Source organism: Bacillus sp. JH7, assembly GCF_001563515.1.
Classification (GTDB): Bacteria; Bacillota; Bacilli; order Bacillales; family Bacillaceae_G; genus Bacillus_A; species Bacillus_A cereus.
This window is the reverse complement of the sequence record NZ_LPUS01000001.1, coordinates 2,189,637-2,420,322: the sequence shown is the minus strand read 5'-3', so window position 1 is coordinate 2,420,322 and position 230,686 is coordinate 2,189,637. Positions and strand designations below refer to the sequence as shown.

The following is a 230,686-nucleotide window of genomic DNA, read 5'->3' as shown; positions in this document are numbered from 1 at the left end:
ATAGAATAAAGAGGGAATGCGCCATTAGAAATGTTTGACTTATGGAACAATAAGGACTTTACTAATTATACATATTTTTTCTGATATAATGAATGAGTAGAGAGAAAGGAGTGATCCTATGGCATTTCCTATATTAGAAACAGAACGCTTACGTTTAGTTGAAATAGAACAATCTTATTGTCAAAAAATATATGAAATCTTTTCATTGGATGAAGTGACGTGTTATTACGGTATGAATTCTTTTACGGAGTTTGGACAAGCTTCACGTATGATCGAATCTTTTTCAAAAAATTACTTTGAGAAAAAGGCAATACGATGGGGAATTGTGTTAAAAGAAACGAACGTTTTAATAGGAACAATTGGACTAAACAATTTACAATTATGGAGTAAACGATCTGAGATTGGATATGATCTGCATCCTCGCTATTGGGGAAATGGTTATGCTTCAGAAGCAGCTGGAGAAATTATTAATTATGGATTTAAAGATTTAGGTTTGTTTAGAATTGGAGCTATTACATATCCTGAAAATGTTACTTCTTGTAGAATGTTATCTAAAATTGGCTTCCAAAAGGAAGGGCTATTGCGCGGATATATTCATCAAGGAAATAAGCAACACGATGCATTATTGTATTCTATAGTGCGAACTGATGTTGAGGACATAAATTTATAATAAAAAAAACCTCTTAATTAAAAGAGGTTTTTTTTATTATAAATTAACCTAATTTAGGTAATAAACGTTCTCCGCTTTTCATGCTACTTTTACATAAAGGGCATTTAGGCTCTTCTTCAAATGAAAAGTTCTTTCTCATCCATCCTAAACAATCCTCTGATTCACATTCCCAAACAGGGGTTTGTTCTGGTGGTACTTCTGCTACATCGTTCTTTCGATTGCGATACATGTAACCACTCCTTTTATGTAAAAAATTTTAGTTATATATTAAAAAGGTTGTTAACCTTGCTGGTAACAACCTTTTTATTGTTTGAATTATAGCTTTACAACGTTTTTAGCTTGAGGTCCGCGGTTACCTTCTTCAACTTCAAAGCTAACTTCTTGACCTTCGTCAAGAGACTTGAAGCCGTCGCCAGTGATAGCTGAGAAGTGAACGAATACATCGTTACCGTCTGCAACTTCGATGAAACCGAAACCTTTTTCGCTGTTAAACCATTTTACTTTACCTGTTAATGTCATGGTAATGCCTCCTAAAAGTAGAAAAATTACAATATGATCGGCCTTATTTGAATGAAAATAAAATTTCACATATTATCAAAAACCCATAAGGAGTACAAACTGTCCCTGATTGATACTTGATAATATGCAAAGAAAATATAGTGTTAAATTGACCTTAATTACTATCTTACAACAAATGGTGGGAAATAGCAAGTGCTGGTAATACCACTGAGTAATCTGGGTGATAATAGTAAAGGCACAAAGGAACCTCTTTTATTTATATATTATTCCTAATTGGGATTTATGCAAAATCATGTAAGAAAAACTTAGAGTAAATATTAATAATATATTTTTCGTGGTAAAATATGGTTGGTTACTGTTGGTAGTTAAATATTATAAAAGGAGAAAAGAAAGTGAAAAATAATTCATTTATAATAATTGAAGCAGCAAAAGCAGGGAGAAAAAAGGTCCATCCAGTCTTTGCTGTAATATTAGCCATTATATTTTTGACTTTAGGCGAACTTTTTATGTTATTTATGTTATTTTTACCGAAAGCTGAAACGATATTCATGAAAGGTATTTATGACAATGTTAGAATGGTGTTAACGTTTGGCGGAGCTATATTTATTTTATTTATATGGGTTCGTTTTGTAGAAAAAAGACCTTTTTCATCCATTGGCTTTTGGAAAGAGAAATGGATGAGAAAGTATTTAAAAGGTGCGTTAATAGGGTTTTTATTTATTTCAACGCCAGTTATTCTACTATTATTAATGGGGAGTGTGAAATTGCAAGTACAACATATTACCTCAACAGTGATAGTAGGAATAGTAGGATCTCTAGTTGCATTTTTAATACAAGGGGCAACGGAAGAAATTATTGTACGAGGTTGGTTATTCCCGGTTCTTTCTGTTAGAAGTCGTATATGGGTTGGAATAATTGTAACTTCATTTTTATTTGGATTTCTTCATCTACTTAATCCAGGAATTACAATATTATCTATATCGAATATAATATTAGTGGGTGTTTTCGCAGCTTTATATGTATTGAAAGAAGACGGTCTGTGGGGAATATGTGCATGGCACTCAATTTGGAACTGGGCTCAATATAATGTATATGGTTTTGCAGTTAGTGGCACAACTGTATATTCTACTCCAATTTTTAAGTCTATAACAAATGGACCAGAAACATTGCATGGAGGCACGTTCGGAATTGAAGGTAGTATCATTACAACAATCATGCTCACTGTCGCTTCAATTGTTTTATGGAGAAAGTTATGGGGAAGAAAAGCGAAACAACGAAATTTTAGTTAATGAAAGAGGGAGAAACTATGGGGATAATAGCATTTGAGGGAGCAAGCGCTGTTGGTAAAAGTACCACGTGCCGTGAATTAGAAAAGAATTATGGTGCTTATATAATACCTGAAGTGAATTCTTTATTTGAAAGACAAAAAAATGAACATAGAACATGGTATTTTGAAAAACAAGTTGAGCGCTGGAATATAGCTGTTCAGAAGTCAAAGCAATATGAATTAGTAATACTCGATGGCGATATATATCAGCCACTTAGTTATAATTGGTGTTTTCATTTTGATATATTTAATCAGCCATTATCTTTAATAGAAAATTTTTATAAAGAAAAGATGATAAATAGGGAAATTGGTTTTCCAGATCAATATTTTTATTTATATACGAACGATGAAGAACTTAGAAAACGGAAAGTATCTGATGAAACGAAAAGAAGGAGAAACTTTGAAAAACATTTACATATATCAAAATCGTTTCAGCGTTATTATGAAAATTTAAATACTGTTACAGATGGGTATTGTAAATTAATTGAGGCAAAAAGTGTAAGAAATAATGAATTAGAAATAGTGAGAAACTCACAAAATTTGAACGTGTGTGAAGAAAGACGTTTTGATGTTTCGAAGTTAGATGCTATTACGAAGTGGTTAAAAGAAAATCGTGCATAAAGTAAAAACAACGAGTGTTGTAGAACGCGCTCGTTGTTTTTTTGTTTCTTTATAAATATAAAGGAAAAATTTGTAGAATATTTTCATTATTTAACAGAATAATCTTTCAATTTTAAAGAAAAAGAAATACAATATGAGGAAGTATATATAAATAATATGATAGGGGATGGGATGCGATATTTTGAATGAAGTAACAGTTTTTATATAAGAAATAATTAGGTAGTCAGAACGGAGATATTTGGGAGGAAACAAGCGAGATGAAAACATTTTTGAAAATAATAGGTGTTATAGCTGGTATGGCGGTAATTGGAGTAGGTTTAACATATGGTATGCTGCATTATTTAAATAATAGTAAACCAGCTGCGAAAAAGGCATCACCAGCTGCTCCAGCAGTAGAAGTATTAGCTGATAGTAACGTAAAAGCAGAAGATGCAAAGCTTTTAGAAAATGGAAATTATTCATTGCCGAATAGTGGTTTTAATAAAAATTTTAAATGGACAGATGAGAACATACAGACAGCATTACATGAAATGGCACATCAAAAAGCGAAAGCTGATCAAAAGTGGGGCTATATTTTTATTACACAAGAGCGGATTGAAAGCTTAATTGATATTGTAAAGAGTAATGATCTTGTACAGGGAAGTACATATGTAGAAATTTTAGAACGATGGAAACAAGGAAAATATGAAAAGGTTGATGGGGATCATAATAAGATTTGGAAATTACAAAGTGGGAATTTAGGAGAAGGAAAAGGAGTAATGTCGGAAGCTGAGCAAAAAGAATTAATTAATCAAGTGTTTATGAACAAAGGTACATATTCAGGTAGTAAATTAATTGCAGGTGGGGGACAGACTAATAAATAGTATACTAATTAATGAAAGAGAGTAATTGCTTATTAGGCAATTACTCTTTTTCTATGTACATCTTAATATTTTAGTCTCGTTCAAGTAAGGAAAGGAACGATTGTAATACCGGGGAAATCCATCTAGATTTATGATAGATTACATAACTTTGAATAACTGTTGGAGTTTCGATAGGTTGAAAACATAGTTGTCCTTTTTGGCAACTTTCTTGTACAACGATATAAGGAAGAATTGAAATGCCTAACTCACACATAACGGATTGTTTAATGACTTCAACATTGGAAGTTTCAAATGTTTTAGCTGGAATATTTCCACTTTGACATAAAAAACGATCTACCATTGGCCTATAGCCGCAGCTTTGTTCTGTAAAAATGAACTGGGTGTCCTGTAATAACTGGAATGGATTTGTATGCGCAGAGGAATAAGCTGGTAAAATCCATCCAAATGTTTCATTACTAAAAGTACGCGTAATAAAATCATTATGTTCTATACTTTCTCCAATTATGAAGACAACGTCTGTTTCTCCTTCACGTAATTTTTGTAATGCTTGTTCATTTGTGTTTGTTTCAAGTACGATATTTACTTTTGGATTTTTCTGTTTGTAAGTACGTAATAATTGTGGTAATCGGTATACCGCTAATGATTCATTAGATGTAATACTTAATGTACCTTCTAAATAATCTGTATTTTGGGGGATTTCTCGCGCTTTTTCATATATTGAAAGTAATTCTAATGCATAAGGATGAAATTGATGACCTGCTTTTGTAAGTAGCACTTTTTTCCCTAACCGATCGAAAAGAGGAATATGTAAATCGTTCTCTAAAGCTTTCATATGTGCTGTAACAGTAGATTGCGCATAACCTAGCGCATGCGCAGCCTTAGAAAAATTACCATACTTCACAATGGCGCAAAATGTTTTAACATGTCTCATTTCCATAAGCGATCCCTCTTTTATTATCATGATTTGTGAATGATTATATCATGTATTTTAATTTTCCAAATGATTAAATTCTGTATAAAATGAAATTGTAGAAATATTCATTCAGGTGATATTGGAGGAGAAAAGATGAAAAAAAAGGGCTATCATGTAGCTGTTGTTGGGGCTACAGGTGCGGTAGGGCAAAAAATTATTGAACTGTTAGAGAATGAAATGAAGTTTAATATAGTTGAAGTTACATTGCTTTCGTCAAAACGATCCGCTGGTAAGAAAGTAAGATTCAAAGGACGAGAGATAATTATAAAAGAGGCAAAAACAACTAGCTTTGAAGGTGTAGATATTGCCTTTTTTAGCGCTGGGGGAGAAGTATCTAGACAATTTGTAACTCATGCAGTTTCTAGTGGTGCGATTGTAATTGATAACACAAGTGAGTACCGAATGGCACAAGGTGTACCGCTCGTTGTTCCGGAAGTGAATGCGCATACTTTAAAGCAGCATAAAGGTATCATTGCAGTTCCAAATTGTTCAGCATTACAGATGGTAACAGCACTTCAGCCGATTCGAAAATCATTCGGTTTAGAAAGAATTATCGTTTCAACATATCAAGCTGTATCGGGTTCTGGCATTCATGCGATTCATGAATTACAAGAGCAGGCTAAGTCTATGCTTGCTGGTGAAGAAGTGAAAAGTAATATATTACCGGAGAAAAAAGATAAAAAACATTACCCAATAGCGTTTAATGTACTGCCTCAAGTAGATATATTTACAGACAATGATTTTACTTTTGAAGAAGTAAAAATGATTCAAGAAACGAAGAAAATATTAGAAGATGAAAACCTGAAAATGGCAGCTACTTGTGTACGTGTTCCAGTTGTATCAGGGCATTCAGAATCGGTTTATATAGAACTGGAAAAAGAAGCAACCGTTGCGGAAATTAAGGAAGTATTAATGGATGCACCAGGTGTTATTTTGCAGGATAACCCTAGTAAACAGCTGTATCCAATGCCATTATATGCAGAAGGGAAAATAGATACATTTGTCGGAAGAATACGTAAAGATCCTGATATGCCAAACGGATTCCACCTCTGGATTGTTTCCGATAACCTATTAAAAGGTGCGGCTTGGAATTCAGTTCAAATCGCAGAGACTTTAGTAGAAAAGGGAATACTTTAATCTAGTTTGAAAAACCGGGGAATCGATAATGATTTTCCGGTTTTTATCCCGCTATTTGCTGGGCAGTAAGACCCCCACTGATTAAAGCTTCACTTTATTTAATAATTGTTTTCTTTATTTCGTCCAACTTTAATTTAAATTAGTCGTTATTGAATTTTTATAAATATCTACTTTATGTGCAGTGAAGCGTAAGGTTTTGGATTCTGCATGAATTGTTAGGTTAATAATAATCGATAACGGCATTTCGACCGTTTTCACAATATCTTCTATAGCAATATACTCATTTTCTGCTTCGTTATAATAAACAACAGAACGAATTACTGCCTCGTTATTTTCAATGTCAATTTCACACATCATAGGGAATTTTTCACCATTATGTAAGAATAGTTCGCCTAGTACGATTGAACCGTTTAACTCCTCTGTAAAATTAGTAGTTGCTGCTGGTTTTACCCATGTTTCGTCATGTTCTTCGTTTTCCTCTTCATCTATTGCCCATTCCCAAATGGGGTTTTGTTTTAGGTCTTCAATAGTTAATTCATCAATTGGTTTGCAATTGCTCATACATAAATTCTCCTTTTGCTTTGATAAATAAGTTTCTTAGTTTCATGAATTAGATGATTGCTTATAAGTGGGGACAATGTATTGTTTTTGTTTATCGGATGTCAAATCACTTTATTTTGGAACTCTATTATTACCATAATCTTAACAAGGCAATTATCAGTTAGCAAATAATCATTAGTTGAGAGTTTTGATGAGGTCTGATGTGAAGGAAAGATAGTGAAAAACAACAGGAATGAATAAAAGTTCTTTAGTATTATGTGGTATAATATGGTAGTGTAAAGAGTGCATTTACACAGGAGGGATTACCAATGCTAAAAGTTATGTTACCATTTATTCTTATCTTTTTTCTTGTTATTGCGATGTATATTGCTTATCAAAAGAGAAAAAAATCTGGGATAAAAGGATTGAAAAGTGCGTTAACTTCTATTTGCTTCTTTTTACTCGCAATCTTAAATATGTTTGCATATTGGTTTCATTTTGGCGGTGCTTTTACTTGGTTATTTTCAATTGTATTATTGCTAGTTGGTGCATATTTTACAAAATATATTCCAATATCTAAAAAGGTACATTAAAATTTATAAGAGTTTAATATAATGTTTACTTTGTTTTGAAAAGAGATTATTCTACTAGATCGTTGTGAAACGGTTTCATAGGATAATCTCTTTTGTTTAGTTTTGGAAAGAACGTACTGTACTTTTTAGTTGCTCAATAAATTCTCGAGTTGCAGCACACATATATTTATCTTTTCTATAAATTAGCCCTATTTCAATTGTTGGAGTAGGGTTTTCTATTTTAATAGCTTGAATGTTTTTATTTTGTAAAAAGTCTATATATGGTTTGGGTAACACTGTAATTCCCATTCCTTTGGAAACCATTTGGATTAAAGATTCCATCGTGCTAATTTCTAAAATTGGTCTTGGTTTAAAGTTGAATTTTTGACAATGAGATGTAATTAGTTCGGTTAAAAAGAAATTTTTAGGTAAAAGAATTAAAGGGTAGTTCTGTAATTCAGCAATAGATACATGATTACGTTCAGCTAATCGATGACCAGTTGGCACGACTAATGTAAGATCGCTTTTGTATAGAGGGATAGAGATAATCTCTTTATCTTGCACCGGCAGAAATGTAATTCCAATATCTAGTTCGTTTCGTAATAATTTTTCACGAATATCTCCTGTGCGAAGCCCTAATACAGAAAGCTCTATATTGGGATATAAATTATTGAAATTTAAAATAGCTGGTGGTAGTAAATAATTTACGACGGTTAACAAAGCCCCTATTGTTAAGGAACCTTGCTGTAATCCGTTTAGATCTTGAATAGCTGAACGAGCTTGTTCGACTTCATGAAAAATGGTTTTACTATGTGATAATAAAATCTTCCCTGCTTCAGTTAAAGATATTTTTTTACCAATTCGATCGAAAAGTGGCATTCCTACTTCATGCTCTAATGCACGTATTTGTTGACTTAGTGAAGGCTGTGAAATATTTAATTTCTCAGCTGCTTTTGTGAAATGTAATTCTTTTGAAACAGCTAAAAAGTATTCAAGTTGTCGTAATTCGATTGGAATCACCTCAAGTATAATAATAGGTTATACCTATCATTATTATATAAATAATTGAATTGAACAATGATTTTAAAGGTTTTATAATCATCTTTATATAGCAGAGAGGGTTGTAAAAATTAATTGAGAGAAAATACATGTAACACCTTTAAAGGAGGAAATAGAATGGCTAATGAATATCAATTATTATCTTTAAATATAGGATTACCAAAAGAGGTTACATACGGTGGAAAGGTAATTCATACAGGCATAAATAAGAAACAAGTAAAGGAACCGGTATATTTATCCTTTGTAAAATTTAATGGGGATGGACAAGCTGACTTAGTTCATCATGGAGGAGTAGATAAAGCAGTTTGTGTTTATACTGGTGATCACTATCCATACTGGGAAAAAGAATTGAATCAAGATCTTGTATATGGGGCTTTCGGAGAAAATATAACAGTTAGTGGTATGAGCGAAGAGGATGTTTGTATTGGTGATACGTTTGAGCTAGGACAGGCAATCGTACAGGTAACACAGCCAAGGCAACCTTGTTTTAAATTAGCAAAAAAATATAATATTCCAAAGTTACCACTATATTTTCAAGAAACAGGATATACAGGATTTTATTTTCGTGTATTAAAAGAAGGATGGGTATCATCAGTCGACACCTTAAAAAGACTACAGTCTGATCCAAAAGGTGTTTCAGTAGCATTCGCTAACCGTATTATGCATAAGGAAAAACAAAATATTGAAGGGGTAAAAAGGATATTAGAAGTAAATGCACTTTCAAATAGTTGGAGAAAGTCTTTTGAAAAGCGTATAAGTGGAGAAGAAATTAATACGAAGGAAAGACTTGAAGGGATAAAAGAATAAAAATATTGTATTATAAATAGTGTATTTCTATTAGTAAAAGCTAATTAGAAAGCGCTATTTTTATAAAATAAACTAATTAATATCCGAAAATCTTAATATTTTTTTATTCGACTTATTTTCAAATAGTCGAAACATAAAATTAATTAGACTTTTTTTTTATGTTTTATGATAGTATATTGATTGGTAAGACCTCTATTTTTAAGAGTAGGTCATATAAGTATATCTAATTTAATGGAATTTAACATTTGGAGGTACAACATGGGGAATGTTGAAAAATTGGCAAGTCTTCTAATAGAAGAACCGAAAAGAGAGCAGTTATTTCCTTTATTTGAAGAAGTGTTTGGAATTACAACTCAAACATTGAATGATTTTTCGGATAAAGGATATTGGGATGATACATATAAAGCTTTATCATTTTTACAAGAAGATAAAGTGATTGCAAATGTTGCGGCATTTTCACTCCCATTATTAATTAATGGTGAAAAAATAAATGCGGCGGGTATTCAATCAGTAATGACACACCCTAATTTCCGTAGACAAGGGCTAATGACACAATTAATGAGTAAAATGATAGAAGAAATTGATAAGAAATGTGAATGTGCATTATTGTTTACGGAAAAACCTGAACTATATACAGCATTTGGATTTAAAGTTGTGCAGGAATATTTGATGACTATACCATATGATAAAAATATTAATAATAACCATTCACTACTTAAAAAGTTAGATTTCTATAATATAGAGAATAGACAGTTAATACATGAAACGATTGATAGTAGCCAAAGACTTTCAAATAGTTTTTCAACTTTAAACTTCCATCCTTCATTTTATTTGAATATGTATGATTCGGAATGGAATGAGAAATTGTATTATTCAGAGAAACTAGATGCTTTAATCGTTTATGAAGTAGACAATGAAAAGTTGAAATTATTTGGAGTATTTGCGCCAGTACTTCCGGTTTTAGATGAATTATGTGGAGAAATCAATGAAAGGTTTACGGAAATCGAATTTTATTTTTCACCGGATCAATTAGGGGTTGAGGATGTACAGTTTAAAGAATTACAGTCTAGCAAGTATTTAATGGTTCGAAGTGATAAAGAGTTAGATTTTAAAGGTTATAAATTCCCAGTATTAGCGGAGTTTTAAATGTCTATATAAATGCTTTATTATGGAGGAGCTATGAATATATCGTATATACCAGAACGTATTGAGCAACTCACTATAATGAATGTACCTGAATACTATAAAATTAATGATAATCATGCGTTTATTGTCCGTTCGAAAGCAGAAACCGATTTTTGGCTTAAAACACATTATGGTTTTGAAGTAATGAATGGTCATGTATTTTATAATGAGATGATGACAGACTTTCAAGCTGAAGTTCAGTTACGTATGAATCCAAATTCAAAATTCGATCAAGCAGGTCTTTTTGTTATGATTTCGGAGAACTGTTGGCTAAAAACATCTTTAGAATATATCCCTGAAGGGCCATCTCACTTAGGTGCTGTCGTAACGAATAATGGATATTCTGATTGGTCAACGCAAGATTATCCAACAGAAGCAGCTAAGCAACAACTTCGTTTTCGAATTATTCGAAAACGCGGTGATTATACAATATATGTGAAAAAGAGCCATCAATGGGAACAAATAAGAATCGCTCATTTAATGGAGGATATAGGGAGTGAGCCTATTAAAATAGGTTTTTACACGTGTAGTCCTTCTAAAAATAATGGATTTGAGACTGAGTTTTTAAATTTTACAATTGAAGAATTATAGATGAAAAACCGTATTCTTTTCATTAAGAATGCGGTTTTTGTATTTACATAATATAAAGCATATGTATTGACCAGAAAGTCATTAATACTTATCATTTAATAATGTTAAATATTAATTTGCATAATATAATAAAAGTAATGAAGAAATTACAAAAAATATCGCTTAAATAAGGAGGGATATGAATTATTCAGTGGTAATTTCATGGGAAAAGGAGATTATGTATGAAATCATTTCGTAAGTTATTACAGTATTTAAAACCATACATGTTCTTCGCTATTATTGGACCGCTATTTATGGTACTTGAGGTTGCGATGGACTTAATTCAACCGACTATTATGCAACATATCATTGATGTTGGGATTGCAAATCGGGATTTAAATTATGTAATAAAAATGGGGCTTCTTATGATAGGAGCAGCAGCACTCGGTTTAGTTGGAGGGCTTGGGTGTATGATGTATTCTACAAAAGCAGCTGTTAATTTCGCTACTGACATACGAAAAGATGTGTTTGCGAAAATAGAAACATTTTCTAGTAATAATCGTGATTCATTTGGAACAGGTAAATTATTAACGATCGTGACGAATGATATCACTTCCATTCAATCAGCAATGACAATGACATTACGTGTTCTCGTTCGTGGTCCACTGTTATTTATGGGAAGTATAATTATTGTTTTTGTAACAGCAAGAGAGTTATTTCCAATATTACTTGTAGTTGTTCCGATTTTATTACTTGCGATTATTTTAATTGCAAGTAAAGCAAGTGGTACATTTAAAAAGGTGCAAGAGGCATTGGACAAAGTGAATACAAAGTTACAAGAAAATTTATCTGGTGTACGTGTTATAAAAGCGTATGTAAGACAAAAATACGAAATCGCCCAATTTGGAAATGTAAATACAAATTTAACGAAGATAAATATTCGAGCTGTGCAACTTATTTCTTTAATGATGCCAATCATTATGCTAGTTGTAAGTGGCGGGATTGTCGCAACATTATGGATTGGTGGAGAAAAAGTATTCAATGGAACGCTTCAAGTAGGAGCGATTTTGGCATTTATTAATTACTTGAATATCATTTTAATGTCACTTATGTCGATTAGCATGGTATTTATTCAAATTGCGCGAGCTTTTCCATCTGCGGATCGTGTACAGCAAGTGTTAAATACCGAGGTTGATATTATAAGCGCAGCTAATGCAATCGAACCTGAGAAAATCGAGGGGAATATCGAATTTAAAAATGTTAGTTATAGCTATACGAAAAATAATGAATACGTTTTAAAGGATATTTCGTTTAGCATACAAAAAGGTGAAAAAGTAGGGATTATTGGATCAACTGGAAGTGGTAAATCTACCTTAGCGAAACTGTTACCACGTCTATATGATGTGGATCAAGGTGAAATATGTATAGATGGAATAGATGTTAAAACATATGATTTGCAAAAACTCCGTGCTTCAATAGGGTTTGTACCTCAGAAGGCTTTGTTGTTCTCAGGTAGTATAGAAGAGAATTTACGTTATGGTAAAGAAAATGCAACACATGATGAGCTGGAAGTAGCAGCTGCATCAGCTTGTGCGACTGAGTTTATCAATAAGCTGGAAGAATCTTATCGATATAATTTAACACAAGGTGCGACAAATCTATCAGGTGGACAAAAACAACGTGTATCAATTGCAAGGGCACTTGTGAGAAAACCACCGATTCTCATATTAGATGATTCTACATCAGCAGTTGATGCAAAATCAGAGGCTACTATTCAAACAGCTTTAAAAACAAAATATAAAGGCACAACGACATTATTAATCGCGTCCAAAATTTCTTCCATAATGGATGCGGATAAAATACTTGTATTAGATAATGGTGAATTAGTTGGCAATGGTACACATGAACAATTGTTAGAACGAAGTGAGGTTTATCAGGAAATTTATCTTTCCCAAGGTGGTAATTTGCATAAAGAAGGTGGGGAAGAACATGCGTAATTTTCAAGGGCAATTTGCTAATAAAGGTGGACGAAACACACCGAAGATGGGAAAAGCTAAAAATGCCCAAGGAACTGTAATGCGGATATGGAACTATATGGGCTATCAAAAAGCTGCTCTAATGTTTGTTATATTTCTAGTCGTTGTTACTACTTTACTTGGATTATTAGGTCCCTATTTTATGGGAGTCATTATAGATCAATATATTGTACCGAAAGATTTAAGTGGTACAGCAAGAATGTGTATGTTACTTATCGCGATTTACGGTGTAACTGTACTTTTAACATGGTTACAAACATTTGTCATGATTAACGTTGCATTAAAAACAATTCAAAAAATACGACAAGATATTTTTGAGAAAATCCAAACGCTTTCTTTACGGTTCTTTGATGTGCGTTCTCAAGGTGATTTAATGAGCCGTGTGACAAATGATATAGATAATTTGAACCAAGCTTTGACACAAAGTGTTGTACAAATTATTTCATCAGCGCTAACTTTTATAGGTGTAACGATTGCGATGTTCGCCTTAAATTGGATTTTAGCAATTGTAACTTTAATTACAGTACCTATTATGTTTTACGTTACAAAAAAACTAGTTGCATATAGTGGTAAAAACTTTGCGAAGCGTCAAAAAGATTTAGGTGAATTAAATGGATTTATTGAGGAAGCAATTACAGGTGCGGATGTTACGACGTTGTATGGAAAAGAAAAAGAAACTGTACAAAATTTCAATAAAATTAATGAACAGCTAAGAGTTTCAGCTACGAAGGCTGATACATTTTCAGCTTTTATTTTTCCAAGTATGAACTTTATTAATAACTTAGGTATGGGGCTTGTCATTGGGACTGGATCAGTTATGGTCTTAAACGGAATGACAACAGTAGGTGTTATTGCGGCTTTTATTAATTATTCTCGTCAATTCTCAAGACCGTTAAGTCAATTTGCGACTTTAATGAATACAATTCAAGCGGCAGTTGCTGGTGGAGAACGTGTTTTTGAGATTATGGATGAGGTACCAGAAATTCAAAATAAAAAAGACGCATTTGTTGTACAAAATTTACAAGGGCATGTTGCACTTGAGAATGTTTCATTTGGCTATGCAGAGAATAAAACGATTTTAAAAGAAGTGAGTCTTAAAGCGCAGCCAGGAGAGACAATTGCTTTAGTTGGTCCGACTGGATCAGGGAAAACAACAATCATTAATTTGTTAACTCGCTTTTACGATATACAGCAAGGACAAATTCATATTGATGGAAAAGATATAAAAGATTATGATATTAATTCTTTACGAAGTAAAATAGGAGTAGTTTTACAGGATACGTATTTATTTGCGGGTTCGATTATGGATAATATCCGTTATGGACGCTTAGATGCTACTGATGAAGAAGTCATCACTGCAGCCAAGGCAGCATCTGCACATTCTTTTATTAAGCATTTGCCAAATCAATATGAAACAGAAATTGCTTCAGAAGGATCGAATTTAAGTCAAGGACAAAAACAACTTCTTGCGATTGCACGAGCAATTTTAGCAGATGCAGATATATTAATCCTCGATGAAGCGACATCTAATATTGACACAAGAACAGAATTACAAATACAAGCAGGGCTAAATAATTTAATGAGAGGTCGCACAAGTTTTGTGATCGCTCACCGACTTAAAACAATTGAAAAAGCAGATCAAATCCTTGTTATAAAGGATGGAAGAATTTTAGAAAGAGGGGATCATGAGTCTCTCATGGAAGATAAAGGGTTTTATTTTGATCTGTATACGAGTCAGTTTAAAATATAGTAAAAACATTGATATGTTGCGGTTTCTCTTGAGAGGAGAAACCGCATTTTTTATATTTGTAAATATTACTATTCAAATGGTTTTTCACTACATATTTTAACAGCATCCTCCTGCATTCCAGGCAAAACATGTGAATAGCGATTTAATGTTATGAACATATCTTTATAACTGAATTGTTCACTTACAGTCTTTAGATGTGTACCTTGTTTCAAAAGTAGCGTAGCATGTGTATAACGTAAATCATAAAATCGAACCTTAAAAATCGGAATTTAAATAAAAAGAGCGCTGTTAAAAGCGCTCTGAGACAAACTATATATTTAGAGAGGAATCAAGATAATATATGGATATTGTTTGAGAATGTTGTAGGTTTTAATTAAAAATAAAGCACACATATAAGTGTGCTTTTATGAACGCTTTAGATTTGTATGACTATATAGTCAACATACAATAAAATATGCTTGTTTGATATAAATGTGTGTCAAATCTATAAAAATATATTTTAGTGTGTATAAGGAACATTAAATGTTAGTTAGCCAAGTCTTTTGTTTTTATCCCGCATTAACGGGCAACCCAATTGGTGAGGGCTAATAATCATGGGGGGATGAACTAAACCCCAATGATTAAAGTTTCACCTTATTAACGAATTTGTGCAACTGTTAACGCTGCAGAACGAATATCTACTGTACCTATTACTTCAACGGGGACAATTTGAATTAAATCACCTGGGTTTAAGTTAATTAGAATGACGCCACTTGATACATCGACTTCACCAGTTCCAATAATATTAGAACGGACTGCGGTTCCGGATCCTGCAATAACATTAGTCGATGAATTTAATGTCAAGAAAAAGCGTGCTGCTTCTGGGGCTACTGGAACGTTATCAAGACTAATCGTTAATGTATAGCTAATTTGATAAATACCAGCTACTTGAATTTTAATACCAGTTCCAGTACTAATTGTATCATTGATTACAGGGACAGTAATGTTAGGATTTGGGCCTGTACTAGGTAATAGTAGTGGTGTAAATAATGTTGCAAATTGAGGTGAAGTAGCATTGAAGGCAAAACCTAGGGCAGGTAGTGTACTAGGTGCTTGTGCTTCACAATTAAAATTAGCGAATTTACGAATGGATGAGCGCATATTTTCACTCCTTTCTTGTATTTAGATTTCGTGAGTATTAACTTCACATTTTGGACAAGCATAATACAATATATGAAAATTTATAGTAGATAGTGCACAAGCGTTACTATTACGGATAAAGCTATGAATAATAATAAATACAATATGGAAAAAGCAGTTAGCTAATTTAGCTAACTGCTTAGTCGATTCTCCAAGAGCAAATAGACGAAAAATTATTGCGCTATATAAAAGATCACTATAGATAAGTGCTCTTTTTGAGAGTGAGTATAAATTTCTATCATTCTATCTAGTATTTGCACTGTATTATGTAGTTGCTACTAAAATTGATGTGAATTTTTAAAATTAGAGGTTTCTTTTAATGAAACCTCTAAAAAGACAACTAAAGTTACGTTATAGTAAATTCAATTGCGATAGGAGTGCCTCCATCTAGGACTGCTCCTCCTACAATAGTAGCAGCTGTAGTAGTCACACCAGTAATAGTATCACCTGTTTGAATAACACCATTAATATAAAGTGTTAAAAAGGCATAAGAAGCAGGGAATGTTGTTACAGCACCAGTGTCATCAGTGAAGTCTGTGTTAGCAAAAGTTAAATCTGCTCCAGCAGCAGTTCCTGTTGCTGCTGTACTTACAAATCGTCTTCCAGCTATAAAAGGTTTAACGATAGGCATTTATGTTCACCCCTTTTTGAAAATTAACTCGGACAAGTGTTTTGAAAGTTTTGTCCTGTATCGTATAATATGCTGTGCTTCTACTAAGAGATACGGCTTGTATACTAGTAAATAAGTATAATTATTATGCGTTTTATAAGTTAGGTTCTTATAAGTAATTAGTAATTAAGTGGTTAAGGTTGGATTTTGTATATGGTATGTTTATGTAAAAAAAAGAGAGCTCTTTTAGAAAGAGCTCTTAATCAAATTATTATCTTAGTGTTGGAGGGAGACTGGCGGCCTCAGTGACAGATGGTAAAAATAATTTCCGTGGTATTGTAATAAATTCAAGCGCAATTTGCTTTGGATAAAAAAGTATTTGAGTTAAATCTAGAGCATGTATTAATAGTATCATGAAGCTTGTAAGAATGATAAAACTACCCCAAAAGAAACTTTTTGAAGTGTTGCGAAAATCTTTTATTAAAGAAAAGAATGAAAAAAATGTGGTAACAATGAGAATGAAAAATTTATACTTATCAGCCATTGTAATCCTCCTAAAGAACAGTAATTTATATTATACCGTATTTTTCAATATTATTATAAAAAGATTTTAAAGTGAATAATAAAAAAAAATAAAGCCATAACTTAAAACATTAGTTTAGGTTCTATTGTTTGAATTCTTTGTTTTAGAAGGTATATAATCTGAATTTGAAAATTTTCCAAATGAATTACCATTTTTTATTTCTGATCCAACATCAAGTGCTTAATGAAATGGTATGAAAGATTATAGGCTAGTGATACGAGATTAAATAAGAGGAATTTGCGTACAGCAAGAGTTCTAGCTCAGATTTCTACTAGAGAAAAGTATTTAGTTGGAGTTGGTATGTTAATAAAAAACGGATAGATGTCGAAACTAAATATTCATGACATTAAGGACAAAGATCAGGAAATATAATTTGGTATTCTGGGAATAACCGGAGATCCGTAGTTAAGGTTGCATAGTATTTGTATTTTTTTTCTAATTTTTCAATTGTTGTTAAGTGATGAGAACCTAATCCACGTCGTACACTATGTTGAGAAAGAGTCGGCCCAATTTGTAATTTTCGTTTTTTCATTGGATCGTTCCATGGACTGTAAAAAAATTTAAAAATAAAAGCAGGTTCCATGTAAATGCTATAAGGATAATGCGAGCCATGTCTCCCGACTCTATAGTTGCCGTGCGAATTATTGTGAATTAATCTACCGTTAAGATATAGTTGATTTGGATTAGGTTGAATTATTATGCCGTGATAACGTTGTTTAACAAGCGGAGAGCTATATCTTGGATTAGTGTAGCCATAAGTCGGTTCATCAATCATCATAATCATTCTTATTGAAAACATATTGCCGCCCATAGTGCTAAGTGATTTAAAAAATTGTTCTTTATTATAACAGCACAGGAATTCTGTCGTATTCAATACCATTTTCCATCCTGTAATTTCTCTTTCAATTTCCATAACTTCTTGATCAACTAAATAAGCATCAAATTCGAGTGATTTTGAGTTTCGTATTTCCCAATTAGGAGCGAATGTTTTACAGATTTCAACTGAACGATCAGTGGATCCACGATTAATAAGAATGCCATGATCAAATAGCTTTGTATGGTGCATTAACCACCATGGAAGTAAATATTCTTCATTGTAAAAATGAGAAATTAAAGTAGTCTTAATCAAAATCACCTCCGTATTTAACCTGCTTCTTATTTAATATGATATGGAAGGAAACCTATTGTTAGAAGGTTTCCTCTTAAAAGTTTTAAACCACATAGGGTATGTGGATGGATTAGTATATAAAGTAGTCTGATTTTTATTTTTTGAATATAAAAAAAAGACACTCAATTGAGTGTCAATATAGTATTGCTCTCGCGTATAGGATTGGAGATGTTCCTCAAATACATATTGAGATGGTCTGTAAAGAAGAAACAATCTTCATCTTTAATGTAACATCGACATGGGTGAAGTGTAAATTGATAATATATATACGGAAAATTTAGTATAGATGTTTTCTACTATGGATATAGTAAAATTTATTTTTATTACTTAATCACTATCGTAATATTTATCAATTGAGTATTTAGATTGTTTATTATAAAAAGAATGAATCATTTTTTAATCAATTCGTATAATTGTAAGAGAGGCACCTGTTGATCCGCCTCCAACTAAATTCACGACGGATAATATACCAAATAATTGTAGTGAGATTGTATTACCAGCATTTAAATCAGTAATTAAGTTATTACTATAATTTGAAGTAGATAAAGTGGGAGAAAAAATAGAGCCAGGAATTGGCGTAGAAGCGTTTAATAGTAGTCTAGTTCCAGCAAGTAGAGCGGTTGTTGTATTAACTTGATAGGTTAAATGATATCTTCCAGTTACAGGAATTGTAAATACGTCATTTGAAGCGTTAACTGTAAAATTACCGAGACTTTGGTTATTTGCAAGTGGAATGTTTGTTCCTCCTAATACGACTGAAACAGAACCACCTGATGTATTATTAGCGAACATAGAGTTTGTTGTAACGATTGAACCAGTACTCCCGGTAGGTCCAGTACTTCCGGTAGGTCCAGTACTTCCGGTAGGCCCAGTACTTCCGGTAGGCCCAGTACTCCCGGTAGGTCCAGTACTTCCGGTAGGCCCAGTACTTCCGGTAGGCCCAGTACTCCCGGTAGATCCAGTACTTCCGGTAGGCCCCGTAAGCCTGTAAGGGAAAATAATGTCAAGAGCCATTGACATTAGTTCCTTTTTTCTAATTTCATTATTATCTTGAATATAAATCACCTCATCTTTTTAAATAAGAATGTTATAGATTTACTACTTTTTAAATAGAATGATCAATTTATTATATTAATAATAGTGGCTATAGCAACGGTAAAATGTTTAATACATGTAATAATTATTATGAGAAGAAAAGAGAATAGTTATAAAGTTATTCTTTAATGATAAGGTCTAAATGATATGTATGAGTTAAAAAACATGTGGAATGAGGTATTAACTTGAAACGCAATGACAAATTATCATTGAATAAGGGGATGATAGGACCAGAAAATATTGGACCTACATTTCCGATTCTTCCACCAATTTATATTCCAACCGGAGCAACAGGACCAACTGGAATAACGGGACCGACCGGAGCGACAGGGATAACAGGAGCAACCGGAATAACGGGACCGCCCGGAATAACGGGAGCAACCGGAGTAACCGGGCTAACCGGAATAACGGGAGCAACCGGAGAAACAGGACCGACTGGAATAACAGGCCCGACTGGAATAACGGGGCCGACCGGAATAACAGGCCCAACCGGAGCAACAGGCCCGACTGGAATAACGGGGCCGACTGGAATAACAGGCCCAACCGGAGAAACAGGCCCGACCGGAGAAACAGGCCCGACTGGAATAACGGGGCCGACCGGAATAACAGGCCCAACCGGAGAAACAGGCCCGACCGGAGCAACAGGCCCAACCGGAATAACAGGCCCAACCGGAGAAACGGGACCGACCGGAGCAACAGGCCCGACTGGAATAACGGGGCCGACCGGAGAAACGGGGCCGACCGGAATAACAGGCCCAACCGGAGAAACAGGCCCGACCGGAGCAACAGGCCCAACCGGAATAACAGGCCCAACCGGAGAAACGGGGCCGACCGGAGAAACAGGCCCGACTGGAATAACGGGGCCGACCGGAGAAACGGGGCCGACCGGAATAACAGGCCCAACCGGAGCAACAGGCCCGACCGGAGCAACAGGCCCTACTGGGGGTATTGGTCCTATCACAACAACCAATTTGTTATATTATACTTTTGCAGATGGAGAGAAACTTATATATACAGATGCCGATGGGATACCTCAATATGGTACAACGAATATATTATCGCCTAGTGAAGTTTCATATATTAATTTATTTATTAATGGAATAATGCAACCACAGCCATTATATGAGGTGAGTACTGGTAAATTAACTTTATTGGATACTCAACCTCCATCGCAAGGATCTTCAATTATATTACAATTTATCATTATTAATTAAAAGGACAGATCCTTAATGAAAAGGAATCTGTCTTTTTTTGTTTTATATTTAAATAGTTAAAATTAAGTGAAGGTACATTCAATTTCTAGCTGTCATAAATGGTTGAATGATAGGAATTTTAACTTCAATCCTTTTCACAGTGTAATGGAATAAAATATAAAATGAATTTTTCAATATATTATATGAGAGTTCTCTATAATATAAACGGCTTCATGTTTAAAAAGAGAACACAATCTTAGTAAAGAAATAATGTATATTTATATAAAAAAATAGCACTGTTAATTGTTGAGTATATTCAAATTAATATGTGTATTTAAACCTAAGAGATAAACGTGGAAAAATAAAATAAACCCGTAAGTTTAGGTATTTAATCTAAGCAGTCAATTATTAAAAACATATAATTAATATGTGAGTCATGAACATAATTAAATAGCGTTTGTAAGTTTAATTATATTTCATGTTTCCTATTTTAAGTCAATATATAACATATTTTTTTACAACTTTATGATCCTTATAATAGGAAAAACTCAAATATAAAACAAGTAAGGAGGACATAAATGACAAACAATAATTGTTTTGGTCATAACCACTGCAATAATCCGATTGTTTTCACTCCAGATTGCTGTAACAATCCACAAACAGTTCCGATTACTAGTGAGCAATTAGGTAGATTAATTACTTTACTAAACTCTTTAATAGCGGCTATTGCAGCGTTTTTTGCAAATCCAAGTGATGCAAACAGATTAGCTTTACTCAATTTGTTTACTCAACTATTGAACTTACTAAATGAATTAGCACCTTCCCCAGAAGGGAATTTCTTAAAACAATTAATTCAAAGTATTATTAATTTACTACAATCTCCTAACCCAAATCTAAGTCAATTACTTTCTTTATTACAACAATTCTACAGTGCTCTTGCACCATTCTTCTTCTCTTTAATTATTGACCCTGCAAGTTTACAACTTTTATTAAACTTATTAACTCAATTAATTGGTGCTACTCCAGGAGGCGGAGCAACAGGTCCAACAGGTCCAACAGGTCCAGGAGGCGGAGCAACAGGTCCAACAGGTCCAACAGGTCCAGGAGGCGGAGCGACAGGTCCAACAGGCCCAACAGGAGCGACAGGTCCAGCAGGTACTGGTGGAGCAACAGGTTTAACAGGAGCAACAGGTTTAACAGGAGCAACAGGTTTAACAGGAGCAACAGGCTTAACAGGAGCGACAGGCCCAACGGGAGCAACAGGTTTAACAGGAGCAACAGGTTTAACAGGAGCAACAGGCTTAACAGGAGCGACAGGTCCAACAGGAGCAACAGGTCCAACAGGAGCAACAGGTTTAACAGGAGCAACAGGCTTAACAGGAGCAACTGGTGCAGCTGGTGGCGGAGCTATTATTCCATTTGCTTCAGGTACAACACCATCTGCGTTAGTTAACGCGTTAGTAGCTAATACAGGAACTCTTCTTGGATTTGGATTTAGTCAGCCTGGTGTAGCATTAACAGGTGGAACTAGTATCACATTAGCATTAGGTGTAGGTGATTATGCATTTGTAGCACCACGTGCAGGAACTATCACGTCATTAGCAGGTTTCTTTAGTGCAACAGCTGCATTAGCTCCAATATCACCTGTTCAAGTGCAAATACAAATATTAACTGCACCTGCAGCAAGCAATACGTTTACAGTACAAGGCGCACCTCTTTTATTAACACCAGCATTTGCCGCAATAGCGATTGGTTCTACAGCATCAGGTATCATAGCTGAAGCTATTCCAGTAGCTGCTGGAGATAAAATACTACTGTATGTTTCATTAACAGCAGCAAGTCCAATAGCTGCAGTTGCTGGATTTGTAAGTGCAGGTATTAATATCGTTTAATTTGTTACAATGTTTAGTAGGAAATTAAACAGGGGTTTGTATATAGTCCTTCCTAATAAATTTAGGAAGGACTATATTTTTTGGGGAAATAAGTAATAAATCAATTGAACAATTACTCTTTGTTAAGTTCGTATAAAAAAGTATAATTTACCCTTTCTCATTTTAGTAATAAGTTATGTAACTTTAAAAATTTCCGGTCAGTAAAAAAAGATGAATTCTTTTAAAAAAGAATTCATCCATAAAATAAACTATTTATTTTTATTACAGTTACATCCTTTTTTCTTTACATAGCCTTGCTCGGCTAATTCTCTTTGCGATTGGGAATTGGAAGATTGGGAATTGGAAGATTGAGAGGATGCTGAAGAGCTACTATTTTTATTATAAGAGTAGTTTTTTCGATAGTTATAATTACTCATAGTACTATCACCTCCAATTTAATATATAAATATTATATGTATGTACACTATCAATTGTTACTATTTTTAATAGGAAGAGAAGATACAATAAAAAAATCTCCTCGGTATTTTCCTAGGAGATAAATGATGATTCTTTTGAAAATTTACAAATTAATAGCCCCAGTAAAGAGGAAAGTAATAAGAATCTTGGTGATACAGATTATGTTGTTGAGCGAGGGGCTGGGTTGGATAATTTTTCATTTCACGGTTTTGATTGCAGTTTGCCGGAGGACCAATTACAGTAGTTGATTGAATAGGGGAAACCGCTTGTTTCCATTGTTGTTCATTGAGGCAGTAAGTATGGGCCATCATATGAGCTGGAGTTAACCTTAAAATGTCAGAACCGAAAATAACTTCTGGAGTTGGAGCATTGAAAATAGCTAATAAATGAGTATTATCTGCTGTAGCAATTTCGTAATGCCACCACGCTTGTGGAATGTTGGCAACTTGCCCGGGTTTTATCGGTAAGTTTAATATTTGATTCGTAAATGGATTAAGTAAAGAAACAACAGCAGACCCTGAAATACAATAAACAAGTTCAGCTGCATTTTGATGAATATGTGGTTCTACAACATTTCCTGTACTTAAATAAATATCTAATAAAGAAGTATTTTCTAAAGTATTTAATTGTTTAATACCAAGTACATTTATATAATTTTGGGCATCTTTCCGAAAAAAATTACTTTTATTTACATCATAAGTAAAATTGGTTGTGGGGGAGGTATAGTCGATGTTGGCAGTCAATTGTATTATCCGCCTTTCTATAGGTAAGTTAGGTTACAAAATTAGGATATGTGTCTAGTCTTTGTTTTGTGCTGTTGTTGGTAGCTTAATAAATTCACTTATTCCATAAAGAATAAGGTGTTAAGACCAAACTATATTCGTATTCCCATTCATACTTTGGATTGATGGAAAAAAGTAATGAAAATGTTAATTTAAAATTACATCAATTATTTATAAGGAGTGAATGTTCATGTCATTTAGTGAAATGATTAGAAATGAAGTACTCAGCTGGGCAGGTGTTTCTGAAAAACCGCATCGATTTGGTGGTATTGAAATAAATTATGGCAAGAAAGAACTTGGCCATCTTCATGGTGATAAATTAGCTGATTTACCATTTCCGAAGTTAAAGCGAGATGAATTAGTGAAGCAAGGCTTGGTAAAACCACATCACGTATTACCTGAATCAGGATGGATCAGTTATTATTTAAAGAGTGAAGAGGATATTCCATTTGCAATTGAGTTATTTCGTATGCAATATGACCGAATTAAAAAGTAATGAAATAAAGTAGGATAATAAAAATTTATTTTTATGTCACATCCCTCCTTATCGTTCGTCTTGTATGTAGAACGATAAGGAGGGATTTTATTATGAATACATTTGATATAGCAATTGTTGGCGGTGGGCTTGCTGGATTAACAGCATCTATATATTTAGCGAAAGCTGGAAGGAAAGTGATTGTATTAGAAAAGTCCAGTCAATTCGGTGGCCGAGGGATGACTATAAATAAAAATGGAATCTGCATGAATCTTGGTGCACATGCTTTATATAGAGGTGGGGCAGCGTTTATAACTTTTAATGAGCTCGGTATGAATCTTCCAGGTGGAATACCATCTACAAAAGCACATGGAATATGGAAAGGGGATATATTCACCATCCCAACAGATTTTCGCTCAATTTTATCAACACCACTACTTTCTTGGTCTGCAAAAGTACAATTCTCACGTCTTATGATTCGTTTAGGAAATTTAGATGTAGGAGAAGTTCCGAAAATGAGTCTAACTACATGGGTAGAAAATGAAATAAAAGATCCAATGGTTCGCAATATATTTTATGCGCTATGCCGGACAACAACATATACGTTTGCTCCTACAATACAATTAGCATCATCTGTACTAAAACAAATACAGCTTTCTATAAAAGAGGGAGTGCTTTATGTAGATGGTGGTTGGGAGACGATAATAACAAAATTAAGAGCTATAGCGAATGATATCGGGGTACAGTTTTTGGCTAAAAAGCATGTTGTGGAAATTGAGCATTCCGAAGGTAAACAAAGAATACATTGTGTTGATGATGAGGTTTTTGAAGTAGGCGCAGTCATCGTGACGACTCCGCCGAAAGAAGCTTGTAAAATAATAAAAGGTGCAGAAGGAACAAGTTTGCATAGATGGAGTGAACAATCGGTATCGGTTACTGTTGCTGCATTAGATATTGGCTTGAGACAATTACCCAATCCTACACATCAATTTGTATTAGGATTAGATCAACCTATATTTTTCACAAATCAATCGAGAGCAGCTAAATTAAGTGAAGATGGATCAATTGTAGTGAGTCTAATTAAGTACTATAATCCTGTACTTGAGATGAATCATATTCGTGATGATAAAGAACAGTTGGAAAGTACGATGGAGTTGTTACATCCAAATTGGAAAAGAGAAGTTGTTGCACAGCAATATTTACCGAAAATAATAGTAGTACATGATTTTCCTCATATTGACCGTGTTGAAAAACCGGGCCCTAATATACCTGAAATGCCAGGTGTTTATGTTGCAGGAGATTGGGCAGGGCATGATGAAATATTAGCTGATGCTGCGGTAGCAAGCGGGAAACGTGCAGCGTTACACATTTTAAAGCAATATGAAAGTGAGGCAGTTCATCATGGAAACGGAGCAGTTATATGAAGCGTATCAACCATTATTATTTTCGTTAGCATACAGAATCCTTGGGAGTGTTATGGATGCTGAGGATATCGTTCAGGATGTATTTATCTCGCTAAATAATATAGAAAATCCTCAATCTATAGAAAATATGAAAGCATATTTATGTAAGATGGCGACAAATCGTTCAATTGATAAATTACGATCGGCAGCGCATAAACGTAACGTGTATGTAGGGATGTGGTTGCCAGATCCAATTGTAGAAGAGAGTGATGAGCCATCAAAGTCATTTATAATGAAAGAATCCCTTTCCACCGCATATTTATTACTTTTACAACAATTATCTGAGGTAGAAAGGATTGTTTTCATATTAAGAGAAGTTTTCAGTTATGAATACGAAGAAATAGCTTCAATTGTTGATAAGAGTAGTGTAAACTGCAGGAAGATCTTTCAACGTGCTCGAAAAAGCATGTTGGAGAAACCGAAGCAATCAAAATTAAGCACGGAGAAAATGGCTTCTTATGTTGAAAAGTTTGTATCATCATTACAGTGTGGGGATGCGGAAGGTATGTTAGAAGTATTAAAAACAGATGCTATACTCAAAGCTGATGGTGGTGGTAAAGTTACGACTGCGATTAACCCGATTTATTCTGCGGATCGAATTATACGTTTGTTCTTTGGGATTGCACAACGATTGACAGAAGCGTACACTGTTGATTTCAAAATGGTCAATGGTATACCAGGAGTTATAGTTACAATAAATAATAAAGTAACTTATGTTCTTTCGTTTGTATTTGAGGATGAGAAAATTTCAAATATTTATATGATGGTTAACCCTGAAAAACTTATGCATTTAAATGTAAAAATATAAAAAAGCGCATTTCTTCAGAAATGCGTTTTTTATTATTTTTCTAACATTTCAAGAGGTACATCTTTTTCGCCAGCTACCTCAAATTTAATTTCCCCGTCTTCTTCATAAATACGTGTAATAATCGGTATAGTAATCATTAATTTTTTATGCTGCTTTCGTTTTCTAGCAGCATCTAAGCTAATCACGTTCATTTGTAAGCATCCTTTCTTCTGGAAATATATAGACAAAGAAAATGCGTCCGAAAAGGGCGCTTAATTGAATTTGAAATACCGATTCATTTAAATGGGGTTTATATAATTTAATAACTGCAATTTTAATATGAAATAATATAAATGGAATAATTGCACGTAGAAATTAACTTTACCAAAAAACGAAACAATATGCTATAAAAAAATTCAAATCTTTGTCATATAACAGGAAAAAGGTTTTTGTTTCGCATATAATGAAAGTAGACGGGCAGCAAGAGCTTTTTCATCATATTGCTTTGGAAAGGCGATGAAAAAAATGGATACGTTAGATTCATTATTATTTCAACTTGAACAATATGGAGAAGAGCATGATCGAAATAAAAAAACAAGGGAAGAAAAATTACGGAATATTACTCGTGAGATGGGGCAATTTTTATCAATTTTAGTAAAAGGGTGTAGCGCAAAAAACATTTTAGAAATGGGAACTTCTAATGGTTATTCTACATTGTGGTTAGCTAATGCGGTAGAAGAAACAAATGGAAATGTAACAACTGTAGAGCTTTCTTCAGAACGAGTTGGAGAGGCACTTGTCAATTTTGAAAAGGCAAACCTTTTACAAAGGATTGATGTTCATAATCAAGAAGCAGGGGCATTTTTAGATGCGCAATTAGATCATTCATTTGATTTTATTTTCCTAGATTCAGAGCGTACGCAATACATGTGGTGGCTTGAGCATATAAAACGCATTTTACAACCAAAGGGTTTTCTTGTTGTTGATAACGCAACCTCTCATGCAAATGAATTAGCCGAGTTTAAAAAAATGATAGAAGAAGATGAAATGTTTGAAACGGTGTTATTGGCATTTCAAAATGGAGCATTCGTAGCGCGCAAGAAGAAATAGGAGTGAGCGCAATATAATTATCACATTGAAAAAGGGTGTATGTCAAAAGATTGAGTACAGAAGGATAGAAGAACATAATTTATATACGTAACATACGAAGAATCCGCCTTCAGCATGTCGTTCTCTAGGTCTTAAGTCTGAGGAAAATTATGTTGATTACAGGTATACTTATAGTAAGAAACAGGGAATGACTGCATAAACAGGCATTTCTAAAAAAAATCGATTTCAAGCAGTCAGAATGTATATGAAATACGATATAATTGATGAAATATAGTGCATATAAATTCGCACATATAAATAAAGGAGCGATTTTGTTGACTGAACTCGAGAAAAAAGAACCTGTATCCATTGTGAAAGATAATAATGTAGAAGTAGTAGTTGATACAGTTATAAAAGATGAAGAATTAGAGGAACTAAATAAAGAAGCTGATCTTTATGTACAAAAGTTAAATAGCGAGCAAAATACAGATTTATCAAAAGTATTGTCTCAGCTAGGAGATTTAGGGGATAAAGAGCAACAGGCAGCAGGACAAACGTTATCAGCTTTAAAACGCCCTGTAACAGCGATGATGAATGGGAAAAATGAAGAAATTCCAAATACATTGTTAGAATTACGAAAAGTGGTATCAGAGCTTGATCCCAATTCACTTAAAGCAAGTGGTATGAAGAAAATAATGTTTAAAGTATTCAAGAAAAATCCACTTGAAACATACGTGCATAAATACCAATCTATAGATAAACAAATCGAGGAAATCATTAGATCCCTTCTAATTGGCCGTGATAACTTACAAGAGGATACAGTGGGTCTTGAAATGTTAAAAGAACAATCGCACGATAAAATTCATGCGCTTGATAAACAAGTATACTTAGGGAAAAAGCTTGCTGGCATGCTTGAAGCTGAGAAACAAAACCCAGAGCGTCAAAGAGATATTCCATTAATTAACGATGCGTTAGAAAAGATACTTGTACGTACACGTAATATGCAGCAAGCGAAAAGTGTATTATTACAATCTATAGCTTCTGTAGACATCATTAAGAAAAATAACGAAAAGTTAACAGAAGCAATACGTAATGCAATTACGATGACGCAAAACGTTGTAACAGTTTCAGCTGCTATTCAGCTAGCATTAACGAATCAACGGAAAACAATTGATGCTGTAAATGCGACGAATGAAGCAATTGAATCGATGGTATTAAGTAATTCTCAAGCGTTAAAACAAAATACAGAAGAAACGACGAAATTGCTTGAAAACCCTGCTATTAGCATGGATAAATTACGTGAATCATTTCAAAATGTGTTCGCTGCAATTGAAGCATCTGAAAAATCGTCAGAACGTATTATCGAGTCAAGTAAGAAGTTCGTTATTGAACTAGACACATTTAATGATGAGATGAAGCAGAAACTCATTCAGCGTCCAAGGAAATAACGGATTATTAGAGGAGGTGAACAAATGAGTTTCATTCAAACAGTACTATTACTACTCGGTACATTGCTTTTAATAGCATTTACTGTCGTTGTTTTAGTCGTATATTTCGGACGGAAGCTGTATTTTTCATGGACGAAGCCATATAAAAGAGCGCAAGATTCTTTAGATAAGTTATCAAACAAATCCATACCGTTTCTACAAGAATTTACACAACATCCACTGTTTTATCGCTGGATTCGCACTGAAGGAAAGAAAGAACAAAATACATTAAATACTCTATTTTGTGCATCAGGTCAACGTACGAGAGAACAAGTCTTCTCGATGTTACCGAAAGAAAAGCAGAAAAAAGTGCATGTAATGGCAAAAACTACGAAAAAGCTTACGAATGAAGATATTGATGTAGCTGCGATGAAAGTGAAAGATTTCTTAAGACAAGAAACACAGCAAACTGTAAAACCGACAGACTTATCATTTTACAAATTGTATTTTTATGACCGTTATCCAGACGCATTAAATACAATTCAAGCGTATAAACGCTCAATAAATCCTTCATTACAAAGAACGGTTGATGATATTACAATTTCAGTATTGAATGCACTTCCGTACTATCAAGAGCAACGCATGTTTGAACAACAACATAAACTTGAAACGTTCTTAATGAAAGATTTAACGGCCATGTTATCGTTGGTAGTACAATTACCACCTTCACAAAGACCAGAGAAGGAAGAAGAACTGAAAATCTACTTGGAAAATTTCCAAAAAGAAATGGAAGTAGTAGAGCGAGATATTCGCGACTCAATTGATCACGATTTAAATGTGAAGATGAGAGCAGCGACTGAGAAGTTTAAGAATAAATAACAAAAAGCGCCTTAAAAGCTAAGTATCACAGCTTTAGGGCGCTTTTTGTTATGAGATTTTATTTTGCACTAACGGTAGTATGACTAGAAGCCACACTTTCATTATGCAATCGATCAACTGCAGTTACGACATACGTATACGTTTCTCCAGAAATAACGGTTTTATCTACATAAATTTCTCCAAGTTTTGTTTTTCTTACAGTAGTAAGTAAATTTTTCGGATTTTGTATATCCACTTCATTTTTCCCATTCGCGCGGTAAATAGCGTAATAAGCAGAATCATTATCTCTATTGTCAATGATGCCAATTGCAATACCTTCATTTCTTGGAATGGCACCTTTTAAAGTCGGTTGTTTTGGTGGATCATGATCAATCCAAGGCATAGGCGGGATTAATGCAGGATGTTTATATATGTCTTTTGAGAGTCTATCTTTAACTCCAAGTGGATTGTTATTAATATCTTTTAAGCTAAAATGCATACTACCTTTTATTTCAGGATATAGCCGGTTTAATGCAATTTGTCTTGGATATTCTTCTGGATCAGACCAAGCAGGGACGGAGTTATTATTAATTTTATAGGCCGCTTGACCGATGTATAGGTGAATCGGTTTGTTATTTGTTTCTTTAACCCACCAATCTACTAATATGTCATATGCAGCTGGGGTGAAACCTATATTCCAATATATTTGCGGTGTAATGTAGTCAATATATCCTTTTTGTATCCACTCACGTGTGTCAGCATAAAGGTCATCATAGTTTCTTTGGCCTGCGGTTGTGTTAGAGCCAGTCGGATCGTCAGCTATATTTCTCCATACGCCGAACGGACTAATGCCAAACTTTACATATGATTTTTCTTGTTTTATAGCAGTATTTAAATCTTTTACAAGTTCATTTACATTGTTACGTCGCCAATCTTCTATATTTGTAAATCTACCGTTATTATATGTTTTGTACGTTTTCTGATCTGAAAATTCTTCACCGGCTACTTTATATGGATAAAAATAATCATCCATATGCAGCGCATCAATATCGTAATTTTGCACGATTTCTAAAGCACCTTCTGTTATAAATTTTTTCACTTCTGGAATACCGGGATTGTAATATAACTTTCCGCCATAAGGGACAACCCAATTGGGATGTTGCCTTGCAGGGTGATTATTTGATAATCGATTTATATCGGTGTGATTCATCGTTATTCGGTATGGGTTAATCCAAGCGTGGAATTCTATATTTCTTTTATGAGTTTCTTCAATCATAAATGCAAGCGGGTCATAACCAGGATCTTTTCCTTGTGTTCCTGTAATGTATTCAGACCAAGGACCGTAATTTGAAGGATAGAAAGCATCAGCGGTTGGTTTAATTTGTACAACAACTGCATTCATACCAGTGCTTTTTACATCGTCTAATAATCTTATAAATTCTTGTTTCTGTTTTTCAATGGGTAAGCCAGTTTTTGAGGGCCAATCAATATTCAGAACAGATGCAATCCATACAGCACGTAATTCATGTTTTTTGTATGCAGTATTTACTTCAGCATAAGTAGAGTGAGGGGGAATGAAAGAGAAAGGGATGAACAAGATGACGATACAACATATCATTAATAAACGTTTAACGATCATTTATACGCCTCCCTATCATATGATTATTTAAAATAATATAGGAGGCGAGGTTGACTTTGCAATAGAGAAAATTGCATATTGAAACATTAATTTAATAGGAAAAATATTTTTAATGAAATTTACTTTCATTATAACTAAATTCATTTACTACTTCATATGCTTGTTAGTAAAGTGAAACTTCCTTTCATTTGAAGGGTAATAAATTATAAGTATAGGAGGATTAATAAATGAAAGTTTTGTTCGTCTGTTCTGGAGGAATGTCCAGTGCAATTGTTGTAAACGCTTTAAAAAAAGAAGCGGAGAAAAATGGTGTGAACATGGAAGTGCATGCAATTGGAACGAATGAGGTAGAGGAAGAAGTAAAGAATGGCTGGGATGTCGTAATGGTGGCACCTCAAATAAGACACCGATTTGACTCTGTAAAAAAATTTGCAGAGGAGGAATCTATTCCGTGTGGCATCATTCCACCGCAAGCATACACGCCACTTGGAGGCCCGACTTTATTAAAAACTGTAAATGAATTAATTAGTTAGGAGGAAGCGTTATGAATAAGTTTGTCACGTTTCTTGATAAAAACTTATCTGGCCCGATGGCAAGGCTTTCTGAGCAGAGGCATCTACAAGCAATCCGTGATGGAGTTATTTCGGCGTTACCATTTATTATAGTAGGAAGCTTTTTTTTAATAGTAGCATTTCCACCACTGCCGAAAGATAGTTTCATATCGGTTTGGGCATTAAAGAATCAAACAAGTATATTGATACCATATCGTTTAACTATGTTTATTATGTCCTTATATATAGCATTTGGAATAGGATATAATTTAGCGAAAAGTTATAAATTAGATGCTTTATCAGGAGCACAGCTTGCGGTATGTTCACTACTTTTAACATTAACGCCTGAGTTAATTGATAAAAAAGGATTCATGCTTCCGATGACAAATCTTGGAGGTCATGGATTATTTGTGACGATGATCGTCTCTATTTTATCAGTTGAGATTTTAAGGTTTTGTAAGAAGAATAACGTAACGATAAAAATGCCAGAACAAGTACCACCGTCAGTATCACGTTCATTTGAAGCACTTATACCTGCAGCATTCGTTATTATTATGATGAGTCTTATTACAGTCGTTTTTAAAGTTGATTTACATTACGTTGTAGATAAACTAGCCGCACCGTTAGTAAAAGCTGGTGATAGTTACTTTGGCGTTATTATACCTGTATTTTTAATTACGTTTTTCTGGTCTTTCGGGATACACGGAGTATCAGTTGTAGGTACTGTGGCAAGGCCACTTTGGGATGTGTATTTAGGAAAGAACGGTGAAGCTGTAGCAAGTGGAGCGAGTCATTTTCCGTTTATTGCACCAGAACCGTTTTATCAATGGTTTATTTGGATTGGTGGTTCGGGTGCAACGTTAGGGCTTGTGTTAGCTATGATTATATTTGGTCGATCAAAATATTCAAAAGCATTATCGAGAACATGTATTGTCCCTGGGATTTTTAATATAAATGAACCGGTTATATTCGGTTTGCCGATTGTATTAAATCCAATTTTAATTATTCCTTTCGTCATTACCCCGTTAGTAACAGCTACTATAGCGTATGCTGCAACCGCAATGGGATTTGTAACACCAACGCATATTATGCCGCCATGGACATTACCTGCTCCAATTGGTGCATATTTAGCAACAGGTGGAGATTGGCGTGCGATTGTATTAGTTTTTATAAATATAACAATATCGTTCCTTATTTATTTACCATTCTTTAAAATGTACGACAAAAATATGCTTGAAATCGAAAAGAATGGTGACGGAGAGTCAGTTAATCCTTAATCTACATGCTGTTATTTTGAGTGATAGACTTTTTGTCTATCACTTCTTTCACATTAAAACTAGAAAGGGGGAAATAGAATGAATATAAAATTTAGTTATAAAGGTGTGTTTTTATTACTATTTGGAGTGATTTGTGCAAATTTACTTTTTGTCCCTTTATTAGGCATGCTAAATTTATCACAAATGCATAGTATTTGGCTCGTTACAAGTATTGCGGCAAGCGTTTTGCTTACGGTAGTTGTTTCTTTCATTGATGGATCGTTTGCATCGAAAGCTCAGTTGTTTTTTAGATTTATATTGTTTTCGATTGGTTGTACGTTCGTTACTTACATGCTTGTTTTTTAGTAAATAGGAGGTCATGCACGTTATGTATATTGCAGGGGTAATGTCTGGTACTTCATTAGATGGAATAGATGTAGCGCTCGTTCATATAGAAGGAAGTGGTGTAGATTCTAAAATCGAACTCATCCATTTTACTACTGTTCCATTTTGTAATGATATGAAAAATGAGATCCAACAAGCGTTATCAATTGAAACTTCGAATGTCCAACTTATATGTAGTTTAAATTTTAAACTTGGTTTATGCTTCGCCAATGCTGTAAAGGAAGTTTGTAAAGAGGCCAATTTTCCTTTGAGACAATTAGATTTAATAGGCTCTCACGGACAAACGATTTATCATCAGCCAAAGCAAGAAGGTAATATTCTTTCTTCAACTTTGCAAATTGGGGAACCAGCAGTAATAGCGTATGAAACGAATACGACAGTTATTTCTAATTTTCGAACGATGGACATGGCAGCTGGAGGACAAGGTGCACCACTTGTACCATATTCAGAGATTATTTTATATCGTCACAAAACTAAAAATAGACTACTACAAAATATCGGCGGGATTGGTAATGTGACTGTAATACCAAGTCAACTAAGTGAGAAGAGCGTTATAGCATTTGATACAGGTCCAGGTAATATGGTAATGGATGAAGTATGCCAAAGGTTATTTCAGTTGTCATATGATCAAAATGGTAAGATTGCAAAACAGGGGGTAGTTGTAGAAGAAATTTTGACATATTGTATGAACCACCCATTTTTGAAAATAAATCCACCGAAATCAACAGGTAGAGAACAGTTTGGAGAAGCGTTTGTGACTGAATTATTGAATCGATTTGAAAAGCATAGTAGAGAAAATATATTGGCAACTGTCACGATGTTTACAGCAAGTTCAATTGTTCATCATTATCAGGAATTTATTTTTCCGTATTATGAAATCGATGAAGTAATTTTAGGCGGGGGCGGAAGTTATAATCGTACACTTGTTGAAATGATACGATTTGGATTAAAGGAAGAAAAATGCAAAATATTTATTCAAGAAAATTTAGGCTATTCCTCAGCGGCGAAAGAAGCGATCGCCTTTGCGGTTTTAGCAAACGAAACGTATTATCGTAATCCGAGTAATGTGCCGAGCGCAACAGGTGCTAAGAATTCCGTGGTTTTAGGGAATGTAACATTCCCTCCAATATGTAAATGAAAATGAGGCGAACATATGAAGTATATGATCGGAGTAGATGGCGGGGGAACGAAGACAGAGGCAATTGCATTTGATCAAAATGGAAATGAAGTTGTAAGAGGTATGAGCAGATTTGGAAATGTATTAATAGATTTTGATGAGGCACTTTTGCATATTATGGAAGCAATTGATCAATGCCAGAAGAGTTTAATAAATGGGCATTGCGTTTGTGTTTGTTTAGGGTTAGCCGGCATAAGTGGCGCGAATACAAATGAATTAACATTACGTTTAAAAAAGAAATACGGAACAGAAATTGAAATTTTTAATGATGCAATGATTGCGCATGCAGCTGCTTTAAAAGGTAAGGATGGAATATTAACTATAGGTGGTACAGGGGCAATTTGTATCGGAAAGAAAGGAGAAGTGTATGAGTATAGCGGTGGATGGGGACATATTTTAGGTGATGAGGGGAGCGGATATTGGATTGCATTACAAGCTTTAAAGAAAATGGCAATTCAATTCGATCAAGGAATCAGTCTTTGTCCATTGAGTTTGAATATTCAAAGTCAGTTTCAACTGTTGACACCGTCTCATATAAAAAGCTTAGTATATACTTCTTCTAAAGATAAAATTGCAGCAATCGCGCCATTAGTTATTCAGGCAGCGAGAAATGGCAATGATTATGCGCATGAAATTATAATGCGAGCTGGAAAGGAATTAGCAAGAATTACGGTAGATGTTTATAACAAGATGCAATTTAAGCGCTCAACTCCAATTGCAGTAAGTGGCAGTATATTGCGTTTAGTTCCTGAAATATTTGCTGCATTTAAGAAATGCTGTGAAGAAAGTATTAAAGAAATTGTATTTGTATCACAAGCAGAAATGGCAGTGAAAGGAACATATTATTTAATGAGGGATATATATTTTTAAAAATAGCGTATGAGAATTTTTGTATGATTTGTAAAAATATGATGTTAAAATGTATAAAGGGATGTATGTTAAAACGTACAATATACGTAGTAATTGAATATTGTATATGTAATCCCATGTAGAAAGTGAATGATTACATGATTAATAGTATGCAGTTTTTATATTTGATGGCTTCTTATTTAATTGGAAACATCTTGACCGCTTATATAGTAACAAAATTGAGACATAACGTTGATATTAGGGGTGAAGGAAGCGGAAATCCTGGTGCAAGAAATATGGGGCGCGTATATGGAAAAGGGTATTTCATCGCTACATTTTTAGGTGATGCGATTAAAGGGGCAATCGTTGTTACTGTTGCAAAATATCTTTTTGAAGATCCTACATTCGTAATGTTAACATTATTGGCCGTTATTATTGGACATATTTACCCAGTTTTATTTAAAGGTAAGGGCGGTAAAGGTATTTCAACATTTATTGGAGGATTAATCGCATTTGATTATTTGATAGCGCTTACCCTCATAGGCATTTTTATTGTATTTTATTTAATATTTAAAGGATTTACGAAGCCAGGACTAATTACGATTGCTTGTTTACCAATTTGTATGATTTTTTATTCTTATTCTATTGTTACGGCTATTTTAAGTGGAATGATTATTGTACTTATTCTATATGTAAATCGAGAATAAAATGAATGTTTAATAAGTGGGGATAATCTCCACTTATCATTTTTTATTAAATAGATAAAGGAGATAAGGCATGGGGTTAATTTATAAAGTTGCTGATCAAGATTGGGAATTTGAAAGTATACATAAATTGAATTATAAAACTTTTGTAGAAGAGATTCCGCAACATGAAGAAACGAAAGACCGGTTTCGTATAGATCGGTTTCATGAAGAAAATACATATTTAATTTGTTTAGATGAGGATAGATTAGTAGGTATGGTCGCGGTGCGGGGAAAACGACCATTCTCGTTAGATTATAAAATTTCAAATTTAGATATTTATTTGCAAGAGCATGGAGAAAAAGTGTATGAAATTCGTTTACTTTCAGTAGAACGTGAATATAGGAATGGAAGAGCGTTATTAGGATTAATTCGTTTTCTACATCGTTATTTGCTTCTAAATGGATATGAATTGGCACTCATTTCTGCAACAACACGTGAACTAGCTTTATATGAGCAAATGGGATTCAAATCTTTCCATACGTTAGTTGGTACAGAAGAAGCAGCCTTCCAGCCAATGTATGTTACCCCTGCTATGTTTGAAGAATCGAGTGTTGGAAGTATTATGACGAAAGAATACACGTTTTTACCTGGTCCAGTAGATATTGAAGAGAATGTTCAAAAGGCATTTTCTACGCGGCCTATTTCGCATCGCTCTAAGTCATTTCAAGTGACGATGGACAATGTGAAAAAACGGTTACTTCACATGACAAAAGCAAAACATGTACAGCTTATGTTAGGAACAGGGACGTTAGCAAATGATGCAATTGCTTTGCAACTACGTTCTTTAAAAGGGAAAGGACTAGTATTAACAAATGGAGAATTTGGAAATAGATTAGTTGGGCATGTAAAACGAGCACAATTACATTTTGATACGTATAAAAAGGAAATGGGAGAGCCGTTTATTTATAACGAATTAGAAGAAATAATGACAACCGGAAATTATGAATGGCTTTGGTTTGTTCATCATGAAACATCTACTGGAATGTTAAACGATTTAAACGAGCTAAATACTCTTTGTAACGAGAATCAAATGAAACTATGTGTAGATTGCATAAGCTCAATTGGAGCAATACCAATAGACTTGAAGGATGTGTATTTTGCAAGTGGTGTTAGCGGTAAAGCGATTAAATCATATACAGGAATTTCTTTCATTTTTCATAACCACATTGTAAAAATAAACGAGGCTGTGCCGGCTTATATGGACATTGGTATGTATGAAGAAAATGAAAGCATTCCATACTCACAATCATGGAATTTAATTTATGCATTGCAAGAAGCGTTGAAGAGATTTGAAGATGAAAAGGCATTTGTAAAAATTAAAGAGACATACGATTATGTTGAAGAAGTTATTACTGATATGGGGTTAAAGCTTGTTTCACCTAAAGAACATGCCGCGAAAATTATATTTACAATTCAATTAAGCGAAGGTCAGTCTTCTAAAACGGTAGGTGATGCGTTAGCTTTACAAGGATATATTGTCCATTATGAATCAGCGTATTTACAAAAGAATAACTGGATCCAAATTGCATGCCTGAATCATTATAAAGAACGTGATATGAAGAGGATGTTAAATTGTTTGCAAATGTGTTTATTTCAGAGTGGGGTACATATATAAAGACTTTTTCTTTTCGTATAAAGGAGCTACGACTTACGAAAACTTAGGAATAGAACATTGGAAGAGGTGTAAGTATGATAACTAGAAAACTACCATTACATATAGACGATATTAAAAAAGCTCACAAGATTCTAGATAGAAATGCTCGTAAAACGCCATTAGTAAAATCTTTTTACTTGACTAGTAAAACGGGCGGAGAAATTCATTTGAAATTAGAAAATATGCAATTAACGGGTTCTTTTAAATTCCGTGGCGCATTTAATAAAATGTCGCGGCTCACGGATCAAGAAAAAGAAAAAGGTGTAATTGCATGTTCAGCAGGTAATCATGCACAAGGAGTTGCATTATCTGCTCATTTACTCGGTATTAAGAGTAAAATTGTTATGCCAATTTCTGCACCGCAGGCGAAAGTTGAAGCAACTAGAGGATATGGATCTGAAGTGATTTTACATGGTGAAACCTTTGATGATGCAAAGGCAAAATGTGAAGAAATTATAAGGGAAACAGGTGAGACATACTTACATCCATATGATGATGTAGAGGTAATGGCTGGTCAAGGTACAATTGGATTAGATATTCTTGATGATATGTGGGATGTAGATACTGTTATTGTACCAATAGGTGGAGGCGGAATTATTTCTGGTATTTCTGTAGCATTAAAATCTTTTAATCCATCGATTAATATAATTGGTGTCCAAGCAGATAATGTTCATGGAATGAAGGCATCTTACGATAAAGGAGCAATCGTAGAACATTATGAGGCACCTACTATTGCAGATGGTTGCGCAGTTAAAATACCAGGGGAATTAACATTTGAAATTGTAAAAGAATTAGTAGATGATATTGTAACTGTATCAGAAAAAGAACTGGAAGTAGCGATGAAAGATTTATTACAACGTGGGAAAGCTGTTGTAGAAGGTGCAGGTGCATTAGCAACTGCTGCACTTCTTGCAGGAACAGTTGATAGTTATATAAAAGGGAAAAAAGTAGTAGCTGTTATATCCGGTGGGAACGTGGACTTACAGCGCATATCAAGTGTATGTGAGCACTTTTTTGTCGCTAATGAAGTGAAATAGTTTTATAAAAGAAGAGCTAAGAGAAATGATCTTAGCTCTTACTTTTTGTCTACCGTTTACTGTAAGTATCAATAATTTTGCTGTTTAATGAATTGTTTTATTTAAGCGCCAATTTTTACACATATCTTGAACGTTACAATAATTATTTCAATATTGTCGAAACATAAGCAGAAATTTAATATAATAGTTTTAATGTGCTAATGAGCGGTGAGGAGGGCAGGTCATGAATAAAGAAGAACAGGTCATGAACGGTTTCAGGGAATTATATAATAAGCTGGTTTGGCTTAATAAAGATAAGATGGAAGAAGGTCTTAAAGGTTTTAAGTCTTCTGAAGTCCACTGCATTGAATATATTGAAAACAATGCAAATTCTAACGTGACGCAACTCGCAGAGGCTTTTTATGTGACTCGCGGTGCTATAAGTAGAATGACTAAGAAGCTCATACAAAAAGGCCTTGTTGAAAGCTACCAAAAGTCAGAAAATAAGAAAGAAATTTATTTTAAGCTTACCGAACAAGGGAAAGAAATTTATAAAATCCATGAAGATCTGCACAAAGAGTTTCAAGAGCGGGATAAAGCTGTATTTGAGCAAGTAACTGAAGAAGAATTCGACAGTATAATTAGCTTTGTGGAAAAGTATAGTAGACATTTGGATGCAGAAATAAAGAAACAAGGTATACATATTAAATCGTAATACATTTTAATAATAAAATGGCAGCCTTACTCTAATATGAGAATAGGCTGCTTTTTTATTATTTTATCTTTGTTGACTAATCAACAAAACAGGGTTATCATTTTGTTGACGAAGCAACAAAACGTTTTAAGGAGAGAAGTTAAATGTCTATATTTAGATCACAAAATGAAAGGGAAACTGAAAAAAGCATAGATAAACATGCGTTACTATTTGGACTTATTTCTGTATTTCTTTGTGGTATAGGTTTCAGTATCATCATGCCTGTAGTCCCATTCTTAGTACAGCCATATACAAGTAATCCGGAAGAACAAGCATTAGTTGTTACACTACTAACTTCCGTATATGCGGCCTGTGTGTTTTTAGCTGCTCCAGCACTCGGGGGTTTAAGCGATAAGTATGGCCGTCGTCCATTACTTTTAATATGCTTATTTGGTTCTGCAATTGGGTACTTAGTTTTTGGCATAGGAGGAGCTTTATGGGTATTATTTGCTGGACGGATAATAGAAGGTATAACAGGTGGGAGCATAAGTACTATCTTCGCATATTTTGCAGACATCATTCCGAAAGAGCAGAGAACGAAATACTTTGGATGGGTGAGTGCAGTTGTAGGTGCGGGAACTATTATTGGACCAACTCTTGGGGGCTTACTTGCAAAGTTTGGTCATTCTGTACCTTTATACTTTGGAGCGTTCATAACTTTATTAAATGTTTTATATGGTATGAAATACATGCCTGAGAGTCTTGACAAAAATAACAGGTTAAAAGAGATTACTTTTGTAAGGTTAAATCCTTTTGCACAGCTAGCAAATATACTTTCCATGAAAAATTTAAAATGGTTACTTATCTCAGCGTTTTTACTTTGGATACCTAACGGATCTTTACAAGCAATTTTCACGCAATTTACAATAGATACTTTCAGTTGGAAACCTGCATTAATCGGACTTATGTTTTCAATTTTGGGCTTTCAAGACATTGTTTCACAAAGTTTTATCATGCCAAAGCTTTTAATCAATCTTAGTGATAAACAAATAGCTATTCTTGGGATGGTTTCGGAGATTATAGGATACAGTTTTATTGCAGCATCAGCTGTATTTTCACTCTATCCACTACTAATCGTTGGAATGCTAATGTATGGTTTTGGGGATTCAATTTTCGGGCCTTCATTCAACGGGATGCTTTCAAAGTCTGCCAGTTCTAGTGAACAAGGAAGGATTCAAGGTGGAAGCCAATCTATTCAAGCTTTAGCAAGAATGATTGGTCCTATTCTTGGAGGACAAATCTATGTATCACTTGGTCATGCCGCACCTGCTTTTATGGGTATGATTCTTATAGTAGCGGCAATAGCAGTTTTGTATAAGGGAACGTATGAAACTGTATAACAGATAGATATAAGAACAAATAAAAGGGAGTCAGAACTTAGGAACAAGTGCTGATTCCCTATTTGTTTACGGTTTGAGAGCTAAGAGAAATGCTTTTGTTTAGGAATTTATTCTGCTATGCTCTCATGGTGAAGGGTAATATTCAGTGAGGTGGAACTATCATTAATTACAGTTAGCTTTATTTGAAAGTAAAAAGGTAGGTAAATGACTAGATAATTTCATTATGCTTGTGCTGAAGTAAATAATGACTCCATCTTTACTTTGCTCTTTTCTCGAATTTCAGCATCTGCGTGTCTCATAACGTATTTATGCGCTACAGCGATTGCTAAAACATCATCTAATAACCCAATCCCAATAATAGCAGCTATATCTGGAATGAAATCGATTGTTAATACGTAATAAGATAAAGCGGCTAATATTATGAATTTCGCCTTAGTAGGTAATTCTTTCTTTTTCATTGTGTAGAATAAAATAATACTTTCATATACGCTAGATTTACCGAGGTTTACAGAGCTTTTTTTGAACTTTTTCCAAAGTGTCTGTTTCTCCATATAAACACTCCTTTTACAAAACATAGATTTTTTAAAAGGATGGACAAAGAAGTGAGAGATTAATCAATTTTATTGTTTTTCTTAATTATATATTTCCATAAAAATAGGGGATTACCTGTTTAAAATAATATAATGTGGATTATGTAACGATTCATAGTGTTCCGTTACATAGTATATATATTGTAAAATGTATGTGGATGATTTAGTTATTATTATGCATTTTATAAGCGGTATGGGGGAAGCAAAATGAAAATAATAGAACTACCAATTGAATTCGAATTTAACGGGCAAAAACAATGTATTTATCCAAGTTTAATTATATTACATAATGAATTAACGTTAGTCGATACAGGATATCCAAGTTTTTTACCTTTAATTGAAAATGCAATATTAAAACATGGATATGAGATAAAAAACTTAAAGAATATAATTATTACTCATTATGATGATGATCATATAGGGTCTTTATACGATTTTAAATTGAAATATCCTCAAATTAATGTTATTGCTAGTGAAATTGAATCTAACTATATTAGTGGTGATATAAAATCAGAGAGGTTAGTTCAAGCTGAAGAAATGTTAGAACGTATGCCAAATGAAGAAAAAGAATTTGGTAAATGGTTTATACAACAGTTAAAAAATATAAAACATATTTCCGTCGATGAAAAAGTGCATGATGGTCAAATGATTTTGAATAATGAATGTCAAATAGTAGCGACGCCAGGACATACTTCGGGGCATATTTCATTATATTTTCCGAATTTAGATTGTGTAATTACGGGAGATGCGGCTGTTCAAGAGAATCGTGAGTTAGTAATAGCTAATCCGAATTTTTGTTTGGATATAGAAAAAGCGAAACAGTCTTTAAACAGGATTAAAAGTTTTAAAGCAGCAGAGTATTATTGCTATCATGGAGGAAAGCTTACTGTATAAATTAATGAAAACCGGTCTTTCCTAAATCGAAAAGATCGGTTTTTTAGTTCATATATTTTGCGATTTCAACCAAATCAGTAACATTATATTTCGGTAAAATTGAAATATATATGTAAAGAAGAATATATATAATTTGAGCAAGGGTATAGGGGGGAGAAGATGGGTTCGTTATTTGATGTAATAGCAAAATTAAGAAGTTCATTTTGTCTTCTACTAACATGGAAGCATTAATAAAATCTGAGAAAAAGCAAAAAGATTTTGTTCATCTAGTACAGGATGAATATAAAAAAAGAAGATAAGAATTTTTTTGTTTTTCATATTTGGCGAAACAAATGGTACAATGAAAGCTAATGTGAAAAATAAGGAAAAGAAGTGGTCTATTTGAAAAACTTTTTAGAATTAGGAATTAGTGAAACTTTTAATCATACATTACGTGAAAATGGAATTACAGAAGCAACACCAATTCAAGAGCAGGCAATTCCTGTTATTATGTCTGGTAAAGATATTATTGGGCAGGCAAAAACAGGTACGGGTAAAACGTTAGCATTCGTGTTACCGATTTTAGAAAAAATCGATCCAGAGTCTAGTGATGTTCAGGCCTTAATTGTTGCACCAACAAGGGAACTAGCTCTGCAAATTACAACTGAAATTAAAAAAATGCTTGTTCAAAGAGAAGATATTAATGTACTAGCGATTTATGGTGGGCAAGATGTAGCACAACAATTGAGAAAATTAAAAGGTAATACACATATTGTTGTTGCAACACCAGGACGATTATTAGATCATATACGACGTGAAACAATTGATTTAAGTAATCTTTCAACGATTGTACTAGATGAAGCGGATCAAATGCTTTATTTCGGTTTCTTATATGATATTGAAGATATTTTAGATGAGACACCTGATAGTAAACAAACGATGTTATTCTCAGCAACGATGCCAAAAGATATTAAAAAATTAGCGAAACGTTATATGGATGAGCCGCAAATGATTCAAGTACAAAGTGAAGAAGTAACGGTTGATACAATTGAGCAGCGTGTCATTGAGACGACAGACCGTGCAAAGCCAGATGCACTTCGTTTTATTATGGATCGTGATCAGCCATTTTTAGCTGTTATTTTCTGTCGTACAAAGGTTAGAGCAAGTAAGCTTTATGATAATTTAAAAGGATTAGGTTATAATTGTGCTGAACTTCATGGTGATATACCTCAAGCGAAACGTGAAAGAGTTATGAAGAGTTTCCGCGAAGCTAAAATTCAGTACTTAATCGCAACGGATGTAGCAGCTCGTGGACTTGATGTAGATGGTGTAACGCACGTATTTAACTATGATATCCCTGAAGATGTAGAAAGTTACATTCACCGCATTGGCCGAACAGGACGTGCAGGTGGATCAGGTCTTGCAATTACGTTCGTTGCAGCGAAAGATGAAAAACATTTAGAAGAAATTGAAAAAACGCTTGGTGCACCAATACAAAGAGAAATAATCGAACAACCGAAGATAAAACGTGTAGATGAAAATGGAAAACCGGTACCAAAGCCGGCTCCGAAGAAATCAGGTCAAAATCGTGAAAGAGATAGCCGCGAAGGTTCAAGAAGTGATTCAAGACGTGATTCCAGAAATAGCTCAAGAAGTGATTCCAGAAATAGTTCGAGAAATAGTTCGAGAAATGAAAATAACCGATCATTTAATAAGCCAAGTAATAAAAAAGGTAGTACAAAGCAAGGTCAGCAAAGACGTGGTCGTTAAATAGTTATAATTGTAAAAGAGTCGCAAAATATTGTGGCTCTTTTTTTGTTTGTATACAACAAGGATGATGGCAAGAAAAAAACAAAATTTCATTCACCGCATTTGAAATTTATAAAGGGAATTTTATAGTCCAAAACCATTAGTGCAAGGGTATTACTATCATTCAGCAGAACACTTTGGTTAAAAGAAAAGGTATTGAAGCGAGCGAGTATTTTCATTATACATTCCGCAATTATTGAAATAGAACAAGAGAAGTTTATGAAGGATTAAACTCGTATTGGTGTACGATCGTTGGAAACTGGAAAACTAATTTGTTAGTTTTGATCAATGAGGAACTCGAGAAGCACCACTGCCATCCTTATGGGGAAATTGCTTATGACGATGAAGGTAATGTAGTGATAATATGCGAAATAAGAAAAAAGGACTAGCAGTCGTACCTGCCGTCCTTTAATAGGAGAAAAAGTAATCTTGTTTAGAACTACGCATAAACAGAAAATCTGCTTGTAATTAGTTTTACCCTAAATATACGTGTCTATACAAAAAAGGGATAAGTAAAAAATACTTATCCCCGGAAGGGAAATCCCAAGTACCAAAATGGCTCGTATTGGTCTGCAGGTTCAAAAGTAGTATATGTAAAACGAAAAATCTCATACAAAAAGCAGACAACGATTTTGGTTGTCTGCCAGTGAGTTCAATGAGTTAGCTAATTGTGATAATTTGCATCCCCATTGCGAGAAGAGTGAAGCTGCTAGTTCAAACAGCTTGTTGGTATTATTTTCGATTTCTTAAAAAATATACAGAGAAAGTAGATAAGTGAAGAACCTACCTGTTTTTGCTGTAACAAAAGAAAGAGGTATTAGCCGTGGACACGGCGGCTTGAAAATAGTATGTATTTTTATTTGGAAAATATTCACGGGGTGAAGAAACGTGGAATGTTTGATAAAGGTGTTTGTGAAATTAATCAGCTAATTAGTAAAACAAAATAGTTATTTGGAAGAAAAGGAAAATGAATATGAGATGAATTGAAGCTGTTGAAGAATTACTTGAAGTGATGAAAGAATGCTTTTGGAACGGAACATCTTTAAAGGGTGAAGCTAATGATTTTAATATTGTATCTTGGCTGATTGAAGAAGCGACGCGTAAAACAAAATAAAGATTTCATTTTGTAGCAATGGAGAATAGATATGTGTACTTATTGGGGGAAAGTAGATAAAGAGTTCTTTAAGAGGCAAGAACCGGAACAAAATAAAAGAGCGGCTAGCAAAAGCTAACTGCTCAATACAAGGAGATACAGAGAAGACTACTTTAAATGAATGTTGGCATACAGCCTACATACAGTATTGACCGAATATTTATTTTAAATTCAATTTATTTAAAGTAAACATCCCAACAGATAAAATGGTTGCGCCTGCTACAGAACCTAGCCAGTTTCTCCAACCTAATGTATTTAAAGATGCATCTGTTAAATCTGTAATTAAGAAGATAGCAAATATTAATACACCAAATGTTAAGCATCCCCAAAATGTTTGCAAATATTTAATCATCTTCTTTCGGAACTTGCTCATATAAATCACCCTTATTAATAATTTATATTTTTATAAATAAATTATCGCATGTGCAAAAATTAAAAGTGCGAAATATGCAATATTACATATTGGAACTCAACAAAATACTCCATTGATAAGTACATAGATCGAACGGAGGGGAACCGTATCGTATGAATCAATTGTCATTTTTTGAAGTCATCGATGTAAAGGAGATGCGCTGACTTGTGGTGAAGGAGCTGAAAAACTACAAAGTGTTGTGCGTCTGGATAAAGAATCGAGAAAAATAGGATCAAGCGGAGGGCATCGTTCTTTTCCTAAAATGAAAGGTGACGATAAGAAACATGAGATACGTTTTAAACAAATTGAGCGGACGTTAAAAAATAAAAATTTATAAAGGAAATGGAAAGTATGGTGTTGTATATGTACGATAATAGGAAACTTTTTGCAAACTAAACATATAATTTTAATAGACCGACAGTCGGTCTGATGGGAAGGAGAACTTGAATGCGAATTGTAAAGGAGTATGAGGAGCGTAGAAAGGAAATTTTAGAAACAGCTGAGCGTTTGTTTCTTACGAAAGGTTATACGAAAACAACCGTGAATGATATTTTAAAAGAAATTGGTATAGCAAAGGGGACGTTTTATCATTATTTTAAGTCGAAGGAGGAAGTAATGGATGAAATCATTATGAGGATTATTAAAGAGGATGTCACTAAGGCGAAAAGGATTGTCTCCAATCCCGATATCCCCGTTTTAGATAAGTTATTTAAAATTTTAATGGAACAATCACCAAAATCAGGAGATGTCAAAGAAAAAATGATTGAACAATTCCATCAACCAAATAATGCAGAAATGCATCAGAAAAGTTTAGTGCAATCCATTATACATTTATCTCCTGTATTAACGGAAGTTTTAGAGCAAGGAATAGAAGAAGGCATATTTTCTACTCCATACCCACAAGAAACAATTGAATTATTACTCTCTTCAGCACAAGTCATATTTGATGATGGTTTATTCCAGTGGAGACCGGAAGAAATGATGAGAAGAGCTAAGGCTTATATTAAAATGATGGAAGTATCTGTTGGAGCGAAAGAAGGGTCCTTTGATTATATGATCGAGGTTTTAATGAAACAGAAATAGCTTTTTTCTGTTTGGGTGTTATAGACCGGCAGTCGGTCTAGACTAAATGAAGGATGTGATGAAGATGCCAGCAAGTATTCAATCTTCCTTGAAAGATTTTCACTTAATGGTAAGTGGTCAAATTATTACTATTTTAGGTTCAACACTATTACGTTTTGCACTGTCTTTATATGTGCTAGATATAACAGGACGTGCCGATATATTTGCAGGGTTATATGCCATAACGAGTATCCCGTTTTTGTTAGCTCCTCTTGGCGGAGCGATAGCAGATCGTTTCAACCGCCGTAATGTAATGGTCATTTTGGATTTTATAAACGCTGCTATTGTATTAAGTTTTATAGTTTTGTTATTAACTGAATCGGTATCTATTTTATTGATTGGAGCAATTATGTTTTTACTAGCAGTCATTAGTGCAATGTACTCACCAGTTGTTATGGCAAGTATTCCGCAATTAGTTCCAGAGAAAAAGTTAGAACAAGCAAACGGTATCATAAATGGTGTGCAAGCATTATCTAATATAGTTGCACCTGTACTAGGAGGAATATTATATGGCATAATTGGTTTGAAAATGCTCGTAATAACAAGTTGTCTTGCTTTCTTTTTATCTGCAATTTTAGAAATGTTTATTACAATACCTTTTATAAAAAGAGCGCAAGAAAGCCATATCATACCGACAATTGTAAAAGATATGAAAAAAGGTTTTCTTTATGTTTTAAAGCAACCTTTTATTTTGAAGGCTATGTTACTTGCAGCTTTACTAAACTTAATTTTGACACCGTTATTTGTTGTTGGAGGACCTATTATGTTACGAGTAACTATGCAGAGTAGCGATACGATGTATGGAATTGGAATGGGATTAATTGATTTTGCAACCATATTAGGGGCATTGTCAATCGGTTTCTTTGCTAAAAAGTTACAGATGAAAACATTATATAATTGGATACTTATCATAGCTTTATTAGTAATGCCAGTGGCACTATCAGTTACACCGTTTATTCTTAATTTAGGATACTATCCACCATTTATCCTCTTTATACTTTCTTCTCTTCTAATCGCAATGATTATGACAATTGTATCCATCTATGTGATTACTGTAGTCCAAAAGAAAACACCAAATGAAAATCTAGGAAAAGTGATGGCATTTATAACAGCGGTATCTCAATGTATGGCACCAATTGGGCAAGTCGTATATGGTTTTATGTTTGAAGGATTCAGTACGAAAATTTATTTACCTATATTTGCTATTAGTTTCATAATGATAATAATAGCGGTGGTGACGAAGAAAATATTAAGAAATGAAGGGAACTAGCTTCATATGATTAGGAGAATGTTAAAAAGAGTCAGCGGATTCGGTGAGCAAGTCGCAGTTTGGATAAACGGTAAAGTTGATCGTGTAGATGCTAAGTTTACTGAAAAGATAAAATAATCATTTTAGAAAGTGGGTTCGCTTATGAGTGTAGCAAGAAGTCATGAAGAGATGAAGGAATCACGTTTGAAAATATACATGGCTTTAGAAGAAGCTAACTTCATTTGGGATGAAAGAGATGTAATTCGTTTTCGTGAAATGTGGAATCAAGGTATGAGTTTACCAGAAATGGCGGAAGCACTAAGGAGACATCATGCTGAGGTTGCGCTCCTTGTAATAGATCAGGCTGATAAGTATTTAATTGAAAATCGTCCGATAGGATTAGGAATTTGCTAAATAGGAAGGAGAAAATAAAATGAAAGCTATGGAAAATGGTGTATATGAAACAACTAAATTAGTTAGTAAATCAAAGGGAGGAAAAGCTGCAATGAATATTAATCAAATCAGTGAATTAGATCAATATCAAGAAGCGGCATTATGCACATGGAATACAAATAATGATTTCGGTGGACATGTTTTAAATGCAGCATTAGGGCTTACGGGAGAAGCTGGCGAGATTGCTGATGTTGTAAAAAAAGCAATTTTTCATGGTCATGGATTTGATCTGGCTCATTGTCCAGGAGAAGAAGAAGGGAATACGCATAAAATCGCTTTAGAGTTAGGAGACATCTTGTACTACATTTCAATCATGTCTCACGAAATGGGGTATACCCTAGAAGATATTGCTCAAATGAATATATCTAAATTAGCAAAAAGATACCCAGGCGGATTTAGTCGAGAAGCTAGTCAAAATCGTGTAGATGTGAAGTGAAAATCGTAATAAAAAAGAGCCATGAGTGGAAAGGCTCATAGCTCTTTGTATAAGGGTAATGATTTTATAGGTAAATATTACTATAAAGTACCAAAAAATTCAATGTCAGTAAATTAATTGGTATGTGATTTAAATTTCATTAAAAAGGAGGAATAGAGGAATATGTAAAAGAATTTGGAAAATCCATAAAAAAAGAATTCAGTAAAACTCTGAATTCTTTTACACGTAATTTTATTGGTTAATCCATTTAGAAATAATAGGATAATGAAACTCTTTTTATTGTAGCACATATAAAATCCCTTTTATCGGTCCGAAAATTAACAAAAGGAACAGTATTAGATATAAAGGAGCTATGCTGGAAATAATCAAAGTATTATTTGAAGTCAAGTCTAAATTAGACAAGGATAGCATTAAGATTCTTATTATTAAAAGATTCCAAATCGCTGTAATTATCCAAATAAATAGTTGATAAAACACAGCCTCAAGGATATTTTTTCGAATGTTTTGTGATTTGTATATAAAATAAAAAATCAACGGTATATAAAAAATTGTGATGCTAAAGAAAATAAGAATAAAAAAAGATAATAAGGTAAGAAAATACATAATTAATTTTATGTTCTTTTCTTGAGTTAGGATCATTAAGGTCCTCCTATATGTATGAGATTTGTTGTATCTATTAAAAATACGCGATGTAGGTAATTATAATATGAAAATTAATTGTATTAGAATTCTGTATCAAAAAGAACACGTAATAAATTAAAAAAGAGCTTTATTTTATTATAGATAAATAGGTGACTCAGCAATTGTGCTAGCCGAGTCACCTAGTACTATCGAAACAAATAATGTTCTTTTTCTATATGTAGTTATGTGGAGTTCCTAAAGGCTAGCCTCAAAAAATAGTTAAAGAACAAAGAAAATTATTTTAGAAAGAACTAGATTTTATTATGTTAACGCTACAACAGCAAGAGTTAAGCCCAATGTATTTAATGTATTAGAATATGGTCCTACATTAACAGTAAGAGTACTTGTTATACCTGAAGGTGTAGTGAAAATAGCGGGTGCTGATACAGAAGTGAATCCTGCAGTATATCCCAGAGAAGTACCAGAGCCAATGATTGGATTATTATTAAGGTACATAGTGATACCTGCCGAATTACCTCCTGGTTGAATGATAACTTGCACTTCATAGATTGCCAAATAGGTTCTTCCACCTTCAAGTAAAACAGTTTTTGGTGGTGTGAATGAGATTGCCGTACCATTAGAATTTACCACGGTATCTAGTGGAATTGCAGAATTTACAGAAACTATTGATGGGGTAGTTTGAACAACATTTAAACTGTTAGCCGTGGGGGATGGACAAGTGCAAGGGTTGTGAAGGTTAGAGTTATTATCATTTTGGTAATTCACAAATAATCAAGCTCCTTTACGTAAGATAATTTTTTATCCTATATAAAACGTAGCTTTTTTGTATCTAAGTTATTTTTAATAAGTTTTTAAAGAGAAGTCGAATATTGGTGGTCAGTCAATTCTTAAAAATATTTGATACTCTGGGATTTCAAAGTGCATCTGATAAATATATATGAATGTTTTTTTTAGGACATTACTGTAAGTTAGGAAACATAAAAAAATAGTTATTTGAATTAAATAGAGCACCATTAGAGATTGGGGTGCTCTTAAGCCAAGACCTATAATGTGGATTACTAAAGTCTGTGTAAGTATATGAACGTTGTATATAAATAGTACAGAAAAAGAAAATTTAACAAAGGTTAACTGTATGAATCTAATGGGAATTAATTAAAGAATACTGTATGCAAAATTGATGATAATGTTATCCATCCAAATGTAATTGTAATATATTTTAAGATTTTCATTATGGTAATAATGCGCCACTAAAAAAATTACTACTGCCTACAGTTAAAGTTCCGTTTTCTGCTGCAGAAAATTGTATATCTATTGTTTGGCCAGCTAATAAATCAATAATAGTTGTAATTTCAAGTTGAGGTGTACCACCAGTAGTAATTGTTCCTGTTTGGCTAGCAACTGATACTAAATTTTTTCTTATAGTTATTCTTAGAGTAGAAGTCGTACCTAAAGTTGGATTAAATCCTATACTGGCACTGAATAAATAGATACCATTTATAGGGGCTGTAAATGTATTCGTTACTGGAGAATACCCTCCACCATTATTAAATATTATACTACCATACGATACTTGAATATCTGCAGGAGAAGTAAAAGACTGTGCAACATTTTTTTCTGCACGAAAATTAATGTTAAATGTGGGTCCGGTAGGCCCAGTGTTCCCGGTAGGCCCAGTGTTCCCAGTAGGCCCAGTGTCGCCAGTAGGCCCGGTGTTCCCAGTAGGCCCAGTGTTCCCAGTAGGCCCAGTGTCGCCAGTAGGCCCGGTGTTCCCAGTAGGTCCGGTATCGCCGGTAGGCCCGGTGTTCCCAGTAGGCCCAGTGTTCCCAGTAGGCCCAGTGTTCCCAGTAGGCCCGGTGTTCCCAGTAGGCCCGGTGTTCCCAGTAGGCCCAGTGCTGCCAGTAGGTCCGGTAATGCCAGTAGGCAGAGTAAATGATGGGATTGGTGGGAAAGTAGGCCCAACTAGGTCGGGAGAAATTGAAATTTCAGATTTTATTTTAGATGAATTGAATCTGTCTTTCCTAGACATACGTGACCGGTTAAATTTGTCTTTTCTAGACATATGTATATCATCCTTTCTTAGAATCTCAGATTATATCCAGTAGATGCATGATATGAATTGGGTGTGATTGTATTTTGAGATAATAAGAAACAAATTTATCTAATCTAACTATAAAAATCAGAACTAAACAAAAGCGTTATTTTATAGTGATGCAAAAAGAGTACATATCGAATATGTACTCTTGAAAAAAGGAAGTGTATATAAGTGATGAAACACTATACTACAACATATGCTTGTCTCATTTAAAAGTGCAAGGAATATAACAAAATAGTTATTTTGTTATATAAAAAACATGCACAAAAATTGTGCATGTATAGTAAAAGCTATGTCTTGTCTATATAAAGATATGCTTAGTTTATATAAATCGTGTGTATGTTTGAACGAAATAGTTATTTGTAATATAAAGAGCGCTTTTTAAGGCGCTCCATGAACAAAACTAATATTGAAAAAGAATACCACATGATATTTTATGTATGTTCTTAATGAATGTGCAGTTTAAGAAAATCTTTCTTTTGCACAACAAAGCAGCTAGTTAATAAAACTAACTGCTTGTTGTACAAAAGAAAATTAGGCCCTACAAGTAAATGATATGTAACTTTAAGTTACAACTATATTATAAGCAGAATTAAACATGTTATGCGGTAATAAAAATAAGCTTAATCAAACTTTCATTTTGTATTAAGTTGGAATATAAAAAGAGCACTTAGTAAAGTGCTCTCGTGACGAGTCTCATTTTATAACGACTATTTTATAAAGAAAGGAACTCAGGATATTATATGTGCGCCAGTCAATTGAGTACCTTGTACAAATAAAGAGCAGCTAGCAAAAGGTAACTGCTCATATAAGGAAATCGGAGAAAGATAACCATGTGTCTACAGTATTGACGGAATATTGGTTTTTATTCGTGAGGAACTACGATTAACTTAATGCATAGCCCATAATAAAAGTTAGTGTTAAAAACACTGATAATAACAGTGTTAGTAGAACTGTTACTATGCTTCTAAGCATTGATATCCAATTATCTATTTTAGAGAATCCTTTAATACCAGCAAAAAAAGTTCCTATTGAAAAAATGAGTACGAAAAATAAACGGCGTTTATAAAAGATGCATTTATTTCAGGTGTACATACTTCAAGATATAAAAGAAAAAAAGCAATGCAAACGAATGAAAAAATAAAGGACCATAGATTTATATTATGTTTCATAGGTTGCTCCTTTGTTATCGAAATATTTCTATTAAATTTTAATGGAAAATATAAGGAAAAGATAGTGTTTATAAATTAGAATGAATTTTTTAACAAAATAATCCTTTTAAAGTAAAACAAACAGAATATAGTCCGGCTAGAAAACTAGAGGGCACCAATTCATTAAAGCAGCAATTAAAGCTGTTTTAGGAATAGGTGTCCTTTTTATTTTGAAAAGAGGGATGGAGAAATATGAAGGCACTAAAAGAACAATTACGCGAGTGGAAAAAGCAATCCAAGCAAGGAAAGAAGAAAAATAAGAAAAAACAAAAAGAGAAATTAAGTACTCGTGAAATTGAGGATTTAATGGGGATGCATAGACCTTGTTATGAACGAAGACGCGGAGCAATAAGACAAAAGTAATTTAAAAATAAAAAGGAGTGGTCTTACATGAATAAACAATTATCTTTCTTACCAAAAATTGATAGAGTAGCAACGCAGAAAAAATTAGAAGGTGTTCTGGAAAGTGTGCGTTTGTATAGGCAGTTTGGAATGATGCGTGAAGAAATGAAAGTCACTCCTTCTTATGAAATTAGATATCACGGGCCTACAAATGATGTAGGGAAGCTACTAGAAGATATAGCGATGGCTAATATTCAACAAAGTAAAAGAGAAGAGTGGATTAAGCAAACATCATTTCGTATTGACCAGTTTCTTAGTCGTTTGGGTAATGGACGTGCAGGAAAGGATCAAAGAGACATCATCATTAAGCGTTATTTAGAAGATGAAGATGTATGTGATTATATGGTATATAACGAAATCGGCATGAGCGAGCGTACTTATCGACGTGTTAAGGCTAGAGTATTTTATAAACTTGCTTTTGCTCTTAGATTAGAAGTTTACGAGACAGAAGAAACTGGAGGTAATGAATAATGAATTTTGTTCAGCCAATACGTGATCCAGAGCAAATACAGCAGCTTAAAGAATATTTTAAAGAAAAGTGCTTACGTAATTACATTCTCTTCATTATGGGAATCAATACAGGCCTGAGAATCTCGGACATTTTGAAATTGAAGGTAGGAGATGTCAAAGGTAGTCATATATCTATGCGGGAAAAGAAAACAGGGAAACAGAAACGAATACAAATTACTGCAGCACTGAAAAGAGAACTTAAATGGTTTATTGAAGAAAGAGAAGATAATGAGTATTTATTGCAAAGCAGACAAGGTAAGAATCGTCCAATTGGTCGTAGCATGGCATATAAGATATTAAGCGGAGCAGCGGCAGAGTTTGGGTTAGATGAAATAGGGACACATACGTTGAGAAAGACATATGGGTATCATATGTATATGCAAACAAAAAACATAGCATTGCTCATGGGGATATTTAATCACTCGTCAGAGAAAGTCACGTTACGTTATATAGGTGTAAATCAAGATGCAATGGATAAGGCAATGACTAGGTTTAAAATTTAATCATTACTTTTTCTTTTAGGATAGTTTAAATTCTTAGTCTGATTGGGACGGGATCACCACAGCAAAAGATTTGCAGGTTACGTTAAGATCCATTTTAGGCAGAAAAATATTAGTTCTCTGAAGAACTATCATCATCACTCCTGTTCGATAATCTTGAGAAAATATTTATCTGAATAAAAAATTAACATTTTTTCAATTTCCTGTAATTATAATTAAAGGTATTCTGTTAGTGTTATACAAATGTATCTGTCGATCTATTCCATGTATGAATCTAGTCTGGCAATCAACAGAATATTCCACACACCAGTGAAAAAGGGGGAAAGTTTATGCAAAGAATTTTAAAATTCCTGTTCATGTCCGTTTTTTCTTTGATTTGTGTTTTGTATGTTCAAACGAATGCTTTTGCCGCACCAGCATACGAGGGAGTTGTCAAAATGAAGCAGCCTTCAGGCGAATCTTTTGAGGGCACGTTACATGGAGATGAATGGTTCCATTGGGTAAGTACAAAGGATGGCGACGTACTTTTACAAGATCAGAAGGGGTATTGGAATTACGCGGAGCTTACATCAGATGAACTGAAATCGACGGGGAAAAAATATAAAATTGATAAGAAGCCTTCAATGGCGGTAAATGAGAACAATTTGAACAAATGGATAAAGAATTACAACCCTCAAGCAAAGAAAAAACAGGAGCACATGAATAAATTACAAAAAGAATCACCAAAAAATATTGATGGAACTGTCACTCCAGTTTTAGGAAACAAAAAATTACTTGTTTTGTTAATTGGGTTTACAGATGTTGATATTGCATATAACGATAACGATTGGAGTAACAAATTCTTTTCTACAAATCAAAAGTCAGTTAAGAATTACTATAATGAAGTAAGTAACGGAAAAGTACAGATAACTCCAGCTCCTGAAACATATGGTACTCAAAATGATGGAGTGGTTAAAGTGAAATTAGATTACGCTCATCCGAGTACATCGGGAAAAAGTATGGGTACGGTTATAACAGATGCACTGGCTAAAGCTGATTCTCAAGTGAATTTTGCTAGTCTTGATACTAATAATGATCAAGTCGTTGACTCTAAAGATGGCTTCTACATTGTAAGTTTTCTTGCTGGTAATGAACAGGCTAGTGGGGGGCCACTTCCAAACATTTGGGCGCATCAGTCATATGCTCCTAATACAAATCACGATGGTGTTACAGTATCAGGCATGTATACAGCGCAGGGTGAAAAACAATATGGTCATATGGCGACAATTGGTATACCTGCTCATGAGTTAGGGCATTCTTTTGGTCTTCCAGATCTATATGGTGACAATAACCGTGTAGGTAGTCTAAGTATAATGGGGAATGGAGCTTGGAATAGTCTTCAAGGGGAAGAGTATGGAACTACCCCAGATCATATGGATGCTTGGTCAAAGGTAAAACTGGGCTTTGTAACACCAACTGTAGTAAATACCACTAATAACTTTACTCTAAATGCAATCCCAAATAACTATAATGTGTTAAAGATTCCTTTAAAGGATAATACGTATTTTTTAGTTGAAAATCGCGCAAAGGTTGGGTATGATGCGAGCTTACCAACAAATTCTGGTGGTATTGCGGTTTGGCATATTGATGAATCTATGAATAATAATTCCAGTGATCCGCATCCTTTCATTGATATAGAGCAATCAGTCAGTGAATACCAAGACCCATTCTATTACACGAATCAAAATCATGCTGCTACCTTTGGTCCAGACACTAATCCGAATAGTAATACCTACACGGGAGAAAAAACAGGAGTAACGATTACAACGACAAGTACAAGTAATTCTGCTATGAATGTAGCAGTCACAACAAAAGAAGCTAGCTTAATTCCGCAAACAAACTGGACACTAAAATATGTAGATAGCTATAATTGGTACAATTTAGGTACGTATGCCTTTGATGGAAACAAAGACACATTTTGGCATACAAACTGGAGCCCTGTAGCTCCAATGCCACACGAGATTCAAATTGATTTAGGTGCAACTTATAACCTCTCCAAATTCAGCTACTTGCCAAGGCAAGACGGCCAAATAAATGGAACGATTAAGGACTATGAGTTTTACGTCAGTAGTGATGGAGTAAACTGGGGAACAGCGGTATCCATAGGTGCTTTTGCAAACAATGCTAACTTGAAAGAGGTCAGCTTTGCAAACAAGACAGGTCGTTATATTAAACTACGTGCATTAAGCGAGGTAAACAACAATCCATGGACAAGTGCCGCTGAAATTAATGTATTTGGAGTGGTTCAATAATATATTTGTGAGGTTATCTAATTAAATCATTGATACGCTAGTCCAAAGGGTTATCATCTGCTGAGAGTTCGCTCGGCATTTGATAACCTTTTTGTTCTATACTAGCCAATATGCAAAAGAAAAAGATGGATTAATAAAATTCATATTCTTAGCTTGATAGCAATGTGGTGGTACTCCTTACAGTTACTCATAAATTTTGTACTATGTAACTCAAAAAAGAAAGTATTATAAATTCAATGATACCAAGGGATTCAGCGAAGGGGGCAGTTACACACAATATAAGATATAGGTAAGTCATAGAGAACTTGAAATGATATATTAATTACTTTGTGAAAATAGTATGGATTAAGAAGATAATGATTTCAAATCGTCAAAGTAGAGAAAAAGATACGAATGATTAAATTCAAATGTGGGTTATAAAATTATTAATATAAATATAACGATTTTAAAAATGGTCAATGACATTTTCCTCAAAAATGGAAAAGTTGATATAAAAGCACATAACCGTTTACAGCCCAATACATATAGTGTCAGTGTAGTGATAAGCAAGTACAACATGACTGCAATGAAAAATCATTTTTCTGTTAGCTTGTTTTCATTACGAGTTAAATTAATAGAACTTCTGTTAGTTATTATGAAACGCATCTTTGTTATAGGATCGGGGGGGATATCTTGGCTGCAGAAAAAGGATATAGAAGTGGTTGTGGTTATAGCGGAGGATTTGCATTACTAGTCGTATTGTTTATCTTGCTTATTATCGTTGGCGCTGCTTGTTTCTGCTAGTTTATGAACTTCTAGAGAGGAGGAGTGTATCTTGGCTGCAGAAAAAGGATATGGAAGTGGTTGTGGTTATAGCGGAGGATTTGCATTACTAATCGTATTGTTTATCTTGCTTATTATCGTTGGTGCAACTTGTTTTTGCTAGTTTATGAACTTCTAGAGAGGAGGAGTGTATCTTGGCTGCAGAAAAAGGATATGGAAGTGGTTGTGGTTATGGCGGAGGATTTGCATTACTAATCGTATTGTTTATCTTGCTTATTATCGTTGGTGCAAGCTGGTGCGGATATGGTGGTTTTTAAGTAATAACCTTCTTATATCACCAAGAATAAATAAAGGGTTGCTTCACGTAGTGTGAAGTAATCCTTCATTAATATAGTTTAATATATGTTTAGAATATATAATGTGTTCGTTATGAAAGGAGAAAAAAATGGGATCTAGCCCATATTTTAATAAAAATGTTTCGTATCAAACTTCATCTATTCCAATAACCGAAGTAACTCAGAAGAAAAGTCGAATAATAGCGGCCGAAGCTGTTACACTTCCCAAAACGAATAATGAAACAACCAATGAAGCAATCAATGGAACGACTGATGAAAAATTAAAAAAACAGAAAAATAATTCATCTGATTATTCGCCATTCCAAATTAACATTCCTTATTTTAATATAAAAATAACTTCGACAGAGATATTAGGTGTTGCTAAATCCGTATTTATGCAAGCTCTTATTCAAAAGGTTCAAGATCCGGTATTTTTAATGAATCTTTTGAATAGTGAAGGTGGAAAGAAACTACTTAATTTAGCAGGTGATTTTTTTAAAGATACTGCTACGAAATCAGAAAATGATAAAGATGAAAACTAACATCAGCCTTTATTATATACATCTCTTTGATAGCTCTAATTTCATAAATACTACAATCACAAAAGATAGGGATTAAAAATAATCCCTTCTTTTTTGAGCATAATTGTATTTTTTTATTGTAATTATATGTAAATAAGATGATGAAAAGTGACAGGGTTATGGCCGTTTTTTTGGCAGTAAATGTGCCGGTCGTTTTGGAGTTAACGTGATATATTTGTATTGTGAGAAGTGATGGAAAACACAACTCATAATATACCTTTATAATCTATAAAATCAATTAATGGATAATATGAGCCGTATGATGGCTAGTTCCGCAAGCCAATTAGGAGGATTAAAGACCGTCATGAGTGGTGTATATGGAAGTATGTCAAACAGTAGACAAGCCATGACAAATAGTGTATCAAATCAAGTCATTAATAATTCTTTCGGATCATCTGGCGGTGGAGTTATTCCAATGCTTGGTGGAGATTTAGTTATTGAAGTACCCGTAAATTTAGAAGGAAGAGACGTGGCACGCGGTACTTATCGCTATACAACCGAGTATCAAGAAAGAGAAGAAAAGAGAAACTCAGCCTTTTAGGTTTGGGTTTCTTTTATTTTATAAAGAAACGGAGTGTCAAAATGAGCTCTTTTACATTCAACAATCAACGAAAAGAATATATCCAACTAGAAAAAGGATGGAGCCCGCCAACATGGGCACCTCTAAAACGTAAATTTTTAAACACGCCTGGATATCCAGGCGCAAGATTATTAGGAACGGAAACAGATCCTCGTCGACTTTCTGTCCCTGTGGGAATTATCGTTCCAGATGGAACAGATTTAGAAACGTTAAAAGAAGAAATAGCGACATGGTTAATTACTGAACAAGCAGCCGAGCTAACTTTTGATACAAAACTAGATAGGACATATATAGCTGTTATTGATGAAGATTTTAATGTTGATAATTTTGTGAGTTTAGGAAAAGGCACCTTAAAATTCATTTGTCCAATGCCTTATAAACTAGGCCCAAGGAGAAAAATAGATTTCAAATTACAAGGAAGTAGATTAATTACAAATATATCGAATAATGGGAGTGAATATTCTGATCCTACGTTCACAGTTAAGGTAGAAAATCCCTCTACTTTTATTGATATTTCACAAAAAAAGGAAGAAGAAATTCAACATTTTCGTATGGGATACCCTGTTTCTGTGGAAGAACGAACAGTCGAGAAAGAACAGCTTGTTATGCACGATGAAATGAAAACAATGGTTGGTTGGACTCAAAATGGTCCAAACACTGACGAAGGTGAAAACACAGGAACTCTAAAGTCAGATAGTGAGCGCTTTGTTATAGATAACTTTGGGGCAGGTAGTAAATGGCATGGCGGAGTGGCTAGGAAAATGCTGAAAATTATTAAACCAACAAAAGCAAACGTTTTAGCTGTACCTTTCGGAGCAAAAAGAGCTAAAACGATTGAGATAGGTATTAAAATTAAAAAAGGGCCAGCAAAATATAGATTGAAAAATAAGAATCCAGTTAAAAACATTGAAATGAAACCAAAGTATTCTCTCATTGTGTTATCCCTTCTTAAAAAGTGAATTATGCAGATTATACCATTGCGAAAATGAATCAAAATGATTATGTAATAAAATTTTTATTTAGGGTAAATGGAATTGTTATAAATGTATTTCAGCTAGCCCAAAACATAGCCCCGATGATAGTAGCAATAATAATGGAAAAGAAGGGTTGGAAAATACTTACAAGTATAAAAGCTATAATAGCAAAATTCCTTCCTATACCTTTTGGAGCAAAAATAATTAAAACCAGTGATACAAATATTAAATAAATTAAATTACTATATATGAATAAGATTGAAGTGGAATTTTAACAAAAGCGTTATTTTATTAGAAAAGTATGATTATATGAAATATCATGCATGAAAGAAGAGGCGTTAGCAAAAATACGCCTTAACGAAATCAGCTTGATTTTTCAGTAAAGTAATCATCTTAAGTGACTCATGTTGTATAGGTAGCAGCGAAAACAGAAAGAGTTCTTTTATGGCGGACGGAGAAGTTGTTAGTGAAATACAACTAGGCAAGTTTAGGAATGATGATTTAAAAGCGCGAGAAGAGAAGTTGTTAAAATGGTTAGCTGTACTCGTATTTTAAAGACAAAAACTCCTATTGAATGTAGGAGTTTTTTCTTTGTTTGAAAGTTCAAAAAGATATATAATAATTTTCTGACTATTAATTTATGGAGGGGTGTTAATGAAAAATGAAACGTTACACACACAAGAAGACATTTTAAAAATGCTTGATTCATTATTAAGACCTGCAGAACCTTTTTGGAATGAATTTTATGAGAATAGAGAAAAGGATGTTCCATTTTTTGAAAATGTTCCAGATGAGAACCTAGTTTCGTATATACAAAAAGAGAGAGTTTCAAAAGGGAAAGTATTAGAACTTGGGTGTGGTCCAGGTAGAAATGCCATTTATTTAGCGACTCAAGGATTTGATGTAACAGCAGTGGATTTATCTGTAGAAGGCATTAATTGGGCTAAAGAAAGGGCATTGGCAAAAGAGGTAGCAATTCATTTTATTTGTGATTCAATTTTTAATTTAGAGGTTCAAAACGAATTTGATTTTGTATACGATTCGGGCTGTTTGCATCACATTCCACCGCATAGAAGAATAAATTATGTGGATTTAATTAAAAACTCATTAAAATCGGGTGGTTATTTCGGATTAACATGTTTTGCGGCAGGTGATTTAGATGAGCGAAATGGATCGGAAATAACAGATTGGGACGTATATAGAGGGTGGAGTCTACAAGGTGGTCTTGCATACTCGGAAGAAAAGTTAAGAGAGATATTTAAAGAATTTGAGGTAATTGAGATTAGAAGAATGAAACAAATGAAACAACCGAAAGAAATGTTTGGAGAATCATTTCTTTGGACAGCATTATTTAAGAAGAAATAATAAAGTAGATAATTGACAAACTCATCGTTTTTATAGACAATATATTAAAAGGAACGTACGTTTGGTTTTGTTGACGTATGTTTTACATAAATACATAACAAGGGGCTGTCTCCATATGAGTAACGCAAATCAAAAAATTACTACGTTTTTAATGTTTGAGGGCAAAGCTGAGGAAGCAATGAATTTTTATACGTCACTATTTGATCAATCAGAAATTGTAAGTATTTCTCGCTACGATGAAAATGGACCTGGTAAAGAGGGAACTGTAATTCATGCAACTTTTACGCTAAATGGCCAAGAGTTTATGTGTATTGATAGTTATGTAAATCATAATTTTACATTCACTCCAGCTATGTCTCTTTATGTAACTTGTGAGACAGAAGAAGAAATTGAAACGGTCTTTCATAAACTAGCGCAGGATGGAGCGATTCTTATGCCTTTAGGTTCTTATCCGTTTAGTAAAAAGTTTGGCTGGTTAAATGATAAGTATGGTGTATCTTGGCAGTTAACTCTTGCTGAATAAAAAAGAAAAAGCGTAGCTTATTTGTTTAATGGATTTAGTTAAAAGCTTGAAAAATGAAATAACATAAAAAAGCGTTCCAACTGTCAACAGATTTGGAATGCTATTTTTATGTGGAAGTGAGTTGTTTAAAACTTACCAATTCTACGATTATTTTAAATGAATGGAATAGATGTATAATTTTTTGTCTTTTTAGAATTTTTAGCGATTATTAGCGTTTATCTGTTAATATAAATATAGACAACTATGTATGAACTATCAGGCGGGTTAATAGAAAAAGGAAAGCATAAATAGTTAATAAGTTTACACTTAAAATGCAACTAGATTGTTAGGAGGAATAATTGTAATGGATACTACACAACAAAACAGTAATGCATGGGATAAGAAGGTGGAAGAAGGTTCTAGATACACGCAGTCTGTAAGTAGCGAGATTATTGAGAAAAGCAAATCAGGTGAATGGGAGATTACAGTCACTACGGAAAAATCAGTTCCTAGAGAATGGTTTCCAAAGTCATTAGATGGATTAAAGATACTTTGCTTAGCATCAGGTGGCGGACAACAAGCACCAGTTCTATCTGCTGCTGGAGCAGATGTAACAGTTACTGATATATCTAAGAAGCAATTGGAACAAGATGAAAAGGTAGCAAAACGGGATGGTTTAACTTTAAAAACCGTACAAGGAGATATGTCAGACCTTAGTGATTTTGAGGAAGAATATTTTGATATTGTTGTAAATCCTGTGTCTAATTTGTTTGTCAAAGATGTTCATCTTGTATGGAATGAAGTTTCTAGGGTTTTAAAGAATAAAGGTGTTCTTATTGCTGGATTTACAAATCCGTTACTATGGATTTTTGATGATAACCAAGAGCAAAAAGGTATTCTGGATGTTAAACATTCAATTCCTTCATCAACATTGGATTATTTACCAGAGGATGAAGTTCAAGATTACATCGATTCAAATCAAACAATAGAATATGCGCATACTTTAGAAGACCAAATCCAAGGCCAAATTGATGCTGGTTTTGCTATAACAGGTTTTTATGAGGATGATTTTGGTGGAACAAGGATATTGGATAAGCATATTAAAACATTTATTGCGACAAAAGCTATAAAATTAAAGATGGATTAAGAATTTTTGCTTGTCGCACGGGGCGTTAGTCGAAGAAGGCTCTTAAAATAGAAAAGGATGGTACTTTCCATCCTTTTCCTTATGTATTTTGAGTGTCGAAACTATTCTCAAAACAAGTTTTACACTACTAGTTGTATAATTAGGTTATGCTTTTATATTAAGAATTTTGCTGACCGAATCTTTTCCCGAGTTTAGCTAACAATTCAGGTTGATCGCTTTGGCTCATTATAACTTCAATAAAGATAAGTTGATTCTTATTAAAAATTATATTTGTTAAGACTTCTGCTAATTCTGCTTCATTTTCTATTTTAAATGTTAGACTTTTTTCTTCTGATCCAAATATCATTGATAGTTTATTGTAATCCCACATCTGTATGTCATTATAAGGTTGGTTTTGTCCGTGAATGGCACGTTCAACAGTGTATCCGTTGTTATTGATTAAAAATATAATCGGTTTTAAATTTTGACGTAGTATAGTTGATAACTCTTGGGCAGTTACTTGGAAAGAACCATCACCAATAATTAAAATGTTGCGCCGTGATAAATTGGCGAGCTGTGTACCAAGTAGAGCGGGCAGTGTATATCCGATAGATCCCCATAACGGTTGTCCTACATATGCAGTGTCATTAGGTAGAGGGATAGCAGCACTACCAAAGAAAGGTGTTCCTTGCTCTACAATTAAGACGTCGTTTTCTTGTAAGAAATGGTACATTTGCTGCCAAAAACGTTTTTGTGTGACCATTTGTGCTTTTGGATTGAACTCTTCAGTAAAAGGTGATGATTCTAAAATAAATGGCTTAACGTCAAGGGTATCTTTATTACGATGCTCAATTGAATCACTTAAATGTTGTAAAACATCCTGCATTACAACTGGACCGTATTTTTTATCTATAATTTTCACAGTGTAGGGATGGATTTCTATAACTTGTTCTTTTGTAAAACCTTGTGTGAAGCCGCCTGTAATAGTATCAGTTAACTTCACACCAATACTAATAATACAATCAGATTCATCAATTCTTTTTCGCAAGTACGGAGAACTTACATCACCAGTATAAACACCTATAAATTGAGGGTGTTTTTCTGGGAATATTCCTTTTCCCATACTGAACGTCGCGATGGGAAACCCAGTTTTTTCTACGAATTGATGTAAACTTTCTTTAGCATGAAATCGATCTACTTCAAAATCAGCTAAAATAACAGGTTTTTTGGCACTATTTATTTTTGAAATGGCATGTAGAAGCATTTTATTTAATGCTTCTTTATTACTTAAAATAGGTTTATTTATAATAGGTTCTGTCGGTTTATTAATTGGTTTATTATACACATCAATCGGCAAATTAATATGAACAGGGCGTTTTTCATTCCAACATGCACGTAAAACACGGTCAATTTCCTCAGCAGCATGCTCAGGTGTTACATTTGTTTGTGCTATAGTGATTTCTCGATACATATTGGAAAAGTGATCGAACTTTCCATCTCCTAACGTATGATGGACGATTGCTCCATTTTCCATTACTTTTGTTGGTGGCGTACCTGTAATTTTTATAACTGGCACGTTTTCCGCATATGAGCCAGCAATACCGTTAATAGCGCTTAATTCTCCAACACCGAAAGTAGTAATAAGAGCGGCGATTCCTTTTATGCGAGCGTACCCATCTGCTGCATATGCAGCATTTAATTCATTACAATTGCCAATCCACTTTAAATTTTCATGTGCTACTACATCATCTAAAAAGGCAAGATTATAATCACCAGGAACCCCAAATATATGTTCAATTCCTAATTCGTGTAGTCTATCCAATAAATATGTACTTACAGTATATTGTTTTTTCAAATGAATCATCTCCTAATTATGCAATGAATGTTTCAATAGACTGAACAAGTTCTAATGCGTTGATTAAAATATTCATTACTAGATTGTGGTATAATTTACATACAGGGGGAAAGTAGATGACACAACATAAAGAAGAACAGATGAATGAGGCATTAGCATTATTTTATTTTGCATATAAAACATTTACTGAAAAGCCAGATGAAATTATAAAAGAATATGGCATTCAACGAGTACATCATCGAATTTTATTTTTTATCGCACGTTTTCCAGGGATAAGTGTAAATGAGTTATTATCACTATTAGAAATAAGTAAACAAGCTCTCCACGGGCCGCTACGTCAACTTGTGGAAAAGGGCTTAATTGAGAGTAATGAAGCTATGCATGATCGACGTGTGAAACAGTTGTCTTTAACAGAAAAAGGTACAGATTTAGAGAAAAAACTGAGTGATGTACAAAGACAACAAATGGGTGCTATTTTTTCAAAATTTGGTGAATCATGTGAGGACAATTGGCACCAAGTTATGAATGAAATGGCAAATAGCCGATCAGGTTTTGATGCTTGGATATCGAAACGGGAAATACCAGTCGATCAAAAATAATGAAAAAGCTTCTGTTTTTATCGTTTGAAAAAGAACAAATTTTATCCATACATTTGGCAACTATCGATTGGTCATAGAGTGAATGGATAAAAAGATACATTACTAGATACTTTATACGTGTACGTAATGGAACAATAAAATTCACATTTCCGAAAGGGGAATTATAATGATAAAACTTGTACTTATTCGTCACGGACAAAGTTTATGGAATCTTGAAAATCGCTTTACTGGATGGACAGATGTTGATCTATCAGAGAATGGATTAAGTGAAGCGAGAGAAGCAGGAGCAATATTAAAGAAAAACGGATATACTTTTGATGTGGCTTATACATCTGTATTAAAACGCGCAATTCGGACGTTATGGATTGTACTTCATGAGATGGATCTTACTTGGGTCCCAATACATAAATCTTGGAAGCTAAATGAAAGACATTATGGTGCATTGCAAGGGCTGAATAAAGATGAAACTGCTCAAAAATATGGTGAGGAGCAAGTTCATATTTGGAGAAGAAGTGTTGATGTAAGACCACCGGCTCTTACTGAAGACGATCCTCGATATGAAGCGACCGATCCAAGATATAAAACACTCAAAAAAGGTGAATTTCCATTAACTGAATGTTTAGAGGATACGGAGAAGAGAGTACTTGCTTATTGGCATTCAGAAATTGCGCCGACATTAAAAAGTGATAATAAAGTAATTATTTCATCACACGGTAACACAATTCGCTCGCTAGTAAAATATTTAGACAACCTTTCAAGTGATGGTGTAGTTTCATTAAATATTCCAACTAGCATTCCGCTTGTTTATGAATTAGACGAAAACTTACGTCCGATTCGTCATTATTATTTAAGTATGGATGGAGAAGTACCTGAAGGGGAAATTCCGAAACATATTTCTTTTTAATACGAAAATTTGAAATGAATGCTTGTCTACATATACAATATAGACTCATGGTAAAGTGGAATTTTAATCAGTGGGGTCTTACTGCCCACAAATAGCAGGATAAAAGACGTGGTACCTTCTAATATATATGCGATGTAGCTAATTTTAGAAGCTTGTCCACGTCTTTTGTCATAAAGAGAGCAGCTTGCGCATGTAATGATATCGTGAGTAGTTTTTGAATGGAGGGTGATGTGATTAATGATCTCTAACATTCGAATTGGCTTATTTGTTTTAGCGATTGTCTTTGTAGTCCTTGTTTTCTTTTATTGGAAAAATGAAGAGTTGTACGAGGAGAAAAAGCAACGTATTAGAAAGACTTGGTATGGTTTGTTTATCATATCTGTCACCGTGTATTTCATGATAAAAGGAATCGATTTAACCCTCTGGAAAAATCTTTTAATGTTTACTGCAATGGTTATTTTTGTAGATATTGCATTCATTTTAACGCCTAATATTTCAGAAATATGGGGTGCGAAATTTAGCGATATTGGCAAGACAGTTCAATCCATAAAACGATCATTAATTGCATCTAAAGCGAGAGGAGAAATATACACGACAATTATTCAAAATGTTAATCCAGCAGTATTCGGTACGATGGAATGGCATACGGAAGAGGAATATACAAAGAGCTTAAATGCATTTTTAGATTCATACGGGGAAAAGATTGGCGCGAAAATTGTTGTTTTTGAAGCCGCGAAAGAATTAAATACAAACTTTCGTGGTATTCGCTCGCAATTTAGTATTATCGTTCCGTTAGAACATATGGAGCAATTGAATGAGCAGAAAGCGGTGCAAGTAGAAAATGTCGGGGTTATACCAGCAAAAATAGTAAGTGACGTTTTCATTGTTATTGATGGAAAGAAAAATAACCTGCAAGATCGGGATTTTGAAAATGTATATAATTTAACAATACATCATAGTTATTTTAGTAAATAAGGACAGAATCTTTTTCTGTCCTTTTCTTCTATACATAAATTAAAAACAAAATCCGACAAAGTTGAATAAAATTGGACAATCATTCCTACACTAGCATGTAGAGGTGATTGTAGTGGTAAAAGATTATGACAATGATTTTTTTAAAGAAGATAACGAAGATACAACAGATTTCTCTTTAATAAAAGGGGATACGTTGCAACAAGTAGAAGAATTAGAAGAAGAATTAAAAAGAAAATCATAAGTGTACACTCTTTTTACATTTGCTATATAATATAAATAAAAGGTTGTATCTTTTTGAAAAGGGGGAGAAGAGATGGCTGAAGTCAATGTACAAAAGTCTTCGTTTTTTAAAGAAAAAAAAGAAGAATCCAATACAGATTTCTCTCTTGTGAAAGGTGCATTAACGGAGAATATAAATCGGTTAGAGAAACTGATGAATAATAGTAGTTCAAAATATATACAGGTGAAAAAAACAAAAGAAAATGCATAGAGCATTTTCTTTTGTTTTTTTATTTAATAGTAAACTTATCTTTTACTTTTTCAGGTAAATCTGCTTTCTGAATCTCTTCATAGGACTTTACTTCAATTGATGATATTTCATTTTTGCTATTATCATCTTGATCTACATAAAGGCGTAAAAACGCGTCTTCATTTAATTTATGGTTGTTTTCTTTTTTTGTACTTCTAAATGTAATTTGTTTTTTGACACCATCTTCATCATATGCGGGCAGCGTATAGTTTCGTAAGTTTCTACCATCTACTTTTTCGATAGTTCCTTCGCCTTTTATCTGCATGTAATATACATCCTTACCAATTCTATTTAGTGACGCTCTCTCACAGCCAATAGTAAAACTAAAAAATAATAAACATAGTGTAATAATTGCTAAAAACTTTTTCATTTTCTTTATCTCCTTTAATGTGTTTCTTTAAAAAGTATACGACTATTATTAAATGAGAAAAATCGATATAGCTTACAACGCCCTTACAATATTGTAAGAGTGTTGTACATAAAATGAACAATAAAAGTTAAAAGAAAGGTAAAATAATGAATCATGGTATAATGATAAAAGACTTACATACTATTTTTTCATTTTGAGAGGAGCTTGAAAAATGTATTCTACTTTAGAACAATTAACAAAGCACCCTGTATTTTATCATTTTGCAGAAATTTCAAAGATTCCTAGAGGATCAGGTAATGAAAAGGAAATTAGTGATTATTTAGTGGGCTTTGCAAAAGAGCGTGACTTAGAAGTCATTCAAGATGAAGCATTAAATGTCATTATTAAAAAAGAAGCAACAGCTGGTTATGAAAATGTACCAGCTATTATTATTCAAGGTCATATGGATATGGTTTGCGAAAAAAATCAAGCAACAGTACATGATTTTGAAAAAGATCCAATTGAATTACGAATCATTGGGGACATGTTATATGCAAATCAAACAACTTTAGGTGCTGATAATGGTATTGCAGTTGCGTATGCATTAGCTTTATTAGATTCGAAAGAAATTCTGCATCCAGCACTTGAAGTCGTTATCACTACTGAAGAAGAAACGACAATGGGCGGGGCTTTTGCTATTGATCCAAATCATTTTGAAGGAAAGATATTTATAAATATTGATTCTGAAGAAGATCATAAATTACTTGTAAGTAGTGCAGGTGGTGCGAAAGCTGTTGAAACAATTCCCGTAATTTGGGATGAAGCGCCAGCGAATATGGATGCATACCGTCTATATGTTGGTGGTCTAAAAGGCGGACATTCTGGTATGGAGATTGATAAACAACGCGGTAATGCGAACAAAGTATTAGGACGAGTATTACGTGATTTATCAGCACGTACGGAGTTTTACATAAGTGAAGTTCACGGCGGATTAAAAACGAATGCAATTCCGCGTGAAAGTGTAGCTACAATTTTAATTCGTACAGAAGATGTAGGACAAGTAGAAGAAAAACTAGAATCATGGACACGTGTATTACAAGAAGAAATGCGTGCTGTTGATCCAGATGTTCATGTTACACTGACAAAATTGGATGAAACAGTTGAAAAAGTATTTGCTAAAGAGACACAAAAGCAGCTTATTTCATCATTATTCTTAATTCCGAATGGTATTCAAAGTATGAGCATGGATATTAAAGGTCTTGTAGAAAGCTCAACAAATTTAGGCGTTATTGAAACGTTGCAAGATGAAATTAAATTACGTAACGAAGTGCGAAGTTCTGTAAGTAGTTTAAAACAACATGTTGCAGAAGAAATCAAATATATTGCTGAATTAGTTGGTGCTACATTTGAAATAGAGTCAGAGTATCCAGAATGGCCATACAATCCAAACTCACAAATTCGTAATTTATTTGAAAAAGTACATCAAGAAAAATACAATAAAGAAATTGAAATCTTCGCTGTGCATGCGGGGATTGAGTGTAGCGCATTCGTTCAAAAGATGCCTGAATTAGATGCAATTTCATTTGGACCAGACATTTTCAACGTCCACACTCCAGATGAACATATCAGTATCTCTTCTGTAGTGAATAACTGGGGATTCTTCATTGATGTAATGAAGGGTACGAAAGAATTAGCTAAGTAATAACGACGAAATAAAAAGGAGCCTATAAAAATTTATAGGCTCCTTTTTTGTATTGGAATTTATCCCGCTATTTGCCGGGCAGCCCGATTGGTTCAACTAATAATCGTGGGGGATGAATAAAACCACTACTGATTAAAGTTTCACTTTATGAGAAGTCATTTTTCGTTAGTATGTAATATTAAGCTTGAACAATTAATAAGGATGAATTGTTGATGTTTTTTAGTACTAATGAAGGGGTGGAGAAATGAAGGAAAGAAAGCATTTTATTGTTTGTATGTTTTTATTGTTTTTCACATTTAGTTTTATTGGTGTTCAGAAAATAATAGCAGAAGAAGTTGAATTTTCAGGAACAACAGCTCCATTGAATGTAAATGTTAGAGAGGCAAAAAGTTTGAATGCAAATATTGTAGATGTGATTCCCGGAAATAAAAAAGTATCTTTTAAAGGATGGGAGTATGGTGAAGCGGTTAAAGATTACTGGACAGGAAATTTAGATAATCGTTGGTTTTATTATTTTAAAGATGGAAAAAAAGTATATGTAACGTCAGCGTATATTAATGGAAATCCCCCAAGTACACCAACAGACCGTAAATTATCTGTACCTAACATATTACAAGAAAGATCAAATTGGTGTTGGGCAGGCACTTCGGTTTCAGTTTTAAATTATTTTGGGAAAACTCCTTCACAAGATCAGTATGTTAGGTATGTTAAGGGTGGATCATATAATAATCCTGCAACTTCACGTGAAATACAATATGGATTATCGGGATATGGTGTTAGCTCAGCTATAAGTTCTGGAGCAAAATCTTATGATTGGTTCAAAAGTCAAATTAATAGTAATCAGCCGATGATTGCACTCATTATGTGGCAAAATGGAGCTAACATCGGACACTTTCTAGTACTTGATGGATTTTATAAAGGGACAAATGGAACAGATTATATAACATACATGGACCCTTGGTATGGTGATCATTATAATCATAATTTCAGTACGTTCCATAACAATAATAATTTTTGGTGGAGTGAAACTGTTTATAATATCCATGCAAACTAATAATATTAAAAGCGGGGGTTCATAAATGGGAAAACTACTTAAGCTTGTGATACTGTGCATGTGCTTAATGACCGTTATTATTTTCGCTAGTAAAATTAGTTATGCATCAAAAAATAAAAGTGAATCAGTACAATCGATCGCATTAAAAGATTATCAATATAGTAAGGGAAGTTCTTCTGAAAATTTAAGTTTTGAAAAAATAACAACATCTCCATTTTCGTTACCAATCTATGAAACAATTCCAGCACAGCAAATTTTAAATAGCTCTGAATTTAAGAATTTACTATTACCAACAAATGAAAAGCTGTGGTTTATTATGAAGGGTGAGCAGCCAGAAGGACTAATTGTTGCGAATGATACTGAACCGATTCGAACGGGCGGAGAAAATAGAAGTAAAGATTTATATGGATTATATAAAGCAATAAAAAATAATACAAATGAAACAAAAGATATTAGTTATTTCGAATTTGAAGGGCAAGGAATATTGGTAGTAAATCAAAATAATGATCAAGAAATATACCTTAGTAAAGGTGCCGCTGCCATATTAAAACTTCCTGCTGGTCAAAAAGTATTGAGCAGTGAAGTAATACAGAAAATGAAAGAGAGAATTGTAACTGGTTTTGAATAGTGGTAATATCTGATTTTTTTTGTTTATACAAGGTTGAATAGGGAACAGGATCAATGGTAGCATTAGGGCATCTTTACTGTTTGAAACCTAATAGTGTATATAAAAAGGTTAGAGAAGTTAATTCTCTAACCTTTTTATATTAATGTCTGAAATTTAAAAAGTGATGGAGTAAACCAAATAATAAAAGTTTGTCTGCTCTTCTATTTTTATTTGCAATTTAAACTCGTTATATTCCGCTATCTATTGTACAACCTTTTTACATAGCTGAATTTTTTTATTTGAAAATAAGGGTGCATCTATAAAACCATAATGATAAACTAAAATACCTAATTCCACTCTAGAATTAATATGCCATTTTTCTTTAATATGATTAATTATCGCTGAAATTCTTCGAGGGGTAACATATATTTTTTGGGAAATTTCTGCATCTGTATATCCTTTTGCTACATAAATAGCCACTTCTAACTCTCTTTCGGTCAACATTCTTTTCATAAAATACGCTCCTTCGAAATTATTTATATAAATATCAAAAGAAACTATTAAAAGAAATAAAGGTGAAAAATCATATTTATTTTAATCCGGCTATTTGCGGGTAGTAAGACTCCCACCTCAAAATCTAGATGTGGCAAAGAAGTCGGACTCCCTGTAAACGCCTGCCTGGGATGGACTAATAATCAGTGGGGGTGAATAAAACGCACATTGATTATTAGTGAACCATATTTTAATAATTTCTCGTATTGTGGTACAAGTTTGTAAAAGAAACTATAAATCCATATAATTAGTAATTTTAACTATATCAATTTTACATTACATTAAAAGTTGGAAAATATTCTTATACTCATAAAGTGTTACATTTGAGGGAGGAAAGATGGAATTCTACAATCTTGGTATTATTATTAAAGAACTTAGAAAGAAAAAAAACATGTCACAATCTGAATTATGTCATGGAATATGTTCACAAAGTCAAATTAGTAAGATAGAAAAAGGTATTATTTATCCATCTAGCATATTGTTGTATCAATTATCTGAAAGACTTGGTATTGATCCAAATTATATATTCGCACTAACCAAAAATAAAAAAATAAAATATATTGAAAATGTAAAATGTGTAATGAGAGATTGTGTAAAACAAAAACAATATAATGAGCTTTACGAAATAGTAAAAAAAGAGAAAAATGATGATAATTTCCAATCAAAAGAAGATAAACAATTTCTATTATGGCATGAAGCGATTGCTATATATTATGTAAATGGAGCAACAAGTAATGCTTTTGACATTTTAAATAGAGCACTAAAACAAACCTTAAGTAGTACTAACTTTTTATCAGAAAAAGAAATAAGCATAATGAATTCAATTGCTATAATACATGCAGAAAATGAAGAGTATGAGAAAAGTATAAATATATTAAAACAAAGTTTAATTAATTTTAATAAGATAGAATTTCCTAGAGAAAAAGAAATCAAATTAAGACTCATTCATACGTTAACAAAATGTTTACACCTTGCAAATCAATATGAAGAAGCAATAAAGTATAGTGAAATAGGCATAAAATTAGCCATAAATATGAATACTTTATACTTATTAGGTGAATTGTTTTTTGAAAAAGGTGCAATTTTATTGAAAGTTCAGCACTCTAATGAAGTTGGTTTAACAGACATAAAAAAAGCATTATTTATATTTGAACTAACTGAAAGAAAACAATATATAAAAATGATCAAGGAAAAATATATTAAAAATCAAGAATAAACAAGAAAGAATTTTAACATAAACTATTCCTAATTGTTATTTATTTCTAAAAAAAGTACTGTAATACGAACTATTCCTAATTGTTGTTTATTGCTAAAATGAATACCGTAATATTAGATAAATATAAAGGGTGGCATTTTATGAAATCAAGAGGAATTACTCGTAAAGCAGATAGTATGGGGCGTATTGTTATTCCAATGGAAATAAGACGGAGTTTAGGAATTGTAGAAAAAGATTCTCTTGAAATGTTTATAGAAGAGGATCAGATTATTTTACGAAAATATCAATCTCCAAGAGCTTGTGCACTTACAGGAGATATTTCAGACAGCAATATTTCGTTAGCGAATGGGAAGATTATTGTAAGTCCAAACGGGATGGAACTGTTAATAAAGAAGTTACAGCAATATCTTTTAAAGTAAAAGATAAGTAAGAACTTTAAAATAGAATATACTTGGAAAAAGTCCTCTATTCATTTAGGGGGCTTTTTTATTGTTATCAATAAAATTGAGAGGCCGTAGTTGGTTCAATGGAATACGGATTACCTTATAAATAGTCTGACTATTTTTTATAAAAAAACTATTTATTTACATTTTTTTGTTTCGTGTTATATTTTTAATGTTAACATAGTTGTATTGAAAATTCTGATTTTAAAATTAGGAAAACTTTAGAAAATGAAATACTCTTACTTGAATTGAAAATCATATAAACATAGTTTGAAAGTAAAGTATGAAAATGAATCAGATTTTCAAATTAAATTTGCCAAATCAATGGAGATTCGTGGGGGAAATGTAACTAAGAAGAAATCTCTTATACTCCATGTTTTTTATTTGTAAATCGGTAATTCTAATAGCTCTGACGAAAAGTAAAGGAGTAAAAAAGAAGTGGATAGTTTGTTTAATAGAAGATAGGGTGTAAAAAATAAAACAACGGAGGTTTTATAATGAATAAAGGAATACTGCAGATTACAGAAATTGAAGAAATTACTATTCCGAATCTATTGAAGGATAAAATGAAGAATCTGATAGAAAATGAATTAAAAACTCATAATCCTTATACTTGTGATCAAGAAATAGCAGCATATTTTTCAAAAGAGTGGCTTAATTGTGTGATTGACTATTCAAAGAAAACTCCGAATTCAGACATGAAAAATCTACTACATATGATAAAAATAGCGAATTGTGGTGGGAGCGTACCGCCTATCCTTATTAAAAATACTCCATGTGATCCTATAGAAACACTATTACCTGGGGAAAATCGCAGAGGTTTTAATTATGGTGAAGACGAACACGATAGAATGAAAAAATATTTTTATGCAGAATGGGTCACATGGCTTTTTGCCACACTTTTTAATTATGATGCTTTAATTCACCCATCCGAACATGCAGGGAAAAATAGATTTCATCTCATTTCACCTTTAAACAACGATGAAGTTTTGCGAAATGTCGGTGCAAGCACCGGTGGCGGGAACTTTTATCAACATAACGATGCCACAGTGTATACAGATATGAAAGACCAATCAGATATTGAAGCAAGATTGAAAACATTCAATACGAATTTAGAAATTGTATCAAATAGACTTAATAAATCCGTGGAACGAATAGTGTCTGAAATTACTTGTGGAAAATTTACTAGAGTTGATGCTCTTTTATTAAAAGGAGTGTTAAATTTAAAAACTCAAACTCATATTGGAACGCCAAAATTACTTCAAAAGCATCTTGAAGAAAATTTCTTCAGTAAAGATGACATATTGGCGATAAGTAAAATGCCTATTGCTCATATCGCAGGAATGGCTGATGGTGAAATATCGGGATTTGTAGGGGAAATAAACCAAATTATATTTTTAGATGATAATGGTGATATTATTGCAACTTGTTTAAATGGAGCAGAGAATAGATTGATTTATGTAGGAGAAAGTGAAGAAGAAAAATTGAAATTTGACATGTTTTTAGAACTCTTACGAACAACGCCTACTTATAAGGTTCCACTTACATCTGAAGATTTATTAATTATCCCAAATTCATACTATGGTAAACAAACAAATGTAACTCATGGTAGAGAAAGGTTATCTGAGGAAGAATATAAAATCCCGATTGGAAATAATAAATACGGAAGAAGAATTGTTTGCAGGCAATACGTTTCCAGCCGATTACGTGATCAGAAAGAAAGTTACTTTAAAGATTTAATTAACTAGTTTAAAGAGAGGAGGGAAGATGGGGAGGTTTGGGGTATAATAGCTCAAGCCTTCCCATATTCTTTGTATGGATTTTACTATTGAATTACTCATACTACTATTTTTAGTAGCTGTATTAGCAGGATGGATAGATACGATTGCTGGAGGCGGTGGTATGATAACTATCCCGATAATGTTATTAGTAGGTATGTCTCCTTCTGTAGCGATAGCAACTAATAAACTGCAAGGGAGTAGCGGAACTCTCATGGCAACAGTGTTTTTTATTAAGAAGAAAGAAATTAATCTTAAAGAAATGCGTTTGTCCATCTTAATGACCTTTTTTGGATCAGTTTTCGGTGGATGGCTTGTTTTACAGATACGAGCAGAATATCTAATTATGATATTACCTTTTTTACTTGTTTTTATTGGCATTTATTTTCTATTATCTCCAAATATAGCAAACGAAGATCGACCGAGAAAAATAAGTATGTTGTTGTTTGCGTTAACAGTGGCTCCGTTACTGGGATTTTATGATGGTTTCTTCGGCCCAGGAACAGGTAGTTTAATTGCTTTAGCGTTCATTCTTTTATGTGGATATAGTGCTACACGGGCGACTGCAAATGCTAAGATTTTGAACTTTACAAGTAATTTCGCTGCTTTGTTGTATTTTATTATTTTTGGCCAAATCGATTGGACAATTGGATTGATTATGATGCTTGGTCAAATAATAGGATCATATATTGGGGCGAAGATGGTGCTTACAAAAGGGACGGCATTAATACGACCAATAGTGGTTATTGTTTGCTTTGTCATGGCAATTAAGATTTTTTTACAAAATATGAACTAAATGTAATCAATATATTATTTGTATCAAAGTTAGAGTGTTTTCATGTTCCTATTGCAGTATTACGCTGTTTAAGATGTGTTCAAAATTACACAATTTGACTAGTGTAATGTATTGCGTTATGCTTTTTTATAGTATAAAAGAAAGGCTTGAAGATAATGATTCGTCGTTTGAGAAAGCTAAAAAATGTAGCAGTCGTAGTAAGCTTCTAAGTAAATAGCAATATATATAATACTTAGAAGCGAGGAATAAAGTTATGAAGCATCCATTATTTAATCATTGGTCAGAAACAAAGTATATAAAAGATATAGTAACAAATCCACTCATTGAAGTAGGAGAGTACTCCTATTATTCAGGCTATTATAGTCATCAAAATTTTGAAGATGGCTGTGTAAGGTATTTGTGGGGAGATGCTAAGTCCCAAGCACTGTTCAATCCAATTGAACAGATGGGATGGCACCTTGACAAACTCATTATTGGGAATTATGTTTGCATAGCAAGCGGGGTAGTCATTTTAATGGGTGGTAATCATAATCATCACTCAGAATGGATTACAGTATATCCATTCGCTGAGCAAATTAAACAATCATATGAACCTAAGGGAGATACAGTCATTAAAAGTGATGCTTGGATTGGAATGAATGCTATAATAATGCCTGGCGTTACTATTGGTGAAGGTGCAATTGTTGCTGCAGGATCAGTCGTAAGTAAAGATGTTCCGCCGTATACAATAGTTGGTGGAAATCCTGCTAAGGAAATAAAGAAACGATTCACTGATACAGAAATAAACATGTTAATGGAAATGCGTTGGTTTGATTGGGATAGGAAATTGATTGAGAAGGCAATTCCGCTGTTATCTAGTCCATCCATCGAACCATTATTTGCTTTTTATAAAAATGAAGTGAAAAATAAATAAATCAGTTAGAAAAACTACATCCAGTATAGGGTGTAGTTTTTTATTTTTTGTAAATGTGGAACAAATGTATTATTTAGATTGTCTATTAACTGTAATCCTAAAAAAATATGAAAGTGTGAATCATTTTGAAAAATATAAGGGGATTAAAAATAAGGATATGTGTGGGAATACAAAGTATTAGCGCACCTAAAAATGTCGGATGAGATGGTCTATATGAAAGCGATTCTAACGTTTTATATGTATATACAATTTGAGAACACTTTCTATTTTTTTGCGGGATTATGTTAGAATAACGCTTTTTTTAAGTACAAAGAAATTGGAGGTAACAGAAGTGAAAGGTATGTTTTGCAATAGAGTTATTGCAATAGTAACAGTGCTTACAATATTTTGTAGCATGGTCGTTACAATTGGAAAAGCAGCAGCGGAAACAGATCCTGCTATAGACGTTGAAGCAGGGTCAGCAATTTTAATAGAAGCAAATTCTGGAAAAATTTTATATGAAAAAAATGCAGATGAATCATTGGCAATTGCTAGTATGACAAAAATGATGAGCGAATACTTAGTTTATGAAGCGGTGGATAAAGGAAAACTTAAATGGGATCAAAAAGTTAAAATCTCTGAATATGCACATAAGATTTCGCAAGATCGTTCACTATCAAATGTTCCATTAGAAAATGGTGGCTCTTATACGGTAAAAGAGTTATATGAGGCAATGGCAATTTACTCTGCAAATGGTGCAACAATTGCTTTAGTTGAACAGATTGCTGGTAAAGAGGTCAATTTTGTAAAAATGATGAACGATAAGTCAAAAGAGTTTGGTATGAAAGATTATAAGTTTGTAAACTCTACTGGCTTAACAAATCAAGATTTAAAAGGATATCATCTAGAAGGGACAACTCTAGAAGAGAAAAATAAAATGTCTGCAAGGGATTGTGCAATTTTAGCACAACGTCTTATTCAAGATTTCCCCCAAATATTAAATACAGCAAAAATTCCTAAAAAAACATTCCAAGAGGGTGGTAAATATCCAATTGATATGGCGAACTTTAACTGGATGTTAAAAGGCTTAATTAAGCAATATGAAGGTGTAGATGGTTTGAAAACAGGAACGACTCCAGAAGCGGGAGATTGTTTCACTGGTACAGTAGAAAGAAATGGTATGCGACTAATTTCTGTAGTGATAAAAGCAAAATCTCATACGGCACGTTTTGATGAAACAAAGAAATTATACGATTATGGATTTGCGAATTTTGAAGTGAAGAATGTCTACGGAAAAGATTCAGTAATAAAAGGACATGAAACAGTTCGAGTGGCAAATGCAAAAGACAAAGATGTAGTAGTTCAAACGAAGCAAGCTGTTTCACTTCCAATGCCGAAGGGCAATAAAGACATTTATAAAAAAGAATTTAAAGTATCGAATAGGGAACAAGAAGCGCCTATTAAAAAAGGTGTAACAATTAGTAAAATGATTATCTCGTCTAAAGATAATACAGATCCTGGGTTCTTATCAGGTAATTCATTACAAATAGACCTTGTAACAAAATCTGATGTGGAACAAGCAAATTGGCTTACACGTTTTATACGTAAAACAGGATCTTTTTTTAGTGGTATGTGGGATCGTACGATTGATATAGTAAAAAGCTAATTTTATAGGATACAACTAAATATTAGTTTGAAACAAAAGGTTTCAAAGCACTATAGATTCTTATGTGGATAGCTTGGAATGTCAGGGTGTAATTTTTTCTTCTTACTTTGTGCATTGCAATGACACTACTTTTTTCTATAGTTTCGTATCATGTAATCGAAAAGAAATGTATCAACTGGGCAAAACAAATAACAACAATTTTTTTGAAAAAAAGTATAATTCCTAGGGAGATTTTATTTCTTTAGTAAATATACGAATATGACCGATTCCTTAGTATACTTGGGAATCGGTCAATTTTGGATTCTAAATGTAAATATAGTAAAGTGGAATATAATTGAAATCGAAAACCACTTAGAAATAACAATTACGGTGTGAGCTATTGTATAGTATAGATATGTTTAAAAATAAAGGGGGAATACATATGTGGAAGCGATTTGTAGCAATTGGTGATAGTTTTACAGAGGGGATAGGGGATGAAGTTGAGGGAATTGCATTAAAAAGCTGGGTAGATCATTTTGTTCAACTGTGTGAAAACGATATAGAATATGCCAATTTTGCAAAGCGTGGGTTAGTAACTGAAGAAATTCGCTTGCAGCAATTGGAAAAGGCGTTAACTTTTAATCCAGATTTGGTTAGTCTCATTGCAGGGGCAAACGATGTTTTAAAAGGACGTTGGAATCATGATGCATATAAGAACGATATGGAATTTATGATAGATACATTAAGTAAAGCAGGGGCTGATATTATTATAGCAAACCTTCCAGATTTTACAGTTAGGCTCCCTTTTGCTTCTGAAAAAAAACAAGTAATAAAAGAACAATTATTAGAGGCAAATGAAGTTATACATTCACTGAGCAGAGAGTATAAGCTTCATCATGTTGATTTTTGGAATCATCATTTAGTTAACGACAATACGCTTTGGTCTAAGGATTTAATTCATCCAAACTCAAAAGGATATGTAAAAGTTGCTGAATTAATTTTTAGTAGTTTGCCTGTACAGAAGACAAAATAATAGTTTGCAATGTAACGAATATGATATTAAGTGTATGAAGCTATGTTTTTTAGTAAATGGAAAGAACTAAACATTTAGCAAACAAAGCGTTTCTACGATATATTTCTACAGTAGTGCACAAATACAGAATCACAAAGAAAGATCACTTATGGAAATAGGTGGTCTTTAAATGTTTTTATAACTAAATTAGTATATACTGTATTACTAACAGTTTCGTACTACAAAAAAATTAAGTTCTCTTATAGAAAAACTGATATTATCTTAAAATATAATAACATGTTCAAATCATATTTTAGGTATGTATCCTAATTGTGAATGATGTGTAATTTTTTTGAAGTATAAATATCCAATAAATAAAATAGGTAGTAGGTGCAGAAGTATTAATACTATAGTATTCAATTCTTGTTATGAGTACATTAGTGATTGGTAATATTATATTTTTATTATCAACTTTAGTTATTGGAATTAATTTCCATAGAAAATATGTAGGATAAGAAAAAATAAATATACTTTATTGTATATTTATTTTTTTGTTTAGTAGGATTTATAGTCTCTATAAACTATTATGTTAATAAAATTAAAAAACTTAATTCTTGATATCCTTATGGCTAAAGCTATCTATAAAATGACAATATAACTAAATAATTGTTTGGTATGATTTGTGGATTTAGTTTTTTATCCGAATTTTCTGATTCAAATATTTCAACTTTATGAATATAGTAGGTGAAATATTTGTGTGATAGTATTTGAGATAGAAAAAAGCCAACTTTAAAAAGGATGTGAATTGAATGTGCAAACGACTGTAAAGGGTTATATTAAGGAAACGTTTAGCTGTTATTAGTGTAAGGTAAAGAAATATTTTGTAACAGTTGATATAAAAATGAAGAAATAGGTACGCTTTCGTTTGTCTGACTATTTTAAATATATGAAAAACAAGAGTGGTTTGAGTTTTGACGAAGTTAAATTCTAGGTGAGATGTCAATAATGATTAATTAAGTTTAATAAAGAGGTACCTTATACGCAAAAGCGTTTATATTAGTAACCTAAGGAGCTTGCTTTTATGAAAACTACTGATTCAAAAGGCCTATTAGGAAATAGGGTTTATTTACAAGTTTTCTCTGCCTATTCATTGCTTATGCTTGGTGTTTTTATTGATATGTTAGCGATTATGACTATAGTTGGGTTTGAATGGGAAGTAGATCCTACTATGATTGGATTGATTCCTGTTGCATATGCACTTCCTGGAATTATTTTTGGCTCATGGGCAGGTGTTATTGCAGATCGTTTTAGAAAAATTCCAATTATGATGTTCTGTAATCTAATGGTTGGTCTAATAACAATTGCTCTTTTATTTGTACAAGATATCCACTGGCTCTTAGTGGCATTAATGATTCGTTCCATTTTTATTGTTTTCTATTATCCTGCACAGCAAACACTAACAAGACAGATTGTATCCCCGGACTTGCTTACTAAAGCAGTAAGTATCAACGGAATAGTAGAGCAGGGTACAAAGATAGTAGGCCCACTTATAGGGGGCATGTTGCTGAGCTGGTTTCAACCAGAGTTCTGCCTCATTATAAGAGCTATAAGTTGTTTATTAGCTACCTTAGTTCTCATACCCACAATAAAATTTAAAGAAACTATATCGAAAGAATTTGTTGAAAAGCAAAAACAAAGTACTTGGACCGCTTGGGTACAAGGGTGGGGTTATGTGTTATCTAATCGGATAATATTATCAACCATGATTTTCGTTACAATAGCCATGGCAGTATTACAATTAGTAGACTCACAATTCCCAACTTTATTTAAGAGCTTATTCCCACATGATAAAAGTAAAATGGGATATATCATTTCTATTATTGGTCTTGGCGGAATACTTGGTGCATTACTAACTCAGAAATTAAAACAATTTCAATATGGCTGGGTAGTATGTGGAGGTATGGTTTTAATGGGAATTGGTTTTGGGGGGATTGGTTTGATAACGCCCGGTACGGTCTTCGTTTTAGCCTATTTAATTAGTTTTATCGCTGGTATCGGAAGTGGGCTGATGCTTGTATCTAATCAAGTCATATTACAAATAGAATCCGATCAAGATCAAGTAGGAAGAGTATTTGGTATTCAAAGCAGTTTAACAAATGCAGTTTTAATTATTTCTCCTGCTATGAGTGGTCCATTAGTGCATTTGTTTGGAGTAACTCAACTCTATGTTTATGGAGGGATTGGGCTTGTTATTATTGGAGTAATTGGAGTTTCACTGCAGAAATATTTATGGGCTAAACATAAACACGAACCTATAAGAGCAAATAATTTTTGAAGGGAAGATTTTTATGACCAATGAGGAATGTTATCCATTAAGCCATCCGCAGCGAAGAATATGGTATACAGAAGTTATTCATTCTGATAAAGGAATATGTAATTTAAGATTTTTATTTAAACTTCATCGAAAAATGAACTATTCAAAATTAAACCAAGTTGTGAATCGCGTTATCAGTGAAAATGACGGTCTGTGCATTAGGTTAAAAGAAAATGGGCATCAAGAACCTAAACAATATTTTATTAAACATGAAGAACAAGAATTTGAGTTTTTTGATTTCAGTAATGTGGAGAATACAAATTTGCTTGAGGAATGGATTGAGCAGAAAGCAAAAGAAACGTTTACATTATTTAATTCGAATTTATACTATTTCGCTTTAATAAAATTAAACGATAATGAATGTGCGGTCTTTGGAAATGTTCATCATATTATTATGGATGGTTTATCAATTCAAATATTTACTGAGCAGATTGCAAAATATTATTATGACATGCATAACGAGAATGAGGAAGGCGAAATTAAAAATTCATATGTTCAATTTCTGACTAATGAACAAACATACTTGAATAGTAGTCGTTTTCAAAAAGATCAAAAATTCTGGTTAGAGGAATTTAAAACACTGCCATCTGTGACCGGGTTGAAGCCTTATAATACGTACCAAGTTAGTACCAAAGCATCACGTGAGACGTTTATATTAACGGAGCATTTGAAGAGAAAGATAGAAAAATTTTCTGAAGATTACAAATTTAGTTTATACACCCTTTTTGTTGCTGCTTTCTCGTTGTCCATGTATCGGTGGACCTCATCGCTTGATATTGGTTTAGGAATGGCTTATGGCAACCGTATGACTAAAATGGAACGAAAATTGATTGGAATGATGGTGAGTACAGTTCCTTTAAGAATGGATATTGATCCAGAAGAAGAAGTACTTTCATTTATTAGTAGGGTGTCCAGAAAACAAAGTAAATCATTAAGACACCAGAAATATCCATTTGATTTGTTATTAAAGCAGATTAATAAAGAGAATAACAGTAATGTGAGACTTTTCGGAACTACGATTGATTATAGGGATCGTGATGAAAGTGGTGACTCACTATGGATTCCAAACCGTGAAGAAGTACAAGATTTTGCAGTGCATATTGAAAATCTAATTGATATAGACTCTTTACATGTACATATTGATTATCGTGAGGAGCTATTTTCTAAGGAAGAGATAGAACGATTCTTTAACGTTATGCTAGTGATACTGGAAAATATTTTTGAAAACCCAAAGCAGAAGGTGGCTGAAATAGAAATCATTTCTGAGGAGGATAAAAGAAAAAGTTTAGTTGAGTTCAACAATCCTAAACTGGATGTCCCGCCTCAAGTAACTATTCATGAAATGTTCGAACGGCAAGCGATGATTTATCCAAATGCTATTGCAGTTACGTATGAAAAAGAAAAAATTACTTATAAGGAGCTTAATGAACGTGCAAACCAGTTAGCTCATTATCTGCAGAAAAAAGGAGTAGGACCTGATACTTTAGTTGGACTGTGCGTTGAACGTTCCCACGAGATGATTGTAGGTATTTTAGGGATTTTGAAGGCTGGTGGGGCTTATGTCCCACTTGATCCAACATATCCAGAGCAACGACTTCAATATATTTTAGAAGATGCTAGCATTCAGTTATTCGTAACGCAAGAAAGTTTAAAAGAATTGAACTGGTTACCAGAAAATGTTGAGTCGATTTGCCTGGATCGTGATCAAGATGAGATTGGGAAAGAAAGTAAGACTTTTCCGGTTTCTGGTGTCGGTCCCCAAAATCTGGCATATGTAATCTATACTTCGGGATCAACGGGAAATCCAAAGGGCGTTATGATAGAGCATCACAATGTCATTCGGTTATTTAAATCGACGGATTGTTGGTATCAGTTTAATGAAAAAGATACTTGGACGCTTTTTCATTCGTATGCATTTGATTTCTCAGTATGGGAAATTTGGGGAGCATTATTATATGGTGGAAAATTAGTTGTTGTTCCGTACTGGATTAGTCGATCACCTAAGGATTTTTATCAATTATTGGTGGAGGAAGAAGTCACAGTTCTAAATCAGACACCTTCCGCATTTCGACAATTAATACAAGTGTGTGAAGAAGAAGATGAGAATAAAAATTTGCAGCTGCGTTATGTCATATTTGGCGGAGAAGCGTTAGAACCTACTAGCTTGTTACCGTGGTTTCAAAGGTATGGGGAGAAAAACCCACAGTTAATTAATATGTATGGAATTACAGAAACTACAGTTCATGTTACATATTATCCAATTACTTTAGATGATGTGCAGCAGGCTTCAAGAAGTAATATTGGAAAGCGGATTCCCGATTTAGAAGTGTATATACTAGACGCTTATCAACAACCTGTTCCTATAGGTGTTGATGGTGAACTTTATATTGGCGGAGCAGGGCTTGCACGTGGGTATTTAAATAGACCTGAATTAACAGCAGAGCGTTTTATATCTCATCCATTTAGTAGTGATCTGAAAGCAAGATTATACCGGACAGGAGACTTAGCGAGGTATTTGCCAGATGGGAATCTAGATTATCGTGGAAGAATTGATCATCAGGTTAAAATACGTGGTTTCCGAATTGAGATTGGGGAAATTGAGTCTACTTTACATACATATGCATATGTAAAAGAGGTAGTTGTAATTGTAAGAGAAGATCAGCCAGGCGATAAACGATTAGTAGCATATGTTGTAGGAGATGGAAATGTAGATGCGTGGAGAGAGTATCTTAAAGCGAAACTACCAAGTTATATGGTTCCTTCGGGATTTGTGGCGATGGAAGCTATTCCACTTACAGCTAACGGTAAAGTTGATCGTGAGGCCTTACCTATGCCGGAGGAAACGCAGATTAATAGTGAATGTGTTGGCCCTCGGAATAGTAACGAACAGATACTAACTACCATTTGGAAGAGAGTATTAGGTGTTAAAAAGGTGGGAATCTATGATAATTTCTTTGAAATTGGTGGCGACTCGATTCTCAGTATTCAAATCATATCTCAAGCAAGTCAAGTGGGGTTAAAACTTACTCCAAAGCAAATGTTTGAATGCCCAACTATCGCTGAGCTGGCACAAGTGGCTATAGAAACGCAGGGAGTACAAGCGGAGCAGGGAATTGTGATAGGTGATGTGCCTCTTACTCCAATTCAGTGCTGGTTCTTCGAGCAAGAACATCCACATACAGAGCATTGGAATCAATCAATGCTTTTAAGAGTAAAAGAAAGATTGGATGTGAAATTACTAGAGGGAGCGATATTAAATTTACTGAAACATCATGATGCTTTACGTTTCCGGTACGAACAGTTACCAAACGGAACGTGGAGGCAGAGAAATGAAGGGACTGATGAGCTGTCAGTACTCCATGTTGTAAAACGGAATCAAGTTAATGAAAAAGAGTGGAATAAAATAATACAAGAAGAGATGAATATTCATCAAGCTAGTTTCAATTTAATTACTGGTCCGTTAATGAAAGTAGTGTACTTTGAAGATAACTTGACTGAAAATGATCGAATATTCTGGGTGATACATCATTTAGTAGTAGATGGAGTGTCATGGAGGATTCTATTGGAAGATTTACAGGTGGTATATAACCAGATGAAACAAGGTCAAGAAATTCGCTTACCTGCGAAAAGTACATCTTTTAAAGAATGGTCTGAACGACTTCAGACATACAGTGATTCGGGTATTTCAAAAGAAGTAAAGGATTATTGGAATGAACAAGTAGAAAAAGAAACGATGAAAATTCCAATGGACTATCCAATACAAGAAACGACAGAAGAATCGATTGATCAAGTGACGAGGACTTTAGGAATAGAAGAAACACAAGCATTGTTTCACGAAGTTCTAGTCACTCATAAGACAAGGATTGATGAGGTACTATTAACGGCATTAGGACAAGCTATCGTCGATTGTACAAATCAGCAAACCGTTTCTATTCATCTAGAAGGACACGGGAGAGAAGAGATGATTGAAGGTATTGATTTATCAAGGACAGTGGGCTGGTTCACGAGTATTTATCCCGTTCATCTCAATTTTCAAGGAACTCAGACACCTATTGAAGGGTTAAAGGCAGTCAAAGAGCAATTGCGTCGAATCCCAAATCGCGGAGTTGACTATGGTATTTTACGTTACTTGAATAAAGGATTACTTCCGTTTTATCAGCAAAAGCCTTCAATAAGCTTTAACTATTTGGGCCAATTTGATCAGGTGTTTTCAAGGGACTCTTTGTTTATGCAAGAGACAGGATTTACATTTTTAGATCATGCTCCAGATTCCAAACCATCTCATCTAATTGATGTTATCGGAATGGTGAAAGATGAAAAGTTACATTTTATTTGGATGTATAGTAGGGAACAGTTTTCTAAATTAAAAATTCAAGTGATAGCAGATGGTATGTTGAGGCATCTTCGTCAACTTATAAATAAACCAACAACAGAGTCTGCTTTTACGGTATCAGATTTTGCTGATGCAGAGGATCTTACGGAAGAAAGCTTGAGCAAAGTATTACTTAAATTAACAAAGAAGAGGGTGTAAAAATGGGAGACGTTATTGATATATATGGTTTATCACCTTTGCAAAAAGGAATACTGTTTCATACTTTATACGATCAAGATGATGAACATTCTTTTTCCTATATTGTACAAGTAGGTTTCTTGCTCGGGGGGCAATTGGATGTTGATACTTTTGAAAAGGCTTGGGAATATGTTATTAATCGACATGAGGTTTTACGTTCAGTATTTGTATGGGAGGAAGTAGAAAAGCCACTACAAGCGGTTTACCAACGTCTTCCTTTTACTATTCATCAAGAGGATTGGAGCACCTATCCACATGAGGAAAGGGTGAAGAAATTACAACAGTTTTTGAATGTAGATCGTAGAAAAGGATTTTTATTGGATGAAGCACCATTGATGAGAGTCACTGCGATTAAAGAAGCAAAAGAGGAAACGAGAATTATTTGGACACATCATCATATTTTGCTAGATGGATGGAGTGTGTCATTGGTCTTTAGTGAAGTGATGGAAGTTTATCTCAAGATGATAAAGGGAGAATTATTGACTCTTCCTAAATCTCTTCCTTATAAAAAATATATCCAGTGGATAAATAAACAAGATCAAAGTCAAGCAGAGGAATTTTGGAAAGAAGAATTAAAAGGGTTCTATGCACCTACGCCATTAGCAATGGAAAGAAAGGATCAAGGACAAGAGAAGGGCTATGGAGAGTGTGTTTATCAAGTATCTGAGAAACTTACTGAGAAGTTACAAGAGTGGGTACGAAATAGTCGATTAACGTTGAATACGTTAGTACAAGGTGCATGGGCTTATTTGATGAGTAGGTATAGCGGTGACAGTGACGTCGTATTTGGCGTAACTAGCGCTGGACGTCCTACTGATTTAATGGGAGCAGAGAATATGGTGGGGCTATTTATTAACACATTACCTACCAGAATTCGATTAACGGATAATACATCAGTAGTAGATTGGCTTCGTAAAATACAAATGAAAGAAATGGAACGAAGACAGTATGAGTATAATTCGTTGATAGATATTCAAGGCTGGAGTGAGGTTCCGCGAAATAGCTCCTTATTCCATACCTTGTATGTGTTTGAAAATTATCCAATTCAAGGTGAGAGAAATGATGATTTAAGATTACTAGATGTTACAAGCACGGAACAAACAAATTATCCTTTAACACTCATTGTAATGCCCGGTAAGAAAATTACTTTAAAGTTGATGTATGATCGAAGCTATTTTAATGAAGAAACAATAAATCTGATTCAGAATCACTTATTGCAAATATTAATTCAGATGACGAAGAGCCTAGATTCAAAACTATTTGAAATTACTCATTTAACAGAAGAAGAACAGATACAGTTACTAGAGGAATGGAATCATACTCAATTTAATTATTCGGCTGAAGGCATGATTCATACGATGTTTGAGGAGCAAGTTAAAAAAACACCGGAAGCAATCGCGGCTAGTTACGAAAATGAACAAATTACCTATAAAGAGTTGGAGAAGCGTGCAAATCAGCTAGCTCATTATCTACAAAAGCATGGTGTAGGCCCAGAGTCTCTAGTTGGGGTATATATGGAACGTTCATTACAAATGATGATAGCGTTATTAGGTATTCTAAAATCAGGAGCAGCGTATGTTCCACTTGACCCTACTTATCCAGAGAGTCGACTTCGATATATATTAGAGGATGCTGGAATCGAAGTACTAGTGACGGAAGAGAATTCTAAAAATTTGTTTGTATCTGAAAATATAGAAACGATTTGTATGAATAAAGATTACACTGCAATTGAAAAAGAAGAATCAACCCCATGTATAAGTGGTGTAACAGGAGAAAATTTAGCGTATGTTATGTATACTTCAGGATCTACAGGGAATCCAAAGGGAGTAATGATTGAGCATCATTCAGTAATTAATTATCTAGAATGGATGCAACATAAATATCCGCTTTCTGAAAAGGATGTGGTCTTGCAGAAAACGCCATTCTCATTTGATGTCTCTGTTTGGGAATTGTTTTGGGGCATTCACGTTGGTGCAAGTGTATCTTTCCTACCTCCAGGTGGAGAAAAAGATCCTTCTATTATAGCTGAAGTGATTAAACAACATCAGGTTACTATAGTTCAATTTGTACCTTCGATGTTATCTGTTTTCTTAGACCACTTCAATCATATTGAATTGAACATGAATTGTTCGTCCGTACGCCATGTATTTTCTGGTGGAGAAGAACTAAGTTCAGGGTTGGTTAGACGATTTCAACAGAAATGGAATTATAGTGGACAAGTGAAATTAACCAACTTTTATGGGCCAACTGAAGCCACTATTTATGTGAATGCATTTGATATTCAGCCTAATCAAGAATTTGTTTCTATTGGGCAGCCAATACAGAACACGCAATTATATGTATTAGACCAAAATCAACGCTTGCAATCAATAGGAATTGAGGGTGAGTTATATATTGGTGGTGCTGGTTTAGCACGTGGATACTTAAATCGTCCGAATCTTACTGCTGAAAAATTCGTTTCGCATCCATATCGATTTGGGGAACGACTATATCGAACAGGAGATTCAGTAAGATATTTAACTGATGGAAATTTAGAATTTATAGGTAGAATGGACCACCAAGTCAAAATGCGTGGTTTTAGGATTGAATTAGGAGAAATTGAAGCGACTTTAGAAAAATGTTCGTTTATTAAAGAGGCTGTCGTATTAGTTAGAGAAGATCGTCCAGGTGATCAACGATTGGTTGCATATGTAATAAGCGATGGAAATACCGAGGAGTGGAGAGAGTATTTACAAAAACAATTACCAAATCATATGATTCCAGCGCACTTTATAGAGTTAGAACACTTCCCGCTTACTCCAAATGGGAAAATTGACCGAAAGGCCTTGCCAGCACCTGATGAGCAAGCTATTGAAGATTTAAATGTGCTACCTCGGACGCCATCGGAAGAGCTTATTGCCTCGGTTTGGAGTCAAGTGTTAGGAACAGAAAATATTGGCATTCAGGATTCCTTCTTTGAACGTGGTGGGCACTCACTACTTGCTACTCAAATTGTCTCTAGATTGCAAGAAATGTTCCAAATTAAAATTCCATTACGTGAACTTTTCAAGCACGATACAGTGGAAGCATTGGCGAAACGAGTGGATCAGTTACGAAAAGAAGATAAAAAACGAGAGGTTGCTCCTCTTGTACCTATGAAACGAGAAGAAGTTATCCCACTTTCCTATGCGCAGAAACGTCTATGGTTTATTGATCAATTAATGCCAAATAGTGCTATGTACAATATTCATGCAGCGTGTCGCTTAACAGGTAAATGGTCAATTGAAGCATTGGAGGTCGGATGGAATCAATTGTTGGAGCGTCATGAATCATTAAGGACGACAATTCTAGAACAAGAGGGTGAACCTTTTCAACAGGTTCAATCTCATGTGTTCAGGCATATTCCTCAAACGAATCTAACAGATCTTTCTTTGGAAGATAGGGAAAGAGAAATGAAACGCCTTATTCAAAACGAGGCGGAGGAACCATTTCATTTTGGACAAGGTCCTCTGATTCGAACACGAATATTGAAAGTGGACAGGGAAGAATGGGTTCTCATTTGTACGATGCATCATATTATTTCAGATGGATGGTCAATGGGAATCTTACTTGAAGAATGGATGGCTTTTTATGAAGGAGCACTAACCGGAAAAACAGTGGAATTGAAGGAGTTATCTATCCAATATGCAGATTTTGTCATGTGGCAGAAGGAATGGCAAAAAGAGGAGAGTTTGAATCAGCATCTTCAATATTGGAAGGAAGAATTATCTGGGGAACTACCGGTTTTACAATTACCGATGGATCGTCCTCGACCTGCAGTTCAAACCCATCGTGGTGCAAGTCAGTCCTTAATAGTGGCGAATTCCTTACAGGAAAAGCTCAAAGATTTAAGTTTGCAAGAAGGATGCACTTTATTTATGACATTGATGGCAGCGTATCAAAGCTTCCTTTCTCGTTATACAGGACAGGACGACATTATAGTTGGAAGCCCAATCGCTAATCGAAATGTGAAAGAGATTGAGGGATTAATAGGATTCTTTGCAAATACGTTAGTTTATCGAGCTGATTTCAGTGGAAATCCGACGTTCCAAGAACTATTGTCGCAGGTAAGAAAAAAAGCGCTAAAAGCATTCGAGTATCAGGATATCCCATTTGAGAAAGTGGTAGAATCCGTAAAACCTGAACGGAATACAAGTCATTCACCAATATTCCAAACTATGTTTACTTTACAGAATACGAAACAAGAATTTCTTCAGCTATCTGAAAGACAAATGGAACTCATGAAAAGCCATGCTTCTGTTGCCAAATTTGATTTGAGTTTATTTGCTTCTGAGACGGAAGAAGGATTATCACTAACCTTTGAATATAATACTGATTTGTTTAATGATACAACCATTGAACGTATGGCAAGTCATTTTAAACATTGGTTAAATCAAATTGTCTCTCATCCAAGATGTATACTATCAGAACTGAATATGTTATCGAAAGTAGAATATAAGCAACTACTAGAGGAATGGAATGAATCAGCCGTTATAGATATAGAAGATAGTACGATTCATACAATGTTTGAAGAACAAGTGGAAAAAACACCAGAAGCAATTGCAGTAGTGTGCGAAGATGAAGAACTAACATATCGAGAGTTGGACGAACGCTCAAATCAGTTGGCACATTATTTACAAAAAAATGGTGTAACATGCGAATCATTAGTTGGGATTTGCGTTACACGTTCATCCGAGATGATTGTCGGTCTCTTAGGAATTATGAAGGCGGGAGGAGCATATGTCCCAATTGATCCAGCGTATCCGGAAAGTCGACTGCAGTACATTTTAGAAGATGCTCAAATAAAGGTACTGGTGACACAGGAAAAGTTACAACAAAAAATGGTTATACCTACATTCGTCAACGTGATTTGTATTGATCGTAATCGAGCAGAAATAGAACAAGAAGTAACTACGGTATGTACGAGTGAAGTGACGGGCGATAACTTAGCCTATATTATCTATACTTCAGGTTCCACTGGAAAACCAAAGGGAGTAATGATTGAGCACAGGAATACAGTAACAATGATTCATTGGGCGCATCACACGTATTCTCGAAAGGAATTAGCGGGAGTGTTAGCTTCAACTTCACTATCTTTTGATTTATCCGTTTTTGAAGTATTTGTTCCCTTAACGATGGGTGGTAAGGTGATTGTCGTTGAAAATGCTCTACATCTAGACAAGTTGTCTACCAAAGGTGTGACTTTGGTTAATACTGTGCCATCGGCAGCAAAGGAACTGGTTCGAGCAAACGCAATTCCTTCTTCAGTAAAGGTAATGAATTTGGCTGGAGAACCGTTACCATATCCGCTTGTTCAAGATTTATACGAGAGAAGTACGATTGAGAAGGTGTTCAACTTATATGGACCGTCTGAAGATACTACGTATTCCACGTATATGGAATTAGAAAAGGGTGTCATGTATAGGGTACCACCAATTGGTAAACCAATCTTCAATACAGAAGTATATGTATTGAGTGCTGAACAAAAAATGGTTCCAATTGGTGTAGTTGGTGAGCTGTACATTGGTGGATCAGGGTTAGCACGTGGATATTTAAAACGCCCTGACTTAACGAAAAATCGATTTATACCGCATCCGTTTAAAGAAGACGAGCGAGTATACCGGACTGGAGATCTAGTAAGGTATTTGCCGGATGGAAATTTGGAGTATGTTGGAAGAATTGATCATCAGGTGAAAATTCGTGGGTTCCGGATTGAACTAGGAGAAATCGAGGCGGTATTACAAAAGCATACATTAGTTAACGAAGCTATTGTGATGGTGCGGGAAGATTATCCTGGCGATCCACGTTTGATTGCCTATGTTGTAGGAGACGGGGATGCTCAAAAGTGGCGTGATTATCTCAAGGACCAACTACCAAATTATATGATTCCATCCTATTTTGTTGGATTAAATGCATTTCCACTCACTCCTAATGGGAAAATTGATAGGAAGGCTTTACCAGCACCAGAGAAGCAGGAGATAGCAAGTTGTTATATTGCTCCTCGTACGTCTACGGAAAAAACAATTGTTTCGATATGGCATGAAGTTTTAGGTATGGAAAACATCGGAATTCAGGATTCGTTTTTTGAAATTGGTGGACATTCATTACTTGCTACGCAAGCTGTTTCCAATCTTAAAGAGGCTTTTGGAATCGAGATACCATTGCATGATTTATTTATATTTCATACGGTGCAGCAATTGGCAGAACAGATTGATCAATTGCTCTATAACAAAAATCAAGAAATGCAGAATGATAGTAAGGAGAATGTAAGTCTTCAAGACTATATTCAAAAAGAAGCAGAAGTGAGTAATGATGAAGAATTATTAGAACTGCTTAAGCAATTAGAAGAGCTATCAGAGGAAGAAGCACATGGGATATTCGAGAGTAATTTGATTGAGGAAGGGGTAAAAAAATGAGAAGTGATTTACTTGCAAAGCTGAGTTCACTTTCTCCTGAGAAGAGAGCATGGCTTCAGAAGCAAATGCAAAAAAAGGAGAATAAAGAAGCACTCCCGTTGTCTTATGCACAACAACGTTTGTGGTTTATGGACAGATTTAACCCAAACAGTTCTTTATATAATATTCCAACCGTATGGCATCTAAAAGGAAATTGGATACCTGAAGCATTAGAGAAGGGATTCAATCGACTCATTGAACGTCATGAATCATTACGAACTGTTTTTAAAGAAATAGGAGAACAGCCTGTGCAACAAATTGTCGAATTCCTTCCTAGAGCATTACCTTTAAGGGATTACTCTCAACTTCCTCTAGAAGTAAAAGAAAAAGAGGTAGATAGTTTAATTGCGAGAGAAGCGCAAGAACCATTTGATTTAATGAATGGTCCTTTAATTCGTAATCAGCTTGTTCAATTAGAGAAGGATGAATGGTTATTACTGTGTACGATGCATCATATTATTTCTGATGCTTGGTCCATTGGTATATTCATGAATGAATTCCTTGCTTTCTATGAAGAAGAAACGGGCGGAAATCCTGCTAAATTAAGTTCATTATCTATTCAATATGCAGACTTTGCGAAGTGGCAAAAGGAGTGGTTGCAAGGTGATGTGCTAAATCGTCAGCTTACGTATTGGCAGGAAGAATTGTCTGGTGAGCTTCCTATTTTACAACTGCCAGTGGATCGACCTCGACCGGTTAAGCAGACTTACTCTGGGGCTGCGCATCACGTGATTTTTCCTTATAAATTGCTCAGTCAATTGAAGGATATAAGTCGACAAGAAGGGTCCACTTTATTTATGACTTTAATGGCCGCATACCAGAGCTTTCTCGCTCGTTATACGGGACAAAAAGATATTCTAGTTGGTAGCCCGATTGCAAATCGGAACCATAAGGGAGTAGAAGGATTAATTGGTTTCTTTGTTAATACGTTGGTTTATCGATCAGATTTGAGTGGCACCTCTACTTTTCGGGAGATTTTGAACCAAACAAAGAAAAAGGCGTTAAAAGCTTACGAATATCAAGATATACCATTTGAAAAAGTGGTAGAAGCTGTGCAACCTGAACGAAGCATGAGTCATTCCCCTATATTTCAGACCATGTTTACGCTACAGAATATAAAACAAGAACGACTAGATTTGCCTGATAGAAGTATTGAAATGGTAGAAAGTAATATGTCTATTGCTAAATTTGATTTGAGCTTAACTGCCTATGAAGTGGAAGAAGGTCTATTCGTCTCATTTGAATACAACACGGATTTATTTGATAGTAGTACCATTGCACGTATGGCAGGACATTTTGAGAACTGGCTAAATGAAATCACGTATCATCCAGATGAATCATATACAAAGCTGTTAATGTTATCGGATACTGAGCAAAAACAACTCCTAGAAGAATGGAATGATACGGACGTAGTTTATGGTCATGATTGTATGATTCATGAGCTATTTGAGCAGCAAGTTGCACGGACACCTGACGCAGTGGCGGTAGTTTATGAGGGTGGAAAGCTAACGTATCAAGAACTAAATGAAAAATCGAATCAATTGGCACATTTTCTACAAAAACGAGGTATCGGACCTGAATCATTGGTTGGTATATGTATTGAACGTTCTCCTGATATGATTATCGGTCTCTTTGGGATTTTGAAGGCAGGTGGGGCTTATGTCCCACTGGACCCAAGTTATCCTGAAAACCGCCTGAGATATATTTTGGAGAATTCACAAATTCAAGTGCTGTTAACAAAAGAGGCACTACAGGACTGGTTACCTAAAGATATTCAAGCAATTTGTTTAGACCGGGATCAAGTGATGATTTCTAAAGAGAGTAATTTAGCTCCGGTAAGTGGAGTAACAGCAAATAACTTGGCCTATATTATATACACTTCGGGTTCGACGGGAAATCCAAAGGGGGTAATGATTGAACATCATTCCGTTATCAACCGCCTACAGTGGATGCAGAAAAAATACCCATTGTCCGAGGAGGATACAATCCTACAAAAGACACCGTTTTCATTTGATGTTTCTGTATGGGAATTATTTTGGTGGTCATTTGTAGGAGCACGTGTTTGTTTACTTCCACCAGGAGGAGAGAAAGATCCTGCGGTGATTGAGGAGTATATTGAACGATATCGCGTGTCCACCATACACTTTGTTCCGTCGATGTTATCTACTTTCTTAGATTATATGGAACTATATAATTCGAAAAGGGATGTATCGTCTTTAATTCAAGTTTTTACTAGTGGAGAAGCGTTAAACACTGAGCATGTTCGCCGGTTTAAGGGGATCTTTTACAATGTTCAGCAAACAAAGTTAATTAACTTGTATGGTCCTACTGAAGCGACTGTGGATGTGACTTATTACGATTGTGATTTAGAAAAAGAAGCAATGATTATTCCGATTGGTCGTCCAATTGATAATACAGAGTTGTATGTGTTAGATCAATATCAACAAGTGGTCCCGATTGGTGTGGCAGGGGAACTTTACCTTGGAGGAGTAGGATTGGCACGTGGCTACTTCAATCGACCGGATTTAACTACTGAACGTTTTATTCCGCATCCTTTTAAGGACGGGGAACGATTATATCGAACGGGTGACTTGGTGAGATATATGAATGATCGTAACTTAGAATATATTGGAAGAATAGATAACCAAGTTAAAATTAGAGGATTCCGAATTGAATTGGGAGAAATTGAAGCAGCTTTACATGATCACTCATCTGTAAAAGAGGCAGTCGTGTTGGTGAAGGAAGAACGACCAGGAGATAAGCAGTTAGTAGCTTATGTAGTGGGTGAAGGGGATGCTGGAGAATGGCGTGAATATCTCAAGAAGCAATTACCACATTATATGGTTCCGGCATACTTTTTCCAAATTGAAGGTATGCCACTCACTCCAAATGGTAAAGTGAATCGGAAAGCATTATTGGAATTAGAAGAACAGTTCATAAGTGAAGATATTACTTCATCACGAACACCAGTGGAGGAGCTCATCGTTTCCGTTTGGAGCCAAGTGTTAGGAATAAAAAATATTAGTGTTCAGGATTCCTTTTTTGAAATCGGTGGTCATTCACTACTAGCTACTCAAGTAGTGTCACGTTTACAGAGAATTTTTCAAATCGAATTACCAGTACGTGAACTATTTGAATATACAACGGTGGAGTCACTGGCAAAGCGATTAGAACAGTTACGTAAAGGAGATAAAAAACGAGAGATTCCGCCACTAATACCAATGAAACGAGGAGAAGCTATTCCACTATCTTATGCCCAACAACGTTTATGGTTTATTGATCAATTTACACCTAATAGTGCCCTTTACAATATGCCAATGGTATGCCGTCTTACAGGGAATTGGCTACTTGAAGCATTGGAAACGGGATGGAATCAACTAATAGAACGTCATGAATCACTGCGGACGGTCTTTCAAGAGGTGAATGGTCAACCCGTACAGCAAATTGAACCGTATGCTTTTCAATCAATTCCGAAAACGGATTTAACTATGCTTTCTTCTGAAGATCAAGAAGAAGAAGTTAAACGTTTAATTCAACAAGAAACAGAAGTACCATTTGATTTAACAGAGGGTCCATTAATCAGGACAAGTATTTTGCACGTGGGAGAGGAAGAATGGATACTCCTTTGTACTCTACATCATATCATTTCAGATGGATGGTCAATGGGAATCCTACTTGAAGAATGGATGGCATTTTATGAGAAAGCAACGGATGGAAAGGTAGCGGAACTTGAACCATTACCGGTTCAATATGCCGACTTTGCTCAGTGGCAAAAAGGATGGTTAAAGGAGGAGGTGCTTGATCAACAACTCCAATATTGGAGGGAAGAATTGTCTGGGGAGCTTCCTGTACTCCAACTTCCTGTGGATCGCCCGCGTCCCGCAATACAAACTCATCACGGGTCGACATACACTATGGTTCTGCCAAGCACGCTACATGATAAATTGAATGAACTTAGTCGAAAAGAAGGGGCTACGCTCTTCATGACGCTTTTAGCTGCATATCAAAGCTTTCTATCTCGTTATACGGGACAAGAAGATATTCTGGTCGGAAGCCCAATTGCGAATCGGAATTATAGAGAAATTGAAGGACTAATTGGTTTCTTCGTTAACACGCTGGTTTATCGAGCTAATTTGAGTGGTAGACCGACATTTCAAGATGTACTGTATCAGGTTCGTCAAAAGGCATTGAAGGCGTATGAATATCAAGATATTCCATTTGAAAAAATTGTAGAAGTTGTGCAACCGGAGCGAAGTACAAGTCATTCGCCAATTTTCCAGACTATGTTCATCTTGCAAAATATGAAACAAGAGTTACCGGTGTTATCTAGTAGAAGTATTGAAATGATAGAAAGCCATAGTCCAATTGCAAAGTTTGATTTAAGTGTAATGGCAGTTGAGACGGAAGAGGGATTACTTTTTACTTTTGAGTACAATAAGGATTTATTCAATGCTACTACTATTGAACGGATGGCAGGACACTTTGAGAAATGGCTACATGAAGTTTCTCATCGCCCACAAAATCCGTTGCATGACCTGAGCATGCTATCAGAAACCGAGCGTACTTTGTTATTAGAAACATGGAATGACACTGTAATGGAAATGTCCCATCAGGGTCTTATTTGCGACAAATTTGAGGAGCAAGTAGCAAGGCGTCCTGATGCGATTGCGATAGTTGATCAAACAAAACAGTGGACTTATGGTGAATTGGATACACAAGCAAATCAGTTGGCAAATGTTTTACAGCGAAAGGGAGTAGCCCCAGAGTCAGTGGTAGGGGTTTATCTTCCGAGATCAGCTGAGCTGATGGTAAGTTTACTAGGCATTTTAAAAGCTGGTGGAGCTTATGTCGTTTTAGATCCGTTGTATCCAAAATCAAGGTTAGAATACATGATTGAAGATGCAGGAATTCAATTTGTAGTGACGGCGGAAGGACAAGACGGACATTTCGCACACGTCGAAATGGTGAGGTTAGAAGAATTAACGGTGGAAAGCGTAATCGCACCTACACGTCAAATAAATCCAGAGAACTTAGCCTATATTGTTTATACCTCTGGTTCTACAGGAAAACCGAAGGGTGTAATGGTTGAATATCGCTCATTAATGAATATGGTTTCTTGGCATCAGGAAGTTTATCATATTTCAGCAGAGGATCGTGCGACTCAGATTGCAGGGGTTGCTTTTGATTCGGCTGTCCAGGAGATCTGGCCGTATCTAACTGCTGGCGCAGCACTCTACTTGTCAACAGAGGAACTGAGAATTAATCCAGAAGCACTAAGGGACTGGCTCATTGATTCACGAATAACAGCTAGCTTTGCACCTACGCCTATTCTGGAAAGGCTCTTGAAATTATCTTGGCCAGATAAAACGGATCTTCGTTTTATCATTACTGGTGGGGATCAATTAACGCAGTACCCATCTAACGATATTCCTTTTGCGGTAATTAATCAGTATGGTCCATCGGAAAATACCGTTGTTACCACAGATTGTTATGTACCTGTAGGAGTGACAACAGGTACGCCATCGATTGGTCGACCGATTGCAAATACAGAAGTTTATGTGTTAGATTCTCATCTTCAGCTAGTACCAATTGGCGTAATTGGAGATCTCTATATTGGAGGGAAGAGTCTTGCACGTGGATATGCTAATCGTCCGGATCTTACAAAGGAAAAATTTATTCCACATCCTTTCAAGTCAGGAGAACGTCTCTATTATACAGGAGACAAAGCAAGTTATCTTTCTGATGGTAATCTCCAGTTCCATGGACGTATAGATGACCAAGTAAAAATTCGTGGTTTCCGGATTGAATTGGGAGAAATAGAAGCTGTTTTGCAGGCACATTCTTCTGTGAAAGAAGCAGTTGTATTGGTACGAGAGGATAATCAAGGTGATAAGAGATTAGTAGCTTATGTAGTTGGTGAAGGAAGTGTCCATGAATGGCGAGAACATCTACAAACACATTTACCAAATTACATGGTTCCAACAAACTTTATTGAGATGGAATTTTTACCACTTACACCGAATGGAAAACTTGATTTGAAGGCATTGCCTATACTTAGTGAACAATCCGCTGAAAATACTGTATACCCAAGAACTCCGCTGGAAGAACTTATCGCTTCAGTGTGGAGTCAAGTGCTAGGAATAGGAGACATTGGTGTTCAGGATTCTTTCTTTGAGCTTGGTGGTCACTCTCTACTTGCTACACAAGTGGTCTCACGCTTACAGGAAGTCTTTCAAATCAAATTGCCAGTACGTGAACTGTTCGAATATTCAACGATCGAGGCATTAGCGAAACGAATGGATCAGTTACGTAAGGGGAATGAAAAACGAGAAATTCCACCATTGGTGCCGATGGAACGTGGAAATAATATTCCACTATCTTATGCCCAACAGCGCTTATGGTTTATTGATCAATTTGCACCTAATAGTGCACTTTATAATATGCCAATGGTATGCCGTCTTACAGGGAATTGGTTACCTGAGGCATTGGAGTTGGGATGGAATCAGTTGATAGAGCGTCATGAATCTTTGCGGACTGTATTTTATGAAGAGGATGGCCATCCTGTGCAGCAGATTCAACCGTACGTTTTTCGTCCGCTTCTGCAAATGGACTTAACTAAGCTTTCATTAGAGGAGCGAGAAAGAAAGTTGGAGCAATGGATTCAAACTGAAGTCGAATCTCCATTTGATTTAGAACAAGGGCCATTATTCCGTGGGAAACTCATAAGAATTTCAGAAGAAGAATGGGTTCTTCTGTGTAATATGCATCATATTATCTCGGATGGGTGGTCGATGGAAATCTTGCTTCAAGAATGGATGGCATTTTATGAGAATGCGATTGGTGAAAAACAAGCAGAGCTGCAACCACTACCAGTTCAATATGCCGATTTTGCTCAGTGGCAAAGAGACTGGTTGAAAGATGAAGTACTATATCAACAGCTTGCATATTGGAAGGAAGAATTATCTGGTGAGTTACCAGTCTTAATGTTGCCAATGGATCGTGCGCGTCCGCCAGTGCAAACCCATCATGGATTAACTCATAATGTTTTGTTGTCACGCTCATTACTGGATAAATTAAACGAACTAAGTCGTCAAGAAGGGGCCACACTTTTCATGACCTTATTGGCATCGTATCAAAGTTTCCTTGCTCGTTATACGGGACAAACGGATATTATTGTTGGTAGCCCAATTGCAAATCGAAATTATCGAGAAATTGAGGGGCTAATTGGTTTCTTTGTCAACACTTTGGTTTATCGAGCTGATTTAAGTAATGCACCGGCATTTCAAGAGTTGTTATCTCAAGTACGGATAAAAGCATTGAAGGCGTATGAGTATCAAGATGTTCCGTTTGAGAAAATTGTAGAGGTTATCCAACCTGAACGAAATACAAGCCATTCTCCGATTTTTCAAACCATGTTTACTTTGCAAAATACGGGACAGAAGCTACCAGAACTACATGGAAGAAATATAGAAGTAATGGAAAGTAATGCTCCGATCGCTAAGTTTGATTTAAGTTTAACTGCTGCAGAAGTGGAAGAGGGTTTATTACTTACTTTTGTTTATAGAACTGATTTATTTGACAGCTTAACTATTGAATCCATGGCTGAACATTTTGGGAACTGGTTGAATGTAATCGTGGAGAATCCTGATAAATCATTAGCTAAGTTGCCTATATTATCAGGATTACAGCAAAAACAGTTGGAGGAGTGGAATAATAATACTGTAGCATATCCACAGGAAAGTACGATTCATCAGCTGTTTGAAGAGCGAGTAAATCGTACACCTGATGCGGTAGCAGTGGTAGATGAAAAACAGCAGTTAACATATCGAGAGCTGAATGAAAAAGCTAATCAATTGGCCCACTATCTTCAGCAATGCGGAATTGGGACTGAATCATTAGTTGGAATTTGCTTTAAGCGTTCAGTTGAGATGATTGTTAGTATTATGGGGATCTGGAAGGCTGGAGCAGCCTATGTTCCATTGGATCCATCATATCCAGAAAGTCGCCTACGATATATTTTGGAGGACACTGGAATTCAAGTATTAGTTACGAACGAGTCATTGGAAGATTGGATACCTAAAGAAATCAAGATAGTTTGTCTAGACAGGGATCAAATAATGATTTCACAAGAAAGCATTCTTTCACCAAAATGTGAAGTAACAGGAGAAGACTTAGCGTATGTTATCTATACTTCAGGATCAACGGGGAATCCAAAGGGTGTCTCGATACAGCATCATTCTGTACTAAACTTGTCGTATGGTTTACAAAAAGAGGTTTTCGAACATGAGATACCATCTAACATGCATGTCGGTTTAAATGCGTCAATTGCCTTTGATGCATCTATCCAGCAATTACAAATGCTGCTTTATGGTTCAAGTTTGTATATTATTCCAAGCGAAGTACGAAGTGATCCGGAGCAGTTTGTAGCTTATATTAGGGAGAACAAGTTAGAAATCTTTGATATAACACCTTCATTGCTTCAATTACTTATAGATGTCGGATTGTTAGAAACGTGCGATGGCGTTCATGTTCCAAGTAAGGTACTGGTTGGTGGTGAAGCAATTATGCCGTCATTATGGGAACAGCTAGTAGAGACTGATAAAATCCAGTTTTATAATGTATATGGTCCTACAGAATGTACGGTTGATGCAACATGCTATCATATCAAGAAAGGTAGTAAGAGAGTAACAATTGGACGTCCATTGCCTAACATCCAAACTTATGTATTAGATAGAAATAGGTTGCCAGTTCCAGTTGGTGTAATGGGGGAACTTTATATCGGAGGAGCAGGTCTAGCAAGGGGGTACTTGAATCGTCCAGAGTTAACATCCGAACGATTTATTTCTCATCCATTCAAAGAAGGCGAGAGGTTATATAGAACGGGTGATCTAGTGAGATATCTTCCTGATGGTAATATAGACTACTTAGGAAGAATGGATAATCAAGTGAAGATTAGAGGATTTCGAATTGAACTTGGAGAGATTGAGTCGACTTTACAAGAGCATGACTTAGTAAAAGAGGCAGTTGTAATGGTTAGGGAAAATCAGTCGGGAGATAAGAGGCTGGTAGCTTATGTAGTGGGCGAAGGCAGTTTAGAAGAATGGCGAGAGTATCTTAAAACAAAACTGCCAATCCATATGATACCTTCCTACTTTGTCGAAATGAAAGAATTACCGCTAACCATAAATGGAAAGATTGATCGGAAATCGTTACCTATACCAGATTATCAAGGAACACAAGAAGGATACGTGGCCCCAAGAAATGAACGTGAACATAAGCTTTCTATCATTTGGGAACGTGTGCTAGGTTCAAAACGTATTGGTATGAATGATAACTTCTTTGAAATTGGTGGAGATTCAATTCTTAGCATTCAGATTGTCTCGCGCGCGAAGCAAGTTGGTTTACAATTGACACCAAAACAAATATTTGAACACCAAACAATTGCTGAGTTGGCGCAAGTAGTCAAAGAAGAACAAGGTGTACAAGCTGAACAGGGAATTATAACTGGAGAGACGATACTTACACCTATTCAGCAAAGGTTTTTTGCACAAAATCATCCTAACCCACATCATTGGAATCAATCCATGTTCTTTAGAACGAAAGAGAAATTGGACATAGGATCACTGGAAAAGGCGGCAGGTAACCTTCTACTTCATCATGATGCTCTGCGTTTAAGATATGAACGTTTACCTAATGGGGTTTGGAAACAGTGGAATGAAGGAATAGAAGAACAATTGATGCTTACTGTCATTTCATTAGACGAAGTGCCGGAAGCTGATTGGCATCAGGTTATTCAAAAAGAGATTAATATTGCACAAGAAAGTTTGAATTTACATGATGGTCCGCTAATGAGAATGGTGTATTTTGATGAAGGTGAGCACGCTGGCCGATTATTTTGGACAATTCATCATTTAGCCGTGGATGGTGTTTCTTGGCGAATTTTATTGGAAGATTTGCAAACAGCATATACGCAAGTAGTCCAAGGGCAGAAAATTCAATTACCTATGAAGAGTACATCTTTTAAAGAATGGTCGGAGAAATTACATCATTACGCTGAAACTGGCCTATCAAAAGAAGTGCTACATTACTGGGAGGAGCAGGCTGAACAAGACGTAGTTAAATTGCCGGTAGATGGTACTATAAGTAATCCAGTAAGCGCAGTAACTGAGGAAATTACTGTGGTGTTAAATGAGAATGAGACCCGTATGTTATTGCAAGAGACTTTAAGCACTCACCGTGTCCAAATCAATGAAGTATTATTAGCAGCATTAGTACAAGCTACGGCAGCATGTACGGGGCAGCCGATATTGAGCGTAGATTTAGAGGGACATGGTCGAGAAGAGATTATTGAAGATGTTGATTTATCGAGAACTGTGGGATGGTTTACAAGTATTTACCCAGTTCATTTAAATATTACTAGTGCTAATACGCCAATTGAAGCATTAAAAGCAGTTAAAGAACAAGTTCGCAAAATTCCTAATAAGGGTGTTGATTATGGGGTGTTGCGTTACATGAACGCAACAATGTGTGAGCAATTAAGCTCCCAATATACACCGTCTATTAGTTTTAACTATCTTGGACAATTTGACCAAATGTTTTCTAGCGATGCAATGTTTATTCCGGAGAACGAATTTAAGCGTTTAGATCATGCTGCCGGTTCCAAGCGATCGCATGTAATTGATGTAATTGGGGTTGTAACGGATGGAAAACTTCAGTTCACTTGGGTATACAATGTTGGACAATTTGCCAAATCAACGATTCAAAGTATTGCACAGAATATGCTATATCAACTGAGTACATTGATTCAATTTTCAGATAGAGAATCTGCACTGACCATTTCGGATTTTGCAATGGCTAATCTTAGCCAAGAAGGTTTGACAAATGTACTAAACAAAATGCATCGCGGAAAGAACAATCAGATTACTGATTTATATCCACTATCACCTTTGCAAGAAGGTATGATTTTCCACACATTGCATGACCAAGGGGATGAACATGTTGCACCGTATATAGTGCAATTGAGTTTTATGATTCGAGGAAAAATGAATATTCCTACATTTGAGCAGGCGTGGAAATCTGTAATTCAGCGGCATGAAATTTTTCGTACAGGATTTGTATGGGACGAAATTGAAGAACCTGTACAAGTGGTGTATGAAAATATCCCATTTAAAGTGAATAAAGAAGACTGGCGTACAATGACAAGTGAAGAGATAGAGGAAAAAAGAAAAGTCTTTTTGGCATTAGATCGAAAACAAGCCTTCCAATTTGATGAAGCACCATTGATGCGGGTAACAGTCATTCAAGAAGGTGAGGAAGAATATCGGATTGTTTGGACCCATCACCATATTTTACTGGATGGATGGAGTTTACCATTAGTATTTAATGAATTACTTACAGTCTATCAGAAGAGAATGAATGGAGAAGCTGTGAAGTTACCTAAGTCCTCACCATATAAGAAATATATCCAATGGTTAAGAGAGCAAGATAAGGAGCAGGCGGAACAATTCTGGAGAGAGAAGCTAAAAGGTTTTACTGCGCCAACTTTGCTGGGCTTAGAAAGTAAAGAGGAAGAAAAAGGTTACACAGAGAAGGTTACGTATTTATCAGAAGAGCAGACTCAAGCGTTACAAGGATGGGCGAAACGCAATAAACTTACTTTGAGTACAGTAATTCAAGGTGCATGGGCATATCTCATGAGCCGATATAGTGGAGAAAATGACATTGTTTTTGGTGTAACAAGCTCAGGGCGTTCTACGGAGATTATTGATGTTGAAAACATCGTAGGTCCTTTCATTACAACGTCACCGACGCGAATTCAATTGATGGATGATATAAAATTAATAGATTGGTTGCAGAAGATACAAGAGGAAGAGATAGAAAGAAGACAATATGAGTATGCTTCTTTGACAGAGATTCAGGGGTGGAGTGAAGTTCCTAGAGGAATACCGCTGTTCAATAGTTTATATGTGTTTGAAAATTATCCAGTGAAAGAGGAGTCTTTAGAAAATCTGGAAATTGGTGAATTGGAAGGGGTAGAACAAACCCACTACCCATTAGGGTTAGCTGTAGTTCCAGGAATCCAGTTATCGTTAAAGTTAATGTATGACCGTAGTAAGTTTAATAGAGTAACCATTGAACGAATGCTGGGTCATTTACACAAAGTGTTAATGCAAATGCTCAAAAACATTGATCAAAATCTATCGGAGCTAGTATATATTACGGAAGCTGAACAAAGAAAGCTATTGGAAGAATGGAATAATAATACTATATCCTATCCACGTGAGAATGCAATTCATCAACTATTCGAAGAGCAAGTAAATCGTACGCCTGACGCGTTGGCAGTGGTAGATGAAAAACAGCAACTAACATATCGAGAGCTGAATGAAAGAGCTAATCAATTAGCCCATCATTTACAGAAATGTGGAATTGGGACAGAGTCATTAGTTGGCCTCTGCTTTGAGCGTTCAGTTGAGATGGTTGTTGGTCTCATGGGAATTTGGAAGGCTGGAGCAGCCTATGTTCCATTAGATCCATCGAATCCGGAAAGCCGCCTACAATATATTTTAGAAGACACAGGAATTAAAGTGTTAGTTACAAATGAAGTATTACTAGGCTGGATTCCTAAAGACATTAAGACAGTTTGCCTAGATAGGGACCAAGCAATGCTTTCTCAAGAAAGCAAACTTTCACCAATATGTGAGGTAACAGGGGAAAACTTAGCGTATGTTATCTACACTTCTGGTTCGACAGGGAATCCAAAGGGAGCTTTAGTACAGCACCATTCTGTAATAAACCTATCATATGGTTTACAAAAAGAAGTTTTCTCACATGAGATACCTAGTAATATGCGCGTTGGTTTGAATGCATCAATTGCCTTTGATGTATCTATTCAGCAATTACAAATGCTGCTTTATGGTTCAAGTTTATATATTATTCCAAGTGAAGTTCGCACTAATCCAGAACAATTTGTGTCCTATATTAGGGAGAATAAATTGGAAATGTTTGATATGACACCTTCATTACTTCAATTACTAATAGATGGAGGATTGCTAGAAATAAGTGCTGATGTTCATGTACCAAGCAAGATATTGGTCGGTGGTGAAGCAATCATGCCGTCATTATGGGAACAGCTAGTAGAGACTGAAAAGATTGATTTTTATAACGTATACGGTCCTACAGAATGTACAGTTGATGCAACATGCTATCATATCAAAAAAGATAGTAAGAGAGTAACAATTGGACGTCCATTGCCGAACGTTCAAACTTATGTATTGGATAAAAATTTGTTACCTGTTCCAGTTGGTGTAACAGGTGAGCTATATATTGGGGGTGCAGGTATAGCGAGAGAATACTTGAATCGCCCAGAATTAACAGCAGAGCGATTCATCTGTCATCCATTTAATGAAGAAGAGCGTTTATATCGTACGGGAGATTTGGTTCGTTATTTACCTGATGGTAATTTAGATTACTTGAGAAGAATTGATAATCAAGTGAAAATTAGGGGCTTTCGTATTGAACTTGAAGAGATTGAAGCGAGTATAGAGAGGCATCCATTGGTAAAAGAAGCAGTAGTTTTGGCAACAGAGGATAAATTAGGAGAGCAGAGATTGGTTGCTTATGTAGTTGGAGATGGTAGTATGCATGAGTGGCGTGAGTATCTCAAGACACAAGTACCAAATTATATGGTTCCCGCACACTTTATTAAGGTAGACGAGATTCCTCTTACAACGAATGGCAAAGTTGATCGAAAGGCATTGAACAATTTAACTATTCATAGAGAAAATAACTTCTCTACACCAATCATTCCAAGGGATGAAATTGAATATCAGTTGATTAAAATCTGGCAGGATGTGTTACAGATAGAAGATGTCTATGTAAATGATGATTTCTTTAATAGAGGAGGACACTCTCTCCTTGTAATTAAATTAGTTTCAAAAATTAGGGAGAAGTTTGGAAAAGAGATTAAGGTGTCTACATTGATTAAGAATCCAACAGTGGAAGGAATCGCATGCCTTATTCGTGATAAGCATGATATGACGAAATCAGTAGCAGCGCTAGTTTCACTACAAGAATCAGAGAAAAGACCTTTCTTCTGCGTTCATCCGTTTATGGGGAATGTATTCTGTTACATTCAACTAGCAAGATTGCTTAAGAGCCATTGTTCATTTTATGGTTTACAGAATCCTCTTATAGAAAAGAAAGAAATTGACGAGTTAACTTTGCCGGAAGTAATTCAACTTTACATCGAAGAAATAAAACGTGTTCAGCCAGAAGGTCCATATCGTCTTGGAGGATGGTCTTTAGGCGGTGCGATTGCTTATGAAATCGCAACTGTACTAAGGAGTCAAGGTGAGGAAGTTGAGTTGTTGGTACTAATGGATACAAAAGTACCTTCAGAGCAGGATCATAAAACAAGGGAGGATATGCTCTCATATATATATGAGCATTTCATTCCTAGAGATTTTACTGAGCAGGAAGAAGGCCTCATCCATAAACAAGATATGCTTGTAGAGCGATTAATTATGGAAGGAGTACTCCCGCCTGATGCAGATCTTATCAATTTGAAGCAAGTTATCAATGCTCATAGGAAATGCCTGAATATAATGGCAGAGCATGATTTAATACCATACTCTGGAGAAGTTCTCTACTTTAGTGCTGAGGAAGGAAAAGAGTTGTTTACAGAATGGGGACCTTTATTAAAAGGTAGAGTAAATAAGTATTCAGTCCCTGGATCACATGAGGAAATAGTAGACTTCCCCGCAGTTGAAAAGATAGCTAAGTACCTATTAAATGAATTTGAAGGGATAAAAGAAACATCCCTTTCATTAACTGAAAAGTAGAGAGTGCAAAAGATGCAACGCTATGAACGAAAAGGGCAGCCCAATAACTGCAAATAAAGTGTAGGCAATAATGAATATATCAAGAGTATTACTTTTTAAGAGGATAATGTAAAAAGTAATTGGTAGAGACATAGAAATCTTTGTAATAGAAGCGAATGCCTGATGATATTACTGAGGAAAGGTGCATATTTTCATTGATATGTAAATATGCACCTTTTCTATTGTATTTGCAATTTAATAAAGTTAATTTGAATTTATGTAACGCACATATATGAAGCCATCTTTTAAAAAAGGAAGTGATTTATCATACACATTCAAGCTGTGAAAATACCAAAGAATATTGAAAGTCATTTGTTTAAGCAACTTAGTAACTTAGTTTCAAATGAGAAGAAAGAACGAATGAAGCGTTTATTAAACTCATGCGACGTTAATAGGACCCTGATAGGGGATTTACTAATCCGATCTCTAATCTGCCAAAAGTATAAAATTAATAATGAAGAAATTAGATTTAAATATAATGAGTATGGAAAACCTTTTGTTGAAAATTTTTCTGACTTTCATTTTAATCTGTCACATTCAGGAGAATGGGTGGTTTGTACTACTGCTAATTTTAATGTGGGTATTGATATAGAAAAGATTTCAGAGATAGAGGCGCTTAAATTAGCAAAAGAATTTTTTTCAGCGGATGAATTTTATGATATATCTAATATGAATTCTGATGAACAAATTAATTGTTTTTTTGATTTATGGACATTAAAAGAAAGCTATATAAAAACGATTGGAAAAGGGCTTTATACCCCATTAAATTCATTCTCTATAAAAAAAGAATCACGAACTTTAATTTCATACAAGAATATACCTAAAAACTTTTACTTTAAACAATATAACATTGATCCAAATTATAAGTTATCTGCTTGTGCAACAAGGGATGAATTTCCGCAAGAGATAATAATTAAAGACATTTATGCAATTTGCCAAAATATATACAAATTTGAAAGTAAGGAGAAAATCAATGCAGAAGACTAAACTTTTTTGCTTTCCACATGCTGGGGGATCTGCGTTTAGTTACGCAAAATGGAAAAATCACTTTAATCCATCTATTGAGGTAGTCCCGATAGAGTTAGCTGGCAGAGGATATAGAATTGAAGAAAACTTGTACCAAAGTATGGAAGAGGCAGTAAATGATGTCTACAATAAAATAGTTATGCAGATAGATGATTCGCCCTACATTCTATTCGGGCATAGCATGGGAAGTTTGATCGCCTATGAAGTAGCCAGAAAAATAAAAGATTCTAAAAACGTATCGCCTGAATTTCTTGTTTTGTCCGGTAGAAATCATCCAAATAGTAAAATAAAAAATATCCGACATAATCTTTCTAATGAGCAATTCAAAAGAGAAGTTATTGCAATGGGAGGTACACCATCTGGGGTACTGCAATCAGAAGAATTGATGGAGATTTTTCTCCCTATTCTAAGAGCAGATTTTAAAATCGTTGAGACGTATATTCATGACAAAAATACACAACCATGTGATATTGATTTTCTTATATTTAATGGGGAAAATGATGAATTTACTACATATGATCAAGTAATAAAATGGAAACGATACACAAGTAAAACGTGTACTTTTCATTCTTTTAAAGGTAATCATTTCTTTCTAAATGAAAATATTGAAGAAATAGCAAATAGTATTAAAAGAAAGTTAGATTCTAAAAGATTATCAAATAGTTTTTAGTTTTTTAAGTATACTCATAGCTAACAAAGAAAAATATGAAAGATGAAAAATACAGGCATTGCTGAAATTTTATTGAATATATGCATAGAATCCTAAACGAACTGTTTAAAGGCAGAGACTCTAAGCAAAATGTATATGAATTAACTTTAGTTTAAGTTGGCTTTACCTATAATACCATTTAGAGTCTTTATTATACTTAGTACAAAGTACATAACAGTTAGGGATGCTGTATGTAAAGCTAATGAATATGTGAAGTGAAAAGGCCGACTCTTATAATTATGAGTGGGCCTTTTGGTTTTATGGATATCAAATTAGTGAGCAACATTTCAAAGCGTATCTTGTGATATAACTAAGTAGATTTTTTTAAACAAGGGGATGATGAGATGAATAAATTGAAGGGGAAAATTGCATTAGTAACAGGGGCTAGTAGAGGGATAGGTCGAAGTATTGCCTTACATTTGGCACAGGCTGGTGCGTTAGTCGTTGTTCACTTTAGTAAAAGAAAAGAAGAAGCAGAAAGTGTAGTGGATAAAATTAAAAAAGATGGCGGTTCCGCATTTGCGATTCGTGCAGACTTAAGTACTTTTAATGGCATTAATAAATTGTATTCAATGATGGATCAATCTCTTCAAAAATATATAGGTGATACTACATTTGATATCCTTGTAAACAACGCTGGAATTGGGCAGGTGTTAACGATAGAGGAATCTACGTTTGAAATATATGTAATGTTTAGATACCTAAAGGAGTCTACGTTTTTTAGTAGGGTCTTTCTAGCTAATGATAAGGTACCAGCAAATAAACTATTTTGTCTAATTGACAAATAGAAAGTTTACATAACGTTTTTCTGGTAAATAATTATGAGTCAAATAGTGTGATCAATTAAGTTATTTAGTCCTAAATCATAAGATTTTAATACAAAATACTATAATTTGATTAATAATAGTAGTGAAAAAATATTAAATATATCTAAGTTTTAAAGCGAATATTAGAAACCGGTGTACCGCATTCTTATTTCAATAGCACATATGCAAGTATTAAAGTCCAGAACTCATCTGGTAGCGTTATGTACAATAAGGAAATTATGGGAAATAGACAACAAAATGCTGAAACGCAAACAGTACCTGTAAAAGAGGGAGATTATATAGAATTTACTCATATAGGAGGGGAAGCAGCAAAGGAAAAAACACGCGCGACTTTAACTAACCTTGAGAATGGAAAACAGGAATATATCGGAAAGAAAAGAACATATGGGGTTACATCTACAGGATTAATAAGACAATAAACGTATAAAAAAGTTGGGGAAATCCCCAACTTTTTTATACGTTTTAGTCAAGAAGATTCCTTCTTCAAGGAATGCGAAGTGAGTAGGTAGAGGTAAATTGGCTTCGAATAAGGTATGGCAGGAAGCTTTATCAATAAGTATGCAAATATTTAAAAAACTAATTTTTATACAAAAAGTGTATACTTACGACAAAAAAATTTACCTTAACCAACAATTTTGATTTTAGTAAATTTAAGGTGTGTAATTAATATACATTTTTCGAGGAAAACGCAGAATTCTGTCAAATTATCTTCATTTACATGACTGTGAACGTGGTATAAAAATGAAGCATATCCAAAATTATTAAAGGGGCTGAAAAAATGATTAAAAAACTTATTATTGGTTCTGTTGTTTTAGGAACAGCAATAGGAGTAAGTAAACCTACATTTGCTTCAACAAATTATTCTCCATCACAGTTTCAAGATAGGGGAGATGCCCAAGTTCAATCAATACCATCGCCATGGCAGTATTTAGGGCAAACCTCTAGGGAACTTCAAATTAAAACTAAGGATCCAAAAGTGCTTGCTTTTGAATTAGCAAAAGAAGCTCCATTTTACGAAGATGAATTAGTGGATGTGTGTTTTGCAATCTTAAGAGAAAATGTAGATGTAGTATATTGGACAAGTAAGGAATGGGCTAGATTTGAAGTAGGAAATTACGAGTTTAAACATGAAATGAAAATTTATAGAGATAAAGAACGTCAGCAATTAATTACTTCAATAGAATCATAAAAAAAGAAGCTATCTTTAGTAAAATATGCATCCAATAATGTAGACAGGAAAAGAGAGCACATAAAACTGTTGCGATATTGGAAAGTAAACTAAAAAAACAAGTATAATTACTTGTTTTTTTAGTTACAGTAATTATTTAGAAGGCTTAGCTTGTATATGTTCACATACATTTATTGGATAACCATAGTCCTCTCTATACTATGATTGGGATACAAAAGCTAGAAAGGTATCAATCCATTTATTCTTAAATTGAATTAACATTCCTCCGTCATGGTAGGTTTCGTTATATTTTGAAAAAACACTTCACAAACAATATGTATTACTTTATGGGAACATTATTAAATTTGAACGATATTAACAATGCTTTGTTGATAATTAGCTAAAAAAGTATTGTACGATTAAATGTATTGTGTTACATTTGTGTTACAAGGTTGTTACGAAATATTATAATTATTTCTATATCATTTCCTTTTGTTTCCTTAATGTTACGAAAGGTATAGATGTTTTATGTGTATAGGAGTGTGTGTAGTAAAGAGTCTGAGTTGAAAATAGGTGCACACTTTAAATTTCCTTTCTGTCTGAATGAAGAAGACTACCAACTAATTAAAGGGTTCAAAGTCACAACTTTAAATAAAATGTGCTTCCTTTCCCACACACAATTTAGTACATATTTAAAGTACAGCCTAGTTGCTACACAGACTCTTGTACATATAAACATTAAGGTGAAATAGAGATAAGGATTTATTACATAATAAGCATTACTTAGCTAAACGTAAAAATATTATCTGTGCATTTTTATGAAATGTTAAAATGTCTAGATGATATTTTTTGAAGATTTCTTGGATATGTTTATGAATAACAATTTCTAATACTTAATGATTCTCTACTACTGCAATATCCAATAATTTATGTAATAGGATTTATAAGGTGTATGTACATTCACTTATATAGGGAAAATGAGGTTTTTCATATGAAGTATAGTTATAAAATGTTTATATTTATTTGGACAATTATTTTATTGTTTTTTCTGCTTTATTATGGTTACAGTGAAATTTCCGAAAACGAGCAAGTGCCAGTCATAACAATCAAACAATAAAAATAAGAAATACTACAAAAGCAAAACATAATAAAAATAGATACCCGAAAATGTTTAAGAACAGGAACAATTACATGCATAAACAACCTTACGATTTCCATGCATACCCCACGTCATTTGGGCAATAGGGGAAAAGTATTATTATTTGGCGTGCGCAATCTTCCATCACTAGTAGAAACGGAAAGTTCCGTATCCCTGCTGAAGGAGGAAGATGTCTACCTGCCAGGGGGCGGATCTATTCAGCATCTAGAAATATTGGAATTAAAAGTGTAGAAAACAAATAGTGAAAAGGGAACATATCTTGTGTTTCCTTTTTTATTCTTGTAGATAAGTCTGGGGAGAAAACGGGGATTTCTGCACGTAACATAGATCTCATCGGTATACTAATTGTGTTTTACGTATAGCTGGGAGTTGGTGTGATGGTATTTGCAATGGATGTGAGATTCCGTCATTCTTTTCATGAAATTGAATCATTAGACATTCCAAATATATTGTTTCCGAGTCAGTGCAGGAAATTGTATCAAGTGATTGGAATCGGCATTCAAGAAGAATTCCGCAATCCCTATGTCATTATAAAAGAGCAACATGGTTCCGTTACATTCCGATTACCAGAAGAATTATCAACATGGGTGCAGAACAAATTATTACTTGTTAAAGGGGGCCAGTTTGTTTCCATACTGCATTTCAGTTAGCCATGCGAAGTTTTGTGCCATTTTTTGATCTCGGATATAAAAAGAATAGTCTGTCAGGTTAGGTGAGGAGATGCCACCTCTGACTTTCACATCATACGTAGGATGTGGTGTAACTTGAATCAATTCAGATTTATGATTCTGAATAAACATTCTAACCTTTTCAAACTTGCTAATTACGGGCTGTATCTCCATTTTAAACCGATCATAGGGATATGTTTTATTTTTATTGTAATACCTATCCAGTTCAATCAACTCTGACACTGCTGTATCAAATTCACTCTTTACTTCAGGATTTACTTTTTGCAACCATTCTTTTGCATAAGAGCGGAATGAAGATTTATAAAACAAATTCATATCAAAACCAGCTAATGTGAGTGGCTTTCCTTTTTCTTTTTGTTCTTTCATATAGGTAAATAATTGTTCAAGTTCCTCAGTTTTCCATACAGAGTATAAGGATTGTTTCATCGCTTCTGTAGCGGTTGAGTTATCAAAATTTTGCTGAACAGCTGCTGCTTCCCAAAGCCCTATTTCAAATGCAATCACATCATATTCAAGGTGTAACAGCTTGGGAGGAAGTGCTGGAAGACGGGATCCCTAAGAAAGCAAAAAAACTTGGTGTGAAATAATCAGTTATTTGTGATGGTGGATTCTCCTAGGTGGAGGGTTCGCCGTTTTTTATTATATGTTATGTTGTAGTTTTTATATAAAGCATATTGAAAAGATGGATTAAATCTTCTGGAATGATGTCTCCATAATTAATAACTTGTACAATAACCTTTCAATTATCACTAAATCCATTCATATCAACAAGTTGTCCCATATATCCCTTTGTAGCAATATCTTTTAAAGTACGCTAAAAAATACCCTTTATTTTATCTTTATCTTATCTTTACCTTATCTTTAAATTTTTATATTAAACTTAAAACCTTAAAGTATTGATGTTTGAGACTAAAAAGGCGGGAGATAGATGTTCATTACATAGTTTGTAAATAACCAATTACCTTTGAAAAATTAAATTTTTTATACGAGGAGGAATATATGAAGGATACAAGTAAAAAACAAATTATAAAAGTGTTCCTTATTAGTATTTTAGGCTTAGGAATAATACTTGGAATGCTATATTTTAATCATAAAACCAATATTCAAAAAAATAAAGCGCTAGCCACCGAAAAACGTGTATTGCAATATGAATCTACCTTGAAAAAAGAATTAGAAAAATATAATTTAGGAGAGAAAACAGCAGTTTTATTAGGAATTATGTACCAAGAGAGTAGAGGTGAGGGAAACGACCCTATGCAGTCATCCGAATCACTTGGATTAAAGCCAAATGAAATTCAAGAGACAAGCTTGAGCATTAAACAAGGGGTAAAGCACTTTGTTAAAATGTACAAGTATGGAACGGAAAAAGATGTTAGCATGGATACAATTATTCAAAGCTATAATATGGGGCCAGGGTATATTGATTTTATTGCTAGTCAAGAAGTTAAACAACACTCGGAGGATTCGGCCAAAAAATTTTCTAAGATGAAAGTTGATCAAAATCCAGCAATGTATACTTGTGGTGGAAATAAAAATAATTTTAGGTATCCATATTGTTATGGTGATTTCACATATGCCACAAAGGTAAATGGAAAAACAAAACTTATTGAAGAACTTCTTCGAAATGTACATAGCTCTTCTAAATAAGTTGCAGAATGAAATATAATGATACCGTCAGTCATTAACAATAATATCTAAGAAAAAACTATTTTATTTCTTAATTCACATAATTTTCAAAAATAAATTCTGTAGATGTTAATATTTGTTATATAATATATTTGTCAAAGCATTACCCTTGAAGTTTCTACGGTCAATCTGTAAGATAGTTTGTTTGGTCCTTATATTCGCCTTAAACTAAAAAGAACTTGTAGAGATTCCTACAAGTTTTTTTGTTTTAAGGGTTAAATGTGGATTTCAAATATAGTTGTAATTTTTTGAGGGGGAAAAGTAAATGTTTATAAAAACAGAAAGGTTATTAATACGGAAATTTGAGTTCAAAGATTGGCAAGCTGTTCATGAGTATACATCAGATATCAATGTTATGAAATACATACCTGAAGGGGTTTTTACTGAAGAAAATACAAGAAACTTTGTGAATGAAAACATTGGTGAAAACGCTAAGAACTTTCCTGTAGTATTAATTGATAAAGATATTCTGATTGGTCATATAGTTTTTCATAAATATTTTGGTGAGCATACATATGAGATTGGTTGGGTGTTCAATCCTAAATATTTCAATAAAGGATATGCTTCTGAAGCAGCACAAGCTACATTGGAATATGGCTTTAAGGAAATGAAATTACATAGGATTATAGCGACATGTCAACCACAAAATACCCCATCATATCGAGTAATGGAGAAGATTGGAATGAGAAGAGAAGGCTATTTCAGGAAGTGTATACCACATGGGAATGAATGGTGGGATGAATATTATTACGCTATTTTAGAAGAAGAGTAGTGTTTCAGAATGCATCATTTAAATTGACACTCTTATTCCTAAATAGGCAAGTTGACTATCTTTATTGGGGATTCTTGCTACTAAAGGCGAAGTTTATTTTCAGTATCGCTGACGTGCAAAACTTTGTATAATCTGATCTTATCTCTAAATCACAACTGTTACCCCATCACCATCAAGTTAAAGTTTCGTTTTATTTTGCTAACTTGATGGTGATGTGACGTAACCTTAATTATTTAAAAATTTTAAAAAGGCCCCTTAGTCATGTTAAAGGGACCTTGATCACGCAAATGATCTGTAAACCAATTCATTTTTGATATACAGATCATTTGTATAATAATTTTTATAAATAATTGCTAAATAGTGAATTTACATAAATGCTTTTAGTAGTTCTTGAATTAATGGGATTGCTCCACCTATAAATTTTAAAACTGCCATTGCGATTTCCATATTATTCTCTCCTCTTTTTCGTATTAAGATGTAATAAATCTTTATAACCTTATTATAGTAAGCGCTTACAATTATAACAATACATTTTCGTATGCAATATTGCATATTTATACATTAGATCTCTATTATTCATTTTTTAATGGTACTATAGCGAGGTGAGAGTCTTTAAGGGTTCTGCTTAATAGGAGGAAATATGGAAAGAGTGCAAGCGATTTACAGTAATCAAAAATTTAAGAGTTGGGTTAAACAGGTATTAGCTGTAGGAGGAGTAATAGGGTGCTGTTATTTGGTGTTATATGTTTTCTGTTTCTTAGTTATCATGTAAATAGTATACAACTAAACTAGTAGAGTCTTGCCTAGAAAGGTAAGACTCTTTTATTGTAGTACCTGGAGATGAGCAAACTACATACAATATCTCTCAGGTTTTTCAGATCACTTTGTACGGTTTCTTGTTTAGAACACTAATTCCTATCATTGAAAACAGAATTCTATGGATAAAAAATATGTTTTTACTAGATACATATTAAAAAGACAAGCATAAATTATATTAGATTTTGACAAAGTCTTTTTGATTTCGAAAAGGATTTAAATCTTACTTATAGATTTGATTCCTTTTTATATAATATAATCCTTATATTGATACGTAAATATAATACAGTAATAATGATTTAAAAGCAAGAATTTTAGTAGCGGTACATTCACACATCCATCAATTTAAGATTTTAAAGTAGCTCTTAAACAAAAAAATTCTTTTTTTAATTAATTAATAGTAAACAAGAAAGATTGGCAAATTAACAACTAAAGAGATTTATTCAGGTAAAATCTATCAAAAGGTCCTTTACAAAATTTATACATAATTTAATTACAAAATAATGTAAAAATTATGCATTTTTGTAAAAGAAATTCATTGACACTTGTGTATATAAGTAACTATACTCGTTACATCAAATTGAATGCGTGATAATCCGATTTTATTATTATTACAAACATGTAAATATTAAAATAGAAAATTTCAATTTGATAAATACAATGGTAGAGGTGTTTATTTTAATGAAGCACAAATTAATTGCAACAGGTATCCTTGCAGGAGCTATATTATCCTATTCTTCTAATATTTTAGCAGATACTCATAAATTCCCTGATGTTCCTACATGGGCTGATAAATCCGTTAATTATTTAGTTGATAAACAGGTATTAAATGGTTATCCAGATGGAACTTTTGGTTCAAATGACTCATTAGACAGAGCTTCGGCTACAAAAATTATGACAAAAGTTTTAGGTATACAAATTGATCCTAATGCAAAACCATCTTTTACAGATTCACAAAACCACTGGGCTACTCCTTATATTGCTGCTGCTGAAAAAGCTGGGATTGTTAAAGGTGAAGGTAATGGAATCTTCAATCCATCCGGAAAAGTAACTCGCGCTGCTATGGCTACGATGCTAGTAAATGCATATAAACTACAAAGCACACCAAATCATAATGATCAGGTTAGATTTGAAGATTTAAAAGGGCATTGGGGAGAAAAATATGCCAATATTTTAATAGATTTAAAAATCTCTAATGGTACCGAGAACGGTTGGCAACCAAATAGATTTATAACACGTGCTGAAGCTGCTCAACTTACTGCAAAAACAGATATGTTACAACAAAATTTAAACGATGAAAAAGAGGTTATTACTGCTACCTCATATGAAGATTTAAATTTAACAGTGGCTTCGAAAATTACAGCTCAAGAGATTGATAGTTTTATTGCGAAATATCACTCGGATAGTCCTTTAGTTGGACATGGGCAAGATTTTATCAATGCGCAAAATCAATATGGCGTGAGTGCTCATTATTTAGCAGCGCATGCGATTTTAGAATCTGGATACGGAAAATCAGAAATCGCATATCAAAAACATAATCTATTCGGTCTACGTGCATATGATGGAGATCCGTTTAAATATGCAAAATATTTACCAAGCTACGGCGATAGCATTGCTTATAACGCTAATTATGTACGAGAAAGATATTTAGAAGAAAGTGGTATGTATTATAACGGCCCAACATTAACTGGCATGAATGTGAAATATGCATCAGATAAAGGCTGGGCTAAGAAAATTGCGGGTATTATGGAACGTATTAAACCGTTTCATGTAGAAGACTATACATATGCAAAAAAATTACCAAAGAATCCTGAAACATTAGATGTCGACGCGTTATCGAATGAAATTCCATATAAAATGTATGCAGACGGTTCAAGCTCAAATGTTGTATCATCAGCTGCTTACTACCAGGTACCTTATCCATTTAATTTAAAAATTAAAAGTAGACCAGATGTAGCTGTCGAGGAGAATAAAGTTGGTACAGTAACCCCTGGAACAACCATCTTTATTTATCGTGAAGATCCAAATGGATGGGTAGAATTCTCTTTTGAAGCTAATGGAGAAAAATATTGGACATTAAAAAATAAATTAAGTATGTAATTAAAAAGATCTATTTCATTAGTTTTAATCGTTTAGATTTTAATCTCATATAATTGGGAGACAAGTTTTTTAATTTCTTAAAATAAAATTAAGTATACAAGAAAAGTTAGAGAATTATTTTCTCTAACTTTTCTTCGCTAGTATTTGAAATTAAAAAGATGGTGGAGTTACCCCAAATATAACAGTGACTTTGTTTAAAGAAGTGTTTTCCCATTTATGCTTTGTATAAGGTGGGATTTTAACACTATCACCTGTATTGAGAAGTAAAACCTCATCATTTAGATATAGTTTTACTTGTCCCTCCATAATAAATGCTATTTCTTCCCCTTTATGTGCCACAGGCTCCATAGATGAAGCAGTTTCAGGGAACAGATTCATTAAAGCCAATTCTAGTGCTCCATCTAAATTAGGAGATAATAACTCATATGAAACATTGCCGCTTTCAGGAAAAGTTATTTTTTTCCTTTGGTTAGCTCTTACAACTAATTCTTCTGTATTGGTATCCTCTAAGAAAAAGTTAAACAATGGAATATTTAGTGCTACAGAAATTAATTTTAGTGTTTGTAATGAAGGATTTGTGATTCCTTTTTCAATCTGACTTAACATGGAAGGTGTTATATCAGCTAACTCTGCTAAACGTTTACTGGTTAATCCGGCCCCTTTTCTAAATGCCCTAATTTTGTGACCAACATTAATATCGTTCATATATGTAATCCCCTTTAAATAAGTAAATAAAATTAAATTATTATTAATTTTATTTACTTATACTTAATATATTGTTAATATATACTTAATTATAATAAATTATTATTAATTTTAAAACATCATATGTACATATGGCAGCAGCTGCGAAAAAATGGGAAAAAGATTTAATTAGAAACAAAGGGGTTACTATTTTTAAATATACAGCGGGCTATAGTAAAGCAGTAGAAGAAGGAAGAATACAAGTTAATAAGAATCAAATGTGCTATTTGATTGACGATGAAAAATCAAAGCATTTATTTTAAGGTTATGCAGTAGCTGATACTCGTCTGAATAATTGATATACAAATAAAAGTTGGTGAATGGCATCCTCTATTTGTATATCTACCATGTGGAATAGGATTTGGTGGAGTTTCATTCAGTTTAAAAATTATGGTATGTGATCATGTACATGTAATTTTTGCTGGGCCTACCCATTCTCCGTATATGCTATTAGGTATGATGACCGGATTATATGATGGGATTTCCATACAAGATTTTTAATGAAAAGGAATCTAATAAGTAAAGGACAACTTAAGAGTAGACTTCAATGCTGTATTGTAAAATTTTTAAGGAAGTGAAAATAGTATGAAATCAGCTTTAAATAGTATTATGATCTCTTCGATTCTTGCAGTAGGAGGGATCATTGCGCTTTTGTTTAATTTAATGGGGGATCAAGATTGGATCTGGAATTGGGTAGGGCTATTACTGGCATATCTATCTTTGGGCATTTTAATCGGTTTATATAATAAAACTGTGGATCACAAAACATTTCCTAAAATACTAAAAAGAACTTTGTTTATTTCCTTTAATGCTACTATATTAGGGATAATAATAGGGGTAACATACCAACTATTAGGAAAGTGGAATCTTACTATAATGATGTATTATTGGTTGATAATTTTATTACTACATTTAATTACTATAATAACATTAGTCATCCTAGTATTTGAAAACCGTAATAGTAAAAATTATAGCTTACTATATAGTTTTATTATAATTTTAAACATTGTCCTTACCTTAGGACCAGTATTATTTCCAGTAGTTCTGACTATTATAGGAAATGCCATGAACGCTAGTGCAGGGCACTAATTTTCACCTATACAGATTATTATTAAGATAGAAAGAAGATTATAATATGAAAATTAAGCTTAAGAAAAAGAGAATTATAAGTGTATTGTTGGCTATTACTTTAGTAGCAATAGGGTATTACGTGTTTCAATCTATTACGAATCCTAAGCTGGTAAATGCGGAAGAGGCAAATAGTGTTCAGCAAGTGAGCAGTCTACCTAAAAATGAATTAAAAAAATTGATACCTAATCGTTTTGATGGTAAAGAAAGAAAAGTTGCATATTTAACTTTTGATGATGGACCTGGAAAATATACAGCTAATCTATTAGATGTACTAAAGAAAAATGATGTGAAAGCAACATTCTTTTTAATTGGCGATAATGTGAAAAGGTTCCCAGATTTAGTGAAACGAGAGCATGTAGAAAACAATTATGTGGGCATGCATAGTATGACACATGATTTTAAAAAGCTATACACCAATCAGGAATATGTGAAGGAAATGAAAGAAGATCAATCTTTAATTAGAAACGTTATTGGATACACACCGAAATTAACACGTCCACCATATGGATCAATGCCTGGCTTAAATGAATCACTTCGAAATGAAGTGGTAGGAAATAATTTGAAAGTATGGGATTGGACAATTGATTCTTTAGATTGGAAATACAATAAATTACCCGTTGATGTAGCAGCTGCAAAGATTGTTCAAAATGTCTTAGCAGGTGCGACGTCTTCAAAGGAAATTGTTTTAATGCACGATATTCATCCACAATCTGTCGCGGCAGTTCCAGCAATTATAAAAGGGTTAAAAGAAAAAGGGTACGAATTTGAAGCTTATGATGAGAACAATCATTTTCCAATAAACTTTTGGCATGATAATCGTATATAAAGAGATATATTAGTTAAAAGAAAATCAGAATGGAATAAGCAATTCATATAGGGTTTAAATATTTGTAAGAGCGTGTTTAGATAGATGAAAACACGCTCTTTTTACTGAACTATTTTATTGTAGATTTAAGTATAGGCTTTCTAATTTTAGAAAAATTTATATGATTTTTTCATTCATTTCTACATAAGCGTTGGATATTTCGTATGTTTGGCCAGAATGAAAAGAGTTTATTAAACCATTCATTATTCACGTTCTTCTTCATATATTTGTACCACAATTATTTTTTTGTTGTTAAAACTAGTTTTTAAGAAGCATATGTTTTAGCAACTGCAGAAATTCTGTATCACTTTTATCATTTTTTATATAATCCTGTTCGTAGTTAAAAATCATTCGTACTAACATAAAAGCTGTAAGCGGTAATGGTACCTTATGCAAAGCTCCTTGCTGATAACCTTTTTCGAGCAAATTACTTATCATGTTAATTGCTTCTTCTTCAGATTGTTTAAAACAAGTTGTAATTTCAGGTGAATGGTACTCTTTATATTCTTGAAAGAGTGTAGAAACAAACGGATCTTGATGATATTCTAGGCTGATATAATGAAGAATTTTTTGTATTCGAAGTAAAACATCTTTTTCTTCTTTATATAAATTAAATAATTGTGAGCGTTTGAGCTGAATATGACGCATATAGCAGTCACATAATATTTCAGTTTTATCTGTATAGTAATAATAAATAGTACCTTTACCAACTTTAGCTGTCTTTGCAATTTCATCAACCGTTGTGTTACGGACACCACGCGTAGAGAACAGTATTGTGGCAGATTGAATGATTTTCATTTTTTTATTTTCTTTTTCTAATTTGATCATTGTCTACACCCTATCCTTGAAATATTTAGCGAAGTTTTCTATCTTTACATTCTGTATTAGTTCATTTGTAATTTTGTAACTCCTAATAGAAAGTCCTCTATTTGCTTCTTATAGAATAACATACACCATTCTTATTTCTAGTATATAACTATAATAGAATGCAACTGTATCACTTAAGATAAAAATGAAAGTTTAAGGTAATAATTTTTTAATCGGACGATGATTTCTTTCTTGATTGAATTATTTGATTTTTTATTCAATTCATTTTATTATATAAACATGACTAAAAGATGTTTTTAGTCGGATTTTTTTACGGAAAACCGACTGATATTCAATTTTAGTCGGTTTCTATACTATTTGAGAGAAGGTAGACACTATGTGTGGAATTGTAGGGTGGATAGACTGGTCTAAAGACCTGTCTAATGAACAAGAAACGTTAAAAAAAATGACAGATGCTATCATTCACCGAGGACCTGACGCAGAGGGGCATTGGTTTTCAAAACGAGCGGCATTAGGTCATCGACGTCTCATCGTCATTGATCCTGAAGGTGGCCTTCAACCTATGCTCTATAAAGATGGAAATGATATGATTGGCCTTACGTTCAATGGAGAAATTTATAACTATCAAGAATTACGTAAAGAACTTGAGGAGAAAGGTCATAAATTTCAGACCAAGTCGGATACAGAGGTATTACTACATGCTTACTTAGAATGGCAAGAAGATTGTGTTCAACATCTAAATGGGATTTTTGCTTTTGGTATTTGGGATGAAAGATTTGGGAAATTGATGCTTGGTCGTGATCATCTAGGTGTGAAGCCTTTATTTTTTGCTCAAAGGGGAAGCGCAATTCTTTTTGGTTCAGAGTTAAAAGTTTTACTTTCGCATCCATTTGTAGATGCAGAGGTAGATAAAGAAGGACTTTCTGAAATATTCTGCCTTGGACCAACACGTACTCCTGGTCATGCTATTTTCAAGGATATACATGAAGTGCGTGCTGGCCATTATATGACGTTTACCTCTAATGGCTCGACTACGACACAGTATTGGAAACTTGAAAGTAAAAAACATGTAGATGATATTGATACAACAGTCGAGACAATCCGCTCCATTTTACAAGATACGGTTAAACGGCAGTTAATTGCTGATAAACCAGTGGTATCTATGCTTTCCGGAGGTTTAGATTCCAGTGGTTTAACAGGTTTAGCAGGAAATGAATTTGGGAATAAAGGGGAACGCCTTCATACATATTCCCTGAATTTCATCAATGATGAAAAAGACTTTGAGCAAGACTTCCTTCGTTTTGATCGTGATGAACCTTGGGTGAAACGTGTGGCTGAATATGTAGGAACAAAGCATCATTCTATAGAGTTAGGATCAGATAGTTTAATAGAGTATTTATTAACTCCAATGCGAGCGCGTGATCTACCTGGAGTTGGAGAACTGGAAACGTCTCTTTATTTGCTATTTAAGGAAATGAAAAAAGACGCAACAGTTGCACTTTCAGGCGAATCCGCAGATGAAGTATTCTCAGGATATCCATGGTTCCATCAAGAGAAGTTTCTAGATGCAGAGATATTCCCTTGGAGTGTTAATTTATGGTATAGTACAGAAATTTTATCAGAGGATTTTAAAGCGAAGATTAGCCCTGAAAAATATCAAAAACAAAAATTTGAAGATGCAGTTGCTGAGGTTCCCTTTTTAGAAGGTGAAAGTGATCTGCAAATGAAGCAACGTCAAATGTCTTACATGTTTATTACACGTTTCTTGCCATTTATGCTAGAACGAAAAGATCGCACAAGTATGATGAATGGCTTTGAAGTACGAGTTCCATTTTGCGATTACCGGCTTGTAGAATACCTATGGAATGTCCCATTCGAAATGAAAAGCATAGACAATATTGAAAAAGGTATTTTACGTAGAGCTTTTGAAAATGTACTTCCAGAGGATGTACGTTATCGCAAAAAAAGTGCATATCCAAGCACTAAGGATGCCTCTTATCTACAAGGTATTAGTGATTGGATGTTACATGTGTTGAACAATCCTGAATCACCTATTTTGCCATTAATTAATGTAGAAAGAGTTCGTGCTATTGCAGAAGGAAAAGACGAAGTAATTTCAGGTAATGATGCACGAGGTATAATAGATTATTTACTTCAAGTTAATAGTTGGCTAGAGGAATACAATATTAAATTAATATGGTAGATGTAATTTTCAAATAAAGAGAATAGCTGAAACATCAATGACCTAAGTGAACCGCACCTCCAATGTATTAGATAGTTATCTAATAATTGGAGATGTGGTTTTATTATTTTGATTTGCAATAACCCTAATCAGTTAGTTAATTAGAATCAAATAAGAAACATAGAAATAGGGGTAATAATATGAATTGGAGGTTCCTTCCTGAGAATAGGGAGTCTCTTTAATCTCGCTACCGATAATTAAATAATATGTTAATTAGATTTGATTATTGTATGCATCGCCTTTTCTTCAATAAATATTAAGTGATAAACTTCATATATAGTATATAAGGAGATTATCTCATGGGTTATTTGTAAATATTAGATGGGGAGTATTTGACACATACATAACCTAAAGATTTAGATAAAATTAATATAGATAAGTATTTACTACGATTGCCTTCCTATTTTTCTTAGAATTTTTTTAGTGAATCAAAATTTAAATTGCGTATACATCTTTTGTACTAGTAGACCTAAGTCTAAAAGTATGTACAATTACACCATTTGACTAATGGGTAAACTTCACAAACTGATATATACTAGTATTGTGTCTTGCCTTTTTAGGTGTAGTACACAGCCGGTGATTGGCTAGTGGATGTTCTTCCATTTTGCCAGTGCCGGTTTTTTGTTGGATAATAGAGAAAATGAAGTTTTTATAAGGAAAGAAGGGGTTGTTTTGAAAGATGTAAATTCTATCTTTATGAGAGAAAAGATTGCTAGTTTTTATCTTTATTTTATTTCTTTTCTTGGTTTGGTTACTATAACTATATCTTTACTTGAAATTAAAATCCCTTCTCATCTAACAATACTAATATTGTTGTTACTTTTTATGGGGATTGCAGAGTATTTTCCTGTAAGATTTTGGAGAGGAACTAGTTCGCTTACCTTTCCGATAATTTACGCTATGAGTTGGCAGTTTGGAATCCATATAACTATTGTTGCTATTGTACTTGTGACGCTAATTATTCACCTGCATCGTCGTTCACCGATACAAAGAATGTTATTTAATAGTACTCAACATGCACTTAGTTTGATCTTTGCCAAATGGTTTTCAGACAAATGTATGTCCTTAATAATTAATAAGATAGGTATGTCAGTTCTGTATGAGAATTTAATATCTTTGTTATTATTTTGCATGTTTTTTTGTTTTTTCAACAATCGCTTTTACGATTTGTTAATGATACTTCTTCCGCAGCCATATTCAATTTATCAATGGTATAAAAAAACTATTACGGTATTTCTTTGCGAAACTTTTGGTTTCTCTTATGCGGCACTGATGCATGTACTAATTAGTACATATAGTGTGGAAGTAAACGAAGTTACAGTGCTGTTTTTCTTTTTTCCACTTGTAGCAACTTCCGTTATTAGTTCTTTTTCTGTACGGATAAGGATGGAGAAAGAACGATTATATGAGTTATTTCTTATTACGACCGAAATTAGTCGAGGATTAACTGGAGGAAACTTGAAGCATATTAAACAAGCACTTAAAGGTTTTTTTGGCATACAAGCATATGTAATATGGACAAAAGATGATGGAAACTGGAATATTCTATTAAAAGATGGGAAAGTTCGCCCTGATATTTCTGATCATTTAGAAAATTACGATGCGTTTGAGGGACTTTCTAAAAATCTTGTATTTAATGATTGGAAAATTGGTACGGCTCCTGGAGATGAAATATTTGAAAGTGTCATACGCTCACTTGTATATTTTCCTCTTATTGTTAATGATGAACTAGTCGGAATGTTTGTTGCAGGGAAAAGTAGAAATGCGGGCTTCTTTCCAGAAGATGTACAGTCGTTAGCTACATTTTCTAACCAATTAGCTAACGTAGTTAAAACAAGGATATTAATTTCTGAACAGGAAAAAAGAATGATTTTAGAAGAAAGAAATAGAATTGCTCGAGAAATTCACGATGGTATTGCGCAAACATTAGCCGGGGTGATATTCCAACTAGAATCCGCGCAGAAAAAATACCGTGATAAACCAAAAGATATGCAGCAAGTAGTAGAGAAAAGCATAAAAGATTTAAGAGGAAGCCTAGGAGAAGTTCGCTATTCTATTTATGCTTTAAAACCATATCCGACACAACAATTGGGACTTAAGCAGGCGATAGCAAGTAAAATAAAATCTTTAAGACAAGAATATGAACTAGACATTACATATCATGAAAGAGGTCATGCACGTGCGCTTAGTTTTTCAAAAGAAAGAGTTATATTTGATACATTACAAGAGAGTTTGCAAAACATTGTAAAACATGCACAGGCAAAAAAGGCTGATGTTTTACTCAGCTATCAAAGTGAACACGTGCTTTTAAGGGTTAAGGATAACGGAGTTGGCTTTTCACTATTTGAGTCTATGGTTAAAACGAAGAATGAGCCACATTATGGTATATTACATATGAATGAACAAGCTGACCAATTAGGGGCTACTTTACAGATTGATAGTTCTGTAGGAAAAGGGACAGAAATTACACTGTTAATTCCAGATTCACAAACAAGGGGTGCGTAAAATGATTAAAATATTAGTAGTAGATGATCATGCTTTTTTACGGGATGCAATTCGGAGCATACTAGAGGATGAATCTGATATGAAAGTGGTTGGAGAAGCTAGCTCTGGGGATGGAGTATTGGGAAAAGTAGAAGAATGCCGACCAGATTGTATTTTGATGGATATTAATCTTCCAGAGAAAAATGGGATTGAAGCTACAGAGTTAGTGAAAAAAAAATATCCGAGTTGCCGTGTACTTGTGTTTACAATGTATGAACATGACGAGTATTTAATGGATGCACTCCAGGCCGGTGCTGATGGTTATTTATTGAAGGATTCATCATCAGATCAGGTAGTAGCAGCAATTCGAATGTTATATCGAGGCGATTCAGTCATTCATCCGCGTATGACTAAAAAATTAATTACATATCATCAGCAAAAAATGAAAGTAGAATCAAATGAAAATGAACTGACGGAACGTGAAAAGGAAATTCTCTTTGAACTAGTAAAAGGACTTAGTAATAAAGAAATTGCTGAAGTTTTATATATTAGTGATAAAACAGTTAAAATTCACATCAATAAAATTTTTAAAAAGCTAAATGTGAAAAGTCGATCGCAAGCAGTGATTTATGCAGTCCGAAATCAATTAGTTCCGCTAGATTAAATAAGAAATCTATCAAAGAACTATCGTGTCGCTTTATTCTGTATTACAAAGAATAAAGGACAAGGTAGTTCTTTTGTACTATGTAGGCATAGAATCCTTAGAGAAAAGATACTCCTTTTGTTTAATTTTCAGAATAATCAAAATGTGAAATAATAAAAATAGAATTACATTTTAATCTTGTTAATAATTCATTTTGTGAAAATCTTTTGTTGGAAATAAATGACGGAGGGCTCTTATAGAAAGAGTAAAGTGAGTGGTTAGCTATGTGAGGTATGGGGATGGTAGTAGTGTTGGAAATCTTTCATGATACAAAAGATTAAGATTAATAGAGTTTCCAATGCTACATGGGAATTTAAGAATCAATTTGTTTCAAAAAATAATATTAATAATGGGGAGATGTAATATGAAACGAGGGAAATTTGGAAAGATTCTTATTGGAACGTTAACAGTTGGAATGTTATTGTCTCAAGGAATTCCATATAACGTATTAGCGGAAGAGGTAAATACATCTACTTTAACTGGAATTGATGATGCAAATGCTATCTTAAAAGGTCTTACAAAGGAACAACGTAATGCCTTAAAAACGTTAGATACAAAACCAGGTTTTGTTATTTCGCCAGGTATCAATACAACAAGTCCTAATAATGTGAATGTGATTATAGAATTTAAGCAAGCGCCTAGCAAAATAGAGGTATTAAAACAAGCGGCTAAAGGGAAAAAATTAGCTCTTTCAAATGCGGAACAAAAGGTAGAGGCATCACATAAAGGATTTAAAGCAGAGCTTGAGCAGCTTCAAAAGAATAAAGAGAAAGGGACAAATGTAAAATCTGCAAAAATAACAAGAGAATATAAGAATGCTTTTAATGGTGTAGCGATTTCTTTACCAGCAAATATGATCGAAGACTTAGTTCGTACCGGTATCGTTAAGCGCGTATGGGAAGATCATGAGGTTAAAATTGATTTGCCAAAAGAAACAACTAAGACTGTTGTTGAACCGAAAATGGCGGATAGTGTACCGCAAATTGGTGTGGACAAGCTGCATGATGAAAAAATAACAGGGAAAGGAATTAAGGTAGGTGTACTGGACACAGGTATTGATTACAACCACCCGGATTTGAAAGATGCATATAAAGGATATCGTGCAAAACAAGGTGAAGATCCAAGTAAAATAGATCCGAACTCCATAAAAGGATGGGACTTTGTTAATAATGATGCTGATCCAATGGAGACAACGTATAAGGATTGGCAAAATTCTGGAGGATATCCAGAGATTTATGAGGGGAGTGCATATTATACATCCCATGGTACGCATGTAGCTGGGACAATTGCTGCAGACAAACAGAATAGTGTGGATTATGCAGTGAAGGGTGTTGCTCCAGATGTAGATTTATATTCATATCGCGTATTGGGCCCATATGGAAGTGGACAAACAAGCGGTATTCTTGCTGCGATTGATAAAGCAGTGAAAGACAATATGGATGTTATCAATTTATCACTAGGTGCGTCTATTAATGATCCTTTATATCCTACTTCTGTCGCAGTGAACAATGCGATGTTAGCTGGTGTTGTTACAGTTGTAGCAGCAGGTAATAGTGGTCCGGAAGAAGGTACCATTGGATCACCTAGTGCAGCGGCACTTCCGATTACAGTTGGAGCCAGTAACGCTGCAATGAAAATCCCAACGTTTTCCGTCGATGCAGGTGATTTACATGTGGATAAGATGATGCTACTTGGAAAAAGCTTTACTGATAAGATTGAAGATTTGAAAGGTCAATCCGTATCAGTTGTATATGCAGGGCTCGGGAAATCAGATGATTTTACAGGAAAAGATGTAAAAGGAAAATTAGCTCTTATCCAACGCGGTGAGATTACATTTGATGAGAAAATTAAGCATGCTAAGGAAGCAGGCGCAAAGGCGGTAATCGTATATAACAATGTAGATGGTGAAATTACAAGTTATCTTGGGGAAAGTACTGCATCTATTCCATCGTTCCGCTTAACAAAAGTAGATGGTGAGAAATTACAAGCAAAAGCTGTACAAGGAGATGTGTCGTTAGCGTTTGGGGAACTAAGTAATATAAAAACAGAGGGAGATCACTTAGCTGATTTCAGCTCCCGTGGTCCTGCAACTAAGACAGATGATATTAAGCCAGATATTGTAGCACCAGGTGTGTCTATTTTCTCAACTGTTCCTGAATATATTAATGATCCAAAAGATGGAGAAAATTATCCGATAGCGTATGGACGTATGTCAGGTACCTCTATGGCAACTCCTCATACTACAGGGGTAGCGGCACTCATTTTACAAGAACATCCAAATTATAGTCCATTTGAAGTAAAAGAAGCACTCATGAATACCGCAGTTGACTTAAAAGAAGAGCGTTCTGTATTTGAGGTGGGCTCAGGACGAATTGATGCATACCGTGCAGTTCATGCAGATACATCAATCGAGGTTGTTGATAAAACATCAAACGTTGTAGGTGATGAAGAAGTAGAAATTGAAGAAAAAACAGGTTCTATTGCATTTGGGTATAAAAATCAAATTGAAAATGGGCCTATTAAAGATAGTCGAAAAGTTTTAATTAAGAACAGCAGTAAAACAGATGGGAAAGAGTTTAAATTAGAGGTGAAATTTTCACCTACAAGTGTAGGTGTGCAAGATGCAGCGAAGAATGGTGTGAAGCTAAACGTACCAGATTCTATTAAAGTAGCTCCTGGTGCATCAGAGGAAATTAGCCCTGAAATTACCATTCCAGAAAACGCTGAATTTGGTAGATATGAGGGCTATATTCATATTTCAAATAAAAACAATGAAAAAGAAGTATATCAAGTACCATTTGCAGTTAAATTCACAGAAAAAGGGATTGCGTCTGTAGATTTACTGAGAGATGCAATGGCAACAGATGCTTCTAAATTCCATCCATTTATGGAAAGACCAAGTTCGCCGTTGACATTTAAATTAAATAGTCCTCTCGAAACCATTGATGCAATTGTAAAGGACCGAACGACAGGGAAGGCATTAGGAGTCGTTGGTACACTTAATGCAAGTAGTCTAACACCGAATGTTGAATATATGATGTTTTCTGGTATGGGAGGGTATGTACTTCCATTCACAGGAGATCCAGCTCATCCAATTGCGGATAAACCTGTTATGTTGCCTGATGGAGATTACGAATTGAACTTCGTTGGATATGATAAAGAAGGAAAATCTTATACAAAAGGCGATAGCATTATCATTGATAATGTAATACCTGAAATGAAATTTAAGGATGTACAACCTGGTATACACGAAGTCAATGATTCTATGTTTAAAGAAGAAGACGGCCAGCGTGCATTATGGGTGCATGGTAATATTTATGATTCTACAGTAGATGCATTAAAGGCAAAAGGCTTGCAATATGATCAAAAAGCGAATCAAATTGTATATTATCAAAACTCAGCCTTCCCATCAGGATGGTTGAATACAATTCAAGCAAATGGTGATTTTAAATTTGGAGTACTTCCAGAGGAAATAAATGAGCCGTTAAATTTAAAATTATTTGGATATGATCTTGCAACTGCAGGGAATATGACAACTGGATATAAAGATTACGTCTTTGTAAAAGAAGGGACAGAATACGCTGTTCCAAGTTATGACAAAGATAAAATCAAATTAGGAGAGAAAATTACATTAACTTTGAATCTTAATAATGTAAAACAGCTTATGTCAGGTACATTTGAAATTCCTTATTACAAGCAGCTATTTAAATTTACAGATGTGAAACCAAATCCAGCACTTACGGAATATGTAGAACAACATGGATTGAACCTTAAATTAGAAGATCCGAAGATAAGTGAAGCAGGAGCTTGGGAAAACAAGGTGAAAGTTGGCGCATCATTGGAGGGAAAAGAATTTAAAGGATTAGATGGAGATAAACCATTTTTAGATGTTACATTCGAGATGACGAACGATGAATACTTTAATGGTTTGACTGCATTTGGAGTAGATAAGTTCTCTTATACAAAAGTTGGTGCATCAGAAGGCATTGAGATTCCCGCGTTTAAAGATAAATCTTTTGCTATTGTTTCGAAACATTCAACGGTTACAGGATATATTGGCCCGGAAGCTTTCTTGAATGAAGAGGGGTATTTAGGTAAGAAAGACTATACAAAACTAGGAGCAAAAGTGTACGCAGTTGGCAAGGATGGAAAGAAATATACAGGAACGATTGGTGATAACGGACAATTTGAAATTCATAGTGTTCCAGTAAGCGATAAAGAATATGATATTTTCGTAGAAATGCCAGGTCATTTAAATAGTAAATTAACAACAAAAATAGGGAAAATGCAGGATGGAGAATTAGTGGGACAAAACTTTAGAGCTGACATGGATGATAACCTTGCAGGTGATGTAAACGGCGATAAAATGGTAGATATTCAAGATGCTAGAATAGCAGCTTTATCGTATGGAAAAGGAAAAGTATCTGTAAAAGATGGAGATATAAATCAAGATGGTGTTGTAGATGAAACGGATGTTCGTTTAATTGAGAAAAACTTCTTGAAAAAGGGCCCAGATGCTAAAGGAAACGAGAAACCGAAAGAAAATGTAGGGCCAGTGACGTTAGAGAAAATTTTACGCTCTATCGGTTTAGAACCAAAAAAATAAGTGGACAAACTTCTAGAGTAAATAAAGGCATCAGACAATGGATATTAAATGAAATGGATTGGTTAACAAATGACCGGTAATGATTTACGGTAACATTACCGGTCATTTTAAGAGTCATAGTCGTTTGGGTACATGAAGTAACTAGTTTAAAGTAAGTTCGCTTTCATTATGGGACAAGGAAGTTGCTTAATTATTATTGTTGTTTGTGGGATGGAAATAAGGTTTGTAGTTTAAACTTTAACAATAGGGGGACTTGTGAAATGGGTATGAAGAAAAAACTTGGTATGGGTGTTGTAACTGCAGTGCTTGGCTTATCCTTAATTGGCGGGGGAACATATGCATATTTTAGTGATAAGGAAGTATCACAAAACACGTTTGCAGCGGGTACTTTAGATTTGAGTGTGAATCCAGAAGTTGTTATTAATGTCGACAATCTGAAACCAGGTGATGAAATGGAACGTGGTTTTCAATTAGTAAACAAAGGAACCTTAGCAATAGGAGATGTGAAACTCCTGACAGATTACAGTGTAATCGATGCGAAAGGGGATAATGGAAATGCTGATTTTGGTGATCATATCCGTGTTGATTTCTTGTGGAACTTGGATAAAAATGAGGTTCCAATTTGGTCTACTACATTATCTGAATTAAAGGTAGCTACGCAAAATGGAAATATTCCTAATCTTGTAAAGAACGGTATTGTAGATCGAGAAGGAAATGGACTTGCTCCAGGTGATGATGATACATTTTATGTAATGTTTACATTCGTAGATAACGGTGAAGAACAAAATGTATTTCAAGGAGATGCGTTGAAATTAAATTGGACTTTTAACTCCATGCAAGCAAGCGGTGAAGAAAAGTAAGTGTAATAATTTGTATACTATATGTGTGAGACATATAGTATACAAATGAAGGCGTTTATCCTCAATGGTAAAACTCCTTATAAAAATATGGGTGAAAAACTTGATGATGATTTCCCTTTTAAAACACATCGTAAACATATTTTGCGATGTGTTTTGTTGTAAGTTGGAGAGTACAGAAATATTAAATGATTATCCAGCTTTTGAGATACTTTGAGGGAATTTAGCACCTTACGCTAGCTTAGCAGCTTTCCTGTCCCCTTTATCCCCAAGAAGACGTAATCCAGTTATGATGAGCATACATCCTCATACGCGAAATTGAAAGTAACAACTAGTGCATGCTCACAAAACTTTTCATCCTATGGCAGAGAAGTTCTAGAAAATCAAGAACACCCTGCAGAGAATAAGCTGAGGGACTTACTGGCTCATGTAAAAGAGAAGTATATGAAAGTGAAGGGCTAAATTTTAAAATTCTAAAAAGGGTGAATGGATGATGTTAGGGATAGGGTTGATTGTATTAAGTATTTTACTTGTCAGCATTGTATTTTTACCATGATGCTTTATTCCAAGTGAGACAGAAAACATGTAGTATTTTTATTCGTAATCATCCAAAAAAGAAAGAGGGATATTTGTTACAATCACGGCATTGTAGAAGAAATAGAATAAAAGAGGAAAATATATACTGTTACAAATTAATATTCCATGTGTTTTTTGAACATACATTACTTATCTTTAATGTATATATTGAATATATAAATATATTGTGTTATGATGTGAATTAGAAACTCGCGTGTTTCAAATACAACATTTTTATCTTTTTGATGACCTCTTATCTTTCCGTAAGAGGTCCTTTTTTTATCCCTCCGTATTGTATAGCCGCTAAAATACTATGAAAAGATACTAGAGACTACTACACTGTGATATCCTCTAGTATTTTTTCTTTATCTATATTATCTATTGTTAGGTAAACGACGAATTAGTACTTTTTGTATAATTTTCACAAAATAACTTTGAATCATTATTTATTTCAATATAAAGTAATGAAAGGACATATTTGACTATCGTCTTTAATTTTTCCGACAGCAAGCAAAGTTAGCATGTTTAATGCATAATCAGACGCCTGTAAATGAGCATTACTATTTAAATTTTTACCAGAGAGTAATTTAGTTAATTAGTAGAAAAAGGAAGGGGCCTATTTGGCTCCTTCCTTTTTCTCATACATACATAACGCTTGTTGACAACTTATGAAATAATAGCATTCATCGCTATTAAAATATAACATTAAAAGCAATTAATTAGATATGTAATTTTGCATATATTGTACTATTTCATGAATAGGAACAAAACTATTTATTCCTTTCTGTATGGAGACAAATAGATTTAGGTTTACTTAGGGTAAGAAGACCTGATCATTGATTGCTGGTTAAACCATATTTCTACGTATTTGAAACAAATTATTTCACTGAATTGTATGTTAAAGAGAGTGCGGGATTTATGAAATGTAGATTATTCCTTGATTTCTTACTCGTGATTTTACTTGGACATCGGAAAAGAAGTTACGTTATATACGATTTCAAAAGGGGATATTATTCAGTGCATCCAAAGATGCACTCCGTTTCCTGTTTCCTATCCTACTAAATTACCATTCCAAGCAAATTTCTTCTCTTTCAAACAATTCATCCATTGAATAAAGATAATTCGGCCATACGTATCGGAGGACATGAAACTTTCTTAATACCATTTGGAATATATTTCAATATACTTCCGATACTATAACAGATCGAAAATTTCTTTATTGGAGGTATATAATGGCATATCCATTTCGTAACTTAGTATTTGAAGGTGGCGGGGTAAAGGGAAGCGCTTATATAGGTGCCATCCGTGCACTAAATGAAGAAGGGATTTTACCAGAAATACAACGATTTGGAGGGACTTCAGCAGGAGCGATTACTGCATTACTTTTAGGTCTTTCCATTCCATTCGCAGATCTTGTAAAAATCCACAAAGACATGAATTTCAAAGCGTTTAAAGATGATGATTTTTCGATTGTACAAGATAACATTCGTTTGTTTTTTGATGGTTTTGGTATCTATAAAGGGGATTTCTTCACTGAGTGGGTAGGAAAGATCGTTGAAAAGTGGACAGGGAGTAAGGACACAACTTTTCAGCAGTTGTATGACAAAACAGGAAAAGACGTGTTTTTCCAAGGAACGAACGTTTCTACACACCAGCTTCGTACGTTTTCTCGCGAAACGACACCTGATGTCCCGTTAGTAGTTGCTGTGCGGATTTCGATGTCCATCCCATTCTTTTTTAAATCTGTGGAATGGGATAAAGATTATTATGTAGACGGAGGTGTACTCGATAACTACCCAATTCGTTTATTTGATCGGAAAAGTTTTGTGAATAAAGAAGAACACTTCACGACCACAGATACGATTGACGAGGTTAATAAACTGATAAGCAATATAGAGGATCATTCTACACTAAGAAGCTTACACACGAAATACAATGCATCTTTCTTTGATCCTACAGATGAAATTGTCTACAACAAAGAAACACTTGGTTTCCGTTTAGAATCTCAGGCGGAGGTTGCCATGTTAAAACATATCGCAACCTCAACAGAACATCATATTGGCCATTCTCTTATTCATTTTGCATGGAATTTGTCTCAAACCATGATCAAAGGTCATGAGAGCGGAAAAACCACCAAAGAAGATGCTGCCCGCACTGTATTTATTAATACATTCTTTACGTCGTCGTTTAATTTTGATATCACAGAAGAAGAAAAGAAAACACTCATGAATTCAGGTTATACTTCTACTAAAGACTATCTACATCAGTTTAATACGTCTGAAGTAAAATTGTTTAATCGACCATAAAGCCGAGTGCAATGCACTTGGCTTTTTTTTATCGTCCTGTAAATTCTTTTTTTAGTAGCTAATAAAAATTTAGATAGACTATGCATAGAACAAGAGAGAGGAGATAACAGAAAGTAATAAATATAAGTTTTGATGACTTCTTATTTTGTAAAACTAGGGTGTAGAAAGGGTGAAACAGGTGGAAGAAAAACGAATTATGATTTATACAATTTTTTGGCTAACACAGTACAAAAGAGAACCTTAAAACGGTGGATAGGAATGTATCAAAAAATGAATAGAGTAGCAAGGCGGATTTATTGTGGAAGTAGGGATTTTCCTTTTTCTTTCTACTGATAATAAAACGTTATGTAGACTGGGGATGTATAAGGTATTCATTGCTATTCCTTCAAAATGCTGATGTTACATCATATTAAAATAACCTCTAATTTAAGTATTGAAATTCTCTAAATCTTGATGTATTATATTCTTGTATTTTCTCACTTTGCTAAGCCTAGAAAACATCATCACTTCTGAAAGAACTCGAACTCCAGCGGGTTCTTTGAATTTACTTGAACTTATTTTTGAATCATTGTATTATATTTCCGAGTCTTACTCATATAAATCATTATCAGGAGAATCTGCAAATTTGCAGGTTCTTTTTTATTTTATTGAAAGTAAAATTTTAGCCAGTCGTTTATTTTCATATTGTTGGTTTTTATACGTGTTTGGTAAAAATCAATGAGTTGCAAAAAAATACTATGCTGAAATCTAGTTCGGTATAGCAATGTGCATATAAAAGATCCCACTTTGCTATATCCCCTAAAAAGAGTCATAAAAATCTATATTTTTTTAATTCAGTTGCATACTACAAAACTTCTTTTAAAAGAAATGTATGTACATACACATTATATTTTGTTCCATAACTCTCTAACTTTCGTTCACGATAGTCTGTTAAGTACAGGATTATTGGCGGGTGGTGCAATAGGTGCAGAAGATGTGAAAACAAATGAAAAAGTACAAGTTGCTGTTGCAGGTAAAGAGGGAAATGTAACGTATAAAGAAATTGATAAAGCAGAATCTCCATTGTTATTTGGAATGTATCCTTTATGTTAAGATCCTAATAAGAAGTTAGTTTTTTTTGATAATTAATATTTATACAAAATGTATAATTAATATACTAAAATGTTTTTAAATTTTATAATGTATTCCTTTTCATATGAATGAATTATTTATTGCAACAGGTTTCCCGTTCAAAATAAGATGTTCAAACAAAAGACAATATAAGTATCTTTATAATGATTTTTCAATATAATCAATGTGTTTATGAAAGGAACTCTGTGTTATTTTTGCTTTTTTACTAACTAATACAGCTTCAAACAAAGGACACAATTGCTACATACTAAGTGTAATTTATTACCTATTCAAAATTCTGTCTATTCAATCTTTCTAAAAATAAAAAAAGATTAAACTTATAAATATACAAGTTATAATGAGGGCGTCGAGACACAATTTATTACCTCTAGAGAAAATATCAAACCTCGTTTTGGATTAAAAATTCTAAAGAACTTGCCAGTAATTTTTTAAAATTGGACATACTGATATGATTACTATACGGAGGATAGCGGATTAGAAGGGAAGTTTATTCAACTCAATAAAGAAAGCGTTATCAAATGAAACTTGTTTTGAATCGATCATTCTAATAACTTAGATTCAACTACAGCTAAAAATAATAAATTATGGGGGTGCTTATATGAACATGAATGTAGCATCTATTAAAGAAAAAAAGATTGTTAAATACAAAAGTTGTTTTGATGTGATTGGGCCCATAATGATAGGCCCTTCAAGTTCACATACTGCAGGTGCTTTGGCTATTGGAACAGTTGCTAATAAATTATTTCAAGGTCTTCCTAAAAAAGTTGTGGTAAAGTATTATGAATCATTTGCTGAAACCCATAAAGGTCACGGAACTGATTTTGCAATTATTGCTGGTATATTAGGCTTAGCTGCTGATGACAGCAAAGTGCCAGATGCTATTAAAATAGCAGAGTCTAAGGGAATTGACATTACCTTTATTGAACAATTGGGTAATAGTCCTGCTGGTCATCCAAATACGGCAGATGTATATGCAGAGGATGAAAGTCGAAGTATTAGAGTAATGGGTATTTCGGTCGGTGGTGGGTTGATTGAAGTCAAAAATGTTGAAATTGATGGATTTAGCTTAAATCTGCAGGGGCCATTGCCAGTTGTTATTGCGATTTCAGAAAGAGCTGACTTTGAATTTGTTTTACGCAGGATCTTTAAACAATATGATGTGGAAATTAACAACTTTCATAGTTTGGAAGATAAAACAAAATATTTATATGCATTCGCTTTGGATTCGATATTGCCAGGTAATGCTCAGAAGGAATTAGGAGATTTAAGCAATATAGCTAATCTTATTATTCTTTAGTCACATTAAGGAGTGAAAAATATGTATATGGCCATAAAAGAAATTGTGGATGCAGCTAATAAAAGCCAAAAGCAAATTTATGAATTAGCAATCGAACAGGAAATCAAACAAACTAAAACTTCTTATGAAGAAGTATGGAGTAAAATGGAACGAAATTTAGCGACTATGCAACATGCAATAAATAAAAGTATCGAGGGCGACGGTGTATTTTCTCCAACAGGTTTGACCGGAGGGGATGCTGTAAAAATTAAAAACTATCGAGAAAATAGGAAAACTCTTTCTGGAGATTTGATGGTGTTAGGGATTCAAAGTGCTATCGGTGTTAATGAAGTAAATGCTGCATTAGGAGCTATTTGTGCAACTCCAACAGCAGGTGCGAGTGGGACGATTCCGGGAGTCCTATTTAGTATTAAAGATACGTTGCAGTTAAGTCATGAAGATATGATTCATTTTCTATTCACTTCAGCGTTATTTGGAACGATAGTCGCAAACAACGCTTGTATTTCAGGAGCGTATGGAGGATGTCAAGCTGAAGTAGGAAGTGCCTCAGCGATGGCGGCTGCAGCTGCGGTAGAAGCTGCGGGTGGAACGCCACAGCAATCTTCTGAAGCTTTTTCGATTGCATTACAAAATTTACTCGGTTTAGTTTGTGATCCGGTCGCTGGTTTGGTAGAAATTCCTTGTGTAAAGAGAAACGCCATTGGAACGGCAAATGCTTTAGCAGCAGCGGACATCGCATTAGCTGGCGTAAACAATCTCATCAATGCTGACGAAGTGATTGAAGCCATGTATAGAGTTGGAAGACAGATGCCTCGCGAATTAAGAGAGACAGGTTTAGGTGGTATTGCAGCTACACCTACAGGAATTTCCATTAAAAATAAAATCTTTGGGGAGAAACAATCAAATCAATAAGTTATCGAATATATTGTGAAGTTTTTAACAACCTTTACTCTATTGTTCGCCTAAGGATGTCTGTATATTGGGGGAGTTATCAATAAAATATACTACTATATAATTAAAATATTTTATAAGTGGTAACAAACCCTTCAGGTTGATGCTTCGCTAATTTTTTGATTTTTATTAACCTAGAAGGGGGATATTCGTTGTGGGGCACTATATAAGCTATTCATTTTTCAAGAACGGTCTATATTCCTATATCTTAAAAAGAGAATTAAGAATAGGACACAAGGAGGAATTATTATATGGATGGGAATACTGCAAAAAACATAGAATTTCAAGCTGATAACACTGCAGTAAAAAATGAGAAATATCTAGACCCTAAAAAGTGGCATAAACAGGATACTACCTGGGCATTGAGCCTTTTTGGAACAGCAATTGGAGCAGGAGTACTCTTTTTACCGATTAATGCAGGTTCAGGTGGTTTATTATCATTGCTGTTAATTACCATACTTGCATATCCTGTTATGTATTATTCACATAGGGCGCTTGCTAAAATGATTTACGCTTCGAACTCTGCCGATGAGGGGATTACAGGTACAATAAGAGAGTATTTTGGAAATAAGGCAAGTATCATTTTTAATCTTGTATATTTTGTCTCCATTTATACGATCGTGCTGATGTACTCGGTCGCACTTACAAATACCGCTAGTAGCTTTATCGTGCATCAATTGCACATGTCGGAGCCTCCAAGGTCCATTTTATCGCTTGTTTTAGTACTCGGTCTTATCGCTATACTAAATTTTGGTCAAGATATAACTGTAAAGATCATGAGCATGCTAGTGTATCCTTTTATAGCTTCTCTACTTTTTATCGCAATATCTTTGATTCCACAGTGGAATACGTCAATGCTTAGTTTTTCAGCTGTTTCTACTGCTTCAACAGGAACAGGATATTTAGGAACGATATGGATGATACTTCCAATCATAGTATTCTCGTTTAATCATTCGCCTATGATTTCGTCATTTGTTATGAAACAGAGAGCTACGTATGGAATAGATGCTACTGATGCTAAATGTGCTCAAATACAAAAAGTTTGTTATATTATGACATTCGTAGTTGTTATGTTCTTTGTTTGGAGCAGTACCTTAAGTTTGACTCCAAATGATCTTAAGGTGGCAAAAGAACAGAACTTGTCAATCCTATCATATCTTGCTAATGAGCTTAATTCGCCAGTAATCACTATTGCAGCTCCTATCATTGCATTTGTGGCTATTACAAAGTCTTTCCTTGGTCATTATATAGGAGCGTATGAGGTAATGCGTGACATGATTATCAAGTCCAGTAAAAAACGTGGGAAAGATATAGGAGAAAAAACAGTTAAGACAATGATTCTTACTTTTGTCGTATTAACATGCTGGTATGTTGCTTATACAAATCCAAGTATTCTTGGAATCATTGATGCCCTTAGCGGTCCGCTAGTTGCTGCTATCTTATGTATACTACCAATGTATGCAATCCATAAAGTATCAGTACTTGCTAAATACAAAGGGAAATCTAGCAATGTATTTGTCATTATTATAGGTATTCTTACTGTCCTAGCAAGTATTAAGTCATTATTCTAATCCACTATTGTTAGTATCGATGCAAAAACCGTGGGATATGGAAAAAAGAAAGATTCTTATCGGAACTGAATTCTATATTGTTAAACTAAAGAAATCATGGTTTTGGACAAACTCCTCACATTGGAGAGTTTGTCTTTTTTTATCATTTTAGCCAAGAAGACCCCTTCCTCAAGGAACGTAAAATAAGTAGGTGGGAGATGAATTGGCTAAAATGATAAACTGGTGACCCCGTATGTAGAAGTAAAAAAGGGGGAAACTATTGTATAATTATCGATAATTTAGGGGGCGCCAAATGAAGCATAATAAAGAAGTAACACTTGGGGATTACGTTCAATTTTCATATCGTAAAAATCCTAATTTGCAATTAATGGGATTTGTGGTGAATGTTTTACAAAATACAATTGTTGTAGATATTGCCGAAAGAATGGATATCCAGGTAGATGATTTTAGGCAAGTTGTAAAGCATGGTTATTATAATAAAGTGGTTCATAAGGAAATAAAGAATAGTGTTTCATAAAAAAGTGCTCCTATATAAATTTAGGAGCACTTTTTATGGAGGGAATTTCCGCAAAGATTTTTTTCTGAGGTATAAAATTTTCATATGAAAATACGTTTTGAAGATATTTTCTTATTTGTTAATTAATAATTTTTTCAATCTTTATAGCTGTTATGGATTTAAAATATTATTCATAAAGATTTCACATAATTTTATTAAAAAGAAAAATACTAATACTTGTTTTAATACTTTACTTCGAGTCATTAAAACAAATTTACTAACTACGAAACAAGGAGGCATCACTGTGGACATTCGTGAAGGATTAATTCCAACAGCTTTAGGTACAGCAGTGACAGCAGCAGGTTATGCTCTTAAACAAACTCGTGGAACTAATAAAATGATTGCAAATACAGTATTTGGTTTTGGTTTAGCACACGTCGTTTTAGGTGTAATCGATCTTGTTGAACATCGTCGTTAGAACGAAAGGCAAGCATTGATATATGCTTGCCTTTTTGGGAGTACATTTATTATTCATTTTTCAAAATATGTTTGTATGGCGTAATCATTATCAATGTAATTAAATAGTTACACTACAAGGAAATTAGAAAGTAAAACTGTGAGCATTGAATTTTATGAAATGAGATGGTGATGGAATGGAATTTTCTTCTGAAAGTAATACGTATCATGCTGGTGACATTGTCTATATTTTTTACCGAAATCCTCATACTCAAGACGTAGCTAACATACAAGCTGCAGCAGTTGTAAATAATCCTGAAAGACCTAATGAATTAGCACTATTTCTTTACGAAACGTATTATCCACTAACAAATGAGATGGCTATATATGCTACCGAAGATGAGGCAAACCAAGCTTACACTTACTATTATGGTGATATTTCAGAGGGGATGTTAGAATGAATAAGCCATTTATGCCTAAGCTCGTATATTTTGAACCTAAAGCATTAGATTATCCTTTGGGGAAAGAGCTGTTTGAGAAGTTTTCAAAGATGGATGTTGAAATTCGACATACTACTTCCCATAATCAAGTAAGAGATTTGCCAGGGGATAATGATTTTCAAAAGTATCGAGTAGCAAAATCCACGCTGGTTGTTGGTGTTAGAAAAACACTGAAATTCGATACTTCCAAGCCTTCAGCAGAGTATGCAATTCCTTTTGCAACGGGATGTATGGGACATTGTCATTATTGTTATTTACAAACAACGATGGGAAGTAAGCCTTATATACGAACGTATGTAAATGTTGAAGAAATTTTAGATGCTGCTGATAAATACATGAAAGAGCGTGCACCTGAAGTAACAAGATTTGAAGCGTCGTGTACTTCAGATATTGTAGGAATCGATTATTTAACGCATACCCTTAAACGGGCCATTGAGCATTTTGGAGAATCTGAATATGGGAAATTGAGATTTGTTACGAAATTCCACCATGTAGATCATTTACTTGATGCTAAACATAACGGAAAAACAAGATTTCGCTTTAGTGTAAACGCTGATTATGTGATTAAAAACTTTGAACCAGGAACTTCTCCCTTAGCTAAACGAATTGAGGCAGCAGGAAAAGTAGCTAGAGCTGGATATCCTCTTGGTTTCATTGTAGCTCCTATTTACCTGCATGAAGGCTGGAAGGAAGGATACTATCATATGTTTGAACGCCTAAATGCTGAATTACCTCTTGATGCACGGGATGATATTACATTTGAATTTATTCAACATCGTTTTACAAAGCCAGCTAAGAGAGTAATTGAAAAAAACTACCCGATGACAAAACTAGAATTAGATGAAGAGAAAAGAAGGTATAAATGGGGGAAATATGGAATCGGAAAATACATTTATCAAAAAGAAGAAGAAGAGGATATAAAAAACTATCTGTATTCCTATATGAAACAGTTCTTTCCTAATGCAAAACTAGAATATTTTACATAAAAGAAACGAACAAAATTCATTACATCATCAATCTAAAAAATTACTCACTCAAAAAAGTGATATTGGTCAACAATTCGCTAATAAATCATTTGAAAAATTTATATACGAAAGTCTTTTATGTAAAAATATGTTTCATTATGAACTGAATCCCAACAGTTAAACAGAAAAATACAGCGGTTGTATGAATATAAGTCCGGTATTGTACCGGGCTCATTCTTTTTAACGTTGCATCAATTCTTTTGTGAACATATTAATTTGAACATGTTTAAAAACGAACCATCTTTTGACAATGGTATTAGCGCTTTAGAAAGAACTTTCATAAAAAATGGTACTAATAATCCCTCCAAGTATTACTCCCATAGTAGAACCTAATAACAAAAATCTAATTGTTTAATTAGTAATTCTAATCTACCATTTTTTGCTGTACTATCAACTAAAGAAACAGTAAATGGTTGTTGAAACATATTAGAAAATCGAGCAATTAAAGACATAATATTATATTTAGCAAAAGCCGATGCAACTAAAGCTAATTTCGCCCCAACAAGTTGAACTCCATATCCTAAAACTTCTATAGAAGTCATAAGCATTAAAAATAAAAAGATACAAATTACTTTAAAAGTAATAAACTCCATAATCATACCCCTTAAGTTTCTATAAATACATAACTCAATAATTATATTAAAAATATTCAATATTTTCATTAAAATATAAATCAATTTCTATTTTATAATCAAAAACTATACTCCTTTATTTTGAATGATGGCATCACCTTTTATTAGAATTGTCCCTTGGTTTAGCAAATGTTTTTTTGTAAATAATATATTTGTTAAACCATTAATTAAGGGGGACTAGTATGCCGCAGGATCGAAAAGAAGAAGTGCAAAACGATACATATGAAGGAAAAGAGGTTATGCCAGATAATCCACAATATCTACCGCGTCACGTGCAAATGGAGCTGCCTCCCGAATTTTCTATAAATCCTCTTTTTGCCCGCAAAGGAGAATCAGTCGTTCCGCGCTTTCACATGCCTGATGAAGGCATGTTACCAGAAACAGCGTATCAAATCGTCCATGATGAAATGACTCTTGATGGCAATGCACGCTTGAATCTTGCAACATTCGTTAGTACATGGATGGAACCTACCGCAGAGCACTTATATGCTAAAGCATTTGATAAGAACATAATTGATAAGGACGAATATCCACAGACAGCTGAAATTGAGGAGCGGTGTGTCCGCATTTTAGCCAACCTCTGGCATTCCCCCAGCCCCCTTACAACTATGGGCGTTTCAACAACTGGATCGTCGGAAGCCTGTATGCTCGGGGGGCTTGCGTTAAAGAGACGCTGGCAAAATGCACGAAAAAGAGAGGGTAAGCCGGTGGATCGGCCTAATATTGTGTTTAGTTCTGCTGTTCAAGTCGTTTGGGAAAAATTTGCGAACTATTGGGAGGTTGAACCACGCTATGTGAAGGTTAGCCCTGAGCATCCCCGATTAGATCCTCAAGGGGTCCTTGCAGCCGTGGATGAAAATACGATTGGTGTGGTACCGATTCTCGGTGAGACTTATACCGGACTTTACGAACCGGTTGCCGCCATTGCAAAAGCGTTGGACGATTTACAGGAGAGGACGGGACTCGACATTCCTATGCATGTAGATGCGGCTTCGGGCGGATTTATAGCACCGTTTCTTCAACCAGATTTAGTCTGGGATTTTCAGTTGCCGAGGGTGAAGTCCATCAATGTATCGGGACATAAATATGGATTAGTCTATCCTGGCTTGGGTTGGATAATTTGGCGGGAAGCTGATGATCTCCCCGATGATTTAATCTTCCGCGTCTCCTATTTAGGCGGAAACATGCCGACTTTTGCCCTGAATTTTTCACGTCCTGGCGCACAAGTGCTCCTACAATATTACAATTACCTGCGTTTGGGGAAAAGTGGGTACTATGATGTCCAAAGGGCTTCTCAGAAGGTCGCTCTTTTTCTTAGCAAGGCGATTCAGGAGATGGAACCGTTCGAACTTTTGTCCGATGGTTCGGATATTCCGGTTTTCGCTTGGCAACTGAAAAAAGGTTACACATTAAACTGGAACCTTTATGATTTATCTCGACAATTGCGTGTGTTCGGCTGGCAAGTACCCGCATATCCATTGCCTCCAGATCTAGAAGCAGTGACGATTATGCGCGTTGTGGTTCGAAACGGATTTTCTATGGATCTCGCGCATTTATTTTTGAGGAACCTCAAACAGGCCGTTGCCTTTCTGGATTCCTTGGATGGACCTATGCCACATGATACGAAATGTGATAATGGGTTTCATCACTAATTAGGGAGCAGCTCTCGTCGTCGTTAAGTTGAGCTCAACACCCATAACTTTTCGAGCTATCGACTGGGAAGTGGTACAGAAAAGCTGATGGTTTCAACCAAGGGATACATGATGATAGGTGATGAACAAATTGATGCCTGAGGGCTTTACAATATCAAATCATACGCCTAGTTTTCAGAAATCTATTGGCTTTTCTTCTGGTTTCAAAAGACACAATTCAAATCTGTTGAAGAGTTAAAGAAATTTGTAGCTAGTATTTCCTTTTGGGAGGTACCATTAGCTGCTTTAGGAGTTACTCCACCATTACATTGGATTTTAGCGGATAAATGGGGTAAATCTATTGTATTAGAATCGACAAGGAGTAGTGACTAATAGTCCTGAGTTTAATTGGCATTTATAAAATTTAAGACAATATATAGGTCTTAAATCGCAGCCATGCGCGGGGGATGTACCATTAAGTGCTTTTGGACAAGGTTCAGGTTCAATGGGACTTAATGGAGATTTCACCCCACCATCAAGGTTTATACGGGCAGCGTATGGTAAACAAAATATTCAGGGTATAGATAACGAAGAAGAGGGTATATCGGTCATTTTTCTTATTTTGTAAAATTGTGAGGTTCCAAAAGGAGGAGTAATAACGGAAGAAGATACATTAGATAATACTATTTATACAAGCGCAACGTGCATGGAGTCTGGTACATATTATTACCATATCTATGATTGTAGATAAATTATTGCCCTTCGATATTAGTAACAGGATAGCTGCTTAACGATAAAAATGAATTTGCCAATTTTCTTGCAAAATGTAACGGGTGCTCTACCGATTGGATATGAATATACATAATTAAGGGATTCATGTATAACCAGTGATTATGTAAAGCACTGACAATAATTCCTTGTTGTACAATTGATTTCATAAATGCAGGGATCTCTTCTTGTAGAACCGCGATTTCTCCTAAATTTAATGCATTGCCATTTTGATCCAACGATTCAAAACTTACTCCGACGGGAACTACATAGGCACTTGGTTTTCCTTGAACCAGGACCTTAAAATTGCGGTGAAAAGACACCGAACAACCACCTTGATTTATTTTACTCTTTCCTTTAAGAATTGCAGCAAATTGATCAGAAATGAAATTTAAATTAGACATAAGTTCAATTCCTTTCTCGTGCTAAATTTATTCATTTAGAAATTTAATTTAAAAAATGTAGTTCCTTCTTTTAAAGAAAAGAACTACTTATAAACAACTTTTCTCTAAAATAAACAGGCCGATATGTGCAATTTGTACCCTGTTTATTTTAGAAGAAATATAAATGCTATTTCCCAACAAACATAACTTAATGAACCCTTTCTATATATCATTATAAAGAACTCATAAAGTAGGCAATTGTACATCTTTATTTTATGTAGGTTAGATAAATATGTGCCTTAATAAGTCTGTGCTTTCTTTATGAAATTCTTATTGGTAATTAAACAATAAATTTAATATATTTTAATGATTGTATAGGGTAAAACTTAATTTGTTTTTTCATTGAGACTATTCGTTTTTTCCATATTTCATATGGAAGTAAAGCACAAATTATTAATCCTATTGTTCCTAAAAGTAGCTTTGTTAATTGAGCATCAACAAAATGTCTCCTGTTATAACCGTAATGTTGGACAGCGACAATGGATGGAGGTTCTTCTGCTACGCTATATTTAGGAGGAAAGGTTATAAATTCACCGTCTACATTATCCCATGAAGATCGTTATTTACCGAACGCTTGGGTGGTAACAGCAAACCAAAAACAAAAAATAAAGATGACAATTGATGGGAGAAAAATAGATACCAAAACATCAGATGAATTTGATGCGAACATTTCAACGAATTTATGAATTATTAAAAATAGAACAAATACATGATTTTTATCTCGTTAGTTGGAAAATTAAAATTATTTTTTAAAATTAGAAATTATTATTTCATATTCATGATTTGCACAATATCAAACGAGAGTGATGAGGATTCCAAATTTACGGAATTCTTATCACTCTTTTTTAGTTTTTTGTAAATATGGAACAATATCCTTACTTTCACTGTCTATTAAGCGTTAAAACATTTTTTATTAAATAAATTAAGAAAGGAATCATCATTTTTAACTAAGGGAGAAGATTGAATTGAAAAAATTATGGATGCTGCTTTTCGTTTGTTTCGCGGTTATGTTGGTAGGATGTAATAAAAACGAACCGCCAAAACAAGCATTTGAAGAATATATCAATTTATGGAATGATAGAAAATTTACAAATATGTATGATCATTTATCAGATCATGCAAAAAAATCAATTTCTAAAAAAGAATTCACAGAAAAATATCAAAAAATCTATGAGGGGATTGGAGCTAAGAATTTAAAAGTTAAAATGAAAGGAGAGAATACGAAAGATAAAGAGCTTTTTCTTTTTGAAGTTAAGATGGATACCGATGTAGGATCAGTTTCATTCATCCATGAAGCAAAACTTGTGAAAGATAAAGAGTCTTGGAAAATAGATTGGACGCCAGACCTCATTTTTCCAGGAATGAAAAAAGATTACAAAGTACGTATGCAAATAGAGCAAGGAAAACGCGGAGAAATATATGATCGAAATGGAAAAGGGCTTGCAACGAATGGTAAAGCGACTGAGGTTGGAATTATTCCAGAGAAACTAGGCGAAACAGCAGCGCAAACGAAAGAAATAGTAGCACAATTACTTGATATGTCTATAGAAGAGGTCGAACAAAAGCTCACAGCAAAATGGATAAAACCAGACTCCTTTGTACCAATTGGTATTTTAAAAGAGGGAACCAGACAGAATGATTATATTGAATTAGAAGGAGTTTCATCTCACCCAGTAAATATTCGTACGTATCCATTAGGTGAAGCAGCGGCACACTTAACTGGATACATAGGAAAGGTGAATGCGGAGGAGTTAAAATCACTTCAAAAACAAGGTTATCAAGCAGATGATTTAGTAGGTAAGACCGGTTTAGAGAAAGTGTTAGAAAATAAATTGCGTGGTGAAAAGGGTGGACGCGTATTTATAGAAGATGAGAAGGGGAAAGAGATTAAAAACGTAGCAAAAAAAGAAGCAAAAGAAGGAGAAAATGTTACGTTAACAATTGATGCTGCAATTCAAGAAAAAATCTTTAATGAGATGAAAACTGAAGCAGGGTCTAGTGCAGCGGTCAATCCTAAAACAGGTGAAACAATCGCACTTGTAAGTAGCCCTGCTTATAATCCAAATATAATAGTTAGAGGAGCATCGAAAGCCCAACGAGAAGCATGGAGTAACGACTCGAAACTACCAATGACGAATCGCTTTACACAAGCATTTGTACCAGGTTCCGTATTTAAAACGATCACAGGTGCAATTGGTTTGGAAACAAACACAATAAATCCGAAGGAAGAATTTAAAATTCAAGGATTGAAGTGGACAAAAGATTCGTCTTGGGGAAATTACTATGTAACGCGTGTAAAGGATGCAAGTCCAATTGATTTTGATAAGGCAATGAAGTACTCTGATAATATTTATTTTGCTCAACAAGCTTTGAAAATGGGAAAAGATCAGTATGTAAATGAATTTAAAAAGTACGGATTTCATGAAAAATTACCAATCGAATACGAACTTCCTATTTCAATCATTGCAAAAGATGGGATAAAAAACGATATTCAACTTGCAGACACGGGCTATGGACAAGGACAAGTATTAATGACACCATTTCATTTAGCATTAACATATGCACCGATTGTAAATGAAGGGAATATTCCGTCGCCACATCTTTTAAAAGAAGCAAAAGTAGCGGGGAATTGGAAAGAAAATGTGGTTTCTAAAAAGAATCAAGAGATATTAAAGAGTGCATTAATCAAAGTCATTAATGACCCTGATGGCGCAGGGAGAATTGCACAGGTTGATGGTGTGACGCTTGCTGGTAAAACTGGTACAGCAGAACTGAAAGAGTCGAAAGAAGCAGACGGAAAAGAACTGGGATGGTTCGCAGCTTTCGATGCAAATGCGCCAGACATGATTGTTACAATGATGATTGAAGATGTAAAAGGAAGAGGAGGAAGTAACGTTCCAGGTGAAAAAATAAAACATGTATTTCAGAAATAATACTTAATTATAAGGTGAATTTTTCACTAAATTTATTACATGTTTGCTTAACTCAAAGATATAAATTGGGGGAAATATAGAACAATTAAATTTCAAAAAAGCATTCTTTCTAATCGAGAATGCTTTTTTGCTGTCATTCTAGAAAAGTTGACATTGTTAATGGTAAATAGAAGGGAATAGCAAATTGAAATGGACAAGTAGAGTGTTACGTTAAATTCAAAAAATAGATTATTGTGAGTGGATTTTTATCATTGTATGCTTTACTTGTTTTTTAGTAGTATTATTCTGCCTGAAAAAAGATAAACAATGGAACAAATGAAACTTGTATTTTGTCTATATATTGAAACCATAATAAAAAAGTGAGGGCAGTTTTATGTTTATTCAAATAAGTTTGAGGTGTGGAAATGGAACAGACGTTTATTGAAAAGTGTAATCATGATGAGCTGGACTATGTTATAAAAGACTATTGGCAAGATGTATGGAATTATTCATTTATTATTACGAAAGATCCACACTTATCAGATGATATCACGCAAGATGTATTTATAAAGGTGTTTAAAAATTGGAATTCATTTCGAAAGGAGTCATCTATTAAAACGTGGATTTTAAAAATCACAAGAAATACGGCAATAAACTATTTGAAATCCTCCTATTTTAAAAGGATATCTTTAATAGGATTTTTTAGTGACGATAAGCAATCCCTGTCAGCAGAACAAGAATTTTTTAAGCAAGAAGAAATGAATGATGTGTGGAAGGTGGTATTAGAACTACCTAAAAAGCACCGTGAAATAATTATATTGGATGCAAAATATGAATTATCTTATGAAGAAATGGCTGAAACATTAGGAGTATCCATTGGAACTGTAAAATCGAGATTAAGTAGAGCGAGAAGTAAGGTTTCAAAATTAATAGGGGAGGGTAGTAGTGATGAACAATAAACAAAATCCTGACTGGTATAGAAAAATAAAAAAAGGCCCAATGGAGAATCGTAAAGATGAAGAAGAATTTATTTCTAAAATAAAGCAGTCTATATATGAAAATAATGAAGTGGATTTTGAAAAACATAAAAGACCATTTCGTAAAAAAGCATTACCTATTGTAGTTGTTTTGGTTTGTACAATGTTATTTTTCATTGTTCAACAACCTTGGCTTGATGATAATAAATCGCCGGTACAAAGTAGTACTCAAATTAAGCCTAAAACAAAAGATGAGTCTGCTCAAGATCCATCATTAAAACAATTTATGAATGAACTATATCAAAGTACGAACTCAAAAAATGAAAATAACTTGTACAAAGCGTTAAATGATGAAGTTCTATTTAAAGGAAAGAGTTATAGGAAGGATGAATTGAAGTTTGATGAAGATATCTTTCATGAGTTGCAAGTCGCCCTTACAATGGGAGGAGAGTTTGCAAAAGATACAAAGCAAGTATATAAAGTACCAAGTGGATTGACAGAAAGTAACCAACCAAACCAAGCGCATTTTATATATGCAACTGTTACTGGAAATAAAACGAAAATTTTAGCTGAACCAAAGCGAGAATCACAAGTTTTATATGAAGTATCTAATGAAATGGTAAAAGCTTGGATTCCAGAAAAAGTACAGAATAATGGATATATAAAAATATCTACAATTAACGGTAATACTGGATATGTACAGAAAGAGTATGTTTTAACTGATATTAAATATTCATTTATGTTCGAAAAGAATAATGAAGGTATATGGAAAATAATAAATATAGATTCTATATGGTAAAAGAGGAAGGTTCATTAAAGTGAACCTTCCTCTTTATTTTTATTTTCGTTTTGAAGAGTATTCCAGTACTCTAAAATTTCTGATGTAACGAGAGCGGCAATGTTTTTTTCTGAATTACTACCAGGGATAACGACAGAAACGGCAATTTGTGGATCTTCCGTAGGAGCATACGCAATGAAAAGAGAGTGATTTATCATTCTTGCTTGCTCATTCGGAAAACCTGTAATACCTGTTTTACCTGCGACGTCAAAGGGCAACTTTTTAATTTCCTCTATATTTTGACTCATCCCACCTTGCACGACACTCCAAAAGTTCATCGGGTAACGATTTGAACTTTCTAAAATGGGTTTAAACTTTTTGGTTTCCTTACCATCTTGACCAATAATCGCACTTACGATTTGAGGCTTATATTTGTCGCCTTTACTTGCCAAAGTTGCTGCATATTGAGCGAGTTGAAGAGGAGTATGCACTTCATTTCCTCCCCAAGAGGCATTTAATAAAGCTGAAATCCCATTTTCAAATTTATTAGATGGATGGAATTCATATTGTCCGTCTTCTTCAAAGGGTAAATCAATCCCAGTTTTAGAACGTAGGCCGAATTGCATTAAATAATCTGTCCATATATGTGCCACTTTTTCTATATTTCCATTATTTTGGTTGAATAAGGGCAGAGCTACTTTTGCTGTCATAAATGTGTTAGATGAATTAATGATAGCCTGCCTCGGTGTAATCTCCCCTGTTGGTGTTCCAGGCGCATTCGTAATGTTATTTTGATTATCATACTGAAAAGTACCTTTATCTAAATAAGTATCTTCTGGTTGGAAAAGCTTTTCATTTAATCCAATTAAAATAGTGAGTGGTTTTATAGTAGAAGCCATATTTACATAAGATTCACCATACTTTAATTTTTGAATTGCTTTATTTTGCGAAAGAGATTTAATGTTTTCTTTTCTAGAAGATACATGTGTATTTAATATATTTGGATTAAAAGCTACCGAGTTGGCCATAGTTAAAATTGCGCCAGTTTTTGCATCGCTCACTATAGCATAACCAGCTTTAGCATCAGGTGTTTTCTTAATTTGAGATTTTAATGCTTCTTCTGCCTTTTGCTGCAACTCAGAGTCTAAAGCTAGCCGCACATCTTTTCCTTTTTGTACTTTTTGAATGTTCCATAAGAACTTTTTATTATTCAATTTAAAAATAAGAGTTTTGCCTGGTTTTCCTTTTAAATCATTTTCATATTGCAGCTCAATCCCGCTTTTTCCAACAGCCATATGCTTGGACTTAAGGTCATTTTCTACATACCCAATTACTTGTGAACCAATTTCGTGTTTAGGGTAATATCGAATCCATTCATCTTTAATTATTACATTATTGGGTTTGTTTTTGTTTATGAATGCAAGTTCATTCTCATTTATATCAGAGTATAACGGTATATCATTCATAGTCTTCTTTTTACAAGATTGTTGTAATTGAGATTTTATGTTCTCTGTAGAAATATCATGTTGAAACTCGCTTGAAAATTGGTTAAAAAAAGCTAATGTGTTTGATGTATCTTGTTTCGATAGCTTTTCATCATTAGAAGTGCAATATAGAGACTTAACTTTCTTATTTGTAGCTAGCATTACACCATTTTTATCAAAAATCTTTCCTCTTTCAGCTGAAGAAGTTGCGATAGTAATTGAAAAGAAGTTGATTTTTAATAAAATTAGTAAAATCAAACCTACAATAGAAAGAACCGCAAAAAATCTCCATCTTCTTGTATGTAACATATAACCCTCCCTTATGTAGCCTATTTCATCTTATATTTAATTATTTTTTTTGTAAATGTGGAACAACTTTATTGTTTAGGTTGTCTATTAAGTATTACAGCATGAAGAAAGGAATAATTAGCATGAAAATTTACTAGCAAGTTTATATGTAAGTTTAATAAGAGTTATTATACAGTTTAGCACTTCTAATGCAAGTGGCAAAAAAAATAGAGAGAAAACCAAGAAGGGAGAGTTATTAATTCCGTAGCTAAACGAAAAGGAATGGTTGCTTACAAGGATTAAGCAAAAAATTGAGGCGATATTTATAACCGATTATCGGTATCTAATATATAAGGAATGCTTTTAGTATTTGTAGCAATTCCTGAAAGGATTAAATGGAGGATTTATGAAAGGACAAAAAGGCAAGAAGCAGAAGACATATATATCTATTCGATTAAATATAATGTTCCTTTGCATATTTGTACTATTCTCAGCTATTATTATGCAGCTAGGAAAGGTACAAATCGTTGAGGGAGAGGCTTATAAGAACCAAGTGGAAAGTAGTCAAAATGCAATAACTAGTATTCCAGTTCCACGTGGACAAATTTTAGATCGAGAAGGGAAAACAGTTGTTAATAATAAATCTCTTCGCACAATTACGTATACAAGGGTGAAGGGAATTACGAGTGAAGATATTTTAAAAACAGCAAAAGACTTGGCGAAAGTACTTGAAATGCCTGAACAAGATATAAATAAATTAACAGATATCGATAAAAAAGATTTTTGGATGCAGTTGAATTTGAAACGTGCGGAGACAAAGATTACTAAGAAAGATATAGAAAAGTTTAAAGAAAAGGGTATAGAGGGAAAAGAGTTAGATAAAAAAATAGAAGACTTAAGACGAGGTCGTGTTACAGAGGTAGAATTAGCAGAATTAACAGCACAAGATTTAAAGGTGTTAGCTATTAAAAGTAAAATGAGTTCAGGTTATCAACTAACACCACAAATTATTAAAAAAGATGTAACAGATGAAGAGTATGCGCGGATAAGTGAAAACCTTGCGAATTTTCCAGGAGTAGATGCAACTGTTGATTGGGAACGTAATTATGTAAATGGTAATTTATTTCGTTCTGTATTAGGAAATATTACGAGTAGTGAAGAAGGATTACCGAAAGAAAATTTAGATTCTTATTTAGTACGTGGATATAACCGTAATGATCGTGTTGGAAAAAGTTATATTGAACAACGATATGAAGATGTATTACACGGCACAAAAGAAGAAGTGAAAAATATTACTGATAAATCAGGAAACATTGTTAGCACAGAAATAATCTCTAAAGGAAAAAGTGGTAATAGTTTAACATTAACGATTGATATGGAATTACAAAAGAAAGTGGAAGAAAGTATAGAGAAAAACTTGAGAGCTTTTAAGAGTTCAGAGCCACTGCTCGATCGAGCTTTTGTTGTCATGACGAATCCAAATAACGGACAAATTTTATCAATGGCAGGCAAAAAGATTGTAGAAAAAGAAGGAAGAATAGAGGTTGAGGATTTGGCATTAGGTAACATGACAACTTCGTATGAGCTAGGGTCAGCTGTAAAAGGTGCTACTTTATTAACTGGATATGAGACAGGGGCAATACATCCAGGAGATCAATTTTATGACGCGCCGATGAAATTTAAAGGTACACAAGCTAAGAAATCGTGGAATGTATCCGGATTTGGTAATATTAATGATTTACGGGCTTTACAAGTATCTTCGAATGTATACATGTTCCAAACAGCTTTAAAAATTGCGGGAGTCAATTACGTACCAAATGGCTCATTGGATATTAAACAAGGAGCATTTGATACGATGCGCTATTATTTCAAGCAATTTGGTTTAGGTGTCCCAACAGGTATTGATTTACCGAATGAAATAATTGGACAAACGAGAAAAGTAGATAGTCAACCTGGGTTTTTACTAGATTTTTCTATCGGTCAGTATGATACGTATACGCCGTTGCAATTAGCGCAATATATTTCAACGATTGCGAATGGTGGTTATAGAATGCAACCTCAAATTGTACAAGAAATACGAGAACAATCAATAAAAGAAGAGGTTGGCAAAGTTATACGTTCCATAGAGCCTGTCGTATTAAATCGAATTGATATGAAGAAAGAACATATTGATCGGATAAAAGAAGGGTTTAGATGGGTATTCCAAGAAGGGGATGGAACTGGCGTGAAATATTTCAAAAACGCGCCATATAAACCAGCAGGAAAGACAGGAACAGCCCAAACTGTATATGGTGGAGATGACCCGATTGGTAGAAATGCAAAAGGAGAACGTATGGAATGTTACAACTTAACGTTAGTTGGATATGCTCCATATGATAATCCAGAAGTAGCATTTTCCGTAGTAGTTCCATGGCTTCATGATGATAAAAATGGAATTAATTCTATAATTGGAAAGGAAGTATTAGATGTATACTTTGATTTGAAACAGCAACGTATACATGGTGAAGCTACTAGTACAGGTAGTTCTAAGCAAAATTAGAGTACTTTTCTCAGGGAAGAGACCCTGTTCATATAAAGCCATTTATAAGTAAAAAAATGAAATATGAAATAAGAGATAGAGGCGTCGTAGCTACTATCTCTTATTTTGTTAATAACTCTCATACTAGCTATAATTTTTTTAGTTTGTGGAACAAATTTGGTTCGGTGATTGTCTATTATGTGTACGTATAAAAAGGTGCTAAAAATTTGGAAGGAATGATGATTTTGAAAAATAAGAGGATGCTAAAAATAGGAATATGCGTTGGTATATTAGGTTTAAGTATTACAAGCCTAGAAGCTTTTACAGGAGGGGCACTGCAAGTTGAAGCGAAAGAAAAGACTGGACAAGTGAAACATAAAAATCAGGCGACGCATAAAGAGTTCTCACAACTTGAGAAAAAATTTGATGCTCGAGTAGGTGTATATGCGATTGATACTGGTACAAATCAAACAATCTCTTATCGATCTAACGAAAGATTTGCCTTCGCATCAACCTACAAGGCTTTAGCAGCAGGAGTATTACTACAGCAAAACTCAATTGATACATTAAATGAAGTAATCACATTTACGAAAGAAGACTTAGTGGATTATTCACCTGTTACAGAGAAACATGTAGATACTGGAATGAAACTAGGAGAAATTGCTGAGGCTGCTGTTCGTTCAAGCGATAATACTGCAGGGAACATTTTATTTAATAAAATAGGAGGACCGAAAGGATATGAAAAAGCGCTTAGGCATATGGGGGATCGGATTACTATGTCTGATCGCTTTGAAACAGAATTAAACGAAGCTATTCCAGGAGACATTCGTGACACTAGTACAGCGAAAGCTATTGCTACGAATCTTAAAGCTTTTACGGTCGGAAATGCACTTCCAGCTGAAAAACGTAAAATTCTTACAGAGTGGATGAAAGGAAATGCTACAGGGGACAAACTTATTCGTGCAGGCGTACCAACTGAATGGGTAGTTGGAGATAAATCAGGTGCTGGTAGTTACGGGACAAGAAATGATATTGCTATCGTTTGGCCTCCAAATAGAGCACCAATTATCATCGCAATTTTATCTAGTAAAGATGAGAAAGAGGCAACCTATGATAATCAACTCATTGCAGAGGCAACTAAAGTTATAGTTAAGGCTCTTAAATAGTATTTTAGTTTTCGCATTTTTAACATGAAAGTATTAAAAGTATAAAGTTAGAAAACGACTCTTTTCTTGTGATAAGAGTCGTTTTTGTATTCTTATTATTAAAAAGGTAAAAGTAAAAATATAACGAATATATATGACATATCTCATACGAAATTTCATGTACTGTATTATTATATTGATTTAAATAAATTTCAAGAAAGTATAATATAATTCAGTTAGCATATAGAAGTGTTTGATGAGAATGTAAAGGAGAAAATATGAAAAAGAAAATTAATAGAATTGTAATGATTATTTGTATATTAGTAGGTTTTACAATCTTTTTATATTTACAGAACAATTTAATAAGTATAACTGAGGTTAAAATAACCTCTAGTAAAATACCATCCTCTTTTAAAGGGTATAAAATTCTACAAATTTCAGACTTACACAATAAAAAATTTGGCGATAATCAAGATGTGTTAATTCAAAAAATAAAAAGTATAGACCCAGATATTATTGCGATTACGGGTGATTTAATTGACAGTAAATCATACGATGCAGAAGTGAGTATGCAATTAATACAAAAAATGGTAAATAAGTATCCTGTATATTTTGTGACAGGAAACCATGAACAATGGTCTGGAAAGTATAACAGTTTAGAAAAAGAGTTGAAGAAATATGGTGTCAATGTTTTAAGGAATGAACATGTAGGCATTCGAAAGGGTGAGCAAGAAATAAACTTGCTAGGTATTGATGATCCAGAGTTTGTTACTGGAAACCGTGATGAAGGAAATATTATAATAGATGAAATCAAAAAAGCAAAAATTGAAATGCAGCCAGATAGATATAATGTATTATTATCCCATAGGCCTGAATTTATAAAGGAATATACGAATGAGAGGTTGGATTTGGTTTTATCGGGACATGCTCATGGAGGGCAAGTTAGATTGCCATTTATCGGTGGATTAGTTGCTCCAAATCAAGGTGTTTTACCTAAATATACAGCAGGTTTATATGTAGAACAAAATACATCAATGGTAGTGAGTAGAGGATTAGGAAATAGTATCATTCCGCAAAGAATTTTGAATAGGCCAGAGATTGTAGTCGTGCAGTTAAATTAAGCTGTACGATTTTTTTATACAAAAGTGAGTAAAGAGATTTTATGTATTTTGCAGGAGTTAACATTACAATTTTGTTAAAAATTTTCTACGTTACATAAAGTAACAAAATTTGACCCTGATTGTTTGTTATAGTGTAAATAATCAAAAAACTTAAAATTTGTCGAGTGAAAATTGTGATAAGTAATTCATGTAAAAAACTTAAAGGGGTGTACACATGCATAAAGAATATGAAATTGAAGAATACACAGCGATTGAGGAACAAATACATTATTATTGTAAATGTTTATTAGTAAGTCATCCTGATCAAATAATAAAGTATTTAGAAAAAAGGTTAGAAAAATATGCAGAAACATTACAATATGCACATTTATATCCTGACACAGTTATTTTACCGTTACAGCAATTAGTTATTGAATATTCTTTAGATGTTGCTAGAATTCGGAAGTATATGAATTTAAAAACGTAAAGTGAAATTTATAGTTTAAATGAAACAGAGTCGACTTTAGGAAATGAAATTCTAATGTCGACTCTGTTTCATTGTTTAATATCGTTGATTGAACATACATACTAATCAATGAAGTTTGACATATAATTAAGCAAGGGTAAAATAAAAGTGAGTACTCACTCATTTTATTGGAAAAGGAGGATGAAACGTGCAACAACCTTCCATTATTTTACGGACTGTATCAAAAAGTTTTGGGAAAAAAGAAGTGTTACACAATCTTTCATTGCAAGTTGAAAAAGCAGAAATTTTTGGTTTTGTTGGACCTTCTGGATCGGGGAAAACAACGCTCATTAAAATGATTGCAGGTATTAATGAGGCAACGAAAGGTGAAGTGCTTGTTAATAATACTAATATGCCTAATTTAAATGAAATGAAAAGAATTGGTTATATGGCCCAGGCGGATGCATTATACGAAGAATTGTCAGCATATGAAAATGCAGATTTTATAGCAACGATGTATGGACTAAAGGGAAAACGTAAAAAGACAAGAATTGCAGAGGTTTTTGAACTTGTACAATTGTCTCAGTATATGAAAAAGCAAGTACAACAATTTTCAGGTGGAATGAAAAAACGCTTATCATTAGCAATAGCGCTCCTTCACGAACCAGAAATATTAATTTTAGATGAGCCTACAGTGGGGATAGATCCGCTTCTTAGAAAAACGATTTGGGAAAAATTTTATGATCTTAAAAAGAAAGGCACAACGATTATTGTAACGACGCACATTATGGATGAAGCTGAATTTTGTGAGCGTCTAGGGTTAATTAGAGAAGGGAAACTAGTTGCGGTTGGAACAACTGAAGAATTGAAAAAACGCGTGTCATCTGGACGGATTGAAGATGTCTTTTTGCTAGAAGAGGTGGTGCCATCATGAGAGTTACTGGTGTAATTATACGTATTATTCGTCAATTTTTTCGAGATAAGCGTTCGTTAGCAATGATGTTTGGAGCACCGATGTTATTACTTTGGCTTTTGTCACTAGTGTTTACACAGAAAGACTATATACCGCAAATTGCTGTTGTTGATATGCCCGCTCAAATAGTAAAAATGATGAAAAATCAAGAAGCGTCAATTTATGAATACAGTAAGGAAAAGGCGATTTCTGAGTTGGAAAAACAAAAAGTAGATGCAGTATTTCGTATAGAGAATGGAAAAATGAAACTTCTGTTGGAAGGTAGTGATTCGTCAAAAAATCGTGCTGTACTTCAAGTATTGCAAAAAAGCACAGAGAAGAATGATGTATCGATTATGAAACCTGAAGTAAATTATTTACATGGCTCTAAAGACTTTACGATGTTTGATGGGCTTGGTCCTGTATTAATTGGTTTCTTTACATTTTTCTTTGTATTTATATTATCAGGTGTATCTTTCGTAAGAGAACGTTTAAGTGGTACGCTAGAAAGGTTATTATCCACCCCAGTAAGAAGATGGGAAATAGTCGCAGGTTATATTATTGGTTTTGGAATCTTTGCCTTTATACAATCCATTATTATCGTAAGCTTTTCCGTTTATATTTTAGATTTATACGTAGCTGGCTCCATATGGCTAACGCTACTTATTACATGTATGCTCTCTTTAACTGCACTAACATTAGGTACGTTTTTATCGGCATACGCAAATAATGAATTTCAAATGATTCAATTTATACCGCTTGTTATTGTGCCACAAATCTTCTTTTCTGGATTGTTTCCAATGGAATCTATGAATAAGTGGCTACAAATGTTAGGGAAAGTATTTCCACTCACATACGGCGCTGACGCAATGAGACAAGTGATGATTCGGAATCAAGGGTTTACAGAGATTGCATTAGATCTTACTGTATTATTACTTTTTTCACTATTATTTGCAGTAGGAAATGTATTTGCTTTAAAGAAACATCGCAAAATATAATAATGACAAAAAGGAGCTTTATAAATGCAGAAGGATTGGCTGGAGGAATTAATAGCTGCAACTAATACGGATAAACGAAATGAACGTCAAATGCGAATATTAGAGGCGGCTGTTGATATGTTTGGAGAAAAAGGATACGCTTCAACTTCAACAAGTGAAATTGCAAAGCGTGCTGGTGTAGCGGAAGGAACCATCTTCCGCTACTATAAGACGAAAAAAGATTTATTACTAGCGGTCGTAATGCCAACTTTAACTAAGTTCGTTGCACCATTTTTCGTACAAACCTTTGCAAAAGAAATATTTAAATCAGAGTATGAATCGTATGAAGGACTTTTAAGGGTTGTAATTCATAATAGATTTAAATTTGCTCAAAAACACTTTCCTATGATAAAAATATTAATTCAAGAAGTACCATTTCAACCAGAACTAAAAAATGAAATACAGCAATTAGTAGAAACAGAACTGTTTTCACATTTCAAAAAGTTGATTGTGAAATTTCAAGAAGAAGGAGAGATTATTGAGATACCACCATCTTCCGTACTACGTCTTACTTTATCAGCTGTATTAGGTTTATTATTAACACGATTTTTATTATTACCTGAAGAAAAATGGAATGATGAAGCAGAAATTGAAAATACGATTCAATTTATATTGTATGGATTAACTCCACGAATTTAATCGTCGAAGTGTGAATTACATATATTACTTTTTAAGTAAAAATAAATCGCCTTTAAAAAGGCGATTTATTTTCGTTATATATTTTTGATAAATAAGTACTTGTTTATTAAAAACATTCTAAATCAGCGTGTTTCTTTGTCTCTTCTTCTAAGACCTAATAATCCTGCTAGTCCTAATAAACCAAGCCAAGCCCAATTATTATTTCTATCACGATTATCATTTAAATCATTTGTTGTATTTACATTTCGAGTTCTTACATCATTATTAACTCTGTCTAAATTATTGTCATTTACTCGAGTTGAAATATCAGTGTTATTCACTCTATTCATATTATTTCCATCGTATTCAGCTTGCGCAGATGTACCTAAAAACATAATAGAGAGTGCTAAAACACTTAAAATAGATGATAATTTCTTTTTCATAACAATTCCCTCCTTTCTTAATCATTAATTTCTCCGGAGCATCTGTGTATTATTCATTTCACAATATCTAAACCAGTATAATAGGGCGCACATTTATTGAAAATAGAGTTGAATGATTGTTAATATATTATTGGATATATATTTCTCATAAAAATAAATGAATCAAACTTTGCTTAAAATGTTAATCTTAGTACAATTTATAGTATACGGACTAGCACTAAGGAGGTAATGAGATGCGACAATTTGCAAAACCTACAATCGTCGTAAGTAAATGTTTAGAATTTGATGCTTGTCGATATAATGGAGAGATGATTCCAGATGTAACAATACGAAATTTGCAGCCATTTGTTACATTTATACCTGTTTGTCCAGAAGTGGAGATTGGATTGGGAACTCCTCGTGAAACGATACGAATTGTAGAAGAAAATGGTGAGAACAGACTTGTGCAACCGTCGACACGAGAAGATGTAACTGAAAAAATGGAGCAGTTTTCAAATGACTTTTTACAAACAATATCGGATGTGGATGGTTTTATTTTAAAGAATCGTTCACCAAGTTGTGGTACGCGTGATGTGAAAATTTATTCTGGTTTTGAAAAAGCGCCAGCAAAGGGAAAAGGATCGGGCTTATTTGGCGGAGCAGTAGTAAAAAAATTTTCGCATCTTCCTATTGAAGAGGAAGGCAGATTGTCGAATTTTATTATTAGAGAGCATTTCTTTACAAGACTATTTACAATCGCATATTACAAAATGATTAAACATAATAAAAATATGAAAGACCTTGTATCGTTTCAGTCGGACAATAAATATTTATTTATGGCATATAATCAAGTGAAACAAAAGGAATTAGGGCGTATAATTGCAAATCACAAAAATGAAAAGATTGAAGTTGTATTTGAAAACTATGAGAAGACTTTATATGAATTATTTATGCGCACCCCCCGCTATACATCGAATGTAAATGTATGCGAGCACATTTTTGGATACTTTAAAACAAAGCTAAAAAAACAAGAAAAAGATCATTTTATAGAACTGTTACAAAAGTATGCAGAAAAGAAAATACCACTTAGTAGTTTACTTACAATTTTAAAATCATGGGCCATTCGATTTGATGAAAAGTATTTATTAAGACAAACGTATTTCGAACCATACCCTGAAGCATTAGTAGAAATTTCTGATTCGGGAAAAGGTAGAGATTATTAAACAATAAATTACATAATTCGACACAAAATATCCTATGTTGTTGTAGAACAATGTAGGAATTTTTTTGTGCATTAGTACAGAATCTGTTTTAAAATTAAGTTATGACAGAATTATAGCAATTGTCTAACTAATATTCTTGTCTTTTAAGTTGTTATGTTTGTAGTAGAAACTCGCACGCTGTCGAAACTCAATATTCGATAAGGGGTGTGTAGCGGAATGGAATTTACTCTAACTCGCGAAAAACAAATGATTAAAGAAATGGTACGTGACTTTGCTGAAAAGGAAATCGCACCGAAAGCTGTATATTATGACAAAACTGCAGAGTTTCCATATGAAACATTTCAAAAAATGGGCGAACTAGGATTATTAGGCATCCCATTCCCAGAAGAGTATGGAGGTTCAGGTGGCGATACTGTATCGTATGCGTTAGCAGTTGAAGAAATTGGTCGCGCTTGTGGTGGCACTGGTTTAAGCTATGCTGCAACAATTTCATTAGGTGCTTCTCCAATTTATTATTTCGGTACAGAAGAACAAAAACAAAAGTATTTAGTTCCAATGGCGTCAGGTAAAACATTAGGTGCCTTCGGATTAACGGAGCCGAATGCTGGATCAGATGCAGGTGGTACCCAAACGAAAGCGGTACTAGATGGCGATGAGTATGTAATCAGTGGTGAGAAGTGTTGGATTACAAACGCAGAGTATGCAAATACCATTATTGTAACCGCTGTCAACGGTGTTGAAGAGAATGGTAGAAAACGCATTTCAGCATTTATCGTACCTACTACTAGTGAAGGATTAACGATTTCTAGTCCTTACGATAAAATGGGCGTTCGCGCTTCTAATACTTGTGAAATCGTACTTGATGGTGTTCGTGTACCGAAAGAAAATATTCTTGGTGATGTAAATAAAGGTTTTAAACAATTTTTATATACACTTGATGGAGGACGTATTTCAATCGCAGCATTGGCAGTTGGTATTGCGCAATCAGCCTTTGAACGTGCATTGCAATATGCGAAAGAACGTCAACAATTTGGAAAGTCAATCTCTAATTTCCAAGCGATTCAATTTAAATTAGCTGATATGGCGACTGAAGTAGAGCTAGCACGCAATTTAGTACATAAAGCAGCTTGGTTAAAAGATAACGATAAACCTTTCGGTAAAGAAGCGGCAATGGCAAAACTATTTGCATCGGAAGCGGCAAGCCGTATTGCGAATCAAGCAGTACAGATTCATGGTGGATATGGCTATATGCGTGAATATGAAGTTGAACGACATATTCGTGATGCGAAACTATTAGAAATTGGTGAAGGAACTTCTGAAATTCAACGTCTCGTAATTGCTAGACATTTAGGATGTAGATAAAAGGGAGGAATCACTATGTTTCAAAAAATATTAATTGCGAATCGCGGGGAAATCGCTGTTCGTATTATGAAAACTTGTCAAAAACTTGGCATTCGCACTGTTGCTATTTATTCTGAAGCAGATGAAAATGCCCTTCATGTGAAAATGGCAAATGAAGCTTACTTAGTAGGTGGACCGCGTGTCCAAGAAAGCTATTTAAACCTTGAAAAAATTATTGAAATAGCTAAGAAGACAAATGCAGAAGCAATTCATCCGGGTTATGGTTTATTATCAGAGAATCCGTCTTTTCCGGTTCGCTGCAAAGAAGAAGGAATCGTATTTATCGGTCCTTCAGAAGAAATCATTACGAAGATGGGAAGTAAAATCGAATCACGTATCGCAATGCAAGCAGCAGATGTCCCAGTAGTCCCAGGTATTACTACAAATATTGAAACTGCTGAAGAAGCAATTGAAATTGCAAAACAAATTGGTTATCCATTAATGCTTAAGGCATCCGCAGGCGGCGGAGGCATTGGTATGCAGTTGATGGAAACTGAGCAAACGCTCACCAAAGCGTTTGAAAGTAATAAAACGAGAGCGCAAAACTTCTTCGGTAACGGAGAAATGTATTTAGAGCGATATATAGCAGACGCGCATCATATTGAAATTCAGCTTTTAGCAGATACACATGGTAACACAGTGTATTTATGGGAGCGTGAATGTTCGGTACAGCGCCGAAATCAAAAAGTAATCGAAGAAGCACCTTCACCATTTTTAGATGAAGGTACACGAAAGGCGATGGGAGAAGTTGCTGTACAAGCTGCCAAAGCACTTGGTTATACAAATGCAGGTACAGTTGAGTTTCTTGTAGATGATCAGAAGAACTTCTATTTCTTAGAGATGAATACGAGATTACAAGTAGAGCATCCAGTGACAGAAGAAATTACGGGATTAGACCTTGTAGAACAACAACTTCTGATTGCAAGTGGAGAGAAACTATCATTTACTCAGGATGATGTAAAACGTAGTGGTCATGCCATTGAAGCTCGTATTTATGCAGAGGATCCGAAAACATTCTTCCCGTCACCTGGGAAAATTACAGATTTAACATTACCGTCAAATGTACGGATTGATCACTTCTTAGAAAATCATGTAACGATTACACCTTTCTATGATCCAATGATTGCGAAAGTCATTGCACATGGCGAGACTCGTGAAGAAGCAATTTCAAAATTACATGATGCTCTAGAGGAATTAAAAGTAGAAGGTATTAAAACGAACACACCAATGCTACTGCAAGTTTTGGAAGACGAAGTGTTCAAAGAGGGTATTTATACAACAGGCTTTGTAACGAAACAACTCGTTAAAAAATAAGATTTAACAATATTAAGGGGGAAAAAATGATGACGAAAGTATACGCATCGATGGCAGGAAACGTTTGGAAGATTGTTGTAGGAGTAGGAGATACAGTAGAGGAAGAGCAGGATGTCGTCATTTTGGAATCTATGAAAATGGAAATTCCAATCATTTCAGAAGAAGCTGGCACAGTTATGAAAATTAATGTGCAAGAAGGCGATTTTGTAAATGAAGGAGATGTATTATTAGAAATTGAATAGGGAGATATAGGGGGAAGCGAATTGAAACTACCTAATTTTGCTGTCATTAAAGAAGTCGGGCCACGTGATGGCTTACAAAATGAAAAAAAGATTGTTGGCACAAAAGATAAAGTAAAATGGATTCAACTACTTACAGAAGCAGGATTGTCGTATGTTGAAGTTTCCTCATTCGTTCACCCAAAATGGGTCCCTGCATTAGCGGATGCAAATGATGTATTTTCTGAGCTGAAAAGGGATCCAAATGTTACATATGCTGCGCTTGTTCCAAATCAAAATGGTTTGGAACGAGCTTTTTTGCAAAATGTAGATGAGGTGAATGTTTTTTTATCAGCAAGTGAATCTCATAATAAAAGTAATATTAATAAATCGATTAAAGAAGCATTAGTTGTAATTGAAGATATAACAAAACAGGCATTATTCGAAGGGAAAAAGGTAAGAGGCTATGTTTCTACTGTATTTGGATGTCCTTATGAAGGGGATATAAGTGTCGCAGCAGTTGACGAATTATGTAATCAACTATTTTCATACGGCATTTATGAAGTTTCTCTTGGGGATACAATCGGTGTAGCGAATCCATTACAAGTAGAACAAGTATTAGAACATCTATTAAAGAAGTATGATGCTTCGCAGTTTGCCATGCATTTTCATAATACGTATGGAATGGCTCTAGCGAATGTAGTTAAATCATTAGAATACGGTATTACAACGTTTGATAGTTCTTGTGGTGGACTCGGGGGCTGCCCTTATGCACCAGGAGCATCAGGTAATGTTGCCACTGATGACCTAGTACATATGCTCCATAAATTAGGAGTCCAAACGAATATAGACGAAGAAAAGTTATTGAGAGCTAGTCAATTTATTCAAAGTAAGTTGAATATCCAATTACTGAGTCATGTGTATAGAGCGCTTCAACATAAAACGATAAGTAGGTGAGAAGATGCTACAATTACAAAACATTTCAGTTGATTATGTAACACCTCACGTAGTAAAGATTTCGTTAAATCGTGCAAGACAAGCAAACTCATTATCTTTGGCATTATTAGATGAACTACAAACGATATTAACTCAAATAAGTGAAGATTCAAACACACGTGTAGTTATTTTGACTGGTGCTGGTGAAAAAGCATTTTGTGCTGGTGCAGATTTAAAAGAGCGTGCCGGTATGAATGAAGAACAAGTTCGCCATGCTGTTAGTATGATTCGCACTACTATGGAGATGGTTGAACAATTACCACAGCCAGTTATTGCTGCTATAAATGGAATTGCACTTGGTGGTGGTACGGAATTAAGTTTAGCTTGTGATTTTAGAATTGCTGCTGAATCTGCAAGTCTTGGTCTTACTGAAACGACACTTGCAATTATACCAGGAGCAGGTGGTACACAGCGCTTACCGAGATTAATTGGTGTTGGTAGAGCGAAAGAATTAATTTATACAGGTAGACGTATTTCAGCGCAAGAAGCAAAAGAATACGGTTTAGTAGAATTTGTTGTACCAGCTAATTTACTTGAAGAGAAAGCGATTGAAATAGCAGAGAAAATTGCTAGTAATGGACCTATTGCTGTTCGATTAGCAAAAGAGGCAATTTCAAATGGTATTCAAGTTGATTTACATACCGGATTACAAATGGAAAAACAAGCGTATGAAGGTGTAATCCATACGAAAGATCGAATAGAAGGATTACAGGCATTCAAAGAAAAACGCAAACCGATGTATAAGGGGGAGTAAATATGTTAGACCAAAAACAACAATCTAATTCATTTGAAGAACGAGTTGAAACAATTAAACAAGGCGGGGCACCGAAATATCATGAGCAAAATAAAGCAAAAGGAAAATTATTTGTTCGAGATCGTTTAGCGCTTCTATTTGATAATGGCGAATATGTAGAAGATGCATTATTTGCTAACTGTGAACAAACAGGCTTACCTGCGGATGGCGTTGTAACGGCAACGGGTAAAATACATGGTCGTACTGCGTGTGTAATGGCCAATGATTCTACTGTAAAAGCTGGATCATGGGGATCACGCACAGTTGAAAAGATTTTACGTATTCAAGAAACAGCTGAAAAACTACGTGTTCCGTTATTTTATTTAGTCGACTCTGCTGGAGCACGTATTACAGATCAAGTAGAAATGTTCCCAGGGCGCCGCGGTGCAGGAAGAATCTTCTATAATCAAGTGAAGTTATCAGGTAAAGTTCCTCAAGTATGCTTGTTATTTGGACCTTCTGCAGCTGGTGGTGCGTATATTCCAGCCTTTTGTGACGTTGTAATGATGGTAGAAGGAAATGCATCTATGTATTTAGGATCTCCTCGTATGGCTGAGATGGTTATCGGTGAGAAGGTAACTTTAGAAGAGATGGGCGGAGCTCGTATGCATTGCTCTGTATCAGGATGCGGAGATGTTTTATGTAAGACAGAAGAAGATGCGATTAAACAAGCAAGACAATACATTTCATATTTTCCAAATAACTACTTAGAAAAGACTCCATTGGTTACACCTCAAGAACCGAAACAATTCGATAAAACGTTAGAACAAATCATTCCAGAAAATCAAAATGCTCCTTTCAATATGAAAGATCTCATTAATAGAGTTATTGATGAAGGTTCATTCTATGAAGTAAAAAAATTATTTGCTCAAGAGCTAATTACAGGCTTAGCACGTATTGATGGTAAGCCAGTTGGTATTATTGCAAATCAGCCGCGTATGAAGGGCGGCGTATTATTCCATGATTCAGCTGATAAAGCTGCTAAGTTTATTAATTTATGCGACGCATATCATATTCCATTATTATTCCTTGCGGATGTACCAGGATTTATGATCGGTACAAAAGTAGAGCGTGCTGGTATTATTCGCCACGGTGCAAAAATGATTTCTGCAATGAGTGAAGCGACTGTACCGAAGATTTCTATCGTTGTTCGTAAAGCATATGGCGCTGGTTTATATGCGATGGCAGGTCCAGCATTTGAACCAGATTGCTGTCTGGCATTACCGACAGCTTCTATTGCGGTAATGGGTCCAGAAGCTGCGGTTAATGCTGTATATGCAAATAAAATTGCAGCTTTACCAGAAGAAGAGCGTGCTAGCTTCATTGCTGAAAAACGTGAAGAGTATAAGAAAGATATTGATATATACCACTTAGCATCAGAGATGGTGATTGATGGTATTGTTCATCCAAACAATTTACGTGAAGAGTTAAAAGGACGTTTCGAAATGTATATGAGCAAATATCAAGTATTCACAGATCGTAAACATCCTGTATATCCAGTTTAAAAGCCCTATTTAGGGCTTTCTTGCTCAAAAAGTTAAGGAGGGGAAAACATTGAAACAAGCAGTTTGGTTTCCAACAGAAGAGTACAAGGAAAAAACACGTTTATATGGTTGGATGAAATCATTGGGATATGAAGACTATGAAACTTTTTATAATAAATCTATTGAGGAAACAGCTTGGTTTTGGGGAGAGGCAGAAAAAGCAGTAGGCTATCAATGGATGAAACCTTATACAGAAGTGTTAGATTTAGAAAATGGTACACCGTTTGCACAGTGGTATAATGGCGGAACATGTAACGTTGTAGAATCAGCTTTATCCCGCTGGCTTGCGGATGAAGAGACGAGAATACAGCCAGCACTTCAGTACGAAGGGGAAAATGGAACTTCAAAATCATTTACATATGAAGAGCTTGATAACTGGGTAAGCCGTGTTGCCAATGGTTTGAAACACGCGGGTATTGAAAAAGGTGACCGTGTAACAATTTATATGCCGATGATTCCAGAAACAGTTGTTGCGATGCTAGCTGTAATGAAAATTGGAGCAATTATTTCACCAATATTCTCAGGCTTTGCGTCTGATGCAGTTATGACACGTGTGCAAGCGGCAGGTTCAAAAATGATTATTACCGCAGATGGATTTTCACGCCGAGGTAAAATTGTTTCTTTAAAAGATGAAGTAGATAAAGCTTGTGAACATTGCCCAACTGTTGAAAAAGTGGTAATCGTTCGTCATGCAGGAAATGATTTTACACCACATAACTATGACTTTTCGTGGAGTACGCTAGAAAAAGAAAAACCATTCATACATGCCGAAGAAATGCAAAGCGATGATCCATTAATGCTCATTTATACATCAGGAACGACTGGTAAGCCGAAAGGAACAGTACACACGCATGCAGGATTTCCTTTGAAAGCAGCCTTTGATGCAGGATTTGGAATGAATATTAAACAAGGTGATCGTGTATTATGGGTAACTGATATGGGCTGGATGATGGGGCCATTTCTATTATTCGGTTCACTCATTAATGGAGCAACGATGGTTATGTACGAAGGTGTTCCAGACTTCCCAGAAGCAGACCGGTTATGGGAGACAGTTGATAAATATGAGATTACTCATCTAGGTATTTCGCCAACGTTAATCCGAGCATTAATGGCAAAAGGTGATGAGTATGTCAATAAACATTCTTTAAAGAGTTTGGAAGTATTCGCATCAACAGGAGAACCTTGGAATCCTGATCCATGGATGTGGCTGTTTGAAACAGTTGGAAAAGGAAATGTTCCAATCTGTAACTACTCAGGTGGAACTGAAATCTCTGGTGGGATTTTCGGTAATGTTCTTATTAAGCCAATCGCACCGATTAGTTTTAACGCATCTTTACCAGGAATGGCAGCTGTCGTACTGGATGATCAAGGTAAACCAATTCGAGATGAAGTCGGAGAATTATGCTTAGAGAAACCTTGGGTAGGTATGACGAAAAGCTTCTGGGAAGATGATGAACGTTACGTGAACACATATTGGTCACGTTTTGAAAATAAATGGGTCCACGGTGACTGGGTCATTTACGATGGTGAACAATATATCATCACAGGGCGTTCAGACGATACGTTAAATATTGCAGGTAAACGTATTGGACCTGCTGAATATGAATCTATTCTTGTGAAACATAACGATGTAATTGAAGCTGCTGCAATTGGTGTACCTGACGAAGTAAAAGGTGAAGTTTGTCATTGTTTTGTAGTATTAAGAGATCATGTAACATTCACAGGAGAATTAAAGAAAGAATTAATGAGTTTAGTAAACTCTCATATTGGAAAAGCGTTGTGTCCTAAAGACATCCACGTTGTAGAAGATTTACCGAAAACACGTAACTCTAAAGTAATGCGCCGTGTTATTAAAGCAGCTTACTTAGGAAAAGAGTTAGGTGATTTATCATCGCTTGTAAATCCTGAAGTAGTTCCGTTTATTCAGGGGTTACAGTCTAGTAAATTATAAAGTTAGAAAGGATCTCTATATAAATAGAGATCCTTTTTTATGTTTATAAAAAGAAAAGAAGTGAATTTGATGAAGAAGAAAAATTCTACTATTAGTGTTAAGTATGTCTGTTTTATAGTTTTTATTAAAATACGATACTGTGGCATGTTTATTCATTGGAGTAATTAAATTTTGTTAAGGATGAAATTCAATAAAAGCGTTATTTTAATAGGCTGTTACGAAATTTAATTTGAAAGGCACATCCAAATGATAAAAAAAGAGCACTATAAAATCAGTGCTCTTTTTATTAGAAATTGCTTAGTTCTTAAAAATAAAATCATTACGGACAATTCACAATGGTAATAATGACGCTAGCCATTGTTCCAGGAGAATCAAGAAGAGAAGCAGTAACGGTTACTGTTCCAGGCCCATTAGCGGCTAGAAATACAGCGGTAAAGTTACCTGAGGCATTGGTAATGACAGCAAGAGGAACCATGAAAGCAAGAGATGGGTTACTAAACGAAAAACTGACCACTACCCCTGGAGTAGGAATACCGTTTACTAATACTTGACCCGAAAAAAATAAAGTATTATTTCCTTGAGTGGATACACATGCTGTGGTTTCGTTAGAAGTCAAGGTAATAGATGCAGGTCCAGCAGGAAGATTAAATCCAGTTGGTCCAGTTGGTCCAGTTGGTCCAGTTGATCCAGTTGGTCCAGTTGATCCAGTTGGTCCAGTTGATCCAGTTGGTCCAGTTGGTCCAGTTGGTCCAGTTGATCCAGTTGATCCAGTTGATCCGGTTGGTCCAGTTGATCCAGTTGATCCAGTTGATCCAGTTGATCCGGTTGGTCCGGTTGATCCGGTTGGCCCAGTCGGTCCAGTTGATCCGGTTAATCCAGTAGCTCCTGTAGAACCGGTGGGACCGGTAGGGAATTGAAAAGGTTGAACAGTTGGAAGTGTAGGTCCAATAGAACCGGGATTAAGTGCAGCAAAAGATAAAAACTCGTCCATTATTTATCACCTCTAAAAATCGTATTACTAATAGTAAATGTAATGATAGAGCAAAGTGAAACGGACAAGCGGTTTTATTTTAACAAATTAAACAAAGTAGTTATATGATAGAAAGAGAGATTAGTATGATTCCTTTAGAAATTAAATATAAAAAGGCGATTATCTTCAAATCGCCTTTTAGGTAATGCCGTGTAATTTTATTCAGTTATTTGAAATATAGTTTCATTCGGTTTGGAAAATCCATACAGTTTCCTTGCGAATTTTAAAATTTCTTCTTCACTACTTGTTAAAGCCTTGACATCCTTGTTAAGGGAATGACCATCCTTCTTTACAGAAGATAATTTTTGTTGTTCCGTATTAAGTGTGATTTGTTTTTCTTTAATCATTTCTTGTTGGTTATTCAGAGAATATTGAAGGACAAAAATTATAGGTAATATAAAAGCCAAAGTAGTTATAATACGGCGTCTTGTTTTTTTTATACTACCTTGTTGGGTATTAGGATTCACTTGCTGTGAGGGTATATTAGGATTTGATTGGTGTGATGATACTTTTGGGATGTTTCCCATTAAAATGCCTCCATTACTGATTGTCGAATTTAAACCGTTTAATAGTATTATAAATGTTCAATAAGGATTTTAGAAGATATTTTAATATAGGTGAGTTTTGTAAAGTTTAAACAAAATCTTTATTTAAATAAAAGAAACCCCGCTTGTCTCTGGGGTTTCTGAAGGCAATGAAAGTACTCGACTAATTAAAGATTCCATGAATTTTTTGCTGAAAATACTGGTGAATTCGTCTGAAGTAATGAGGGCATCTAAAGCTTTATACGTACGTGAAGTAATTAAAAATCGATTTATAAGAGTTAGCTTGTTTTTTCTTAATAGCCCACCTAATCAGTAAATACATATGTCTGTTGAAATCTTTACGTGTTCATTGATAAAAAGCTGATTATATTCAGTCAGCTTTTTGTATAATACATTCTAGTATTTATCGGTTCCAAAAGACATATTCTTTCCTTTAAGTTGGCATCGAAAATATTACCAATTTTTCCTTTTACAATGGCAACAAATAAAGAAACATTTACAACGACACTTATTTCGTTTAGAACTCCAATCATCATCACGATGACACTTTTCTTTAGATTTCCACCAATCATCATTACAATGTTTTTCCTGAGAACTCCAATCGTCATCACAATGACACTTTTCTTTAGATTTCCACCAATCATCATTACAATGCTTTTTCTGAGAACTCCAATTATCATCACAATGATGTTTTTCTTTAGATTTCCACCAATCATCACAACAATGCTTTTTCTGAGAACTCCAGCAATCATTTTTCCAGGACATTTATTTCTACCTCCTTTCAATAGTGTTCATATTATTCTATGTTTTAATAAAAAAATTGCTTGTTTATTAACCTACTATTTTATCTTTATATGATAGAGTGTCTTCTACTCGATATAGAATTCATACAAACTATGCTAATTTTTAAGAGAAAGTGGAGAGAACTACTACTAGTTATGGTATTTTTCAATAAACACTTGTTGAAGAAAATGTTCTGATTACAAATAATATCTTATTTTCGAGTACGCTTTTTAAATGTATATTTCACAATGAAAAATGGGAAATCCACAAATAAAGTCTATGTATATGTGAGTTAATGGGAAAATCTAGTGTGTTTTTAAGGGGCGTCTTATTTAAAAGAAAAAAGGTTTGTTTTAGAAAGTGGTGTCTAAACATTAAATGGAGTAGGACTAAATTCACGGCCGCTCATTAAAAAGCTTTTAATTAGGAGAAGTCTGTTTTTATAATGAATAATGAAAAGAAAGTTTGGTACAATTGTTTGTTTTTTTCTTTTTATGTGTTTGCCTCGTACCCTTTTAAGCTAGTGGACATACTTTACTAATAGAAAGGATTAGGGGGTGAGGTATTGGGTTCTCGATTTAATAATTGTAAAAAGAAGTGTACATGTAAACAAGATGATTGTTGGGAAGTATTCGAAGAGTGTAAAAAAGAACAGCATGAGAAATGTGATAATTCTTGTGTACAAGGAATTAGAGATGAACTTAAGAAATTAATTAATCGAACAGTTCAAATTAATACAGAGGGACGTACTTATGTAGGTACTGTTTCGTCTGTAAGTTGTGATGTAGTTAGGCTTGCGGCTATTCCTGGATCGGTTGGAGTAATTATTTCCATTTGCAAAATTGAAGCAATTTTCCCACCGGTTACAACGGTTACTGCTGACTTTGATTTTAATGGTATTGATGTAGCAAACAAAGCATAATTATGCTGCTTTTTTGTAAAGCCATTCACATGAATGGCTTTATTTTAATTTTATATAAAAGGAGAATATATTCTTTATATAGAAATAAGTTTGAGGTTATAAAGCATGATGTACGAAAGGAGCAAGGAAGTGATTAAACTAGAAAGCTTTAAGAAATCTGATTTTAAACAATTAATAAATTGGATTAATTCCGAAGAATTTCTAATACAATGGTCAGGAAATGCATTCACATTTCCTTTAGACGAACAGCAATTAGAGAAGTATATAGAAAGTGCAAATACACTCGCTTTCAAAGTAGTAGATGAAGAGACTTCAGACGTTATTGGACATATTTCGCTTGGGCAAATAGATAATATTAATAAGTCCGCTAGAATTGGAAAAGTATTAGTTGGTAATACGAAGATGAGAGGACGTTCTATAGGAAAACATATGATGAAAGCAGTACTTCATATTGCTTTTGACGAATTAAAACTACATAGAGTAACTCTTGGTGTGTATGATTTTAATACATCGGCCATTTCATGTTACGAAAAAATAGGGTTTGTAAAAGAAGGCTTATTAAGAGAGTCAAAAAGAGTAGGAGAAACGTATTGGAATTTATGGGAAATGAGTATGTTAGAATATGAATGGAAGAAGTAGCAACGATAGTAATTTATAATTATATTATGTTAACAAAGGGGTTTGGTGGGTATAGTGGATAATAAAACAAAAATAATTTCAATTGCAGCTGTTTCGGGGGGAGGTAAAACTACAATTACAGAAAGATTAAAGCATAAGTTTAAAAACTCAAAAGCTCTATATTTTGATAGTTACACATTTGATAAATCTCCTGCTGATATTTGTAAATGGATTGATGATGGGGCGAATTACGACGAGTGGGTATTAACACCATTAATTCATGATATTGAGCAACTTATACAAAATAATACCTTAGACTATATTATTGTAGATTATCCTTTTGCATACTTAAATAGTGAGATGCGAAAATTCATTGATGTAACTATATTTATTGATACGCCTTTAGATATTGCGATGGCTAGAAGGATTTTGCGAGATTTTAAGGAAGGTACAATAGATGAAATACATAATGATTTGGAACATTACATGACATATGCGAGAAAAGCTTATTTAGAGGCAATTCATACTGTTAAGCCGAATTCAGATATCATATTGGATGGTTCTTTATCTGTAAGTGAAATAATTAATCACGCTGTAGAGGAACTTGGCCGAAGAGAAGTGATTGTCAATGGTTAAATGTATAGAGGAATATATACAAGTTGCTGATTTTAAAATGTATACGAAAATATTCCAAGGAAAGAAGCAGCAGCCTGTTATTATATTGGAATCAGGCTATGGTGATTATTCGAAGGCATGGAATCAAACTGCTGAAGAACTGACGGAATATGGTACGGTACTTACATACGATCGGGCTGGATTAGGCAAAAGCGGGAAGAGTTCCAAGAAACGTATTAGTTCTGAAATGGTAAAAGATTTGAGAACATGCTTAAATCTTTTACAACTGAAGCCACCTTATATTTTTGTAGGACATTCTTTTGGTGGTATAAATGCACGTTTATTTACTGATTTTTATCCTGAAGATATGTTGGGAATAGTTTTGGTTGATTCGACACCAGAAAATTATAAAGAAGCATTTTTGCCAATCATGTCTCCAGAATTTCAAGAAGCTTACTATAAACAATTTGTACATGAAAGTTCTTATGAAGAGTTTATGTTTAGTCTGGGTGAAGCAGATAAATATTGTCAGTCGACGAGAGATATTCCACTCGTCGTGTTAGCTGCTGGTAAAAAAGCTTTTTATTCGCAAGATGCACAAATAAAATGGTTACAATTGCAAGAAGAATTATTAAAATTATCAAACAAAAATAAACTAATAATTGCAGAACAAAGTGGTCATTATATTCAAAAAGATGAGCCACATTATATAACAGATGCTGTTAGGTGGATAATTGAAGTAAGAGAGAGATAAATGTGTACACTTTATTTCAATATAATTGGCAAGTAAGAGATGATTGGTTTAAGTGGTGTGAACAACTTTCAGAGGAAGATTTACTTTGCAAACTGGTGGTATTTTAGAAACATTATTTCATATTGTAGATGTAGAGTATAGTTGGATTAGTGCTCTTCAAGGATAAGAAGATAGAGAACAGCAATTTAAAGATTATCAATCGATTCAAAAAGTGAAAGCGTTATTTAATTTATATAAACGAGAACTTGAAGTTTTTTTGCAGTCATAATTATCTAGCCTAGAATGCTAGCACACTTAAAATAAGCCGTATAAAAAGTTAATCATTGTGTGCTTTGATTATATAATGTCGGCGAAATAAATAGTGTGAAGGACAGCTATCTTAACAAGTGTTTCATGTAACGTTCATATACTTTAATTTTTTATAATTAATTAAATTTGAATTTTGTTTGTTGTTAAGAAAAGGTGAGAAGAAAATAAAAAAAGAGGGCTAATGCCCTCTTTTTCTTTTAATTTGGTAATTAATCACAGATTGGTATCCCAAGCACTCTTAGAGCTAATGCTACTTGAAGGGAAATCTCTAATCTAGCAATTTCAATACCAGCTACTGAAAGAACTAAAAAAGGTTGTCCGTTTACAAATACAACGCAACTATCCATAGTTAAACCTCCTTTCTAGTAATTTACTATAGTATATGAGTAGAACTTTAAAATGTAATAGTTCAATTGTTGGATTTAATAGAATTAATAGATTAACCCATTTAAACTAAACAAACGAACACAACGAAAGGAAACAGAGATGGATGTATGCCTCAAAAAACATAGGTTTTAAGACATGTAATGGGATATGAAATTCATCATATTGGTCAGCTGTCTGTATGGGCGAGGAAGTTAAACTTGCAACCAGTTTCAGCAAATTTGAAGAGGATGATAGAATTAAAAACCGACTTGCATCTTAAGCGCAAGTCGGTTTTATATATATAAGAAGATTTCTTAATTGAAATCCTCGGATTTTTTCTGACGTATATGTAAAAACATTAAGGTGGTAATGATTAAAAAAATCATTATAGTTTGTATAATTAAATTTTTAAACTGAAGCAATATTGTCCAAGATGTAAGGGCGTCTTTAAAAGCTTGGAGTGCAGAGTACGAGGAAGGATCAAAACCATACTGTAGCAACTTTTTTGTTTCAATAAATGAAATGTTTTCTTCATCTGCATCTAATATTACTGAAATTAGTCTAGTATCTCCAAGTTTTGCTGTACTGACAAAACTATAATTACCGTTAGTTGAAAAACTAGTTTGTAAGCCATCAACACCTTGAAGTTTAATGTTTTCATTAAGGGAATATATCATTTTATTCGTATTGAAAACCTGGGAATCTTTGAAGGTAAATTGGTAAGAGGTTAGTTTCGTAATATTCAATACATCTGGAAAATCTTTTACTAATTTTGCTGCTAGTTTAGCTGCGTCTATCGCTGTTGTAGTTGATTGTTTATCTGTATCATTATTAATTCCAGTAGAGTTTAGAAATGGAGATGGTTGTAATAACTTTAGTTCTTTTGCTTTTTTATTCATTAATACTGTAAAGTTATCTTCATTTCCAGCAATGTGTTCTGCTAGAGCGAGTGCAGAACGATTATTCCCTGCCAGTAGCAATGCATGAAGTAAATCACGAACCGTTGTTTTATCATTCGATGTTACTTGTATAGGGCTTGTTTCTACTCGGAAAACTTCGTTACTTATTTGTACTAAGTCATCTAACTGTATTTTTCTATCATTTAGTTGCTCCAATACGATATATTCTGTCATTAATTTAGATAAAGCAGCTGATTGTACCGGAGTTTCTTCATTTTTTTTATAAACAATTTCACCTGAATTAGCATTTATTAAAATAGCTGATTTAGCTTGAATAATCGGACCATTTACATAAAGATAAAAATATAAAACGATAAGTGCGGTAATAAAAAAAGATAATAATAAAATAGCGAATTTCTTTAAGAATTGCATAAGCGATCCTCCTATTATGACATCAATACTAGTATTGTAAAAAGGAATGCTTAATTAGGAAGAAAGAAAAGGTAAAGAATTTCTAAAGAATTATAAAGGATTATTAAATTTTGGGTATTAATGGAAAAAAGTTCAATTTCTTATATGATAAGAAATTGAACTTTTTATTTATAATATTAACATTTGTATGGGAGTAGTTTTACAGTGAATGTTGTTTTTTCATCATCACTATATACTTCAATTGTTCCTTTATGCAATTCGACTATACTTTTTGCAATAGCTAATCCAAGTCCAGATCCACCAGTGTTTGTAGAGCGAGATTTCTCAACGCGATAAAAACGTTCAAAAATATGAGGTAAATCCGTACTAGGAATAGGTTGTCCGTAATTTGTTATATCAATTGTAATCATATTATTGCTTTCATAAGCAGTAAGGTCAATATAGCGACCTTCGCTTCCATAAGCGATAGCGTTTATAATAAGATTTTCAAACACACGCACTAATTTTTCACCATCAGCTAATACCATGAGCTTTTGAGATGGGAAAGAAGGTCGACATTCTATATTTGCTTCTTGAAATTGTATACGGAATTGAACAGTTAATTGCCCAAGTAACTCTACTATGTCAATAGGGACAGAATACAAGCTTAACTCTTTATTTTGAACACGTGTATATTCGAACAAGTCATTCATTAATGCATTAAGACGAGTTACTTTATCGTAAATGACTTGAATATAGTATCGCAATTCTACTTCATCTCTATAATTATCATGATGGATTAAATTTACGTATCCAACTATAGAAGTAAGGGGAGTGCGTAAGTCATGTGATACATTTGTAATAAGTTCACTTTTTGCTTGTTCCGCTTGTCTTTCTTCATCAATGGAGACTTTTAATTGTTCAACAATTTCATTGACCCCGATTGCTAATTCTTCTAGATAATTATGATTTACAATAGAAACTTTATGATTGAAGTTTCCATTTGCAATATAACGAATTTCTTCTATCATTTTTTTAATACAAGTTTCATAGTAAAGTTTTTTCTCGTGACGATAAAAAATGTAAAGATAGGATGAAAAAATAGAAAATAAAAACAAATAAGATACAATCATCATCCATAACGATTCTTTAATCCCTTTATACTTTTCATAACCAAAAATTCGAATGAATTCTTTACCGAGTTCAGTTAGAGTAAGTGAACTCTCAATTACACTCGTAACGAGGCGATAAATAATTAATTCAGTAATAGGCGTGAGTGTGATAGCTAATAAGAGCCAAAAAATAAGTTTCCATTTAGGGATATCTTTTAATATATCAAATGCTTCATTTCTCAATTTTATAGCCAACTCCCCAAACAGTGTGAATAAATTTTTCTCCATTTATTACTGTTTCAAGTTTATCCCGTAAGTTGCTAATATGGACCATTACAGTCTTATTTGAACCGTAACCATCTTCATTCCAAACGCGTTCAAAAATTTCTTCTGAACTAAATACTCTTCCTGTATTACTTGCAAGCAAATATAAAATATCGAATTCAATAGAGGTTAGTTTAATATACTCTCCATTTACTTTAACAGTATGATTATGTTTGTGTATTTCAACAGAGCGAATACGAATAATACCATCTTCATTCTTTTGCGAAGTAGCGTTTTGGAAAGATGATCTTCGTAATAAAGCTTTCACTCTTGCTACTAATTCTAATGGATTGAATGGCTTGATCATATAATCATCGGCACCTGTCATAAGACCTAATATTTTATCCATATCTTCTGCTTTTGCACTAAGCATTAGAATTGGTACAGTATTATTTTCACGCACTTCCTGACAAACTTCTAAACCGTTTCGTTTTGGCATCATAATATCCAAAATCATAAGGTCAACTTCATATGTAGAAACCTTTTGCAATGCTTCATCGCCATCATAAGCTTTATAAATGTTATAGCCTTCATTTCGCAAATAAACAGCAAGTAATTCAACAATTTCTTTATCATCATCAATAATTAATATGTTTTTATTCATTGTGTAGTTCCTTTCCTTACAAATCATCAACATTACTATAATATCAAACATTTATGTACTTGTAGCGATGATTCTGTATAAAATTTCATGTAACGTATTAAAAAGGAGTAAAAAGATTAATAACGAATATAAAATAACGAGGATATTTAGATCCTACATTATAATGAAAGTTAGTTATAAGGGGGATTTTCTATGTTATGTAATGATATATATTCATTTACTCCAACTGGAAAAATAGAAAATGATATTAAAGCTTTTCTACTAAAATATAATAAAGAGTTTACATATAAACATTCAATTCGTGTGGCAAATGAGGCAAAAAAGATTGCAGAAAAGTTTCACGTAGATAAAGAAAAAGCAGCAATTGCAGGATATTTACATGATATTAGTGGCATTTTTCCGAACGAGGAGCGGATTGCAGTTGCTGAAGAATTTGGTGTAGAAATAGTGGAAGCAGAAAGAAAGTTTCCTATGATCATTCATCAAAAACTATCGAGAGTAATCGCAAAAGAAATATTTAAAGTAGAAGATGAAGAGATTTTAAATGCAATTTGTTGCCACACAACGTTGCGTAAACATGCAACGAAGATGGATTTAGTATTATTTGTTGCAGATAAAATAGAATGGGATCAAAAAGGGACACCACCATATTTAATAGAAATAAAAAAAGGATTGGAAAAATCTTTGGAAAAAGCAGCTTTTGTATATATTTCATATTTGTGGGAAAGGAAAGATACATTGAAAGTTATACATCCATGGCTAGAAGAAGCATACTGGGATTTAAAAGGAATTGTACAGTAGAAAGGACAAGGAAATGCAATTAAAAGAATATGTGAATCAAACATTTCCAGGAGTTACATTAGTACCCTACTTATATTCTTAGTGGGAAAATCATTTACATTTTGATTTTGGAAAAGATAAATATCAAATTGTAGAAGGAACCGACGATTTAAATATGGAATACTTTTCTCAACTATATACATATAATAAATTCTTATTTGAAGATATATTTTCAAAAGAAGATGTAGTGTTTGTAGTGACAAATGTTTATAGATTTAAAAAGGAAAACATAAAAACTCCACAGAAAATAAATGTATACAATAAATATATTAAGAAAAGAGATTTAAGATTTCATATAAGACAAGAAACGTTACCGTTTCTATTTGAAGATGAAGAAGCAGATTTATATTGTACATATCAATTTTCTTTAAAATGTCTTGCGGAAGGTATTAAGTATAAATTGCTTATACAAGCTGCTAATTATGAGGATTTCTCTGCTCTGTATCCTCGATTTGGACGAAAAAAAGAAATTTCTTATCCAAATGTATTTCTCATAAATGCAACGAAAGATATTATCATGTTTATGTATGATGATAGAGGAAGTGAAGTAATTGGGAAGAATAAAGAAATAATACGAGATTTATATAAGAAATATAAAGAATGGATTCTAGATTATGAATGAGAAAGTATAGATAACTCATTTAAATGACAATAGGGGAAGTGAAGCGTGTAATGAAACGTATTGCAATTGTCTCTGCATGGGAACCAGAACTGACGTATTTGCATCAACATTATCCAAGTGGACGTGTTGAAAAAAGAGCAGCTTGGGAATTTCATTTTCATACTATTAATGAGCTGGAAATTATATCAGTTGTTACTGGTGTCGGTAAAGTAAGCTGCGCTAGTTGTGTACAATTGTTAATTAGTGAGTTTCAGCCAGATGAGCTGTTTATGACAGGAATATGCGGAAGTTTATCAAACAAGGTGAAAAACGGTCATATTGTAGTCGCACTAAACGCAATACAACATGATGTTACTGCTGCTGGTTCAGGAGAAGATGTTTTTAATTTATATAACGGTAGAACAGCACCTATTGAAACAACAAAATCACTTGTAAGAAGAATAAAAAAAATACGATCGTATGATCCGATACATTTCGGTACATTTTTATCAGGAGATCAACGTATTCGTAGTTCAGAAATGAGATATTTACTCCATACCGTATATGGAGCATTGGCAGTTGATCAAGAAGTAGCAGCTTTCGCCTATGTATGCCAAATAAATAAAAAACCATTTCTCTGTTTAAAAGCTGCTTCAGATCAAGCAAATGATAAAACGAAAGAAGAACAAAAAATCTTTAAAATGCTAGCATGTGAAAGAGCATGTGAGCATTTAATTGCTTTTTTACGTGTTTATGAGGTTAATGTAGTAAATAATAGATAGTTTGTTATAAAACAAATCAATAGTGAGTTATATGTAGGGAAATGTCCGCTCATTTCAAATTAAGAGCTGAAATTTATAATAGATGGAATATATTATATGGGTACACGTTGAGTTTAATATAAGCAGTTGGAGGGCAATTTTATATGATTCAATATAAAAGGTGTAGTGAAGTAAATATTGATTTAGTATATGAAGCTTTTAAAGATGGATTTTCAGATTACATTATTAAGATGGAGGTTTCAAAAGAGGATTTTATACAACGTTTTTTGGGACCAGAAGGTAATTTGCTAGAACATTCTTTTCTTGCTTTAGAAGAAGGCAAATCTGTTGGCGTAATACTAGGTGGCATAAAGGATTATGAAAGTATAAAGACTATGCGCTGCGGAACATTAGCGGTTCATCCTAATTACCGCGGTATTGGTGTGAGTCAAAAATTATTTGAACTGCATAAAGAAGAGGCGATTCAACATGGATGTAAGCAACTTTTTCTCGAAGTCATTGTAGGAAACGACCGAGCGATTCATTTTTATAATAAGTTGGGCTATGAAAAAGTGTACGATCTTTCTTATTATAATTTAAATGATTTGACTAAAATAATGAATAAAGATTGTAAGGATATTGAAGTAAAACAATTAGAATTTCCAACTTTTAAAGATGAAATTCAGAAATGGTTAAACTTCCATATAAATTGGCAAAATGATATTGATTATATCGAACAAACAAATAATGTATTTTATGGTGCATATGTCGATAATGACTTAAAAGGCTCTCTATGTGTAAATGAACAAGGTAAAATTAGTTTTATTTTCGTAGACAAAAATTATAGAAATATTGGTGTTGGGATGAAATTATTACAAGTAGCAAGAGAAGAATTACATTTATCAAGTTTATCAATTGGGTTTCCTAACAATAATTTATTGGAGGGTTTTTTAAAGAAATGTGGATTTGAAAAGAATTCTTTAGCGCAATATGAAATGTATTTATTACTCTAAGAGCGGAAAGATTTATTCTTTTCGTTTTTTATTTTGCTGTTATGTTGGTAAATGCTCCGCAACTATAATTTATAATGAGAGGGATTTTGTTTATCCTTAAGTTATTTTTTTAATTGTCAATTTTATGCTAATAATTTTCTTTGTATAATATTCTAATTTTATGTAGAATAGATACGATGGGAGGGGATGAAATGAATAATGGATTAAAGTTTAAGATTTTTGAATTGCATTGTCTCGTTCAAAAGACTTATTCTGATATTAAAATAGCATGTGATATTGCTATTTATCAAGAAAACACTTCTAAATATTTAATTTCATTAGGATTTTTAAATAAATCATATATGACTTATATAGAAGCAAAAAGATTCTATCGCGAAAATGAAGAGCTTGTAAGTGTAGAATTTGATAATTTTTTTGATATGTATGATAAATTAGAAAATGAATTAAAACAAGTTATTTCAACTGAAGATAAAAATCCTTCATCGCTACATAACAGATTTGATCAGTTTCAGCAGAAAGTTGAAAATATAAATGACCTAATAAAAGTATTGCAAAATGCTCGTTAATGAATGCTTTTTTCTTTTTTGTATAGAAATTATGTATTAAAAACATTTTAGCGATATTATATATTGAAGAGGTGGCTTTTGTAGATTACAAAAGTCATCTTTTTATGTTAGGAATAGATTGTATACATTTTAGCAGTTTCATATAAATAATAGAAATTTATACGAGGTAAATACCATGGGAAATAAAAAAGAAATAGCTATAGTTGCATTAACAACAGGATTTGTTTTAACAAGTGTAACACCATATGGAGTAGGTCATGCAGAGGAACCTGGTCAAATGCAAGTTGAAATTCAAGAGGATTCGTTCCGTACAGGTGATCTTACACAACCATCAAAAAAGGCGCCAGAGAATGTAGTGAAAGATGCACTTAAGGAAAATACGGAGCATGCTTTGTCTCCAAAACAAGTTAGTGCAGAAACAGGAGTAGATTACAAGGTTCTTCAAAAACGTGGTTCTTATGATGGAACTACACTTGTGCGCATGCAACAAATATATGAAGGAAAAGAAGTGTATGGCCACCAGTTAACTGCTCACGTAGATAAAAAAGGTATTATTAAAAGCATTTCAGGAGCTAGCGCACAAAATTTAACACAAGAAGATTTAAAGAAACCTATTAATTTATCAAAAGAAGAAGCGAAACAATATATTTATAAAAAGTACGGAAACGACATTAAATTTATTTCTGAACCAGAAGTTAAGGCGGTTATTTTTGTTGATGGAAATCATGGGCAGGCTAGCAATGCATATCAAGTTACATTTGCTGCTACAACACCAAATTATGTATCTGGAACTTATTTAGTGAATGCTCATAATGGCGATATATTAAAAGATATGGTACAAGAATCAAGTTTGAAAATAAGTGAAGAGTATGTTGAATCCGTTAAGGAAAATAAAACTAGCAATTTCACATCATTAACTGGAACAGGAAAAGATGATTTAGGCGTAACTCGTACATTTGGTATTTCTAAACAGACCAGTGGGAATTATGCGCTTGCTGATTACACAAGAGGGCAAGGAATTGAGACATATGATGTAAATTATAGAGATATTACAAATGAAGAAAGTTATTATCCTGGCATACTAGCAACTAGCGCTTCAACAACATTTAATGATCCAAAGGCGGTAAGCGCTCATTTCTTAGCAACAAAGGTATATGATTTTTATAAAGAAAAATATAATCGTAATAGTTTTGATAATAAAGGAAAAAAAGTAGTTTCAGTTGTACATGCATGGGATTCTGGAGGAACAAATGATCCTGAAAATTGGGAGAATGCATTTAGTACTAATATTAATAACATCAGTATGCTTTTATATGGAGATCCTATGGTAAAAGCGTTCGATATAGCCGGTCATGAATTTACACACGCAGTTACATCAAGTGAATCTAACCTTGAATTCTCAGGAGAATCTGGGGCAATTAACGAGGCATTATCGGATATTATGGGAACGGCTATAGAGAAATACATAAATAATGGGGAATTTAACTGGACAATAGGAGAGCAAACTGGATCGACTTTTCGTAATATGAAAAATCCAACTGCAATTAATTTTTCAGAAGGACTACCGTATCCCGATGATTATAGTAAATATAATGATTTAAATGGAGAGGATTATGGAGGCGTTCATTTTAACTCAAGTATTATTAATAAAGTTGCGTATTTAATTGCACAAGGTGGTACTCATAACGGTGTAAATGTAAATGGTATTGGTGAAGATAAAATGTTTGATATTTTCTATTATGCAAATACTGATGAATTAAACATGACTTCTAATTTCTCTGAATTGAAATTGGCATGCCTTAAAGTGGCAACTAATAAATATGGAACGAGCTCAATTGAAGTTCAAGCAGTCCAAAATGCTTTTGATGCTGCAAAAATTACCGGAACAGTGAAAGAAAACGAAAAAACAGCAGAAAACCAAGCTCCAGAGTTAACTGTGCCGTTTACGATTACACTACGTGTAGGTGATACGTTTGATCCAATGAGAAATGTAAAAGCTGTTGATAAAGAAGATGGTGATTTAACAAATAAAGTAAAGCATAAAGGCGATGTAGATACTTCAAAACCAGGTACATACATTGTGGAATACTTGGTCGTTGATTCCCAAGGGAGAACTACAACGGCTACACAGACTGTAATTGTAGAGGGAAATGGAGAAATATTAGATTTAGAACCTAAATTAACAGTGCCTGTTGGAGCGACAATTCATGTAGGAGATTCATTTGTTCCAATGGCAGAAGTATTAGCTATCGATAAAGAAGACGGTGATCTTACTTCTAAAATCAAAGTTGATGGTGAAGTAGATACAAATAAAGCCGGTACTTACGTATTAAAATACACAGTTACAGATTCAAAAGGCCATGAAGTAACGGCGAAGCAAACTGTAACGGTCAAAGTTAGAGAAGAAGTTAAAAATGATAAACCAATACTAAAAGTACCTGCTACAACTTCAATTACTGAGGGTGATCAATTTGATCCGTTGGTAGGGGTATCAGCTACTGATAAAGAGGACGGTGACCTTACTTCTAAAATAGCGTATGAAGGAACTATAGATACAACTAAAGCTGGTACTTATGAAATAATATATAGTGTCAAAGATTCCATGGGTAATGAGGTAAATACGATACAAAAAGTATTAGTGAAAGATAAAGAAACTAGCAAAGCTAATGGCCTTGCTAATAAGGCAAATAAGAGTAATATCTCTAACAACAGTAATAGCGATAAAAAAGAATATACATATAAGGAGCTTCCAAAGACGGGTGTAAGTACAACTAACAGTGCAGCAATCGGCATATTGATGATTATTACAGGCACAGTACTCACTTTTGTTCGCAAATTTAGAAAGATACAAAAATAATAGTAGGGATCATTCGTTTGAAGAAAAGAGTTCAGTATTCAAAAGAAATAAAGTAGAAAGTAAATAAAACGAAATATGGATTTTTTACTTATTAAGATTTTAATAGTTAAGCGGTACATTTGGCTTTTATAAAAATTTGCAGTTGGATACTATTCTGTCTACAGAACTATATTACATATAAAACACGTTACTATTCTCATTAAAATAAAAGAATAGTAACGTGTTTTTTAATTTGAAAATAGTATAAATCCTATAGCTCATGAATATAGGAGTACTTCTAATTTGCCATTGATAAGTTACTGAAAACACTTTGTTTTAATGGAAGTGTCACTCTAAATGACAACATGAGATTTTCGGTATTTACCAGGTGTTTCATTGGTGAATTTTTTAAAAATTTTAGTGAAATAACTTTGATCGCTAAAATTAAGCGAAGCGCATATATCTGATAAGGGATAGGTGGTGAAAGTTAATAATTTCTTTGCTTCTTCGACTCGTTCACGTTGAATGTACTCAATTAATGAAATACCGACTTCTTTTTTAAATAATATAGATAAATAATCTGAATTCACATTTGCAAATTTAGCAAGTTGTTTAACAGATATTGGATTGTAAATATTTTTAAAAATGTAGTTTTTACAAATAGCAATAGTCTGTGAATGTTGCTGTGTTTTTTGTGCCTTTACACGGTCTGCAAAGGTACAAAAAGCATTTTTTAATAAATCCCAAACAGATTCTTTGTCTTTTAAATCTTCTGTTCTTTGAATATGTAAATCATAAATTTTGTAAGCAATCCCAGATGGAAGTCCCCCTTTTATCGCATATCTAGTAGCGAGCGTGATGGATGAAATACAAATGTTTTTATGACGTCTTAATTGATGGAATGAAGATAAAGATGAAAGAGTCTCTTGTTGGAATTCGTAATAATATTTGAGGACGGTTTCTTTATCCCCGTCTTCTATAGAACTAAGTAGTTGCTGCTCTATATATAAATTATGATAAATGGATTCGTCTTTTTGCATTGAAATATATACATCTTCGTTTAAGATGCTGCTATGACTTATATGAAGTGAGTCACTGTTATTTGAAAAGGTGCTTACATCTGAATTTTTTTTATAGAGAATGTTATAGAACAATATCGCTATATTTACAAAGAAATTTTGATCTTTGACTGACAATGAAAAATAATGGTCTCTTGTTCTTTTATAATTTGGAATAAAATTAAGGTTACTATCCGCTTTACTTGTAGAAAAATTTACATGTGCCAAGGGCCCAATAATAACAGTACCGTTCACCATATAATCGCTCTTTATGTGAATTAAAATAAAGTGCCCTAGATATTCGTGAGTTCTGAAGATGGGGGAATTATATGTATCATTTCTCTGAAAAAGCATATGTAACTGTTCTATTTTTGATGTATATAACGAATGTGAATCATTTTTGGATTTAAATTCTAAAAGAATATTTTTGTTACAATCTAAAAAACAAACTGGAATTTCGAAAGATTGAAAAAACATATTGCAAATGTACTCTATCTCAACTAGACTGAGTTTTTTAGTCATATTCTTCCTCCTTACAGTTATGCGTAATAGTTAAATAAACATATATTCCTTTTTCATAAGTAGATACGGAAAACCTTTATCAATAAAAAATATAAATAAAAGTTATAAACTTCTAAGAATAATACCATAATTTAACATGAATAGCACATATTATTTGAATATACAGGTAATAGTTTTGGACAGTAACGTAAAATATGAATCGTCACACTTATTTGTTGGTTATTACTTATATGTATTAAAAAATGATTAAGATTGGATTTTAAATAGGGATAGGAAGTGAGATATGAATAGATTGACAGTAAGTGACTAGTCGAAATTAGCAGTGAAAGCTATTATGTAACAAATGTAATGATTCTTGAAATAGGGATATACGTGTAATTTAGGGGAGAAAATTACATATATCATGTGGAGAGACAACGTAATAATAGAAGATAAGAAAAGTGAATAAGTGATTGTAAACAATGGATTGTTGGACGACTATGTTTTATGTTATTCGTTTAAATCTGATACTTGGCACACTATTGCTTTTAAGAAGGTAATAGTAATAAAGAAATTTTTAAAATGATAGAAGTAGTAAAGGGGATAAGAGAAATGAAAAAAATATTTAGTGTGCTTTTAGTGTTATTCTTAACATTTTCTACATGGTCTAGTGTATTAGTAAAGGCAGATTCACCATCTAAAGGTACTTTAACGATTCATAAGTATGAACAAGAAAAAGATGGAGCGCAGGGACTAGAAGGTGACGGTTCTGCAAATCAAGAGGTGCCAAAAGATGTGAAACCATTAAAAGGTGTAACGTTTGAAGTGAAAAGGGTTGCTTCTTTTGAAAAAATTTCAAACGATGGGAAAATCGTAAAAGAAGACGTGAAACCTGTAATGGGAGCCACTCCAAATCAAGTAGTAACAGATGATAACGGACAAGCTGTATTAAAAGATCTTCCGCTAGGACGTTATGAGGTGAAAGAAGTGGCAGGACCTCCACATGTTAATCTAAATCCCAATACGTATACAGTGGATATCCCATTAACGAATAAAGAGGGTAAGGTGCTAAACTATGATGTTCACATGTATCCCAAAAATGAGATTAAACGTGGTGCAGTGGATTTAATAAAAACTGGTGTAAATGAAAAAGCATTAGCAGGTGCAGTATTCTCTTTATTTAAAAAAGATGGTACAGAAGTGAAAAAAGAGTTAGTAACAGATGCTAATGGTCATATTCGCGTGCAAGGATTGGAGTATGGTGAATACTATTTCCAAGAAACAAAAGCTCCGAAAGGCTACGTAATAGATCCAACTAAACGTGAGTTTTTTGTTAAGAACTCCGGAACAATTAATGAAGATGGAACTATTACTTCTGGTACAGTAGTTAAAATAGAAGTGAAAAACAATGAAGAACCAACAATTGATAAAAAAATTAACGGAAAATTGGAAGCGTTACCGATAAATCCGTTAACTAATTATAATTATGATATTAAAACATTAATTCCAGAAGACATTAAGGAATACAAAAAATATGTGGTAACAGATACTTTGGATAATCGTTTAGTGATTCAAGGAAAGCCAATCGTGAAAATTGATGGAGCAGAAGTAAATGCAAACGTTGTTGAGGTAGCTATAGAAGGTCAAAAAGTAACAGCTACAGTAAAAGATTTCACAAAATTAGATGGTAAAAAAGAATTTCATTTGCAAATTAAATCCCAAGTAAAAGAAGGAGTACCATCTGGTTCGGAAATTTTAAATACAGCAAAAATACATTTTACAAATAAAAATGATGTAATTGGAGAAAAGGAATCTAAACCTGTAGTTGTTATTCCGACAACTGGAATAATTGAGTTAACAAAAATTGATAGTGCTAATAAGAATAAATTAAAAGGTGCAGAGTTTGTACTTAAAGATAATAATGGAAAAATAGTTGTCGTAGCAGGAAAAGAAGTAACAGGTGTATCAGATGAAAATGGTGTTATTAAATGGTCTAACATTCCATATGGAGACTATCAAATTTTTGAAACGAAAGCACCAACATATACAAAAGAAGATGGTACAAAAGCATCTTATCAATTATTAAAAGACCCCATTGATGTAAAGATTAGTGAAAATAATCAAACGGTTAAATTGACGATTGAAAATAATAAAAGTGGATGGATTCTTCCGGTAACGGGTGGCATAGGAACGACTCTTTTTACTGTAATAGGCCTTACGTTAATGCTTACAGCGGCATTTGTTTTCTTTAGAAAAAAGTTTGCTAGAAATTAAGATTTTAGGAACATGTAACTATGGGAAAAGGGGAGAAGCAAAATGCTTCCCTCTTTTCGATATTTAAGCATATACAGAGGTGGAAATATGAAACGAAATCTTGTTTTTGGGGGTATTTTTTTATTTGGATTAGGTATTTTTTTATATCCTACTATTAGTAATTGGTTGGCGACTCGTGCACATTATTCTGAGATTAGCTCTTACGATAAGAAGATTAAAGCATTACAAAAGAAAGAAGTCGAACGTAGGGAAAAAGAAGCAGCCGAATATAATAAACAAGTTCAAACTTCTGCGAAAACATTTACAGATCCATTTTCTGAAAAAAAAAGTAATCATCAAGCGTATGCTGATGTGTTAAATTTAGGAGATGTAATGGGGTATATTGAAATATCGAAAATTAATATAAAACTGCCAATCTATCAAGGGACCTCTGAGGAAGTATTGGGTCGCGGGATAGGTCATTTAGATTTTTCTTCGCTCCCGGTAGGTGGAGAAAGTACGCATACTATTTTAACAGGGCATCGTGGTTTACCATCAGCAAAATTATTTACAGATTTAGATAAGTTGAGCAAAGGAGATCTTTTTTATATTCATTCTTTAGACAAAGTTCTTGCTTATAAAGTAGATCAAATTAAAGTAGTGTTACCACATGAAACGGACGATCTACAAATTGTAGAAAATAAAGATTATACAACTTTAATTACGTGTACGCCTTATGGAGTAAACACCAATAGATTGCTAGTTCGAGGTGAGCGCGTGGAGTTAAACGAGAAAGAAAAACAAAAAGTGAGTACAGAGATATTTATATTTAATAAGTGGACTGTAATAGTTACAATCCTATTGTTATGTGTGCTTCTAGTCGTAATTTATAAGAAAAAGTTAACTCGATAGAATGTATTTATCCTGCATTAATGGGAAGTGGGACCGGAAATTTAAAGATAAGTAAAGACGGTATATAGGGGATGAAGTAAATCATCATTAATAAAAATTCATTTTATTCGATTATAAAAAAAATACGGTAAAGGTGGGAACAAAGGAATTGAGGCTACGATTAAAGCTGGTAAGTATTCATTTTATTGTTTTGTTAATGTTAAGTGTAAGTTTTGTCGTATATGTACCAAAAGAAGCATATGGATCCACGACTACCTTAGAAGGTCTAGGAGATATATCGCGTTATAATGCTGTTGTCTTTGGTAACCATAAAGCAATAGGTGGCGACATTGAAGGAGCAATTGCAGTTCAAGGTGATATGGATGCATCGGGGTATACGATTGTAGGTGCAGCAGCAGGAACATCTAATATAGTAGGTGAAAAATGGGTTGATGAGGGATATCCGTCCTTGTTATTGTCCGGAAAACTAAAAAAATCAAGAGAAGAATCTTTTATCATTCAAAACGGAATAGTCGTAATGACAAAAGAGAGTGATCCAGATCGCATCATACAATCTTCTTATGATCGTATCGTTTATAAAGAAAAACTAGAAATTGACGCGAAATTTAATGAATTTCGCAATATAGTGAACCAAGTTAGTAAAAATGCAGGTCAATATAAAACGAATACCCCAATTCCAAATATGAGTCATGGAATCGGAAAAGATATAAACAATCCTAATATTTATGTTTCATCAGAATTGACAGGGAAAATCAGTGTAGATATAAGAGATGTATTTTTGCCCAATGCTAAGGACAAAGATTTTATTGTAATGTATTCAGATGCAATAGAGGTTACATTTAAAAATGGGTCTATTCTATATGACACGAACAATATTGGAAAGGCTACAGATATAGTTCCTACATCACAACCATATTCGCCTAATTCCCCGTTTACTGAGCTATATGGGAAAATGATTTGGGTTTTTCCAAATGCGAAAAAAATTACAACAGAGGGATATGGTGTAGTTGGGAGTGTGTTTGCTCCCAATGCTGTATTAGAAACAAAAGGCGGTTCGATTAATGGACAAGCATTTGTTGGTGCGGTACAACAAACTGGTGGATTTGAGTTTCACAATTTCAAATTTAACTGGAAACATTGGAACAAGCCTAGTACAGGAAAAGTAAAAATAAAAAAGGTTGATAGTAATAATGATAATAAAAAATTGGTGGGAGCAAAGTTTAAAATTGAAGATTTAAATGGGAAAATAGTTGGAGAACTAGTAACAAATGAAGAAGGAGAAGCGATATCAAAAGACTTACCAATAGGAAACTATACTTTAGTGGAAAAAGAAGCACCTAAAGGTTACGAATTATCAAAAGATAAAATAGCTGTAAAAGTAGAGAAAGATGCAGAAGGAGAAATTAAAATAGGAAATAAGAAATTGCCAGATCCAATGGGAAAAATGAAGCTTGTGAAAGTAGACATAAGTGATAAAAATAAAAAGCTAGCAGGAGCAAAGTTTAAAATTGAAGATTTAAATGGGAAAATAGTTGGAGAACTAGTAACAAATGAAGAAGGAGAAGTAATATCAAAAGACTTACCAATAGGAAACTATACCTTAGTGGAAGTAGAAGCACCTAAAGGTTACGAATTATTAAAAGATAAAATAACTGTAAAAATAGAAAAAGATGCAGAAGTAGAAATTAAAATAGGAAATAAGAAATTGCCAGATCCAATGGGAAAAATGAAGCTTGTGAAAGTAGATATAAGTGATAAAAATAAAAAACTAGCAGGGGCAAAGTTTCATATAGAAGATGCAAAAGGAAAAGTAGTTGGAGAGTTAATAACAAATGAAGAAGGAGAAGTAATATCAAAAAACTTACCAATAGGAAACTATACCGTAGTGGAAATAGAGGCACCTAAAGGCTATGAATTATTAAAAGATAAAATAGCTGTAAAAATAGAAAAAGATACAGTAGTAGAAATTAAAATAGAAAATAAGAAATTGCCAGATCCGACTGGGCAATTTGAAATTGAAAAAGTTGATGATAAGGATAGTGAATTAAAGCTAAAAGGCGCTGTATTTCAAGTGTTAGATAAAGAAGGGAAAGAAGTTAGTAGATTAATAACGAATGAAAAAGGAAAGGTAATTTCCAACCAATTAGCAATTGGAAAGTATACGATTAAAGAAATAAAAGCACCGAACGGATACATGTTACTTAGAGATCCAATAGAAATAGAAATTACAGAAGCAGTAAAGACACAAAAAATAACAGTGAAAAATGCGAAGAATAATTGGGTAATTCCTAATACTGGTGGGAGCGGAACAACAATTTTTTACGTAATTGGTATTATGCTAATGTTTGGTGTGCTATATTTCTGTAAGAAAAATCGTATATTATGAACTAATTTTATAGAGTTAGACAGATTGTTGCGTTAGAGAGTTTTTAGGGCATGAGTTCGGTATTGTACTGGACTCATGTTACTACATTTGTTGAAGGAGGAAGGATAATAGTAAACATAGAATATATTAATGAATTAAAATGTTTAAGAGGTGAACATGGTGGCAATAAAACAAGACGAAATTAAAGTAGTTGTCGGAGCTGGAGTGTTTAATAATAATCCAGGCTGGATTCAAACGCAAGAAGATGAACTTAACTTACTAGATAAAGCTACGTGGGAAGAAAGATTTGAATACAACTCTATTTCAGCTATTTTAGCTGAGCATGTATGGGAACACCTTACTTTTGAAGAAGGTGTAAGAGCAGCTGAAATCTGTTATGAATTTTTAAAACCATCTGGTCATATTCGGTGCGGAGTCCCTGATGCATTCTTTCAGGATGAGGTATATCAAAATATAGTTCAAATAGGGGGACCCGGTCCGAAAGATCATCCAGCAGCAAGTCATAAAATCGTTCATAATTATAAAACATTAACGAAAATGTTTGAAACTGCTGGATTCGAGGTAGTTTTACTTGAATATTGTGATGAAAATGGTCAGTTTTATTACAACGAATGGGATGCAAACGACGGTGTTATTTTCCGTTCGAAAAGGTATGATTCTAGAAATAAAGGCGATAAACTTGGTTTTCCATCGCTAATTATCGATGCGATTAAGCGCTAATCATTTAACCAAAAAAGGAGTTAATCCCATGATTTCATAAGTCGCAAATGCGGCTTTTTTATTTGTACGTAAATCTATATTTAATTTTCAATACTATATAACTCGATTTAGAAAATATTTAAGTTTTTCTCAGCGTCATTCACTTTAAATTAACACTTCGTTGACATAAATATTTATTTTATATTTATATTCTTGTAAAATAAAATGAGAACATATATTCTATATGAGGAGGCAATCAAAATGATAGCTGAAATTGGGAAACTAACTGGTGGATATATAGTAAAATTTGAACGCGAATTTCCATATACGGTAGAGGAAGTTTGGTCTGTATTAACAGAAAACAGTAAGCTGAAAAAATGGATGTCCAATTTACAGATTGAAAGCCTTAAAACTGGTGGAATAATAAAGTTCGACATGATGGACGGTTCATTCATAAACATTGATATTTTAGAGTGTCAACTAAACTCAGTACTTGAATTTACTTGGGATAAAGACCGTGTCCGATTTGAAATACATAAAGAGGAAAATAGTACTCTTTTATTCCTTAAAGAGTACATTAATGAATTAACAGATCATACACCGAGAGATATAGCTGGTTGGCATATTTGTTTAAATCTTTTTTCTTACGTTTTAGAAGGAGAAGAGAAAGAATTTTCTAAAGATGAATGGCAACAGTGGTTTGAAATATACAAGGATAAGATTCATGAAGTGAGAGGATAATTGCATAATAGGTAATATTCATTATGTAATTATTATATTTTAAAAATGCTTTTGTGAATAAATAAGAATAGAGGTTAATATGAAAGTAAATCAATTAATTGCTAATAACATAAATAAATTAGATGCAACTATACCGTTTAATAAATCGTTTGGAATTGCTGGGTTATCTGGATCGGGTAAAACAACTTTTTGCCAAACAATTGGTGAAGAATCAAAAAAACGATTAGTTTCTTTATTACCAAAGGCTGAATATCAATATTTATTTCCTAACATTATGGAAACAAATTTTAGTGCTATTAAGATGGAAGAAATGCCATTAGTACTTTTTCTAGGAAAATCATCGATTTCGTCTAATCCGCGTTCAACGATTGGTACTCATACTGGTGTTTTTACAGAGGTTCGGGAAAAACTTGCTGAAGTATTTAATCTTTCTCCAGAGGTCTTTTCATTTAATAATCAATTAGGCTGGTGTACTGGTTGTAAAGGCCGTGGTACTACAAAAAATGTTGAGTGTAAAAAATGTAAGGGAAAACGTTATAGTGAAGAAATTGAACAATATGAAATTGATTTGTTGGAAAAGCCACATTCAATCTCAAATATTAATGATTTAAGTGTTGAATCTATTCTTTCACTAGCAAAACAATTAAATATTAGTGAGGAAAAACAGCATATACTGCAAAATATTATTAATATGAACATTGGTTATTTAACATTAAATCGAATTATGGGTACGTTGTCAGGTGGAGAGTTAACACGACTTTATTTGGCTGAATTCATGGCAGTAAGTGAAAATGCTGTAATTATTATTGATGAGATTTCAGTTGGACTTGATCATGAAACATTATTACAAATTTTAGAAGAGATTAAACGATTAGGGTGTAAAAATCAAATTTGGCTTATTGATCATTCAGATACGGTACTAGATACAACTGATGAGCAATTGTTCTTTGGACCTGGTAGCGGAAAATATGGCGGGAAAATTGTGAAAGAATCACCAAGACCAAAGTCAATACTGTGGGAGCGAAATAAAGAAATACCAACAGAATATTATACATTCTATGATTTATATTGCCGTAATATCCAAATGGCGGAGTTTCAAATTCCTAAAAACAGGCTTGTAACGGTTACAGGAGAATCGGGATGTGGGAAATCTACACTTGTCAACGAATGTCTAGCTACAGATTTTTTAAAACGATATCCAAAAGATAAATTAGTTATGGTAGGACAAGACCGAAATCAATCAATTACAAGTCGATCAACTGTAGCAACTTTCCTAGATATTAAAAAGAAACTCACAAAGTATAGTGAAGACATTGATGATATTTTTGAGCGCTCGATTGAGGATATTATTGATGAACTTCCAAATGAAGATATCGCTTATAAACGTTTGAGCTTACTAATTAAATTAGGGCTTGGCTATTTAACATTAGAGAGAAAAACACAAACATTATCGACAGGTGAGTTTCAATGTGTTCATTTAGTTTCGGAATTATTTGCAAACACTAGAAATCCACATACATTATTCATTTTTGATGAGCCTTCAAAAGGTTTATCACAAAATATTTTAAATCAATTTATCGATAGTATTAGAGGTATTCTGCAAGATGAATCAGTTTCTATCATTATGATTGAGCATAATCGTTACATGTTAGAAAGCTCTGATTATATAGTTGATTTTGGAAAAAGGCAGAATGAATCTGTAGAGCATTTGGATGTTGTTAAACATGAGGATTACTATCGTCAAAAAAGTAATGTGAATAGCACAGAGAAAATAAATATCTCTTCAATGCTTAAGCAGAAAAAAGGAGTTCACTATTTAGAAGAAAATCATATTAACTATTTTAAAAATGCCGAAAATGTTTATAAGGGCGGTATTTTAAAAAGTTTATCATCAATGGCTAGGTTAATTTATGGTGAATATGAATCTGATACAATCGCACCTGTTATTGCTATTGATCTTGAAAGACATTTATATAGTCAATATAGTTTCTTATATGAGATTGGTGGATTAATTAATCATATTGTAGCTGCTCATCCAATTAATAAAGATACGAGAAGTTTTGATTTCTATTCACAGGACAATCATTGTCCATCTTGTTCTGGACGTCTTCAAATTGAAGTTTTTGATAAAGATATTGCCATTCAAGATAAAAGTGTTCCATTTTGGGATGGGCTATTCGATCAAGAAATCATGAAGGTATTAAAATTTTATCAGCATGAAAAAATAGAATTTCTATTCGAAGAAATAAAAAATGAGCTTGGTCACGATTTGTCAAAGAGCTATAATGATATGTCAGAAGAAGAAAAGCATACGTTTTGGTACGGATATTTTGAAAAATCATTTTATGATAAAAAAGGAAAGACACGCAGAACATGGGTAGGGTTTAATACAATTATTGGTGGATATATTGTTATTTCAAAAGCACCTATTAAAGAAGAAATTAAGAGTTCAAAAAAAATGATGAAATGTCCAATTTGTGAGGGGACGGTTTTAAATCATCATAAACCACTTAAATTTGGTAACGTAGATATTCGTGAAATAATCAATCAGCCTATTAATAAAGTATTGAAAATAGTTGGTGATTTACCGGCACTTGTTAAATTGAAGTCTATTGTTGGTGGCGATATGGTATTGACGGAAGATGTTTCTTTATTGCCAAGAAAAGCACAAGTTGCATTGAAAATGTTTGAATTAGAACAAGCAAGCTTTTCAAACTATGAAATGGTGTTACAAAATGTCTTACCATTCTGGAGCGAAATAAAAGGAAATATCGAATCCATTAGTGTTAATAATCAGGTAACTGTTTGTGATTTCCCTAATGTTTATGAAACGAGAGAAACCATTATAGATAAGTATTTCACAAATGGTAAATATAAAAAACTTACGTATGTATACGAAGCGTTTGGATACAAAAAATTAGTTACCCAAATTAATAAAATTAAAAAAAGTAATCCATGTCCATTTTGTAAAGGTAAGAAAGTGATAACCGAAGATAATTTACATGATGGTGTCTTTAAACTAACAATTCCATGTGTAACTTGTAATGCAAGTGGTATTAATGACGAAGGGTTAAAAGAAGTTGTCGAGGGCGTGGATGTACAAACGTGGTTAAATGGAAAAGTAAGTGATGTTGTGAATGAAAGCTTATTAACAGAAGCTGTTGGACAAATACCCATTTTCAATCGCATACGTGAGTTGGATAAACGAGATATGATGGCGGTTTATGAATGTCTTGAGAGTAATCAGTAAATTTTATTAATATATGTTTTATTAATATAAATTAATAAAACATATATTCTTTATAATGTATATATTAGCGCAGTATGATTAATACAAGGTAATGAAAGAAGATCCAATTTCTTAATATCAAAATTAAGAAATTGGATCTTTTAGTATTTTTATGTCTCCATACAATATTTTTCAATAAGAAAAGAAGTAATATGGAAGGAGAGATACAAAACAAATAGTGATAAACGATTAATATATTATGTAATTATTATATTATAAAAGCGAAAATTAAGGTTTAAAATGGTTCGTAAGTGATATGTTTTTGTTTATTAATCTATTTTTCATTGTGTGATTTTTTAAATTTAACAGAAATATATACTTGAATGAAGTATATATTTCTGTTAAATTTATCCTATGGATAGAACAAGTTTAATTAAAGGTCATTTAGAAATGTGTGTATTATCTATTTTGTCGAAAAAGAAAAGTTATGGTTATGAGATTATGAAAGAACTTGAAATAAACAATTTAAAATTGAAAGGAGTAGGAAGTATTTATCCTATTTTAACTAAGTTGAAAAATCAAGAGTGGGTTAACACTTATCAAGAGGTAACAGACAGTGGTAAAGTGAGGATTTATTATGAAATTAATGAAAATGGGAAAATACGTCTTGAGAAGAAAATTAATGAGTGGTTAGAATTGCAATTGGACATTCAAACATTATTAAAAAGCGGTTTGAAAGGAGACCTTCTGAAATGAGGAATAAATTGATAGGTAAAGAAAAGCAATTTTTAAGAGACGTACTTAAGGAATTAAAGCAATACGATATTAGTTTAGAAGAAAGGGAAAATATTAAGAGACAAATATTAGAACATATTCAAGAGTGTCATGAACATGGTGAAGACAGTATAGATGATTTAGGTACCCCTCAATTATTTGTTAAAGATTTTATAGAAATAAATGAAATTGATTTACAAGTTAAAATGAAACAACTTCAAAATGAAAAAGGAAAATTCAACACATTTATCTTACGTGGCATATTCATCGCAATTATTACTTACCTCATCTCGCAAACTACATTTTCAATATTTTTAACTGAATCATTTAATTCAACTAATAGCAAAAATACATTTAATTATAATATTTTATATCGCATATCAGAGAATCAATGGTGGAACGTTTTATTAATAATGATTAGCTTTATGCTCTCTGTAGTAGTGTTTATTAGCTTAGTAAGTTATAAAAAAAGAAAGCTATCTAAAGTATAATGAAGAAAACTATCTATAAACTATTTCAAATCTATATTCTTTGTAATGTAATAGTATTATGTATCATTTATCCAAAAGCATATGCTCAGCAAGATATTAAAGCTACTTTAGATAAGTATATTGAAAAATTTATAAAGGAACAGAATATTCCAGGGGCTGCTGTTGCAATTGTACATAATAAAGATGTATTCTTCACTAAAACGTGGGGGATTACTGGGGAATCTGAAAAAAAAATAACTAGTAAAACACCATTTGCAATCGGCTCAATAAGCAAATCTTTAACAGCTTTAGCTATAGTGAAATTAATAGAAGACAAAAAGATAAAATTAGAGGATTCAGTTCAACAACATCTTCCTTGGTTTAAACTAAAAGATTCTCAAATATCCTCATCTATAACAATCCAACACCTTTTAACTCATACAAGCGGAATAAACACATATGAAGGCTTATTAATATCAGATAAGCAATCCAAAAGTTCTACAGCATTAAAAGAAAATGTAATGAGACTTTCAAATGTAAAATTAACTGCTCTACCAGGAGAAAAATATCAATATAGTAATGCGAATTATATTGTTTTAGGTGCACTTATTGAGGAAATTACAAATGATACATATTCCTCATATATGGAAAAACATGTTTTTCAGCTATTAAATATGAATGGTGCGGCAGCAAGTAAAGAAACTGCATATGAAAAAGGCTATTTAACAGGTTATCAGTCATGGTTTGGCATACCAAGAAAAAGTGTAGTATCCTATGATAATGCCGGGACACCGTATGGTTATATTACCGCAAATTTGGAAGATATGATTCAATTTATTATGTTTTTGAATCGACAAGAAGATACTCAATTTTTAAAGAAAGAAAACATCGACCTTTATCTTACACCACTTTATAACATAAATTCAGAAAAAAGCTATGGTTTTGGATTAAGAACAACAAGTATAAATGAAAGCGAAACGATGATTTGGCATTCAGGATCAACGCCCGATGCTCGTACAGAAATATTTACTTTAAATAAAAGTGGCTGGGGTGGTGTGATTTTAACAAATAAAAATCATGTATTAGAAGAACCAGCACTTTCAGTATTAAAAAAGGGGATTATTAATATTTTGAATGAAGAAGAACCGGTTGATCCCCATAAAAGCATACCATTTACACAAATTGTTATGTCTACAGTTATACTCGCGCTTTTCATTTCATCAATTATGTTAATTAAAAAATATAAACATAAGGAAACTGTAAAAAAATTAACTTGGTTATTCGTAGGGGCTCTATTCCTACTATTATCTATTATTTTCATCCCACTTCTTACTTATTGTACAAGCTCACCATGGCGTACGATAAAAATATTTGCGGCAGATGTAGGTTTACTTACAAGTATTATAGTAATTTTATTAGCTGTGAACGGATTATTATCAATCTTTATAGGCATAAGACAGAAGAGTATATAAGGGTAAATAATTAAAGAAATATAATTCAAACGTTATAAACAGTTGACCCTCACACAATGTTATTGTTTAAGATAAAGTTGAGCTTCAAAGCAGATGTAACTTATAGGAGGAAATCATGTTTAAAATAGGGGATTTTTCAAAACTATCTTCCATTAGTATACGAATGTTGAGACACTACGATAAAGTGGAATTACTACAACCAGTAAAAGTCGATGAGCAGAGTGGATATCGATTTTATTCAGCAGACCAATTAAAAAAAGTAAATCAAATTCAAACGTTAAAAGCTATGGGGTTTAATATTGCTACCATCAAAGAAATAATAGAATGCGATAATATAGATACCATAAAAGAGCAATTTTTTAATCGTAGTGCTCAAATTAAAGAAGACATGAATAACCTCCAAAAACAATTACGTCTCCTCGAAGACTCAATGAAAACGATGAGAGAGGATGTTGTTGAGATGAATTATCATGTTTCAATAAAAGAAATTCCAGAAAGAACTGTAGCTAGTGTTAGAAAGATTATTCCATCGTATAATTGCGAAGGTGATTTATGGAGTGTATTAATGCAAGAAATTCAAATGAAAAATATTAGTATTGCCCAACCGAGTTATAGTATTGCGGTTTTCCATGATCGTGAATACAAAGAAAATGATGTGGATATAGAAATACAGCTAAGTATTCTTGGTAAGCACGAAAATACAAAAGACGTTACATTTAAAAATATGGAATCGACTAATGTAGCTTCTATAACAGTTAATGGAAGTTATGAACAGATGACAGCTGTAAATGAGGCTGCGGCAAAATGGATTGAGACAGAGGGTTACAAATTAGCAGGCCCGATGTTTAATATTTATCATGTGAGCCCAGCGATGGAATCCGATCCTAATAAGTGGGTTACAGAAGTTTGTTATCCAATAAACAAATAAGTAATAAAAAAAGGCATGTTTTATGCCTTTTTTATTTTATTAATATCTCAAAATATATAAATCTTTATCTTTACAGTTTTCGTATCGGACTATATAAGGCAATAAAGACTTCAATTATTTTAGTAAAAGCAGCTAAAGCAAATATAAATACAGGATTGTAGGCTGAAATAATTCCACCTACTAATGCCCCCAATGGCATAGATAATCGTGTAAGTACACGAGAAAAACCTAAAACACGTCCTTGCAAATTGGATGGAACAGTTTCCTGCCGAATTGATGTAACAATCGTATTCCATGTGATATTACATGTCATCGCGATTCCGAAAGCAATTCCGGGAGCAAGCCAATATGTACTCCACAAAGCAAATGTTAACCCAAGCGCTCCTAAAAATAGGAGTAAAGGAATAAGTACACCACGTCGAAATTTCTTTTCTAAAGGAACGGCAATTAAGCTTCCTAAAAGCCCACCTATTCCTATTAAAGTATAATTATAGCCACTTTGTGCGGAGGTGAGATTTAATGTCGATAATAAATAATACATAAGTACACCTAAAACAGCACTTGCTCCAAAGTTACCTACCATAGCTTGAAGTGACAAAGCTATATTTAACCAATCATTTTTGAGCCATTTAAAACCATCAAACAAATCATTTAGTACATTTTGCAATGTTTTTTTATCAGTATTCTTTTTATTTAAGTTTTTCATAGAAGGTAATATAATCACAGCAATTAATGTAGCAATAAATGAAAGAACATTAATCCAAAGTACTTGAAAGCCGCCAATAAAAGATATGAAAAGCCCAGCTATCATTGGACCAAACAAACTAGCCAATTGATTAACCATTTGATATAAAGAATTAGCCTTCGTTAATGATGCATCTGCGATGTGTGGAATGACTGTAACTGTTGTTACATCAAAAAGCATGGACATAACTGCTAAGATAAAAGTAATTACGTATAAATGCCAGACTTCTAATAGATGTAATGCATGTAGAATTGGTACGAGACTTACTAAAATAATATTGGTAATATCCGCCATCCAAAGTAACTTTTTTCGATCATATCGATCAACTAGTACACCAACTAAAGGGCCAAATAAAACGATTGGCAATACGTTAACAGCAAATAAAGAACTCATAATTACAGCTGAACCAGTTAATTGATATGCAATCCAAGGCAGTGCAAAAGTATATAGTGAATCCCCGATTCGTGAAATGAGTAAACCAAAAATAAAAATCTTGTATTCTTTTGAAAAAGTTGTCTTGACAGTTAATCTTCGTTCTTGTACAAATTTCACAATTGTATGAACCACCTTTAGTAAAGAGGAATTTGAAAATAATCCGTCCAATACGTATTAAATATAGAATTCTGTAAGAAGTTGTTGAATCCTACCTTTATAAGGTTAATTTTATATAAAAGTGTAGGGAATAGAAATTAGGGCGGCTTTTATTGGATGAGGCGGAATGATTCGAGAACAAAAAGGATTGCTAGATAAAGAGTTAATCTTACGACCTTTTCCACAACTTTTGTTTTAGCAGAACTAATAAAAGAGAATCCTATATTACTTCAGCAATGTTTAAATTAGCGACAAAAGCCACTGTAATAAGGGGCTTTTGTTGCTAATAATTTAATGATATGTGTACCCTCCATCTGGAAATAATACATTACCCGTAGTAAAACTATTTTGCATTAAATATAGAACAGTATGTGCAATTTCATTATTATGGCCAGGCCTTTTTACAAGAGAAAGAGATTTATAAGATTCATAAGCATTATCAAGAAATACCACCTAAAGTAGAATATAGCTTAACTGAACATGGAAAAACAGTCAGTACTGTTTTGGATAGTGTGTGTAGTTGGGGAAGAGGTCATTTAGAACATATAGATAAAGGTGAACTATAAAATTGTTATGTAAACTTATCGTCGTACGAAGTGGAATGGTGTTTTAATAATTTGTATTTTATAATATATAATTAAATAGTGTTGTAGGTTATTATACATATTTAATTCGTTTTTACAAAGGGGAGTTATAAGGTGAATGAATTAGAGTACAAAAGCTTTTATGATAAAGTAGGAAGATTAAATGGATGGGATTTTAGTAAAATAAAATGTGAAACTGTAGGAGAAATATGGGACTTTTATGGAGAAGTGAAAGAAAGATGTAAATCATCAGACATTCTACTTGATGTTGGTACAGGCGGAGGAGAAAATGTACTTAACATAGCATCATCAGCTAAATTGTTGATTGGAATTGATAATTCTAACGGCATGATTGAAACGGCACATTCTAATTTGAAAAAATCAGGTGTACAAAATGTTGAGTTTATTCAAATGGGTTCTGAAGCTTTAACGTTTCCACATGCGCATTTTGATATCGCTTCAAGTTGTCATGCTCCGTTTCTAGCATCTGAGTTAGCAAAAGTAATGAAACGAGGTGCTTTTTTCTTAACGCAACAAGTAAGTGAGAATGATAAATTAAACCTGAAAGAAGCATTTGGCAGAGGACAATGCTTAGGTGAACGAGATGGCACTTTAAAAGAAAAGTATATGGATGAACTTATTAGTGCAGGATTTGATCTCGTGCAAGTACGTGAATATGATGTTACTGATTATTACAATACGCCTGAAGATCTCATTTTCTTATTAAAACATACGCCTATTATTCCTAGATTTGGAGAAGAGGAAGAGGATTTTACTATTTTACAAAAGTTCATTGACACGAATAGTTCTGAAAAAGGGATTCATACAAATTCAAAAAGATTTATGATTATCGCTGTTAAATTATAATATATTTTAGCGTAAAAGCTGCTTTTCATTTAAAGAAAAGCAGCTTTTTGTGTGGAAAAGAATACAGGAAATACTTGAAAATAATAGAAATAAATAAAGTGTAAATCAAAATATGGAGGATAAATGTTTTGAAACGTTACTATATTAGCAATGAAAAAATAAATGTACATATTACTGAATGGGGGAATAATGACAAGCCCGTTATCTTTTGTTTACATGGATTAGGTAGTACGAGTTTAAGTTTTATAGAAATTGCTGAGGAATTAAAAGAAGAGTATAGATTTATCTCCGTTGATGCACCTGGACATGGTAAAACACCGCCATTTGAAAGAACAGAAGATTATGAGATGCAGAATTTAGCAAATTGGTTAAATGAAATAATAAATGAATTGAGAATCGAATACTTCTATTTTCTATCACATTCATGGGGAAGTTTTGTAGCGTTATTTTATTTGTTACATCATTCAGAAAAAGTACAAGGAAGTATTCTTATTGATGGTGGATATCAAACAAAAAGGCTTCAAGAAAAAACGTTGGAAGAAGAAATTGCTTATTATGAAAAGGACTTTGATGAATACGTTTTTAATAATTGGGACGAATTTTTCAAAAGTGAAAAAGAAGCTTATACTAGGTGGTCTTCATTGTTAGAAGTTGCTGTAAAGGACCTAGGGATCGAAATGGATAACAAAGTATGGTGGCATGCCAGGGGGAATACAGCTAGTAATATAATAAGAGGTATGTATAAAGATGAAACGATAGATATATATGAGAAGCTGCCGGCTAATATTGTATTACTCCGAGCTACAGTTCCACAAGTTTGGGCGGATTATAGAGATAAGACAGTAAATGTTTTCAAAGAGAAAACGGACAGTATAGTAAAAGTAATTCCTGATACTACACACATGTTGCACTGGGATAAACCAGAAATTGTTATAGCAGAAATAAAAAATAATTGGAGCTAACATATTCATACTAAAGTTGTAGTTTCTATATGGAAAATCCATCCTTCCGTTTGATTTTATCTATTTATAAGTGTAATACAATACGAATAGATAATAAGAAATGAGGGGGAATGTAAAGTGATTACACATATATCAGATATAAAACTACAAACGGTTTCCATAGAAGGGGTAAAACAAGTTTATAAGGACATATTATCTTTTCCAATAAAAAAAGAAACAGCATCCTTCATTCAATTTGAAGTAACACCTTATACAACAATTAGTTTTCAAGAAGTGTATGAACCAATTGCACCTGCACATGTTGCTTTTGAAATCTCATATTCAAAATTTCATGAAACAGCAAGATGGCTTGAGGAGTCTGGATTACTCATTGCGAAATGGAAAGATGGTCATATAATTGATGAAGAGGATGGTCGATTCAATTTATACTTTAAAGACGGAGATGGAAATCTACTCGAAATTATCGCGCATAGTTATGTTAAAGAAGATGTATTAGTACCGCAGTCACCTTTAAACATTTTATATGTAAGGGAAATTGGTCTTCCTGTTAAAAGTGTACCTATTTTTAGGGAATGGCTGAAATCAAATCTAAATATGAAAACGATGGAAGACGGGGATATTTTTAACTTTGTAGTTGGTGGCACTGCTTATGTCGTCGCAACTTGGTGGCAGCGACCTTGGATTCCAATCGCGATGAAAGCTCTATCACCGAAAGTACACGTTTCTTTCGGAACACCAGACGTCGCATTTTTACAGCGAATCCAAAATAACTTTAAGAAAAATGGTGTATCATTTGAATATAAATGTAATGAAGTATCATTTATTGAGCAAGGATATACATTTTCAATTGTGCATACATCAGAGTTTCATTCTGATATTCCTAAACAATTAAACTTACCGCTTTCTATTTAAGGATGGAAAGCGGTAAGTTTTTTGTATATTCGTGAAGAAGGTTTTAGCTAGGATTATAGTGAATTTAAAGAGAGGTATAAGGTGTTATTTTAATTTATGTTAAGGGGAGAAATGAAGTGGTTTTAGGTAATCCAATTGCAAAAGGGAATACAGCAGAAATTTATTTAACTGATGATAAGGTTGTAAAATTATTTAAAGATTACCTCCCAGATACAGAGTCTATGAATGAAGCAAAAAAACAAAAATATGCTTATTCATGCGGGCTGCCAGTTCCAAACGTATTTGAAGTGACAAAGATACACGATAGACAGGCAATTATTATGGAATACGTAAAAGGGGACAGTGTTGGTGATCTCCTACTTAATAATTTAAATGAGGCAGAGCGTTATATCGGACTTTGTGTTAATGAGCAAAAAAAGATCCATGCTATACGTGTGAATACAGATGAAATGGAGTTAATGAGGAAAAGGTTAGAGCGTCAAATTAAATCTGTACATAATTTGGATGAAAGCAAAAAGAAGAATATATTACAAAAATTAGATTCTATTACATTTGATTTTAGGCTATGTCATGGAGATTTCCATCCATTTAATTTGATTTTGAGTAAGGAAGAGAAAGTGAAAGTTATAGACTGGGTAGATGCAAGTTCAGGTGATATTCGCGCAGATGTATTTCGAACATATTTGTTGTACTCACAAGCTTCGGTAGAATTAGCTGAGATGTATTTACATATATATTGCAGTCGTACCGGCTTATCAAGAGATGAAGTTTTTCAATGGGCTCCTATTATTATTGCAGCTAGATTTTCTGAAAAAGTATCACCGCAAAATGAAGTGTATTTGAAAAGATTATTGAATCAGTATTTATAAGTCATAAAAAAGGCTGTCAGCAAATTAATAAATGCTGTTGTTTAACCAAAGTTTCCTTGTAGTTAAACAACAGCGTTCTTAAATATTGATATAGGTATTCTTATTTTCGATCTTCATCCTATAAAGGTTCATAATCCGTACTTGTTCCTCCGTTAATTCTTCTTTATCCCAATACATATGCATTAAGCTATATTCAAAAATCTCCTTTAATTTAACAAATAATGGAAACTTGTCTATCATCTCTTTTGGTAGTTCATTTTCCTCTTGGTAGCCTTCAAATAGTGCTTTTGTAATAGAATGTTCATAGTCAATGATATTCCCATTTCCAGCAAATGAATATTCTATCGCACTATAAATAGGAACGGCTAAATCGAATATGTAAAAATGTTTTTGGAATGAATCCAAGAGAATATCAACTTAACAAAATGTCTATTCAATCATTTCTTAAACTAAATTTAAATAAAGAAGGGGTGTTTAATATGAATATTTCTAGAAAAATAGAGGTTGAACAGTTGCGAAATAGGAAGAGTGAGCTATTTGATAAAGAGGTACTTAACATATTAAATGGTCAAGTTATGTATGAAGAATTTAAAAATAAAAAGCTAATGGGTGATTCTGATTATGCACCATTTAATGAGGCGATGTGTGTGAACCCTGCTACTACACAAGTTTTTGATGAGGACTTTATTAAAACAAGAGCGGAAGGACATAACAGTTCAGTAGAAAGTTATACAAAAAAGGTAATAGATCCATTAAAAAAACTTTTTACGAAAGAGTACAAATGTATTGTTTTATGGTTTGGTGAAGATATGTTTTGCCAAATGAATCTACTTACTTTACTTTCATACCTTGAGCAGTCGTGCTATGAAGGGAAAGTATACTTAAATAGTTTCAGGGAGGATGAATTTAAAGTAAATCAAATTGAACTTGAATTGGGGGATTATTCTACTATATACAATGAAGTATTGGTAAACCATAAAAAGACTTATCATAAAGTACCACCTGTAATGTATCAGGCTATAGATTTATATTTAGAAATGCTAAAAGAAGATAATATCGTAATGAAATTCATCTCTAAAAATAAAGGTTTATCAAATCAAGAATTATTAACAAAGTTGTTTTATCTTTTTCCAACAATCGGATATGGTGATACTCAGTACATAGAACTGATTAATAAAATGAAGAAGAAAACTACACCTAAAATATAGGTGTAGTTTTCTTCTTATAATTGCTCAAGTAATTCTAATTCTTTTTCTACAAATAGCATTAGTTCTTTAATGGTTTCACCAGAGAAATCAAAACGAATACCGGCTGCATCATATACTTCTTTTATAGATTGCGAGCTTCCTAGTGATAATGCCTTTTTATAATTTTCTAGTGTTTGCTTAGGATCCTCTTTATATTGTTTATACATTTGTAATGCCCCAAGTTGGGCAATCGCGTATTCAATATAATAAAATGGTACTTCAAAAATATGGAGTACAGGTAACCAACTCGTTGCTATCCAGTTTTCATAGCCATCAATATGTATGACGCTAGACTGAAAATGTTTTTGAAGTTGCAAGTATTTTTCATTTCTTTCTTCAGAAGTATGACTTGGATTTTCATACAGCCAGTGTTGAAATTGATCAACAATAAGCATGACAGGTAAATATGAAATAACATCTTTAAAGAAGTTAATTTTTGCTTGTTTTAAATCTTTTTTGTCTGTATAGAAGGTATCCCAATAATTAAGCGAGAATAATTCCATTGTCATACTGGCTAGTTCAGCTGTTTCAGCTGGAATTTCTATATACTGTCGTAATTTTAATGGTTTTATGAGTTCGTTATGAATGCTATGACCCATTTCATGTATAAAAGTGATAATATCATCTTGTGTATAATTTAAGTTCATAAAAATAAAAGATAATTGTGAAGCTGGTAAGTACTCACAAAAGCCACCAGCTGCTTTTCCTTTGCGGCTTGTTAAATCAAGACAATCGTGTTTATACATTTGATTTAAAAGTGCTGAAAATTCAACATCTAGTTTATTAAAGATATGAGTGCTCTTTTCAATTAAATCATTTTCATTTGCAATAGGTTTAAGTACTTTTTGATCTGGAGTTACAGCTGATACATCCCACGGGCGAAGCGTATCAACTTGCAGTTTTTCTTTTTTCTCTAGCATTATTTTATCTTTAAGAGGCACAACATATTTACGTATGGATTCGGCTAGTTCATAGCAATCTATCGCTGAATAATCAAAACGCTCGTATTTTTTGAACATATAATCGCGATAATTCTCTAGTTGAATATTTTTTGCTTTTTGATGGCGAATTTCAATTAATTGATTTAATATGTTTTGGAGTTCTTTTTCAACAGATAAAAATTGTTCAGAAATAATAGTTTTTGCCTTTTTACGGATGTCACGATTCGAATCTTGTAAATAGGATTGTAATTCTGTTATCGTTTTTTCTTCTCCGTCCCAAATGGCACTTAATCCTCCAGTGATTTCAAAGTACTCTGTGACTAATTTGTCTTCCTGTATTTCTAATTCGATATTTTCCTCACAAAATAACTTTTGAGCATTTTTTATTTTTGTATCTAATAAACCATATACGTTAGAATCTAATTCCATTCGAAAAGGTGACTCTAAATATTTATTATCCAATAAATTTTGGTACCGCTTTAAAAGTGGCTTTACAAATTGTTGATCATGTTCAAAAGTATCCTTTATTCCTTCATCATCCGTATTACATTGAAAGGCGATGTAATGTGATCTTAATTGTTCTTCGATTTCCCAAATTACTTTTGACTGCTCTTTTAACCAATTTTCAAGGTCTAGTTTTGAAGAAATCATCTTATTTAATAAAGTCGAAAGAGTTTTTTCCAATTGTAGTACATTACTAATATCAATCGTATTTACACGTTGCATTATATATCCCTCACTTTTTATTTATTCATAGAGATATTCTATTTATTAATTGTAATTCCCTTGTTAAGTGGGGAAAATGTGAAATAATGTTAAATTTAATAATTATAGAAGGTATTTATGTGTCAAAGTAAAAAGTTTATCGTAAATGAAAATGTGTGGAGGGGTGCTACATGAGAAAGGGAACAAAGGTACTTGTATTTTTAATTCCATTTGCTTTATTATGTGCCTGTGAGAATGAGATTGAAGATGCTAAAAGTGAAGATTCTATAGTGATGGATATTGCTACAGTAGCGGTAAAGGAGGAATCTTTTTTTAGTGCTGCTATAAGAGATGAAAAAGCAAGAATAGTAGATTTAGAGATTGCTGATAGCGAAAATCCTAACGAAATAAAAAAAGAAATTAATAAAAGATTGCAAATTCAAGGTATTATGTCCTATAAAGTAAATATATCTCAAAGAAACAAGGAGATTGTAAATGCAGAACATAGATGGGGGTTAGTTTTTGGACAGATATTTGATGACGTATTCAGGAAGAATGGATATGAAGGGTTTGGGATTCAGCAAATAAATTATAAAAAGAATCAACCTGTTACCATTGATATAAAAACTAAGATTAGCGATGATGAAGTAGGGGCGAGAGAACTTGGACAGAAAATAGAAAAAGAAGTTGAAGGGGTACTTAAAACAGAAGCAGTAAAGAAATGGATTGAAAATGATTCATACGCTATTGGGATTTACGATATAGATGATCGGAAAATTAACTAATTGAGGAATGAATGCTATATGAATATAAAATCGATATAATTAAATAGAAAATTGCTGAAGGAGGTGTAATATGTATAAGTATTTACATATTTTAAATGACATAGAAAATATGATTCAAAATGGAGAAATAAATGAAGGAAAGAAATTACCGTCTATACGGTCACTCGTTACGCAATATGAATGTAATAAGGCGACAGTTATACGTGCGCTTCATGAATTAGAAAAGCGTCATATTATATATTCTGTCCCTCAAAGTGGATATTACGTTGTTAAGAAATCTGGGAGTACCATAGAAAATAACGAGATAATTGATTTCGCTTCTTCAGCACCAGATCCAGATGTTTTCCCATATTTAGATTTTCAGCATTGCATTAATAAGGCTATTGATACTTATAAAAATGATTTGTTCGTATACGGAACACCGAAAGGGTTACCATCTTTAATTCCAGTCATTCAAAAACAGTTGGCAAATTATCAAGTGTTCACGAAAGAAGACAATATTTTTATAACGTCAGGTGTTCAGCAGGCGCTTGCTATATTAACTTCCATACCATTTCCGAATGGAAATGAAACTGTATTAATTGAACAGCCAACATATCATCTATATATTGATTATCTAGAAATAAATAAAGTTCCTGTAATCGGTATTAGACGTACGAATAAAGGTATTGATTTGAATGAATTGGAACAAATATTTCAAACTGAAAAAATAAAATTCTTTTATACGATACCGAGATATCATCATCCGCTTGGAACGTCTTATTCTAAAGATGAGAAAGAAAAAATCGTACTATTGGCTAAGAAATACAATGTATTTATAGTGGAAGATGATTACTTAGCAGATTTAGAAACGGATTCGAAAGCTGATCCGTTATATAGCTTGAATCATGATAATCATGTCATATATTTGAAAAGTTATTCGAAGATTATTTTTCCAGGTTTACGAGTTGGTGTAGCAGTTATTCCACCGATTATTGCGAATGCTTTTTATACATATAAAAAAATTTTAGATATTGATAGTCCAATGATATCTCAAGCTGCTTTAGAAATTTATATAAAGAGTGGCATGTTTGAACGTCATAAAAATAAAATTAAATCTTCCTATCACAATAGATCTAAAAAATTAGCAGAAACACTAGAAAGAACTCATAGTGAAAACCCACTTTTATTCACATATAAAAAGCATAATACAATTGGAATTCATACTTGTTTAAAATTACATAAAACGAGTATTTCAGAAATGTTTTTCAAAAGACTAAGTGAAAAACAAATAAGTATTGATACAATTGATAAAAATTATGTGAGAGGTTTTCCGAAAGAAAGACTATTAAAGTTAAACGTATCGAATGTAAAGGAAGATAGGATTGAAGAAGGAATTCGTAAAATAATAGAGGAAATCAAACAATTGGAACATATATCCTTCCAATTTAAAAAAGAAAAAAATGAATAAGTAGCTTTGTTGTGAGACGCAAAATAATTCTTTTGTTTGTGTGTATCGCTATAATAATTGAAGCTATTGTTGTAACTAAATATTATAATAAGGATGATAATTATAATCCTTCAAAGATACATGGCTCGATTTATTGGAAGATAATTCCTAAAGCCAATGCTTAATTAAGGTTATGGCGGGTATAAACCAATTAGAACGTGATCTGATTCGTAGGTGGAAACATAAAGGTATTGAACTGAATAAGAAAGAAGGAAAATTTAAAGGTTGGTTAAAGAAATACTATAAAAATCATGCAGGAATGAATTATGCAGTAAAGCTTTATGAAGAGGTAGATATGAATGTAAATTAAATTTGTGAAATTACAAATGTGTCTAGGGCCTCATTATTTAGAAAGCTATCGGAAAGGAACAGTTGATGAGTTATACTAAAAATCAGAAATATATAATAAGGGATAAATTCCATAGAGAGGTGGAATTACATGCCTAAAATTGATAATATGTTAGCGATTCTATGGATGCTTCGCTCAGGTAAAAAAATTACTGCAAAACAAATTTCAGAAAAGTTAGAGATGAATATAAGGACTGTGTATCGTTATATTGATACAATTTCAACAAGTGGTGTACCTATAATTTCAGAACCAGGACATAACGGTGGATACACGTTATTAAACAATTTTATTGAGGCTCCTCTTTTTTTTGATTTTGAAGAGCAAACTTCACTATTTCACGCTGCTGTTTTTGCAGAAGAAGCCGGATATTATGGAGGTGAAGCATTAAATAGGGCCATTTCAAAACTAAGTAAATACTCAAATCAAGAGCAGGAAGCAAAGATAAACCGACATTTAAGTAGTCTAGAAGTAATAAGTCGATTTAGTTCATCCTCTATGGAACATTTTTTGAAGGAGTTGGAGGAGGCCGTAACTGATGGGTATTCAGTAAAAATTCTTTATTATAAAAGTGGGAAAAAGCAATTAAATTATAGATTGGTCGATCCGTACAGAATTATCTATTGGAATAATAGGTGGTATGTGATTGGATTTTGTCATCTTAGGAATGATATCCGTAGTTTTAGGGTAGATCGAATTGAAAATTTAATGCTAACCGAAAATAAGTTTAACCGGCCAGAAAATTTTTCAGCACGTGACTTTTTTATAAAAAATCTTCTTCCAACTATAGAAGATAAGGAAGGGATTATTTCTTTGGTTATTAGTGGGGATAAAAGTGTATTGGATGATATTTGCCAACATTGGTTTTTAGGACATTATTTACAAGTGCGAACTTCAAATCAAGCAGTTTTTCTTCTTGAAAAAGATATGATACATACATATGTACCTTATTTACTTTTACCGTACAATAAATCTATTAAAGTTATTGAGCCAATAAGTCTTAAGAAAAGACTTATTGAAGTTCTGTCGGAATTAATAAAATTTCATGAAGTATGATAACTTCCCTGACGTTAACTGTCAGGGAAGTTATATTATAATATCCATATCAATTGTGATTGGAGTGATATGGGATGCAAACAAAAAAAGTTTTTCTATATGTATTTAATACAATGTCGGACTGGGAATATGGATATTTAATTACCGAACTAAATTCAGGAAGATATTTTAAAAAAGATTTAGTACCTTTAAAAGTAATTACAGTAGGAGCTAATAAAGAAATGATTACTACTATGGGGGGACTGAGCATAAAACCAGATATTTCCCTTGATGAATGTACTTTTGAGAGTAAAGATCTTTTAATTTTACCAGGAGGGACTACTTGGAGTGAAGAGATTCATCAACCTATCTTGGAAAGAGTTGGCCAAGCTTTAAAGTTTGGTACTATTGTTGGTGCAATTTGTGGTGCAACTGAGGCCCTTGCAAATAGGGGATACTTAGATACTAGAAAGCATACAACTAATAATTTAGAATACACTAAAATGGTATGTCCTAACTATAAAGGAGAAAAATTCTATGAGTTGAGATCTGCGGTATCTGATGCGAACTTAGTTACTGCATCAGGAATAGCTCCTCTGGAATTTGCGATGGAAGTACTGAAAAAATTAGATGTATTTGCACCAGATACATTACATTCATGGTTTAACCTAAATAAAACTCACAAACCTGAATACTTCTTTCAGTTAATGAATTCAATAAATTGATGAACTAAAAAATCAACTAAGCAGATTTATATTTGTTTAAATAATAACCATGCTCTAGACAATGTCAAAGCATGGTTATTGAATATAACTTAAAAATGGTTATAAAGTAATGAAAATTCCTTAACTTTGTATATTCGTATTTTCCTGACGTTACCTCTATAAAAGGAAATATGATAACAATCATATACCCAAAGTGATAGAACTGAGTTATAAAAAGTAGAAGAAAAGTGTTATGTTAATAATTTTTAGAGCACCCAATTGTTGAGTGCTCTTTTTGTTTAGGACATAATTGTTTTAAATGGAAATAAACTACCAATAGATGATATCTTTAAAGTATAGCATTTATTTTGAATGGGAGGGTGATGGAGTCTATGGGGGTACGTATAGTCGATGATTTACAGCAATTATCATTATTACTTATGTTTTTAAGTACATTTATATTTTACAGATACTTAAAGAAAGTGAAACGAGAGAGAAAATTGACTGGTTTTGAATGGACAATGTATTTTGTCACTCAATTTGCGACATTAATTTGGGCATTCACTTATTTTATTAAACACTTAGCTGAATCGTAATTTCTACTCATTTAAATCTAGTGTATTGTTATCTATTAGGGATATAAATATAGTCTGTATCTAAATCAATGACAGCATCGCTTAGGACTTCTTCTTGTAGTAATTTTGAGGATTTTTCAAAGTGATACCGTACACAAAATAAGCTTAGAAGATCTTCGTTAGATAACTCTTCACTTTTAACATGTAAATACATTGTTCTTATTTCGTGTATAGAGCAGGTAAGGCCAATAACATACTCATTTATTTCATATCCATCAAATTCAATTATCATATTATCACTGTTGGTTGCTAGCCAACTTTATAGCTTAATTTTAGATGAATCTATTATACATTGTTTGAAATTTAGTGAGAATATATTTTATAAAATGTGAGGGGTATAAATGGAATAAAATAAATTAGTTTTAGAAGGACCAAAACGTCTTAAGTGGAAAACATGTAAAATTAAGTCTATACAGGATAATGAAATTATCGTTAAAACAATTGCAGGTGCAATAAGTATTGGAGCAGAGTTACCACAGTATAAAGAATCGGATGTTACAGATACAAATCCTATCTATCCAAAAAAAACTGGATATGAAAGTTATGGTGAAGTAATTCAAGTTGGTAATAAAGTAACAAATTTAAACGTAGGTGATAAAGTAGTTTCTTTTTATGGACATGAAACGATAGGAATAGTTAAGGGAGATAAAGTAATTCGAGTACCTAGTTATATAAAACCTAAAGTTGCTTTATTATCTATTCTTTCGTGTGATGCTGCTAAAGGGGTATTGAAGCTAGACCCGCGACAGGATGAAAAAGTACTTATTACTGGGAGTTATCGGTTTACTCGCTTGTTATTTCTTAAAATACTATGTAGGTGTTAAGCATATGGATGTTGTTGAGCCTAATAAAAATAGAAGAGAATTTGCAAAGAAGTTTGGTGCGAAAAACCTCTTTGATTCAGAAAAACAAATAATAGAAACATATAATTACGGTTTGGAATGTTCTGCTACAAATAGAGGGTTTCACACATTACAAAAGGCCATTAATAGTAATAGAGCGATATGTATTCTTTCTGATGGTAATATAGAAGACTTAACATTAACCGCCGACTTTTATCGAAAAGAATTGAAAATCATTGGTTCAAGTGATGGATATGGTTACCAAAAACATGCAGATTGGTTTTTTAGTCAAATAGAACAGACGCCATGGATAGAAGAGATTTTTCAACATGAAATTCATTATACTGCACTTGAAAAATGTTTTGAGGAATTAAGTCAAGGAATAATTACTCCTTTAAAAGTATTTGTCTCATATGAATAAAATGACAACGTACTTGTCACGTAGCTCACATATATTTTGTCATTAATATGATAATAAAACGAGGAGTAGCATGTACGTGTTAATTTTTAATAGGCACAACGGGTTGTTGCTCTTTCATTATGTACAAATCGTATATTATCTTTCTCAATGTACATATTAAGTAAAGTATTTAATATCACGTACATAAAAGGCGGGGTAATATGGATGGAAATAAGAAAAATGAAGAATTGAGTAAATTTAAGAAACAATGGTTTAATGAAGATAATCAACCAGTAGCTGGTATAGAGCTAGCCTTACCGCCTGATATAGGCAGCATGTTAGACTCGAAATCAGTTGATGATCAAAGTGGAGAAAGTAATAATGAATAAGTTTAATCTATACGCATCCATTTGGGTGCTTTTGTTTTTTTGACAATAGAAAATAGATCATCAAATTCTTATTGAAAAAAGATGGATCTAAATAGATCCATTTTCTATATATGTAAGTTTTAATTTTCACCAAAAAGTTTAAAGTGCATCTAGAATGCTAATAACATTTACCATTAAAGGATTGGGCTATTATGCATATTATTGTTGAAAGCATTATTTTAATTCTCACTGGGATTCTTGCATTAAAAATGACAGGTAGTAAATCTGTTAGCCAAATGACAAGAGCTGAAATCATCATAGTAGTATCAATTGCGCGTATTATTGTAGAGCCTGTATTAAGTAGGAATGTAGTCCCATCTATATTTGCAGCTGTAATATTTGCAAGCGTACTTCTTATCATTCATTTCTTTGAACTGAAATCAAGGGAGGCGGAACAATTCCTAAATGGCAGTAGCTTTGTAATTGTTGAAAATGGAGAGATTATTAAAGCGAACTTGATGAAGGCAAAAATGTCTGAACAACAACTTTATATGCAATTAAGAGAAAAAGGAATACATGATTTAAAGATTTTGCAGCAAGTTACAGCTGAGCCGAATGGACGTATTGGTTATCAATTAATAGAGAAAGCTCAACCGATAACTTTAGAAATGTTAGAAAAAACATTAGATCAGCACAAAATAAAAAGATAATTTCTTATGTGAAATGCCAATATACAATTGAATTATTGGCATTTTTTATTTTTTCTAAATGTAAAAGTTAATATTTAGAATAGATATTCAGCCAATCTTTAAATTAGATATAGGCTTATTAATATGCTATATTCAATGGAGCTATAGTGACTGTGGTGAAAAAAGCAGCGTTAAAATGAATAGGTCTTTCATGTGATATTAAACATGAGATAAGAATAAGGAGATAAAAATAAAATGGAATTTTGGGAATCAAGTTTTATTGAGAAACAAACAATGTGGGGATTTGAACCTACAGAATCTGCAATTTTGACAAAAGATTTTTTTCTAGAAAAGAACATTAAGGACATATTAGTTCCCGGTATTGGATATGGTAGAAACGCAAAGGTATTTATCAAAAATAGTATAAATGTAACAGGCATTGAAATTTCGAAAACAGCGATCGATTTAGCAAGAGAAAACGGACTAGAAGATGTTAGTATGTATCACGGTTCAGTAAACGAAATGCCTTTTGATAATAAACTGTATGATGGGATATTTAGTCATGCACTTCTTCATTTGTTGAATGGACAGGAAAGAGAGAAATTTATTGAAGATTGTTATAATCAGTTAAAACCAGGAGGATATATGGTTTTTACAACTGTTTCTAAAAAAGCTCCCATGTACGGAAAAGGAAAACAGTTGGATAAAGATTATTATGAGATAATGGAAGGTGTAAAAATGTTCTTCTATGATTCTGAATCTATAAAAAAAGATTTTAATCAATATGGATTAGTACAAGTTTCGGAAATTGATGAACCAAATAAGAACATAGTAAATAAACCTTCAATCAATTTCTTAATGATAAAATGTAAGAAAGAACGATAACTAAAAGTTATTAAGAATGATTAAAGATGTTTATATATTGATTATGCACAAATAAAAAGGACAAGCATATAATATAAATACCTTTTAACTTTAAGTAACCTTAACTTTCGTTAATAGGGTATCTCAAAATCCCCAAAAGAGCACTTGCGGAAACAAGTGCTCTTTTATTTTTTTGTTTCATAAATATTTATACTTGCAAATTTCGTGCAATAAAAATAAATCTGAGAGAAATAACCATATCTTTATTATACGATTATTTCTGAACTACAAACGTTATAGCATTTGTTTTTAATTGAATGTGTCTTTCATTACGAACTATATTATAAGCTAATTCTTTTATTTCAACTTTTACTTCTTTCCATCCTTTATAAATACTTTTTAATAGATGTATCATTTCATCAGTTGGGAGATTAATTTCAATTAAAGCTTCTAATTCTTCATTCGTTTTTAAATCAATTTCTTGTATGTTAGAGTTAATAATCAAACAATTAATACCGCCGTTTTTTGTCCCTTGTTTCATAGAATGGAGCACTTTTTTTAAATCTTCTTTTGATTTAACATGCTCTAAACTTGATACTGCAACGATATAATCATAAGCGTTAGAGTCAATATGATAGTTTTCAATTGCTGCTTGTTCTGTTTTTATAACCTCGAATACATCATGTTCTTTACTATAAGTTTGTAGCTTTGTTAAAGCGGAATTAAGTAAATCAACACATGTAACAGTGCCGCTAGTATTTCTTAATTTTTGTGCAATTGGAATGCTATTTCTACCGACGCCAGAGCCAAGATCAAGTACTTGCAAGTTGTTTTGTCCTTCAAAGTGATCCATCAAGTCCATAACTGTTTTAACCGGTTTGTACAGCCAAGAGCCAATTTCAAATAGTTTATATTGTTCATAGCAAAGGTCGTGATATTTCTTTTCTTCTTGTCTTATGTAATCGATACGGTTCATATTGTTTCAGCCCCAATATTTTTATTGCAAAATTCATATGTAGGACAACCTTTTATATTTGTTTGAATTCGAAAAATACCACCAGCATGTGGATACTCTTTTAATTCGTCATCTGTCATTCTTGTTCTGGCTGTTGTAACATATAAATCTTTTAAATTAGGCCCACCAAATGTACATGATGTAACATATAACGCAGGAATTGGAATGCTTAATATTTGTTCTCCAGTAGAGGGATGCCATCTAGTTATTTTTGAACCTCCCCAATGTGCAATCCATAAACAACCTTCTTCGTCAATTGTCATACCATCAGGTAGACCATCATTTTCAGAGAAAATGATTACATCAATTGGATTATGAATGTCTCCAGTACGTATATTATATTGATAGCGAACCACTTTTTTAGTAGGTGTATCTATAAAGTAAAAGTATGTATGATCAGGTGACCAAGCAATTCCATTTGATGTATTTACATGTGAAACTTTTTTCTCTACACTTAAATTATGATGTAAACAATACAAGGAACCTGCAGCATTCATACCGTATGTATCTGTAGAACCTGCCCAGAAACGACCAGCTGGATCACATTTTCCATCATTGAAACGATTTTCTATTAAATGTGGTTCAGGGTCAAAAATATGTGTCAGTTTTTCGGTATTTACATTAATAGAATAAAAGCCTTTTTCCATAGCTAAGAGTAGTACATCCTCTAAATATGGAACAACACAGCCAATTTGTTGATTGAGAGCAATTACTCGGTTCGTATTAGCGGTAGGATTGTATATGCATAATTTTCTCTCCATAATATCAACCCAATATAAAAGTTGCTTTTTTCCATTCCAACATGGTCCTTCAGCTAAACTTGCTTTAGCATCTAAAACTAATTCTATATTACTGAACAAGATGTTCACCTCGCGTTATAAGATATTAATATAATTCGATAAGAATAGAGGTAAACCTTTTAGTCAAAGGATATTAAAATTTATGCTGTAGAAAAATGACCTTCTCACAAGTGATTAAAAAAGTGTATAAACAAGGAGAGGAAAATGCATATGATGTTTTATGAGATTGTTTGCTTTTCTTGTAAGAATATATTTCGTGTTTACGAAGGCAGTGAAAAATATAAGCGATTTAAAGAGAAACCAAACGGGGCATATTGTTGTGATGAGTGTAGTCATAAAATTCAATTAGAAGCGATAAAGAATTTTTTTAGATAATTAAACTAAAATTCCGGAAGTCATAACTTAATTTTTATTTTAGAAGATTTTTTAAGAATAATGTCTAAATATAGAATGTAAATAAAGATGAAGTATACACAAAACAATTCGTTTAATCGATAAGTATATATTATGAAAATTGAGTTAGAAATAAAAACGGCAAGCTAGAATTCGCTTGCCGTTTTTTTATAGTTTTGTATGTATTTGTATACCTTTTGCTTTTTCTTTTTCGTTCTTTACGCGTACAATTAAATTATAAGATCCAGATTTTGGTGCTTCAAAAGAAAGTAAACCTTCTTTTTGAGAAGTGACTTCTTCTTCGTAAATGACCTTATCGTCTTTAGTGATTTGTAATAAAATTGTACCCTCTTCAACGGTTGCATCAAAAGGAAATTGTACATTTCCTTGTTCAGTTTTGATCGTTTGTACATCGTAATACCCTTTCAGGGAGCCAATGTTTAAAGTTGTTTCGCCGTTTTTTTGAACCTTGGTGACTTTTACTGCTGTATTACCACATGCGCTTAATAATACAACAAGAGTTAGAATGAGAAATAAACGTAGTAATTTCATAGTGATCCCCTTTTTATCATTATAAAATTTTTCCAATGCGTAAATTAGTTTATCATTTTTTTATAAATAAATATATACATTAAAACTAAAAGTTGTTATTTAGTGATAATCTCTTATATACCATTTGGTTTCTATTAGTCTAAGAAACTTCAGTACATGTTGAATATTCAATTAATAAAATGTTATAGGAGTTAAATATTTTATCTTACTATTAGATTACTTGAATAAAAAGAAAATACCGAAAGTATATATAAAAGCAGGTACTTTCGGTGTTCTCTTTTTTACTATCGTGAATACATTTTCGGACATTCATCACCACTTGGTTCATAAAAACAATGGCTTTTAAACTGTCCTACAAATGGCTGATTATACCATTCAGGTGGACAAGCTCCAACTGGACGGAAATACCAAAGAGCCCATCGTGCAGGCCAGCGCCATTCACCTTGCAAAACTTTTCGTGCGATTTCTTTTTCTGATTCACGAGCACGTTGATAAAAATATCCATATTGTACTGCTTCAAATCCGCCGGGGCTTTGATATACGGCGTCTCGTACGGTACGGAGTTGTTTAAAATCTAAGCAATCACAAAATACACGATTTACTACAACGCATCCAACTAACTCCTCACCTTGGCGACCTTCGCCTTCAGCTTCAGCACGAATTAAACGAGCTAGTAAATCAACATCACTTTCGTTGTATGGAATAAGGGGCATAGTGATACCACCTTTCTGTTATAGTAAAGAGTGTATGTTATAAAACAATCTGCGTGCTTTTTTACATAAAAATAACATTTAATTTTAAGAGGAGCTTGTATAAAAAGAGCTAATTAGTAATAGTAGATAAATATAAAAGGGAGAGGTATTATGTATCGAATTCATAAAGACCATATCATTTACTCAATGTCACCAGAAAATAAGCCTTGTATGGAAGTGGAAATTGGGAGCAGTCTTGTATTTGAAACATATGATTGCTTTGAAAATCAAATCGATTCTGAAGATGTTGTGTTTCAAGAATTAGATTGGAACCGAATTAATCCAGCGACTGGACCTGTATATGTTAAAGGAGCAGAACCTGGCGATATATTAGCCGTAACGATTGAAAAGATTAAAATTGCAGAGCAGGGCGTTTTAACTACAGGTGCAAACCTTGGTGTAATAGGGGATGAGTTAAATGAAAATACAGTGAAAATTGTCCCAATACATAATGAACATGTTTTGTTTTCAAGTGAACTACAAATCCCGATTAATCCAATGATTGGGGTAATTGGTACTGCACCGAAAGAAGAGAGCATTTCATGTGGCACACCGCATGATCACGGCGGGAATATGGACTGTAAAGAAATTAAAGAAGGAACAACATTACTACTACCAGTTAATGTCCCAGGAGCACTATTAGCGTTAGGTGATTTACACGCAGCAATGGGTGATGGTGAAATTGGTGTTAGTGGTGTAGAGGTTGCTGGTGAGGTAACGGTAACAGTTCAAATTATAAAAGAAAAGAAATGGCCGTTACCAATGGCTATTCAAAAAGAAAAAATGATGACGATTGCTTCAGAGAAATTGTTAGATGATGCAGCAAATCGTGCTGTACGTAATATGGTGACATTTTTACATGAAGAATTAGCAATGTCTAAAGCTGATGCAACGCTTTTATTATCGGCAGCAGGTAATTTAAAAGTTTGCCAAGTTGTGGATCCGTTGAAAACGGCGCGTATGGAATTAGGGATGGATTATGTGGAGAAACTAGGATTTACTTTTAGTAAATTTCATATTAAATAGATAAGGGACGAAAAAGGATGCTTTTGTATAAAAGCATCCTTTTTTAATTTACGGATTTTGTGAAAAGAGGTAGTATTTATTTTATATAAGTATATTTGAGATTGTGGATTAAAAAGGAGTTCAATAATGGTCAAAATTATGATTGTAGAAGATGATATGAAAATTGCAGAACTATTATCAACACATGTTGCGAAATATGGTTATCAAGGAGTTATTGTATCGGACTTTCAAAATGTATTAGACATTTTTTTAGATGAACAACCAGAGTTAGTTTTATTAGATATTAATTTACCGAGTTTTGATGGGTACTTTTGGTGTCGTCAAATTCGCGGTGTTTCTACATGTCCGATATTATTCATTTCGGCTCGTGAAGGTACGATGGATCAAGTTATGGCGTTAGAAAATGGTGGCGATGATTTTATTCCGAAGCCTTTTCATTATGAAGTTGTAGTGGCGAAAATTCGTAGTCATTTAAGACGTGCATATGGAGATTATGCACCGAAACTAGAAGAGCGAATGATTGAGCAACAAGGCCTTTGTTTATATCCTGAAAGACTTGTATTGAAACTTAGAAACGAAGAGATTGATATAACGAGAAACGAAGCTATTTTATTAGAGACATTAATGAAAAATTATCCGCGTGTTGTGAGTAGAGAAGTGTTACTTAATAAATTATGGGATAGTGAATCTTATGTTGATGATAATACATTAAGTGTAAATACAACACGTGTGCGTAAAAAGTTACAAACGTTACATATAGAAGGTGCGATTGAAACGATTCGTAGTGTTGGATATAGATTGCATATTACTTGGGATACTGGTATAGAAAAATGATAAGATTGTTTATACGTGATCATATACCACTTATTTGCTTTACTATAATTCAACTACTAGCTATATTTCTCGTATATTGGTTTGATGGGCATAATCATATTACAACGGCGTTATATGCAATGTTTCTAGGTATTTTCTTTATGGGAAGTTATTTAGTGTTTCGTTATTTTACACATCGTTCTTTTTATGAGCGCTTAGCAAACCCGATGCAATCTTTGGATGAATCTGTTCAAAAATCTGATTTTGCAGCTGTATCGGCTGCTCTTCAAGAACTACTTGAGGTGCAATATCGACATTATCAAAATCAGCTGCAAATGCAAGAGAGAAAAAATAATGACCATTTAACCTTTATGAATCAGTGGATTCATCAAATGAAAACACCTTTATCTGTAATAGAATTAATTACACAGGATGAAGTAGATTCACGTTTTGAAAGTATAAATGAGGAAACTGATCGATTAAAAAAGGGATTAGAAATGGCTCTGTATGTCGCACGTTTAGAAGCATTTACACAAGATTTTTATGTAGAAAGAGTACAACTACATAAAATAGTGAATGATTCGGTACATGAGCATAAACGGTTCTTTATCCGGAATTTTGTATATCCAGAGCTTGAAATTGATAAGGACATTACTGTAGAAAGTGATGCGAAATGGTTACAATTTTTAATTGGGCAAATACTATCGAATGCGATTAAATATTCATCAGGTAGTAGAGAAAAGATTAAAGTGAAAGCTTGTAAGGAAGGTAATACCGTTATACTTGAAATTGCTGATAATGGCGTAGGTATACCGAAGCAAGATTTACCAAGAGTCTTCAAACCTTTCTTTACAGGAGAAAACGGTAGAGATTTTAAAGAATCAACAGGAATGGGGCTATATCTCGTATATGAAATTACGAAGCAATTAGGACATAGTGTAGAAATCCATTCAGAAGTTGATAAAGGTACGGTAGTACGAGTAATATTTTTTAATGTGTAAAAAGTGATCAAGGCTAAAGAACGTTGGAGATAAGTTTTTTAGCCTTGTTTTGTATTTTTTAAAAAGTTTTCATATGAATAAATGATACAAATTAGTAAAAATTAAAGATATGAGCACATGAAATTGTAAAAATAAACTTGAAGAAAAATAATTGCTTTTGAAGTACAAATAATAATATTTACGCATACAGTATTATCATGGTACAATATGGTTATTAATGACAGAAAGGAATGATGGGTGGACGATGATTAACTAATCTTATTTTTAAATGTTGAAATTCAATAAATTTCAATTTCTAAAAAATAGGATTAGTCTGCCCAATTTCCATAGAACGGTATTGCTATTTATGTTACGTAATAGCTTATTTGGGTGTAAATATTTTAACGACTAATCCTGCCAAATTTATTTGGGAGGATTTTTTAATTCTCCCTTAATGAAAGGGATCGGTATTATGAAAGAACTATTAAAATTAAATGATGTTTATGTTGAAATAAAAGAAAATATGTTGTTAGAGAAAATTAATGTGACAGTAAAACAAGGGGATGTTATCGGATTAATTGGTAAAAACGGTGCTGGTAAATCAACGTTACTTCAATTAATAAATGGAAAGATTGAGCCTTCAAAAGGGATTGTTGAATGGCAGCAAATGAATATGACAACCGCATATGTTGAGCAAGAAATAGAATCTTTTATTAATAATGATGTAATTGCAAAAGAAGCAGAACTTCTTGCGAAATGGGGCGTGCCAACGAACGATTTTCATACTTTAAGTGGTGGTGAAAAGCTGAAAATTCGATTAGCAAAAGGATTTGCTAAAAATCCTAATGTCTTAATATTAGACGAACCGACAAATCATTTAGATGAGATCAGTACGGGATTTCTCATTAAACAAATAAAAAACATGAAAGGTACAGTTATCGTTGTATCACATGATCGATATTTTTTAGATGTTGTCGCAACAAAAATATGGTCAATTGAGGACAAAAAATTAATTGAGCATAGTGGTAATTATACGAGCTACATGAAAGCACGTGAGCAAAAAAGAAAGTCACAACAGCGTGAATATGAAAAGCAGCAAAAAAAGATAGAACAAGTAGAAACACATATAAAAGAATTGAGTTCATGGTCACAAAAGGCACACGCGCAGTCTACAAAACAAGAAGGTGTGAAAGAATTCTATCGTGTAAAAGCGAAGCGAATGGATGCACAAGTGAAGTCAAAACGAAAAAGACTCGAAAAAGAGCTGGAGAAAACGAAAGTAGAACGTGTGAAAGAAGAGTATTCAGTTGAGTTTTCTATTCAAGCGAACAAAAAAGTAGGAAAACGCTTTTTAGAAGTGAAGCAATTAAAAAAAGACTTTCATGGGAAAGTATTATTTGAAAACGTTAATTTTACAATTCAGCACGGTGAGAAAGTTGCGATTGTTGGACCAAACGGTAGTGGGAAAACAACATTACTGAAGATGATTATGGGAACGGAAACTGCTGAAGGAGAAATATGGATTTCACCTTCAGCAAACATCGGCTATTTAACACAAGAAGTTTTTGATTTACCGCTTGATAAAACACCAGAAAATTTATTTTTTAAAGAGACGTTTGAAGAAAGAGGAAAAGTCCAAAATTTAATGAAACATTTAGGATTCCAAGCGTCTCAATGGAAAGAGCCGATTGAGCATATGAGTATGGGAGAAAGAGTAAAGTGTAAGCTAATGGCTTATATTTTAGATGAAAAAGATGTACTCATTTTAGACGAACCGACGAATCACTTGGATCTACCTTCACGTGAACAACTTGAAAATACATTAGCTGAGTATAACGGAACATTAGTAATTGTATCTCACGATCGATATTTTCTGGAGAAAACAACTAACACAAAACTCGTGTTTTCAAACAATACGATACAAAAGCAGCTAGAAGAACCTACTAAAACAAGAGATGATATTGAAGAGCTACGTTTAACGTTAGAAACAGAGAGACAAGAAGTATTAGGGAAATTAAGCTTTTTAACTTCTAAAGACAAAGAATATAAAGCACTGGATGAACGGTTTATGGAACTTACGAAGCAGATTAAAGAGCTATAACGTAAGTAAGGGGGATTAACATGGGAGAAGAGAGATTCACTAAGTTATTTAAAATAGATTGTGGAGATATATACTTGCAAGAGTTTACGGTCAAAGATGCAGAGAGTATTTATCAAATAGCAAATCAACCGGAAATAGCAAAATTTTTACCAGACTGGAAATCAACGAAAGAACAAAGGGTGGATTGGATTGCAGATTATGAAATACCAGCAAACAAAGTATTTCTTGATGCAGTGAAAACTACGAATAACATAGATAATCATATGTTAAAGCTAGGAATATTTAAGAAAGCTACAAATGAACTCATTGGATGGTGCTGCACAGGTATGAAAGAAGAACTCCCTTCACCAAACAGAGAGATAATGTATGCTATCTCAAATGAACATCAAAATCATGGCTATGCTACAAAAGCGACTAAAGGTTTAATTGACTTTTTTTTAAAGAAACAAATTTAAATGTCCTTAACGCAATTGCTTTAATTAACAATGTAGCATCAAATAAAGTTATTGAAAAATGCGGGTTTATTTATAAGAGCCAACAGAGGATAGAAAATCAAATATATAATCATTATATATTGAGAAAATCTGAGTGGATAAAAATATAACGTTTGGTAGTAAAAGACCGATAGCAATCGGTCTTTTCTCATTTATATAATAAAGATTTATTATACATTATATTTCCTACTACTATACAATTATTATAAGATAGTTATGCGTTAATTTTAGTTTGAAATAATTATGTTGTCAGTTTTTTTAGAAATCTTACAAGCGTGTAAGGTAAATGAAAGATGAATCAATATGAGCTGTAAGACAATTCATTTACACTTTATAGTGAGCAGTGGAAATGAAGGGAGAATATACATGGAAATTTTACAGGCTAAAAGTATTAGTAAAGTATATAAAGGGAAAGTACCTTATAAAGCATTAGTAGATATTGATTTATCAATTCAAGAAGGTGAATTTGTAGGAATTATGGGTCCATCAGGTAGCGGAAAAACAACGTTATTGAATATGGTATCTACTATTGATTCTCCATCATCGGGAGAAATATTTATTAATGGCACAAATCCTTTTCAATTATCATCAGAAGAATTAGCGTTATTCCGCAGAAAACAATTAGGATTTGTTTTTCAATCATTTAATCTTCTTAGCACACTTACTGTAAAAGAAAACATCGTATTGCCGATGACTTTAGATGGTGTTTCCGTGCAAGAAATGAACAAGCGATTGGAAGAGATTGCAGAGAAGTTAAATATTACAGATATCTTGAATAAAAGAACGTTTGAAATATCAGGGGGACAAGCTCAAAGAACAGCAATCGCTCGTGCGATCGTTCATAAGCCGCAATTATTACTTGCAGATGAACCAACAGGGAACTTGGACTCTAAATCTTCAAATGATGTAATGGAGATGCTTGATACTCTTAATAAAGAAGAAAAAGCAACGATGATGTTAGTTACACATGATCCGTATGCTGCGAGTTTTTGCAGTAGAGTAGTATTTATTAAAGATGGTCAACTATATAACGAAATTTATTGTGGTGAAAGCAGACAAGCCTTTTATCAAAAGATTATGGATGTTCTTTCTTTGTTAGGAGGGAAAAGGCATGACTTTTCGTCAGTTCGCATTTAATAATATTTTTCGTAATAAGCGTACATATGCTGCCCATTTTTTAAGTAGTACATTTTCTATTATGGTTTTCTTTACGTATGCTCTTTTATTATTTCATCCTGATTTACAAGGGGAATTAAAATCAACAAGTGCAACAATAAGTGCATTTGGTACATTGGGATTTTCAGTTTCGCAAGGATTGATTTTTGTATTTTCATTTTTCTTCATTTTATATTCAGTTAGTTCGTTTTTAAAAACGCGTAAGAAAGAATTTGGCATTTTAATGATGCAAGGTATGTCAATGAGACAGCTTAAGAAATTATTATTAATTGAAAATATGTTGATTGGACTTGGTTCAATTTGTATAGGGATTTTCATTGGACTCATATTTTCTAAACTAGTCTTATTGATAAGTGCAAGTGTATTAATGATTAATAATGGTTTACCTTTTTATATACCAGTGCGGGCTGTATTATTAACTGTTATCACATTTCTTTTCTTGTTTTTAATTGTTTCATTATTTACATTTAAAATGATAAAAGTAACGGAACTTGTGGAACTTATTCGAGCAGAGGAAAAGCCAAAACCTGAACCGAAATCTTCAGTTTTATTATCGCTACTTTCTTTAATTAGTATAGGGTATGGATATTTTTCAGTATTTCGCTTCATACCAAGTACCAATTTTATTACGCTTGGAATAGGTGTGCTCCTAGTAATTATAGGAACGTACTTTTTATATACACAGTGTAGCGTGTATATATTGCGCCTTGCTAAAAGGAGAGAATCTTTCTTTTTAAAGAGAACAAATATATTAACATTTTCTGAATTAATTTACCGTATGAAAGATAATGCAACGATGTTTTTTATAGTATCTATTGTTTCAGCAGTTGCATTTACAGCAATTGGTACAACAGCCGCAATTGGAAATAGGAATTTAGTAAGGATGACAAATCCCTATACATTTTTGTATGGAAGTCTTGAAAATGACAAAGTATTGAATAAAAATCTTTCTATTATAAAAAAGCACCTTTCTGATGCTAATATTCCGTATCGAATGGCTTCATCTTCATATATATACACAGAAAATGGCGTAAATGTAATGAAGTTAAGTGAATACAACGATCTTGCTAAAGCACTAGGCTATCAACAAGAA

The 230,686-nt window shown here is 33.5% G+C and carries 193 protein-coding genes and 21 pseudogenes (1 of these 214 running past the window's edge); 164 read left to right on the top strand and 50 right to left on the bottom strand.

The window, feature by feature from the left end; genetic code table 11:
- Positions 1-118 precede the first annotated feature (118 nt).
- Entirely contained in the window at positions 119-670 is a 552-nt protein-coding gene (locus AU379_RS12090) for a GNAT family N-acetyltransferase (RefSeq protein WP_000885392.1), read from the top strand.
- A gap of 43 nt (positions 671-713) precedes the next feature.
- Here AU379_RS12090 and AU379_RS12085 read toward each other — a convergent pair whose 3' ends face one another.
- Entirely contained in the window at positions 714-899 is a 186-nt protein-coding gene (locus AU379_RS12085) for a cold-shock protein (RefSeq protein ID WP_000286203.1), read from the bottom strand.
- A gap of 86 nt (positions 900-985) precedes the next feature.
- Entirely contained in the window at positions 986-1,189 is a 204-nt protein-coding gene (gene cspD, locus AU379_RS12080) for a cold-shock protein CspD (RefSeq protein WP_000176366.1), read from the bottom strand.
- A 392-nt stretch (positions 1,190-1,581) separates the two neighbouring features.
- Here cspD and AU379_RS12075 point away from each other — a divergent pair, with 392 nt between their 5' ends.
- From AU379_RS12075 to AU379_RS12065, 3 genes are all read left to right on the top strand, one after another.
- A complete protein-coding gene (locus tag AU379_RS12075; protein ID WP_000794817.1) occupies positions 1,582-2,478 on the top strand; it encodes a type II CAAX endopeptidase family protein in 897 nt (298 codons plus the stop codon).
- The gene (locus AU379_RS12070) at positions 2,478-3,137 is read left to right on the top strand and encodes an AAA family ATPase (RefSeq protein ID WP_157462626.1); all 660 of its coding nucleotides are present in this window, start codon (positions 2,478-2,480) and stop codon (positions 3,135-3,137) included. Before AU379_RS12075 ends, AU379_RS12070 begins: the two co-directional genes overlap by 1 nt.
- Positions 3,138-3,394: 257 nt before the next feature.
- Positions 3,395-4,000: a PRK06770 family protein gene (locus AU379_RS12065; RefSeq protein ID WP_000846982.1), complete on the top strand. Its 606-nt coding sequence runs from the start codon at positions 3,395-3,397 to the stop codon at positions 3,998-4,000.
- Between the two features lie 70 nt (positions 4,001-4,070).
- Here the strand turns inward: AU379_RS12065 and AU379_RS12060 are convergent, their stop codons facing one another.
- A complete protein-coding gene (locus AU379_RS12060) occupies positions 4,071-4,937 on the bottom strand; it encodes a LysR family transcriptional regulator (RefSeq protein ID WP_000425905.1) in 867 nt (288 codons plus the stop codon).
- A gap of 129 nt (positions 4,938-5,066) precedes the next feature.
- Here AU379_RS12060 and AU379_RS12055 point away from each other — a divergent pair, with 129 nt between their 5' ends.
- A complete protein-coding gene (locus AU379_RS12055; protein WP_061139305.1) occupies positions 5,067-6,110 on the top strand; it encodes an aspartate-semialdehyde dehydrogenase in 1,044 nt (347 codons plus the stop codon).
- 129 nt (positions 6,111-6,239) lie between these two features.
- Here the strand turns inward: AU379_RS12055 and AU379_RS12050 are convergent, their stop codons facing one another.
- Positions 6,240-6,671 (bottom strand): hypothetical protein, encoded by a 432-nt coding sequence (locus AU379_RS12050; RefSeq protein WP_000063764.1) that lies wholly within the window; start codon positions 6,669-6,671, stop codon positions 6,240-6,242.
- 308 nt (positions 6,672-6,979) lie between these two features.
- Between AU379_RS12050 and AU379_RS12045 the strand changes: the two genes are divergently transcribed.
- On the top strand, positions 6,980-7,243 hold the full coding sequence (locus AU379_RS12045; RefSeq protein ID WP_044584452.1) for a hypothetical protein: 264 nt from the start codon (positions 6,980-6,982) through the stop codon (positions 7,241-7,243).
- A 96-nt stretch (positions 7,244-7,339) separates the two neighbouring features.
- On the opposite strand, the gene AU379_RS12040 is transcribed toward AU379_RS12045, so the two are convergent.
- Positions 7,340-8,242 carry a LysR substrate-binding domain-containing protein gene (locus tag AU379_RS12040; protein WP_000612241.1) on the bottom strand — a complete coding sequence of 301 codons (903 nt, stop codon included), beginning with the start codon at positions 8,240-8,242 and terminating at the stop codon, positions 7,340-7,342.
- Between the two features lie 156 nt (positions 8,243-8,398).
- Between AU379_RS12040 and AU379_RS12035 the strand changes: the two genes are divergently transcribed.
- The 5 genes from AU379_RS12035 to AU379_RS12015 all read left to right on the top strand — a co-directional run bounded on the left by AU379_RS12035 (position 8,399) and on the right by AU379_RS12015 (position 14,629).
- Entirely contained in the window at positions 8,399-9,088 is a 690-nt protein-coding gene (locus AU379_RS12035) for an MOSC domain-containing protein (RefSeq protein WP_001262998.1), read from the top strand.
- A 258-nt stretch (positions 9,089-9,346) separates the two neighbouring features.
- Complete coding sequence (locus AU379_RS12030) at positions 9,347-10,234, top strand: GNAT family N-acetyltransferase (protein ID WP_061139304.1); 888 nt, start codon at positions 9,347-9,349, stop codon at positions 10,232-10,234.
- 33 nt (positions 10,235-10,267) lie between these two features.
- Positions 10,268-10,864 (top strand): DUF1349 domain-containing protein, encoded by a 597-nt coding sequence (locus AU379_RS12025; RefSeq protein ID WP_001027681.1) that lies wholly within the window; start codon positions 10,268-10,270, stop codon positions 10,862-10,864.
- Positions 10,865-11,085: 221 nt separating this feature from the next.
- Positions 11,086-12,840, top strand: a complete 1,755-nt coding sequence (locus tag AU379_RS12020) for an ABC transporter ATP-binding protein (protein ID WP_000834788.1) — start codon at positions 11,086-11,088, stop codon at positions 12,838-12,840.
- A complete protein-coding gene (locus AU379_RS12015) occupies positions 12,833-14,629 on the top strand; it encodes an ABC transporter ATP-binding protein (RefSeq protein ID WP_001243555.1) in 1,797 nt (598 codons plus the stop codon). Before AU379_RS12020 ends, AU379_RS12015 begins: the two co-directional genes overlap by 8 nt.
- A gap of 636 nt (positions 14,630-15,265) precedes the next feature.
- Here AU379_RS12015 and exsF read toward each other — a convergent pair.
- From exsF to AU379_RS11990, 5 genes are all read right to left on the bottom strand, one after another.
- Entirely contained in the window at positions 15,266-15,769 is a 504-nt protein-coding gene (gene exsF, locus AU379_RS12010; protein ID WP_001257877.1) for an exosporium protein ExsF, read from the bottom strand.
- Positions 15,770-16,154: 385 nt separating this feature from the next.
- Complete coding sequence (locus tag AU379_RS12005; protein WP_001123247.1) at positions 16,155-16,439, bottom strand: DUF4183 domain-containing protein; 285 nt, start codon at positions 16,437-16,439, stop codon at positions 16,155-16,157.
- Positions 16,440-16,689: 250 nt separating this feature from the next.
- Positions 16,690-16,962, bottom strand: coding sequence for a hypothetical protein (locus tag AU379_RS12000; RefSeq protein ID WP_000774119.1), 273 nt, complete (start codon positions 16,960-16,962; stop codon positions 16,690-16,692).
- A gap of 385 nt (positions 16,963-17,347) precedes the next feature.
- Positions 17,348-18,130: a glycosyltransferase family 2 protein gene (locus tag AU379_RS11995; protein ID WP_000598287.1), complete on the bottom strand. Its 783-nt coding sequence runs from the start codon at positions 18,128-18,130 to the stop codon at positions 17,348-17,350.
- 435 nt (positions 18,131-18,565) lie between these two features.
- On the bottom strand, positions 18,566-19,234 hold the full coding sequence (locus tag AU379_RS11990) for a BclA protein (protein ID WP_061139303.1): 669 nt from the start codon (positions 19,232-19,234) through the stop codon (positions 18,566-18,568).
- 215 nt (positions 19,235-19,449) lie between these two features.
- On the opposite strand from AU379_RS11990, the gene AU379_RS11985 reads away from it, so the two are divergent.
- Both AU379_RS11985 and AU379_RS11980 read left to right on the top strand, forming a co-directional pair.
- Positions 19,450-20,478 (top strand): DUF4183 domain-containing protein, encoded by a 1,029-nt coding sequence (locus AU379_RS11985; RefSeq protein ID WP_061139302.1) that lies wholly within the window; start codon positions 19,450-19,452, stop codon positions 20,476-20,478.
- 557 nt (positions 20,479-21,035) lie between these two features.
- A complete protein-coding gene (locus AU379_RS11980) occupies positions 21,036-22,349 on the top strand; it encodes an exosporium glycoprotein BclB-related protein (RefSeq protein ID WP_061139301.1) in 1,314 nt (437 codons plus the stop codon).
- Positions 22,350-22,915: 566 nt separating this feature from the next.
- Here AU379_RS11980 and AU379_RS11975 read toward each other — a convergent pair.
- Positions 22,916-23,548: a cupin domain-containing protein gene (locus tag AU379_RS11975; protein WP_000126333.1), complete on the bottom strand. Its 633-nt coding sequence runs from the start codon at positions 23,546-23,548 to the stop codon at positions 22,916-22,918.
- 229 nt (positions 23,549-23,777) lie between these two features.
- Between AU379_RS11975 and AU379_RS11970 the strand changes: the two genes are divergently transcribed.
- The 3 genes from AU379_RS11970 (at position 23,778) to AU379_RS11960 (ending at position 26,333) form a co-directional block, all read left to right on the top strand.
- The gene (locus AU379_RS11970) at positions 23,778-24,083 is read left to right on the top strand and encodes a luciferase family protein (RefSeq protein WP_000010319.1); all 306 of its coding nucleotides are present in this window, start codon (positions 23,778-23,780) and stop codon (positions 24,081-24,083) included.
- A gap of 92 nt (positions 24,084-24,175) precedes the next feature.
- On the top strand, positions 24,176-25,486 hold the full coding sequence (locus tag AU379_RS11965; RefSeq protein WP_061139300.1) for an FAD-dependent oxidoreductase: 1,311 nt from the start codon (positions 24,176-24,178) through the stop codon (positions 25,484-25,486).
- Positions 25,464-26,333: a sigma-70 family RNA polymerase sigma factor gene (locus AU379_RS11960; RefSeq protein ID WP_061139299.1), complete on the top strand. Its 870-nt coding sequence runs from the start codon at positions 25,464-25,466 to the stop codon at positions 26,331-26,333. The genes AU379_RS11965 and AU379_RS11960 overlap by 23 nt, the downstream gene beginning before the upstream one ends.
- A gap of 32 nt (positions 26,334-26,365) precedes the next feature.
- Here AU379_RS11960 and AU379_RS30575 read toward each other — a convergent pair whose 3' ends face one another.
- A complete protein-coding gene (locus AU379_RS30575; protein WP_001100984.1) occupies positions 26,366-26,524 on the bottom strand; it encodes a hypothetical protein in 159 nt (52 codons plus the stop codon).
- A gap of 304 nt (positions 26,525-26,828) precedes the next feature.
- Between AU379_RS30575 and AU379_RS11950 the strand changes: the two genes are divergently transcribed.
- The 3 genes from AU379_RS11950 (at position 26,829) to AU379_RS11940 (ending at position 29,707) form a co-directional block, all read left to right on the top strand.
- Positions 26,829-27,422 (top strand): class I SAM-dependent methyltransferase, encoded by a 594-nt coding sequence (locus AU379_RS11950; RefSeq protein WP_061139298.1) that lies wholly within the window; start codon positions 26,829-26,831, stop codon positions 27,420-27,422.
- Between the two features lie 314 nt (positions 27,423-27,736).
- Positions 27,737-28,849, top strand: a complete 1,113-nt coding sequence (locus tag AU379_RS11945) for a toxic anion resistance protein (protein WP_000137407.1) — start codon at positions 27,737-27,739, stop codon at positions 28,847-28,849.
- A gap of 24 nt (positions 28,850-28,873) precedes the next feature.
- Positions 28,874-29,707, top strand: coding sequence for a DUF3974 domain-containing protein (locus tag AU379_RS11940; RefSeq protein WP_000008378.1), 834 nt, complete (start codon positions 28,874-28,876; stop codon positions 29,705-29,707).
- 58 nt (positions 29,708-29,765) lie between these two features.
- Here the strand turns inward: AU379_RS11940 and AU379_RS11935 are convergent, their stop codons facing one another.
- Entirely contained in the window at positions 29,766-31,325 is a 1,560-nt protein-coding gene (locus tag AU379_RS11935; protein ID WP_061139297.1) for a family 10 glycosylhydrolase, read from the bottom strand.
- Between the two features lie 227 nt (positions 31,326-31,552).
- On the opposite strand from AU379_RS11935, the gene AU379_RS11930 reads away from it, so the two are divergent.
- From AU379_RS11930 to AU379_RS11885, 10 genes are all read left to right on the top strand, one after another.
- The gene (locus AU379_RS11930; RefSeq protein ID WP_000865907.1) at positions 31,553-31,858 is read left to right on the top strand and encodes a PTS sugar transporter subunit IIB; all 306 of its coding nucleotides are present in this window, start codon (positions 31,553-31,555) and stop codon (positions 31,856-31,858) included.
- A gap of 11 nt (positions 31,859-31,869) precedes the next feature.
- Positions 31,870-33,153 carry a PTS sugar transporter subunit IIC gene (locus AU379_RS11925; protein WP_001032294.1) on the top strand — a complete coding sequence of 428 codons (1,284 nt, stop codon included), beginning with the start codon at positions 31,870-31,872 and terminating at the stop codon, positions 33,151-33,153.
- Between the two features lie 78 nt (positions 33,154-33,231).
- On the top strand, positions 33,232-33,498 hold the full coding sequence (locus AU379_RS11920) for a hypothetical protein (protein ID WP_001021965.1): 267 nt from the start codon (positions 33,232-33,234) through the stop codon (positions 33,496-33,498).
- A 22-nt stretch (positions 33,499-33,520) separates the two neighbouring features.
- A complete protein-coding gene (anmK, locus tag AU379_RS11915; protein WP_000274971.1) occupies positions 33,521-34,675 on the top strand; it encodes an anhydro-N-acetylmuramic acid kinase AnmK in 1,155 nt (384 codons plus the stop codon).
- Between the two features lie 15 nt (positions 34,676-34,690).
- Positions 34,691-35,584 (top strand): BadF/BadG/BcrA/BcrD ATPase family protein, encoded by an 894-nt coding sequence (locus AU379_RS11910; protein WP_000876626.1) that lies wholly within the window; start codon positions 34,691-34,693, stop codon positions 35,582-35,584.
- Positions 35,585-35,721: 137 nt separating this feature from the next.
- Complete coding sequence (gene plsY / locus AU379_RS11905; protein WP_061139296.1) at positions 35,722-36,270, top strand: glycerol-3-phosphate 1-O-acyltransferase PlsY; 549 nt, start codon at positions 35,722-35,724, stop codon at positions 36,268-36,270.
- A 70-nt stretch (positions 36,271-36,340) separates the two neighbouring features.
- Entirely contained in the window at positions 36,341-37,924 is a 1,584-nt protein-coding gene (locus AU379_RS11900) for an aminotransferase class V-fold PLP-dependent enzyme (RefSeq protein WP_061139295.1), read from the top strand.
- 74 nt (positions 37,925-37,998) lie between these two features.
- Positions 37,999-39,000, top strand: coding sequence for a bifunctional threonine ammonia-lyase/L-serine ammonia-lyase TdcB (gene tdcB, locus AU379_RS11895; RefSeq protein WP_000632954.1), 1,002 nt, complete (start codon positions 37,999-38,001; stop codon positions 38,998-39,000).
- Positions 39,001-39,223: 223 nt separating this feature from the next.
- The gene (locus tag AU379_RS11890; protein WP_001030906.1) at positions 39,224-39,694 is read left to right on the top strand and encodes a MarR family transcriptional regulator; all 471 of its coding nucleotides are present in this window, start codon (positions 39,224-39,226) and stop codon (positions 39,692-39,694) included.
- A gap of 143 nt (positions 39,695-39,837) precedes the next feature.
- A complete protein-coding gene (locus AU379_RS11885; RefSeq protein ID WP_000021821.1) occupies positions 39,838-41,073 on the top strand; it encodes a tetracycline resistance MFS efflux pump in 1,236 nt (411 codons plus the stop codon).
- 221 nt (positions 41,074-41,294) lie between these two features.
- Here AU379_RS11885 and AU379_RS11880 read toward each other — a convergent pair whose 3' ends face one another.
- On the bottom strand, positions 41,295-41,624 hold the full coding sequence (locus AU379_RS11880; RefSeq protein ID WP_000415089.1) for a DUF1232 domain-containing protein: 330 nt from the start codon (positions 41,622-41,624) through the stop codon (positions 41,295-41,297).
- Between the two features lie 246 nt (positions 41,625-41,870).
- Here AU379_RS11880 and AU379_RS11875 point away from each other — a divergent pair, with 246 nt between their 5' ends.
- Both AU379_RS11875 and AU379_RS11870 read left to right on the top strand, forming a co-directional pair.
- The gene (locus tag AU379_RS11875) at positions 41,871-42,557 is read left to right on the top strand and encodes an MBL fold metallo-hydrolase (protein ID WP_061139294.1); all 687 of its coding nucleotides are present in this window, start codon (positions 41,871-41,873) and stop codon (positions 42,555-42,557) included.
- A gap of 372 nt (positions 42,558-42,929) precedes the next feature.
- Positions 42,930-44,306, top strand: a complete 1,377-nt coding sequence (locus AU379_RS11870) for a DEAD/DEAH box helicase (protein ID WP_061139293.1) — start codon at positions 42,930-42,932, stop codon at positions 44,304-44,306.
- 1,352 nt (positions 44,307-45,658) lie between these two features.
- Here AU379_RS11870 and AU379_RS11865 read toward each other — a convergent pair.
- On the bottom strand, positions 45,659-45,871 hold the full coding sequence (locus AU379_RS11865; protein WP_061139292.1) for a hypothetical protein: 213 nt from the start codon (positions 45,869-45,871) through the stop codon (positions 45,659-45,661).
- A gap of 486 nt (positions 45,872-46,357) precedes the next feature.
- Here AU379_RS11865 and AU379_RS11860 point away from each other — a divergent pair, with 486 nt between their 5' ends.
- From AU379_RS11860 to AU379_RS11845, 5 genes are all read left to right on the top strand, one after another.
- Positions 46,358-46,993, top strand: a complete 636-nt coding sequence (locus tag AU379_RS11860) for a TetR/AcrR family transcriptional regulator (RefSeq protein ID WP_061139291.1) — start codon at positions 46,358-46,360, stop codon at positions 46,991-46,993.
- Between the two features lie 64 nt (positions 46,994-47,057).
- A complete protein-coding gene (locus AU379_RS11855) occupies positions 47,058-48,302 on the top strand; it encodes an MFS transporter (protein ID WP_061139290.1) in 1,245 nt (414 codons plus the stop codon).
- Positions 48,303-48,320: 18 nt separating this feature from the next.
- The gene (locus AU379_RS29065; protein ID WP_223697793.1) at positions 48,321-48,419 is read left to right on the top strand and encodes a DUF3954 domain-containing protein; all 99 of its coding nucleotides are present in this window, start codon (positions 48,321-48,323) and stop codon (positions 48,417-48,419) included.
- A 24-nt stretch (positions 48,420-48,443) separates the two neighbouring features.
- A complete protein-coding gene (locus tag AU379_RS11850; protein WP_000109540.1) occupies positions 48,444-48,695 on the top strand; it encodes a hypothetical protein in 252 nt (83 codons plus the stop codon).
- A gap of 19 nt (positions 48,696-48,714) precedes the next feature.
- Positions 48,715-49,170, top strand: coding sequence for a nucleoside triphosphate pyrophosphohydrolase family protein (locus AU379_RS11845; RefSeq protein ID WP_000646384.1), 456 nt, complete (start codon positions 48,715-48,717; stop codon positions 49,168-49,170).
- A gap of 276 nt (positions 49,171-49,446) precedes the next feature.
- Here the strand turns inward: AU379_RS11845 and AU379_RS30960 are convergent, their stop codons facing one another.
- The 4 genes and pseudogenes from AU379_RS30960 to AU379_RS30945 form a co-directional block, all read right to left on the bottom strand.
- Positions 49,447-49,809, bottom strand: coding sequence for a hypothetical protein (locus tag AU379_RS30960; RefSeq protein ID WP_000604164.1), 363 nt, complete (start codon positions 49,807-49,809; stop codon positions 49,447-49,449).
- 303 nt (positions 49,810-50,112) lie between these two features.
- Positions 50,113-50,577 carry a hypothetical protein gene (locus AU379_RS11835; RefSeq protein WP_001109253.1) on the bottom strand — a complete coding sequence of 155 codons (465 nt, stop codon included), beginning with the start codon at positions 50,575-50,577 and terminating at the stop codon, positions 50,113-50,115.
- 463 nt (positions 50,578-51,040) lie between these two features.
- The gene (locus tag AU379_RS31135; protein WP_347362595.1) at positions 51,041-51,838 is read right to left on the bottom strand and encodes an exosporium leader peptide-containing protein; all 798 of its coding nucleotides are present in this window, start codon (positions 51,836-51,838) and stop codon (positions 51,041-51,043) included.
- A gap of 951 nt (positions 51,839-52,789) precedes the next feature.
- A pseudogene (locus AU379_RS30945) lies at positions 52,790-53,076 on the bottom strand (hypothetical protein).
- Positions 53,077-53,307: 231 nt separating this feature from the next.
- Between AU379_RS30945 and AU379_RS30570 the strand changes: the two are divergent.
- From AU379_RS30570 to AU379_RS11770, 14 genes and pseudogenes are all read left to right on the top strand, one after another.
- Positions 53,308-53,478: a hypothetical protein gene (locus AU379_RS30570; protein ID WP_000645544.1), complete on the top strand. Its 171-nt coding sequence runs from the start codon at positions 53,308-53,310 to the stop codon at positions 53,476-53,478.
- A gap of 27 nt (positions 53,479-53,505) precedes the next feature.
- Positions 53,506-53,988: an ArpU family phage packaging/lysis transcriptional regulator gene (locus tag AU379_RS11825; protein ID WP_001041486.1), complete on the top strand. Its 483-nt coding sequence runs from the start codon at positions 53,506-53,508 to the stop codon at positions 53,986-53,988.
- Positions 53,988-54,530 carry a site-specific integrase gene (locus tag AU379_RS11820; protein WP_001012153.1) on the top strand — a complete coding sequence of 181 codons (543 nt, stop codon included), beginning with the start codon at positions 53,988-53,990 and terminating at the stop codon, positions 54,528-54,530. The genes AU379_RS11825 and AU379_RS11820 overlap by 1 nt, the downstream gene beginning before the upstream one ends.
- A 326-nt stretch (positions 54,531-54,856) precedes the next feature.
- Complete coding sequence (locus AU379_RS11815) at positions 54,857-56,818, top strand: M6 family metalloprotease domain-containing protein (protein WP_001188941.1); 1,962 nt, start codon at positions 54,857-54,859, stop codon at positions 56,816-56,818.
- Between the two features lie 672 nt (positions 56,819-57,490).
- Positions 57,491-57,601, top strand: coding sequence for a YjcZ family sporulation protein (locus tag AU379_RS29050; RefSeq protein WP_080117658.1), 111 nt, complete (start codon positions 57,491-57,493; stop codon positions 57,599-57,601).
- Positions 57,602-57,632: 31 nt separating this feature from the next.
- Positions 57,633-57,743 carry a YjcZ family sporulation protein gene (locus tag AU379_RS29045; RefSeq protein ID WP_071740200.1) on the top strand — a complete coding sequence of 37 codons (111 nt, stop codon included), beginning with the start codon at positions 57,633-57,635 and terminating at the stop codon, positions 57,741-57,743.
- Positions 57,744-57,771: 28 nt separating this feature from the next.
- Complete coding sequence (locus AU379_RS29040; RefSeq protein WP_223697795.1) at positions 57,772-57,897, top strand: YjcZ family sporulation protein; 126 nt, start codon at positions 57,772-57,774, stop codon at positions 57,895-57,897.
- A gap of 128 nt (positions 57,898-58,025) precedes the next feature.
- Positions 58,026-58,457, top strand: a complete 432-nt coding sequence (locus tag AU379_RS11805; RefSeq protein WP_000535862.1) for a hypothetical protein — start codon at positions 58,026-58,028, stop codon at positions 58,455-58,457.
- Between the two features lie 271 nt (positions 58,458-58,728).
- Positions 58,729-59,037 (top strand): annotated as a pseudogene (locus tag AU379_RS11800) (phage tail tape measure protein); the annotation flags it as partial.
- Between the two features lie 41 nt (positions 59,038-59,078).
- A pseudogene (locus tag AU379_RS11795) lies at positions 59,079-59,846 on the top strand (distal tail protein Dit); the annotation flags it as partial.
- Positions 59,847-60,447: 601 nt separating this feature from the next.
- Positions 60,448-60,605, top strand: a pseudogene (locus tag AU379_RS30940) (ABC transporter ATP-binding protein); the annotation flags it as partial.
- A 99-nt stretch (positions 60,606-60,704) separates the two neighbouring features.
- A complete protein-coding gene (locus AU379_RS11780; protein ID WP_000787493.1) occupies positions 60,705-61,415 on the top strand; it encodes a class I SAM-dependent methyltransferase in 711 nt (236 codons plus the stop codon).
- A 115-nt stretch (positions 61,416-61,530) separates the two neighbouring features.
- Positions 61,531-61,938 carry a VOC family protein gene (locus tag AU379_RS11775; RefSeq protein WP_000063589.1) on the top strand — a complete coding sequence of 136 codons (408 nt, stop codon included), beginning with the start codon at positions 61,531-61,533 and terminating at the stop codon, positions 61,936-61,938.
- Positions 61,939-62,281: 343 nt separating this feature from the next.
- On the top strand, positions 62,282-63,064 hold the full coding sequence (locus AU379_RS11770; RefSeq protein WP_000381800.1) for a class I SAM-dependent methyltransferase: 783 nt from the start codon (positions 62,282-62,284) through the stop codon (positions 63,062-63,064).
- A 157-nt stretch (positions 63,065-63,221) separates the two neighbouring features.
- Here the strand turns inward: AU379_RS11770 and AU379_RS11765 are convergent, their stop codons facing one another.
- On the bottom strand, positions 63,222-64,907 hold the full coding sequence (locus AU379_RS11765; RefSeq protein WP_061139288.1) for an alpha-keto acid decarboxylase family protein: 1,686 nt from the start codon (positions 64,905-64,907) through the stop codon (positions 63,222-63,224).
- A gap of 107 nt (positions 64,908-65,014) precedes the next feature.
- Between AU379_RS11765 and AU379_RS11760 the strand changes: the two genes are divergently transcribed.
- From AU379_RS11760 to spoIISB, 5 genes are all read left to right on the top strand, one after another.
- Positions 65,015-65,497, top strand: a complete 483-nt coding sequence (locus tag AU379_RS11760; protein ID WP_000191888.1) for a MarR family winged helix-turn-helix transcriptional regulator — start codon at positions 65,015-65,017, stop codon at positions 65,495-65,497.
- Between the two features lie 166 nt (positions 65,498-65,663).
- Positions 65,664-66,401: a 2,3-diphosphoglycerate-dependent phosphoglycerate mutase gene (gpmA, locus tag AU379_RS11755; protein WP_000594151.1), complete on the top strand. Its 738-nt coding sequence runs from the start codon at positions 65,664-65,666 to the stop codon at positions 66,399-66,401.
- Positions 66,402-66,638: 237 nt separating this feature from the next.
- Positions 66,639-67,376, top strand: coding sequence for a type II toxin-antitoxin system SpoIISA family toxin (locus AU379_RS11750; RefSeq protein WP_000624979.1), 738 nt, complete (start codon positions 66,639-66,641; stop codon positions 67,374-67,376).
- Between the two features lie 112 nt (positions 67,377-67,488).
- Complete coding sequence (locus AU379_RS11745; RefSeq protein ID WP_000237818.1) at positions 67,489-67,617, top strand: hypothetical protein; 129 nt, start codon at positions 67,489-67,491, stop codon at positions 67,615-67,617.
- A gap of 72 nt (positions 67,618-67,689) precedes the next feature.
- Positions 67,690-67,866, top strand: a complete 177-nt coding sequence (gene spoIISB, locus AU379_RS11740) for a stage II sporulation protein SB (protein ID WP_000852627.1) — start codon at positions 67,690-67,692, stop codon at positions 67,864-67,866.
- A 19-nt stretch (positions 67,867-67,885) separates the two neighbouring features.
- Here spoIISB and AU379_RS11735 read toward each other — a convergent pair whose 3' ends face one another.
- Positions 67,886-68,275 (bottom strand): YxeA family protein, encoded by a 390-nt coding sequence (locus tag AU379_RS11735; RefSeq protein ID WP_000713864.1) that lies wholly within the window; start codon positions 68,273-68,275, stop codon positions 67,886-67,888.
- Between the two features lie 211 nt (positions 68,276-68,486).
- On the opposite strand from AU379_RS11735, the gene pepD reads away from it, so the two are divergent.
- The 3 genes from pepD (at position 68,487) to AU379_RS11720 (ending at position 71,638) form a co-directional block, all read left to right on the top strand.
- The gene (pepD, locus tag AU379_RS11730; RefSeq protein ID WP_000287533.1) at positions 68,487-69,956 is read left to right on the top strand and encodes a beta-Ala-His dipeptidase; all 1,470 of its coding nucleotides are present in this window, start codon (positions 68,487-68,489) and stop codon (positions 69,954-69,956) included.
- Positions 69,957-70,200: 244 nt separating this feature from the next.
- Positions 70,201-71,010 carry a papain-like cysteine protease family protein gene (locus AU379_RS11725; protein WP_000664542.1) on the top strand — a complete coding sequence of 270 codons (810 nt, stop codon included), beginning with the start codon at positions 70,201-70,203 and terminating at the stop codon, positions 71,008-71,010.
- A gap of 25 nt (positions 71,011-71,035) precedes the next feature.
- A complete protein-coding gene (locus AU379_RS11720; protein ID WP_000517260.1) occupies positions 71,036-71,638 on the top strand; it encodes a hypothetical protein in 603 nt (200 codons plus the stop codon).
- A gap of 240 nt (positions 71,639-71,878) precedes the next feature.
- Here the strand turns inward: AU379_RS11720 and AU379_RS11715 are convergent, their stop codons facing one another.
- On the bottom strand, positions 71,879-72,130 hold the full coding sequence (locus AU379_RS11715) for a LuxR C-terminal-related transcriptional regulator (RefSeq protein WP_000827561.1): 252 nt from the start codon (positions 72,128-72,130) through the stop codon (positions 71,879-71,881).
- Between the two features lie 376 nt (positions 72,131-72,506).
- Between AU379_RS11715 and AU379_RS11710 the strand changes: the two genes are divergently transcribed.
- From AU379_RS11710 to AU379_RS11635, 17 genes and pseudogenes are all read left to right on the top strand, one after another.
- Positions 72,507-73,385, top strand: a complete 879-nt coding sequence (locus tag AU379_RS11710) for a helix-turn-helix domain-containing protein (RefSeq protein WP_000397983.1) — start codon at positions 72,507-72,509, stop codon at positions 73,383-73,385.
- A gap of 140 nt (positions 73,386-73,525) precedes the next feature.
- Positions 73,526-73,804 (top strand): AbrB/MazE/SpoVT family DNA-binding domain-containing protein, encoded by a 279-nt coding sequence (locus tag AU379_RS11705; RefSeq protein ID WP_000842216.1) that lies wholly within the window; start codon positions 73,526-73,528, stop codon positions 73,802-73,804.
- Positions 73,805-74,325: 521 nt separating this feature from the next.
- Positions 74,326-75,576, top strand: coding sequence for a hypothetical protein (locus AU379_RS11700; protein ID WP_061139287.1), 1,251 nt, complete (start codon positions 74,326-74,328; stop codon positions 75,574-75,576).
- A 67-nt stretch (positions 75,577-75,643) separates the two neighbouring features.
- On the top strand, positions 75,644-76,402 hold the full coding sequence (locus AU379_RS11695) for a TSUP family transporter (protein WP_000347986.1): 759 nt from the start codon (positions 75,644-75,646) through the stop codon (positions 76,400-76,402).
- A 253-nt stretch (positions 76,403-76,655) separates the two neighbouring features.
- A complete protein-coding gene (locus tag AU379_RS11690) occupies positions 76,656-77,315 on the top strand; it encodes a CatB-related O-acetyltransferase (RefSeq protein WP_000682538.1) in 660 nt (219 codons plus the stop codon).
- Between the two features lie 331 nt (positions 77,316-77,646).
- The gene (locus AU379_RS11685) at positions 77,647-78,960 is read left to right on the top strand and encodes a D-alanyl-D-alanine carboxypeptidase family protein (protein WP_061139286.1); all 1,314 of its coding nucleotides are present in this window, start codon (positions 77,647-77,649) and stop codon (positions 78,958-78,960) included.
- Between the two features lie 92 nt (positions 78,961-79,052).
- A pseudogene (locus AU379_RS30280) lies at positions 79,053-79,205 on the top strand (acyltransferase); the annotation flags it as partial.
- Positions 79,206-79,381: 176 nt separating this feature from the next.
- Positions 79,382-79,972, top strand: a complete 591-nt coding sequence (locus AU379_RS11680; protein ID WP_000265875.1) for an SGNH/GDSL hydrolase family protein — start codon at positions 79,382-79,384, stop codon at positions 79,970-79,972.
- Between the two features lie 1,060 nt (positions 79,973-81,032).
- Positions 81,033-82,286 (top strand): MFS transporter, encoded by a 1,254-nt coding sequence (locus tag AU379_RS11675; RefSeq protein WP_000858613.1) that lies wholly within the window; start codon positions 81,033-81,035, stop codon positions 82,284-82,286.
- A 13-nt stretch (positions 82,287-82,299) separates the two neighbouring features.
- Complete coding sequence (locus AU379_RS11670) at positions 82,300-86,856, top strand: non-ribosomal peptide synthetase (RefSeq protein WP_061139285.1); 4,557 nt, start codon at positions 82,300-82,302, stop codon at positions 86,854-86,856.
- Positions 86,857-86,858: 2 nt separating this feature from the next.
- Complete coding sequence (locus tag AU379_RS11665; protein WP_000503043.1) at positions 86,859-93,329, top strand: non-ribosomal peptide synthetase; 6,471 nt, start codon at positions 86,859-86,861, stop codon at positions 93,327-93,329.
- The gene (locus tag AU379_RS11660; RefSeq protein ID WP_061139284.1) at positions 93,326-108,208 is read left to right on the top strand and encodes a non-ribosomal peptide synthetase; all 14,883 of its coding nucleotides are present in this window, start codon (positions 93,326-93,328) and stop codon (positions 108,206-108,208) included. The genes AU379_RS11665 and AU379_RS11660 overlap by 4 nt, the downstream gene beginning before the upstream one ends.
- 399 nt (positions 108,209-108,607) lie before the next feature.
- Positions 108,608-109,234, top strand: a complete 627-nt coding sequence (locus AU379_RS11655) for a 4'-phosphopantetheinyl transferase superfamily protein (RefSeq protein WP_016109990.1) — start codon at positions 108,608-108,610, stop codon at positions 109,232-109,234.
- Complete coding sequence (locus AU379_RS11650; protein WP_061139283.1) at positions 109,221-109,943, top strand: thioesterase domain-containing protein; 723 nt, start codon at positions 109,221-109,223, stop codon at positions 109,941-109,943. The genes AU379_RS11655 and AU379_RS11650 overlap by 14 nt, the downstream gene beginning before the upstream one ends.
- Before the next feature lie 383 nt (positions 109,944-110,326).
- Positions 110,327-110,656 (top strand): annotated as a pseudogene (locus tag AU379_RS11645) (SDR family NAD(P)-dependent oxidoreductase); the annotation flags it as partial.
- Between the two features lie 275 nt (positions 110,657-110,931).
- Positions 110,932-111,228, top strand: a pseudogene (locus AU379_RS11640) (putative mucin/carbohydrate-binding domain-containing protein); the annotation flags it as partial.
- 359 nt (positions 111,229-111,587) lie between these two features.
- On the top strand, positions 111,588-111,998 hold the full coding sequence (locus AU379_RS11635) for a hypothetical protein (RefSeq protein ID WP_000592189.1): 411 nt from the start codon (positions 111,588-111,590) through the stop codon (positions 111,996-111,998).
- 198 nt (positions 111,999-112,196) lie between these two features.
- Here the strand turns inward: AU379_RS11635 and AU379_RS30275 are convergent.
- Positions 112,197-112,283, bottom strand: a pseudogene (locus AU379_RS30275) (DUF2278 family protein); the annotation flags it as partial.
- A 1,230-nt stretch (positions 112,284-113,513) separates the two neighbouring features.
- On the opposite strand from AU379_RS30275, the gene AU379_RS29025 reads away from it, so the two are divergent.
- On the top strand, positions 113,514-113,786 hold the full coding sequence (locus tag AU379_RS29025) for a hypothetical protein (RefSeq protein WP_002164541.1): 273 nt from the start codon (positions 113,514-113,516) through the stop codon (positions 113,784-113,786).
- Here the strand turns inward: AU379_RS29025 and AU379_RS11630 are convergent.
- Positions 113,739-114,329, bottom strand: coding sequence for an erythromycin esterase family protein (locus AU379_RS11630; RefSeq protein WP_048568143.1), 591 nt, complete (start codon positions 114,327-114,329; stop codon positions 113,739-113,741). The genes AU379_RS29025 and AU379_RS11630 overlap by 48 nt on opposite strands.
- A gap of 160 nt (positions 114,330-114,489) precedes the next feature.
- Positions 114,490-114,612, bottom strand: a pseudogene (locus AU379_RS30935) (vancomycin resistance histidine kinase VanS); the annotation flags it as partial.
- A gap of 212 nt (positions 114,613-114,824) precedes the next feature.
- Here AU379_RS30935 and AU379_RS11625 point away from each other — a divergent pair.
- Together AU379_RS11625 and AU379_RS11620 are read left to right on the top strand one after the other, a co-directional pair.
- A complete protein-coding gene (locus tag AU379_RS11625) occupies positions 114,825-115,472 on the top strand; it encodes a lysozyme family protein (RefSeq protein WP_048568142.1) in 648 nt (215 codons plus the stop codon).
- Positions 115,473-115,776: 304 nt separating this feature from the next.
- Entirely contained in the window at positions 115,777-116,283 is a 507-nt protein-coding gene (locus tag AU379_RS11620) for a GNAT family protein (RefSeq protein ID WP_000470144.1), read from the top strand.
- 366 nt (positions 116,284-116,649) lie between these two features.
- Here AU379_RS11620 and AU379_RS11615 read toward each other — a convergent pair whose 3' ends face one another.
- A complete protein-coding gene (locus AU379_RS11615; protein ID WP_001987408.1) occupies positions 116,650-116,835 on the bottom strand; it encodes a hypothetical protein in 186 nt (61 codons plus the stop codon).
- Between the two features lie 945 nt (positions 116,836-117,780).
- Here AU379_RS11615 and AU379_RS11610 point away from each other — a divergent pair.
- Complete coding sequence (locus AU379_RS11610) at positions 117,781-119,199, top strand: S-layer homology domain-containing protein (protein WP_016090209.1); 1,419 nt, start codon at positions 117,781-117,783, stop codon at positions 119,197-119,199.
- 150 nt (positions 119,200-119,349) lie between these two features.
- On the opposite strand, the gene AU379_RS11605 is transcribed toward AU379_RS11610, so the two are convergent.
- A complete protein-coding gene (locus AU379_RS11605) occupies positions 119,350-119,904 on the bottom strand; it encodes a helix-turn-helix domain-containing protein (RefSeq protein WP_000997924.1) in 555 nt (184 codons plus the stop codon).
- 624 nt (positions 119,905-120,528) lie between these two features.
- Between AU379_RS11605 and AU379_RS11595 the strand changes: the two genes are divergently transcribed.
- Entirely contained in the window at positions 120,529-121,032 is a 504-nt protein-coding gene (locus AU379_RS11595; protein WP_000833545.1) for a DUF3902 family protein, read from the top strand.
- Positions 121,033-121,078: 46 nt separating this feature from the next.
- Complete coding sequence (locus tag AU379_RS11590) at positions 121,079-121,900, top strand: peptidoglycan-N-acetylglucosamine deacetylase (RefSeq protein ID WP_000694605.1); 822 nt, start codon at positions 121,079-121,081, stop codon at positions 121,898-121,900.
- A 297-nt stretch (positions 121,901-122,197) separates the two neighbouring features.
- On the opposite strand, the gene AU379_RS11585 is transcribed toward AU379_RS11590, so the two are convergent.
- The gene (locus AU379_RS11585; RefSeq protein WP_000593070.1) at positions 122,198-122,767 is read right to left on the bottom strand and encodes a TetR/AcrR family transcriptional regulator; all 570 of its coding nucleotides are present in this window, start codon (positions 122,765-122,767) and stop codon (positions 122,198-122,200) included.
- A gap of 376 nt (positions 122,768-123,143) precedes the next feature.
- Between AU379_RS11585 and asnB the strand changes: the two genes are divergently transcribed.
- From asnB to splB, 14 genes are all read left to right on the top strand, one after another.
- Positions 123,144-124,970: an asparagine synthase (glutamine-hydrolyzing) gene (asnB, locus tag AU379_RS11580; protein ID WP_061139282.1), complete on the top strand. Its 1,827-nt coding sequence runs from the start codon at positions 123,144-123,146 to the stop codon at positions 124,968-124,970.
- 711 nt (positions 124,971-125,681) lie between these two features.
- Positions 125,682-127,514: a sensor histidine kinase gene (locus AU379_RS11575; RefSeq protein ID WP_033667522.1), complete on the top strand. Its 1,833-nt coding sequence runs from the start codon at positions 125,682-125,684 to the stop codon at positions 127,512-127,514.
- 1 nt (position 127,515) lies between these two features.
- Positions 127,516-128,157 (top strand): response regulator transcription factor, encoded by a 642-nt coding sequence (locus AU379_RS11570; protein ID WP_000590674.1) that lies wholly within the window; start codon positions 127,516-127,518, stop codon positions 128,155-128,157.
- Between the two features lie 403 nt (positions 128,158-128,560).
- Positions 128,561-132,802, top strand: coding sequence for a S8 family serine peptidase (locus tag AU379_RS11565; protein ID WP_061139281.1), 4,242 nt, complete (start codon positions 128,561-128,563; stop codon positions 132,800-132,802).
- A 260-nt stretch (positions 132,803-133,062) separates the two neighbouring features.
- Positions 133,063-133,662: a TasA family protein gene (locus tag AU379_RS11560; protein WP_000525504.1), complete on the top strand. Its 600-nt coding sequence runs from the start codon at positions 133,063-133,065 to the stop codon at positions 133,660-133,662.
- 1,805 nt (positions 133,663-135,467) lie between these two features.
- Complete coding sequence (locus tag AU379_RS11555; RefSeq protein WP_000331137.1) at positions 135,468-136,541, top strand: patatin-like phospholipase family protein; 1,074 nt, start codon at positions 135,468-135,470, stop codon at positions 136,539-136,541.
- Positions 136,542-137,408: 867 nt separating this feature from the next.
- On the top strand, positions 137,409-137,633 hold the full coding sequence (locus AU379_RS11545) for a hypothetical protein (protein WP_170953980.1): 225 nt from the start codon (positions 137,409-137,411) through the stop codon (positions 137,631-137,633).
- A gap of 637 nt (positions 137,634-138,270) precedes the next feature.
- Positions 138,271-138,969 (top strand): serine dehydratase beta chain, encoded by a 699-nt coding sequence (locus AU379_RS11540; protein ID WP_001056999.1) that lies wholly within the window; start codon positions 138,271-138,273, stop codon positions 138,967-138,969.
- Between the two features lie 21 nt (positions 138,970-138,990).
- Positions 138,991-139,881 (top strand): L-serine ammonia-lyase, iron-sulfur-dependent, subunit alpha, encoded by an 891-nt coding sequence (sdaAA, locus tag AU379_RS11535; RefSeq protein WP_000281779.1) that lies wholly within the window; start codon positions 138,991-138,993, stop codon positions 139,879-139,881.
- A 290-nt stretch (positions 139,882-140,171) separates the two neighbouring features.
- The gene (locus AU379_RS11530; protein WP_061139280.1) at positions 140,172-141,491 is read left to right on the top strand and encodes an aromatic amino acid transport family protein; all 1,320 of its coding nucleotides are present in this window, start codon (positions 140,172-140,174) and stop codon (positions 141,489-141,491) included.
- A gap of 292 nt (positions 141,492-141,783) precedes the next feature.
- A complete protein-coding gene (locus AU379_RS11525; protein ID WP_000682219.1) occupies positions 141,784-142,008 on the top strand; it encodes a DUF2187 domain-containing protein in 225 nt (74 codons plus the stop codon).
- A 283-nt stretch (positions 142,009-142,291) separates the two neighbouring features.
- Positions 142,292-142,465, top strand: a complete 174-nt coding sequence (locus tag AU379_RS11520; protein WP_000354585.1) for a hypothetical protein — start codon at positions 142,292-142,294, stop codon at positions 142,463-142,465.
- A gap of 175 nt (positions 142,466-142,640) precedes the next feature.
- Positions 142,641-142,904 carry a transcriptional regulator SplA gene (locus AU379_RS11515; RefSeq protein WP_000396091.1) on the top strand — a complete coding sequence of 88 codons (264 nt, stop codon included), beginning with the start codon at positions 142,641-142,643 and terminating at the stop codon, positions 142,902-142,904.
- The gene (splB, locus tag AU379_RS11510) at positions 142,901-143,929 is read left to right on the top strand and encodes a spore photoproduct lyase (protein ID WP_001039638.1); all 1,029 of its coding nucleotides are present in this window, start codon (positions 142,901-142,903) and stop codon (positions 143,927-143,929) included. The genes AU379_RS11515 and splB overlap by 4 nt, the downstream gene beginning before the upstream one ends.
- Before the next feature lie 368 nt (positions 143,930-144,297).
- Here the strand turns inward: splB and AU379_RS11505 are convergent, their stop codons facing one another.
- Positions 144,298-144,561: a DUF2837 family protein gene (locus tag AU379_RS11505; RefSeq protein ID WP_000394421.1), complete on the bottom strand. Its 264-nt coding sequence runs from the start codon at positions 144,559-144,561 to the stop codon at positions 144,298-144,300.
- Positions 144,562-144,782: 221 nt separating this feature from the next.
- On the opposite strand from AU379_RS11505, the gene AU379_RS11500 reads away from it, so the two are divergent.
- Positions 144,783-146,252: a glutamate decarboxylase gene (locus tag AU379_RS11500; RefSeq protein ID WP_061139279.1), complete on the top strand. Its 1,470-nt coding sequence runs from the start codon at positions 144,783-144,785 to the stop codon at positions 146,250-146,252.
- Between the two features lie 210 nt (positions 146,253-146,462).
- A pseudogene (locus tag AU379_RS29005) lies at positions 146,463-146,979 on the top strand (linear amide C-N hydrolase); the annotation flags it as partial.
- 4 nt (positions 146,980-146,983) lie between these two features.
- On the opposite strand, the gene AU379_RS11495 reads toward AU379_RS29005, so the two are convergent.
- A complete protein-coding gene (locus tag AU379_RS11495; protein ID WP_000067577.1) occupies positions 146,984-147,403 on the bottom strand; it encodes a DUF1259 domain-containing protein in 420 nt (139 codons plus the stop codon).
- 379 nt (positions 147,404-147,782) lie between these two features.
- Positions 147,783-147,926: pseudogene (locus AU379_RS29000) on the bottom strand (cell division protein FtsW); the annotation flags it as partial.
- On the opposite strand from AU379_RS29000, the pseudogene AU379_RS11490 reads away from it, so the two are divergent.
- The 4 genes and pseudogenes from AU379_RS11490 to AU379_RS11475 form a co-directional block, all read left to right on the top strand.
- Positions 147,922-148,128 (top strand): annotated as a pseudogene (locus tag AU379_RS11490) (phosphodiester glycosidase family protein); the annotation flags it as partial. The pseudogenes AU379_RS29000 and AU379_RS11490 overlap by 5 nt on opposite strands.
- Before the next feature lie 279 nt (positions 148,129-148,407).
- Entirely contained in the window at positions 148,408-150,375 is a 1,968-nt protein-coding gene (locus AU379_RS11485) for a penicillin-binding transpeptidase domain-containing protein (RefSeq protein WP_061139278.1), read from the top strand.
- A gap of 404 nt (positions 150,376-150,779) precedes the next feature.
- Complete coding sequence (locus AU379_RS11480) at positions 150,780-151,313, top strand: sigma-70 family RNA polymerase sigma factor (protein ID WP_000438327.1); 534 nt, start codon at positions 150,780-150,782, stop codon at positions 151,311-151,313.
- Positions 151,303-152,130, top strand: a complete 828-nt coding sequence (locus AU379_RS11475) for an SH3 domain-containing protein (protein ID WP_001060751.1) — start codon at positions 151,303-151,305, stop codon at positions 152,128-152,130. The genes AU379_RS11480 and AU379_RS11475 overlap by 11 nt, the downstream gene beginning before the upstream one ends.
- A gap of 14 nt (positions 152,131-152,144) precedes the next feature.
- Here the strand turns inward: AU379_RS11475 and AU379_RS11470 are convergent, their stop codons facing one another.
- Complete coding sequence (locus tag AU379_RS11470) at positions 152,145-153,902, bottom strand: penicillin-binding protein 2 (RefSeq protein WP_061139277.1); 1,758 nt, start codon at positions 153,900-153,902, stop codon at positions 152,145-152,147.
- 385 nt (positions 153,903-154,287) lie between these two features.
- Here AU379_RS11470 and AU379_RS11465 point away from each other — a divergent pair, with 385 nt between their 5' ends.
- The 7 genes from AU379_RS11465 (at position 154,288) to AU379_RS11435 (ending at position 161,738) form a co-directional block, all read left to right on the top strand.
- Positions 154,288-156,420 carry a penicillin-binding protein 2 gene (locus AU379_RS11465; RefSeq protein WP_000678283.1) on the top strand — a complete coding sequence of 711 codons (2,133 nt, stop codon included), beginning with the start codon at positions 154,288-154,290 and terminating at the stop codon, positions 156,418-156,420.
- A 218-nt stretch (positions 156,421-156,638) separates the two neighbouring features.
- On the top strand, positions 156,639-157,565 hold the full coding sequence (bla, locus tag AU379_RS11460; protein WP_002098388.1) for a class A beta-lactamase Bla1: 927 nt from the start codon (positions 156,639-156,641) through the stop codon (positions 157,563-157,565).
- 257 nt (positions 157,566-157,822) lie between these two features.
- On the top strand, positions 157,823-158,665 hold the full coding sequence (locus AU379_RS11455) for a metallophosphoesterase (protein ID WP_000727188.1): 843 nt from the start codon (positions 157,823-157,825) through the stop codon (positions 158,663-158,665).
- Between the two features lie 214 nt (positions 158,666-158,879).
- Complete coding sequence (locus tag AU379_RS11450) at positions 158,880-159,131, top strand: hypothetical protein (protein ID WP_000548621.1); 252 nt, start codon at positions 158,880-158,882, stop codon at positions 159,129-159,131.
- 187 nt (positions 159,132-159,318) lie between these two features.
- Complete coding sequence (locus tag AU379_RS11445) at positions 159,319-160,044, top strand: ABC transporter ATP-binding protein (protein ID WP_001187071.1); 726 nt, start codon at positions 159,319-159,321, stop codon at positions 160,042-160,044.
- Entirely contained in the window at positions 160,041-161,060 is a 1,020-nt protein-coding gene (locus tag AU379_RS11440) for an ABC transporter permease (RefSeq protein ID WP_001266719.1), read from the top strand. Before AU379_RS11445 ends, AU379_RS11440 begins: the two co-directional genes overlap by 4 nt.
- 24 nt (positions 161,061-161,084) lie before the next feature.
- A complete protein-coding gene (locus tag AU379_RS11435; protein ID WP_001168198.1) occupies positions 161,085-161,738 on the top strand; it encodes a TetR/AcrR family transcriptional regulator in 654 nt (217 codons plus the stop codon).
- A gap of 122 nt (positions 161,739-161,860) precedes the next feature.
- Here AU379_RS11435 and AU379_RS11430 read toward each other — a convergent pair whose 3' ends face one another.
- Positions 161,861-162,160 carry a WGxxGxxG family protein gene (locus tag AU379_RS11430; RefSeq protein ID WP_000728151.1) on the bottom strand — a complete coding sequence of 100 codons (300 nt, stop codon included), beginning with the start codon at positions 162,158-162,160 and terminating at the stop codon, positions 161,861-161,863.
- Between the two features lie 233 nt (positions 162,161-162,393).
- Here AU379_RS11430 and AU379_RS11425 point away from each other — a divergent pair, with 233 nt between their 5' ends.
- From AU379_RS11425 to AU379_RS30925, 10 genes are all read left to right on the top strand, one after another.
- Positions 162,394-163,362: a DUF523 and DUF1722 domain-containing protein gene (locus AU379_RS11425; protein ID WP_001248645.1), complete on the top strand. Its 969-nt coding sequence runs from the start codon at positions 162,394-162,396 to the stop codon at positions 163,360-163,362.
- 216 nt (positions 163,363-163,578) lie between these two features.
- Positions 163,579-164,724 (top strand): acyl-CoA dehydrogenase, encoded by a 1,146-nt coding sequence (locus AU379_RS11420; protein WP_000397282.1) that lies wholly within the window; start codon positions 163,579-163,581, stop codon positions 164,722-164,724.
- A gap of 15 nt (positions 164,725-164,739) precedes the next feature.
- Positions 164,740-166,077, top strand: coding sequence for an acetyl-CoA carboxylase biotin carboxylase subunit (locus AU379_RS11415; protein WP_000486742.1), 1,338 nt, complete (start codon positions 164,740-164,742; stop codon positions 166,075-166,077).
- Between the two features lie 26 nt (positions 166,078-166,103).
- On the top strand, positions 166,104-166,319 hold the full coding sequence (locus AU379_RS11410; RefSeq protein ID WP_001987345.1) for an acetyl-CoA carboxylase biotin carboxyl carrier protein subunit: 216 nt from the start codon (positions 166,104-166,106) through the stop codon (positions 166,317-166,319).
- Between the two features lie 21 nt (positions 166,320-166,340).
- The gene (gene mvaB, locus AU379_RS11405) at positions 166,341-167,252 is read left to right on the top strand and encodes a hydroxymethylglutaryl-CoA lyase (protein ID WP_061139276.1); all 912 of its coding nucleotides are present in this window, start codon (positions 166,341-166,343) and stop codon (positions 167,250-167,252) included.
- Between the two features lie 4 nt (positions 167,253-167,256).
- Entirely contained in the window at positions 167,257-168,045 is a 789-nt protein-coding gene (locus tag AU379_RS11400; RefSeq protein WP_061139275.1) for an enoyl-CoA hydratase, read from the top strand.
- A 2-nt stretch (positions 168,046-168,047) separates the two neighbouring features.
- A complete protein-coding gene (locus AU379_RS11395; protein WP_000886742.1) occupies positions 168,048-169,589 on the top strand; it encodes an acyl-CoA carboxylase subunit beta in 1,542 nt (513 codons plus the stop codon).
- A gap of 49 nt (positions 169,590-169,638) precedes the next feature.
- Positions 169,639-171,579: an AMP-binding protein gene (locus AU379_RS11390; RefSeq protein WP_000806481.1), complete on the top strand. Its 1,941-nt coding sequence runs from the start codon at positions 169,639-169,641 to the stop codon at positions 171,577-171,579.
- A gap of 335 nt (positions 171,580-171,914) precedes the next feature.
- Positions 171,915-172,130, top strand: a complete 216-nt coding sequence (locus tag AU379_RS30930; RefSeq protein WP_000236249.1) for a hypothetical protein — start codon at positions 171,915-171,917, stop codon at positions 172,128-172,130.
- 45 nt (positions 172,131-172,175) lie between these two features.
- Complete coding sequence (locus tag AU379_RS30925; RefSeq protein WP_061139274.1) at positions 172,176-172,496, top strand: DUF4573 domain-containing protein; 321 nt, start codon at positions 172,176-172,178, stop codon at positions 172,494-172,496.
- 17 nt (positions 172,497-172,513) lie between these two features.
- Here AU379_RS30925 and AU379_RS30920 read toward each other — a convergent pair.
- The 3 genes and pseudogenes from AU379_RS30920 to AU379_RS11370 all read right to left on the bottom strand — a co-directional run.
- Positions 172,514-172,570 (bottom strand): annotated as a pseudogene (locus AU379_RS30920) (exosporium leader peptide-containing protein); the annotation flags it as partial.
- Positions 172,571-172,767: 197 nt separating this feature from the next.
- Positions 172,768-173,136, bottom strand: a complete 369-nt coding sequence (locus tag AU379_RS11375; protein WP_000526886.1) for a septum formation initiator family protein — start codon at positions 173,134-173,136, stop codon at positions 172,768-172,770.
- Between the two features lie 392 nt (positions 173,137-173,528).
- Positions 173,529-173,939 carry a hypothetical protein gene (locus tag AU379_RS11370; protein ID WP_170925778.1) on the bottom strand — a complete coding sequence of 137 codons (411 nt, stop codon included), beginning with the start codon at positions 173,937-173,939 and terminating at the stop codon, positions 173,529-173,531.
- Between the two features lie 563 nt (positions 173,940-174,502).
- Between AU379_RS11370 and AU379_RS11365 the strand changes: the two genes are divergently transcribed.
- From AU379_RS11365 to AU379_RS30565, 5 genes and pseudogenes are all read left to right on the top strand, one after another.
- Positions 174,503-174,859 (top strand): hypothetical protein, encoded by a 357-nt coding sequence (locus tag AU379_RS11365; protein ID WP_000535577.1) that lies wholly within the window; start codon positions 174,503-174,505, stop codon positions 174,857-174,859.
- Between the two features lie 105 nt (positions 174,860-174,964).
- A complete protein-coding gene (locus AU379_RS11360) occupies positions 174,965-175,498 on the top strand; it encodes a GNAT family protein (protein ID WP_000990082.1) in 534 nt (177 codons plus the stop codon).
- Positions 175,499-175,552: 54 nt separating this feature from the next.
- Complete coding sequence (locus AU379_RS11355) at positions 175,553-176,113, top strand: AAA family ATPase (protein WP_002061416.1); 561 nt, start codon at positions 175,553-175,555, stop codon at positions 176,111-176,113.
- On the top strand, positions 176,106-176,846 hold the full coding sequence (locus AU379_RS11350) for an alpha/beta fold hydrolase (protein WP_061139273.1): 741 nt from the start codon (positions 176,106-176,108) through the stop codon (positions 176,844-176,846). The genes AU379_RS11355 and AU379_RS11350 overlap by 8 nt, the downstream gene beginning before the upstream one ends.
- Positions 176,847-176,848: 2 nt before the next feature.
- Positions 176,849-177,111, top strand: a pseudogene (locus tag AU379_RS30565) (DinB family protein); the annotation flags it as partial.
- 253 nt (positions 177,112-177,364) lie between these two features.
- Here AU379_RS30565 and AU379_RS28990 read toward each other — a convergent pair.
- Positions 177,365-177,502, bottom strand: a complete 138-nt coding sequence (locus AU379_RS28990; RefSeq protein ID WP_000376554.1) for a DUF3956 domain-containing protein — start codon at positions 177,500-177,502, stop codon at positions 177,365-177,367.
- Between the two features lie 165 nt (positions 177,503-177,667).
- On the opposite strand from AU379_RS28990, the pseudogene AU379_RS30265 reads away from it, so the two are divergent.
- Positions 177,668-177,826: pseudogene (locus AU379_RS30265) on the top strand (DinB family protein); the annotation flags it as partial.
- Between the two features lie 9 nt (positions 177,827-177,835).
- Here AU379_RS30265 and AU379_RS11340 read toward each other — a convergent pair.
- The 3 genes from AU379_RS11340 to AU379_RS11330 form a co-directional block, all read right to left on the bottom strand.
- Positions 177,836-178,852, bottom strand: coding sequence for a D-alanyl-D-alanine carboxypeptidase family protein (locus AU379_RS11340; protein WP_001160052.1), 1,017 nt, complete (start codon positions 178,850-178,852; stop codon positions 177,836-177,838).
- A 176-nt stretch (positions 178,853-179,028) separates the two neighbouring features.
- Positions 179,029-180,186: a HAMP domain-containing sensor histidine kinase gene (locus AU379_RS11335; RefSeq protein ID WP_001243309.1), complete on the bottom strand. Its 1,158-nt coding sequence runs from the start codon at positions 180,184-180,186 to the stop codon at positions 179,029-179,031.
- A complete protein-coding gene (locus tag AU379_RS11330) occupies positions 180,176-180,871 on the bottom strand; it encodes a response regulator transcription factor (protein ID WP_001038807.1) in 696 nt (231 codons plus the stop codon). Before AU379_RS11330 ends, AU379_RS11335 begins: the two co-directional genes overlap by 11 nt.
- A 192-nt stretch (positions 180,872-181,063) precedes the next feature.
- Between AU379_RS11330 and yqeK the strand changes: the two genes are divergently transcribed.
- From yqeK to AU379_RS11300, 6 genes and pseudogenes are all read left to right on the top strand, one after another.
- Positions 181,064-181,672 carry a bis(5'-nucleosyl)-tetraphosphatase (symmetrical) YqeK gene (gene yqeK / locus AU379_RS11325; protein WP_000882443.1) on the top strand — a complete coding sequence of 203 codons (609 nt, stop codon included), beginning with the start codon at positions 181,064-181,066 and terminating at the stop codon, positions 181,670-181,672.
- Positions 181,673-181,685: 13 nt separating this feature from the next.
- Positions 181,686-182,333 (top strand): annotated as a pseudogene (locus AU379_RS11320) (DUF3885 domain-containing protein).
- Positions 182,334-182,356: 23 nt separating this feature from the next.
- On the top strand, positions 182,357-183,094 hold the full coding sequence (locus tag AU379_RS11315) for an S-adenosylhomocysteine nucleosidase (protein WP_061139272.1): 738 nt from the start codon (positions 182,357-182,359) through the stop codon (positions 183,092-183,094).
- A 143-nt stretch (positions 183,095-183,237) separates the two neighbouring features.
- Positions 183,238-184,086 (top strand): GNAT family N-acetyltransferase, encoded by an 849-nt coding sequence (locus AU379_RS11310; protein WP_061139271.1) that lies wholly within the window; start codon positions 183,238-183,240, stop codon positions 184,084-184,086.
- A gap of 191 nt (positions 184,087-184,277) precedes the next feature.
- Positions 184,278-184,652 (top strand): hypothetical protein, encoded by a 375-nt coding sequence (locus AU379_RS11305; RefSeq protein WP_001059023.1) that lies wholly within the window; start codon positions 184,278-184,280, stop codon positions 184,650-184,652.
- Positions 184,653-184,827: 175 nt separating this feature from the next.
- On the top strand, positions 184,828-187,509 hold the full coding sequence (locus AU379_RS11300) for a M4 family metallopeptidase (protein WP_061139270.1): 2,682 nt from the start codon (positions 184,828-184,830) through the stop codon (positions 187,507-187,509).
- A 332-nt stretch (positions 187,510-187,841) separates the two neighbouring features.
- On the opposite strand, the gene AU379_RS11295 is transcribed toward AU379_RS11300, so the two are convergent.
- Positions 187,842-189,068, bottom strand: a complete 1,227-nt coding sequence (locus tag AU379_RS11295; protein WP_030025684.1) for a helix-turn-helix domain-containing protein — start codon at positions 189,066-189,068, stop codon at positions 187,842-187,844.
- Positions 189,069-189,659: 591 nt separating this feature from the next.
- Between AU379_RS11295 and AU379_RS11290 the strand changes: the two genes are divergently transcribed.
- The 10 genes from AU379_RS11290 (at position 189,660) to AU379_RS11245 (ending at position 202,911) form a co-directional block, all read left to right on the top strand.
- Entirely contained in the window at positions 189,660-191,321 is a 1,662-nt protein-coding gene (locus AU379_RS11290; RefSeq protein WP_000719305.1) for an LPXTG cell wall anchor domain-containing protein, read from the top strand.
- Between the two features lie 87 nt (positions 191,322-191,408).
- The gene (locus AU379_RS11285) at positions 191,409-192,212 is read left to right on the top strand and encodes a class C sortase (protein WP_081306075.1); all 804 of its coding nucleotides are present in this window, start codon (positions 191,409-191,411) and stop codon (positions 192,210-192,212) included.
- Positions 192,213-192,360: 148 nt separating this feature from the next.
- The gene (locus AU379_RS11280) at positions 192,361-194,598 is read left to right on the top strand and encodes a SpaA isopeptide-forming pilin-related protein (RefSeq protein ID WP_061139268.1); all 2,238 of its coding nucleotides are present in this window, start codon (positions 192,361-192,363) and stop codon (positions 194,596-194,598) included.
- 156 nt (positions 194,599-194,754) lie between these two features.
- Positions 194,755-195,318, top strand: coding sequence for an SAM-dependent methyltransferase (locus AU379_RS11275; protein WP_113710694.1), 564 nt, complete (start codon positions 194,755-194,757; stop codon positions 195,316-195,318).
- A 240-nt stretch (positions 195,319-195,558) separates the two neighbouring features.
- Positions 195,559-196,038, top strand: coding sequence for an SRPBCC family protein (locus tag AU379_RS11270; RefSeq protein ID WP_000559852.1), 480 nt, complete (start codon positions 195,559-195,561; stop codon positions 196,036-196,038).
- A gap of 79 nt (positions 196,039-196,117) precedes the next feature.
- Positions 196,118-199,288, top strand: coding sequence for an ATP-binding cassette domain-containing protein (locus AU379_RS11265; RefSeq protein ID WP_061139267.1), 3,171 nt, complete (start codon positions 196,118-196,120; stop codon positions 199,286-199,288).
- A gap of 429 nt (positions 199,289-199,717) precedes the next feature.
- A complete protein-coding gene (locus AU379_RS11260) occupies positions 199,718-200,023 on the top strand; it encodes a PadR family transcriptional regulator (RefSeq protein WP_002094025.1) in 306 nt (101 codons plus the stop codon).
- Positions 200,020-200,532 carry a hypothetical protein gene (locus AU379_RS11255; protein WP_001244705.1) on the top strand — a complete coding sequence of 171 codons (513 nt, stop codon included), beginning with the start codon at positions 200,020-200,022 and terminating at the stop codon, positions 200,530-200,532. The genes AU379_RS11260 and AU379_RS11255 overlap by 4 nt, the downstream gene beginning before the upstream one ends.
- Positions 200,532-201,983 (top strand): serine hydrolase domain-containing protein, encoded by a 1,452-nt coding sequence (locus AU379_RS11250; protein ID WP_061139266.1) that lies wholly within the window; start codon positions 200,532-200,534, stop codon positions 201,981-201,983. Before AU379_RS11255 ends, AU379_RS11250 begins: the two co-directional genes overlap by 1 nt.
- 115 nt (positions 201,984-202,098) lie before the next feature.
- Positions 202,099-202,911: a MerR family transcriptional regulator gene (locus AU379_RS11245; protein ID WP_000472627.1), complete on the top strand. Its 813-nt coding sequence runs from the start codon at positions 202,099-202,101 to the stop codon at positions 202,909-202,911.
- A gap of 70 nt (positions 202,912-202,981) precedes the next feature.
- Here AU379_RS11245 and AU379_RS11240 read toward each other — a convergent pair whose 3' ends face one another.
- The gene (locus AU379_RS11240) at positions 202,982-204,208 is read right to left on the bottom strand and encodes an MFS transporter (RefSeq protein ID WP_000673894.1); all 1,227 of its coding nucleotides are present in this window, start codon (positions 204,206-204,208) and stop codon (positions 202,982-202,984) included.
- Positions 204,209-204,538: 330 nt separating this feature from the next.
- Positions 204,539-204,682 (bottom strand): annotated as a pseudogene (locus AU379_RS28980) (short-chain dehydrogenase); the annotation flags it as partial.
- Here AU379_RS28980 and AU379_RS11235 point away from each other — a divergent pair.
- The 5 genes and pseudogenes from AU379_RS11235 to AU379_RS11215 all read left to right on the top strand — a co-directional run.
- Positions 204,649-204,813 (top strand): annotated as a pseudogene (locus AU379_RS11235) (winged helix-turn-helix transcriptional regulator); the annotation flags it as partial. The pseudogenes AU379_RS28980 and AU379_RS11235 sit on opposite strands and share 34 nt — an antisense overlap.
- A gap of 132 nt (positions 204,814-204,945) precedes the next feature.
- On the top strand, positions 204,946-205,698 hold the full coding sequence (locus AU379_RS11230; RefSeq protein ID WP_061139265.1) for a class I SAM-dependent methyltransferase: 753 nt from the start codon (positions 204,946-204,948) through the stop codon (positions 205,696-205,698).
- Positions 205,699-205,826: 128 nt separating this feature from the next.
- Entirely contained in the window at positions 205,827-206,660 is an 834-nt protein-coding gene (locus AU379_RS11225) for an alpha/beta hydrolase (protein WP_000833450.1), read from the top strand.
- Positions 206,661-206,777: 117 nt separating this feature from the next.
- Positions 206,778-207,572 (top strand): glyoxalase, encoded by a 795-nt coding sequence (locus AU379_RS11220; RefSeq protein ID WP_061139264.1) that lies wholly within the window; start codon positions 206,778-206,780, stop codon positions 207,570-207,572.
- Between the two features lie 116 nt (positions 207,573-207,688).
- A complete protein-coding gene (locus AU379_RS11215) occupies positions 207,689-208,441 on the top strand; it encodes an aminoglycoside phosphotransferase family protein (RefSeq protein ID WP_000242839.1) in 753 nt (250 codons plus the stop codon).
- A gap of 78 nt (positions 208,442-208,519) precedes the next feature.
- On the opposite strand, the gene AU379_RS11210 is transcribed toward AU379_RS11215, so the two are convergent.
- Positions 208,520-208,846 (bottom strand): aminoglycoside phosphotransferase, encoded by a 327-nt coding sequence (locus AU379_RS11210; RefSeq protein ID WP_061139263.1) that lies wholly within the window; start codon positions 208,844-208,846, stop codon positions 208,520-208,522.
- On the opposite strand from AU379_RS11210, the gene AU379_RS11205 reads away from it, so the two are divergent.
- Complete coding sequence (locus AU379_RS11205) at positions 208,837-209,649, top strand: AraC family transcriptional regulator (protein WP_157462620.1); 813 nt, start codon at positions 208,837-208,839, stop codon at positions 209,647-209,649. The genes AU379_RS11210 and AU379_RS11205 overlap by 10 nt on opposite strands.
- Before the next feature lie 14 nt (positions 209,650-209,663).
- Here the strand turns inward: AU379_RS11205 and AU379_RS11200 are convergent, their stop codons facing one another.
- Complete coding sequence (locus AU379_RS11200; RefSeq protein ID WP_061139262.1) at positions 209,664-211,355, bottom strand: M3 family oligoendopeptidase; 1,692 nt, start codon at positions 211,353-211,355, stop codon at positions 209,664-209,666.
- 170 nt (positions 211,356-211,525) lie between these two features.
- On the opposite strand from AU379_RS11200, the gene AU379_RS11195 reads away from it, so the two are divergent.
- The 6 genes and pseudogenes from AU379_RS11195 to AU379_RS11170 all read left to right on the top strand — a co-directional run bounded on the left by AU379_RS11195 (position 211,526) and on the right by AU379_RS11170 (position 216,289).
- Positions 211,526-212,119 carry a DUF4030 domain-containing protein gene (locus AU379_RS11195; protein WP_001225462.1) on the top strand — a complete coding sequence of 198 codons (594 nt, stop codon included), beginning with the start codon at positions 211,526-211,528 and terminating at the stop codon, positions 212,117-212,119.
- 70 nt (positions 212,120-212,189) lie between these two features.
- Positions 212,190-213,569: a PLP-dependent aminotransferase family protein gene (locus AU379_RS11190; protein ID WP_000280115.1), complete on the top strand. Its 1,380-nt coding sequence runs from the start codon at positions 212,190-212,192 to the stop codon at positions 213,567-213,569.
- Between the two features lie 100 nt (positions 213,570-213,669).
- Positions 213,670-213,984, top strand: a pseudogene (locus AU379_RS11185) (helix-turn-helix domain-containing protein); the annotation flags it as partial.
- A gap of 63 nt (positions 213,985-214,047) precedes the next feature.
- Entirely contained in the window at positions 214,048-215,010 is a 963-nt protein-coding gene (locus AU379_RS11180) for a YafY family protein (RefSeq protein WP_001124137.1), read from the top strand.
- A 74-nt stretch (positions 215,011-215,084) separates the two neighbouring features.
- Positions 215,085-215,714, top strand: coding sequence for a type 1 glutamine amidotransferase family protein (locus AU379_RS11175; protein ID WP_001193607.1), 630 nt, complete (start codon positions 215,085-215,087; stop codon positions 215,712-215,714).
- Positions 215,715-216,085: 371 nt separating this feature from the next.
- Positions 216,086-216,289 carry a hypothetical protein gene (locus tag AU379_RS11170; protein WP_000538966.1) on the top strand — a complete coding sequence of 68 codons (204 nt, stop codon included), beginning with the start codon at positions 216,086-216,088 and terminating at the stop codon, positions 216,287-216,289.
- Positions 216,290-216,317: 28 nt separating this feature from the next.
- Here AU379_RS11170 and AU379_RS30915 read toward each other — a convergent pair whose 3' ends face one another.
- A complete protein-coding gene (locus tag AU379_RS30915; RefSeq protein ID WP_009326972.1) occupies positions 216,318-216,560 on the bottom strand; it encodes a hypothetical protein in 243 nt (80 codons plus the stop codon).
- A 169-nt stretch (positions 216,561-216,729) separates the two neighbouring features.
- On the opposite strand from AU379_RS30915, the pseudogene AU379_RS11165 reads away from it, so the two are divergent.
- The 4 genes and pseudogenes from AU379_RS11165 to AU379_RS11155 all read left to right on the top strand — a co-directional run bounded on the left by AU379_RS11165 (position 216,730) and on the right by AU379_RS11155 (position 219,512).
- Positions 216,730-217,591: pseudogene (locus AU379_RS11165) on the top strand (alcohol dehydrogenase catalytic domain-containing protein).
- A 200-nt stretch (positions 217,592-217,791) separates the two neighbouring features.
- Entirely contained in the window at positions 217,792-217,959 is a 168-nt protein-coding gene (locus AU379_RS30560; RefSeq protein ID WP_000348947.1) for a hypothetical protein, read from the top strand.
- A 191-nt stretch (positions 217,960-218,150) separates the two neighbouring features.
- On the top strand, positions 218,151-218,648 hold the full coding sequence (locus AU379_RS11160; RefSeq protein WP_000547584.1) for a YetF domain-containing protein: 498 nt from the start codon (positions 218,151-218,153) through the stop codon (positions 218,646-218,648).
- A 234-nt stretch (positions 218,649-218,882) separates the two neighbouring features.
- Positions 218,883-219,512, top strand: coding sequence for a class I SAM-dependent methyltransferase (locus AU379_RS11155; protein WP_000397592.1), 630 nt, complete (start codon positions 218,883-218,885; stop codon positions 219,510-219,512).
- A gap of 253 nt (positions 219,513-219,765) precedes the next feature.
- Here AU379_RS11155 and AU379_RS11150 read toward each other — a convergent pair whose 3' ends face one another.
- Positions 219,766-220,467 (bottom strand): class I SAM-dependent methyltransferase, encoded by a 702-nt coding sequence (locus tag AU379_RS11150; protein WP_061139261.1) that lies wholly within the window; start codon positions 220,465-220,467, stop codon positions 219,766-219,768.
- Positions 220,464-221,366: an SMP-30/gluconolactonase/LRE family protein gene (locus AU379_RS11145; protein ID WP_061139260.1), complete on the bottom strand. Its 903-nt coding sequence runs from the start codon at positions 221,364-221,366 to the stop codon at positions 220,464-220,466. The genes AU379_RS11150 and AU379_RS11145 overlap by 4 nt, the downstream gene beginning before the upstream one ends.
- A 144-nt stretch (positions 221,367-221,510) precedes the next feature.
- On the opposite strand from AU379_RS11145, the gene AU379_RS28965 reads away from it, so the two are divergent.
- A complete protein-coding gene (locus AU379_RS28965; RefSeq protein WP_000551047.1) occupies positions 221,511-221,681 on the top strand; it encodes a DUF2197 domain-containing protein in 171 nt (56 codons plus the stop codon).
- A 186-nt stretch (positions 221,682-221,867) separates the two neighbouring features.
- Here the strand turns inward: AU379_RS28965 and AU379_RS11140 are convergent, their stop codons facing one another.
- Both AU379_RS11140 and AU379_RS11135 read right to left on the bottom strand, forming a co-directional pair.
- Positions 221,868-222,251 carry a hypothetical protein gene (locus AU379_RS11140; protein WP_000771814.1) on the bottom strand — a complete coding sequence of 128 codons (384 nt, stop codon included), beginning with the start codon at positions 222,249-222,251 and terminating at the stop codon, positions 221,868-221,870.
- Between the two features lie 284 nt (positions 222,252-222,535).
- The gene (locus tag AU379_RS11135) at positions 222,536-222,964 is read right to left on the bottom strand and encodes a cell wall hydrolase (protein WP_001128398.1); all 429 of its coding nucleotides are present in this window, start codon (positions 222,962-222,964) and stop codon (positions 222,536-222,538) included.
- A gap of 150 nt (positions 222,965-223,114) precedes the next feature.
- Here AU379_RS11135 and AU379_RS11130 point away from each other — a divergent pair, with 150 nt between their 5' ends.
- From AU379_RS11130 to AU379_RS11100, 7 genes and pseudogenes are all read left to right on the top strand, one after another.
- Entirely contained in the window at positions 223,115-224,029 is a 915-nt protein-coding gene (locus tag AU379_RS11130) for an acetamidase/formamidase family protein (RefSeq protein ID WP_061139259.1), read from the top strand.
- A 126-nt stretch (positions 224,030-224,155) separates the two neighbouring features.
- The gene (locus AU379_RS11125) at positions 224,156-224,863 is read left to right on the top strand and encodes a response regulator transcription factor (RefSeq protein ID WP_000238990.1); all 708 of its coding nucleotides are present in this window, start codon (positions 224,156-224,158) and stop codon (positions 224,861-224,863) included.
- On the top strand, positions 224,860-225,843 hold the full coding sequence (locus AU379_RS11120) for a sensor histidine kinase (protein WP_030025701.1): 984 nt from the start codon (positions 224,860-224,862) through the stop codon (positions 225,841-225,843). The genes AU379_RS11125 and AU379_RS11120 overlap by 4 nt, the downstream gene beginning before the upstream one ends.
- Positions 225,844-226,294: 451 nt before the next feature.
- A complete protein-coding gene (gene abc-f / locus AU379_RS11115) occupies positions 226,295-227,923 on the top strand; it encodes a ribosomal protection-like ABC-F family protein (RefSeq protein WP_061139516.1) in 1,629 nt (542 codons plus the stop codon).
- A gap of 20 nt (positions 227,924-227,943) precedes the next feature.
- Positions 227,944-228,527, top strand: a pseudogene (locus AU379_RS11110) (GNAT family N-acetyltransferase).
- A gap of 256 nt (positions 228,528-228,783) precedes the next feature.
- On the top strand, positions 228,784-229,554 hold the full coding sequence (locus tag AU379_RS11105; protein ID WP_061139258.1) for an ABC transporter ATP-binding protein: 771 nt from the start codon (positions 228,784-228,786) through the stop codon (positions 229,552-229,554).
- On the top strand, positions 229,529-230,686 hold the 5' portion of the coding sequence (locus AU379_RS11100; RefSeq protein WP_061139257.1) for an ABC transporter permease. It continues 774 nt past the right edge of the window; the window shows 1,158 of its 1,932 coding nt (coding positions 1-1,158); the start codon lies at positions 229,529-229,531; its stop codon lies beyond the right edge, outside the window. The genes AU379_RS11105 and AU379_RS11100 overlap by 26 nt, the downstream gene beginning before the upstream one ends.

Coding starts and splice junctions, on each gene's coding strand:
- AU379_RS12090 (WP_000885392.1), top strand. CDS start 119: ATGGCATTTCCTATATTAGAAACAGAACGCTTACGTTTAGTTGAAATA.
- AU379_RS12085 (WP_000286203.1), bottom strand. CDS start 899: ATGTATCGCAATCGAAAGAACGATGTAGCAGAAGTACCACCAGAACAA.
- cspD (WP_000176366.1), bottom strand. CDS start 1,189: ATGACATTAACAGGTAAAGTAAAATGGTTTAACAGCGAAAAAGGTTTC.
- AU379_RS12070 (WP_157462626.1), top strand. CDS start 2,478: ATGAAAGAGGGAGAAACTATGGGGATAATAGCATTTGAGGGAGCAAGC.
- AU379_RS12065 (WP_000846982.1), top strand. CDS start 3,395: ATGAAAACATTTTTGAAAATAATAGGTGTTATAGCTGGTATGGCGGTA.
- AU379_RS12060 (WP_000425905.1), bottom strand. CDS start 4,937: ATGGAAATGAGACATGTTAAAACATTTTGCGCCATTGTGAAGTATGGT.
- AU379_RS12055 (WP_061139305.1), top strand. CDS start 5,067: ATGAAAAAAAAGGGCTATCATGTAGCTGTTGTTGGGGCTACAGGTGCG.
- AU379_RS12050 (WP_000063764.1), bottom strand. CDS start 6,671: ATGAGCAATTGCAAACCAATTGATGAATTAACTATTGAAGACCTAAAA.
- AU379_RS12045 (WP_044584452.1), top strand. CDS start 6,980: ATGCTAAAAGTTATGTTACCATTTATTCTTATCTTTTTTCTTGTTATT.
- AU379_RS12035 (WP_001262998.1), top strand. CDS start 8,399: ATGGCTAATGAATATCAATTATTATCTTTAAATATAGGATTACCAAAA.
- AU379_RS12030 (WP_061139304.1), top strand. CDS start 9,347: ATGGGGAATGTTGAAAAATTGGCAAGTCTTCTAATAGAAGAACCGAAA.
- AU379_RS12025 (WP_001027681.1), top strand. CDS start 10,268: ATGAATATATCGTATATACCAGAACGTATTGAGCAACTCACTATAATG.
- AU379_RS12020 (WP_000834788.1), top strand. CDS start 11,086: ATGAAATCATTTCGTAAGTTATTACAGTATTTAAAACCATACATGTTC.
- AU379_RS12015 (WP_001243555.1), top strand. CDS start 12,833: ATGCGTAATTTTCAAGGGCAATTTGCTAATAAAGGTGGACGAAACACA.
- exsF (WP_001257877.1), bottom strand. CDS start 15,769: ATGCGCTCATCCATTCGTAAATTCGCTAATTTTAATTGTGAAGCACAA.
- AU379_RS12005 (WP_001123247.1), bottom strand. CDS start 16,439: ATGCCTATCGTTAAACCTTTTATAGCTGGAAGACGATTTGTAAGTACA.
- AU379_RS12000 (WP_000774119.1), bottom strand. CDS start 16,962: ATGGCTGATAAGTATAAATTTTTCATTCTCATTGTTACCACATTTTTT.
- AU379_RS11980 (WP_061139301.1), top strand. CDS start 21,036: ATGACAAACAATAATTGTTTTGGTCATAACCACTGCAATAATCCGATT.
- AU379_RS11970 (WP_000010319.1), top strand. CDS start 23,778: ATGTCATTTAGTGAAATGATTAGAAATGAAGTACTCAGCTGGGCAGGT.
- AU379_RS11965 (WP_061139300.1), top strand. CDS start 24,176: ATGAATACATTTGATATAGCAATTGTTGGCGGTGGGCTTGCTGGATTA.
- AU379_RS11960 (WP_061139299.1), top strand. CDS start 25,464: ATGGAAACGGAGCAGTTATATGAAGCGTATCAACCATTATTATTTTCG.
- AU379_RS30575 (WP_001100984.1), bottom strand. CDS start 26,524: ATGAACGTGATTAGCTTAGATGCTGCTAGAAAACGAAAGCAGCATAAA.
- AU379_RS11950 (WP_061139298.1), top strand. CDS start 26,829: ATGAAAAAAATGGATACGTTAGATTCATTATTATTTCAACTTGAACAA.
- AU379_RS11940 (WP_000008378.1), top strand. CDS start 28,874: ATGAGTTTCATTCAAACAGTACTATTACTACTCGGTACATTGCTTTTA.
- AU379_RS11935 (WP_061139297.1), bottom strand. CDS start 31,325: ATGATCGTTAAACGTTTATTAATGATATGTTGTATCGTCATCTTGTTC.
- AU379_RS11930 (WP_000865907.1), top strand. CDS start 31,553: ATGAAAGTTTTGTTCGTCTGTTCTGGAGGAATGTCCAGTGCAATTGTT.
- AU379_RS11925 (WP_001032294.1), top strand. CDS start 31,870: ATGAATAAGTTTGTCACGTTTCTTGATAAAAACTTATCTGGCCCGATG.
- AU379_RS11920 (WP_001021965.1), top strand. CDS start 33,232: ATGAATATAAAATTTAGTTATAAAGGTGTGTTTTTATTACTATTTGGA.
- anmK (WP_000274971.1), top strand. CDS start 33,521: ATGTATATTGCAGGGGTAATGTCTGGTACTTCATTAGATGGAATAGAT.
- AU379_RS11910 (WP_000876626.1), top strand. CDS start 34,691: ATGAAGTATATGATCGGAGTAGATGGCGGGGGAACGAAGACAGAGGCA.
- plsY (WP_061139296.1), top strand. CDS start 35,722: ATGATTAATAGTATGCAGTTTTTATATTTGATGGCTTCTTATTTAATT.
- AU379_RS11900 (WP_061139295.1), top strand. CDS start 36,341: ATGGGGTTAATTTATAAAGTTGCTGATCAAGATTGGGAATTTGAAAGT.
- tdcB (WP_000632954.1), top strand. CDS start 37,999: ATGATAACTAGAAAACTACCATTACATATAGACGATATTAAAAAAGCT.
- AU379_RS11890 (WP_001030906.1), top strand. CDS start 39,224: ATGAATAAAGAAGAACAGGTCATGAACGGTTTCAGGGAATTATATAAT.
- AU379_RS11885 (WP_000021821.1), top strand. CDS start 39,838: ATGTCTATATTTAGATCACAAAATGAAAGGGAAACTGAAAAAAGCATA.
- AU379_RS11880 (WP_000415089.1), bottom strand. CDS start 41,624: ATGGAGAAACAGACACTTTGGAAAAAGTTCAAAAAAAGCTCTGTAAAC.
- AU379_RS11875 (WP_061139294.1), top strand. CDS start 41,871: ATGAAAATAATAGAACTACCAATTGAATTCGAATTTAACGGGCAAAAA.
- AU379_RS11865 (WP_061139292.1), bottom strand. CDS start 45,871: ATGAGCAAGTTCCGAAAGAAGATGATTAAATATTTGCAAACATTTTGG.
- AU379_RS11860 (WP_061139291.1), top strand. CDS start 46,358: ATGCGAATTGTAAAGGAGTATGAGGAGCGTAGAAAGGAAATTTTAGAA.
- AU379_RS11855 (WP_061139290.1), top strand. CDS start 47,058: ATGCCAGCAAGTATTCAATCTTCCTTGAAAGATTTTCACTTAATGGTA.
- AU379_RS29065 (WP_223697793.1), top strand. CDS start 48,321: ATGTTAAAAAGAGTCAGCGGATTCGGTGAGCAAGTCGCAGTTTGGATA.
- AU379_RS11850 (WP_000109540.1), top strand. CDS start 48,444: ATGAGTGTAGCAAGAAGTCATGAAGAGATGAAGGAATCACGTTTGAAA.
- AU379_RS11845 (WP_000646384.1), top strand. CDS start 48,715: ATGAAAGCTATGGAAAATGGTGTATATGAAACAACTAAATTAGTTAGT.
- AU379_RS30960 (WP_000604164.1), bottom strand. CDS start 49,809: ATGATCCTAACTCAAGAAAAGAACATAAAATTAATTATGTATTTTCTT.
- AU379_RS31135 (WP_347362595.1), bottom strand. CDS start 51,838: ATGTCTAGGAAAGACAGATTCAATTCATCTAAAATAAAATCTGAAATT.
- AU379_RS30570 (WP_000645544.1), top strand. CDS start 53,308: ATGAAGGCACTAAAAGAACAATTACGCGAGTGGAAAAAGCAATCCAAG.
- AU379_RS11825 (WP_001041486.1), top strand. CDS start 53,506: ATGAATAAACAATTATCTTTCTTACCAAAAATTGATAGAGTAGCAACG.
- AU379_RS11820 (WP_001012153.1), top strand. CDS start 53,988: ATGAATTTTGTTCAGCCAATACGTGATCCAGAGCAAATACAGCAGCTT.
- AU379_RS11815 (WP_001188941.1), top strand. CDS start 54,857: ATGCAAAGAATTTTAAAATTCCTGTTCATGTCCGTTTTTTCTTTGATT.
- AU379_RS11805 (WP_000535862.1), top strand. CDS start 58,026: ATGGGATCTAGCCCATATTTTAATAAAAATGTTTCGTATCAAACTTCA.
- AU379_RS11780 (WP_000787493.1), top strand. CDS start 60,705: ATGAAAAATGAAACGTTACACACACAAGAAGACATTTTAAAAATGCTT.
- AU379_RS11775 (WP_000063589.1), top strand. CDS start 61,531: ATGAGTAACGCAAATCAAAAAATTACTACGTTTTTAATGTTTGAGGGC.
- AU379_RS11770 (WP_000381800.1), top strand. CDS start 62,282: ATGGATACTACACAACAAAACAGTAATGCATGGGATAAGAAGGTGGAA.
- AU379_RS11765 (WP_061139288.1), bottom strand. CDS start 64,907: ATGATTCATTTGAAAAAACAATATACTGTAAGTACATATTTATTGGAT.
- AU379_RS11760 (WP_000191888.1), top strand. CDS start 65,015: ATGACACAACATAAAGAAGAACAGATGAATGAGGCATTAGCATTATTT.
- gpmA (WP_000594151.1), top strand. CDS start 65,664: ATGATAAAACTTGTACTTATTCGTCACGGACAAAGTTTATGGAATCTT.
- AU379_RS11750 (WP_000624979.1), top strand. CDS start 66,639: ATGATCTCTAACATTCGAATTGGCTTATTTGTTTTAGCGATTGTCTTT.
- spoIISB (WP_000852627.1), top strand. CDS start 67,690: ATGGCTGAAGTCAATGTACAAAAGTCTTCGTTTTTTAAAGAAAAAAAA.
- AU379_RS11735 (WP_000713864.1), bottom strand. CDS start 68,275: ATGAAAAAGTTTTTAGCAATTATTACACTATGTTTATTATTTTTTAGT.
- pepD (WP_000287533.1), top strand. CDS start 68,487: ATGTATTCTACTTTAGAACAATTAACAAAGCACCCTGTATTTTATCAT.
- AU379_RS11725 (WP_000664542.1), top strand. CDS start 70,201: ATGAAGGAAAGAAAGCATTTTATTGTTTGTATGTTTTTATTGTTTTTC.
- AU379_RS11720 (WP_000517260.1), top strand. CDS start 71,036: ATGGGAAAACTACTTAAGCTTGTGATACTGTGCATGTGCTTAATGACC.
- AU379_RS11715 (WP_000827561.1), bottom strand. CDS start 72,130: ATGAAAAGAATGTTGACCGAAAGAGAGTTAGAAGTGGCTATTTATGTA.
- AU379_RS11710 (WP_000397983.1), top strand. CDS start 72,507: ATGGAATTCTACAATCTTGGTATTATTATTAAAGAACTTAGAAAGAAA.
- AU379_RS11705 (WP_000842216.1), top strand. CDS start 73,526: ATGAAATCAAGAGGAATTACTCGTAAAGCAGATAGTATGGGGCGTATT.
- AU379_RS11700 (WP_061139287.1), top strand. CDS start 74,326: ATGAATAAAGGAATACTGCAGATTACAGAAATTGAAGAAATTACTATT.
- AU379_RS11695 (WP_000347986.1), top strand. CDS start 75,644: ATGGATTTTACTATTGAATTACTCATACTACTATTTTTAGTAGCTGTA.
- AU379_RS11690 (WP_000682538.1), top strand. CDS start 76,656: ATGAAGCATCCATTATTTAATCATTGGTCAGAAACAAAGTATATAAAA.
- AU379_RS11680 (WP_000265875.1), top strand. CDS start 79,382: ATGTGGAAGCGATTTGTAGCAATTGGTGATAGTTTTACAGAGGGGATA.
- AU379_RS11675 (WP_000858613.1), top strand. CDS start 81,033: ATGAAAACTACTGATTCAAAAGGCCTATTAGGAAATAGGGTTTATTTA.
- AU379_RS11670 (WP_061139285.1), top strand. CDS start 82,300: ATGACCAATGAGGAATGTTATCCATTAAGCCATCCGCAGCGAAGAATA.
- AU379_RS11665 (WP_000503043.1), top strand. CDS start 86,859: ATGGGAGACGTTATTGATATATATGGTTTATCACCTTTGCAAAAAGGA.
- AU379_RS11660 (WP_061139284.1), top strand. CDS start 93,326: ATGAGAAGTGATTTACTTGCAAAGCTGAGTTCACTTTCTCCTGAGAAG.
- AU379_RS11655 (WP_016109990.1), top strand. CDS start 108,608: ATGAAGCGTTTATTAAACTCATGCGACGTTAATAGGACCCTGATAGGG.
- AU379_RS11650 (WP_061139283.1), top strand. CDS start 109,221: ATGCAGAAGACTAAACTTTTTTGCTTTCCACATGCTGGGGGATCTGCG.
- AU379_RS11635 (WP_000592189.1), top strand. CDS start 111,588: ATGATTAAAAAACTTATTATTGGTTCTGTTGTTTTAGGAACAGCAATA.
- AU379_RS29025 (WP_002164541.1), top strand. CDS start 113,514: ATGGTATTTGCAATGGATGTGAGATTCCGTCATTCTTTTCATGAAATT.
- AU379_RS11625 (WP_048568142.1), top strand. CDS start 114,825: ATGAAGGATACAAGTAAAAAACAAATTATAAAAGTGTTCCTTATTAGT.
- AU379_RS11620 (WP_000470144.1), top strand. CDS start 115,777: ATGTTTATAAAAACAGAAAGGTTATTAATACGGAAATTTGAGTTCAAA.
- AU379_RS11615 (WP_001987408.1), bottom strand. CDS start 116,835: ATGCAATATTGCATACGAAAATGTATTGTTATAATTGTAAGCGCTTAC.
- AU379_RS11610 (WP_016090209.1), top strand. CDS start 117,781: ATGAAGCACAAATTAATTGCAACAGGTATCCTTGCAGGAGCTATATTA.
- AU379_RS11605 (WP_000997924.1), bottom strand. CDS start 119,904: ATGAACGATATTAATGTTGGTCACAAAATTAGGGCATTTAGAAAAGGG.
- AU379_RS11595 (WP_000833545.1), top strand. CDS start 120,529: ATGAAATCAGCTTTAAATAGTATTATGATCTCTTCGATTCTTGCAGTA.
- AU379_RS11590 (WP_000694605.1), top strand. CDS start 121,079: ATGAAAATTAAGCTTAAGAAAAAGAGAATTATAAGTGTATTGTTGGCT.
- AU379_RS11585 (WP_000593070.1), bottom strand. CDS start 122,767: ATGATCAAATTAGAAAAAGAAAATAAAAAAATGAAAATCATTCAATCT.
- asnB (WP_061139282.1), top strand. CDS start 123,144: ATGTGTGGAATTGTAGGGTGGATAGACTGGTCTAAAGACCTGTCTAAT.
- AU379_RS11570 (WP_000590674.1), top strand. CDS start 127,516: ATGATTAAAATATTAGTAGTAGATGATCATGCTTTTTTACGGGATGCA.
- AU379_RS11565 (WP_061139281.1), top strand. CDS start 128,561: ATGAAACGAGGGAAATTTGGAAAGATTCTTATTGGAACGTTAACAGTT.
- AU379_RS11560 (WP_000525504.1), top strand. CDS start 133,063: ATGGGTATGAAGAAAAAACTTGGTATGGGTGTTGTAACTGCAGTGCTT.
- AU379_RS11555 (WP_000331137.1), top strand. CDS start 135,468: ATGGCATATCCATTTCGTAACTTAGTATTTGAAGGTGGCGGGGTAAAG.
- AU379_RS11545 (WP_170953980.1), top strand. CDS start 137,409: ATGTATGTACATACACATTATATTTTGTTCCATAACTCTCTAACTTTC.
- AU379_RS11540 (WP_001056999.1), top strand. CDS start 138,271: ATGAACATGAATGTAGCATCTATTAAAGAAAAAAAGATTGTTAAATAC.
- sdaAA (WP_000281779.1), top strand. CDS start 138,991: ATGTATATGGCCATAAAAGAAATTGTGGATGCAGCTAATAAAAGCCAA.
- AU379_RS11530 (WP_061139280.1), top strand. CDS start 140,172: ATGGATGGGAATACTGCAAAAAACATAGAATTTCAAGCTGATAACACT.
- AU379_RS11525 (WP_000682219.1), top strand. CDS start 141,784: ATGAAGCATAATAAAGAAGTAACACTTGGGGATTACGTTCAATTTTCA.
- AU379_RS11515 (WP_000396091.1), top strand. CDS start 142,641: ATGGAATTTTCTTCTGAAAGTAATACGTATCATGCTGGTGACATTGTC.
- splB (WP_001039638.1), top strand. CDS start 142,901: ATGAATAAGCCATTTATGCCTAAGCTCGTATATTTTGAACCTAAAGCA.
- AU379_RS11505 (WP_000394421.1), bottom strand. CDS start 144,561: ATGGAGTTTATTACTTTTAAAGTAATTTGTATCTTTTTATTTTTAATG.
- AU379_RS11500 (WP_061139279.1), top strand. CDS start 144,783: ATGCCGCAGGATCGAAAAGAAGAAGTGCAAAACGATACATATGAAGGA.
- AU379_RS11495 (WP_000067577.1), bottom strand. CDS start 147,403: ATGTCTAATTTAAATTTCATTTCTGATCAATTTGCTGCAATTCTTAAA.
- AU379_RS11480 (WP_000438327.1), top strand. CDS start 150,780: ATGGAACAGACGTTTATTGAAAAGTGTAATCATGATGAGCTGGACTAT.
- AU379_RS11475 (WP_001060751.1), top strand. CDS start 151,303: ATGAACAATAAACAAAATCCTGACTGGTATAGAAAAATAAAAAAAGGC.
- AU379_RS11470 (WP_061139277.1), bottom strand. CDS start 153,902: ATGTTACATACAAGAAGATGGAGATTTTTTGCGGTTCTTTCTATTGTA.
- AU379_RS11465 (WP_000678283.1), top strand. CDS start 154,288: ATGAAAGGACAAAAAGGCAAGAAGCAGAAGACATATATATCTATTCGA.
- bla (WP_002098388.1), top strand. CDS start 156,639: ATGATTTTGAAAAATAAGAGGATGCTAAAAATAGGAATATGCGTTGGT.
- AU379_RS11455 (WP_000727188.1), top strand. CDS start 157,823: ATGAAAAAGAAAATTAATAGAATTGTAATGATTATTTGTATATTAGTA.
- AU379_RS11450 (WP_000548621.1), top strand. CDS start 158,880: ATGCATAAAGAATATGAAATTGAAGAATACACAGCGATTGAGGAACAA.
- AU379_RS11440 (WP_001266719.1), top strand. CDS start 160,041: ATGAGAGTTACTGGTGTAATTATACGTATTATTCGTCAATTTTTTCGA.
- AU379_RS11435 (WP_001168198.1), top strand. CDS start 161,085: ATGCAGAAGGATTGGCTGGAGGAATTAATAGCTGCAACTAATACGGAT.
- AU379_RS11430 (WP_000728151.1), bottom strand. CDS start 162,160: ATGAAAAAGAAATTATCATCTATTTTAAGTGTTTTAGCACTCTCTATT.
- AU379_RS11425 (WP_001248645.1), top strand. CDS start 162,394: ATGCGACAATTTGCAAAACCTACAATCGTCGTAAGTAAATGTTTAGAA.
- AU379_RS11420 (WP_000397282.1), top strand. CDS start 163,579: ATGGAATTTACTCTAACTCGCGAAAAACAAATGATTAAAGAAATGGTA.
- AU379_RS11415 (WP_000486742.1), top strand. CDS start 164,740: ATGTTTCAAAAAATATTAATTGCGAATCGCGGGGAAATCGCTGTTCGT.
- AU379_RS11410 (WP_001987345.1), top strand. CDS start 166,104: ATGATGACGAAAGTATACGCATCGATGGCAGGAAACGTTTGGAAGATT.
- AU379_RS11400 (WP_061139275.1), top strand. CDS start 167,257: ATGCTACAATTACAAAACATTTCAGTTGATTATGTAACACCTCACGTA.
- AU379_RS11395 (WP_000886742.1), top strand. CDS start 168,048: ATGTTAGACCAAAAACAACAATCTAATTCATTTGAAGAACGAGTTGAA.
- AU379_RS30930 (WP_000236249.1), top strand. CDS start 171,915: ATGGTAATAATGACGCTAGCCATTGTTCCAGGAGAATCAAGAAGAGAA.
- AU379_RS11375 (WP_000526886.1), bottom strand. CDS start 173,136: ATGGGAAACATCCCAAAAGTATCATCACACCAATCAAATCCTAATATA.
- AU379_RS11360 (WP_000990082.1), top strand. CDS start 174,965: ATGATGTACGAAAGGAGCAAGGAAGTGATTAAACTAGAAAGCTTTAAG.
- AU379_RS11350 (WP_061139273.1), top strand. CDS start 176,106: ATGGTTAAATGTATAGAGGAATATATACAAGTTGCTGATTTTAAAATG.
- AU379_RS28990 (WP_000376554.1), bottom strand. CDS start 177,502: ATGGATAGTTGCGTTGTATTTGTAAACGGACAACCTTTTTTAGTTCTT.
- AU379_RS11340 (WP_001160052.1), bottom strand. CDS start 178,852: ATGCAATTCTTAAAGAAATTCGCTATTTTATTATTATCTTTTTTTATT.
- AU379_RS11330 (WP_001038807.1), bottom strand. CDS start 180,871: ATGAATAAAAACATATTAATTATTGATGATGATAAAGAAATTGTTGAA.
- yqeK (WP_000882443.1), top strand. CDS start 181,064: ATGTTATGTAATGATATATATTCATTTACTCCAACTGGAAAAATAGAA.
- AU379_RS11315 (WP_061139272.1), top strand. CDS start 182,357: ATGACAATAGGGGAAGTGAAGCGTGTAATGAAACGTATTGCAATTGTC.
- AU379_RS11310 (WP_061139271.1), top strand. CDS start 183,238: ATGATTCAATATAAAAGGTGTAGTGAAGTAAATATTGATTTAGTATAT.
- AU379_RS11305 (WP_001059023.1), top strand. CDS start 184,278: ATGAATAATGGATTAAAGTTTAAGATTTTTGAATTGCATTGTCTCGTT.
- AU379_RS11300 (WP_061139270.1), top strand. CDS start 184,828: ATGGGAAATAAAAAAGAAATAGCTATAGTTGCATTAACAACAGGATTT.
- AU379_RS11295 (WP_030025684.1), bottom strand. CDS start 189,068: ATGACTAAAAAACTCAGTCTAGTTGAGATAGAGTACATTTGCAATATG.
- AU379_RS11290 (WP_000719305.1), top strand. CDS start 189,660: ATGAAAAAAATATTTAGTGTGCTTTTAGTGTTATTCTTAACATTTTCT.
- AU379_RS11285 (WP_081306075.1), top strand. CDS start 191,409: ATGAAACGAAATCTTGTTTTTGGGGGTATTTTTTTATTTGGATTAGGT.
- AU379_RS11275 (WP_113710694.1), top strand. CDS start 194,755: ATGGTGGCAATAAAACAAGACGAAATTAAAGTAGTTGTCGGAGCTGGA.
- AU379_RS11270 (WP_000559852.1), top strand. CDS start 195,559: ATGATAGCTGAAATTGGGAAACTAACTGGTGGATATATAGTAAAATTT.
- AU379_RS11265 (WP_061139267.1), top strand. CDS start 196,118: ATGAAAGTAAATCAATTAATTGCTAATAACATAAATAAATTAGATGCA.
- AU379_RS11260 (WP_002094025.1), top strand. CDS start 199,718: ATGTGTGTATTATCTATTTTGTCGAAAAAGAAAAGTTATGGTTATGAG.
- AU379_RS11255 (WP_001244705.1), top strand. CDS start 200,020: ATGAGGAATAAATTGATAGGTAAAGAAAAGCAATTTTTAAGAGACGTA.
- AU379_RS11250 (WP_061139266.1), top strand. CDS start 200,532: ATGAAGAAAACTATCTATAAACTATTTCAAATCTATATTCTTTGTAAT.
- AU379_RS11245 (WP_000472627.1), top strand. CDS start 202,099: ATGTTTAAAATAGGGGATTTTTCAAAACTATCTTCCATTAGTATACGA.
- AU379_RS11205 (WP_157462620.1), top strand. CDS start 208,837: ATGAATCCAAGAGAATATCAACTTAACAAAATGTCTATTCAATCATTT.
- AU379_RS11200 (WP_061139262.1), bottom strand. CDS start 211,355: ATGCAACGTGTAAATACGATTGATATTAGTAATGTACTACAATTGGAA.
- AU379_RS11195 (WP_001225462.1), top strand. CDS start 211,526: ATGAGAAAGGGAACAAAGGTACTTGTATTTTTAATTCCATTTGCTTTA.
- AU379_RS11190 (WP_000280115.1), top strand. CDS start 212,190: ATGTATAAGTATTTACATATTTTAAATGACATAGAAAATATGATTCAA.
- AU379_RS11180 (WP_001124137.1), top strand. CDS start 214,048: ATGCCTAAAATTGATAATATGTTAGCGATTCTATGGATGCTTCGCTCA.
- AU379_RS11175 (WP_001193607.1), top strand. CDS start 215,085: ATGCAAACAAAAAAAGTTTTTCTATATGTATTTAATACAATGTCGGAC.
- AU379_RS11170 (WP_000538966.1), top strand. CDS start 216,086: ATGGGGGTACGTATAGTCGATGATTTACAGCAATTATCATTATTACTT.
- AU379_RS30915 (WP_009326972.1), bottom strand. CDS start 216,560: ATGATAATTGAATTTGATGGATATGAAATAAATGAGTATGTTATTGGC.
- AU379_RS30560 (WP_000348947.1), top strand. CDS start 217,792: ATGGATGGAAATAAGAAAAATGAAGAATTGAGTAAATTTAAGAAACAA.
- AU379_RS11160 (WP_000547584.1), top strand. CDS start 218,151: ATGCATATTATTGTTGAAAGCATTATTTTAATTCTCACTGGGATTCTT.
- AU379_RS11155 (WP_000397592.1), top strand. CDS start 218,883: ATGGAATTTTGGGAATCAAGTTTTATTGAGAAACAAACAATGTGGGGA.
- AU379_RS11150 (WP_061139261.1), bottom strand. CDS start 220,467: ATGAACCGTATCGATTACATAAGACAAGAAGAAAAGAAATATCACGAC.
- AU379_RS28965 (WP_000551047.1), top strand. CDS start 221,511: ATGCATATGATGTTTTATGAGATTGTTTGCTTTTCTTGTAAGAATATA.
- AU379_RS11140 (WP_000771814.1), bottom strand. CDS start 222,251: ATGAAATTACTACGTTTATTTCTCATTCTAACTCTTGTTGTATTATTA.
- AU379_RS11135 (WP_001128398.1), bottom strand. CDS start 222,964: ATGCCCCTTATTCCATACAACGAAAGTGATGTTGATTTACTAGCTCGT.
- AU379_RS11130 (WP_061139259.1), top strand. CDS start 223,115: ATGTATCGAATTCATAAAGACCATATCATTTACTCAATGTCACCAGAA.
- AU379_RS11125 (WP_000238990.1), top strand. CDS start 224,156: ATGGTCAAAATTATGATTGTAGAAGATGATATGAAAATTGCAGAACTA.
- AU379_RS11120 (WP_030025701.1), top strand. CDS start 224,860: ATGATAAGATTGTTTATACGTGATCATATACCACTTATTTGCTTTACT.
- abc-f (WP_061139516.1), top strand. CDS start 226,295: ATGAAAGAACTATTAAAATTAAATGATGTTTATGTTGAAATAAAAGAA.
- AU379_RS11105 (WP_061139258.1), top strand. CDS start 228,784: ATGGAAATTTTACAGGCTAAAAGTATTAGTAAAGTATATAAAGGGAAA.